Consider the following 230,686-nt stretch of genomic DNA (forward strand, 5'->3'; position numbering starts at 1 on the left):
ATTTCGAGGAGCCGGTTCTGTCCGACCTCCAGGGAGAGCTCCCGCGACGACGTCATCTCGCGGCTGATCCGCAACGTTTGCGGCTCCGCGTGCGCGCGGCCCGCGCCGAGCGCGAGGAAGAAGGCAAACGCTGCGGCCACGGTACCTCGGGCGATAGGCTTGTTCACCGGGTCCCTTTCGTGGCGAGCGGCCGGGGTTCGGATGCGACATTTCTCTTTTCGATGCGGTCGCCGTGGAGGACTTCGACCACATCGACGGTGCTGGCCTGCGCCTGCGCGAGGGCGACCGGGGCGGGGTGCGCGGGCTTGCTGCGGCGGCGGACGGGCGTCTCGGGTGCAGCGGGCGGCGGCGGCGCGGGGGCGGCGTGGGGCGCGTCGAGCAGCTCGCGCGGGGACACGCCGTGCGTATCGGCGCTGTCGCTGTCGCTCTGCGAGCGCATGGTGAGCTGGAGCTTGCCCTGGGTCGACGAGAGGGCGAGGCGCTCGGCTTCGTCGGGCGACACCAGCAAGGTCACCGCCGGCACCGTCTCGGGCTTGTTGCCGTCGGTGGCCAAGCGCTGCCCGGCGGCGAGGACGCGAATGTTTTGCAAAACGATTTTGGACCGATATTCCGGCTGGCCCGCGGGCGCCCAGGAGCCCAAAGGCTCTTGCATGGTGGTGATGACGTCCACGAGATCGCCAGGGTGAATGAAGCCGCCGACGCCGACGACCTCGTTCACGGGGACCGTCATGGCGCGCATGTTGGGAGGGATGAGCGAGGCCATGCCCGGCGCCGCGCCCTTTGGGCTCAAACGCGCTTCGACGATGGGTTCGCCCGCGACGAGGGCCGCGCTGGTCACCCGGCCCTCCACGTCGCCCACCCGCTCGAAGGAGCCCTGCGGCCGCGCGCTGGCGGGCCAGTCCACGATCTTGAGCTGGTCCGGTGTCAGCTTGGAGGCAACGGGCACGTCGACCGCGGCCACCACCACGTTGTTCACCGCCACGGGCGTGCCCGACCCGGCGTGGCGCGCGACATATCGAACGACCATCCACGCCGACGCCGATCCGGCCGCGAGCGCGATGGTCATGAATACGATCGCGCGCACCCGTACCTTGCGCGACGCGCCGCCGGGACGTGGTGGCGCTTTACCGATCGTGCCCTCGGAGGAATAAATGGCCATGGGATCCGTCTCGTGAATGTCAATCGAGTGCCGCGATCAGGGGGTCCCCCGCATGGTGGCGGAGGTCTGAACGCGGACTTGGCCCCCGCCGCCGCTGGGCATGGGGACCAAGGTGAAGCCGGTCAATCGGACGAAGTCGAGGGTGAGCGAGACCGAAAACCGGGGGCTCCCCGAGGAGGTCGTGCAGGTGGCGGTGACGCTCGGTGCATAATCGGCGGGGAGCAAATTGGAGAGCGCCTGGCTCGTAGCCGCGACGCCGGCGTTGGTGGCTGCCGTGTTCGGACACGCGCCCGGGACCGTGGTGGCGGTGCGCGCCCCCTCGCGAACGGCGTTCGTGCACGCCAGATCGACGAAGAAGTACCAGCCGTAATCGATCATCCCCAGAAGAAGGAGCGAGAACGGTAGAAGGATGAGCGCAAATTCGATGGACGCCGTGCCCGAGCTGGGCCGCAGCCAGAGCTTTTGCCACGACGCGCGCTTCATCCTCGCGCTCCTGCGAGGAGCTCCCACAGGGCAGCCAGCGTCAGCGCCACCCCATAAGGGATGCCCCGCGCGCGCTCGCGGCCGGCGAGGTGCTCTGGGGAGGGCACCGCGAGCTCACCGAAGCGCGCAAAGGACACGATGCTGCAAAGGACGCGAAGCCGGTCGCCCGCCTTCAAACGCAGCATGAACACGAACGCCAGGACCCCGCCGGCGGCAGCGCCCAGCACGAGGATGCGCACGGCGGAGAGAGCGCCGACCCAGGCTCCGACCGCACCCAGATATTTCACGTCGCCGCCGCCGACGAGGCCCTTGATGTAGGGCCCCAAAAGCAGCATCACCCCCGCCCCCGCGCCGAACAGCGATGCCAGCGCGCCATATGGCCCGCCGGCAAAAGCCGCATGAACGAACCCGGTGATCGCGATGCTCGCGGTCAGCGGGTTGGGGATCCTACGCCAGCACGAATCGATGATCGCAGCAGCCGTGATTGCACAGCAAAGAAAGACGAGCGAAATACCATCCGGCGCGGGAGCGTACATGAGCGTCTACGAACCGTCGATCAGAGGTGACCGGCGACGCTGGTAAACGTGGCGGACACCCCGCTGCCGACCGCGGTGGCGCCGGTGATGATGGCGACGGCGATGAGCGATGCAATGAGACCGTATTCGATGGCGGTGGCACCTTCGTCGCGGCGGCAGAGCGAATTCGCAAACTTCATGAGGATGATGGTCATGAGGCACTTCTCCGAAGTCGGTTGGAGGGACTGCCGACGTCTCCGCGGCAGCACCGACTGGGTCCATGCATTTGCAACTCGAATACCACTGTTGCGGAGCGCCGCATCGGCTGGACGCGCGCGCTCGTCGCGACGGTTGCGTGCTATTTCAGCGCGATGCACCCACGTCGCCGTGCATCGTCATTTCGGCGCACAATGACTATTTCCAATTGTGCGCGCCATCGCGCGCGGGTGCGCGCCAACGGTGCTCGAACGCCGTCACCATGGTACCGCGTACATCCGCGCTGATAACTCTTTTTTCCGAATCGGCACGGCGCGAGCGGCGCGCGAACGAAATCACGTCAGTGAATTGTCGCGCGCTGCTTCTGCGAATCCTAATTACCCAATCCGTTCGTCACTTATTTTACGGAGGGCGCGGCCGCTCGGCTCCACGCCGGAGCTCTTCGCGGGCGCAGGCCGCGCATGGCTCTGCTGTCAGCTCCGCGGTGCCCCGCTGCGCTCGAAGATGATCATGGGCGCGCCGTAGAACGAAACGCGCTGCAGCTCGCGGTAGCCGCATTTCTCCGCGACGCGAATGGATGCGACATTGGCAGGGCGGACGATGCATGCGGTGCGCGTCGGGCCGAGCTCCGCGTCGTACCAGGTGTGAATGGCCCGGACGATCTCGGTCGCGAAGCCTTTGCCGTGCGCCCAGGGGGCGAGCCCCCAGCCGGCCTCGGGGCAATCGATGGGCGGCTCGATATCGCGTTTGAAGTACGCGAGCCCAGCCTCGCCGACGTATCGTCCCGTGGCCTTCTCCTCGATGGCCCAAAAACCGAATCCAAATACGGACCAGTGGCCGATGTAGCGCAGCATCCTGGCCCAAACGTCTTCGCGCGGAATGGGCCGCTCGCTGACGTGGCGTGTGAACTCGGGCGCCGCGTACATGGCTGCGCAGGCGTCGAGATCGTCGGGGCGGTAGCCGCGGAGGTGAAGGCGTTCGGTGTCGAGGGTCGGAATGAGGACGGGTTGGGGCATGGCGCCGCCGTATCTTAGCCGACCTCACCCGGATGCACGGTGAATCGCGCTGCGGCGCCGGAGCGGCTCGCGGCTCGCCCCCCGGAGGTGTGCGAGCATCTCGGCGACGATGGACATGGCCACCTCGTCCGGGGTCTCGGCGCCGAGGTCGAGACCGACGGGCGCGTGGACGCGAGGATCCTCGAGCTTCGCAGGGAAATCGCCCGCGAGCGACACGGTGCGATGGCGCGGGCCGAGGATACCGATGTAGCTCGCCCGCGACCCGAGGGCCATGGCGAGGGCGGCGCGATCGCGGCCCACGTTGTGCCCCATGACGATGGCCAAAGCGCGGTCGGCCGCGTCGATGCGCGCGCGCACGAGGTCGAGATCGCCGAGGAGCGTGGCGCCGGCGGCTTCGAAGCGCGCGCGGCTCGCGAACGATGGGGACGCGCTCCACACGGTGACGGACCATCCGATCTGCTGCGCCATGCGCACCAAGGGAAACGCGTCGAGGCCCGCGCCCAGCACGAAGAGGTGCGGCGGCGGCACGATGGGCTCGATGAGCACCTCGATGGCACCGCGCCCCGTTTCGATGGATCGCGACGTCGCGCGCGGGGGCTCGGAGGACGCCGGACGCTCGGAGGACGCCGTGTACCCGGGCGACGCCGAACGCGCAGAGGGTCTCCACTGGCCCGAAAAGATCCGCTCCACGAGATCACTTCGCGTGGCGCGCGCGCCTTTGGCCGCCGGCGGCGCGAGCTCCTCGTCGCGAACGCACCAGCGCGCGCCGAGCGGGATATCCGGATCGGTGCTGCGAAAAACGGTGGCCATCCGCGCCCGCTGTCCGGACGCGAGCGCCCCGGCGAGGAGCGCCAGCGGATGATCGCGATCGCGCCCGTTCCCCTGCTCGAGCAGCACATCGACGATGCCGCCGCAGCCGAGGACCGCGTCCCCTTCCTCGGGATCCCGGGAGTCGTAGCGGAGCACCACGGGTCCGTTTCGCGTGCGCCAAAGGCCGGTGCGAATCAAATCGCTCTCGAGGCATCCGCCGCTGACATTGCCGGCCACGCGGCCCTCGGCGGTGGCGAGCAGCCGCGCGCCCGGGCGCCGGTACGACGAGCCTTGCACGCGCACGACCGTCGCGACGAGGAATGGAACGCGCCGCTCGAGCAAAGGCGATGCGGCGCGGACGATGGCGGGTGCGTCCAACATGCTCGTCTCCGCGCTCCTAATCGGGGCAAGGCGCGCCGGCGCGCGCCCACGTCTCCCACGCGCCGAGGAACTGCTCGCGGGGCACGGGCACCGGCGCGCGCCCGAAGCCGGGGCTCCAGCCCCAGGCCACCAGCGGATCGTCGAGGTGCGTGCGCAGTGCACGCATGTCCATACCGCCATTGCGGGTCGCGTCCTTGATTTGATTGCAAAGCGCGCCCGGCGCGACGCCGACGAATACCATCTTGGTCTCGGGCGACGGCATGTGCCAGCCCTTGATGTTACCCGGCGGCACGTGCATTCCATAGGCGCTGGGAGGGTTCGCCGGGCCATGGCACGTGCTGCACTCGGCGCCGACCATTCCATGGCCGGTGGGGCCGCGCTTGACGTTCTGGGCGTGCACGTGGCTGTCGTCGCCCTGCAGCGGCGCATCGCCTCCGGGGTGGCAATTCTGGCACCGCGGGTGCTGGAGCACACCGCGCACCGTCTCGAACGCGGCGAGTCCCGCCGTGCGATCCGCTTCCGGCGTGGCCGTCGGGCGGGTCGCCTCCGGACGACCGTTGCCGCACGCCGCGAGACCCGCAAGAGCGGAAAGGCCCGAAAGACCGGCGAGGGCGAGAACTAGAGAAGCTCGTTTCATGGCTTTGGCATTTCCGATGCAAGACTTTCCGATGCGAGGCGAAGGGGGAGCTTTCGCAGCCGCTGCTTGGTCAACGCAAACACCGCATTGGCCACGGCGGGCGCGATGGGCGCGGTCGCCGGCTCACCGATGCCCCCCATCGCGCGTCCGCGCGCATCGCTCGGGACGACGTGGACGGACACCTTCGGCATTTCGAACATCCGCAGCGGCGGATAATCGTGAAAGTTGCTCTCCTGCACGCGGCCCTCGACGAGGGTGAGCTCACCGTGGAGCGCGGCCGTCAACCCGAACGCGATGCTCCCCTGAACCTGCGCCTCCACCGCGAGCGGGTTGATCACGGTGCCGCAGTCCACCGCGCACGTCACCTGGTGCACCTGAATGCGATGGTCGGCGATCGAGATCTCCACCACCTGGGCGATGATGCTCCCGAACGACTCGTGCACCGCGAGGCCCCGCGCGCGCCCCGCGGGCAACGCGGTCCCCCACCCGGCTTTGTCGGCCGCGAGCTGGAGCACGGCCGCGAACCGCGGCTTGGGGCGCAAGAGCGCCAGGCGGTACGCCAGCGGATCTTGCCCGGCCGCGTGGGCGAGCTCGTCCACCAAGCTCTCGAGGGCAAACGCGGTGTGCGTGGCGCCGACCGAGCGCCACCAAAGCACGGGTACAGACGTCTTGGGCGAGTGGAGCGAGACGCGCTTGGCGCGCAATCCTTCGAGGTACGGCGACGCGTCGACCCCCTCGAAGGAGGTGTGATCGAGCCCATTTTTCGGCTCGAGCATGGTGCCGGCCAGGATGGATTGCCCGACGATCACATGATCCCAAGCGACGGGCATTCCCTTGGCATCCAAGCCGACCTGCACGCGGTGCACATACGCGGGGCGATAGTATCCGCCGCGGATATCGTCCTCGCGGGTCCACACGACCTTGACCGGAACGCCCGCCGCTTTGGCCACGTGAACGGCCTCCGAGACGAAGTCGGACGTGGGCACCCCGCGACGTCCAAAACCGCCGCCGAGAAAGGGCGTATGGATTTGAACCTTGTCGGGCGCGATCCCGAGGATGCGCGCGGCGGCGTTCTGATCCAGGGTCTGGCCCTGGGTCCCCGTCCAGATCTCGCAGCGGTCGCCGTCGATCTTCACCGTGCAGTTGAGGGGCTCCATGGGCGCGTGGGCGAGGTACGGAAACTCGTAATACACCTCGTGCCGCGAGGTCGCGCCGGCGAGCGCCGCGTCGACCTTGCCGGCTTCGACCACGATGGCGCCCGGTTTGCGGGCCTGCGCGCGGTAATCGGCGAGCAAGGCGCGCGAGGTGACACCGCCGCCCTCCGGTTTGCCCCATTCGCACACCAACGCATCGCGCCCGGTCTTGGCGGCCCAGAAATGCTTCGCCACGACGGCCACCCCATTGGGGATGCGCACCACCTTTTCGACCCCCGGCACCCGAAGCGCAGCCGCGCCATCGAAGGAGACCAGCTTGGCGCCGAACGCCGGCGGGCGCGCCACCACGGCCGTACGCAAGCCGGCAAATGCGATATCCATTCCGAATACCGCCTTGCCCGTGATCTTCTCCGGGGTGTCGAGCCGGCGCACGGGGGTCCCGAGGAGCTTCCAGTCCTTCGGATCCTTGAGCTTCACCGAGGCGGGCGGCGAAAGGCGCATGGCCTCCTCGGCGAGCTGGCCAAAGGTGAACGAATGCGCACCATGCGTGATCACGCCGTTTGCGACCTTGCAGCTCGCAGGCGCAACCTTCCAGCGCGCGGCGGCGGCGCGCACCAGCATGTCCTTGGCGATGGCCCCCACCGTGCGGTAGCGCTCGAACTCGCCGGTGGTGGTGGTCGAAGCGCCGGTCGACTGAACGCCCCATTGCGGATGGGCATACACGGGGGCGGCCGGAGCGTGCTCCGGGCGCACCTTGGACCAATCGCACTCCAGCTCCTCGGCGATCATCATGGCGAGACCGGTCCAGATGCCCTGCCCCATTTCGGAGTGGGCAATGACCACCGCCACCGTATCGTCGGCCCCGATCCGCAAAAAAGCATTGGCCGGCGGCATGGGCAGCGGCTTGGCGATGGCGGCGCGCGCGAGCTCGGGCACGTGGAACGTGATCACCAAGCCTGCCGCCGCGGCGCTCGTCGCCTGCAGGAACCCGCGCCGTGAGAGCTCGCGTTCGGACATCACCGGACACCTCGTTTCAGCTTCGACGCCAAGTGAATCGCCTCACGCACGCGAACGTAGGTGCCGCAACGACAGACGTTCCCGGACAGGGCCACATCGATGTCGGCGTCGGTCGGATTGGGATTTTTCTCGAGGAGGGCGGCGGCGGTCATAATTTGACCGGATTGGCAATAGCCGCACTGCACCACGTCGGCCTCCGCCCACGCGCGCTGCACGGGGTGCGAGCCATCGCTCGAGAGCCCCTCGATGGTGGTGACCTTGCGCGCGCCGACCGATGATACGGGCATCACGCACGAGCGCACCGGTTTGCCATCGAGGTGCACCGTACACGCGCCGCACTGGGCCATGCCGCACCCGAACTTGGTGCCGGGGAGGCCCGCGAGCTCCCGCAGCACCCACAGGAGCGGCATGTCGGGCGGAGCATCGATTTCGCGAATGGATCCGTTGATATCAATCTTCATCGTTGTGCTTTTTTCATCGGTGGACGAGGCCAAGCGAGGGCGGCCGCATGCCGGTCAACGAGCCATGTAGCTTCGATTCACGGTCAGGTAAATCTCGAAAAGTCCGAGTTGCTTGCCCAATCCTCCAAACGCCCGCCGCTCCAGGAGGATCTCGGCATTGACAAGAGCTCGACTTTCAAAGCCGAGGGACGAGCACTACGATTGAAGGGTCGACCGAAGCCCACGCCCGTGGCCCGCAGAGAGCACGTCCCCATGCCGCCCGATACACTCGCCGAAGCCATCACCCGCTACATGGACCGCCACCCCAGCACGGACGGCTTCTGCTCCACGGAACTCGAAGCGATGGCGTTCTCGCGCTCGGATCGACCGACATCACCGCTGCCGACCCTTTATCGGGTGGCCCTGCTCTGCATCGTCGTTCAGGGCGCGAAGCGCGTGATGCTCGGCACCGAGGCCTTCGACTATGACTCCATGCAGTACGTGGCGCCGTGCATGGACCTGCCCATGGTGGCCAACGTCACCCGCGCCACGGCCCGCGAGCCCTTTCTCGCGCTCAAGTTGGAGCTCGACATCGACATCCTCCGCGAGCTCATCGACCAACTCGACGGGCCGCCCGACCTGAAGCCCGACGATCCCCCAACCTCCGCCGACCCGCCCTTGGGGCTCTTCGTCGGCAACCTCCAAGCGCCCGCCGTCGATTGCATCCTTCGCCTCGTGCGGCTCTTGGAAACGCCAAAGGCCATCCCCGTGCTTCACCCGCTCATCGTGCGCGAGATGTACTACTGGCTGCTGACCGGCCCCGACGGCCCCGCCATCCGCCGGCTCGCCACGCGAAGCGCCCGCGCAAAGCGCATCGCCAAAGCCATCCGGATCCTGCGCGGCGATCTCAAAAGCCCGATTCGCATCGAGCGGCTCGCGGGCATCGCAGGCATGAGCGAATCGTCGTTCCACGCGCACTTCAAGGCGCTCACCACATTGAGCCCCTTGCAGTACCAGAAACAGCTGCGGCTCTTGGAGGCCCGGCGCCTGATCCTCACCCACGTGGCCAATGCCTCGGAGGCGGCGCACCAAGTCGGTTATGCGAGCCCCTCCCAGTTCAGCCGAGAATATGCGCGCATGTTCGGCTATCCACCGAGCCAGGAGCTCGGCGCGCGGCTGATCGGATGGCTCGCGATCGCGCCACCCGCGAGCTCGGCGCGGAGCATCAAAAGGAACCTCGAACACCAAACCGGAACTGCCTCGGCTCCTGATAGAAGGTCGCATGACCAAAATTCGGATTGACCAGTTCCGGTGTGAGCGGTTCGCCAGTAGACGCTCTCACCTTACCAGGCAAATCGGATCTCGTCCCCTTGGGGACCGGTCTCACGTCACTCGACGTATAGCGCTCGTCTCGACCGAGCGCGCCATGCACGTCGAGCAGGTTGAAGACATCGAGAACGAGCGCGACGGTCACTCCACTCTCGAACCGCCAGCTCCAGCCGACGTGGGTGCCAACATTCGCGCTCCACGGCAGGCGCTCTCCCGCACCACTTGGAAGGATAAACACGGAATCGGGTCCGTAAAGAGGATGAGCTCCACGAAAGCTCGTAGGACCTCCCGAGCGCAATTGGAAAGACACGCCGATCTGCGCAGTCGCCTCCCGTGTCACCTCGAAGTCTTTGGCGCCGTAAACTTTGAAGCTATGACGCCGATCGCCAGGAAGATCGCCGTTGGCGTTGACGAGGAGAGATTTTAGATCGAACGACGTCCCCGCATGTGGCTCGAGCCGACCTGTATACGGTTGATAGTATCCGGAAACATTTCCCCGAAGCCAGGACAACGTATAGCTCGTCTGAGCCAGCCAACCATCGCCAAACGACTTGATGAAGTAGAGCGTGCCGGCGTCGTAATCACGGCGCGCTTCCGGAAAGCTCTTGGCGATACCTCGCCCCGGATTGCCGATGAAGTACGTTGCGCCTTCGTCGCCGCTCATATCCTCGATGACCGTATTCAACCATCGCCGGACATAGCTGACGCCGATACGGCCGCTTCTGAAAAGCTCGTACTCGGCCCCGGCGCCGATCTCGCTCACCGATTGCGGGCGGAGGTCCGGATCGACCATCGGCTTGCCGGCGAAGGCGGGCACGTTGCCGCGATCCGGGATCCCCGAACCCAGCGCGCCACCCTGCGCGGGATACGTGAGAAGCGAGGCCGTACCTCCGGGTTGCGGCCTGCGCCTGGCGCTGGTGCTCGGAGCCATCCTGCTGGCGAGGTCGAGCGGCACGCTCTCGGCGTAACGCCCATAGCTGACGAAAAGCTTCGTCCGCCCCGTCTGCAGCGGGTCCACGACGAGGCCGATTCGAGGAGACACTTGATTCGGAGCGCTCAGCACGAGCTTTCCACCGTCATCGATGATGAACTGATTATCGTATCGGACGCCGATGTTGGCGGTTATCCCATCGCCTATCGCCCAACTATCCTGAATGAAACCGCCCACGCTGATCCCGTGCGTACGCGCGACGTGGCGGTCGAGGTATACGGCACGATCCGGGCTCGTCAAATAGCCCGTGCTCGTGACGGTGTGGGTCTGGTCCGACGATGATTCCGAGCTGCTCTCCCCTCCCGAAATCCCCTCGCTGGCCCAAGACGTCGCCCACTCGAGCTCCGAGCCGAATTTCATCACGTGGCGCCCGGCGGCGCGGGCCAAGATGGTGACGACACTCTTGAGCGCGTAGGTGTCCAATACGTGGACGCGGATTGCTCCCGGCCCGCCCGTACGGTACTGGGGGACGGGACAAATAGCACCTCGCGTCGTGCCCGCGGGTTCGCAAGCCGATACCTGCTCGAAGTCGTTGATTCCGCGGACGCTCGGCCTCCGGTAATTAATCGCAGGCACACCGGCATAGCCGACCCCGCTGCCGACACCAAAACCATCCGCCCCGAGAGTGCTGCCGCGTTGATGATGCCAGCCCAGGGTCATGTCGAGGATCTTCGACTTATCGTCGGACGTAGACGTCCACTTCAAGACCGTATCGTACGCGCTCGATCGGCGCTCGTGCGCCAATGCGCCGTACGTGCCGGTCAGGTTGTACTCTCCAACTGCGCTCTCGGTGAGGCCGGTATCAGGATTGACGGAATAATCACCGCCCCCGCCCGACTCCGTCGGTGTGGCCGCGAGCGTGAACGAGAGCTTGTTGCGCGGGTCGATACGCCAATCCAATTTCAAGAAGAGCTGATAGGAGCGAAACGAAGCATGATACCGACGCCGCGCCTCGATGACCTCCGACGGAGCGTGTTCCGCGCCGGGCGCGCTCTTGTAGATCGAACGATCGAGATTGTAAATCGCACGAGAGAGGCCAAAACCGGCGTAGTACCAAAGCACGTCCTTGGAGATCGGGCCGCTTCGATCGAAGCCGAGATCATATATGTTCGCCAAAGAACGACGCGTCTGAATCGCTGTTCCAGCGAAGTATGGATACTCGCGGTCCCCTTCCAGCGCGCCGGGTGTCCAGTTCGCCCAAATGGATGCATGATTTTCGTTGCTGCCGGACTTGGTCACCACGCTCAGGATTCCGCCGGTCGAGCGACCATACTCCGGCATGTAGCCGCTGGAGAGGACATTTGCTTCTTTTACGAACTCGATCGTGAGAGGCGATCCATTCGTCCCATATCGAGGGTTGTTGACGCGCAGCCCGTCGATGATGTAGGCATTTTCTGGCGACGTCGCGCCGGAAATCGACGTACCGTACGAGTCGGCGAACGCGCCTGGGGCAGCCTCGGCCGCCGCCTCGAACGTGCGCTGCGGGCCTCCTCGCGCGCCGGGGTTCGTAATGGGAATACGTGATACGAAGTCACCATCGATGTTCGCTCCGAGGCTCGTGGATTCGGCGCCGGCCGATGGCGAGCGCGCGGCGACGACGACCTCGCCGCCTTCGAGCCCCTCGGGAAGGAGGTCGACGTCGAGGCGAATCGTCACGTCCGAGCGAAGTCGAATTTGCTCGCGCCGGAGCAGCTTGTATCCGTCTTTGCCGAAGTGAAGTGTATATACGCCCGGCGGTAGCGAAGGGATGCGATAGCTCCCCGTGTCGTCCGCCCGAACCGTCTGCGCGCCTCGGAGCGCGGGCGAGGAGATGGTCACGACGGCATCCGCGACGCCGCGCTTCGACGCCGCATCCGAGATTCTTCCGGTGAGCGCGGCCGCCCCCTGCTGTGCCCGAGCCGGCGCCGTCGCCGTACTTGCCAGGGCCACGAGCAGCGCGCCATACGCCCGCCGTGACACCCCCGAAACGAGCCCGTGAGTCATCGGCGCGAAGCTGCGAGCTCGCACGCCTACTCGGCCTCTCTCGTACAATGCAGCACCGTGCTGCGCTCACGGGCCTTTCGCGCCGAGACGCTCCGCGGTTCATGACCCCAGCGCTGCTGAACCACCGCGTAGGCGGCGCACGCTCCCGGCAGGTCCCCCTGCCGCTCCAGCGCCGTTCCGAGGTCGAGGTTTGCCCATACATGCTCGAGCGGTCCGGCAATTATATCACAATTACTCGCTGCACGCCGCAACACGGGAAGAGCTCTCTCGACCTCGCCCGCGAATAGGTACACGCGACCTACGATCCAATCGAAGTCGACGCCGCTCCACATTTCGGATACGGTGTCTCGATAATCGTCGTACACGTGCACGGCATTCACGAAATCGCTAGCCGTCTTGGCCGCGAGCGCGTGCGTATACTCCCACTCCTCCTTCGTTCGATGGTAGTCCTTGCTGGTGGCCTCCTGCTCTACCCACCGTCGTCTGTGTTCTGCGAACGCTGCTGGGGACAGGTCTCCCAAAAGATACTGTGCTCTGCGCGAAAGCATTTCTCCCTGCATGATGTTCGACACCACCGAGCTGCCGAGCCGCTCGAGATATCGATCCGCCAAATTACGCGCCCGGCTCGTATCTTTCGTCTCCATGGCAATATTGATCTGAATCGATGTCAAGTATTCGTAGGTTTCTCCGTTAGCCGGCTCGGCCTTCATCTCCTCCAGCGCGCGTTGCGCACGGTCGAACTCTCCCGCCAAAATAGCGATATGTGCGAGCTCGTCTTTATCCATATTGGGGCGCTTTGCGCGCGCACTCGCGAGCGTGCCACCGCGACGGATCGCCACCCCTGCGAGTGCGCGCGACCAGTACACGGGAATACGTGGAAACTTTGCCAGCGCATCTCCATACTGCTCCGCCTCCTCACATCGCCCCGCTCGGACTGCATCGAATAGAAGCCAGCCGAGGCAACGGTCTGCTCTAGGGGACTCATGGATGCATCGTTTCATGGAATCGCGGGCTCGGTCGATGTTGCCAAGCATCGAATCTACCAAATACTTTCTATACTGCGCGATTACGAGCGAGGGATCATTTTGCAAGAACGAGTCGCACACATGAACGGCTTTTGTATATTCCCCCATCGTCATGTACACACTGGTTAGGGCATCGGCGATGAGCCAGTCGGAAGGAAAACGGGCTCGCGCGGCGAGTAGGCCGAGCTCGGTCCCGGCTAGGTATCGAGGAACGACCACGGCATCCGCATACGCATCGAGTAGCGCACGATCCCGTAGCCCGAGTCGTGTGCGGTGAACCATGGCTGCCCGATAGTGACCTGTTGCGATCGTGTCGCCTTGTCCCATATACAAAATGGCAATGTACAGGTGGGCCGCGGCCGAGTCCGGATCGAGCTCGAGCGCCCTTCGAAAACGATCCCTGGCTTCCAACATCGAAGCATCGTGCCAAGCCCGAAGTCCATCCTCGAGGAGCTTCGTCACTTCGAGATTTCCGGCAGCGGCCATCTTTTCGTCCACGTCCGTTGCGGCAGGAGCCCCCGCCGACGTCTCCCGCCGATTGGGCTCGGAGCCGAACGCGGGCGCCGCAGCCTTTGGTGGCCGGCGTCCGAATGCCACCCCGATCGTGACCGCGAGCACGACGAGGGCGGGCCAAATGTAACGGCGTCGAGCGGCCCACTTTCGTTTCGTGCGAGCTACGCGATGGGATGAGGTCTCACTCGGCGACGGTTCATCGAGCCGGTCTGTCGTGGTCGAGGGGATTTTTTCCGCGGCATCGCGCGCGAATGCGACTTCGAGGGCGAGCAATGCTTCGAGCAGCTCGTCGGCCGTACCGAAGCGGTCGGAGGTTCGCTTGTTCATCGCGCGCTGTAAAATGTGCTCCACCTCGAGGGGCAAATCGGGTCGGAGGCTGCGGGCGGACGGCGCTCGATCTCGAGAGAGCACCGCATTTCGCACCTCCGAAGGATTCCCTCTCCCAAATGGTGAAACATCGGTGAGCATCTCGAAGAGCATGACGCCGGCCGCCCAGATGTCGGTTCGCGAGTCTTGAGGCTCACCCTTCCATTGCTCCGGAGCCATGTACCGGGGTGTCCCCGAAAACTCCCATCTTGGCGCGTCGGCGTCCGTGCTCATGGTCGCAATGCCGAAGTCGAGGATCTTCGCAGCCCCGTTCTTGCCGATGATCACATTGCTTGGTTTCAAATCGCGGTGCACGATTCCCGCGCGATGTGCTTCGGAGAGCCCCCTTGCGATATCCGTCATGATTTCGACCGCGCGCCCGAGCGCGATGCGCTCCTCGCGCAATATCAGGTTGAGCGGGCTACCCTCGATGTACTCCATCACGAGAAACGGCAGTCCCTTGTCGACGCCCATATCGAAGAGGCGCACGATGTTCTCATGGCTTAGGCGTGCGCAAGCTTGCGCCTCGAATCGAATGCGCTCCAGCGCTTCGCTGGTCGTAAGCGCGGCGTTGGTGAGAAACTTGATAGCCACCAGCCGATCGAGGAGCGTGTCGCGCGCAAGGAATACGACGGCCATGCCACCATCGCCCAAACGGCGGACGAGCTCGAACCTCCGGCCATCCGCGCCACCGACATGCTGTCCCGCGCTCGGATGGTGACTTCGCACCTCGCCCGCGGACGCGAGCGTCGGGTCAAGGACCGCGGGCGGGTGTTTCACACTGTCCGTGCGTGTGTGCGGTAATCGGTCGAACGTCTGGCGGGCCTCTTCCTTTTCGGAGCCCGCGCTCTCGCGACTACGCTCCTCGGAGTTCGAGATCCCCGGGCTCTTCTTGGTTTCCATTGGCGGGTTTCGTTCGGAAGCGCCTACGCACACGGCACTCGCGGCCGTAGTCAGAGGAACATTCTAGCCATGTCGATGAGCCGTACGATGGCGGATGTCATCTTCGGCAACAAGGGATCCGTAGCGCCGGGATCCGTCGAGCTGGAACGGTATGGCAATCGGTGACCAATGGCTCCAATCGATGTCTACGCGACAACAATTGAAAGGCCATCCCGTCGAACAAATTTGGAATCCGTGCGAGCGAACAGCATGACACCGGGCGAGTGCCTGCGATCGGGCGTCCAAGATCGCGCGTTCCGGCTCGAGCCTAGGTACGCCGCGGCGCGGAACCTTCAAGGTCGGCATCTTGCGCCGCTCGGCCGCTCGGATGAAGCGCGCATCGAGCCGCGCGGGCATTCACGCATAGGGCTGTTGCGTTACTCGGGCGCTTCGGGCGGTGCGAAAGCAGAATGGCTTCCACGGTACTTCCATATTCTATGGACGATGCACCACGCGGATTGAAGCGACACGTTCAGATGCACTCCGGCTTGTACGTCTTTTTCGTTCCCTCGAAGTAAAACGGAGGATCGCACGACACGGGCGCGCTCGAGGCGCTCGCCGGTGACGAGGCGGGCGCGCGTTGCGGCTTTGCGGGCGGGCGATGGGGGCGCGCCGGAACGGCGGCGGCGGCCGTATTCTTTACGGATGGCGGTGAAGACGTGGGCGTGGACGCAGATGCGGACGTGGACGCAGATGCAGGCGTTTGCCCCGATGCGGATGCCGACGCGGACACCGCGGGAGCGGCCGATGGGGGCGGCGATTTGACGGCGGGTGGAGCCTTGGCGAGGGGCGCCTTGACGGGGGCGGGTACGGGCTCGAGGGAGACGTTGGCCGTCACGTAGGGGCGAACGAGCACATAGGCCAACGCCAATGCGACGGTGAACGCGAGGATCCGCAACCAGGGGCGCCGGGGTGGGAGAACGGATGGCGCGAGCTCGGTGGCGGCGGTGCCGCTGGGGAGCATGCGGAGGCGCATGCGCGGTTTGCTGTCGACGGCGTTTTCGCGCGGTGTGAAGCGGGCGGCGCGCAGGACGGTGGATACGGGTGGGGCGCTCGTTCGAATCGCGCCGAGGTGGTTGCCGAGCATTTCGCGCCTCTCGGCGCGCTCCTCGGCGAACATTTCGGAGATGCGCGCGCTGACGTCTCGGACCATGACGGGGTCTGGGGAGCGGCGAAGGTAGCCCTCGAGATCGTCCAAGAACTCGACGGCGGACGCGTAACGATCTTCGGGCCGCACGGCGCACGCCTTGTCGCAAATGCGCGCGAGGTCGGACGGCGCGCGCGGCATTTCGAGTCGAAGGGACGGAAGGCGCCCTTGCGCGAGCATGGAGAGAATTTCGGTATCGGTCTTTTGGTACCACATCGAGTGACCGGTGACCGCTTCCCAGATCATCACCCCGACGGCGAAGAAATCGGTGCGCACCGTCATTTCGCCGGTGACCTGCTCGGGGGCCATGTACCGCGGCTTTCCTTTCAGAACGCCGACGCGCGTCTTCAACCGGGAGTTTCGAGCCTTCGCGATGCCGAAGTCGAGGAGCTTGATCTGACCGTCGTAGGTGACGAAAACGTTGTCCGGGTTCACGTCGCGGTGGATCAGGGCCATCGGCGTGCCGTCGAGATCCGTGAGCGAGTGCGCATATTCGAGCGCGCGCAGCACCTCGCAGAGGACGCGCAAATACATATTCAAGCTAAATCCGAGATAGCGAAGCTGCAATATCCGCGAGAGCGCCTGGCCGCTGAGGTATTCCATCGCGATGAAGTGATGGTCACCTTCCCTGCCGACCTCGTAGGTGTGGATGATGTTCGGGTGATGCAGCCGCAGCGCGACCCGCGCCTCCTCGTAGAACATCGCCACGAAATCGTGGTCGCGCGAAAATTCCGGTTTGAGCTCCTTCAGCACCACCACCTTGCTGAAGCTGCTCGGCCCTTCGGCGATCGCGATGTAAACGTTCCCCATCCCGCCGTGCTCGAGATCGGCGATGAGTCGATACTTCCCGATCATCTGCTCCGAAGCCGCACTCTCCGACATCGGACTCCCCCCGCCCTGATGACATCAACCAACTATCGAACGACTCCCGGCATCCACGAAAACACCAAAACTACGCCCCTTTTGACGAAGCTACGTACATCTCCGCCAAGGTCAAGAGTATTGCCGGCGGACCGTCGCGTCGCGGGTTCACTTTTTCACGCGGGCGCGATTCTTTTCGAGTCACTTCACCGCGAGCTACCGTCCTTACGGTTCGTACTCTCCATCGCCGCGCCAATCGCGCCCTCATCGCTCTTGCCGATCGCGCCACGCATCGACGTGGCCGTTCGTGCCCTCATCGATATGGATTCAGCGAACGGACGTTTCATCGATGTGGAAGGAGGATTGTCGATCGATTCGCCGCGGGCAGCTGCGGGTGCAACTAACGTCCCAGCTCGGGCCACACCTCGCGGTACATGCAAAACGTCGTCGACTCGGTGATCTTGCGGGTCGCGTCGGTTCCGACGCGCTTGGCGAGATCGCTCTCGAACTCTTTCAGCTCCTTGGTTCGAGCGAGGTAGTAGCGTTCGACCGGAGGGAGGTTGGTTTCGGAGCGGCGGCCGGCCCGGACCTCGGCCACGCGGCGAAAGACGCCCTCGTCTTTCTGCGCGGCCACATCGAGCATCGATTCGCACATGGCCGCGCCGATTCGCTCGACCACCCGATGGTCGACCCCCAGCCACTCCGCGCAGTGCTTTTGCGTCTCCTCCCAGGAGCGCGCCGTGGCTGCTTTGTAAACATCGGCGATGGCTTGGGCATCGTTCGGGCCAAGCCCCACGGTGCGGAGCTCGTCCTCGCTCGGAACCCAACCCTCGGCCATGGTGCATGGCCTGCTCAGCTTCACCCGCCCTTCCTCGGCCAATTTTTTCCACTCGTCGGTGGTCGGATCGAAGCGATCGCCCTCGTACGGTGGCGGGGATGGAGGAAGGATGGCGGGGGCCTCGTCCGGCGCGCTCGCCGTGGACGTGAGCGCCTCGCGCTGCGCCAAACGATCCTGGCAGCGCATCAGCGAGTCCGCGATTTCTTGGCGCGCAGAGTCATCCGTCTCGCACGCGCCATCGCGCCGCGCTGCCTCCTCGGAACGGGGGCCCGGATGACTCGATCGATTCAGCGCGCTTCGGCCCTCGTAAAATGCAACGGTGAGGAGCACGCCGAATACACCCGCGATGAGGTACGGTTGCATCATCGACTCTCCGCAAAGGGTATCCCGCGCAGGGCGAAGTACCGCCCGCGAGCATACCTCGCGTGCGCCGGAGCGGCGCACCCGAGCGTCGAAAAATCGAAGGCTGAGCTAGTGATTCGTCCGCGATTGCCGCAAAGCGTTGCAATACATTTCTACACACTTGCAGACAGCAAGGAGGGACTCCCATTCACCTCGCCGATTGCGCTTCAAGGGGCCTCGTCGACGGAGGTGATGGTGATGTACGGGGGGAAGCTCTGAACGTTGGAATAGTCGTTCTCGAGAACGAGCTTGGTGCCATCCCGCTCGACCTCGCGGAACCCCGCAAACTTGTAGGTGATGTACATCTGCCGATTGCGATCGGTGGGCACGAACTCCGCGCGCAAACGGGCGCCGGCCTTCTGCGCGCGACGGAGGATGTGGTTCAGCAAGACGGTCCCCACGCCACGCGACATGACCCGGCACGACATCAAGAGAAGCTTGAGGGTCCATACCTCCGGCTCGGGAGACGTGGGTGACGCGGGCGCGCCGGCGATGCGGCCCGAGCGCTCCACCAGGGCGAGGCCGATCTTGCCGTAGGTGCCGTATTTGTCCTCCAGCCCGGCGATGAGCAAATCGTGATGGGGCGACGTTCGAAATGCACTCAGCTCGTCGTACGAATAGGTGTAGCCGGTCGCGTTGAGCTGGTTGGTGCGCACGGTGAGCTCCTCCGCGCGCTTCAAATCGTCTTCTTGGGCAGGCGCGATGACGAAGTGCATGCCGAGGGAGGCGAGGAACTCGTCGAGGCTTCCGCGATGGGACTCTTCCACCGTCTTGCGCTCGATATCGGCCTGGTACATCTTGCGCCGCACCCGGGAATCGTCGGTGATGAAGCGCGGGTTCATCTCGGGCAAGCTCGGGATGGAGGCCGCGTCGGCCGCGTCGATGCACCGCACCTCCGGGTGCGCGAAGCGTACCTCGTCGCGCTCGAAGGGCTGGTCGTCGACGAAGGCGATGGCGTCGATACCGAAGTTCAACGAGCGCGCAATGGCGGCGATGGATTGCGATTTGCTATCCCAGTGGATTTGCGGATAGAGGAAATATTCGTCGATGCCGAATTCACGCAGCTTGGCCATGGCGACCGCGGGATCGTTGCGGCTGGCGATGGAGTGGAGGATGCCGCGCGCGTCGAGGACGCGGATGGCCTGGGCGACGTCCTCGCGCAAGGTGACCCGTGCGTCCTCGAGGAGCACGCCGTCCCACAAGGTATTGTCCAGATCCCAAACGATGCACTTGATGTTCTTCTTTTTGTCCTTTGGCGCTTGGGGCTCTCCGGTGGCGCCGGAGATGGCACTATCGTCGATTTGCGTCGTCATGGCTTCCTCCACGATGCCGTTCCCCCCATGGCGCGGACCGCGCCGGCGTACTCCTGATAGGCGTACTCGGCGAGGGTAATCTGTTGGATTTGCGAGCTGCCCTCGATGATCTCCATGATCTTCGCGTCACCCAAATAGCGCTGAAGCGGATAATCGCCGCTCACCCCATTGGCGCCGTGCAGCTGGACGGCGTCGCCCGCCGCGCGCACGGCCGCGGTCGAGGCAAAATACTTGGCGACGGAGGTGGCCGCGAGCGCCCCCGGATCTTTGCGGTCGCGCAGGCGCCCGGCCTCCATGCAGAGCATTTCGGACGCGTGGAGCGCCGTGTACATGTCGCTCACCATGTGCCGCACGAGTTGGTGCTCTTTGAGCAACACACCGAATTGTTCGCGATGGCCGGTATAGGCCACGCACGCCTCCAGGCAAGCGCGGAGGATGCCCACCGAGCCCCAAGCCACCGTGTAGCGGCCCAAATCGAGCGCCATCGAGGCGACCTGCGAGATCCCGAGCCCGCGCCGGCCGACGATATGGGTCGCCGGAACGCGGCAATCCCGGAGGCGAACGCTGGCGGTCATCGACGCGCGAATGCCCATCAAGTCGAGGATGGGCGAGGTCTCGAACCCCGGGCGCTCGCGCTCGACCAAAATGGCAGTGGGCCCCTCCTCCGTGCGGCCGAAGAGCAGAAAGAGGCTCGCCACCTGGCCGTAGGTGATCCAGCTCTTATGGCCGGTCACGACGATGTCGTCGCCGTCCGGTCGCAGGAGGGTGCGCACGCTCTTGGCGTCGCTTCCAATGTCGGGCTCCGAGAGGGCCAGCGCCCCGATGCGGGCGCCGGAGGCGAGCTGCGGGAGCCACGTCTCTCTCTGCGCGCGGCTCCCCCAGCGAAGAATGGCCTGCGCGACCATGGTGTGAACCGTCAAGAGGCTCCGCACCGACGAACACCCGCGCCCGAGCTCACCGGCCAAGAGCCCGAGGGTCACGGCGTCGGCCCCTCCCCCGCCGTACTCTTTGGGGATCGTTCGTCCCAAATATCCGCGCTCGGCCAGCTGGCCGACGAGCTCCGGGGGCGTGCGCTGCGCGCGATGGAATTCATCCGCGAACGGCGCGATGTGCTCGTCGACGAAGGCGCGGAACGCGAGGCGCGCGGCCTCTTGCTCGGGGGATAGGGAGAGGGTCATGCGGCCTTCGATTTGCGCTGCACCAGGCCGGTCAGGGCGCGGATGGATCGGAAGTTGTCGAGCTCCATGTCGTCGTTGTCGATCTCGATGCCGAACTCGTGCTCCAAGAAATTGACGAGTTGAATGGCAAACATGGAGTTGACGAATCCGAGCTTGAAGATGTCGTCTTCGTCCGCGATCGCGTGGGCCGGGAAGAACTTGGCGAGGTAGTTGGTGATCTTCGTTTTCGGGTCTTCGCTCATCGCTTTTGCCTGCCGTCAATCGTAGTTGTAGAACCCGCGGCCCGATTTGCGGCCGTGGAGCCCGGCGTCCACCATCTTCTTCAGCAGCGGACAAGGGCGGTATTTGTCATCGTCGAAGCTCTCGTGGAGGACCTCGATCGAGTAGAGGATGGTGTCGAGCCCGATGAGATCCGCCGTCTCCAGCGGCCCCATTTTGTGCTCGAAGCAGCCCTTGAAGATCTTGTCCACGTCGGCCGCGCTGGCCACCCGGTCTTGCACGAGGAAGATGGCCTCGTTGATGGTGAGCATCAGCACGCGGTTGGAGACGAAGCCCGGCATGTCCTCCACCACCACGGAGGTTTTGTTCATCTCGCCGAGCAGCCGATTGGCGGTATCGAGGGTCTCGGGGGTGGTGTGAAAGCCGCGGATCACCTCCACCAAAGGCTTCAAGGGGACGGGGTTCATGAAGTGCATGCCCAGCACCTGCGAAGGGCGCTTGGTGGCGGAGCCGATGCGGGTGATGGAAATCGCCGAGGTGTCGGCGGCAAAGACGACGTGGGGCCGGCAAATGCCATCGATGCGCTCGTAAACCTCTTTTTTGATGGGCCACTTTTCGGTGACGTTCTCGATCACGAAATCGGCTTTGGCGAGCAGCGGGTAGTCGGTGGTGAAGGTGATGCGCTCGAGGATCGCCTTGGCGTCGAGCCTCTCCTTCGACTTGCCGAACAAGGCGTACGCGCGCAGCCCATTGCGGATCTCCTTGCGGGCGCGATCGAGCGCCGCGCCGGAGACGTCGACCAGCACCACGTCGTGCCCGGTCTGCGCGAGATCTTGCGCGACCCCCGCGCCCATCACCCCGGCGCCGACGACGCCGACCGTGGGAAACTCCAGCTTCGATGTCGATTCCATCAGTGTCCTCTGCGAATGGCGTAGATATTGTAAATATTGGTCCCCGCGTAGAGCGCGTCCTGCTCGGCGATGACGGTGAAACCATGGCGCTCGAACCGCTCGGTGAGCGCTCCCACGCGGCCATTCTCGTCGTGCGCCTCGAGGACGATTTGCGAGAACTTCGGCCAATCGGCCTCCTCGATGCCTTCGATGACCTCGAGCTCGGATTTTTGAACGTCGACCTTCATCAAATCGACCCGTTCGATCGCGTGCTCGCGCAAGACGTCGCTCAAGCGTCGCAGCTTGGCGTCGAAGGTGACGGTCGCGAAGCGCACGTCGAGGAGCTCGGCCTCGTGCGCGCCGATCTCGCCGGCCTTGGCGTCGCCGCCCTTGCGCTGATTGTCCATGATGGCTTTGAGGTTGCGTCGCTCTTCGGCATCGTCCGGGTGGAAGGAGGACATGCCGGCGCTATGCGGATAAAAGGTGAACGGCGCCGAGCGCTCCCGATTGGACAAACCAAAGTCGAAGACGGTGGCGCGAATGCCATGTTGCTGCACGTTGCGCCGGATGATCTGGACCAGCGGCGGCGCCGGCTCGAAGGTGAAGATGCGCACGTCCTTCGCCTCGCCGTGTGCGAACACGGTGAAGAGGCCGATGTTGCCGCCCACGTCGAGCACGCAGCCGCCGTCGGGAATACGAATGCCGTGCTTGACGTACGAGCGGTGCTCGAAAATATCGTCGTAGAAGTGTAGGGTCTCGGCCTCGTTTTGATGGGCGACACGAAGCCCGTTGGGCAGCTGGAAGAGCGGTTTGTCCGCCTCGGCGCGGGCGCGCGGGGCCAGCGCTCCGCCGCCGCGCAAGGTGTCGATATCGGCGGCCATCGCGTCGAGGGTCGGCGATTCGTAGACGCGCCGGAGCGGGAACCTCACCCGGAACGAGCGCGCGATGCGATCGATGAGCCGGGTGGCGACCAAGGAGTTTCCACCCAATCGGAAAAAATGCGCGTCCGTGGTCGCGACATCGCACTTGAGCAAGGTTCGCCAGATGGGCGCGAGCTCCTTTTCCGTTTTGGTGCTGGGCGGCGCGGCATTGGCCGATGCGGTGCTGGATAATGCAAGGTCGGATGATGCGGCCGCGGAGGGCGATGCGCGCGGCAGATCGACCGGGTCGAGGGCGGCCTGGGGGAATCGCTCCCATTCGACGGCGGCGCCGCTGAGCCAGAGGCGGCTCACGGCCTTGAGGAGGACCGAGGTGTCCGGCTCGGGATCGAAGGTGTGGCGCATCGAGGGGAGGACGGTGCGCCCTTCGCCCTGCGGAACGAGGCTGCTCAAGGTTTGACCGGGACCGACTTCGAGCAGGGTGCGCGCGGTGAGGGTCGCGAGCGCGGAGAGACCTTCGGCGAAGCGCACGGGCTGGCAGAGGTGTTTTGCCCAATAGGCGGGATCCGTCGCCTCGGCGGCGGTGATGGGCGCGCCGGTTACGTTCGAGACATAGGGAATGCGCGGAGGGTGGCGGGTGAAGCCCGCGACCAGCCGGGTCACGGGGTCGGCGATGGGGGTCATCATTTTCGTGTGGAACGCGTGCGACGATTGCACGCGGCGGACGGCGGTGCCGCGTTCGCGGAGTCGCTTTTGGAGCGAATCCACCTCCTCGGGCGGGCCCCCCACCACGCAGAACTCCGGCCCGTTCACGGCGGAGAGCGAGAGGTGCTCGCCGAGCAGCGGCGCGATCTCCTGCTCCGGGAGCATGATCGCGAGCATGGCGCCGGCCGGGAGCGACGCGATCAGCTGCGCCCGCCGCGCGACCAAGGTCAAGGAGTCCTCGAGCGAAAGAACGCCCGCGAGGCAAGCCGCGACGTATTCGCCGAGGCTGTACCCCATCATCGACGCGGGGTTCACGCCCCACGCTTGCCATTGTTTGGCCAGCGCATACTCGATGACGAAGAGCGCCGGCTGCGCGTTTGGTGTTTCATTCAGCCGGGCCTCGTCCGGGGTAGGCGCGCGGCCGTCGCGTCCGAGCATCCGTCGAAGATCGAGCCCTCCTTTGGGCGATGCCTGGGCGGCGTCATCATGGGTTCCACTCGGGTGCATGACCGTGCGAATGTCCACCCCGAGCTCCGGACGAAGGAGCTCGGCACATCGGTCGACCTCATTCCGGAAGATAGGGAGCGCGCGATAAAGGTCGAGGCCCATCCCGATGTAATGATCGCCCAAACCTGGAAACAAGAACGCGACCGACCGCGCCAATTCGTCAATCGCCGAGGACTCGCGCAAGGCGATGGCGCGCTTGGCATAATCGAAAAGAAGCGCACCGCGATGTCCGTTCGTTTGCGACCCTGTCGCATGAATGCGAATGAGCGCATCGACTTTCACAGATTGCGCCATTTGCTCGTAAACCGCGGCAAACCCCGTGGCGAGATCGGTCGTATTGGGGGCCGTGAGCAGCGCCAGTTGCACAGGGCTCGAGGCATCTTCCATGTCGAAATTTGGATTCGCGGTCATGCAGTTTCCTTCTCGGTATCCACGAACAAGCTCTTATCCATACGCCGAACGCTCGTCGGCGGCGCAGACAAAAGACCTGCCGCCATCAAGATGACACCTATCGTGCAAAGAGTCCCGCCTTCGCGAAGGCCTCACGCATTGCACCGCCCGCCATCACTCGAAGCGACTGAAAGCTTCGTGCCATCGTCTTCGCCGCGACCAACGCGCGCGACGAGCTCGGGCGGTGTGGCGAGGGGAGGAATGCGCAATACACGACAGCCGTCCGGCCAACCGCGCCATCGTGGATAGATGCCCTTCGTGGCCAGACTGCCCCAGCTGATCGACATCACGCCACCTTGTGCTCTCCATACGGCACCGAGCCCGCGGCTCGAGCTCCTCAACGCGTCCCTGGTCCGGCCTGAACGCAGCCAGCCTCGATCGGCACACGCATTGCGTAGCCGCTGCACATGAATACGAATCAGGCAAAACCGGAACCCAAGGAAGAATCTGCCAAACGAGAAATCCTCAAGAAGACCGGAAAAGACGACGTGCACGAGCAACGCGAGCCGGAACAACACCGCGAAGGAACCGTGCGCACCCCGTCCCGTCCGCCCGAGGACGATGAACGAAGCGGGACGCGGCGCTCATCGAAGGATCCTAGTTGAACGTGCCGGCCTCGTCGCGCGTTGCCCCGGAGGCTTCGCGCGACGGGGGCCCGAAGCGCACGTTGGGCGCGGTCCGCGTTGCCCTCGGCATCGAGCGGCGGCCGACGCGCGCCGGCTCAATCAATCATCCTTGCCACCCCACGGACGCGGCTCGTCCGCCATATCGAAATAAAGCACGCCCCCGCGCGCGATGTCGCCATGTTTCAAGAACGGCGCCACCATACGCCTCCCATCGCGCCAGGCCGCCCGCACGTATTTGTTCTGCGCCGAATTCCGCGGCGCCAAAATCACCAGCGGCCGGTGCGCGCCCGGCAAGCGGATCGTCATGGTCTCGAAGAACGGGCTCCCCACCGCATATTCCCCCGACGCCGGATTGACCGGATAAATCCCCATGGAGGAAAGAATGTACCAAGCCGACATTTGCCCGCAGTCGTCGTTTCCGCTCAACCCGTCTGGCCGATTGAAATAGTTCGACTCCGCGATCTCCCGAACCCGCTCCTGCGTCTTCCAGGCCTGGTCCGCATAGTCGTACAAATACGCAATATGATGGCTCGGCTCGTTCGTATGGTTGTTGTGCCCCTCGCCGAAATGCCGATCGAGCAGCGCCGTAAATGCGGCGTTCCCACCCTCGAGCGCGATGAGCCCGGGCACGTCGTGCATCACGTCGAAGGTGTAGACCCACTGGTTGCCCTCGGTCCACCCGCCGTCGGCCCATGAGCCGTCGTAGTTGCGCGCCCGCATGAACCCCGTACCTGCATGATAGACATTCCGGTAGCTCTTGCTCCGCTCCAAAAAGAACGCCGCGTCTTCGTCTTTGCCGACGGCTTTGGCGACTTGCGCCACCGCCCAGTCCTCGTACGCATAATCGAGCGTGCGCGACGCCGACTCCGCGGTGCGATCGGCCGCCACCCAGCCTTTTTCTTTGTACCACGTCAGGCCCGCGCGGGCCTCGACCGGCGTTCCTTCCTCGCGGTCGCGGTATTTCAGCTCCGTATCTCGGTCCGGCGGCTGCATCGCGTCCTTGCGGACCGCCTCGTAGGCCAGGTTCAAATCGAAGCCGGTGAAGCCCTTGTTGATCACCTCCGCGATGAGCGAGTCGGCGTTCGTGCCCACCATGATGTTCGTCTCGGCAGGGTTCTTCCACATCGGCAGCCAACCGCCTTCGCGGTAGTCTTGGAGCATCGACGTCATCATCCCGTCGATGCGCTCCGGTGCGAACAAGGTCAAAAAGGCGTTCTCCGCCCGGAACGTGTCCCAGAGCGAATAGCTGGTGTAGCTCTCCCCCTCGTGCACCCTATCGTCGTATGCACTGTAATAGCGCCCGTACTCCGACGCCTCCGACGGGTACTGCAGCGCGTGGAACATGCCCGTGTAGAACGTCGCCAGCTGGTCGTCCGTCGCGCCCGTGATGTCCACGCGATCGAGCTTGTCGCTCCACGCCTTTTTCGTTGCCCACGCAACGGATTCGAACCGCCGCCCATCGCCGATCTCGCGGTCCAGATTGTCCCGCGCCTGCTCCACCGAGATGAGCGACGACGCGATCCGCACCTCGACCTTGCGCGTTCCGGCCGGGAAGCGCACATAGGCGCAGGCCGCGTCGCTGGTGCGGTCGATCTCGCCCTCGTGCAAGGCCTCGCCGGTGGACGTGCCGAAGCTCTCGAACGACGTGTCGAAGCGCGCGACGAAATAGCCCTTGAAGCCGGGCGCCTTGAACGGGCCCAGTTTATCGTCCTGACGGTCCGGATTGTAGCCGGTAATCTCGCGCTTCGCGGCGTCGATGCGCACGTTGCCCGTGATGTTCGCGCGCGTGGCCTCGAGGACGAAGTGCGCCTGGGCGCCCTTTGGATAGGTAAATCGCATGAACCCCACGCGCGACGTGCCCGTGAGCTCCACCTTCACGCTCTGCCCCGCCCCGGCGTCCATGGTGACGGAGTATTGGTACGGTGTCGCGATCTCATCCTCGTGCCGGAATGGCAGACTCCGCGCTTCGGCGCCTGCCCTCACATCGCCGATGCCGGGCATGCCCACCACGTAACCGTAATCGCCCATCCAGATCGCGGGCTGGTGGGTGCCCATGAAGCCTCGGATTTTGCGATCGTCATGGTGATACGGAAGACGGCTGACGTAGTTTTCCCGCGTCATCGGTGTCCACCGCGTCATGGCGAACGGGAGCGCGACGCTCGGGATCATTCCGCCGTATTCGCTCGGATCCAATCCCGTGGTGCCGATCATGGGATTGACACGATCCACGTTCGTGCGGAAACGAAGCCCCTCGATGATTTCGGACGATGCGAAGTCCGTATTCTCGGAGGAGCCGGAGCTACAGGCGACGAAGAGCAGTACGAACGGTGTTAGATATCCGCGCATGCGCGCACTTTAGATCGATGAACGCACCCGTGCCCGTCCATTCGGCCGTCTTCGACCATGTGGGATCTCGCAGTTCACGGCGAACGGGCGTCGCTCCGCGCGATATGGCCGCGTTCCGACGCACGCGCCGCTGCGCGCGATATGGCGCGATCGGACGCGCGCGTCGCTCCGCGATATGGCGCGATCCGTCGCGGAGAGTCGATTAGATCGACTCTTCCGTACGGAGCGCGTGACGGAGGGTGCGCACGTGGCGAATGGCCGACTCGGTGGTCCGCCGCGCGTGCTCGACGAGGCGCGGCTGCGCGGCGCGGATGGTCACCAGGTGCCGGACCGCGGGCGACAGGTCCAACTTGTAGCGGCTGGCACCGGCCAAGAAGTCGTATTCGCGAAGGCCGCGCTCGATGGCGCGGCGAATCAAGAGCGCGTGCATCACGATGCCGATGGCCACGCCCCGGGGCACGTCGAGCGCGCGACCGCTTTGATAGAAGTACGATTTGCCGTTCCAAACGAAGTTGTAAAAGGCCCCAATGGGCCGCCCGTCTGCGCGCAGTAGCCCCAGATCCAGCGCGCCGCGTTCGAACAAGGCCGGCGCGATGGTGCGGTGGAATGCGCTGAAGCGAGCGGACGCGAAGACGCCGCCATGCCCCTCTTTCCAGCGCTCCGCGTGGAGCTCTACGAGCGTATCGAAGGTAGGCTCCAGATCTTCGCGGCGCGATACGACGTCGAGCACGGGCGGGGCGCCCATCTCTTTTTCGAAGTCGCGGAGCGCGCGGCGCACCGTGTAGCGATGTTTGGAGGAGAGCGCGAGCAGGTATTCGTCCCACGTGGGCGGGAGCGGCACGAAGGGGCACGAGGCCGACGTTTGCACGTACACCTTTGCGCCGATGGCGTTCAGTTTGCGCGCGAGCAGCGGGGTGAACGGCGAGTCGGCGCTCATCGAGGGGAGGAGGATCTCGTCCCACGGACCGGCGGCCCCCTTCGCCAGCGCCACGACGAACTCTTGCGCCACCGCTTCTTCGCGACCGCGTTCGGCGATGGGGCCGAGGTAATCCGAGCAGGTCTCGTCGGCCTCGTCCTCACCGGACGCGAGCGGCTCGAGACGGCGAAAGGGCAGCACCCGACGATAGAGCGTGTCGCGTTGAAGGAGCGGGACCAGCCCGACCAGACGCTTGCCTTCGTAGAATGCAAATACGCGCAGCGCTCGGTTTCCTTCGCCGCCGTAGATTCGCCACCATGCAAGTAGCCATAGCGGGCTGAGGGTCGGTTCATTCGAGTCGCTGCGCGCGAGGAGTGCTTCCCAGTCCTCGCGCATCGCATCGAGCTCGGCCAGGCTCGTAACGAGTCGGCAGTGCACGCGTCACCGAGTCTTTCGCGGGGGACTCACCTCGGTGAGGTTCGGGACGACCATCGATGCGCGCAGCACCGCGTCGGACACCCACGCGTCCACGGCGGCGCGCCGGACGGACAGGGGCGCCATCGCGCTGCGAAAATCGTTGATCCCCGTGGCGTTCGAGAACCCGAGATCGTAGCCCGCGCGCGCGACCGCCATGGCGACCCGATGGTCGCCCCCTCGACCGACGGGATAGGCGATGGCGCGAACGGGATCGCTCAATTGAGCCTCGAGATCCTCGCGCGAGCCAACCAACTCCTCCTCGAGCTCGGCGGGCGTCAACGTATCGAGCACGCGGTGCCATCGGGTGTGGGATTCGATATCCATCCCCGCATCCCGCAGAGCCCGCACCTCGTCCCACGTGAGCAAGAGGTCGTCGGCGAGCCGGGCATCCACCTCGTTGCTCCAGGGCACCCCGGCCGCCTGCGCGAGCTCCGTCAGGAAACGCTCGACGTCGAGGCCATACGTATCCTTGATGATCCGTAGCAGGCGCGTGGTGACCTTCTGCAGATCGTAGGGCCTTCGGACGATGTGAATGGGCTCCGGGTACTCGAGGCGGATCTCCGCGGCCTTCGATTGCCGCACGATGTAGCTCGTTCGGTCCCACCAAAAGAGCCGGCGCTCGGTCACGTGACCCGTCGAGACGAAGAAGACGGCGCGCGCCCCGTAGCGGCGTAGGATGGGGAGCGCGACCTCCAGGCAGCTCTTGTAGCCATCGTCGAAGGTGATCATCGCGGCGTTGGCCGGAAGCGACCGGGTACCCATGAAGTGGGCGCGAATCTCGCGGGTCCCCACCAAGGTGAAGTTGCGCGCCAGCATGCGTACGTGCTCGTCGAAGACCTGCGGGGTCGCGTCAATCACGTCCGGGTCGAACGGATCGCTGCCATCCTTCGGCGCGATGCGATGGTAGGTGAGCACCGGAAACGGCGACACGCCGAACGCCATGCGCGCGCGCTTCACCCCATCGACGACTCCGATCGCGTCGAGCAGGCCACCCAGCCGCTGTCGGCGCGACAACTTTACCGACGTCAGCGAGCGATCTCCCACTCCCTCCCCTAGCCATCCGTACATGATCGTCTTCCGCGTTCGCGAACGAGCGCGCTCCAGGCACAAGGAACTGCCGCGGTCTTCGTATGAAGGACCAAACGCCGTAACAAATGGCCGGCGCGTAGCGAACTTGGACGCAATCCGTGCGCCAGCACTAAAAGAGTGCAGGGCAACTGGGCGACGACCGACACCGTCCACCGGATGACGCTTCACCGCGGATCGCCCGCGCGGCTCAAATGCTGGGCCCGTACGATCTGCCGCCTAGGATCACACCGGCGTACTTTGCTTTTTCGACGCGGCCCGTCGACTTTCGTTACACCCCATACCCTGAACGTGCCTCCGTTCAGACCCCCGGATTCCGCGCGAGAAAATCACTGGACTTCGCCCGGTCCCGTGGTCTCCCGCCGCACCTCCCGGTGACCCGTGACGAGCAGCTCATGACGCGCAACTCACGAGTTGCGACACATGACACGCGACTCACGCGATACATGATTTGCGCCCCCGGGTCGCCTCTGCGTCGATGTCGAAAATACCTGCTCGGCTCTTTGCCTCTTCGACTCCTCCGCGCCTTGCCTCTTCGCCTCCTCGCCTGGGGCGCACTCGAGGCGCCCCAGGCGACGTCGGGCCCATTGACTTTTACTCGGGCGTTTGCGTCCTCAATCGACGCAGCGTGATGCGGAAGAGGGCGAGATTTCCCGTTTCGAATCCGATGAACGCGTACGTCAGGTATCGCTCGTAGCGCTCGACGACGTCCTCGCCCACGATGTCGACCGCCATCGCACGACGCGCCCTCAGCCGCTGGAGCCATACGCGGCACGTCTGCGCGTAGTCGTGCCGATCGTTGCGCAACGAGACGATGTCGAAGGTGCCCTCGGTGGCCTCGGCGATATTGGCCAGTCGTGGCGGGTCCGTCTCGCGGAAGATCGCGTTCGCCAGAAACTGCGTGGCGGGCGTGGAGCGCGCTTCCTCGCGGCTTCGCATGTTCCCATATGCAAACGTTTGAAGCGAGAGGTAACCGTCCGTCCGAAGGTGACGATGGCACCAGCGGAAGAAGCCTCGGTACGCGGCGACCTTCTGGGCCTCCGAAAACTCGAGCCTCGCAAAGTGCTCGAAGGCGCCGATGGAGACGATGCCGTCGTACGGCGCGCTGGGAACGTGATCTCTCCAATTTTCGAGCCGAACGTCGACCCCGGGAGTCCCCAGGGCCGCCGCGTACTCGGCCTGGGCCGCGCTCAATGTCAACCCGACCCCACACGCGACACCGCGCCGTCCAATCGCGCGCCGGAGGAGACCGCCCCACCCGCAGCCCACGTCGAGCACCCGGCGGGATCCGTCGGCGCGGGCCTGATCGAGGTGGTAATCCAACTTGCGTACTTGCGCGTTCTCGAGCGTATCGCCCGGCTCCCACATCGCGCTGGAGTACTGCATGTTCTCATCCAGCCAAAGCGCGTAGAACGCGTCGCCGATATCGTAGTGGTCCTGAATGGCTTCGCGCGAGGCCCCCGTCGCCGGTGGCCTGGGGCCGCCTATGAACGTTTCACCCCGCATCGTTCGCCAAATGCGCGCTCACCGCGCCGATCGTGGGGTAATCGTAGAGCAAGGTGGGGGGGAGCCTGCGACCGAGCCAAGCCTCCAGCTCGCCCGTGAGCTCCACGGCCGCCACGGAGTCGAGGCCGTAGCGATCGAATCGTACGTCCGGCCGTAGATCGTGTGGATCGCTCTTCAATGCCTTCGCCACGGCACAGGCGAGCCACTCTCGAATCGCCTCTTCGCTCGGTCGCTCCTGGGAAGAAGCCATCGGACCAACGTCACCCATCGCTTTCATGGTTCATCTTGCTCCTTGGTAAATAGGTCTTCTTCTTGGCCATGCGGTGGCCCGCCGGGCGCCTGCGATTCGAGACGAGGTTTGCGCATTCCAGCGCGCGCAGAATCCAGTCGCCAATGTCGATTTGCCACCACGCGTGCGACATGGTGGACGCGCTGGGAAAGGCGTGGTGGTTGTTGTGCCAGCTCTGCCCGAGGGTGGGGATCGCGAGGAGCGGCACGTTGCTGCTGCGATCCGACGTGGCATAAGGCCGGCTCCCGAGGCGGCTGTGGGTCACGGAATTGATGCACCAATACGTGAGGTGGTTCATCATGAATACGCGCACGGGCCCTCCGTACAACATGCCCAGAAAGGCCCCCTTCCACGATCCATGCAGCGCGCCGCCGATCGCGCCCGGGATCACGAAGCCGGCGGCCAGCCACGCGAAATAGCTCAATTGAATTTTTAAAAGATCGGAGTCCCGGTAGAGATCCGTGACATAACGCGCCCACCCCGGTGGCCTCATGCTGGCAGGGACCCAAATCCAACCTATGTGCGCGTGAACGAAGCCGCGAAATACGTGCCATGCACCCGCTGGATGAAGGTGCGGCGAGTGCGGATCGCCCTGCTTGTCACTGTAGCGATGGTGCTTGCGATGCGTGGCCGCCCACCAGATGACCGGCCCCTCGAAGGCCATGGAGCCCAACACCGCCAAGACCACTTTCGCCGCCCTGTGCGCCTCGTAGGACCGATGTGAGAAGAGTCGGTGAAATCCTAGCTCCACGCCAATCACACACAGGAGATGCATCCCCAGCATCAGGCCGAGCTCGATCGCGCTCAGCCTATACCAACCCAATCCGAGCAACACCAGCGCAAGGCCGACGGCCAGCGGTGGAAGAAACGTAACGAGGAAGGCAAAGACCCGATCGGCCACCAGCGCCGTCGGCCCGCTCACGGTACAGGGAGCCGCGCCCTCGGGCACCTCCGCCTCGGGGACGTCTCCTGGGACGTCGAGCTCCGTATCCTCCAGCGACTCCGCTTCGATCGCGTGCACCGGCGCCTCCCCGCGGGCGCCGCCCGCGACCTAGACTCATGAGTTGCTCTCTCCAAAGCAACGACAATGGCGATAGTGACGCAAGCCGTACCCATCGCAACGAATATTTTCAAGCTTATCCCGTAGATTAAAATTCTAAATTAAATAAACGATCACTCCAAAAATCCATTTCACGGCGCCGCACGACACATTTCGACATCGCCCGAGACCTTGCAAAACCCAGCCGGGACGTACTCTTGACGACACACGAGATTTAAAAAGGTACTTACGATCCCGTCTTGTATTCTGCAAAGTCGCCAAGTACGTTGCCGATGACGGGAGGGGAGACGGCTATGTTCCACGGACGCTGTTTGATCGCGCCGGATACGGAGCTCGATCGCGTGGCCGCAGAGGCTCGATCGCGATACGGCTCGTTTCTGTCGGCCGCCATCGAGCCATTCGCTCGGGATCGCGACGCAAAAGGCATGAGCATTCCCCGAGACGCCATGCGTTCGGCGGGTGAGCTCGGGCTCTTGAGGATGGCGGTGCCCGAGGGTGCTGGCGGCGGGGGCGCGGACCCCGTGGCATGGGGAGCAACCTTGGAGGAGATTGGTTACCTGACCAGCGATAACTCCTTTCCGCTTTTGGTGAGCCTGCGCGTGGCCGTAACGTCCGCGATTGCGGAGATCGGTCGCGGCGATCTCCAAGAACGATACGTACGTCCGATGATGGCCGGCGAGCGAGCCGGTGCTTTCGCCTACACGGATGGCACGGACGCGTTCTCGTTCGCCACCACCGCCGAGCCCTCGGGCGACGGCTTCGTGCTTCGCGGCGAGAAGCTCCTCGTAACGGGCGGTGCGACCGCGGACACCTTCATGACGTACGTGCGCGATACCAGGACCTCCGATCTCCTGGTTTTTCTCGTGGATCGTGAGGACGCCGGCGTCGAGCTCCGCCACGTGGAGGTCAGCGGCTTCCGCTCCGCGGGCTTGTGCTCGCTGCACCTCGAGGACGTCCGCGTCCCCGCGCACCGGCTGATGGTGGCGGCCGATGGGCTGGGGCACGCACAGAGGTTCCTCAATGGCCGGCGAGCCCTGTTGATCTGCGGGGTCGTGGGTCGCATGCGGGCCATCGTGGAGAGCTGCACGCGCGCGCTCTGCAAAACCATTCGCTATGGTCAACCCTTGACGGATTTCCAAAATGTTCAAGCGACACTAGGACGCATGTATATCGATCTCGAGGTCACTCGCGCCATCATGTATCGCGCGCTGCACCGAGCCCGAAAGGGCGAAGCCGATCCACTGTTCGATCCCGTGACGTCCGCCGCGAAATACGTCACGATCGAGCGGGCGCTCGCCATCGCCGCGACGGCGATGCGATTGCTCGGCGGGCAGGCCTTTCGGAGGGAATTTCCCTACGAGCGGGATCTTCGGGATTTCACCGGGCTCGTTCCGGGCGCGGGAGCCCAGGATCTCTTGGAAATCAACCTGGGCGAGCGGGTCGCCCGTCGATGTTCTCACCGCGAGAACCCATTGGAGGAGGCATGATCTTTCGATTTCCCGGCGCGTTATTGCGGTTCGTCGATTATCGACGAGAGATCCAATTCGAGGATTCGACGGTCGAGGCGGCGGTCGCCAGCTTGATCGGGCGGCATCCGATGCTCGAGCCGGTGCTCCTGGACGGGAGCGGCCGAATCCGTACGGTGCATCGATTGTTCCTCAACGGAGAACAATTCGATCATGGCGCTCACCGAGGGTCGCTCGGTGAAGGGGACTGTATCGAGATCGTGACGGCGCTCGCGGGAGGATAGTGATGAAACGAACCATCGACTTCCAGCTGCCCGCGGACAGCTGCATGTTCACTCCATTCCAGCTCCAGCCTCGAACCCTCTTGTCGTTGACCATGTCGGCGTGGACGCGATGGCTCCGTGAGCACTTCGTACCGCTCCCGCTGCTCATGTCGCGGCATCTGACCAGCGTCGTCGTGGGCGGGATCGAGATCGATTACCTCGAGCCGCTCGGGTTCCTCGAGAGCGATCTCCTCGACGTCCGCGCAGGGGTGCGCACGCGCCGCGAGGGGAGCACCATGGAGGTCACCGTCGATTTCCAATCCGAGGCCAAGACCGTCGCCCGCACCAAGCTGGTGCTGATCTTCGTGCGCCTCGAGGACACGCGATCGCTGGCCGCGCGCCCCGCGCGATTGGATCCCGCGCTGCTCGCTCGGTTCGAAGCCGACGAGCTCACGGACGAACGTGCGCCTCGAAAGGCCACGGCCCTCGTGCGCGAGTTCGAAACGTATCATCCGGCCTGTGAGCGACGGACCCCGTTCACCATCCATCGCCATTTGTGCGAGGTGGCGGACCAATGGTCCTTCATCGAGCTACCGAACCTCGTCGCGCTGGGGCGCGAGGCGATTGGCCTTTCGCCTCCCGGGGGGCTCCCATCGCTCCGCGGCGGCATCAGCCGGCGAATCCTCGGCGTGCACGCGGAGCTCCATCGGGCATTCTTCGTCTTCGATTCGGGGGTCCTCGTCACCAAAGCTTATTCGACCGGCTCCCGGCTCGCGTTCGTCCACGAGCTCCGGAGCGCCACGGACGACGGTCCCAAGCACGCGACGGTGATCGAACAGCTCGATGCGTCGCCCTTTACGTGAGTAACCCCGTTTCGGGGAAACAACCGTAAAGGAGGGCCCATCGCCATGTTTGCGACCGAGCTCAAACTGAGCAAAAAGCTGTTACCCATCGAAACCACCGCGCTGACCGTCGCCTATCATCGCGCGCTCGAATCCGTGCGCCCCGATCGGCTCTTCGAGGACCCCTTCGCGGCCCTCTTCGTCGCCATCGCGGGCGACGCCGCGCTCTCCGCGGCCAAGCTCCTCTTCGCTTCGACGGATTACTTCGCCATCCGAACGCGATTCTTCGATGATTTCCTGTCGAAGTCCTGTCGTTCGGGGTGCCGTCAAGTGGTGCTCTTGGCCTCGGGTCTCGACGCGCGCGCGTTTCGGCTTCCATTCCCGGCGGGGGTTCGCCTGTTCGAGGTGGAGCTGCAGACGATGCTCCTTTTCAAAGAAAGTGTTCTATCCATCGCACGGGCCCGCCCGCGCTGTGACCGCCACCTCGTCTCGGCAGACTTGCGCAACGACTGGCAGTCCTCCCTCGTGCAAGCCGGATTTCGGGATGTCCCCACCGTCTGGCTGATCGAAGGGCTCCTTTACTTTCTCACCAACGAAGACACCGATCGCTTGCTTCGAGACATCACCGAGCTCTCACCTTCGGGGAGCGCGATTGGCTTCGACCATGTCAATGAGGCGACCCTCCAAGCCATTGCGCCCATCGCAGATGGGATGGCCCGGCGCGGTGTGGGTTGGCGCTCGGCCGTCGAGCACCCCGCCCCATGGCTCCGCGACTTGGGATGGACGGCGAGCGTCCACCCCCACGGACAAGTCGCAGAGCGATACGGCCGCCCATTCGAGCAACTCGACTGTCCCGCCGGCATCGAGCCCGTGACATGGCTCGTCGAGGCAAGGCGAAGTGGGCAAACGTAAACGAGCTAACCCTCGGCGGGGACCTCGACGTAAACCAAACGAGGTCCCCGGCCGAATCATTCACCGCCGCCGCGGACGCGCTCACCCATCGTGCGATGCGTGCACGGTGATGCGCGCGTTCTCCAGGTTCCAACGCGTACGGGTGCACGCGCGCGCGAGCTCGTCGTCGTGGGTCACCAGCACCAACGCGCCCGGGTAGGCCGCCAGGGCCTGCTCGAGCCGCTCGACCGAGGGCAAATCGAGGTGGTTCGTGGGCTCGTCGAGCAGCGCGCCCCACACGTGGCGTCCGAGGCCCCAGGCGATGGCGAGCTTGCGCGCTTCACCGGGCGACGGCGATCGCGACGCGAGCAGCCGATCCGGATCGACGCCCAGGGCGGCCACCAGCGAGAGCACGCGGCCCCGCTCGTGCGGCGGGAGACGCGTCACCTCGCCGAGCAGCCGCTCGCCCTCGCGATCGTCGATGTCCTGCGGCAGGTAGAACAGCCTGTCCGAGGGCACCCTGCTCGCATCGAGCAAGGCGCGGAGCAGGGTCGTCTTGCCCGCGCCGTTGTCACCGCGGATGGCGATGCGATCGTCGCGGCGCACCACCACGCGCAGATCGCGAAGGAGCTCACGCTCGCCCGCGCGCAAGGTGACACCGGAGAGCGACGCCAGCTGCGGCGCTCGCGCGCGCTCGTAGCCGACGAAGATGGATCGCCCGAGCGACTTGTCGCGCTCTATGGTGGGGATCTCGCCGTCCGCGCGCTCCGCCTTTTTCCTCGCGACCTCCACCTGGCGCCCCAGCCGGGCTTTGGCCGCGCGCATTTTCCCCTTTCGCAGCCCGCTCTTCGCGTCGTGATCGCGCGGATTCACGTGGCGCAGCGAGCTGCTGCGTTCGGCCGAATCGAGGTTGCGCCGCGCATCGGTCAAGATGCGCCGCGCGGAGTCGGCGCGCTCTTTCGCCTTGTCGTGCTCGTCCTGTGCATGGCGCTCATCGAGCTCCCATTGCGCCTTCGCGGCGCTGTAGCCGCCGGGGTGAACCCGCAGCGATTGCCGATGCAGGCGCAAGGTGACCGACGTCAGCCCATCGAGCAGCGCGCGATCGTGCGACACGACGATCCCGAGCCCGCGAAAGTCGTGCAGCGCCCGGACGAGGAGCTCGCGCGCGGCAAGGTCGATATGATTCGTCGGTTCATCGAGGAGCAAAATATCCGGCTCCCTTTGTCAACGGCCACCGAAAACTGACCCATCTCGGCCATCAAAAACTGACCCACCCCGCCGCGATGGGGGGCACTCACCGCGTGAGCGCCGGCACCTCCTGGGTCGCTTTGGGTTTGCTCTCGTCAGATCTTGAATCTGTCTTTTTGGTGGCCGCGGCCGGGACACGGTCTCCCGGACCGCGAGTGACGAGGACCTCCGCATGCTGGGCCAGACGGTCCAGGAGTGCGGCCGTCAGCTTGTCGTCGACGAAGACCCGGTTCCATTCACTAAAAGCCAGATTCGATGTGATCACCGTTGCGCACCGTTCGTGCCGGGTGGACAAGACGTCGAAGAGCAGCTCTCCGCCGGCTTTTTCAAACGGTACAAAGCCAAGTTCGTCCACCACCAAGAGTGAAACCCTTCGCAGTCGCTCTTGCAGGCGAGAAAGAGCGCGTGCATCCCGGGCCTCGGTCAGTGCCCGGACCAAGTCGGAGGCGCGGTAAAAGAGCACGTGGTGGCCGCGCTTGATGGCCTCGATGGCGAGCGCGATGGCCAAGTGCGTTTTTCCGGTGCCCACGGGGCCCAAGATCACGATGTTGCGCGCCGTCGGAATCCAGGCACCACGAGCCAAGTCTTCGACGCGGGCGCGTTCGAGACCGTGTGGCCTCCGCCAATCGAATTGCGACATCGTTTTGTGCACGGGCAGACGAGCCGCTCGCATGCGGCGCCCAATCGCGTGCTCGGCGCGGACTGCGAGCTCGGCGTCGAGCAACGCCCGCAAGTACTGCAACGGTGACCAGCCTTCGGCCAGCGATTGACGTCCCAGCGTTTCGCACTCTCGTGCGACGGTCGGCAGCTTGAGTACGCGCGTATGGGCGCGTACGGCGGCCAAGAGCACGTTGTCGGTGCTCATGCCGATGCCCTCTCGAGAAGCACGTCGTAGCGCGATAGGTCGGGCGTCTCGACCGCGTATTCCGATAATGCCAGCGGGACAGCGGCGAGGGTTTCGGTGCGCCTTGTGCGTTGCAGAAAGGGCACCAGCGTACCGCACGCAAGGGCGGTGATGATGGCTCGCTTGACCCGACCGACTCCCTCGCGGTCAGCGCGCTCCAACCACGGAGCCAGTCTTCGTGCAGCTTCGATCAGGTCGGGCGAATACCGATTGCAAAGCGTCTCCCAGAGCTCGGGCCATGGTGAGCCGAATTGTGCCACCAACTCGTGAGCGACCTGGCGCAGAGCTTGTGGCTTGCGCGATAGTGGCAGTAACAAATGCCGATAGTCGATACTTCGGCCACCGAAGGCCACGCGAGGATGGCAGATGGTCTCGTCGCCTTTGGCGAAGGTGACGGTGTCGATGCCTAGGAATAGGTCGACCATCTGACCGCACCACCGACTGGGCACCGAGTAGTGAGCGCCCGCGACGAGGTAGCTGGCGTGGTGGCGAAGCTGCACGGTGCGCACCTGGCGGCCGTCAAAAGGCGCTGGGAGAGGCCGCAGCGCGCTGCGCTCGCGGGCCCAGGCCTCGACGTACATCGGATTGCGCGAATGCTGAGCATCGAGGCGTGCTTGCAAAGCCGTGGTCATGGCGGCAAGTGATTCACCGCGCGGAATGGGCACCAAATGCTGGCGACGTACGTGTCCTCCGCGGCGCTCGACTCCTCCCTTGTCGTGGCCTTCGCCGGGGCGGCAAAAACGTGGCTCGAAGGCGTAGTGGGCGCAAAGCGCGGCAAATCGGGGCCGAAGCAGCCGTGGCGCCCCAACGAGGATCTTGGCCACGGCAGCGCTCAAGTTGTCATAGGCCACGGCGGCCACCACCCCCGCGAAGTAGGTAAACGCCGCAACGTGAGCCGCTAAGAACCAAGTGGCGTCTTGTTGCGCGCAGAGCATGGCGAAGTCGCGCCCTGAGTGCATCAAGCGCATCACGAACATCCACGCCTTCTGGCGAATCCCCGAGGGCTCGACCCACACCTCGAAAAAATCCACCTGTGCGAGCTCGCCCGGCGTGTACACCAGGGGAACAGTCACCTCACGCTCACCGCTCCGGAATTCGGCCACCAATCGCCGCACGGTGCGCTCGCTCGCCGTGTGCCCGTTTTCACGCAATAGCTCCCACAGCCGCTTGGCCGTCAGCCGCTGTTTGCCCGCCGTAAAGGATCGGCGCGCTCGCCAGATAGCCGCGGCCGCCGTGGCCACCTCGTCGCGCACCGGGCTTGGTCGGACCTGTTTTTCTGGCCTTGGAACCGGAATCTTGTTGGCCCTCACGTATCGCCGAATCGTGTTTCGCGACAATCCGAGCTCCCGCGCCACTTCTCGAATCGGAACCCCTTCGCTCGCCACCTTGTGTCGAATCACTGCCACCACGTCCATCGGCACCATCCCCGGACGACGACTCCATCGCCCGCTCGCCTGTCCACCCCTTTCAGGGGTGGGTCAATTTTCCCTGGCCGAAACTGCTCCCCCCCGCGCTTCGCTCCGCCGGGTGGGTCAATTTCTGGTGGCCGTCGTGGGTCAATTTAACGTGGCCGCGTACACCCTTCGCAGGGCGGCGCCCACCTGCCAGCGTTTGCGCTCGCCCGGTGATAGCGTGGGCCATCGTTCGAGATCGCCCGGCGCGAGCGCCAAGTCATCGCGCAAACGACGCGCGCCGTCATCGCGCGCCAGCGCGCGGATATCGTCGTGCATCGCATCGACCTGTTGCGCGCAGAGAACGACGCGCGCCCCCTCCGGATCGATGCGAAGGGTGCCGCTGTCGGGGGAGAGCTCCCCGAGGATCAACCGCAACAAGGTCGTTTTGCCGGCACCGTTGGCGCCGACCAGTCCGTACCAGCCCTGGTCGATGGCCAGGGTCACATCCTTTAAAATAGGCGCCGCATACGCAAACGACAGATGCGCGGCGGCGAGAGCCATTCGCTCGCGAGCCATGAAGCCTCCTGATTCCGCCCCGGAGCCGCCGGGGCACGTGTGCGCACCCACCGGCCGCGGACGCCACGAGGAGACGCCACGCGCCGCGAGGAGCGCGAAAAAACACGGTGTGGGATCAGGAAGGGGTACGCATGATCGCGATCGAGCTGCGACCGCGTTGGAGAAGATAGCACGCGTTCCGGGTATCGTCGATGGTTCAGGCGGGCGAGCGCGTCCTTTGCGCGAGGTCGCTCCGGAGGTCGCTCGGCCCGCTCACCGTTTTTTCGCCGGCGCGGAGAGCTCGCGCACGATGCTCGCGATACGGCGGATACGCGTCTCCGCCTTTACTGCCTTTTCAATGGCTTCGACGTGTTCTCGCTGATGGGAATAACTGAGCTCTCCCCACCGCTCCCACGCGGGCGGGGCGGCTCGAAGCGCTTTCACCAATTCCGGAGGAGGCTTTACCTCGCGCGTCTCCGTGTCCAGCTCCAATGTCACGTCGAGCGTCTCTCCGCCCTCGAGCCCGGCCGCTTCGCGATTGCTCTTGCGCAGCGGAATGCAAAGCGGGCCTCCCATCGCGGCGATGGTGCTTCGATAGGTGTAGCCATTGAGGGTGACCTTGACGGGCGCACGCGTCTTTCCAAATACCGGCTTCGGATCGAACGGGATCGGAATGAAGCAGGTGGATCCATCTCGGAAGATGGTGGCCTTGAACGTCTTCGAGCTCATCGCCCATCATGATGTCACGGGCGGGACGCCAGATCCATCGGCGCGCGGCGCCAAACATCATAGCCGGCCCGACACGATCAACCCCGCGCTCCCAACGCCCACGCTCGGCGCCACACGCACGGACGCCGCTCGCGATTCGCGCTTGGGTGCCGTGAAGAACAGGACGGTCCCCGTCGTGATCAGCGCGGCGGCGGCGCCGAATAGAATCGTCGACGCGACCGCTTTGCTGCGCGCGCTCTCGGTCTTCTCCTGCCCCGCCGCGTTGCACGTCTTGTCGCTCGACTGACAATCGGCGTCGAATGCATCGTCGTAAGTCGATTTGGCGCTCAATCCGAAATAGGTCCCCGCAAGCAATGACGCGAGCCCCGCGCCCCCCACGGCGAGACCAACGGTCCGCTGCGTTCCAAACGGCGAACGGTGCGCCGCAGGATCCTGCAGCGCCGAGGACGCGATCTCCTGCTGCAAAGGGTCACTTGCGTTGGGGAATGCAGATGCGCGCGAAGGGGCGGCCCTTTCGAGCAAGGGCACATCCACCCGAACGACGCCGGACTCCGCGACGCGAGCTTTGGTGCTCCATGGTTTGCAACCGGGTGCCGAGGCCTCCACGAGGACGTCGCCCGGATCCGCCGCAACGGCGGCCCCGAGCTCTTCCCGTGGAACGACGATCCCATTGCGTCGAACGACGATCGCCGGAACGACGTTCGAGTCGGTGATCAGGATGCGCGCGAGCCGCGGCTCCAGCGCATTGGCGCGGTTGAGCGCCAGTTGTTCTCGGGCGCTTTGCCCGGCACGGGCCGCAAAGACGGCCACCTCACGGTAGAGAGACCATGCGCTCGCCGTGCGCCCGAGCTTCTCGTAACACTCGGCGAGCTTGCCGCGGGTGCCGATCCCGGGGAGGCGCGCCAAGCTCGCCTCGAATTTCGGACATGCCTGCGCGTAATTCCCTTGTGCAAAGAACGCCATCCCCTCATTGAACAACGTGCGGCCGGCAACCTCCGCCTCGCTCGATTGCGCGTAGGCGGGCATGGGCGCAAACATGAACGCGATCGCGCTCGTAAACGTAAACGCGAACACGAATGAAGCGCAAACGAACCGTGCCGGGACGCGGACGACGCGCGTTGCAAAGCGGCATTCGAGGGTCATGCTTGGGCGTGCCATTGGGAGCCTCATGGGTTAATCCGGTGTTGCGAAGAGATCCGTCGGTTTCGCCGGACGGCGGGGGTTGGCCGGCGGCGATGGCTTCGTGGACGCGGACGGGTAAGGCGGGGTGCTGCCGGCGGACGCCGTGGGTGCGGGCAACACGGGCGACGACGACGCCGGCGATGCGGGCGTCACGCGTGCGCTGACGGCGGTGCTCCCAGGCGCGGAGGCATCGCGATCGGGCGCGGCGGCGAACGATGGCATCGGCATGAGCATCGTCACGGCCGAGGCCCGCGGTGTCGGATTTTCGTGCGGTGAAGGGTTAGCCGCGACCTGCCAGGTATCGGACCATCGCAAAGCGCCGATCACGACCGCGCTCGAAATGCCGAGCAGCGCAAGGGAGCCGACCAACGCCGCGACCAGCCACTCCGATTTGCGCGGGCTCGCATGACTGGACGAGACGGCTGCGTGGTCGAGGGTGGCTTGGGTCGCGACCTGGGTATGAATCGGCACGGAGGTGGGTGCATCGTCGCGGCTCGAATCGCCTTGTCGCCCGTAGGTCGGCGCGGCCGCGATCTGCAGCGTGGCGCTCGCGATGGGGGCGGAGTATCTCGATGCCCCGAGCGATTGGAGCGCCATCAAAAGATCGTGGGTGCTCGCAAAACGCTGGTTGGGGTCTTTTTGCAAGCAGCGGGCGACGATGGCGTTCACGTCGGCCGGTAGCTCGGGGACGAGCTCGCGCACGGTGCGCGGCGGGTCGTGCAGGACGGAGACGAGCATTTCCCCCATCGACGGCGCGCGAAAGACGCGCTCACCGGTGAGGAGCTGAAAGAAAATCGACCCGAGCGCATAAATATCCGTTCGTGCATCGACGTATTTCGAGTTGCGAATCTGCTCGGGGGACATATACGCGGGCGAGCCCATGAGGGTTCCGGTCCGCGTGCTGGCCACGTCCGAGACATCGTTCGCGCCGATGAACTTGGATATACCAAAATCGAGTACTTTGATGATGGTCGTTCCGTCCGGCCGTCGGGTGAGGAACAAATTGTGAGGCTTGAGATCGCGATGGATGATCCCGGCGCCATGCGCCTCGACCATCGCTTTGCACGCGCCGATCATGTACTCGACCGCTTCGGCAACGGGAAGACGCCCGCGAGCTCGGAGCACGGCGTCGAGATCGGCGCCTTCGAGAAACTCCATGACGATGTAGGGCGCGCCCGTATCGAGTGTGCCAAAGTCCATGACGCGGGCGATGTGATCTCCACGCAGCCGGGCAGCCGCCTGTGCTTCGCGAATGAAACGCTCCGCTGCTCCCGCGACATCGAGCGCAGATGGAATCATGAATTTGAGCGCAACGAGGGATCCCAATGTGACATGTCGTGCCGCTACGACAACGCCCATTCCGCCCGCGCCGAGCACCCGCTCCACGCGGTATTTGCCCGCGAGGACCCCCCCCACTTCAGCAGAAGCGCTCATTGAACAATGATAATATCATTAACCGAGTAACGGGGTCCGTCATTTACAGTAGCCTGAGCGCATAGCATGCGATCCACAAAGGCTTTGGTGCTGGTGGGGTCCGCGATTGCCGCAGGGGGCTGCGCTGCCGTCTTCGGGCTCGACGAAACGTCGTTGCGCGATCGCGGTGGTGGGGGCGGAAACAGTGATGCTGCACCGGGACGGGATTCGGGGGGCGATGGGATACGTGGAGGAGAGTGTCCGACCAAGAATGTCATGACGGATCCGGAGAGTTGCGGGAGGTGCGATCATTCGTGCGGCGGTGCCGGGGCGACATGCACTGCCGGTATGTGCGATCCGGTTCGGTTCGCGCCGGTGCCGGTGGCTTCACTTCCGTACTCGACGAATATGGTGCTCGACCAACGGGGCGCGGTCGTGACCAATGGATTGGACGTGGGCGGCGTGTACTATGTGCCGTTCGATGGAGGTGGCAGGGTCGACACGATTGCTTCGCCACAGACGGGGCCGCAAGAGCCTTCATCCGACGGCGCGCGGGTCTGCTGGTTCATTGGGAACAATACCATCCAGTGCACTTTGCACGACGGCGGTTCTCTCGTGGTAGCCAACGATAACTTGGGTAGCCCGCGATCGACCGCCATCGTTGGCGGGCAGGCCTATTGGATCGCCAATGCAGCAAGCGATCTCCGGCGTTTCCCGCTCGATGGGAGCACCAATAGAGCCACGATTGTCGCCACATATGCGTCAAATGGATTCTCGGGCGCACGCTCGCTGGTGATCGATGGAAGTCGGTTCGTCTGGCTCGTTCGCGACAATAAGGCCATCGCCGCTGCAACCTTGGACGGCACCCTTCCTGCCGCCGCCACGACCGTCGCCAAGATCCCACGGGTCGCTCCCAACGCGGTCGCCGTCGGCGCGAACGCCTACTACGTCGTCGCCGAGGACTTGGGCGAAATGGGCGGCCTCTATCGAGCGCCGAAGGACGGTACCGGAGGCGACGCCACGCCGCTCGTACGCCAGTCGCTCATCGAGCCGACCATCGCTGTCGATGCAAATTACGCTTATTACACAGACCGAAACGGCGGCACCATCTACCGTTTCCCACTTAACGCCACGCTGCCCGATGGCGGTACGGCATTTCCGGAGGCCATCGCCAAGGGCCAAGGCAGCCCCACGGGCATCGGCGTGACCGACAAGTTCGTCTACTGGCTCAATGTCAGCGGCGCCAATACCGGACTGATGCGCGTCGCCAAGTAACCCAGCACAAGTTCGCCTCCCGCGACCGAGCGCGCCGCCCCACAACCCGGCACGAACCGGGTGAGTGTTGACGGCCGCCGCGGATGATGCGGATGACGCGGGCGATGCAGATGACGCGGATGACGCCGACGCCGGCGATGCAGGCGCCACGGGTGCGCTGGCCCGGAGCTTTCCAGCACGGAGGCATCGCGATCGGGCGCGGCGGAGGTCGATGGCGTAGGCAACGCCATGGTCGCGGTCGAGGTCAGCGGTGCCAAAGTTTCTTGCGATGGATCGGTCACGGCGGGCGCGCCATGCGTCGGACCATCGCAACGCGCCGATCACGACCGCGCCCGAAATGCCGAGCAGCGCAAGGGAGCCGACTACCGCAGCGACCAGCCACTCCGATTTGCGCGGGCGCGCATGACTGGACGAGACGGCTGCGTGGTCGAGCGTGGCTTGGGTCGCACCTGGGTGTGAAATGGGACGGCTGTGGGCGTACTGTCGGAGCTCGAGTCTCCCTGCCTCCCGTACGTCGGCGTCGCGGCGATCTGCAGAGGGACGCTCGTGACCGGGGCGGAATATCGTGGCGCCTCCAGCGATTGAAGTGCCGTCAAAAGATCGCGGGTGCTAACAAATTGTGAGGCTTGAGATCGCGATGGATGATCCCGGCGCCATGCGCCTCGACCATCGCTTTGCACGTGCCGATCATGTACTCGACCGCTTCGGCAACGGGAAGGCGCCCGCGAACTCTGATCACGGCGTCGAGATCAGCACCGTCGAGAAACTCCATGACGATGTAGGGCGCGCCCGTATCGAGTGTGCCAAGATCCGTGACGTGGGCGATGTGATCTCCACGCAGTCGAGCGACCGCCTGTGCTTCGCGAATGAAACGCTCCGCTGCTCCCGCAACATCGAGCGCGGATGGAATCATGAATTTGAGCGCAACGAGGGATCCCAATGTGACATGTCGTGCCGCTACGACAACGCCCATTCCGCCCGCGCCGAGCACCCGCTCCACGCGGTATTTGCCCGCGAGGACCTCCCCCACTTCAGCAGAAGCGCTCATTGAACAATGATAATATCATTAACCGAGTAACGGGGGTCCGTCATTTACAGTAGCCTGAGCGCATAGCATGCGATCCACAAAGGCTTTGGTGCTGGTGGGGTCCGCGATTGCCGCGGGGGGCTGCGCTGCCGTCTTCGGGCTTGACGAAACGTCGTTGCGCGAGCGCGGTGGCGGGGGCGGAAGTATCGATGCCGCACCGAGGGTGGACTCGGGGTGGGATGGGATACGTGGAGGAGAGTGTCCGACCAAGAACGTCCTGACGGATCCGGAGAGCTGCGGCGCGTGCAATCATTCGTGCGGCGGCGGCGGGGCGACTTGCACGGCGGGGAGGTGCGATCCGGTTCGGTTCGCGCCAGTGCCGGTGCCGGCTTCGCTTAAAGATGCGACGGGGTTGGCGCTCGATCAGAGGGGTGCGGTCGTGACCAATGGATCGGAGGCGGGCGGCGTGTACTACGTGCCGTTCGATGGAGCGGGCAGCTTCAGCGTGATCGCTTCGTCGCAGTTATGGCCGAGCGGGCCTTCGTCCGATAGCACACGCGTCTGCTGGGGCCTTGGGAACATTACCGTTCCGTGCAGCTTGCATGACGGTGGTTCTTTCGTGCTAGCCCACGATAACACGGGCACCGCGCGGTCGACGGCTATCGTAGGCGGGGAGGCTTATTGGATCACTAATGGAACGAGCGACCTCCGGCGTTTCCCACTCGATGGGAGCACGGACAAGGCAACGATCGTCGCCACGTATGAAACAGGCGGCTTCTCGGGCGGCCGCTCGCTGGTGATCGATGGGAATCGATTCGTCTGGGTCGTTCGCGACAACAAGGCCATCGCCGCCGCAACCTTGGAGGGCCCCCTTCCTGCCGCCGCCATGACCGTCGCCAAGCTCCCACTCGTCTCTCCCAACGCCGTCGCCGTCGGCGCGAACGCATACTACGTCGTCGCCGAAGACTTGGCCGAAATGGGCGGTCTCTATCGAGCACCAAAGGACGGCACCGGAGTCAACGCCACGGCGCTCCTGCGCCAGTCACTCATCGAGCCGACGATCGCTGTCGATGCAAATTACGCTTATTACACGGACCGAAACGGCGGCACCATCTACCGCTTCCCGCTGACCGCCTCCTTGCCAGACGGCGGCGCGGCAAACGCGGAGCCCATCGCCAAGGGCCAGGGCAGCCCCACGTCCATCGCCGTAACCGACAAATTCGTCTATTGGCTCAATGTCAGCGGCGCCAATACCGGACTGATGCGCGTCGCCAAGTAACCCAGCACAAATTCGCCTCCCGCGACCGAGCGCGCCGCCCCACGACCCGGTGCGAACCGGGCGCGCCTTGACTTTATCAGGTCCCTGATCAAATATCAGGACCCTGATACAAAGGACCCCCATGAACCACCAAGACTTTTCCGACCAAGTCGTCGTCATCACCGGCGCCAGCGCAGGCGTCGGCGCAGCCACCGCCGAGGAGCTCGCGCGCCGCGGCGCCTCCGTCGTCCTCGCAGCCCGGCGCGCCCCAGAGCTCGACGAAGTCCGCGCCCGCTGCGGCGACAAGGCACTCGCCGTCGTCGCCGACGTCACGAAGCGCCAGGACGTACAGCGCATCTTCGACCAAGCCATTGCCAAATTCGAACGCATCGACATTTGGATCAACAACGCCGGCCGCGGCCAAATCCGGCCCGTCCTGGAGATCACCGACGAAGACCTCGACACCATGATCCGCGACAACACGAGGTCCGTGCTCTACGGCATGCAAGTCGTCACACCGCACCTCCAGGCGCGCGGCAACGGCGCCATCGTCAACGTCTCATCGATCGTCGCCCGAATGCATGTCCCGCGTCCCGTCGGCTCCTACGCCGCCGCAAAAGCGGCCATGTCGCGTCTCTCGGACGCACTCCGTGGCGAGCTCGCGCAATCGCACCCCGAGATCCGCGTGGTCGCCGTCTACCCCGGTGCCATCGCCACGGACTTCGGCCAGAACGCGCTCGGCCAAAAAGCCGATTCCCGCAAGTCCCCCGGCGCACAGTCCGCAGAGGACGTCGCACACATCGTCTGCGAAGCCGCACTCAAGAGCCGCGGCGACATTTACACGCTGCCAAACGGCCCCGCCATGGTGCGCGAGTACACGGAGAAGCAACTCGCCCCCCTCGGGCCCACACCATGACCTGCGCTCCATGACCTGCGCCCCATAACCCGCGCTCCATGACCGCGCTCGATGACCTGCGCCCCACAACCCGCGCTCCACGACCCGCACACAGCACGAACAGGACGAGCAACGCGAACGAGCAGCACAAACCAAAAAGAGCTACTCCGACCGCCGCCGCGCTCCACGACCCGCACACAGCACGAACAGGACGAGCAGCACGAACAAGACAAGCAGCACGAACGAGCAGCACAAACCAAAAAGAGCTACCCCGACCGCCGCCGCACACCGCCCCCCGCACGTGACGCACGCTTCTTCCCTTGCCCAGCCTCGAGCGTCACCGCAACCGCATCGAGATGCTTCAAAAACGTCCGCCGCTGGCCCTCGGACATAGCCTCGAGCGCCGCGGTCTCGACGTCGAACATCTGCTTATGCCCCGCCGCCACGCGTTTCTTTCCCTCGCTGGTCAACTGCAGCGCAATCTCACGCCGACCGTCCTCGGCCTCGACCCGCTCGACCAGCTTTGCGTTCTCCAACCCCCGAATCAACTCGTTCATCGTTTGCGGGGTCACGAAGCAAATCCGCGCCAAGGTCGCGTTCGAGGCCCCCGGGTTGGCCGAGAGCGCGAGCATCGTCGAATATTGGGGAGGGGATATTCCAACGTCCTCCAGCGCGGACTCCGCGGACACACGAATCGCGGTCTGAAGTCGCTTGATGCGATAGAAGAGCCGGCCTTCGAGTTGGGGTAGCGCCTTCGACATGGATGGCTCCTGTATATCGCGCACCCCCTCCCGTTCCGCGGAAATTCGCCACGTCGCGACTGGCGCGCTCACTCGATGCTTCGGGTGCTTCGCTCGCAGCCCTCGTTGTTCCCCAGCTCGCACGCGCGCTTGGCGTCGGCCAATGCCTCGTCTTTTTTTCCGAGCTCGCGGTACGCGGTCGCGCGCTTCATGAAGCCACGGCCATCCTCGGGGTGAATCGCGATGTACGCGCTCCACAACGTGGGGAGCTCGCCCCACTCGCCCTGACGGCTGAGCGCGTAATAGAGCTGCTCGAGGGCGCGGTAGTCGCCGGGGTTCTGCTTTGCGCGCGCGCGCACCGCGGCGATGCGCTCGGGGGTGGTCGCGTCGGCCAGGGAGATGTGCGCCTGGTGGTATTGCACCGTCGGATCCATGGGACCGAGCGCGCGGGCGAGATCCATCACGTCGAGCGCGCGCTCTCGCTGCCCTGCTTTTTCCAGCTGCCGCGCTTCGTAAATGAGCCCTTGAAGGGTATAGGGATAGGTCGATTTCACGCCATAGCCCGTGGGATCGCAGCGCAGGGCGATGAGCATATCGTTTCCCGCGGCCAGATAGTCATGCCGGTCGAGCTGCACGGCCGCCCGCGCGGCCAAGATGGATGACACCAGCGGGCGCAGCGTATTGGCGCGGTCGAGATCGGCCAGCGCCTCGTCGTAACGCGCGAGCGCGCGGAGCGCCCGGGCGCGGGTCGAGTAGAACTCCCAGTGGTGGATCCGCTCGGTCGTGCCCCGAATCAGCGAGAGCGCCTCCTCGTACTTCTTTTGGGACATGAGAAGATCGGCCCGGTCGCTGTCTTCGTAGCCCGCGAGCACACGCAAACGCGGATTGCGCGTCAACGGGCTCTCGGCCACGAAGGCGCGCATCTTCTCGTAGCTTCCGCCCCAGCGCGGCGTGAGCGTGATGATATAGGGGCCACGCCAGAGGAGGCACGCATCGCAGATGGCGATGCCGCGCTCGCGCATCCGCTCCAGCAAGGCACGGTCGGAGGCAATCCTGGCAACGTTGATGCCGATGCGAACAGCCGACAACGATTTGGGCCGCAACGCGAGCGCGCGCTCGAGATCCGCCACGGACGCTTGGCCCGCGCTCCTTGCCTCCGTGAACTCTTGCTGCGAGGTCTCGCGCGCAAATCGGTCCCCCCGCGCGGCCACCATTTTCCCGAGACGATGGCCACCGCGCGCGATGTAAGGAGCGAACGACTCCGGGGTCGCCGCGACCCAGGCATCGAGATCGGCGTCGATGTCCGCCTCGGAGCTGTCGAACGCCTCGCCGAATTCAACTGGCCAATATTCGTTCTTTGGATCGCGCTCGAACGCGTCCTGGAGCTCTTCGGCATAGGCCGTGAGCTCGCGGTAGCGCCGCACCTGGAGCAATGTCCGGAATCCCACGGTGTCGACGTGCTTCGTGGGGTAGCCGTCGGGATCGCGGCCCTCCTGCCCGACCATGGGCAGCGCGGTTGGAATGGGGCCCGGCGCCATACGAACAATCGCCGTCGCGCGCTCCTGGCGCGTCGCGACACCATGCCGGTCCGCGTAGCGACCGTAATAAACATGCCGTGCAAGAACGTAGAGGCCCCAGGCGAGGGCCACGGATGCGACGAACGCGATGGCCACCCATGGGCGGACGATGCGCGGTTTTGGTGGAGGGGGAGCGGGCGGCGGCGACGGCTGTCGATATGGGACCATGAAAAGGCCGATTGTAGATGGCCTTTCGACGCAGTCCAGCGCGTCATCCCCCCATGACATCGCGAATCCACATCGAAACGACTTGTACGCGCGCGTTGGCCCGGTCGTCCTCGTGGTGGAGCGCCCACACCTCGCGCGGGGCAATGGCGGGGTGTTGGGGCAATACCTGCACCAGGCGCGGGTCGGCCTGGCCGATTCGTTCGTACATCAAGACGAGACCCAGGCCCGCGGCGCAAGCCTCCACCAAGGTCGAGGCCGTGGTCGCACGTAGAACTACACGCGCGCGCGGAACGTGCTCGTCCAGCCATGCGAGCGCGGGATCCTTCTTCGCCGGCGAGGGCTCGACATAGCCAAGCCAGGTGTGCGCCTTCAAATCGCGCAGGTGGCGCGGCGCGTTTCGGTCGCGGAGGTACGGTTTGCTCGCAAAAATACCGATTCGCAGCGGCGCGAGGCGGTGGGCGACCAAGTTGGGATTCGACGGGCGCACCGTTCGAACGGCGATGTCGGCTTCGCGCCTGGCCAGATCGAGGACGCGAGATTCGCTGACCCATTGCACGTGAAGGCCCGGGTGGCGCGCGCGGAGCAAGGCCAGGGTGGGCACCAGAACGTAGTTGGTCAAACCGTCGCTCGCCGTCACGCGCACGGTACCGGTGGGGCCCGCGTCGCTGCCGCGCGCCTGCCGCTCGATGCTCACCGCGTCGAGCTCGATGCGCTCGATGGCGGGGACGAGCACCTCCGCCGCCGGCGTGAGCACATGCCCCTCCGCGACGCGGCGCACCAGGCGCGTGCCGACGGCGCGCTCGAGCGAACGAAGCTTGCGCCCCACGGTGGTGGCGTCGACGCCGAGCGCCTTTGCCGCCTTTTCGTGGCTTCGATGGCGGTGGACGGCGAGGAGAAAGCGCAGATCGTTCCAGTTCATGGCTCCTGCAGGATTGCACGTGCGACCTGCAAATGTGAGCCCTGACGGCGAACCGCCGTCGAGCACACAACTGCGGCATGAAGACTTACGTGTACCAAGACCGAATCGCCCTCGATGCGCTCACCGTGGTCGAGCGCCCCGACCCCACCCCCGGCCCGTACGACATGGTGGTGCGCATGCTCGCCGCGTCCTTGAACTTCCGCGATCTGGCGATGGCGCGCGGTCATTACCACGCCGATACCAAGGCGCCGATGGTGCCGCTCTCGGACGGCGTCGGTGAGGTGGTCCAGATCGGCGCCTCGGTGACCCGCTTCCAGATCGGCGATCGCGTGTGCCCGACGTACCTGCCCGATTGGATCGATGGCCCGCTGCAACCGGCCAAGGCGCGGCGACGGCTCGGGGGCCCCAGCGACGGTGTTCTAACCGAAGCCATGTGCGTGCACGAAGAGGCGGCCGTGCGCGCGCCACGCCATTTGGATCACGCCGAGGCCGCGACCCTCCCCATCACCGCGGTCACCGCATGGCACGTGCTTTACCGCACCGGGTGCGTGCGCCCCGGGGAGACGGTCCTCGTGCAAGGCACGGGCGGCATCTCGCTCGCGGCCTTGCAGTTCGCGCGGGCGGGCGGTGCGCGCGTGGTGGCGCTCACGCGCGGCGATCGCCATGCAGCCAAGCTGCGTGAGCTCGGCGCGAGCGACGTCATCCCCCGAGGCGACGCGCCCGATTGGCCCCGCGACGTGATCGCGTGCACCGGCGGTCGCGGGGTCGATGTGGCCGTCGATGTCGTGGGCGGACCCTCGCTGGCGCGCACCATCGCGGCGACCCGATTGGGCGCGACCCTTCACCTCGTGGGCTATACGGCCGACACCTCGGCGACGATCGATATCTTCGATGCGATCCGCCATGGCGCCAACGTTCATGCCGCCACGGCGGGGAGCCGCGAGAGCTTCGAGTCGATGGTGCGCGCCCTCGAAGCGCACTCCATCCGGCCCCCGGTCGACCGCGTCTTTGCGTTCGACCGGGCGCGCGACGCCCTCGAGCACCTCGCCTCGGGCGGTCACTTCGGAAAAGTGGTGATTGAATTTTCTCGAGCACCCTAAAACGCACTTTGGGTCCCGACGTGTGCGACGGATCGTGAGCGGATCACACCTTATTTCTCGGAAAGTCTTCTCCATATCGGCCGCGCGTCGATAATCTTTCGTTCAAGAACGACGAGCCTCGCCGCATCTGAGCACATTCCGCGCGAGGGCCCGCCAGCGCAGGGAGGAGGAGAAGCCATTCGAAAAGCGCATGAGCGCCGCCGCGATCGGGGCGCTCGTCTTGCTGCAAATCGCTCTATTTCTGGTCGAAAATCGGAGGAGGGAGGCCGCCCCCGAGCGCGCGGCGACCATGGTGGCCGCTCACGGATCACTCGGGCGCGGGCTCGTCCGCGCCGCGTCCGTTCACCGCCCAGGAGGCGTTGACGTGTCGGACGATGGGATCCATTTGCTGCTTGAGCGACTCGGCGTATTGGAATCGCAGGCTGAACATGACTCCGTTCTTGATGACGATCCGCTCCCAGAAGATGTAGCCGTCCTTTTTGCCCGTGGCCCAACACCCCGTCTTCGACTCGGTGTGGGACATGACATTGGCCGAATTGGCACACATCGGCCCGGTCCCCATATCGTGAATGCCCGAGGCGCCGATGGCCACGAGCTTCCCGAGCCGCCATTGCGCCCCGTCTCCGTTGTCCGGCGCGGGCATGGCCTTGAAGGAGCTGGGAGCGTCCACATTGAAGTCGAATCGATCGTTGTGGTAGCCGACATACGTCTGTTTTCGGTCCAGGACGCGGGGATCGACCTTTCCTGCTTTGTAATCCGCCGAGCCATAGAGGAACTCATCGCTGAAATCCCTCGGCGCCTCGGCAGAGGTGGCAGAGGTGGCGGAGGTCGCAGAGGTGGCCGACGGCTTCGCAGATGGCGACGCGCTGGCCACCGGGGGCGCCTTTGGGGGTTCGGCGCTGGGGGCCGCGGGCGCGGCGGCTGGGGACGCGGAGGATGCGCCGCTCGTCGCGGATGGATCGGGCGACGATCGGCAGGAGGCGAGGAAGGTGAGGAGCGGCACGAGCGCGAGGAGCGGGCGTAGGTTCATCGACGCGATGCATAATGCGGCGCGCTTCGTGGAGCGCAAATCGTTCAGCGTGGCCGGTCCTGACCGGCGTGAGGTTCGGTCTACCGATCGGTAATTTAACGTACAAAACATCGCTAAATTCGGGATATGGGAGAAAATTGAAGGTGAGATAAAGCTTCTCGGGCGCGCCCGGTTCTTGCTGACGAAGCGACATCGAAGCAATGCCGAAGCGAAGATCCCTCTATCGTGACACCCGCGGCGGGGCGCTCGTTGAATACGCTCTCCTACTTCTGGCCATTTGCGTGCTGGGGGTAGCAGGCTGGCGGCTGCTCGGACGAAACGTCAGCGCACAAGTCGATTGTGCGACCGAAAATTTCAATGGCCAGTGCGGCGGCGGAAAAGGGAGCGGTCAAAGCGTTGCCGCGGCCGCGGGAGGTGGCGGCGCCGCGGGCGGCGGTGCGGGAGGTGGCGGTGCGGGCGGCGGGGCGAACGATCCCGCCGGAGCCCTGCCCGCGAGCCCGGCCATGGCCCTCATGGCCTTCGCATCGCCGGCAGGAGGCGGCTCCCCATCCTTCAGCGAGCAAGTCCGAGGTACGGATCCGAAACCCATCGATGGCACCTTCGCGCAGATCGCGGGCGACGTTCCGCGCGATGGCACCGGCGGCAACATCGGTGGCTTTACCCGCTTGGACGCGGCGCAGCTCGAGGCAGCCGGGATCAACCCGAGCGCGCTGAACGATCCCTCGACGGGGTTCCGCGCGGCCATCTACCGCGACGCGAACGGCAACACGGTGCTCGCCTATGCCGGCAGCCAAGATTTGAAAGATTGGAAAACGAACTTCACGCAGGGGCTCGGCTTCTCCGACGCCCAATACAATCAAGCCGTGAGCCTCGCCAAAGAGGCCAAGGCGGCATTCGGAGACAGCCTCGTCATCACGGGGCACTCGCTGGGCGGTGGTCTCGCGTCGGCGGGGGCGCTGGCGACGGGCTCGCCGGCGGTCACCTTCAATTCGTCCGGGCTCAACGACAAAACGATCCAACGCCTCGACCTCGATCCGAACGCCGCGCGCGCACAGGCCGAGAACGGGCAAGTCCGCCGCTACGCGGTGGACGGCGAAATCTTGACGAACCTGCAGGAAAACAATGTCGCCACCCGCGGCCTGATGCCCGACGCCGTCGGACGCAAGATCACATTGCCCGATCCAAAACCGCTCACCGGCTTTCAAAAGTGGATCCCGGGCGCGCGCACCAAGCACGGCGCCGACTTGCACGGCATGGGGCCGGTCCACGATTCGATGCGCAAGTGGCCCCCGTGGGGCAGCGGGTGATGGAGCGGCCCCGCGGCGGGTGCGACGGCGGCGCTCGATCGACTGTCCGGCGAGCTGCGCCGAATTTATCGCGAGCACGGTCCGGATCGGTCGGCGGCGGCACCCACGGGTGGGGCAGCGCGGGCAGCTTCTGCAGGCGCGGCAACCCAAACGTGCTCGCCGCGGATCGCCCCTCGTCCTCATCCACCCTCAGCCAGGGGTGCGACGGCCAGCTCTCGCTCGTCGCGATCGAGCCCTACCGCGACCCCCCCGAGCTGGCCATCGACCGCCCGCCGGCTATCGTCCGGTGGTGCGTCGCATGGATGCGGAGAAGCTCGCGTAGACCTGGTCGGGATCCCGCTGGGCGAGGTATCGAAAGTGGAGCGACGAAGGCGCGGGGGCCTGCGGATCGTCGAGCCACCGCGGCGCGCTCCATTGCTCCGCGACCACCGCGAGGACGGCTGGCGCGCGGACGATGAGCCAGGTCGCCTTTCCACCGCGAATGCGCGCCAAGTACGGCCGGCGAAGCACCTCCGCCACCGCATCCGCGAGGGTCGCGCCGTCGCTCACCTCGAGCACCTCGCGGTGCGGTGCATCGGCGTCGTCTCCCATGGCGACGCTATCGCGGGTGATCTCGATTTGCATGGCGACATTCTCTCGCACCGCTTTGCGAAGCGAAAGAGGGCGCGCGCACGGCGGCCCCGCCCGAGCACCGCGAAACACGCGATGGGCAGCACCATTGGATAGGATCACGGTCCGGGGGCAGCGTTTTCGAGGGAGGTCTCCCCTTTTATCGCGGTCACCGCAAGGGCTCCGTCCCCGACGGAGACGCCGAGAGCCGCTCGAGGAGCGATTTGCATTGCGTCACGCACGTCTGATCCTTTTGATCGCGGCAGATCGTCGCGAGCAGCTCGACCTCGGCGCGCACGGGGCGAGGGCCGTAGACGCGTGGTTCGAGAATCCGCCTTGCGGCGTCGGGATCGCGCAGCATGATTTTGCGGGCCTGATCCGCCGCGCTCAAACCGACGGGCATCGTCGTTTCGGACTTTGGCGTCGGGCTCGACGGCGCCTTCGGGATGGCGTACGCGGGAATCTGAAGTTCCATGTCGATGTTCTCGCCCTTGGGCTCCAGCGGTTGCCGAATCGCTGGCTCTGCAGACGCCGCCGTCATGGTCGCCGGCACGTTTCGATCGACCGTGTCCGCGGCCGGCTCTTTGGCGTCGCCATCCCCACTCGAAGCGGTCGTCGTCCCGCGCGCGGGGCGATCCGGGTCACGGGTCGAGGCCAGAGGAGCTCTCTTCGCACGGGCCTTGTCCTTCGAGCGATCGCTCGTCCCCAGATCGCCGGAGATCATCTGCATCGTCGACGCCGCCAAAGACGTCGCAGCCATCGGCGGCGACACGGCCGCCTGCGACGGTAACGGCGAGACCCCGCCCGGCGCCTCCAACGCTGCGGCACCTGGCGCAGCCGACATGGCCGATGCCGCGCTCACCCGCACCGCGGGCATCGCGGACGCCTTCGCGCTTCGCGACTTCACGTACACCCCCAACCCGACGCCCGTCAAAACCGCAACCAACGCCACCACCGCCGCGGCGACGGTGGCCCTCGATGGCGCGCGGCGCTCGACCTCCGGCAGCGCCGGGTCCACAATCGTCGCCGCATGGTCTGGATACGTGGCACCTCCAGCCGGCGTCTCCGCCGCGGGCCGCGTGCGCCATACCGGCACGGCGACGCTCGGCGTCTCCAATGGGAGCGTCCGCTGTTGGACCGTGGAGTCCCCTGCCCGCGGTTGCTCGGCCTGGGAATCGCCAGGTGCACATGACTGCGCCGGCCCAACGGCAATGGGCCGCTCATTGCTGGTCGCGCTCGGGGAAGCCTGCGCCTGGCGCACGGCCTGAACGGCGCCAATCAAATATTGCTGGGTCGTCTTCTTCGATTTAATGAAATCGGGATGAAGTGTCGCTTTGATGCCTTCGAGATCGCGGCGCAGCTCCGTAACATTCGGGTACCGCCGATCCGGCCGGGTCTCGAGGCACTTGGCCACCACGTTCTCCAACCGCTGCGGAACGAGCAGATACTCCGACAGCTTCGGGGCAGGCTGATAAAGAATGTCGTGGACGAGGTGGGACGCTCCCAAGTCGTCGCCCCTCTGACCTTCTTCATCCTTTCGCAACGCCTTTTCCTGCGGGTGTTCTCCCGTCAGCCATTCGAAGAACAGCGTACCGAACGCAAAAATGTCCGTGCGCACCGTCGCGCGCTCGCCCACGAGCTGCTCCGGGGCCGCGTAGGCCGGCGTCCCCTCGAAGGTTCGGATGCGCGCGCGCCCGTCGTCTCCCGCTGCGCCTCCCGCGTGCTGCTTCTCCTGAATTCCAAAGTCGTACAGCTTTGCGAACGGCTCACCGTTGGGCGCGACGTGAACGAAGACGTTATCCGGTTTCAGATCGCGGTGGATGATGCCGATGGCGTGCACCGCCTCCAGACCCGAGAGAAGGCTGATCCCCACGTCGAGCGCGTGCTGGATCAGCATGCCACCTTTCTCCTGGAGGATCTGCCGGCCGCTCGCGCCCTCGAGACGCTCCATGAGGATGTAAACACGGAAATGGTCGTCGGCGGTCCAACCGCAGTCGAGGAAGCGGACGACATTCGGATGCTGGATCCGACGGATGGTCATCGCCTCTTCGATCATGCGATTCGCGACGGCCGAGCGCCGCGCCAGGTGCGGATGGATGACCTTTAGGGCGGCAAGGAGCTCGTCCTGCGTCTTGACCAGGTAGACGGTCGAGAAGCCGCCGCGCCCCAAGACACCGAGGATGGTCACATTGGGGCCCGGCACATACTGCCCCACGGCATAATCGCCGGCCGCCTGGCCGTGCGCGGTGGACACGGCGAGCCCCGAGGGCTTGCGCCGATCGTCGGTGCCGGCCATTCAAGATCTCCCGCCATGAATCGCGGTAAGCCCGCCCATCATGAACAGCGCACCCAATGCGACCTCGATAGGGACCTGCGACACGCGCGCTGCCTTCATGTTCCGCGGCACTCGTTAAACTCCCTCCCCACGACCAGGGGCCGAAAATTACCACGAGCGACCTCGTGCGACCAGCCGGCGCGCACGACATGCAATCCCCACGGGTCCACCTTCGAGTAGACGATTGGACATGATGCCAAATCAACTACGGCACCAAAGCACCGAGCAAATCGCCAATGGTCGCGTCATTGGAATGCGTGATTCGAGGCAATTCCGGATGAGCAGATGTTCCCTCGGCAGCATCCGGAATGATCATCGCGCAAGCATCGATAAGAAGCGAATCGCGGCACTCCACGAGCCAGAGCCTCAGCCAAAAGTCGGCGGGGGGCTCGCTCCCGAGCGCCACCATCAGCGAACCGTGGGGCTCGAGCGACCAAGCCGCCACCGTGATGGCCGCCTCGGTCCCCATCGTGCAAGCCAAGGTCCGCAACCAGAATGCCGTGGCGGCAGCGCCTCCGGTGCCGAGCGGCAACCGCACATAGCGCCGCTCGTCCGAGTCGGCCCGACGCAACGCATGCCCCGCGTGAACGAGCGCCTCGAGTACCCGAAGGGCGGAATCCGGGCCGCGCGAAGGAAAGAGGGCCTCCCATAATCTCGGCAATTGGCCGCGAATCGTTTGCCAATTCGCAAAATCGTTCTTGATGTTGTCAATTTGAGGACCATTTGGCGCCTCAAGCGTCGAAGCGACCGATATGGCGGGGGTAAGTGATGCCGCGGTGCGGGCCTCGCGAACGGCCTCTCCGGCATGGACGAAGAAGCGTTCGCCCGCCACGGGAAGGTATGGGAGGCCCGACCCCAATATGTCTTCGCGCAAGGTCGTGACCATCATCAGCGGATATGTCCTTCCGACACTGTCGATGCTGGGGGCGAATACACCCGTTATCAGCTTTTCGCGGCGATCCCTCGGTCGAAACAGAAAGGCATGCGTGGTGCCTGTTTCATAACCGCGCTGCCACTTCTCCTTACCCTCCATGTATGCATAGCCCGTTGCGCGATCGAGCCATTCACTGAAGTCCTGCTCGTCCAGCGACAGCGTCCCCATATATTCGGGGCCCGAGCGGAGCTTACCGTAGACGCGGACGCGCGTTGCCATCATGACGACGCCTATGCCACGAGCGTGAGTGGGCCCTCAAGGATCGTTTCGATCGCGATGGCCATTTCGAGCGCACGTCGTTGCCGGACGACGGACTCGCAGGTATCGTTCCGGTCGTGGGGCATGGTCTTCGAGTCCAGATCATGGACACCGAGAGCAACACGTCGTTCGAGCGGACGTGCAGCTTTCCTGTCCGGTTCGGGCGCAATGATCTTTTCAATGTACAGCTCAACTATGGATTCGTCTCCGATCAACATGCCACCATCGACTACCGAGGCGGTGCGTTATTTTTAATTGATCACCGCAGCCGAAACGGAACCATTCTCTCGAATGGGAAGGCGGCGCCGCCGGACGAAGCCGTGCGCCTCACCGAGTATCACAATGCTTTTTCCATCGGCTGCTTGCGCATCCATGTGGAATTGGCGGACACGGTCGACGATGAGCTACCGAACACGGAGATCTCGACCATCACCGGCCGGACGCTGACTCGCCGAGTCGAAGGCGTCGAGAAGCTCGCCAAGGGCGCGGACACGGGCGCGCTGGCGGAGGAAGTACGACCTTTCGTGGAGGCGCGCCGGAGGACGCTGGCGCCGATGCTGCAAGCCATCACCGAGTGCCTCTCCGCGCTCGGCCCCAGCGCGCGCTCGGAGGCCATCGGGCAATTGGTTCGAACCTTTCCCGAGCTCGCACACGAGCTGGATTTTCGACGACTCGCCGAACACTATGGCGCGCCGTTGGGGGCGCGCGATCGGGAGGCGGCGTGCGCGCTTCAGGAGGCGCGGGACGTCGCGGAATTTTTTGGCGCGCCGCCGCTCAAGACGGTGGCGGACATCCAAGGGTTCTTTGCGAAGTCGCGCGATGTGCTCGCCCAGTTCATGCTGGCGTTCTTGCCGTTGCGCGCGGCGTTCTACCGACCGGAGTTGGAGCACACCAACGTCGAGGATCCGACGCATCATGCGCTCCTTTCGGCGCGCACCCCGGGCGAGATCGCCGAGCTCCTGCTCGATTGGAAACAACCCCACCAGGGCGCTCGCGCGCTGCGCTCCACGTTCGCGACCATGTTGGCGCACCAGGTGTCGCTCTTGAATGGCGTGATCCGAGGGACCACGGAGCTCGTTCGCGGGCTCGCACCGGGCACCATCGAGGCCGCGGTTCGCGATGGAAAGCATCGCGCGTCACGTCGATTCAGCCTCGGCCCCTGGCGCCTTTTCTGGGACGAGTACCGCCTCAAACACAGCGAGATTCCCACGGGCGATCTGCGCTCGTTTCTGCATCGCGTCTACGGTCCGGAGGTGCTGCACGGTTTCGAGACCCTCGTTGGACAGGCCGAGGCCGAGGGGCGCGCCGCCGCCAAAGTCCCCCCGTCGTCGGACGCGGGCCGCGCTCCTGCGCGCACCCGGCCAACCGAATCTGCGCCGGCCGAGACGTCGGAGCATCACGGTTCCCGACCGCGAAGTGGTCCGATGGGAACCGTGGTGATGCCGCAACCGACGGGAGGGACGCCGAGCTCGAACCCCTCGCAGCGCGCCACCGGCCAGCTCTCTCGGAAGGGGTGACCGATGGGCGACTCCTTTAAAGATGGGCAGGGCGCTGGATGGGGAGACGCTTCGGCGCCACGCGTCGGTGGACGCTTCTCCGAGTGGCTCGATTCGATCCCCGAACCTCCGGTGCGCGAACCCTCGACCCGGGGTACGACCGATCCTCTGCCGCGCAACCCCGTGATCGCCGCCGTGCGCCGGGCAGACACCGAGCCCATGGCAACGAGGCTGCCGGTCCACGCCGATGCAGCGCCCCATCTCACGTCATCGATGGAATCGTCGCAAGCCTCGAGCCCGCCCTCGACGAAGGACGGTTCGATCACACCGCCGCGCAAAGGCGTTCAGATTCGCGAGTCCGCGCGCATCGACGCCATTCTCGACCGGTTCTCCAACCCCCGCCCGCTGAACGAGCCGCCCTCGGATGCCGGGCTGCTCCCACCGGTGGTGGTGGGGCCGATGCATGTTCCGCCGGCGACGACGGCACCCGTCGAGCTGGAGTCGGTCGTGGTGCGCGATTCGATCATGAACGCTCGCCCCGTCACACGGCGGCGACCGCATCGCGAGATGACCACGGCGGAGACGGCACGTCCACCGCCGCGCGGTCGCACCGGGCGAACGATCGGGCTCGTGGTCCTCGCCGGGCTGGCCGTTGGCGCGGTGCTCGTCGCGTACCTCGTTTCGCAAGGAGACCATTCCACGTCGCGCACCGTGGAGCCCGCGTCGGCCGCAACCACCCTCGCGCAGCCGCCCGCACCATCGATCCCCACCGCGGACCCAAACGTGCCCGGTGCGGAGGTCGCCCCGCCAGTCCATGTTGGCAAACCCGCGGCGGCGCCCATCGCGCGACCTCGCGAGGTGCGTGGAAAAGCTCCGGCGGTTCCGAAGCCCGTCGACACCAACGGCAAGCAGGAAATGAAGGCCTCCGACGAGGAATGAGACATGCGGACGATCGTCACATGGAAACTCGGCATCCGCCCAGGTCGGGCCACGCCAATCGGCCGAGCTTCCGCATCACATAGGCTTCGCGTGCTTTCGCGCGCGACGTGCCTGGGCGCGCTGGTGATCTCCACGAGCACCTTGGCGGCCGATCCGGCCAAGGTGCAAGAGGCCCAGATCCGCTTCAAAGAAGGCGTGCGGTTGATGAACACTGGGGACTACGAGCACGCACGGCTCCAGTTCGCCAACGCGTACACGCTCGCGAACAACTCCGATGCCTTGTACAACCTCGGCTACACGGAGGTGAAATCGGGGCACTTCGTCGAGGGCGCCCGCCATCTGCGGCAATTCATCCACCGTCCAAAGGTCGAGCAAGCGGATATCGACAAGGCGAACAAATTCCTTTCGTCGGCGCTGGAGCACGTCGGCGACGTTACGGTCGAGACCAAGGCGAACGCCGTCATCGCGGTGGACAAAGAGAACGTCGGGCAAGCGCCCCTCCCGGATCCGGTCGCGGTGACACCCGGGAAGCACAAGATCGTGGTGCAGTTCGGCGACCAACAAGAGGCCAAGGAGTTCCAAGTCGCTGCCGGCGAGAAGCTCAAGGTAGCGCTCCTCCTCTCCGATCCGTCGACGTCGACCACGGCGGCCCTCGCGCCCGTGCAGGGTGATCCCGCGCCGGTCAAAACGACGGGGGCAGAGGGAGCGACCGTCGATATCCGGAGTGGGATCGATCGGGGCACCGCCCCCAACTCGAACCGAGAGACGAACCCGACGCGGTACTGGGTGGCCGGAGGCTTTGCGGTCGGCGCGCTGGCGCTCGCGACTGGCGGGGTGCTCTTTGGGGCGGCGTCGACCCGCGCAAAAGACGACGCCGAGGCAGCGCGCAAGACGCTGCCGGACGACAGCGCATGCCTCGACCCCGCGATCCCTGGCTGCGCCGCGCTGAAGGATTCGCGCGATTCACAGAATCGAAATGGAACGATCTCCTGGGTGATGTACGCGGGCGCGGGAGCATTCGCCGTCGCCGCCGTCGCATCCTGGGTCTTCATTTCGCCCGAGCGCGCGGCTTCGCGTTCGGTGGCAACGCCAATCGTGGGCCCCACCACGCTTGGCGCTCAATGGATGACGAGGTTCTAAACGTGCTTCACCGCAGAGGTCCCATGCACCGCTATTTGCTTCTTGGCTCCGGACTCGCTGGGCTCGCATATTTCTTCGTTCCGGGATGCGCGAGCTTTCACGAAGACGATTGCTCGACCTTTGCGACGTGCAAAAAGGGGGCGAGTATCAATGTGGATCGTGTCGTTTATGTGTCCCCCGCGGGTGAGGACTCGCGCGAGGGGACGATGGCGCTACCCGTCAAGACGATCGGCGCAGCGCTCAGTAAATTGCCGAATCGGATCCAGGTTTGTGAGGGGACGTATCCGGAGAACGTGACGATCTCCTCCCCGGTCGAGATGTCCGGGGGGTTCGATTGCGGCACGTGGCAGCCGTCGGGCAAATCGACGAAGATTGCTCCCTCGACGCGAGGCGTTGCGCTCGCGGTGCGGGACGTCGCCGAAGGTGCGGTCATCGTCTCCAATTTTGCCATCGAGGCGAAGGACGCCACCGCGCCGGGCGAGTCGAGCATCGCGTCGTTCATTGTGAATTCCGGAAATGTCATGCTTCGACGCGTTGCGCTCACCGCCGGCAAGGGAAGCTCGGCGACACCGCCGGGGACTGCAGAATCGAATTTTTCGGGGAGTACCGCGGAGGACGGCAAAGCGCCGAGCGGGATCACCGGGGGCAAGGGTGGCGAATCCCGATGCGTCGATGGTTCGCAGTCGAATGGGGGCAAGGGCGGAGATGGTGTTCCCGATTCGGCAGCGAACACGGGCGGAGATGGCCGAGCAACGCCAGCCACGACACCATTCGAGAAGCGCGATGGGAAGGGGCAAGTTGGAGGCCAGACATGCTCAGATATCTCCTCGCATCATGGCGCAGACGGCGCAGCGAAGCCCGCCGCCATGGGTGCCGCTCGTAGGAGCGGCACCTTGGGCGCAACGGGCTGGAAGGGGCAAAGCGGAGAGGACGGTCTGAACGGCAACCCGGGACAAGGCGGTGGCGGTGGTGGTGGTACGAATGCTCCGAGTGGTGGTGGTTCGATTGGTGGGGGCGGCGGCGGTGCGGGAGGTTGTGGAGGTGCGGGCGGCCCGGGTGGCGGAGCGGGGGGCTCGAGTTTTGCGCTTCTGACGTATCAATCGAAGGTCGAGCTGAAAGCATGCGCGCTCCATGCGAATGACGGGGGCAATGGTGCCGCCGGCGCCAACGGCGCCATTGGGCAAGCCGGTGGTGCTCCCCCCGCAATCACGGGATGCAATGGCGCGCGCGGAGGGAACGGCGCCGGAGGATGGGGTGGTTGGGGCGGCGCTGGGGGCCTCTCCGTGAGCATCGGATACCTCGGCATCAAACCGGAAAACGACGGAGAAACGACCATGACGTTTCGAAGTGCGGGAAAGGCCGGCGCCGGCGGCGCTGGCGGCGCTCACGGAAAGCAGCTGGACCTCGGTGGCTTGACGACCGGCAACGATGGAGAGCGCGGCGTCGACGGCATGCCAGGAGACGCCGCGCCGATGAGAGAACTGTCGCAATAGGTGTATGGCGCATACCAACGTCGGCACGATCTCCAACGATGAGCAGCGGGACGATCTGTGAACGGTCCTGTCCTCCCCATGAGCGAGTCATCCGAGACCGGCGTACCTCGGTGTTCTTGCGCCGGACACGGATCCATTCTCGGCCGGCCGCCCGCCGGCCTCGCCGGAGCACGAAGGCAAGTCCGCTCTCCGAGCTCGAGAAGGACATCGCTTACGCGTGACCGCTGAGCACGCGCACCAAACCGTAGCTGTCCTCCAAGAAGCGATACCGCACGATTTGCCCATTTCGAACCGTGAAGTGCGCCGAGAACGGCGATTCGTATATTTTGTCGACCTTCAACATACGCGACGCAAACTCGCCCGTCGCGACGGCGAGCTCCCCGTCGGCGAAAATGCCATGCAAGTCGAAGCGGACGGACTCGATGTTCGAGAGGAGCAGCCGCCAAAACGGGACCACGTCCGCGCGCCCCCTACGCCGGCCCGTCCAGGGCGCGAGCTCGCGATGGCCAGGTATGTACCAGTCCACCTCCTCCGCAAAGAGCATCGCCATCGGCTCGATATCCCTGGCCATGAGCCCCTCGTAGAATGCGAGGACCACCTTGCGTGTCGTCTCCGTGACCTTGCCTCGGGTGTCGTCGGACGTCATGACCTACCTCCAGCACGACATTTACGACGATGTGCCCCATGTAACGATTACCTCGGAGGTCATGGCCCGGCTTTGTGGCTCCGCCCGGCTAACCGGAGGTGTAGGAGTGCGAACGGTTCGAGCGAGCGTGCGGGCTCCATTTGCGCGTGGGCCCGATGAGCTCGCGCACCAGATCCACCCGATTCGAGATCCCGAGCTTTGTATAGAGCCGGCGCATGTAGGTTCGCACCGTGTTCTCGCTGAGGCCCATGAGGGCCGCAATATTGATCCGGCTATAGCCGGCGACGAGCAGGCGGGCAACCTCCTGCTCGCGCGTGGACAACTTGTCCTCCGGCCCGCTCTCGCCGTCGAGGGCCCCCAGATGAAGGATCACGCAGGCCCCCGATCCGAAGAGCGAGTCATCTTCAATGTTCGAAATACCCAGCACGGTCCGCTCGCACAATCGTGAGGTGGGTGCGATTCGATCGCCTTGGCCGCGCGCATCGTCTTGGGATATGGCCAGCGCGAAGACCTCGTCCACCAAGGGATTGACCTGCGCGGGCCAGTCGACGCCTTCTTCCGAGCTCGCGACCCATGTCACGCAGCGCTTGCCGCGATCGACGGCGAGCAGCGTTCCACCGCAGCTGGCGAGGGAGTGCAGCGCCGTGGCCTCCTTCTGCAGCTCGTTCGACTTCATATGCGCTTGCGTGGCGGCGAGAACGAAGGGCGCCACTTGTTCCGCGCGCTGGAGGTCGACCCTGGTAAAGTCCGGCTCTTCTTGCCGCCGCTCGAGGCCGCAGATGCCGAAGAGCGAGCCACTGGCATGAAGCGGTACGAGGAGGGCTCGTACGAAGGCGTCGGCCGCCGAGTTGTCTCGAAAATAGGGTAGGTTCTTGCGAATGTCGTCGGTGTAGAGCTCGACCGTCCTATAGGCGCGCCGTGCCGTGCGGACGACGTCCCTCGATTCGAGCCCGAATGCCTGCGCGAGGTTGATTCCGTCCCTTCTGCGAACGGGCTTTACGGTGTCCTCGACCATACGCCATGAATGAGCATACGACACGGTGCGATCGTCGCCGAAGCAAATGAACGCACCGGATGCAGGCACGAGACTTCGCATGGAGGCCATGAGAGAACGTTGGAAATCGGCGAGTGAATCGTATCGCTCCCGAGTTGACGAAACATCCATGGGTTGTACTCCTCGACATACGGGGAGCTCACGCCCGAGGTCAGATGCCCGCGCGGGATTCGGCGGCAGCGAGCGGGCGCGGCAATCGAACGGCCGCGGGGCTCCCCGGCCAAAGACCGCGCTCGCGTTCGTACGCCTCGCGCAGTTGTCTCGTATCGAGCCCAAGCGACGCGCGGAGCTTTCCGAGCTGCCCATCCATCAACGAACCGAACGAGACGCGGTCGAGCGGACGTGGCTTCATGCGCTTGGCTAGCTCGACCGCGATATCGAACACCCGGCGATCCATCTGCGAAAATCGATAGTCCCCGCGGTAAACGTAGCGCGAGCACAATGCGAACAAACCGTGCTGCAAGGGCGAGAGCCGCTCGCTCGAGCCCATCGTAAATCCGATGACGAAAGCTTCGTCCTGCGGCAAAGTGCCGCGGCCGAGCACGATGTGGATGCAGTCGTGCTCGAACAGATCGACGGCGCCCGCAAGTGCAACGGGGCTCGCCGGATTCTCGAGCAGCCTGACATACCATGGGATAGGCGGTACACCTTGATGGGGTATCGTTTCGTACACCCAGCGCAACGTACGATCGTCGTTGTCGAGTCCGGGGCTCCACGCGGCCAACGCAGGCGTCGCGGACGGAGTTCTTGTGTAGCGTCCCACTTCTCGCCCTCCAATTCGAGTCCTTCGTTCGTGCCGTACGGCGGCACGCATAATCAGTCTTCATTCATTCATCGTTCATCATTCATTCGTGATGCGCTCCCAGCTCGAGCAGCACCACCCCCGAGACCACCATCACGGCACCTCCGATCTGCATCGCACCCAGCTTTTCGCCGAATGCAAGCCAACTCACGACGGCGACGAACACGACACCAAACCCCGACCAGACGGCATAGGCGACGCCCAAGGGAATCCCGCGGTTGAGCGCCAAGGTCAAAAGAGCGAAGGCGCTGCCATAGCCGCCCACGATGACCGGCACGGCCCAAGGCACGGCACGCTCGCCCTTGACGAGTTTGAGGTGAGAGGTCGCGATGACCTCGAAGAGAATGGCTCCGATCAGAAACACATATCCCATTGGTGGCCCCGGATGTCGATGGCACTGCCGCGTGAGCTCGAGCGCGGCGGCTGTCAATTGGATCGCGTTCTAACGTAGTCGGCCACGGCCAACAACGGGCGAACGTCTTTTCCGAGGGGAGCGATTTCCGACATGGCGTCGTCGATCAATTTGTGTGCTTGGCGTTTGGACTCTGGGATGCCCAGCAGCTTGGGATAGGTCGCCTTCTGAGCCTTTTCATCTTTGCGCGGCGTTTTCCCCAACTCGGTTTGCGTGGCGGTGACATCCAGGACATCGTCGATGATCTGGAAGGCGAGCCCGAGATTGCGAGCATAACGAGAGAGGCGCGCCAGAGAGTCCTCGTCGGCCCCCGCCAAGATGGCCCCCGTGACGACGGCTGCCTCCAGCAGAGAGCCCGTCTTTCGGGTGTGAATGAACTCGAGGGTGTTTAGATCGATGTGCGGCTCCCCCTCGCTCTCGAGATCGGCCACTTGCCCCCCCACCAGGCCACCGACTCCGATGGAGTGCGTCACGATGTGGATCACGCGCAGCAGCCGCTCCGCGGATACCCCCTCGGTGCGGCCTACGATGAACTCAACCGCATAAATCAACAGCGCGTCGCCCGCGAGGAGGGCTATGCCTTCCCCGAAGACCTTGTGATTCGCCAACTTGCCCCGTCGATAGTCGTCGTTGTCCATCGCAGGCAAGTCGTCGTGGATCAGCGACGCCGTATGCAGCATTTCCAGTGCGCATGCGGTAGGCATTGCGACCATTCCCGCGCCGCCGAGGAGCTCGCAACTGGCGAGGCAGAGAATGGGACGCAGACGCTTTCCTCCGGAAAGGAGCGAATACTGCATCGCTTCGCAGATCTTAGCCGGGCGGGTGGTGAGAACGGCTTCTTTGAGCGCAGCTTCGACATGCGCCTGCTGAGCAGACAAATAAGTAGCCAAATCGAAAAATTTCGCTGTGGAGGTCATACCCCGCTCTCCTCGAGTTGCCATCATTCCGAGAGGAAAGCCCGCTGGCACGGGTACGGGATCGAGCCAGCAGGACGGTCGCTTGAAATCGCGATTAAAATCTTCTCCAAGGGTCGAGGTTCGACTCTTTGAGCTTTCGATATAAGAGCAAAATATACAGAGCGTCCATGACGAATGTGAAAAGATAAAGAAAATGGATCATCGGCGTCAGCGGATACGTTCTATGCATGATAACGTCTTGCACGAACGTAGCCTTCGGCCAGGGATGGGCCGGATCCGTTGTCGCTTGGACGGCCAAGTACAGGTACGCGAACAGTGTGCCAAACCATTTGAATACGGCAACATACATCGATTGCCCGCTGACATTGCCGCGGCGAAGCAACATCGCCACGAACAGGACCGACATCATGAAGTTGATGCCGAATCCATTGTAGACACCGCCGGAATCGTGAAATTCGTAGAAGCTCACATAGAGGAGCGGAAACGCCATGAGCAGCGCCGACGAGAAAATGAGCTTGAAATAGCGTTTGATGAATGGATCGTCGAAATCCGTGGCGCCATAGAGGAAGCACTGAACGGCGATGGGGACGTCGGCGAAGAACCAGATGATGCTGATTTTGTGCAGATAATCGCTGAAAGGTTCGTAAAAGAAGGCATAGCTCGCCTCCCACGAGATATTGGCGGAGAGTGCCGTAATGGGCATTCCGAATGATTTGTCTTTGAAGCCACGACGGATGACGGCAGCGTACGTTATCGTCCAGCTCACCGCACATACCGTATCGATGGAAGTCAAGAGGGTCGAGCTCACCGCCTTCCCTTTCCATTCGTCAAAGGAGCCCGCGTCCGATCGATCACGAATCATGGCGAAGCATGATTGATGAAGGCGCGTCACGGGCCGGTTCGGGGAGGGTCAGCAGGAAGCGAGCTTCGGTTCGGGGATCGTCGTGGTGTGAGTTCGATAGAATCGAGAGCACAAGCTCTTCAGCTCCTCTTTTCGACTGCTCGGATACTGCTCCAGTCGCTCCAGGAAAAGACGCTCGTACTTGTTTATTTCCGCTCGGACGCGCTCCGGCGCCTTGTCTCGGTAGAGCTTTACCAACATATGGTACGTGTTGTAATTGCCATTGTCGACGTCGTCGGCATAGTGGTCGAGGTCATTTCCGATGTCCGCGATGACTTCCACCGGCCACAAAAGAGATAGAAGCTCTTCGTCGCACGGTCTCTTCAGTACACCGAACAGCATGCAGTGGAGAAGGCGTACGTCGGAAGCTCGCAGCTCGGCGGCCCTCATGATATCGGCGTGCTCTATCACGTTGGGCGCGTTAAGTGCGGTCGGTGCGGTCGGTACGGTCGGCGCGTTGCATGCGGTCGGTGCGGTCGGCGCGTTACGTGCGGTCGGTGCAGCCGGCACGTTGGCCGAGTTGGCGGCGTTGGCGGCGCTGATCGAGGTCATCTTGTTCTCGAGCCTGACGTACTGCTCGCCCATGTCCACTTCTCGCTCGATAGCTGTATTGTACAATCGAAGCCTGCCGAGCAGGTTGATGAACTCGACCTTTTTGGCCATCAACGTATCGAAATGCTCGTTCTTCGTTTTGAAGATGTCAAGACGACGTCCGTCCTCGGCTACGTCGTCGACCCGATAGACCATGTACTCGAAGAACAGCAAGAGAGGGAGACATTTGGCGCCCTCTCTCCACGAGATCCGATGAATCGGAAAATAGAAATCGACGACGTAGTCTTTCACGATGCGCGAGGCTTTTCGTATCGCGATAAATCTGCGCGAGAGTGGTGCCATTTGATTGTTAAATAGCATTAGGTGGCTCTGTTAAGTGACGCTGTTAGGTGGCTCTGTTAGCTGTCTCTGGCCAGCAGGTGGGGTTGCGGTTAGGAGAGTGTCAAAAGAGCACGGCCGCCCATGGGAGCCCGCCCCCGAGCGTTCGCAAAAGGCCAGACCGGTGGGAGGAGCCATGAATATAGCGCGTATGCGCGATGCGGCAACTCGGAGATGACACGATTTCGTCGTGTCGTCCGAAAAAAGGTCTCTAAAGATGTGCAAAATGGGTTTGCTGTTATTGAGACGATGATGATTCGGATTGCTCAGGCGAATCGTCGTTTTACGCGATTCGTGGCGAGACGGCGCGGATTGCGCGCGTATACCTGGCGCGACATGCCGTATCATGCTGGCGAGACCGCGCTTTCGATATGCCATTTTAATCGAAGAATTTACGAATTTCGGCTGTCTGATGAAGACACCATTCGGCCGCGTGCGTGAACGAAATGCGATGTCGATGGCGCATCACACATCGATGCTTTGCATCACGGAGGTGACCTCCCACGTGGATTTCGGTGGGCTGTCACCTTCCTGTTTCCATTCGGAGTGCGCGCAACGAAGAGGCCGATCGCGCAGCCCCAGGTCGTCTCCTCCCAAACGAGATGTGTCGTGCAGCGCTTCCGCGACGTCACTCCAACGCCTCGGCGCTCGTTCCCAACCGAAGTATACGCCTCGAGAACGATGCGCGTATCGCGCTCTCTCTTTTCGTCCGACGTGCCCCGGTAGAAACCGGTCGCCTACCGACGTCAACGTCACATCGATCACATCGATCACATCGATCACATCGATCACATCGATCACATCGATCACATCGATCACAGCGACACAGCGACACGGCGAATCGATATGTCCGCTTGGCGCGATGGCGTGAATGGATACTTCGATTGGGTCGAGCCTATTCCACATTCGTGCCACTGCAACATCGGTGTCGGGGTCGATCGAGCACCGCTCTCCTCCTCGAGAGAGGCACATCGCGTGGCCCGCGCCAGCTCGCACCGGGCGACCACCTCGGGCACCACCCGAACATACGGCGCGCACAGCGCGATGAAGCACTGCGCCCCTCGCTGCGCGAGAGCGCGATCGACGAACGCCTTTCCAGTTCCCTCGGGCGAGGCCAGCACATGCTCGAGGCTCGTCGACCGCGGCAGCGTGAGCCTTTTTCCGACAGCCCCTTCGCGGGCGCTCATCGCCATTCACCCACGAAAGAACGTTATGGCGTGCATCGTCCCTTCCGTCTTCCGAAAGGGCGCCAGCACGAGCTCGAACGATCGTCGTCCATGTACGCACGATGCTCGCTCGCGCGTGAGCGGCAGGCGACGATCGTCACACGCGGAGCCTCGCGCGCGAGCACGACCATGAGCTTCGGCAACACCGTAGATTGGACGTCGTACCGCCGCGCTCGGCGGCCATCGGGATGCGGAGCGGACTAAAGGCCGAACGACCAGTTCGCCGTCACGGCGTGAATGATGGGATATTTTCCATTTTCGTTTGGCGCCGAGCGCGTGCCCGCGCCGCCGGTCGCGCGATACTCCAGTTTGAGCGCGCTCCACATGCTCGTATCGATGCGAGCGCCCACCGTTCCTTCGACCACATCGAGGGTGATGTTCGCAACGTGCCCGCTCTCGGCGGGGACGTAAAAGGGATCGCGGACGTTCGAGTTCGATTTGTTGGCGATGTACTCGCCTCGGAGGTACGGGGTCACGCGCCCGATTTGGTAGCCCAGCATGGCGAATGCAGCATACGTGCGCCACGTCTCGCCGGGGTGTCGCGAAGCGATGGCTCCGCGGCTCACCCGATGCTCGATGAGGTAGCCCTCGGCGATGAAGGTCAGGGGCACGCTCGGATACGCGATATAGGCGTTGCCAATCCACTCGTCGATGCCCTGATCGGGCAGCGCCGGGCGCGCAAAGCCATCTTCCGCGGGGATGCGCGCATAAATACCGGAGACGCCGAGCCGCAGATCGGCCGCACCGATGCCGGCGAGCTCCAACTTGACGTGACCGCCATTGACCGCGCTGAAGGCGGCGCCGTGCGTGTTGTGGCTGGTGACACTTGGGTTGCCAATGAGGTCGCGCGCGGAACCGATGGATCCAATCAGCGATAGGTTTGCCTTGCCGATGGGCACGTGCGCCCCGCTCTGCGCTCCGATCCAGTGCACGGGGAGCAGCCCGCCGTGGAGCAGCAAGAGGCGCGGCCGCTCGATGGAGAGCTGCAGCCATTTGCCGTGGTGGTAGGCCACGTTCCAATAACCAATGTCGGTGTGGAATCGCCCCGCCTCGAGAAAAAAGGCTTTGGTCGGCTTCCACCGGATGTGAAGACGTTCGAGCTCGGCGAGCGGCGCGCCGGGCTCGTATTGAAAGGTGACCTCGCTGGTCGCCAGCAATGTATCATTGAGGTCGGCGTTGAACAGCATATCGAACACGCCGACGGCAAACGCCGGATCGGGCTTGATCCCCCCCTCGCTGCGGGAGGCCGCGCCCAGCGAGATGTCGCCGAAGAGATTCAGCGCGTAGCGCGCCTTCGCGCCCCCGATGTGAATCTCTTGCAAGCTGCCTTCGGCGAACTGCTGCATGTCCGCCTTGCGCGAGGAGTGAAAGGTCATCGACAAATCATCGCCTTCTTCGGGCGGCTGTGCGGTCGATGACGCTCCCGCTACACCCGAGCGCCGCATATCGGGCGGCGTGGGGGGCGACGGCGATGGAGGAGGTGACGAAGGTGACGAAGGTGACGAAGGCGCAGGCGCCTCGGGCACCGGCGGCTCGGCGGGGCTCGGTGTCGTTTGTGCTCCCGCCATGGATATCGAAGTGACGGAAGCAGATACGCCGCAAAGAACGGCGTAGAACCAGCGATACGTCATGCGCCATCTAGTGCACGCGCATATGGGAGGGCCAAATGAACGGCCACGATCGCAACGCGCTTGGATACTTTAATTTCACCGAATGAGCAGGCGACCCGTTGGCGTTGATGGTAGTGAACGAAAGTCCGATACATAAAAACTCATCCGCCGCACGCCATCACGAGTGGAACGATGAAGAAACGACTCGCAGGAATCCTGGCAGGCACGCTCCTTTCCATTCCGACCGCCGCGCAAGCCAATGGCCGCTATCCGGCAAGCAATCAGTTTATGGTGCACCCGCGCAACCCCGACATCATCCTCGTTCGCGCGACGTTCGGCCTCATGTTGTCGAAGGATCATGGTCAATCGTTCCACTGGATTTGCGAGCAGCTCTTCAAAATCAGCGGCAATGTGGACCCTGGGGTGGCGCTGTTCGGCGATGGTTCGTATGCCATCGGCGGACTGCCTGGGCTGGCGGTCAGCCATGACGACGGCTGTTCCTTTCCATTCATCGGCGGAAGCCTGAAGGATCAATACGTCATCGATTTGGCGGTCGATGGCAGCGATCCCCGTCGCGGGGTCGCCATCACGGCTACGGATCGGCCGAGCTCCAGCCGTCATGTGCAGGTGTTCGAGACGAACGACAACGGCACCACATGGACCGCCACCAGCGCACCGCTCGATCCCGGCTACATCGTGACCACGATCGATGTGGCGCCATCGGATCCCAACGTCCTTTATGTCGGCGGCGGCGTCGTAAGCACCTCGGGGCGCCGCGGGATCGTCATCCGCAGCAACGACCGCGGGAGGACCTGGAGCGCTCCCACCTTTTCGGACCCCAATGCCATCGTCTTCTATGTCTCGGGTGTCGATCCCACCGATCCCGACCGCGTGTTCGTGCGCCAGCTCATGGCCGACCCGCAAAAGGGCGACAAGCTGCTCATCTCCCACGACGGATTCAAAACGTTCGACGTGGTGCCCGTGGAGTTTACGGCTTCGATCACCGGCACGTCGATGACGGGGTTTGCCGTTTCACCCGACGGCACGGCGGTCGCCATTGGAGGGCTCGCCGATGGCGTCTACATTGGCGCGCGTCCCAGCTCGGGCAACGACTACCGCTTCCATCGGACATCGATGACACCCGTCAATTGCTTGAAGTACGCGGACGGCGTCCTCTATGGGTGCGGCTACGCCAATCAAGAAGGCATCACCAGCTTCGTCATTGGAAAGTCCCACGATGATGGAGCCACGTGGACCCCCATGGTCAAAACGCTTCAAAACATTGCAGGACCTCTCCCGGTCAATCATTGTGCCAGCGACTCTCCCTACGCGGCCACATGTCCCGCCGCGTGGGAGCAGCAGCGGTGCATGTTCGTCAAATTCGGTGATCCTTGCATCGACGTCCGGACGGGCGACGCGGGACAAGCGGATCCCGGCTCTCCCCCGTCCGGCTCGTCCGGCGGCGGCGATTCGGGGTGCGGCATTCTTCCAAGAACCGCGCCCAAGGCCGCCATGGGTATAGCGGCATTCGTGCTCACCGTCGCCCTCATCGCCCGCAGGGTTCGTGCAGGTCGCCGGGCTGCTTAGAGCACCGAAAGAAACCCGCACCCCATGGTTCATTTCAAGCCAATCCGGTGGACAATTTGTGCGCACAACATCAGTGGTATCGAACCCCCAGCTCTTCGCTCTCCGCTCTCCGCCAATTCAAGCATCGACCATCGACGCGATTAAATGCGATTAAAATGCGATAAGCGGCGACGGCGCTCCACGGATACTCTGGAGCCTGGCTGCCATTTTCATCGCGTAAGTGGTCGAAAAAGTTTTCCCGCGCCTTGGATAATGGCTAGCTCCTCGATATACTGCTGGACGGTATGAGCGTGATGCCAAATCATCCTAGTCCAACCTCGGACGGGGTCGCTCAACTGCACTCGAAGTACCGCCCCATCCTGGAGATTGGACAGGGCGGCATGAGCCGTGTCGATCTAGCCCTGGTTCGTGGACCGGGAAAGTTCACCAAGCTGCAGGTGATCAAGCGCTTGCTGCCCACCCTGGCGACCGACTCCGACTTTCTCGAGATGTTTCTGGAAGAAGCTCGCCTTTCGGCGCGGCTGAATCATGCGAACATCGTCCAGATCAACGAGATTGATTTCGACGGCGTTCATCATTTCATGGCCATGGAGTACCTCGAGGGGCAGACCCTCGACGCCGTGGTGCGCGCGTCGTCCAAGCGCGGTGGAATACCCATGGCCATGCACTTGCGCATCATTGCCGAGGCTTGCGCAGGACTGCACTATGCGCACGAGCTTACGGACCTCGACGGCAAGCCGCTCCACATCGTTCACCGGGATGTGTCGCCGCACAATGTGATTGTCACGTACAACGGCCAGGTGAAGGTGCTCGATTTTGGCATCGCCAAAGCGGCCGATTCATCGCACCACACGCGCACAGGGGTGGTCAAAGGCAAATGCGCCTACATGGCGCCGGAACAATTCCAGCAAGGGCGCATCGACCGTCGGGCGGACATTTTTGCCCTCGGCATCATGGTTTGGCAGGCCGCGACCGGCACCCGCATGTGGAAGCGGCTCTCGGACGTGGAGATCTTTCACCGGCTGACCCTGGGGGAGATCCCTTCACCGCTCAGCGTCGATCCCTCCTTGCCCGCCGAGCTGGTAGCCATCTGCGATCGGGCCCTGGCGCTGAACTGCGAGGACCGCTTTGCGACCGCGCAAGAGCTGGGGGAGGCCATCGAGGCCTATTTGGCCACCCTACCCGACCCTCCAAGCGCGCGCGCCATTGGCAAGTACGTCGGGGAGCTCTTCGCCGAGAACCGCGCCAAGGTGAAGGCGGCCATCGACGCCGAGCTCAAACGAAGCGAGAACTCGCCGGCTACGATCAGCGACATTCCCGTTTTCGTCGATCCGGAGAGCGCGAGCAGCGACAGCGGCGCATCCGTATCCCCGTCTGCATCGCCCACGCCCCCCACGTTGCAGGTGGCCGGGGAAGACCTGCGGGGCTCAGGCGGCTACGACCCCTCGAGCCATCCGAGCCATCCGAGCGTCGATCCGAGGGAGGTAGGCCGTGGAGGATTTCAGGCTGGGTTCTTCGCGCTGCTCCTCGGAGGTGCCATCGTTCTCACGCTCGGCGCCGCGTTTGGCCTGCCGTGGTGGCACGCGAACCGTGGAACGCAAACAGCGCACCCGTTCGGCGGCGCTCCCGCGGGCGCGGCGCCCAACACAGCGCCCGGAGCGTCCGCGAACGGGGCTCCTCTTCTGGTGGTGGGCGGCGCCGGGGAGCCCGGCGCGCTCGCGAACCAAACCATCGTGCTCAAGGTCAAAGTCATTCCGCACAGCGCCAGCGTGTTCATCGACGATGTTCCGCTCTCCTCGAATCCAGGCACCGCGCGGTTCGTGCGCGACACGGTAGCGCACCGCATCGTGGCCTCCGCGACGGGGTACGCGCGGCAGCTGCTCATGGTGACCTACGATGAACCGGAGAAAGAGGTGACCATCACGCTCGACCGCGAGCAGCCGGCGGGCGCAGGCGGTTCTGCAGGTGGGGGTGGAGGACAGGCCCGTGTGACCGGACGCACGCACCGCGGAGGCGCCGCTGCCGAGACGCCACCGACGGTCATCACGCAGGGTCCCTCGACGCCAACGCCGTCATCGACCGTCTCCCCTCCGGAGCCAAGCACCCCGCCCCCGCCAACGAGCAGCGTGCTACCCACGCCCGCGCCCATGGCAACAGCGGCGCCCCCTCCGCCTGGAAACATCGACCTCGGCGGCATTCGTGCCACCATCCGCAACCACTCGGGCGAGGTGCAGGACTGCTACGACCGAGCCCATTTGGAGCGCAGCGATCTGCGTGGCCAGGTCGTGGTTTCCTCGATCATTGGCGCGCAAGGCCAGGTCCTGAGCGCCAACGTCTCGCAATCGACAGCCGATAGCGCGCGGCTCGAACAATGCTTAATCCGCGTCTTCGAGCGCTGGACCTTTCCGCAACCTGCGGGCGGGGTGAACGGCACGGTCACATACACGTTCAAGTTCAACTGACGCTCCCGGTCGGTCTCGGCTGTCCCGTCTCCCTTGTCTCGCGCGTCGGCCGAGGGCAACCGGGTGGGGTTCGATGGCGCGAACTGCTCGAAGTGGCTTTGGTTGGTGCCGCTCACCAGCGGCGTGGGCCGGCGGGGCGAAACGGCACGGTCACGTACACGTTCAACTGACGCTCCCGGTCGGTCTCGTCTCCCTTGTCTGTCCCGTCTCGCGCATCGGGAGAGGGCAACCGGGCGGGGTTCGACGGCGCGAGCTGCTCGAAGTGGCTTTGGTTGGTGCCGCTCACGAGCGGCGTGGGCCGGCGGGGTAAACTGGCACGGTCACATACATGTTCAAGTTCAACTGACGCTCCCGGTCTGTCCCGTCTCGCGCGTCGGGAGAGGGCAACCGGGCGGGGTTCGACGGCGCGAGCTGCTCGAAGCCGCTTTGGTTGGGTGCCACTCACGAGCGGCGTGGGCGTGATGAGGCACCTGAAGTGGCGGCGTTCCCGGCTTATTGAACATCTGCATCGGGTCGACGACCCGCTTACCTTATCCACTCGAGCCAATTCACAATAAATGTGCTTTGCACATAACTCTTGCGTTTAATCCACGCTTTGCAAGTCCGCATTCTGGAAATGCATATCCGACGTGATATGAACGTAGCATGAGCATTTCCACGAGCGAGAGCGCGAGCGACACCGCTCGAAGCAAATCGTCTTCGGTACCCATTCATCGATGGGCGCTGGCCGGCGTCCTCGCCACCATTGTCATGGTCATCCTCGGCGGAATCAGTCGATCCTTGGGGCTCATCGCGGGCGTCGGCGCGACGCTCATGGCCAAGTGGTTCAATCTGGTGCTGCACGGACAACCCTTCGTTGACGATGTTCGAACCGCTATGGGCGAGCCGCTGCCGACGCCCCTTGCCGTTTTGATCCATTTGGCCATTGGAGCGGGTTTTGCCGTGCTATTCGGGCTCGGCGTCCGCCGCTTTGGGCCCCCCGGCACCTCCTGGTCAAGCTCGTCAAGCTGGTGGGCCTGGTGGCCCGCGGTCGTTTTTGGCGTGGCGACATCCATCGCCAATGGGTTTCTCACATTTCCCGGCATGGGGTTTGGCATCTTCGGAGTCGACGGCCCTCCCGAGATGATGATGATCCGCACAAATTTGGTGATGCACCTTTATTATGGCCTTGGGCTCGCCCTTGCTGCCCGTTTCCTTTGCTCGCCCGCCCGCATATCGGGAGGCACCCCCGCGCCCACCGTACCGACACGTGAGGCGACCAACCGGTAAATGGCACCTGCCAGGTCAATGGATGTCGTTGCATACCGCAAGGCGGTAGCGGGAGGGATGAATGCTCGCATCGGATCCGGGTCGTTTCGTGGCGAGTGCATTCGATAAACTGAAATCCAAACGCTGTACCGCGGTCATCACCGTGCCCGCGCCCCTCGCCCCGCCGGCGGCTTTTCTGCGAAACCAACGCCGGAACATGAGCTTCTTCTGGGACTCGCCGGGCGATCTCCCCCATGCGGGCGCGGGCGCGGTGGAGATCCTGCGCGTGTCGGGCCCCAAGCGCTGCGCGCAACTCGAGGCGAGGCTCGAACGGCTCTGGAACGATCTCGTCGTGCACATTCACCCCGATTGCGCACCACCCCCACCGCGCGCATTCGGGGGCATGTCGTTTCATCCCGATGGCGCGTCCTCCCGCTCCCCCCATTGGCAGGAGTTCGACGACGGATGTTTCACCTTGCCCAGGTGGTGCTACGGGCACGACGGCAAGCGCGCATTCTTGAGCCTCGCGGTGCGAGGCCCCGAAGATTGCGACCCCGTTCGCGGTCGAGAGCTCGTGGACGAGCTCGAAGCGATCTTGCTCGGGCTGGAGCGCGCCGCGGAGGCATCGCCCGTTCGCCATCACGAGCGGCCGGCCGAGGCCCCTGCGAACGCGGCCGGGACGATTCACCAGATCGATGTTCGCACGTGGGAGCGGCGCATCGCCGAGATCCACCGCGCGATTGGAACCGGGGAGTTCCAAAAGATCGTGGCCGCGCGCCGCTGCGATGTCGAGCTTCCGTGGGCGGTGGACGAGCTCGAGGTGCTCTCGCGCCTGGTCGCCGAGCCCATGTGCACGCGGTTTCTGTTCGGCCGCGAGAAATTTCGTTTTCTGGGCGCATCGCCCGAGCTCCTCTTCCACAAGCGCGGCAAGGTGCTGCGCACCGAGGCGCTGGCCGGAACGTCGCCCTGTCCCGCAGGCGCCGACGTCGCCGAACGCGCAAACGCATTGCTCGCCAGCCGAAAGGACCGCGTGGAGCACGCGTTCGTGGTCCGTGAGATTGCGCAAATCCTGGGACCTCTCTGCAAAGAGTTTCGCTCCCCCGCCCAGCCCAGGGTGCGGTCCATCCGCGAGATCCTCCACCTCTACACCCCGTTCGAAGGGTCCCTCGAGCACGAGATGAACCCCATTCGCCTTTTGGCCGCGCTGCACCCCACCCCGGCGGTGGGCGGATTGCCCAAGGCGCACGCGGCCGAGTGGATCGCTCGGCACGAGGTCGAGCCGCGCGGCTGGTACACGGGGCCGGTGGGCTGGGTGGACGCCGCGGGCGACGCGCGCTTCGTGGTCGCCATCCGATGTGGCCTCGTGGGCGAGTGCTCGGCGCTCATCTTCACCGGCGCGGGCATCGTGGAGGAGTCCCTGGCGAGCGCCGAATATGCGGAGACCACCCTCAAGCAGCTTCCGCTGCTGCGCGCCCTCGGTTTTCTCGAGGAGGCGTTCCATCCGAAACCGCGGCAAGCAACCGACGGGTCCTAACGATGCTCAGCAAGGACGACAACGAATTTCTATGTCGAATTGGCCCCCGGACCCCCATGGGCACGGCGCTTCGTCGCTACTGGTGGCCCGCCATCCCATCGTCGGACTTGCCGAAGCCCGATAGCGCCCCCGTGCGCGTGCGTTTGCTCGGCGAGGACTTCGTCGTCTTTCGCGATACCGAGGGCCGCGTGGGCATGCTCGACGAGACATGCTGCCACCGCGGCGCATCCCTGGTGCTCGGAAGGGTGGAGCAAGGAGGTATTCGCTGCCTGTACCATGGGTGGAAGTTCGCGGTGGATGGCACCGTCCTGGAAACGCCGAACTGCAAGGATCCGGCATTCAAAACGCGATTCAAGGCGCGCTCCTACCCCGCGCGGGAAGCGGGAGGGTTCGTCTGGGTGTACATCGGCCCGAAAGAGGAGGAGCCGCCATTCGTGGCATACGATTATTTTGGCGTCGAGGCATCCCATCGATGGATTGCACCGGCGGTCTTCGACGCCAACTTCGTGCAGGTGCTGGAAGGCTTCGTCGACTCGTCCCACCTCGGCATTCTTCACCAGGATGCCTGGAAGCCTGTGGGCTTCTTGGAGACGGATACCTCGAAGCGTCTGCTCGGACACCTCGCGCCCGACATCGAGGCGGAGGACACCGACTTCGGCTTTTGCTACGCGGCGCTCCGCACCACCCCCGCCGAAGACGGCCCCCCCATCACCACGGCGCGCTTGACGGCTTATGTCGCGCCGACCACCGTCTTCTTCGCGATGGGCACGCGCCCGGCCTTTGGCTCCGCGACCTTTACCGTTCCGGTGGACGATGTTCGGACCATCGTGCACTCGCTCTTCTGGGACAAAGAGCGCGCGATCAACGAAGAGCCGCTTCGCTCGCAGATGCAGCCCTTCTTTGGAATGGATCCCGCGATCTTGGACGCGTTCGGCGCATCCCGCGAGCAAGCCGATCGCCCCGACAAACCCTCCCGCAACAACCACTTCCTCCAAGATCGAGACGCCATGGCCCGAGGCCGGAGCTGGACGGGGCTGCCGACCTTCATCCCCGAGGACGTGGCCATCTGCGGATCGATGGGGCCGATCTACGATCGCTCCCGCGAGCACCTGGTGCCATCCGACGTGGGGGTGCTCCGCATGCGGCGCGCGCTCATCGAGTCCGCCCGTCGGGTCCAACGCGGCGAGAGGCCCATCGGACTGGATAAGCCGTTCGACACCTCGCAAATCCGTTGCATCGAGTCGGTGGTCACCCCGGCCAATCCATGGCAACGGCTCATCCCCGGCCGCAAACCTCCCGAGGGCGCCGCGTGAAACCGCGCACCTGAAAGTCCTCCGCATGGAAACCGCATCGCCGCGCCTCTTCATCGACACGATCCACGCGTTCCGGCGCACGGCCATGATCGCCGCCGCCATCCGACTCGACATCTTCAGCCACATTGCCGAGGGCGCGACCACGGCTCGCGCGCTGGCCCAAAGCGTATCGGTCTCCCCGCGCGGGATCCGCATTTTATGCGATTGCCTGGCGGTCAATGGCTTCCTGTCCAAGCGCGGCGATGCCTACGCGCTCACCGCGGACGCAGCGGCATTCCTGGATCGACGTTCGCCCACCTACCTGGGCAGCCTCGCCGATTACATCGCCTCGGATCTTCAGTGGGAAGCGTTCCGCGACATCGTTCCCGCCGTCCGCCGCGGCGGAACGGTCCTTCCGAACGGCGGCATCCTCGATCCCGACCACACGAGTTGGACCCAATATGCGCGCAGCATGTCCCCCATGCTCCGGCGCCCCGCACACGAGGTCGCGCGCATGCTCGCTGGCGAAACGAGTGGGCGCCCCGTGCGCGTGCTCGATCTCGCGGCAGGCCATGGGCTGTTCGGCATTGCGCTCGCCCAGGCAAACCCACGGGCCCAGGTGGTCGCCCTCGATGGAGTCCAGCCGCTGGCGATCGCGCGCGCCCATGCGGAGGCGGCGGGCGTGGCCGAGCGCTACACCACCCTCGCGGGCGACGCGAGACAACTGGATTTTGGCGGACCTTACGATCTCTTGCTCGTCGCCAATTTGCTCCATTGCTTCGATCGCGAAGCATGCGACGGTATCCTGCGCCGGCTGCGCGCATCGGCCGCACCGGGGGCGCGCCTGGCCATCGTCGACTTCGTACCCCTGGACGACCGCACCGGCTCGCGCGATGGTGTCGAGTTCGCGCTCATCATGTTGTGCCTGACCCCCGCGGGCGACGCGCACACCTTCGAGGAGCTCGCCGCGATGGTTCAACGCGCGGGCTTTCACGCGCCGGAGCTCCGCCCCATCGCAGCGAGCCCCATGAGCGTCGTTCTCGCCGAGGCGCGAGAGTGAGGGAGCCATGCCGGACGAGCTCTCCGTATGGGCCGCCGCGAGGGAGGTGCCGCAACGAACCGCGCTCGTCGCCGATGGCGCCGCCGTGTCGTATGTGGAGCTCGCGCATCGGGTGCAGGCGGCGGCCGCGTGGCTCGCGCGCCAGGGCATCGCCGCGGGGCACCCTGGACGTGTTGCCTTGGTCGCGGCCCATGACGAGCCAACGCTCCTCGTTCTGCTCGCGCTGATCGACCTCGGGGTCACGGTGGTGCTCATCCATCCACGGCTCACACCGCGCGAGCGGGCGCTCCTCATCGCCGACACGACGCCGTCGCTGGTCGTGGAGGCGCCCGGCCCGCTCTCCCCGCTCGAGGCTGCACCCGCCACCCCTGGCCCGACCACGAACGTTCCCGTCGATGGGGCGCACGCCATGTGCATCCTCTTCACCTCGGGAACCACGGGGAGGGCCAAGGGGGTGCTCCTCTCGCGCAACGCGTTCCGCGCGGCCGCGCGCGCGAGCGAGGCGAACCTCGGCTGGCGCGAGGACGATCGATGGCTCCTCGGCACATCGCTGGCGCACGTCGCGGGCCTCTCCGTGGTGATGCGTTGCTTGATCGCGCGCCGCACCTTCGTGCTGCCGGCGTTGCATCGCTTCGACCCCTATGCCATCGAGGCGGTGCTTCACCGCGATCGCGTCACCCTCCTGTCGTGGGTCTCGCCCATGCTCGCGCAGTACCTCGACGCAGAGCGAACCATGCCGCGCACCGTACGCGCCATCCTCCTGGGCGGTGGACCGGCCTCGCCGCGCCTCTTGCAGCGGGCAAAGGAACGCGGTCTACCGATCGTGACGACCTACGGCCTCACCGAGTCCTGCGCGCAGGTGACCACCCAGATCCTCGGCACGCCCCCGGGGCCGGAGCAGGGCGCAGGGCCTCCGCTGCCCGGAAACGAAGTGCGCATCGTCGACGGCGAGGTGCACGTGCGCGGGCCCTCGCGCATGAGCGGCTATTTTCCGCCGGGTGCCCACCCGGATGCCGTCGACCCGGAAGGCTGGTTGCACACGGGCGACCACGGACACCTCGACGAAGCCGGCCGCCTGCACGTGAGCGCGCGGCGCGCCGATCGGATCGTGACGGGGGGCGAGAATGTCTCCCCGGTGGAGGTCGAGCACGCGCTGGAGCAGCTCGAGGCCGTTCGCGCGGTGTGCGTGTTCGGCGTCGCCGATGAAACGTGGGGCGCGGTGGTCGCAGCCGCCATCGTATGGAACGATCCCGCGCGCGGATGCTCGGATCCGGATCTCGCGCGCGCCCTTGCAGCGATGCTCGCACCGTCCAAGCGCCCCCGTCTCCTCGCGGTGCTCGACGATTTGGCCTGGAACGCCGGAGGAAAGCTGGACAGGGCAGAGACCGCAAAGCGCGCCATCCCGCACCTTCGCAGTCTGCCTGGAGCGCCGAACGGTTCGACCTCTAGTACCGAGCATGCGCCGTCAGGGTGATCGCGCGAACGCGATGACGCCGCAGATGCTCCTCATCGACCGTGCAGCCGATGCCGGGGCCGCGCGGGACCGAGAGGATCCCCGCCCGATCGCGGATGACTGGCTCCACCAGGTCACGGGTGAAGTACCGGTCCGAGCCCAAGTTGTCGCCCGGCAAGGTAAAGCCGGGGAGGCTCGCCAGCGCAAGGTTCGCCGCACGGCCAATCCCAAACTCGAGCATGCCGCCGCACCAAACGGGTACACCGCGGGCCATGCACAGATCGTGAATGCGCTTGGCCTCGAGCAAGCCCCCCACCCTGCCCGGCTTGATGTTCAGAACGCGGCAGCTCCCGAGCGCCAGCGCCGTTCGTGCGTCGTTGAAGGAGCCGATGCTCTCGTCCAAGCAGATGGGGGTTCGCAGCATCGTCTGGAGCTCCGCATGATCGGCAAAGTCGTCCCACGCGAGCGGCTGTTCAATCATCATCAGATCGAACGCGTCGAGCCTCGCGAGGGTGGGCGCGTCCGCCAAAGTGTAGGCCGAGTTGGCATCGACCATCAGCGCAAGCTCGGGAAACCGACCTCGCACCGCCTCGACCAAGGCCACGTCCTTTCCCGGTGCAATCTTGAGCTTCACCCGAGGACACCCCTCTTGCACGTGCCGCGCGATGCTCTCGAGAAGCTCGCCGCGATCCGTACGGAGCCCCAGGACCACCCCGCTCGCGACCTCGCTTCGCGTCCCCCCCAGCATCGCGGCCAAGGATTGGCCGCGGCTCTTGCCGAGGAGATCCCATGCGGCCAGCTCCATGGCCGCCCGCGCAAAGGTGTTGCCCCTCACCCCGCGGTAATGCGACACGAGCTCCTCGATGCCCGACCACTCCACCCCGAGCACCGCGGGAACGATGACGTCGCGCAGCGCGAGCCACGCGCTCTCGGCGGTCTCGCCCACGTAGTGCGGATCGGGCAGCGCCGCACACTCACCCCACCCCACGAGGCCCGTGGCTTCCGCACGCACCAGCGCATGACGAAGCCCTCGAACCTCGAGCGACGACGTGCGAAACGGGGTCACCAGATCCATTTGCACCTCCATCAAGGTCACCCGGTCGATGCGCATGGTGGTCGCTCGCATTGTCGCTGGCCGGGCCGGCGATCGCAGCCCATGTTTCGCTCGTGCTCGTTCTTCTTCATGGATTCGGCGGCGCTCCCGCTTCCTGGCAGGATGTCCAACGCGAGCTCTCGGAGCCAAGCCTCGCGCCCGCGCTGCTCGGTCACGATGGCCATTCGGACGGATCTGCGCCCATCGACACCTTCGATGCGGAGGTCAACCGCATCGCGGCGATGGTCCCTCCCGGCTCCCATATCGTCGGTTACTCGCTCGGCGGCCGCGTGGCACTTGGTGTCGCCGTTCGACATCCGGGGCGGATCGCACGTTGCACCCTGATCAGCACCCATCCCGGCCTTGTCTCGGGCGACCTCCGCGCGGCGCGCGCCGCGGCCGACGATGGCTGGGCGGAGCGACTCGAACGCGATGGCCTGGCGAGCTTCTTTGCAGCATGGGAGTCGCAGCCAATGTTCGCAACGCAGCAGCGGCTCCCCGAGGAAACGCGGGCACGGCAGCGCACGATTCGCCTGGCCCACCACCCCGCCGGCCTCGCGCGGGCGATGCGCACGCTGTCGCTCGGCCGCATGCCGCCTCGCTGGGCCGACCTCTTCGAGGTGCAAGCCCCCGTGAACGTGGTCACGGGCAGCCTGGATGCCACGTACGGTGCGCTGGGCGAGCAGCTCGCAGCGGCATTGCCTTTGGCGCGATGCACGGTCGTACCCGACGCAGGCCACAATGTGGTCCTCGAAGCGCCGCGCGCGATCGCGCGCATTGTCATGGCGCCGTGAGTGCTATCGTGCAAACGCAACGAATCGAGGTGGGGCATGATTCGAACGGCGCTCACACAGTGGGCTCGCGTCCTCATGACGAGCTTTGCCGACGCCGGGGTCGAGCACGTGGTCATCAGCCCCGGCTCGCGCTCCACGCCCTTCGTGTTGGCGGCCGCGCGCGAACCGCGATTCATCTGCCACGACATCATCGACGAGCGCGCGGCGGCCTTCTTCGCGTTGGGGCAGGCGCGGCGCACGGGCCGGCCCAGCCTTCTTCTGTGCACATCGGGCACCGCCGGCGCGCACTACTTTCCTGCGATCGTCGAGGCAGCCATGTCCCGCGTGCCGCTGCTGGTGCTCACCGCCGATCGCCCCAACGAGCTCCAGTCCTGCGCGGCCGCGCAGACCATCGACCAGCTCAAACTCTTCGGAGGCTATGCGCGGCAGTTCTTCGACCTGGGCCTGCCCGATCCCGCCCCCTCGGCCCTGCGCGCCCTGCGCCGAATAGTTGCCCAGGCAACTTTTACATCGACGTGGCCCTCGGCGGGCGCCGTTCACCTCAACGCCCGCGCCAAACAACCCCTGGAGCCGATGGAGCCGGAGACCCGCGACGAGCACGCCCTCGCGCACGAGGTGGGATCGCTGCTCGCCGAGCCACTCGTCTCCGCCTTCGCCCCTCGCATGGAGCCGGATCCCGCAGCGATCGGCATCCTTGCGCGATGGGCGCTCTCGGCGGCGCGCCCGCTCATCGTCTGCGGTCCCTCGCCGCTCGCACCTCGCGCAGATGAGCTCCACCGCGATGCGCTCTTCGATCTCGCGCGCACCCTCGCCGCCCCCGTCTTTTGCGAAGCGGCCAGCAACGTCCGTTTCGTGGACGCGGCCGCCGCGCGCGGGGTGCTCCTCTGCGACGCCTTCGACACCTTTCTTCGCTCGCCATCCTTTCGCGCGAACGCGCAAGCCGACTTGGTGCTGCACCTGGGCGCTCCGCCCACGTCCGCATCCTGGGCTGCCTACGCCGGCGGTCTGCGCTCGGCGCGGCGGATCATTTTCTCGGAAGAGGGCTGGAACGATCCCCAGAACAGCGCCGCCTTGCACCTGTTCGGCAGCACACGCGCATCCTTGGAGGCGCTCCACCGCGCCATGGCGCCCGCGCCCGCGCCCGCGAGGGAAAAACCTCCCGGCGCTTGGCAAGAGCTCCTCTGCCGGGCCAACGATATCGCTTGGAGCATCATCGATGAGGATCTCGCCCGAACGACGACCATGACCGAGGCCGCCGCGGTGCGCGCCATCGTCGGCGCCCTGCCCATTGGATCGCACCTCTTTTTGGGCAATAGCCTGCCGATCCGCGAGGTCGACACCTTTTGCAAAGGCAGCCACGCGACGGCGCGCGTCCTCTCGCAACGAGGTGCCAGCGGCATCGACGGATTGATCGCCGGCGCCGCCGGCGCGGCGAGCGTGGGCGACTCCCCGATGACCTTGCTGCTCGGCGACATCAGCTTTTTGCACGATGTCTCGTCGCTGCTCATCGCACGCCCCCTGCGCGCTTCCTTCGTGATCGCCGTGTTGAACAACGGCGGCGGTCGCATTTTCGAACAGCTCCCCGTGGCATCCTGGCCCGGCATCGAGCGCGCGGAGCTTGCACACCTGACGACCCCGCACGACCGCAGCACGGAACATGCGGCGCACCTGTATGGTCACCCCTTCGAGCGCGTGGCCAGCCTCCCCGAGCTCTCGGATGCCCTTGCGCGCGCGCATGCCCGCCCGGGGTGCACCCTCCTCGAGGTGGTGGTCCCGCCCCACGGTGCGCACGAGCAACACAGCCGAATTTGGGAGACGGCCAGCGCCGCCGTCGGGCGGCTCGTCGAACGATTCGGGCCTTTCTAACAAAGGAGAGCGGCACCATGGTTTCCCGAATATTCAACCCCGAGCGTTGGCGCCCCGTCGAAGGTTTTGCATTCGATGACATCACCTACCACCGCGCCTTGGACCAAGGGACGGTGCGCATTGCGTTTCATCGCCCCGAGGTGCGCAATGCATTTCGCCCTCGCACGGTGGACGAGCTGTCGACCGCGCTCGAGCACGCGCGCAGTCTCACCGATGTCGGCTGCGTGTTGCTCACGGGAAATGGCCCGTCGCCCAAAGACGGCGGGTGGGCGTTTTGCTCCGGAGGCGACCAACGCATCCGCGGCAAAGATGGTTACGAATACGCGAATGAAGGCGGCCAACGCGATCCAGGCTGTCTAGGACGTCTGCACATCTTGGAAGTCCAACGTCAGATTCGCTTTATGCCCAAGGTGGTCATCGCGGTGGTCCCCGGCTGGGCCGCCGGCGGCGGACATAGTTTGCACGTGGTGTGCGATCTCACCATTGCGAGCAAGGAGCACGCCGCGTTCAAACAGACCGACGCCGACGTGGCGAGCTTCGACAGCGGCTACGGCTCCGCCCTCCTAGCGCGGCAAGTCGGGCAAAAGCGAGCGCGCGAGGTCTTCTTCCTCGGCAAAACCTATTCGGCCGACGAAGCATTTCAGATGGGCATGGTCAATGCTGTGGTGCCGCACCGGGAGCTCGAGGCGTTTGCGCTGGATTGGGCGAAGGAGATCAACGCCAAAAGCCCAACCGCGATTCGAATGTTGAAATTTGGATTCAACCTCCCCGACGATGGCATGGTCGGACAGCAAATTTTCGCCGGGGAAGCCACCCGCCTCGCCTATGGCACGGAAGAGGCAAAAGCCGGGCGCGACGCCTTCGTCGAAAAGTGTCCATCCGACTATTCGAAGTTCCCTTGGCACTATTGACGGCCTATCTTGTCCGGCGACGCCATCGCTCGATGCATTGCATCGCAGAACGCTCTTTTGGAGAATCCGTCATGAGCGAAATGACCGCCAAAGAAATGGACGAGCTGCTCGATCACCATTTGGCCGCCGAAATGCGCGGCGATGTGGAGGCCACCCTTGCCACCTTCTCCCCCGACATCGAGCATGAAATGGTGGGTCCGGGTATCCTCAAGGGCATCGATGCCGTCAGGCCACGCTACGAAGGGCTCTTTCGCGACGTCGAGAGCCTTTCGTACAAAACCCTTCATCGCGTGCACGGTCCTGGATTCGTGGTGGACGATATGCTTCTCCGGGTAAAGGTCCTGGGCACCATGATGGGCATCCCAGGAAATGGGCGAATCATCGAATTTCGCATGCTGCACCGCTTCAAGATGCACGGCGGAAAGATCACCCGCGAAACGGCGTGGCTCGATGCTGCCGCCGTTCTCAGGCAGCTCCGCGGATGATTTCGCGGATAGTTTCGCGGGTAACCGCGCGACTGACATTGTGACATTTCAATTTTCCGATATTTCGACCATGGGAGGTACCCCGATGATGACTCCTGAGCAAATGGATGCGGTCGTCAATGAGCACATGGCTGCCGAAAAGGCATCGGACGTGGAGCGGGCGCTGGCCACCCTCACACCCGATGTGATCCATGATGTCGTGGGCGCCCCCGACGGCGTGCTCCATGGCCGCGAACAGGTGCGGGGACGGTACAGCCATCACTTTCAAGAGGTCCAAATCGTCGCCCACACCGTCAACCGGCGCCTTCATGGTGACCATTTCCTGGTCGACGAGTGTACGATGGATGTCACCGTACCCGGTCGCCTGGTGGGCATTCCAGGCCATGGAAAGCGCGTTCAATTCCGAATGGTGCAGCTCTTTCAATTCCGCGATGGCCTTATCGCGCGCGAAAACGTCTGGGTCGACGCTGCGACCATTCGCCGCCAATTGGCTTAGAACGACGCGGAGCGTCTCGAAACCGCCACGGGCAGGTGACGGAGACCGCGGAAGAGCAAGGTCGATGCGCGCTCCAGCGGACCGTCGAGGTGCGCACCCGAAATCCGCCGGAGCACCAAGGGCGCAAGGGTATTGAGCTGCAGCCGCGCCAGCGGCGCGCCCAAGCAATAGTGAACACCGGCGCCAAAGCTCACCGCGCCGCCGTCGGGGTCGCGGTTGCGGTCGACCCGGAACCGATCGGCGTCCTGGAACCTTTGCGGATCGCGGTTGGCCGACGCAAAATGGATCATCACCTTCGAGCCCTTGGGGACGCGAACACCGGATATTTCCGTATCCGACAAGGTATTGCGGAAAAAGGCCTGAACCGGCGTATCGTAACGCAGCGCCTCCTCGATGGCGCTCGGCAGGAGCGCCGGATTGCGGGCGACCTTTCGGGCCTCGTCGGGGTGCTCGAGGAAGGCCAGCGCGGTGTTGGCGATTCCATTCACCGCCGGCTCGAAACCGGCCACGAGGAGCAGCACGCAGAAGGCCGTGACCTCGAACGGGGTGAGCGCCTCGGCTTGATTGGCCGCCACCAGCATGGTGATGACATCGGTCGCCCCCGGTCGCGGTCGCACCCGCCGCTCCTGCGCCAGCGCCTTCAAGTACGCAATGAACTCCTTGCGCGAGGCCTCCGCGCGCGCGGCCGCCTCCGGCGATAGACCTTGCGAGAGATCGGCCATGACGTTGTCGGCCCATTTGCGAAAGCTGCCTCGGTCGGCGTCGGGGACCCCCATCACATCGGCAATGACGCCGAGCGCCAGCGGCTCGGCAACGTCGGCCACCAGATCGCCCCGCCCCGCCTCGAGCAAGCCATCGAGCGCCTTCTCCGCGAACATCGCGATCCGATCCGCGAGCACGTCCACCGCGCGCGGCGCAAAATACTTGGCCACCAGACGGCGCAGGCGCGTGTGCTCCGGCGGATCGTACATGGGCATCATGGGCCGCTGATTCCACTCGAGCCCCACCCCGCCCGTGGAGGAAAAGACCGCATGGTTCTTGGCTGCGGCAACGACATCATCGTAGCGCGCGACCATGTAATAGCTGTACCGCTCGATGAACAAGCAGGGACTCGCCTCCCGCACCCTCGCGTAAAACGGATAAGGGTCATCCAGGATTTCGCGCGCAAACGGATCGACGTCGTTCAGGATCATATTCCACCCGTATTGCGGGAGACTTCGGCCGATGCCAGCATCATGAAATGAGCAAGCCCTGGAACAAGGAATGCGACGTCCTCATCATCGGGGGCGGTCTTGCCGGTGGAACGCTAGCACGGCAGCTCCGACTGGAGCAGCCGGAGCTCTCCATCATTCAATTGGACCGCAAAGTCGATTTCGATTGGTGGGTCGGCGAAGCCACCGTCGAGGTGTTCGACGACTATGCCATTCGCATCCTGAAGCTCGGGCCTTATCTCTGGAAGAAGCACATCCTCAAGCACGGACTGCGTTTTTGGTTCGACAACGAGGAGCGCTCGCTCCCCCTGGAGGAGATGTCGGAGTGGGGGCGCGCCCGCTACACGAGCGTCAACACCGCCTTTCAGCTCGACCGCGCCAGCTTCGATCGCGACATTCTGCAGATGAACCGCGACATGGGGGTCGAATGCCATCAAGGCGCGCGCGTGCTCAGCGGACAGTCCGACGACCTGCCGCATATCGTCATCGACCGCGACGAGGGCCATATGGTGGATACCACGGTGGGCACCATCCGGTGCAAATGGCTGGTCGACGCCGGCGGGCGCTCATCGCCGCTGGCGCAGCAGCTCCATTTGCTCCACGAGGGGGATGGCCCTTGGCTCCGGCAGCGTCCCGGCCCCACGGGCTCCTACTGGGGGCGTTTCAAAAACAGCAAATCGATCGATGACTTTGGAAATGACGCCTGGCGCCGAAAGGTCGGCTACACCCTCCGCAACCTCTCGACGAACCATTTCATGTATCCGGAGTACTGGATTTGGCACATTCCATTGACCGAGGACATCACCAGCATTGGCGTCTCCTTCGATCACGACAAGATTCCGCTGAAGATGAAAAGCGCCCAAGATCTGGTGGCGTTCTTCCATCAGCACAGAGCTCTCCGCGACATCCTCGCCGGCAGCGAGTGTCTGGACTTCATGGGGCTCAAGTACCTGCGGCGCGCATGCAAACAAGTGTACTCCACGGATCGATGGTTTCTGACCGGTATGTCCGGCTCCTTCGTGGACCCACTTTTTTCCACGACCTCCGCCAGCATTTCGGTATCCAACCGCTTCATCGCCGAAATGATCCGCGCCGATCGCGAGGGCGACACAGTTACGTTCGCGCGACGGGTGCGGCACTGCAATGACTTCATGCTGACGCTTTATCAGGTCCTCACGGCAGGCATCATCTTCGACCGGTTTGGCTCCTTCGACGCGTGCGCGGGCTGGATCTCGCAGCGATTCCACAATTATTGGAACTACGAGATGGTCAACCAGCTCGATGACTTCAAGCGCTACTTTCGAAGGATCGATGCGCACGACGAGCACTGCGGCTGTTCCATCGCCCGCTCGATCGAGAACCACTACGGGAGCTCCCTCATCGGCGTCACCGATCGCCTCACCGACGAGTTCATTGCCTTGCTGCGAAAGCGCGACCTCTACTTTGCCCGCAACAAGGGCTACTTCTTCGAAGGATCGGCGCGCCAGAGTCTCATCGACAACGCCTATCGCTTTACGAACGACGATCGCCAACGACGCCTGGAGCAGCAGGTCGAAACCATGAAGAGCTACGAGGGTTGCTACCGCTACTTTCTCCGACGCGCGTGCGACATCGAAGGCATCTCCTGGGACGAAGGCACCTTCGAGTCCTTTTTTGCGCGCGATACCGGGTCCGGGCAGACCCTCGCCGATGGCCTTCGCGCCATGTGCAACCCCAAATCGCCGTCGAGCGCTTTACCCGCACATCTTCCTACGCGTTATGTGCATTGGACGCCCAAGGGCCCCATCGATGCGTATGCACGCGAGCATCATCGCGCTACGAATCAGTTCATTGGCCCCGACGGAGCCGATGTCTAGCGGTCCACGAATGGACAGCGGCTCCACGAATCTGTGGTCCACGAGTCGACACTTCGGACGATGCGTCGGCGCGGTACATTGCAAATCGAAGACATCGCGATGCTTATGACCATCGACGGTGCGCGTCAAACATCGGCATATGCGTTGCTGCCGTATGGCCCAGGAGGTATGAGCCATGAGGCAATGGAGGAATATCGCATCGACGATGGCGCTTGGGCTGGCAATGGCGTGCGCCTGCAGCAGCGCTTCGGAGAACGCCATGCCCGAGGGGGACACGGAAACCACCGACGATTTCTTGAGCGCCCGATGCCCGGATCGCGAGGTGCTCCGGGATCTGCGCAAGACCAAGCAGGCCAACGAGCGCTACCGGGATCCGGCGAAGGCGGTGGCCGATGGCTTCATCGCATCGCCCGTATGCAGCATGACGCCCTTCGGCGCGCGCGGCTATCAATATGTGCACCCTGCACGTTTTGGGGACACCGCGCCGCTTCCGCACGATTTGACCAAACCGCAGTTGCTACTCTATGTACCTGGCAAGAACGGTAAGCTCGAGCTCGCGGCCGTGAGCTTCATGCAATACATCTATCAGGATGGGGCGCCCTATCGCGGCGATGAGCAGCACCCGCCGAATCCGGCCTCCATTCCCCCCACGCCGGTGCTCTACAAGCAGAGCTTTGCAGGCCCGATGGCCGGACACTTCATCGGGCAGCCATGGCATTTCGATATCACGGCTTGGCTCTGGGTCGACAATCCCTCCGGCTTGTTTGCATTGGGCAATCCCGCGGTTACGTGTCCGTAACGCGCCGGGTGTACGCTTTGGCGATTGACGCGCATCGCACGCGCACCGGATACTCGGAGTCCACGACCAACACGTGAGGTGTCGGATGAACAATGCACGCTTGATGACGCGCGAGGAAATGGACGCTCTCATGGACGAGCATCTCGCGGCCGAAGACGCTGGCGATCTGGAGAGGGCGCTGGCCACATTTGCAGAGAACGTGGAGCACGATATCGTAGGTCCCGGAGGGGTCCCCGTGGTGCACGGGGTCGAGGCAGTACGGCCGCGCTACGACAACCTGTTCAAGAACATCCAGTGCGTGAGCCGCAAGCAGCTCGAACGGCTCCATGGGGACAACGTTCTCATCGATGATTCGCTGTTGACGGTAAAGGTCGTCGGCAAGATGGGCCCCATGGAGGGTCGGGGTCGCACCATCAGCTTCCGAATGTTCCATGTCATGGAGATGGCCAACGGCAAGATCACGCGCGAGAACGTATGGTTCGACACATCGGCCATCGCGCGGCAGCTCATGTAGCCACGGCGCCCTCGGCCTTTCCGCGACGGTGTCGCGCATACTCGAGCCATGCGGGACCGCGGGTAGGCTTGGGCCGCGGCACGCTGCGAATGCCCAGCTCCGGAACCACCCAGCCGGATCGGTTGGGCGCCACATCGGCGAGCAAGCGCAAGATGGACTCGCGATGCTGCGCCCGACCGACGGTCATCGCCTCGCGGTCCTCGGTGTACACGACGAAGACGGCAACATCGGGATCGAGCCGGTCCACGAACTCGAGCGATCGTCGAACCTCATCGGGCGTTTCGTCTTCGGCGCCCAGCACGAACGTATGGGAATCGAGCAGCCCATGTCTTACGAACAGCTCGCGCGTTCGGACGATATCTCGAATGCGAAAGGGCTTTTTGAGGAGCTTGAGCATACGCTCGGTGCCTGAATCGGAGCCTACCTCGACCCCGCAGCACCCCGCGCGAACCATCGCCTCGACCAGCTCGTCATCGAACGCCGCAGGCGTCCCATAACAACACCAGGAGAGCGGGCTCCCGCGCGCGATCAGCTCGTGACAGAGCTGAAGGGCCGCTTTCGGCGGCACATTGAAGACGCTGTCGACGAAGAACGCAAAGGAGACACCGGCGGTGCGGGAGCGCTCCAGCACCTCGTCGGCCACCCGCGCCGGCGAGCGCACCCGCACCTTGCGGCCCTCCAGATCCGGATAATCGCAGTACGTGCAGCCGAAGGCGCATCCCCGCTTGGTTTGAATGTTGTCGGTCCCCGTGTACGCGTAGTACCGCGGGTCGACCAGATCGCGCGCAATGGGGGGCAGCAGATCGAGATCGCTCACGATTTCGGCGCTTCGGCGGAGCTGGATGCCCGATGCTTGCGAGTGGACCACGCCGCCCCCATGAACGATGCGCGGAACCGCACCGCCGCGCGCGAGCGTGTCCACGATCTGGCGAAAGGCGCGCTCCCCCTCGCCCACGACGCCGATGTCGGCGCCGAGCCGCGTGAGCAACCCCTCGGGTCGCAACGAATACCCCGCGCCGCCGAGGACGAGCGGGACCTGGGTGTGCGCGCGAATGGTCCGGGCCAGATCGGTGTACTCGCGCAAAAGCGCCTGGGTGCCCTCGTCGCTGTAGGCATTGGTGTTGAGGTTGCGCAGCGCGAGCCCCACCACCTGCGGATCGAATTGGGCGATGGCGGCCTCGATCTCCGCGTGCGGATCCTCGGCGAAGCAGAGGTCGAGCACGCGGACGTCGTGCGCATCGCGGATGGCGCCCGCGATCGCGAGCACGCCAATGGGGACCACCGGCGAGGGAAACATCTCGCGATTGGCGGAGATCAACAAGGTGCGCAGCTTGGGTTCGTCGCTCATGAAACGACCCCTTCTCCAACGGCGCGTTCGACGTGAACATACGAGCCGCGCGTCATATCGTCGGCCAATGCGGGGCCTTTGGGAATCCAGCCGAGCATCTCCCGCGCCTTTCTCCCCGACAGAACGGTATTGCGGGTCACGATGTCCGGATGAAACGAATCGAGGTAGCGCTGCGACGCGCGCGCCTCCTCGATGCTCCAGCTCTTCACGCGTCCCCCGGCGCCCCCCGCGATGCTGCATAGCTCCGCCATTCGGCGAAAGGAGAGGACCTCCTCGGACGCGGCGTTGAAGACGTGACCCGCGGGCGATTGCTCGATGAGAAGGCGATAGATAGCGGCGAGATCGTCGACGTGAACGGTGGACCAACGATTGGCCCCGTCGCCCACCAGCCGCGCCGCGCCCTCGTTGCGCGCGGAGTCGACCATCACCAACAAGGTCGAGCTTCCTCCCCGGCCGTACACCATGGGAGGACGCACGGCCACCGCACGTACCCCGCGCCCGCAGCCCGCGAGCGCCCGCATTTCAATGGCGCCGCGCCACCCGGTGCTCGTCCCGATGGCGAGCGGATGCGTCTCATCGTGAACGCCATGGCCGGTATCGCCGGTAACGGTACCGCCGCTGGTATAGATGAATGTCTTCCCCGAGCCCGCGAGGGCATCGATCAGAGCATCCGTCGACTCGCCGTCCACACGGGCCACGTCGCGCGTGCGATGAAAGCCCAGATGGATGACGGCGTCGGCTGCGCGCGCACCCCGGGCAAGAGAAGCGACGTCCATGAGATCGCCGCGGAGCACGCGAACCCCCAGGGCATCCAGCTTGGCGGCAGCTCTATCGCTGCGCGCAAGAGCGGTTATCCGGTGACCGGCCGCGCGCAAAACCTCAGCCACCGGACCGCCGACATAACCGCTCGCGCCGGTCATAAAGATTTGCATCGGGAAAACGATATCGCATCTTTTGCACTATTGGCACGAGCAATCCAATGCCGTAGGCTCCGCGCATGGTGGTGCTCAATGACCGTGTGCGCCTCGCCAAATTGATCTGGGGCTTTCGATTGTCGCAAGCGGTCATCACGGCCGCGAAGCTCGGCATTCCCGATCTTCTCGGCCATGAGGCGCAGACCGCGGGCGATCTCGCGTTACGCGCGGGTGTGCACGCGCCATCACTTCATCGCTTGCTGCGCGCGCTGGCGGGGATGGGCATCTTCGAAATGGACGCGGCTGGACGTTTTTCGAACACCCCACTTTCCGACCTTCTTCGCGACGATGTCCCGGGGTCGATGCGCGCGCTCGCGCTTTTGCCCGGCGATACCGCCTTTTGGGCCGCGTGGGGCGCGCTCGATCAATCGGTGAAGACCGGCAAAACGGCGTTCGAGATTCTGAACGGCTGCGACGTTTGGACATGGCGCGCCGAGCGCCCGGAGGCGAGCGCCATCTTCGACCGTGCCATGAGCGGTATCTCCTCCATGCAGACGGCCGCCATCACCGAGGCTTATCCATTCTCGTCCGGCGATCGCATCATCGATGTCGCCGGCGGCAATGGCACCTTGCTTGCGGCCATCGTGGCGGCCAATCGCGGGGTGAGCGGGGTGTTGTTCGAGCAACGACACGTCGCATCGCATGCCAAAGCAAAGCTTGGCGCACAAGCGCATATCGACATCGCGGAGGGCGATATGTTTGCGGCCATTCCGCGCGGCGGCACCGCGTACCTCCTCAAGACCATTCTGCACGACTGGCAAGATGCCGAGTGCCTCGCCATCTTGAAGCGCTGCCGGGAGGCCATGGCGGAGCCGGCAAAGCTGCTCGTGATCGAAGAAATGATCCCGCCGCCGGAAGAGCCGCCGAGCGATACCATCCTCTTTTTGGACTTGCAAATGATGGTCACGGCGGGCGGTCGCGAGCGAACCCTGAACGAGTTTCGGAGCCTCTTGCAGGAGACGGGGTTTCACCTCGCGCGGGTGATCGGCACCAAGTGCCCCTTGTCCATCCTCGAAGCCGTCCCGGTCTAGCGTTTAGCCCCCGCGGGGTGCCACGAAGAAAGGACTCGGCCATGGCGAACGAGCATTCGTATTTGATCGACCCCCACGAGGGAAAATTCCTGGCATTGGGCGGGGTTGGAATGGTGTTCAAAATCGACGGCGACGCGGTGGGTCGTGCATTCAGCATCGTCGAGGAGCCCATCGAGCCCGGGCGCCTGGTTCCACCGCACACCCACACGCGGGAAGACGAAATCACCTACGTCTTGGCCGGTGAAATCGGGGTGCGCGTGGGGGGCCGGGACCTGGTCGCGACGGCAGGGTCGTATGTCATCAAGCCGCGGTCCATTCCGCACGCCTATTGGAATGCCACCCGCGAGCCCGCGCGCATCCTGGAGATTTTTTCGCCCGCGGGCTTCGAGCAATACTTTGGGGAGCTGGCGGAGTTGCTCGCGCAGGGTACTCCCCCCATCGACACATTGACCCGGCTCCGCTCCAAATATGGAGCCACATCGCAAGGCATGGAGTGGGTGCCCGAGCTAAAGGCCAAATACGGCCTCAAGCTGCTCGGCGAAGCCTGAAAACGTTCGAAAAGACGCCGTCGAAAGGAATCGCCATGCGAAATTATTGGTACCCCATTGCGTACTCGGGCGAGGTCGCCGAGCGGCCGGTTCCCTTCACCCTATTGGATGAACCAAAGGTCCTCTTTCGCGACGATCGCGGTCAGGTCGGATGTCTCATCGACAGGTGTCCCCATCGCTCCACCCCACTTTCCCTGGGGCGGGTGGTGCAGGGGCGACTCGAGTGCCCCAATCACGGCTGGCGGTATCGCGCCGATGGCGGCTGCACCAAAATTCCTTCTCAATCGCCAGAAAAAGCGATCCCCAAATCGGCCGCGGCGCAGTCTTTTCCGACGCGGGAGCACTTGGGAATCGTCTGGGTATGGCCGGGCGACGGTTTTGCGTCGGCCGAATCGGCCGAGGCCGGCGATCTCTTTCAGATTCCCGAGTTTGGTACGCCCGAGTGGACGTATGTGCAAAGCTCATTCGATCTGAACATCGAGCACGAGCTGCTCATCGAGAGCTTTCTCGATCCAACGCACTTACCCTTCGTGCACGACGGGCGACTCGGCGGAAGCCGCGATGAAGCGGCACCGGTGGCCCTCGAGCTCCTCCCCTATTCGCGCGGCATCCGGGGCAATTTCACCTCGTCGACATCGGCGGGCGAGAGCAAACCGTTTCAACTGTTGACCTTCGAGCCACCTTGCCATGTGCGCCTGGAGGTGGAGATTCGCCCCGGGTGGAGGGCCTTTTCCGTCATTTCCTGCGTCCCCACCCGGGCCAGCAAAATGCGGGCATTGGTGCGCAACTTTCGAAACTTCATGTTGAACGAGGGGAGCCAGGATTGGGCGATGCTGCGCCAAGTCCAAGAGGCCTTTGCGCAGGATCTCGCCATCATCCAGGGGCAGCGCGCGCGACTCGGCCCCGATGGATCGCCGTGGCAGGGATGCGCGGTCGCGACCGATGGGCTGGCGCTCCAATACCGGAATTGGCTCACCAAATCGCTGGCTCATCCAAATGAGCGCATCGCCATGACCCGCGCCGCCGAAGCTTGAAGAAGTGCTCCTTTTCGTCAGGGCGAAATCATTCGACGCAAAGGCCCCTTCGTTGCGAAATTTCGCGTGCAGAGTAGGACATGGCGCACTTTGTTTGCGTCCCATGAACGTCGTGTGAATACTCGATGCACGGGTGCATGTGCTCGTCGCGTGGGACCTTGGCTTTCCAGGCCGAAAGGATCATCAACATGGGTCGGAAGATTCTTCTCTTGATCGGTGCGAGCGCCGTCGTGACCGGAGGCGTCGGTGCGATGGCTGGGTGCGAAAATTTGGATACGCCCGCGCGTCCGGATGCCGGCAGCAATGCAACAGCGTCGTGCATTCTGCCGAGCGATCCGGTGGTACCGTGTGGCTCGCAATACGTATTGGGCGATCCGGGCGCGGATCTCGCGGGCGCCGGCCAGATGCGCTCGTGGGCAAAAATGGATCCCGCGACGAACAAGGCCCTCGAGTTTACCATTTCGATGCCGCTCGATGCCGTTCAAACACTGAATCAAGCCACGGTCGACTCGAGCTACTGGGTCGAGGTACCGCAGCCCATCAAGGCGCAAACCGTTCTCCAGTCGTTCCGCGTGGACTACCTTTCCCAAGGGCACCCGCCCGCAGGTGTTTACAACACCCGACACCTGGACTTTCATATTTTCATCATGAGCAAAGAGCAGGCGCTCGCGATCAGCTGCCAGCCGCAGGCCGATAAAACGTTTCCGCCGGAAGGGATGCTCCCGGCAGGCTGGGCTCTCTTCGATCCCCCGCTCAATTGCGTCCCCGTTCACGGCATGCCGGCCGTCAATCGGCTGGCACCGGAGTTCAATGGGGTCCAATTCGTCACCGCCGTGGGCCTGACCTTCTACAAGTCGACATTTGCATCCTGGGAGCCGAAGCTCGCCACGCAAGCCATGCTCGAACGCCGCCCCGAGTTTACGTTCGACCTGGCCTTGATGAAGGGCGATCCTCAGAGCACCATGCCGCGCGGGCTCTACCCCACGAAGATGGTGGTCACCTACGATCAACCCCATGGTGCCTACCTCTTTGCCATCAAGGACTTTCAACAGTGGCCGCCTCCGTGAATCGTCGGTAGCGGCTCTTCATCCCTACGTCCTACGTCCCAACCTCCCTACGTCCCGAACCTCCAGCGACGCAAGTCGTACTGCCCTGAGCTCGATTCGCGGCTGAATTGGGCTCAGTTGGGACCTTTTTTGGGCCCGAGCGTGCCGCGAGGCGCTCGGACGAGTCGGACTAGAACGTCGAACGGCCGTCATCCGAGCGCTCTCGGACATACTCCGACATAAAAGGAAAGGAGGCTTAGAAGGGAAGGCCCGGCGTCTTCAAAAAGTCGATTTCCTCCGGGGTGGATTCGCGGCCGAGCAATCCATTGCGATGCGGAAACCGGCCGAAGCGGTGAATCACGTCGCGAAAGAGCCGGGCGTGATCGTGGTGTTTCTGCAGCAGGAACTGCAAGGGGGGTGGGCCCTCATCGAGCAGTTTTTGCGAGAGCTGCAGGGACCAGTCTTGCAGCTCCTCGTTCTCCGAGTGCTGAAGCGGGAAGCTGAAGAAGTACCGCTCCAGAATCGAGAGATCGCGATCCATTCCTTCATGGAGACCCTCGACCGCGAGTTTTTGCGCGCGCTCGTCGAACTCGAACATCTCCTTGGTGCCGCGGCGGATGTTGCGCACAATTTGATCGAACAGAAGGATGAGCGCGAGGCGATGACGCGGGGTCTTGGCCCAATCGTTACACTCGCCGTTTCCCGCGCGGATCAACACGTCGCCGAAGCGCTCCTGGATCTGCCGGTCAATCTCCGGGACCTTGCGGAACCAACGCTGAATCGCAACTTGAATGTCCTCGCCGGGCGGCCCAAGCCAAAACGATAGAACGTCTTCGGGTTGGATCATGATGTCGAGCGTAGTGACGATGATCGAAGCCTGTCAACGTAGGCATTCATCGAGATTCGAAGATGCGCGAAGGTGATCCAGTGATGTCGGGGCGATATCTTCGCTGCTCAAAGCGTTTATGCGTTCAGCTCAAGGAAGTTCGGATGCCATGGGCCCGGGTGGACGCGCCGCATTCCTAGCGAAGAAAGCACTCCAGCCGTCGCGTGAGTCGACCGAAACCTCGCCATTCGATAGGTGAGCACGAAGCTGATTTATCGATGTTGAAGCGTCATCGGCCGTCCTGACGGAATGGCAGCCGAGACGCCAATCATCCAGTACGGTGCAAATATATCGTTGGTATTGGTTGCCGATGTGCGCCGTTGCCGCTTGCTCGTCGGAGGGGGTATCGCCTTCGAGTCCCGCAGCGGATGCGGTCCGCGGAGATGCTGCACCCCGTGTGGTCGGCGGGGACGCCGGATCCAAGGTGGAGCCGGGGGTCCCCCGGGACGCAAACGAGGGTCGATTGACGCCATCGAACCTTCCTCCGGATATCTGCGATGCGGCCGGTGAAACCGATCGGGTCGTGCCCGCGAACACCACGAAGGACTTCGACACGAGCGGCGCGGAGGAAAGGGCGGAAAGGGCGGCACCGGCTCGACGCTCGCCGAGGAGGGGTACCCTCCGCCTCCCCCACGTATTTGGTACTGGGGCGGGCCCGGAGGTGTGGGCGGTTCGATCGGCCGCATCGTCATCAATGTTTCCGAATCGGCACCCTGCCCCGTCGTCAGCACGGACCCGCCCGCATCGCTCGGCATCGTCGGCACACACTGATTCGCAGGGGCCTTCACCGCGTGAGATCGGAGCCGGCGCAGCCCGGGGCGGGGCGCCGTATCACTCGTGGCGCTGTCGATGGCATTCCGGCCAAAGGCTACAAAACATTGCAAGCGCGCTGCCTCGCATACCTGACGGTGATCTGTCGGAGAAGACGGGACCCCGTCGCGGTCCGCATCGTGGCACGTCGCTGCCATGCCGTGGCGCAAGCGGCGCAGATGCTCGCGTACGTCGGCACCTCCGAAGCGAACCTCGGCTGGGTGCGATGGCGGGAGGGCGATCGCAACGGCGCCGAAGCGCTCTCTCGATCCACGCTCGCACGCTGGCAGCAATACCAATATCCTCGAGGCACAATCGCAACGAGTCCAGCGTTCTGGCAGCCAACAGGTTACGACGGCCGCACTCGTGGTCGCCCAACGGGCAGTGCTTCGTCGTTAACCTCGGTTCGATCGCACCACCTCGTATTGGGCCGCCACTCCGATCTCTCCGCCCACCATAGATCCGCTCGATGCCGGCGACTACGGTGAAGCCGTCTATCAGCCGGTCACGGCATCTCCGTCGTCCCCGAGCAGCCAAGTGGTATGGTCCCTCCCCAGCGCGAGCTGGCAGCCCGAGACGGATCAATCCACGCTCAGTAGGATTGACACCGTCCTCGATACCATGAGGCCCGCGAACACTGTGAGCCCGAACAATCCGGTGCTCGCCTGGATACCGCCGGCCACGAACGATTCGAGGTCTTGGAGTGGGCCGTCCGACGCGGAGGACGGAACTTTGGCTACCTCGACGAGCGTGACCTGCTACGTCCTCGATAGCTCACGGTCCTACGCTTAGCGTAAATACATGCACACTTCATTCCATGGTTTTCACGAGCGACTTTGGAACGACGTGCACAACGTTCGAATCGTCAGCGAGACCCTCGTCCCAATATTGGAACTGCGCGCACCCCGCATCCAGCAACACGGATTCGCATAGGCTGCTCACGCCGTCCGTCTTATGGATGACGCCGATGGAAAGGGAGGTCTCGATGCGGGTCGACGTAGATCGGTCAGTGCGCTTTCATCGTCTGGTCGTAGCCTGGGTCTATATCGTCTTCGGGCTCGTGGGGTTGGGGATAGGCTTCCTATTGTTCGCCCTTTACGTCGGCCTGGGTGCTGCGGGCGGAATCGAAGCCATGGAACGGGGTAAAGGGTGGGCCGATGTTGCGGGAGGCGGAGTCGTCGCGGGCATTGGCTTTGCGCTCGGCGGCATCTTCGCGGCGATTTCGCTGCCAAACCTTTGCGCCGGCTATGGATTGATTCGCCGGCGTGCCTGGGCGCGCCCGTTCAGTGGGGGCCTCGCCGTGCTGCACCTCTTTTTTGCTCCGATTGGAACGATCTTTGGCGCATATGCCATCTGGGCGCTCTTCCTCACCGAGGAGGCAGAGACGTCGAACCTCCGGGAACCCGCCCCGCCCCCCAGCGAACAACACCACCAACGCTGGCGCAAATTGAACAAATGGTTACCAAGGGCGATTGTCGCTTCGGCGTTCGCGATGACCTTGACCGCGGCGACCGTGCTCCAGGCGCCCATCACCGCGTGGTTGGGCGGACAAACGAACACGGGCGTGTTGGCCGTATTCCTCTGGCTCTTGGCGCTCGCCTTCGGCGGCGTCTACCTCCATGGCCGGCGCCAGATCCTCGCAAGCGAAAGAGCCGAACACGAGCACCTCATGATACGGCTCCTCGGTGCGCCGCAAGGCGTCACGGCGCTCCAGGCGGCCCGCGTTACCGGGCTCTCGGTCTCACGGTGCGAGGCACTCCTCGGAGGGCTGGTGCGTCAACGGCACGCGCAGCTCGATATCGACGACGACGGCAAACAAATTTATCGAGCCAACTAACCCCAGAGATCACCTGAGTGGAGCCCGATAACCGGCGTGAACGAACCAGTTGCTCGCGTGCGTCTCGGTGACTCGAAAGCGCGCTCGTCTGGCGATGAGCCGAAGCGCTTTGGGGTGGCGGGGAGCGTGGCGTCGCACGTATTGCTTTTGGAGGGCCCAGCCGGATTCAATTGGATTGAGGTCGGGCGAGTATGGGGGCAAGTAGACGACACGAACGCCGCGCGCCTTGCAGGCGGCTACGACACGCGGGTCGCGGTGGGCGGGGAGGTTGTCCATCACCAGGACGTCTCCGGGGTACAGTCGAGGGAGCAGCTTGCGTTTCAGCCAAGCCAGGAAGCGGGGACGGTTGGCCGTTTTGAACATCGTGCTGAGGACGACCCATCCCGATAGGCGCATCGCCCCAAGAAGTGTGAGGTTCGTGCCCCAGTTCATAGGAATGCGATCGATGAATTCGCGACCTCGCTTCACCCAGGCGTGGCTCCGACTCATGGCCAGGTTTAGGCCCGATTCGTCGAGAAAAACCAGCTTTTCCACGGGAATCCGGAGGATCCTCCGTCGGAAGGAGCGGCGCTTGGCTATGACGTCGGGTCGCTGACACTCCAACGGCCGTCGGCGTTTTTTTTGATGACGTACCCATACCGATGCAGCGCGCGCTTCATGCTGGACACATGAACTCGCGCGCCCCGCGGGCGAAGCCGATTGAACTCCGCCGTAATCTCGTTAGCGGTCGCATCGCGCAGCTTCGCAACAAGCGCATCAACGTCGCCCTGGCCGATCGGGGACGGCGTTCCGCCTCGCTTCGGGTCGGCGCCGAGCGGCACGCCACGACGCCCTCGACGAACCCACCGCTTGACGCTCGCCTCACCGATACGAAATCGAGCGGCAATTACCGCATAGCTTCCGTCGCCAGCTTCGTACGCCTCGACGACCCTGGCTCTCAATTCAAGAGGGTGCGCTTCCGCCATGCCGCGACCAGATCATGCCTCGAGCCAAAGAGCAAGACGCTTGATCGACCCAGGTGAGCACTGGGGTTAAGCCCCCGCAACGCGACGAACAGCCGTGATGTCCGCGGAGTGACGTTCGAATGGCGCGGCGGCATCATGCTCGACGAGCTCGGGGCGCGCGGTTACACAGTCGTCTTGACGCCCGCTGGGGCTCTTGCTCCTCTTGCGTCTCGTGCGCTCGTCACGAGCAAGCGAGCCCCACTCGCAGGAGTACTGCCCATGGCACGACTTGGTCTCTCCAAAGAAAACCTCATCTCGCGGGGCGCGGCCCGCTTCAAGGACCTGGTTTATCTCGCACTCCAAGACAAGAAGCTTCACAAGAAAGGTGTCGTGCACACCCGGATTGGGGGCATCCACAAAGGAGAGATCGGCAGCGTCAAGGACGTGTCTTGGCATGTCGTGGGCATGTGCATCGCCAGGCGCCCCAGCGAAAAGCTCGTCGTCGTCTCGGGCGACGGCACGGTCATGACCTATGTGGGCGGCGAAGTTAAGGACGAGAAAATCAAGGGCGCCGCCGACCTCCGCGGCTGCACGACCATCGAAGGGAACGCCTACGCATTCGGAATGAACCGGCAGGTCTTCCGGCGCGAACGCGAAGGAAAGTGGACCGCCATGCACGCACCGAGCAGCCATGGCGACGTGGCTGGGATCGAAGCGGTCGACGGCTTCGACGCGGACGACGTCTACGCGGCGGGGTGGGAGGGCGAAGTGTGGCATTGGAAAAGCAGCGCCTGGACCGTATGCCCGACCCGCACGCGCGTCGTTCTCTCCGGCCTTTGCTGCGGGCAAGACGGACATGTCTACGCGTGCGGTCAATCGGGGACCTTGCTGCGCGGCCGAGGACAGAAATGGGATATCTTGAAAACCAAAGGACTCACGAACGACCTCTGGGACGTGCGTCACTTCATGGGCAAGCTCTATGTCGCGAGCATGACCGCGCTGTACGAACTGAAAGGTGACACGTTGGTTCCTGTCGACTTCGGACGCGCCACGCCGGACAGCTGCTACAAGCTCACCGAAGCCGAGGGCGTCCTCTGGTCCATTGGTCAGCAGAACGTTCTGTCATTCGACGGTACCACCTGGCGACGTTGGGAGTAGCCGAATCGGGGGGCCGATGCGTTCGGGAATGCTCTCGAGCCATCGGACGCGGGGCGCGGCTCGGTTCGAGGGCCCCGGCGAGGGGTTGTCGTGACCCGCTTCCTGATCACGGAGGCGTGATCCTCCGGAGCGCTGTCACGATTCCGAAACGCGCTGGCCGCCAGGACATGACCCATTCAAGTTGCGTTTTGGTCTTCGAATCGATCGCGGTGTCTCCGACAGAATCCTTGGCTCTGCCCATCACGATAAGGGTCCATCGGACCAGCCGGAACAATCGATTCTCACGGTACATTGCAGCGCGTCACGGTCGATGGCGGCCGTATCCCGCGGATGGTCCACGGAAATCGGGTATGATGTTCAATATCATCATTGCGCGCTGACGTCGGTGTCGCCAAGATGTCGGGCCTCGACGGCGAGCTCTGGCCCGCTGCCGGCCTGGTAGTGCCCCTTCGAACCGAGGACAAGGTGGTGCCCCATGAGACATCCCATATTCAAGCGCGCTCGCCCCGGATGGAGGTCGCCGAAGGCGCCTCCCGCGGCCGCGCTCTTTGCGCTCTTCGCCCTGCTCTCCATCGTTCAGTGCATGGGGGACGATCCGCCGGCGCCGTCCTCGGCGATCCTCTCCGACGGCCGCACGTCCCGAGGCGCTTCGGCGGCAGCGTGCAACACGACCAATGCCGCGTTGAACCGGCCGACCACGTCGTCGTCCGCGGAGAATGGCTCCTGGCCTGCCAGCGCGGCGACCGATGGCAACCCGGCCACACGCTGGTCCAGCGCGTTCAGCGATCCGCAGTGGCTGCAGGTCGATCTGGGCTCGACGCAAGCCATCTGTGCGATTCAATTGAGCTGGGAAACGGCATTTGCGACCGCGTACCAGATTCAAACCTCGTCCGACGGGATCGACTGGAATACCCTTTCCAGCACGAGCGCCGGCGCTGGCGGCACCGAGGTCTTGACGGTGAACGGAAGCGGCCGTTACGTGCGCATGTACGGCACTGCCCGCTCGACACAATGGGGATATTCCCTTTGGGAGTTTCAGGTCTTCACCGACGCGGGCGGGGGCGGCGCCGATGCCGGTGGAGGCGGCACCGACGCCGGTGGGGGCGGCACCGACGCCATCCTCTCGCAATTCGTGCCGGTGGTGGCATCCTCGTTCGAGGGTGGAAATGCGCCGGCCGCGGCCCTCGATGGCCGGACCAGCACGCGCTGGAGCAGTCAATCCAGTGATCCGCAGTGGATCTACGTCGATCTGGGCGGCACGGCCGCCATCCGCAAGGTGGTGCTGAACTGGGAGACCGCTTATGCGACGGGATATCACATCGACGTCTCCGACGACGCCGTCACATGGAATACCATTTATTCCACGACCACCGGAAAAGGGGGAATCGAGACCCTCGCGGTCCAGGGCAAGGGCAGGTTCGTGCGCATGTTCGGCACTGCCCGCGCGACCGGCTACGGCTATTCGCTGTGGGAGCTCGAGGTGCACGGAACCCTCGACACCTCGACCGGGACGCCGACGATGCTCTCCGGCCCCACGCGCCCGCCGGCGACCACGGGGCAGTTCGCGCTGACCGCGCCGGCCGACGGCGCCATGGTCACGGGCACCCGCCGGCCCACATTGTCGTGGGCCAGCGTCCCAGGTGCCGTCCGCTACCAAATTTGGATCAACATCAGCCGCACCGACTACGACTTTACCGCCTCGGGCAATCTCATCGATCTCTATACCAAGGTCGCCGAGCCCACCGGCACCACGTACACGCCGACCTGGGATCTGCCCGATCGGTGGACCTACAAATGGTTCATCGTGTCGGTCGACGCGTCGAGCGCGACCCGCACGTCCGAGATTCGCACCTTCAGCGTTTACCTCCCGACGATCGGCGCCGCCGCCGACGGTGTGCCCATCGTCAACGGTTGCCGCGATCTCGACAAGAACGGCGTCATCGAGCCCTACGAAGATTGGCACCAGCCCATCGAGGCGCGGGTCGATGATTTGCTCGGGCGGATGACCACCGAGGAGAAGGCATACCAGATGTTCTACAATGCCCAGGTCTTCCCGCGATCCGGGTGGCACTTCGGGCCCGCGCAGCCGCAGGATCTCGACAATTTCCTGCGTGCCTCGGCCGCCACCCGATTGGGCATCCCCTTCATCTCGGCGGGTGACACGATTCACGGGTACGCAACCACGTATCCGACGCAGAGCGCGCTGGCGGCGGGGCGGGATTACGCGCTCGATTTCAAACTGGGCGACATGCAGCGGCGCGAGGAGCTGGAGGTGGGGACGCGCGGTATCCTCGGACCGCTCGCGGAGGTGGGCACCAAAGTCCTCTATCCGCGCATCCAGGAGGGCAACGGCGAGAACGCCGACGTAGCCGCGGCGCAAGTCCGCGCGCTGGTGGCCGGGCTCCAGGGTGGCCCGGAGCTGAACCCCAAGTCCGTCCTCGCGACCGTCAAGCATTGGCCCGGCGAGGGCGCCGGCGGAGAGGCGCTCATTACCTACGACGCCGTCACCATCAAGTACCATATGATCCCATTTCGGGCGGCCATGGAGGCGGGCGCCGTCAACATCATGCCGGGTTACGCCGGCAGCTCTCTGCTCGACCCCGGTGGACCTGGCGCCGGCAACAGCGCGCCGATCCTCGCGTACTTGCGGCAAAATCTGGGCTACACGGGCCTCATCACCACCGACTGGCTGCCCTCGGGCGCGTGGGTGAGCGCGGCCAACGCGGGCTCCGACGTCATGGGCGGGGCCGACCCGGGCGCGACGGGGTTCTCCATGGCCACCTTCACGGCCAACGTGCCCCAAAACCGCATCGACGATGCGGTTCGCCGCGTGCTCCGGCTCAAACTCCAATTGGGCCTCTTCGAAAATCCATACGGTGATCCGGTCAATGGGCCGTATCGATTCCACACCCCAGCGTATACCTCGCTGGCCAATCAGGCGGCCCGCGAGTCCATGACCCTCCTCAAGAACGACGGCGTGCTCCCGCTGAAGCTCGCCGCCGGTGACAACATCGTCGTGGCCGGGCCGCGCGCCGCCGACGGCAACGCCTGCTGCCTCTGGACCAGCTATTTTCATCCGGAGTACGGCTCGCTCAGCATCCTCGACGCGATCAAAGCGCGCGCGACCGCGGCCGGGATCAACGTCTTTCAGGATACGGGCCCAGCGCCCAAGCTGGCGATCGTCGCCGTGGGCGAGGCCGCGTATACCCACGCCACCAATTGGGTGAAGGAGCAACCGTACCTGCCGCCCGACCAGCTATCCATCATTCAGAATTTCCGCAATCAGGGGATCCCCGTGGTGGTGCTCCTGGTCCTGCCGCGCCCTTATGTGATCACCGAATGGAACGGCCTGGCCAATGCTCTCGTGGTCACCTACCGCGGCGGCGAGGAGATGGGGCCGGCCGCGGCCAGCCTGCTCTTCGGCGACTACGCTCCGCGCGGAAAGTTGCCTTGGCAACTACCACGGAGCTTGGACCAGGTGCTCGTACCCGGCGGCACCGACGTGCTGGCCGACGCCGTGGAGAGCTGGGATCTGCCGTACGATCTCGGTACCACGGCCGCCGAGCGCGCCGAGATCCGATCCCGGATCAACGCGGGTCAGCCCGTACCGCCCACCTACGGAAGCCCGCTCTATCCCTACGGCGCAGGTCTCCAGGGCTGGCGGTAGATCGATGTTCGCGGGCCCTCGAGAGGGCCCACACGGCGCAGCACGAACTTCAAGGAGAGTAGCATGTCGAAGCGATCCCTCGTTCACTGTGCAGCATCCCTCCTCGCGCTCTCCACCTTCCAATGTTCGGCGGACGAGCCTTCCGCCTCACGATCGTCGACCGAATCGAATGGCTTGGAACGACGCCCGGCCGCCGCGTGCGGCACCGCCAATGTGGCCTTGAATCGCCCCACCACGGCCTCTTCGCTGGAGAGCGGCGCGTTCCCCGCGAACGCGGCGACCGATGGAAATACGGGCACGCGCTGGTCGAGCCAATTCGCCGACCCCCAATGGCTCCAAGTCGATTTGGGCTCCGTTCAAACGATTTGCGGAGCTCGGCTCCAATGGGAGACGGCGTACGGCAGAGCGTACCAAATCCAAGTATCCAATGACGGCAGCTCGTGGGCGGACATCTACAGCACCACGAACAGCCCCGGTGGCACGGAGAGCTTGACCCTCGGCGGGACCGGCCGCTACGTGCGCCTCCTCGGAACGCAGCGCGCCACCCAATGGGGATATTCGCTCTGGGAATTCCAAGTCTTCACCACCGGCGGCGCCAGCGATGGCGGCGGAGGAGACAGCGGCGCGAACCCTCCCGCCGGGTTCTGGGACGCGAGCGGCATTCCGGCGCCGCAGAACGTCCTCGTGTTCAAATTCCTCAATCGCACCCACGGCGTGCGCAAAGACACCGAGCTATTCTGGAGCTTCAAATCGGGCTCGATCAACGAGACGCACTCCTTCGCCGAGAGGCCCTTGTATGACATGCCGGCCAACTCCGCGGGCCGCTTGTACTTCTACATTTGCATCACCGGCGACACCACCTGCGCGTCCGATCCGACCAAGAGCAAGTACTTCGATTTCATCGAGCATACGATCGGACCGCACCAATACAACGGCAACACCACGCGGGTCGACGCGTTCGGGCTGAAGATTGCCATGTTGCTGCGCTCGCAGGACGGATCGGAGCTCACGGTCGGGGAGGACTACGGCACCTTCGCCGAAGACCGCGCCGTCACCTTCCAGAAATTCGTGGACTCCGTCCCCTCCGAATTCAAAGGCCTCGCGCGAGCTCCGAACGCGCCTTATCGAATCGTCGAGCCAGGCGCAGGCGGATTCAACGCGGGCGGCCCCTATCAGCACTATTACGACAGCTACGCGAACGCGCTCTGGTCGGCGAACGGCATCACCATCCCCAAGCCCGGTCCCAACGGCGACGGCCTCGCCGCATACCCCGATCTTTCGGCGGCGCTCTATCGCCACGTAGGCGCGGCGCCGGGCACCTTCGACTCCGCAGGCCACCTGCGTGACCACCAACTCTGGTCCAACCCGGCGACGTTCTACACGGCGTCGCCCGCGAACTACTACGCGAAGTTCTGGCACGATCACGCGATCGGCGGAAAGGCTTACGGCTTCCCATACGACGACGTGGGCGGATATTCGACCTTCATTTCACACGACAATCCGCGATATTTGCTCGTCGCCGTGGGCTGGTGAGCGTCATGTCGCCTATTGACCGAGCGAGGCAAGCAATACGACCGTCAATATCAGTCCGATGAGGGCAACGCCGATGGCGAGCACCGCCGGGGCAGAGAGCGATACATGCGCCGGCTCCCCCCGCGAAAGAGCCGAATTGAACCGTAGATAGCGGACCGTCGCACCGGCGTTGACCACGATCCCCAACACGACCAACACGATCCCGACCCAAGACGCGCCCAGGTGCGATTCCGTCGTATGCTCCGGCATCCTCGCGAGCTCACGCATGAAAAGCCCGAAGCGCGCCACCACGAAGCCGAACCCCATCAGAGCGAGGCCCGTGCGAATCCACGCGAGGAGCGTTCGTTCGCCTGCAAGAACAACGCGGGGATCAGGCTCGCTCATGGGAGCTCATTATCGTCCGCGCGGCACAAGGAGCAAAGATTCCCGGAGTTGCCGCTGCGCCAAACAAGCGTGCTGATCCTCGCAAGCGAAGGAGCCGAACACGAGCATCTCATGATACGGCTCCTCGGTGCACCGCAAGGCATCACGGCGCTCCAGGCGGCCCGCGTTACCGGGCTCTCGGTCTCGCGGTGCGAGGCCCTCCTCGGAGGACGGTGCGTCATACCGCCGTGACAATCGATGTATCCGGACGACAGCCGCCCTTCCAGCAAGTTCGGCGCGATGCGTGCGGCGATTGGTTACATCACGATCTATTGTCCATCTTGAGGAAGGATGGTGCGATCGGCCAATTCGTCGGCGTCGTATTTCGTGAGGATCTCTCGCGCACGACGAATCCTCTCCTGAACGTCTTCGTGGCGACTCTTCAAATACGCCTGACCGCGCGCTTCATCGGGGACCATCGGCTTGCTCTCCTGGAGCCACGCGCGAAGCTCTTTCCAATTTCGATGGCGCGGGGTCAGCGCGAGAAGGTGCACGCGCGCCGAGAGCCAACCGAGTTTGGTCGACACCTCGACATAGTATGTTTTGCCGCTGGCCAAGGTCGCGCGAAGCGCCCCCGTGTTCTCGCCCCAGACGAGAAATTCGTGCTCTCCAGGCGCCATCTTGACTGCGAAATACGTCTCGGCCAAACTGTCACCAAGAAAGCGCCCCTGGGTATCCAGCACGGTCATGAGCTGACCGCCGGCGTACCCCGAGGGGCGAATGAACACCACCGTAGCCGCGTCGTTCGTCGGCGCCGCGAGGGGTACCCCGGGCCGCATGTAATCCGAGCTCGCGCTGCACCCGGTGAGAGTAAGCAGAAGAAGAATAAAGGGGAAGATGACCTTCGACATGGCGTGCATCCTCCTTGATTGGGCGGAGGACGCAAGCTTTCGCTCGAAAAAAAAACGCGCGAGGGACGATGTTGTGTTCGCACTCCGCGGCGCCAGCCATCGGCAGCGATGGCCATGCCGTCGAAAACGGCGCACGCGAAAGGCAGAGCTCATTTTCTTCGCAACCCGCAGAATACGATGACCGATGCGGCGGGGACGTGTCCGGCCATCACCCCGTGACGAGCATGCAACCCGTCCGGGTTTCCAATCGAATAAGGGAGAATACGAAACGTTAAATTTTGGTGACATCACCCACGCTCACCTGCTTGCACATCGGCCCAATGTCGCGACGTCATGACGGGGCTGTCGCAAAAAGCAATTATCCCGACTCCCTGCCCATCCTCGAGTCGACTTAGCGCGACGGCGGCAGGTCGCCTTCGCCGGAGCCCGTTGAGAAGGTCTGGACGATCTCGGACCAATGGGGCCGAACCCAGCGGGTCTCTTGGTAGTCGCCGCGCGTGTACTCGTCGATCACCCGGCGCCAGAACGCCGCCGCGTTGGGGTTCCCTCCGCCGCGAAGCTCGCTGCTAAAAAAACAGCACCAAGTACTTGCTAAATTTTTAGCACCTATCTACACCTGGACCATGCCGAAGGTACCCGTGGCCAAGAGCCTCACGCGGCGTGAGCGTGAAATCATGGACATCATCTATCGACGAGGGCGCGCGACCGCGCAGGAAGTGCTGGAGGAGCTCCCGAAGCCACCGAGCTATTCGGCGGTGCGCGCGCTCTTGCGCTTGCTCGAGGAGCGGGGGCACGTGACGCACGCGCAGGAGGGACAGCGGTACGTGTACTCGGCCGCGGTGCCTCGTCGCGACGCGCGCAAGAGCGCGCTCGCGCATGTGGTCAAAACGTTTTTTGGCGGCTCGGTCCATCAGACGATGTCCGCGCTCGTGGAGTCGTCTCGGACGAAGCTCTCGCGCGATGAGCTCGACAGGCTGTCGGAAATCATCGATCGCGCCAAGAAAGAGGGACGCTGATGCTACCGCTCGATCCCTTGCTCACAGACGCGCTTCGCGCCGCTCTTTTGCTCGGCCTCGCGCTCGCCGCGATGCCGCTCCTTCGCCGTTCGGCATCGGCCACCCGCCGGCTCGTGCTCGCGTTGGCGCTCGGTGGCGCGCTCGCGGCTCCCGTCGTCTCGGCGGTGGTGCCGGCGTGGCACGTCGAGGCGCCGGTCGCGACCACCGCGCTGCATGGCGTGCCGATCTCCGATCCCCTCGGAGATGACGAAGTCGCGGCCGTGATGCCCTCCGTGGGCGAGGTTCGCGCTGTGCCGCTGTCGCACCGCGAAGCTTCGCGCGTCGCTCGGATCGGGCGGACAACGTGGATCGTGGCCACGTGGGCGTTCGGCGCGTTGCTCGTGGTGGCTAGGCTCCTCGTGGGGCTCGTCAAAGCGCGCGCGATGGTGCGGCGTTCGAGCGCCGCGCGCGCGTGGTCTCTTGCGGTGGAGCGCGCGGAGCGCACCACTGGCCTTCGTGCCGATGTCCATGTGACGAGCGAGCTCGATGCGCCGGCGGTCACGGGCGTATTTGCGCCGGTGATTCTCGTTCCGCGCGGCTCGGAAGGGTGGAGCGATGAACGCCGCTATGCCGTACTTCTGCACGAGCTGGCGCATGTGCGTCGACGGGACTGCTTGGTTCACGTGATCGCGCAGCTCGCGTGCGCAACGCATTGGTTCAATCCTCTCGCGTGGATGGTCGCGCGGCGACTTCGCGTCGAGCGCGAGCTCGCGGCTGACGACGCGGTGATTCTCGCCGGAGCGCGCGCGACGGCCTACGCCGAAGATTTGCTCGCGATCGCCGCCTCGGCGGATACCGCGCGTGAGACGCCGTCGTTCGCGTTGGGAATGGCGGAGCACTCTGAGCTCGCGGCGCGCGTCACGGCCATCGTGTCGGCTGGGCGACCTCGCCGTCCGCTCACGCGCGTTCGCTCCGCGCTCCTCGTCGCCGGCTCGGGAACCGCGGTCCTCGCGGTCGCTTGCGCGACGCCTGCTGCGAAGAAGGCCGATCCTCCGCCGGCCACGCTCTCGTCGGCGCCGACGCCGCCGGTTGCGACTGCGCCCGAAGGATCGACCATCGATCCGAAGCTGCAAGCCATCGCCGACGAGGAGCTCGATCGCGTCGTCACGGAATGGAAAGCGGCGGCCGGTGCTCTCCTCGTTCTCGATCCTTCGACGGGCGAGATTCTCGCGAACGCGGGCCGCGCCCACGGTGCACCGGCGGATGTCGCGGTGAAGAGCGCGTACCACCCTGGGTCGACGTTCAAGATCGTCACCTTGGCGGCAGCGTTGGACGAGGGTGTCGTCGCCCCATCCGAGCGGATCGACTGCGAGCGAGGCGCGTGGAAATACCAGGGCGACGTCCTGCGCGACAACACGCCGCATGGCACGGTGTCCTTGGGCGAGATGCTCGCGGTCTCCTCGAACATCGGCCCGGCGAAGATCTTCACACGCCTAGGCGGCGAGCGCTTTGGACGATGGGCGCGCGCGTTTCATTTCGGCGTGGCACCGGCCATCGAAGGCGCGAATCCAGGGCAATTCCCCGCGCGCGTCGAGGACAAGTCGTACGCCAGCGCCGTTCTTGCCATCGGCGAAGGCGCGTCGCTGGCGAGCCCGCTCCAGATCGCGGCCGCCTATGCTGCCGTGGCGAACGGCGGCGTGTACGTCCCGCCTACCTTGTCGCATCGCACCGCTCCCGCGCCGCGCGAGACGATCATGAAGGCCGAGACGGCGCGGGCGCTCGTCTCGCTGCTCGAAGGCTCCGTGAACGGCGAACACGCAACGGGCCGGCGCGCGCGCGTTGCCGGCGTGCGGGTCGCAGGAAAGAGCGGCACGTCCGCATGGGCCCTGCCGAACGGCGGCGAAGCCCTCTACGCGAGCTTCGTCGGCTTTGCCCCTGCCGACGCGCCGCGCTTCGTGATCCTCGTCGGCGTGGAGCAGCCGCGTGACGAAGGCGGCGGCGGGAGGGTTGCGGCCCCGGTCTTCGCACGCGTGGCTTCTCGCGTGCTCGGAGGGGGTGCTCAATGAGGCTGCTCTGGCTCGCTTTGCTGTGTGCGCTCGTTGCGTGTAGCGGCACGCGGCCCAGCGCGCCCGCGCAAGTACCCATCTGGCCGGGCGCCGCGCCCGACGCGCAACCGGTCCCGGGGCCGGAGAACGCGACGACCACGGAGACGGAGCCGCTCGTCGCAGGGCGCCCGTGGACGCAGGTGACGAACGTCGCGCGGCCGACCATGACGGTCTATCCGCCGCGCGGAGCGAATACACGCGCCGCGATCGTCGTGTTCCCGGGCGGCGGCTACAAGGCGCTCGCGGTCGACCTCGAGGGCACGGAGGTCTGCGACTGGCTGACGTCCAGGGGGATCACGTGTGTGCTGCTAAAGTACCGAGTCCCGTATACGGGGCCGTACGGGCTCGCGAGCTGTCAGTGCCACATAACGCCGAAGGTGCCGCGCGCACTCGAGGACGCGCAGCGGACGATCAGCCTCGTGCGCGCACGAGCCGCGGAGTTGCATATCGATCCGCACAAGATCGGCGTGCTCGGCTTCTCCGCGGGCGGGCACCTCGTCGCAGCGGCGAGTACACACTTCGCGGAGCGTGCGTATCCGGCGATCGACGCGATCGACCGCGAGAGCTGCCGCCCGGACTTCGCGATCGCGCTGTATCCGGGGCACCTATGGACCGAGGAGAACCTCGATCTGAACCCGGATATCGCGACTCGCATCTCGCGCGACACGCCGCCCACCTTCCATCCCGAGGCGCGTGACATCGTCGAGCGCATCGATGGCGAGGTTCTCGATGCGATTGGACGGCTCTGGTACTTAGGCAAAGGATGGCCGGACCCGAGGAGAAGCGCCGCGAAGCACCGCTGGTCAAAATCGAAGACTGGCGCCCGGGCGAGGTGGTTTCGTGGGCTGAAGCGCTCGCCGGTGTCCGGCAGGACATTTACCGTTTCGGTGATCGCCTCCTCGAAGCCGTCGATCTCCACTGCGTCGCCCAGGGGTGCGATTGCGGAGAAGCCATCCTCGATTTCATGCCACTTGTACCGCGTGGCGCGCCGAATCCAGGAACCGTTCGGGTCGACCGAGCCGGAGAAGCCACCTTCGAACTCGAGCACGAGCGCCACCGCGAGCGCCTCGAGCAGCTCTGGGCGGCGTTTTGGAAGCGACACCCGCGCCGCGTCGAGCGCTTTGCACGCCGCTCGGGCGAGCATGCACGAGCTCGCGCAACGAATCGTGAGCGTGCCACGCGGCGAGACGGAGCGAGCTTCCGCAAAGGTCGGACGCAACGATCCATGCCCGTGTGGATTCGGAAAGAAGTACAAGAAGTGCTGCGCGGCGGCTTGACCATGGCGGCAAGTCAAGCGGGCCCTCGCACGACCACCGCGGCGCAAGTGACCGCCTTCGCCGATCGATCCGTGAGCCAGCATCCATGAGCGCTCGCACGAAACGACCGCGCGCGGTGCGCCCCGAGGAACAACCGCTGGACGACGGTGGCCGCTACGGAACCGAGACGTGGCGCGACGTCGACGGGGTGGTGTTCTGTCATTGGGACCGCTGGCTCTTACGCTTGGCGCTCACGGAGCCGAACGGCCTCGATTCGATCGCTGCAGAGTTTCGCGCCCGTGGGCGGAACCCGCGAACACGCGGAGACGATCACGAAGCGATGCTTGCCCAGGTCACCGACCTGAAGGCGCGACTCGCGCGTGTCAATCGCCGGCCAGAGGACCTCCTCGATGACCAGGAGCGCGCAAGCGCCTGGCTACAAAAGAAGGCCTTCAAGCGCGTCTGGCACGACGGACCCAATCGCCGCACGGAGGCCATGTGCAAGACCCCGCGCCGGCTGCTCGCTGCGCGCGCAATGCGGGGCAACTGGTCATGCTTTTCCGTTTCGCCCGCGCGTTATGAGCCCGAGCTGCGGAACGTCGTCGGAACGAGCGAGTATTTTGACCATCGCTGGACCGGTACGATCGCGACGGTGCTCGAATCGAAGATCGAGATACTCGCGATGATGACATCGGATGCGGAACGTCTTGCGCTCTACAGGGCTGCGCTGACGGTCATCATCGAGACCATGGAGCGAATCGACGATTCGCTCGCCGAGATGAGCGACGTGTTCGCGAACGTGGAGCGCTCGTATCTCGAGCTCGCCGGAGATGCGCTCGACAAAGACGGGGTCCTTCGTGACCTTCTCGAGCTTGCCGTGTGGGAGGATTACGGTCTATTTTGCCGTATCGAGGATTTTCTGCGGACACTTCGCGAGCAGTATGCCGGCGCCGCCATGCGTGAGATCGCCGCCATGATCGCGGAGCTTCGACGCGAGGAGCTCGATTATCCGCTCCGGAAGGCGCTCGCCCTTCATCGAGTCCTCCTGGCGTCGTGAGGTCCAGTCGTGGCGAAGCGTGAAGAGCACAAATGGGAATTCAAGCCTCGCTTCCGCCGGCGTGCCTTTGGCTGGAAGTCGCAGCCGGCGACCACGCGCATCAAGCAAGCGATTACCGAGATCAAGAAAATGGCCAAGACGGATCCGGTGCTCGCCGCCGACGGTGCGGTCACTTTCCTCGAGCGCGTATCACCCGCACTCGAGCACGTCGACAGCTCGTCGGGGGCGATCGGGACGGCCGTGAACAACGCCATCGCCGAGCTGGTACCGCTCGTCGCGAGCGCAAAGGCGGACACGAGGACACGCGATGAATGGCTGGAGCGGCTCTGGGAGGCGTATCAAGACGATGAGATCTCCTACATCGAGCGGCTCGGCGATCATTGGGGACAGCTTTGTGCATCGAAACGGGTTGCCTCCGCGTGGGCCGATCGTCTCGCGGGTACGGTGCATATGGCGTGGAATCCCGAGGCAAAGCTACGGGGTTTCTTCAAAGGTATCACCAACTGCCTCAGTGCCCTCGTCATGGCCGAGCGCTACGGCGAGGTGCTCACGCTGCTCGAGCTCGCGCCCTACAGGTGCTGGCACTACCGTCAATACGGCGTGAAGGCGCTCGCAGCCATGGGCAAGAAAGCCGAAGCCATCCGGTACGCGGAAGAGGGGCGCGACATCAACGATAGCCCCATGGCGATCGCACGCGCTTGCGAAGAGATACTGCTTTCGTCCGGTCTCGTCGATGAAGCGTATCGGCGCTACGGGCTCACGGCAAACCAAGGCGGCACCTACCTCGCAACCTTCCGTGCCGTCGCCAAGAAGTACCCACAAAAGACGCCCTCGGAGCTTCTCTCCGACCTCGTGAAAACCACCCCCGGTGACGAGGGCAAGTGGTTTGCGGCGGCCAAAGACGCGGGCCTCTACAGGGAGGCGATTGCACTCGCGAGCCGCATGCCGTGCGATCCCAAGACGCTCACCCGGGCCGCGCGCGACCATGCGCAGGAGCAGCCTGCCTTCGCGGTCAACGCCGGCCTGCTCGCGCTGCACTGGCTCGTCCAGGGTTACGGTTACGAGATCAGCGGTGCCGACGTATGGGGGGCGTATCACGCCACCATGAGCGCCGCCGGCATCCACGGGAATGAAGTCGACGTGAAGGAGCGAATTCGCATGCTGCTCGTATCGGAACCCGTCGGCGACCACTTCGTCTCGAAGGTGCTCGGCCATGAGCTCGGACTGCGGCGGTGATAGCCTGGAGTGACGCCCGCCGTGCTCCCCGTCCTTGCCGCCCCACGACCCACCGCTTCGGTGTCGATGCGGGCGCGTACCGGGTATCGCAGCCGACGGCTCTCGACTCGGCGCGATGCGCGATGCGCAACACCCCTTCGCGCACAGTTGGTGATCGCGGGTGCGCCGCTTCGACAGGTCCAAGAGGGCTTCGGCCACGCGTGCGGAATGCGCACCTCGCACCGGGCGGCGCTCGTCGCTACGTCTCGGTGCTCGACGGCAACCTGCGAAGTTACGGCAACCTGACCGCAACAGGAGCCCGGACACGGTATCTCCGCGTACACACGAATCAATACGGGCGTCCCCAGGGGATTCGAATTTTCTGACGGCGATCTGGGAAACATGAATCGAAACGCGATCTTGGCCCGTAACCACTCGCAACTTCTCGGAAGTAACCGTTCAGAGGTGGGCTTGCGGGCCCGATCGCGAAGGTGCGATTTGGGTCACATGAAGAGCACCATATATCTCCCGCGAGTCGGTGCGGGTGATCAATGGCGGGCGTCGGCCAGCACGCCCGTTAAACTTGCGCCGACCGACGGGAAGGCCCGGCCTCCTTTCAAACGTCGAGTGACGCTCGGCGAGATCGACATGCGATCGTCTTTTTCTTGACCACAGAGCCCGTGCACCATCCCGGTGAACGCGGACTCGACCACAATTACTACACGACCTTATCGGTCATGTCGCCGCCCAAGCCCCTACGGGCAGGGCCCCCTGTGCTTCAGCGGCACCCTTGCGCCGATGCGGAAGCAGTCGTTCGAGTACGTTCGCCCATTGCACCCGCACACGGGGTCGAACTGCGCTGCCGCCGCCGTGCATACGTTGCCGGACTGTTTGCAGGTGCCGGCGCCTCCACACGCGCCCGGCGCGGGGTCGCAATATTCGTTGGAATTGCAATCCGACTGCGAGCTGCACCCCCCATTCACCCACGCCGTGACGGCCCCGAGGCCTTGCGTATCCACTTTTTCGGTGGCAATGGGCGGCATTTGCTCGTGCGTGCCGCGCGTGGACATGCGGTAAATAAGCCCGCTCTGGTCTGCATGGCGCGACACCAGGCGCAGGGGATAGGGCGCATTCTGCGGGCGCTGCAAAGGTACCCCGAACGTCGTTTTGTGGATTTGCGTACCCAACGGATCGCGCTCCGACACCGAGAGCCGCAGCACCATTTGCGTATCGGGCCATGCCAAGCCATTTTCGCTATGGCAATGCCCGCAATTGGCGTGAAGGTAGCCGAGGGCGGCCGCCGTGGCCGGACCGCCGGGCGCCGGAAAATTGGAGCCTGGTGGCGGAGGCGCAGACAGCTTTCCTTGGGCCACGAGCCACGACAGCGTGATCTCCGAAGGGCTCGAGCTCATGCGCGAAAGCTGCAGCGCCGAAAAACCGAGCACCTTGCCGGTGTCGCCGATATGGCACTTGAAGCAATCGTTGCGGCTGGGCACATCGTGGTCCGTGCCGAGCACATCGCTTGCCCCTTCGAAGGCGGCATCGGCGTCCATCTCGTCTTTGCGCCAAATGAAGGGCGTCATCCGATAATCGACTTCGGCATCGCCCGTATCGGCCAGGTGCTCGATGAGCCGCGTTTCAATCGGATGCCCGCCGAGGGCGAACTCTTTGAAAAATTTGGTGCCGATGGGAAACCGCCAATGATCCATGTCGGAAGTGTCGATTTTGGTCCCCGGCGGAAGCAAAATCCATCGCCTCTTGTCCGCGGCATCGGACCAAAGAGCGTGCGTCGGTGCGTAAAGCAGGACCCCGGGCGCGATCTGTTTGGTGATGATGTTCGAATAAAGGCCGGTCTGCGATAGGAGCAGCGGCTCGTTCGTGCGCGGCGACGCACCTGGATGAGCGGTTTCGCTCGTGCGCATGGATGGAGGACGGGCTGAGGACGCGTAGCTCTCGTGGTCCGGGCGGATTTCGGAGGAGCATGCGGAAATCACGGCCGCGCCCGCCAGGATGGACGTCAAGATCCATTGTGCTGCAAAGCATCTGCGCATCACCGTCCTCCTGCGGTAAAGCCAACGAGGGTTCCGGGCACCACGCAGTCCGCGGGACGCGCATTGTCGACGGGTGGAAGCGACTTCAAATACTTGGCCACGTCCATTGCGTCGCTGGCGTTCATGGTGCCATAAGGGCCCGTGGGGCCGGCGGGCATGGGCGGACAGACGCCCTGGCCATTGTGATCGCGCCCCGACTTCAGCACGGTCACGATCTGGTCGAGGGAATAAGCTCCGAGCCCGGTGGCATGTGGTGTCAAATTGGTGGAGTAAATCACATCGGGGAATGGGGGAGGCAGCTTGAGCGCCTCGCGAGGGAAGGCGCGCCCGCCCGCGAACCACCGCGATCGATCGATCTCCGGCGGATTGCCGACTTGGGGCGTGTGGCACTCGATGCACCCGCTGGCGGATGCCGCGATGTACCGGCCGCGCATTTGGCTTTCGTAATCCGGATTGCCGTCGCGCGGCGGCGTGTAAACCGTGGCCATGTCGATGGGGGGCACCGCCGCGGGAAGATTGTACCAAGGGAATTGATTCGGCTTCACCGCATGGTCGATCCCGGGCACCGTGCGCAGGTAAGCGATGATGGCGTCGGCATCGGCACCGGTGATGTTGTGGAGGATCCAATACGGCATGGCGCCGCTCATGAACTCGTTGTTCGGCCGTTTGCCGTTGAGGAGCATGTCGCGAATATGCGTGTTGGTGCGATTTTTCAGCCCCGTCGGATGATTGGTCAAATTTCGGGTGCTGAGGCATCCGGGTGGACCTTCAGGGCCGGCATCCGGATTGTCCACGCCCACGAAGCAGTCCACGCCCGCCAAATAACGATCCGCGCGCGGCCTGCCCATTTCGTCGCGCGGTGTATGGCAATCACCGCACGTAGCCAGCGAATCAACGAGGTATTTGCCTCGCGCCAGCTGATCGCCCCCTCCAGTCGTGCCCGTGAGCAAGTCGGAAGGCGGCTGTTCGCCGTCCTCCCTATTGGCCTCGCTGCAGCCCCCCATGAGCAGCGTAGGTGTCATGATCGCTGCAAAGGCGAAACACCACATCGGTCGATGCATCCCGATCGCCTCCTCGAAACTGAAACCTGAAGATGAATGAATGAGGCAAAATCCAATTCAGAGCAAGTAGCATTTGCGATTTGCCACCATTTGTCGCTATTTGTCGGCATTTTGTCGCGATTGGCGATTTGCGCAATCCGTCAACCGCGCATGTCCTCGGGCCGCAGTCCGCGGGTAAGATCACCGCATCTTCGATGGCATGATGCTCCTCCACGAAATGGCAGAATTTCGCACACGATGCTGCAAAGCTGCCGCCTCCGCCCGTGCGTCGCGCGAGACCTTCCAGCGCAGTGCTTCCAGCACGCGATTTGCTTCGCCCCATCAGTCGTCCGTGGGGATAAGGCGTGAAGCGAAGCTTGTCTAGGTTAGCTTGCGATGTCGAACGGCGATGGTGAATTGGATGTCACGCGCCACTCCATCGCGTGTTCGTTTTGACTGCATATTCCGAAGGACCCGAGGCCCCATTCCAAGTCGACGTGGGGGTTCCAATCCGACACGACGTGAATCGGAGCGTAGCGACGCGCGTGGTCAGTTTGTTGGTGTGCCGCCGAAGTGCGGCGTGCGCTCACTGCCATCTTCTATCATCGTCGCGAGGGGCGTTCATGAGCATGGCGAACAAAAAAGCAAACGATCGGGTCCCCACGCCATCGAGTGGAAGGTTCACGTCGACTCTATCCGCGCGTAACGACCCTTTGCCTATCGACGAGACCTCAGTGCGCGGGGGAGGCCTCGATCGGAGCCGGGCGCGACTCGATGATGCTCTGACCCGTTTCCGTTTCGGTGACGCTGGTCACCTGCAGACCGGCGGCGCTGAGCAATGCGCTGTACTCCTGAATCGTCCGTTCTTGACCTCCCAGGACGACGAGCATCGCGAAATCTCTGATCTTGCACAGATGCGGTTTGTCACCGAGCGGGACCACGTGCTCGATGAGCAGAAGTCGGCCGTCGGCGGACATCGCGCGGCGGATGTTGCGGAGGATGGCGATCGACTGCTCGTCGGACCAGTCGTGGAGAATCCACTTTAGCAAGTACGTATCCGCTCCGGCGGGAACCTCCTTGAAGAAGTCGCCACCGACGAACGAGGCGCGCTCCGAAAGGCCCTTCGCGCCGAGAACCTGTGTGGCGCCCGCACCGAGTTGCGGCTGATCGAGAATCAGACCGGTGGCATTCGGCGCGGCATCCAAAATGGCACAGAGCAAAGTTCCCGTTCCACCGCCGACATCGACGAGCTTTCGCGCGCGGCTGAAGTCGTATGCGCGAATCACGTTTGCGCTTTCGATGCGGCTGATATCCGCCATGGCGGCGTCGAACGTGGCGCCTAGCTCGGGGCGACTTCGCAAGTAGGTAAAGAGCGATTCGCCATGAGCCAGCGGAAACGCGGGTTCGCAGGTGCGCATGCTGTGCATCGCGTCCGCGAATGCCCTGCCGAACGACGAGCCCGTGACGAACCAGCCGTGAACCGATTGTGGATGGTCCTTCGCGAGGTACGCGCTCGCGGGTGTCTGCGCGAAGCGGCCCGGCTCCACTTCGGTGAACACGCCGCACGCGGCGAGCGTGCGGAGCAAGCGATACAGCGCGCGCGGGTGGGACTTCGTGCTGGCCGCGAGCTCGTCGCTGGTGCGCGGGCCCCCCGTCAGCAGATCGGCGACCCCGAGCTCCGCTGCGAGCTGCGCGGCGCGCGCTTTGAGAAGCCCGTCGTTGAGCTCCAAGAGCGACGCGAGCACCGGATCGCCCGCCTGAGCGGGCGCGAGGGCCGACGCTTCGGGCTCCACGGGATCGAACAGGCCTCGCAACGGGGTCGTATCGTGATAGTCGGTAAAATGCGTCGCTTTACCGTTTTCCAATACCCAAGAGTGCACGAACTCCAACGTGCACGCGCGCCCCGTTTTGGCCGCGCGCATATGGTGCGTCCCCAAAACGATCACGCGGTTGCCGTCCTCGAGAAACTCGCGCGGCATCGGGCGGATCTCAGAAAAGACGGTGCGCGCGTGCTTCATGAACGCGAGGACCTGCGCGTGCCCGATCTTCGTGCCGCCGAGGCCGAAATCGGCCATCCCGTCGGGATGGGTCCATGAAATATCCGGCGCGAAGAGGGCAAGCGCCGCGTCGAGATCGCCACGGCGGAACGCCTCGTACGAGGCGCGTATGAGATCGGCATGGGTCGGCATGGTGTTCCTCACTTCGCAGCAGTGCTTTGATAAGAATTGGCAACGAGCGCCGTCTTCACGATGCCCGGAAAGAAATCTTCGAGGGTGCGGCGTAGTCCTTCGCGCCAATCGACTTCGCAGCGGCCGATGAGCCGCTCGCGCACGGCGTTGTCGAAGGCGATCGTCTCGCGACTGAAATCGCTCGGTTCGAGCTTCGCCTCGATCCGGGTGATTTCGGACATGTAACGAAGCATATCGCTGACCCCAACGGCTTCATCGTGGCCCCAATTCACGACGCGCGTGGGGACCGACGCGACATCCCAGAGCAAGGGAATCTGCCTTACGACGTCGTCCGTGTGGAGCAGGTTGCACCTGTTCTGTCCCTGTCGCGGAACGGCGACCGGCTCGCCGGCGAGCATCCGCCGAAAGAGGAGAATCGGCATTCCGCCGTGACCGCGCGGCCCGTACGCGACATTGAGCCGCGCGATGGTCGTCGGCACGCCGAGGGTGATGGCCAGCGCGCGCACGACCGCCTCGCCCGAGATTTTCCCGAGCGGATACGTCGGAAGCCACGGAGCGTGACCTCCCAATGGATCGGTCTCGGCGTAAAAGTGCTCTTGGTCCGGGTTCCGGGCGTACACGGCGCCGGTGGAGATATAGAGGAAAGCCTTCGCCTTTCGACAATGGGTCATCAGGCGCGCGGCCCCGCCGCCGTTGATTTCCACGGTCGCCTGGAAATCCTTACCGTCTCCGCGATGAACCGCCGAATGGATGACATGGGTGAAGTCGTCCGGCACGCCCTCGAGGCTGTCTTTGCCCATATCCCATTTGACGGTCCGCGCGCCGAGCGTCGTCAAGCTTCGCTCGGCCTCGGGATCGCTGAAGCGCCCGAGGCACCACACCTCGTGCTCGCCCACGAGTGCCTCTACAGCCGGCCCTGCGACCTGCCCCGAGCCGCCGGTGATCAGTATCTTTTTGTGCGTCATCTCGCGATGTCCTTTCTATTTGCCTTCGAGAGCGCGATCCAATTCTTGCCGGAGCGTCGCCTGGAAAGATTGGACGTGTTGAGGTGACATGAGCGTGTAGTGCTCGCCCGCGACATCGATGTATCGATTCTCCTGGCGCGCGAAACCATCCCATTCGCGGAGCTGCAGATTGAGCCAATCTTCTTTGGTGCCCTTCAAGGGCTGGCAATAAAAGACGCTGAGCGACTTCACGGAGCCGCTGGGCTCGTAGGTGCGGCCCAGTTTCACCATCGTCTGCGCCAAGTCGACCCAAGCCCCGAATTTCGCCAGATCGAGATCCAGCTCGACCAGGCGGCTCTTGGAAGCTCGGCTGATGATGTATCCGAGTTGCTGCTGGTGATCGAGGCTCTTCTCGATCGCGTTCCGCAAGACGTCCGCGGCCTCCTCCTTCGGGAACAACGAAAGGAAGACGGCCAGGTTGACCGCGCCGTCGGCGAAGCCGATTTCGTTCATTCGGGTACTGATGTGCGGGGGCAAGTTGAATATGCCCACGAAGTCCACGCGCTCGCCGAGCGCTTCCAATTTTTTCGCGATCTCGAAGGCCACCGCGCCGCCATATGAATAACCCGCGACGGCATAAGGTCCGCTCGGCTGCTGCGCGCGGATGGCTTTCACGTACGTGTCGACCATTTCCTCGAAGGTACCGAAATGGCTTTCTCGCGGGCCGAATCCGCGCGCACGCAGCGCGTAGAATGGCCGCTCGTTGACGAAGTATTTCGCCAGATTGACGAAGACGAGCACCTCGCCGACGCCCGGATGCACGCAAAAGAGCGGCGTGCGATGGCCGCTTGCCTGCAGTACGACCAACGGATCGTACGCGTCGTCGCCGCTGCCGGCGAGCTGTTTGGCCAATTTCTGGACGGTCTGCGATTGGAGCAGCCACGCGACGGGCAAATCGGGGAGGTTCAATCGCCGCTGCACGATCAGCTTGAAGCGCAGCACGTCGAGGGAGGTGCCGCCCAGATCGAAGAAATTCGCCGTGGCACTCACCTTCGCGGGGGCCAGGTTGAACATCTCGCCGTAAATTTCGGCGAGCTTCACTTCGACCTCGCCCTTGGGGGCGACGTAGCCACCGGTTTGACGGGTCGTCAGCTCGGCGACCCACTTCTCGCGCCCGGCGAAGGCCCCGCTCTCGAGCCGTTTGCGCAATGCCGAACGCTGGAGTTTGCCGAGGCTCGTCTTGGGCATATCCGACTTCGCGACCGGCAAGACGACGGCGGGACGGAAGCCCCAACGAAGCACGACACCGCTGCGTATCGCCATCATCAACCGATAAAGCTGCTCTTCGTCGGCGACGTGGCCTTCTTCGTTCATGTCCGTCGGGCTGAAGACGACGGCGACTTGCTCCGTGTCGGTCCCCTTCGGCCGGATGGGAAACGCGGCCACGTACGACTTTTCCACGCCTTCGAGCTGCTCGAGCGAGTTTTCCAGATCGTGGCTGAAGTAGTTCACGCCGTTGACGATGATGCTGTCTTTGCTGCGTCCGACGAGCGTCAATCGGCCATCGGTGATTTTGCCCAAGTCGCCCGTGCGAAACCAGCCGTCGACGGTGAACGCGGACCACGTCGCGCCCATGTTGTTGAAATAGCCCTCGGTGACCATCGGGCCGCGCACTTGGAGCTCGCCCGCTTGGCCGTTGGGCAACGTCGCGTCGTTTTCGTCGACGACCCGGATTTCGAGACCCTTCACGGGATGCCCGAGTGATGCGAACTCGAGCCCCTCGTCCACGGCGGGGAAATCCAACGAGAACACGCTGCCGGCGCACGTCTCGGTCATTCCGAATGCCGGTACGATCACGCTGCGCGCGAGCCCGAACGGCGCGAGCGCATCGAGGAACGCTTTCGCGGTCGCCACGACGGCGGCCTCACCACCGGAGATGATATGCCGCACCGACGATAGATCGAGGTCGCTGCGGAGCGCGTCGTATGCGATCGCCTTGTTGATGAGACCGTACAAGAAGTTCGGTGCGAACGTCAGCGTCACCTTGTGGATCGCCAGGACTTCCAGGAAGTTGATCGGATTGGACAGGATGGCCTGCGGCTCCGCCTGCACCTGCCCGGCAAAGGCCCACATCGGCAAAAGGTGACCTTCGATGGCCGCGATATGATCGAACGAGATCCAGTTCATCATGATATCGCGCCCGGTCACGGCGAGGGCCGCGGTCTTCCCGGCGAGCGCTGCGAACAGGTTCTCGTGCCTGAGCATCACCGCCTTCGAGCGCCCGGTGGAACCGGAGGTGAGCATGAGCAGCGTCGGATCCGAGGGGCGCGATTCGTAGGCACGCGTGTCTTCGGGCGCGGCGGCCAAGTCTTCGAGCACCGCGATCGAGAGGCCAGGAACCTCGGGCATCTCGGCGCGCACACCGCGGGTGACCACGAAGAGCGGCTGTTCCAAAAGGTCGTGCACGTGCTGGAGGTCGGCCCGCCATCGGTTCGCGTCGGCCCTGGCTGGCGCCAGAGGGCACGGCAGGAACCCGCCGAGTACGGCGGCCCAAAAGCTCGGCAAGAACTCACTGGGGCGCTCCAGGAGCAGCACCACGCGGGCGCCGGGACGCAGCCCTCTGGCGCGCAGCCCGCCGAGAATCCGGCGAGCCTCGACGAGCAGCGACGCATACGACTGCGCGGACGCGCCGAAGTACGTTACGCCGGCTTGGGATTCGAACGCCGCGCGGAGTAACACGCTCGATAGAACCGAACGATTGATAAGAGACGATTCTGGACGGGATAAGAGTGCATGAGTCGTCATCGTGGCCACCCCGAGTGTGATCGGAAATAAGGGTTTTGGGGTCAAGAAAGAGTTCGATGATTGAAACGGCCCAACGCATCGCGGGCCATCGGGCTTCTACTATTGCTCGATGAACGTTCGCCAAAGAGCGACCTATCTCCCCATTGAAACCATCGATATCATACCCACTCAGCGCACGCTTCGTCGGTGCCCGTAAATCCGATTGCCCCAAGGAGAGGCTGGGGCGTCGTGCAGCGGTCGCTCTGGATATGATCCGAAACATCAATATACACGCGCCTGTAGCTCGTAATTAATCGACTTTGCGCGCGTTGAGTCGTATCAAGATAAGCAATGAGACCGATGACGCGGCACGTCCAGATCACACTGCATTGTCTCGATACTGCGCAGTTGGCTGGACGCGTTGGCGTTCATCGGGAGACTGATTCGAATATCGTTTATCGGAGGATCGCGCTCGTCGGACGTGGCGTCCGCGGCCTGGAGCTGTTTGCATTACATACGGCGTTCCCCGAAGGTCACGCCGTTTCCCGCATCGCGTCGGCGCAGCCGGTGGGAGGCTAGCTAAATTAGCCTACGACCTTCTGCCAAGAGGGCCGCCCGCTGACCCGCTGCCACCAGGCCGCGACGTTCGGGCGATCCGTGATCAGGGCTCCCACGCCCGATTGGACGATGTAATGCACGTACGGCATCCAATCGATGTCCGCGAGCGAGAACGAGCTGCCCGCGAGATACTTCTCCCCAGCAAGGGCCTGGTCCGCCACATCGAGCGCCTTCGCCACTTCGACCTTCGCCGCTTCGACGATCGCCATGTCGGGCTCCCTGCCGGCCATCTTTCCGAGGAGCAGCTGCTTGACTATCCCAACCGCCGGCGCGACGAGATAGGACTGCTCGATGCTCATGAACTGGTTCATCCGTGCCCGCTCCTCGAGAGCTTTCGGCTGCAGCGAGGTGCCTGGCAGCTTTTCATCCAGGTAGCGCATGATCGCTTGCGACTCGTACAGGGAGAACCCGTTGTCCTCGAGCGTGGGGATCCGGCCGAATGGTTGTCGGGCGAGATGCGCGGGCGCCTTCTGCTCCCCCTTACTGACATCGACCAGGACGATCTCGGCTTCTTGCCCCTTCTCGGCGAGCGTCGTCATGACCTTACGCGTGCAGGGGCTCCCAGGGAGTCCGAAAATTTTCATGCTAGCCTCCTTTACAGTTGATGGACACATACACCGAAATCACCCGGCGCGAAGTCATTCTGGCTCCCAGGTGAACCGCTCCCACCGTCGCTCAAAAGTCCGAGTACGGTGGAAGGCCGAAGAAGCACGCGCCCCAGTTTTCCGCCGTTCGCTCCTCGTCGGACATGATGAAGTTCGTACGGATCGTGGTGAGATCGCGGTAGATCCGCTCGAGGGGTTGACCTGACTGGGCCACACTGGTTCCGCTGATATCGAACAAGCACTCCACGCAGTCGCGCACCTGGCGCATCGTCTGCTGGATGCGCATGAAAGCGAGCCTGTGCTCCCCGATGTAGTCGATGTCACCTCCCTGGACGCGTTTCGCCAGATCGAGCTGGTTTGCGATGATGCGCTGGAGCATGGCCTCGGCGACCTCGAGCCGGGCGCGTGCCTGGCCCACGCGACGGTGAGCCCATCGGTCCTCGCTGAGCTTCCTGAACGGGGGAAACGGACTCACCTTGGTCGTCGCGCGCTCGTAAAAACCATCGATCGCCGCCTCGGCAAGCCCGACGCAGATCGACGCGAGCTCGGAGCTAAACACGCCCATCGGCGGTGTGCGGTAGAACGGGTTGGCATGGACCCCATAGCCTGGAGCCTGGCCCTCCAGCATCCACGGTCGGTGCGGGATCGCGCGTCGCTCCGGCACGAAGACGTCTTGGACCAGAGCTTGTTTGGATCCCGTCCCGCGCATTCCCATCACGTGCCAGTTGTCGACGATCTCGAAATCCTCGCGGCGGATGACCACCATGAGCAGATCTTTCGGCGGCGCGCCCTCGCCCGCGCCTGGAACCATCGCGGTGAGCACTACCCACGTCGCGTATTCGCCCCCGGAGTTGTAGTTCCAGCGGCCGCTGAGCCGGTAGCCACCTTGAACCGGGATGGCGGTTCCCGTGGCGGTGTGGATCAACGGAACGCGCACATCTCCGGTATCGCCATAGATCTCGACCTGACCCGCCTCCGGGAAGGCCGCCAGGTGGAACGTATGGGCGGAGGTCAAGCAGAGCACCCAACCCGAGGAGCAGCAGCCCCGCGATATGGTTTTCATGACCTCGCAGAACGTGGGGAGTCCGAGCTCGTAGCCGCCAAATCGCTTGGGTTGCAAGATGCGATAGAAACCCGCATCGAGGAATTCCCGGAACGTCTCGGGAGGTAAGGTGCGCAGTCGCTCGGCCTCGTCCGCTCGCTTTCTCAGCGTCGGAATCATCTCCTTGGCGCGCCGGATCATGACCTCGTCGGTCACCCCTGCTTCCGGCGGATTTATCTGCACTGCATCAGACATCACAACCTCCAGCGCCCTTACGACGCGATTCTCTAAGAGTTCCTAATCCCGACGCGTCTCCACCGGGATGCGGAAAATGATCGACGATTGGATTTGTTGGCAGTTCTTACAGGAAGCTTGAGGATCATCACGCGCCGAGCGAGCGGCGGGCCTGACGCGCCCTCTTTCCATGTCTCGCCACGCTCGGCCCGTCGCGCAACTTTGTCCGCAATCCCGAGCTTCGCGGCGATGTCGATGATGCGTGATGCCGTCGCCCCGTGGACGAGATTCATCCGTGTGAGACTCGGAGGCATCGAGCCCGCTTTGCCAGCGTCGAAGACCGACCCATCGACGTGTGCTCCGTTCGATCCCTCACCTCCGTAGGCGTGGCGCGCTACACCGCCTCACGGGGCTGGACGCTGGGTACAATGGACCAGGACAGGCCATCGGGGGAGGGGACGAGGGCGTTCGATGACGAGGGAGCCTCGACGGGCGGGACCCCTTCCAGGCCTTGGTGGATGAGGTTCGACCATTGGAAGATTTGCTCGTCCACCCGGATCTTGTGCATCGCCTGCTCGACCGCCTCTTTCCCGAGGCTGGTGGCCTCGTTGAGGCCCTCGACGACGGTCGCGAACGACGCACCGAGGTCCTGCCGCATGGCGAAGAAATCCGCGGGCGCGGTGGCGACACCCGCCACCAGTCGGATGAATGCATCGTTCTGCTTCTCTTCGGTATGGAGGACCCGGCGCGCCTGCCAAAAATAGGAGTCCGTGCCCTGCTCCATGTCGTAGAACGCCATCAGGAAATCGTAGTACACGCCAAACTCCAGGCGGTAGCGGCGCTCGAACTCCTCCATCGCGCGCGTTTCGTCCACGCTCCCCTCGAGGCAGCTATTGATCGAGCGCGCGGCCAGGACCCCGCTGTACGTGGCCAGGTGGACCCCGGAGGAGAACACTGGATCGATGAAGCAGGCCGAGTCGCCCACGAGCGCGAGGCCGGGTGCCGAGAATTGCGTATTGCAGTACGAATAGTCCTTGCGTACGCGCACTTGCCCGTACTGTCCCTCGGTAACGCGCGTCGCTTCGGCAAGGAAGTCGCGCACCAGTGGACAGGCCTGGATGAGCCGGAGGAGCCCCGCCTCGGGATCACCCTGGATCTTGTTCGCGTGCTCCCTGGCGATCACCGCGCCCACGCTCGTCAGCTCAGCAGTCAGCGGGATGTACCAGAACCAGCCCAACTCGAACGCCGCGCAGAGGATATTCCCCTGGTTTGGGGCGGGTAACCGTTTGCCGTTTTTGAAGTAGCCGAACATGGCTACGTTCTGGAAGAGCTTCGAGTACACACGCTCGCCGACCAGGTTATAGAACCGGCTCTGATTGCCGGACGCGTCGACGACGAAGCGTGTCCGGATCCCTCGCTCGCCGCCCGTGTCGTCCGTGTACCGCACGCGCGCCACCCGGCCGCCCTCCCGCACCAACTCGCTCGCACTGCACTGCTCGCGGACGTCGACACCCTTGCGTTTCGCATTGTCGAGGAGCAGGGCATCGAACTTGGAGCGCTCGACCTGGTAGGCGTACCCCGCCGTGCTCTTGAGCGGCTCCGGCCCGGCGGCAAACGCGAATGTCCAGGGGTCGGGCTGTTTGCCCCAGCGGAACGTGCCCCCTGCCTTGCGCATGAACCCCGCCTTCTCGACCTCCTCATAGACGCCGAGCATCCGGCAAATCCCGTGGATCGTCGACGGCAGCAGCGACTCGCCGATCTGGTATCGCGGAAAGCGCTGGCGCTCGAGCAGGACCACTCGGTGGCCGCGCATCGCCACCAGCGTGGCGAGCGTCGCCCCACCGGGGCCCCCACCGAGTACGACCACGTCAACTGATTCGTTTGCACTATGGTTCATATCGTCCGCACCGTTCCAAGCCAAGCCATGATTTTGGCACGAAGAGGATATCCCGAAACTACGGGTTCCTAGCCAATTAATAGAATAAGGACACTTCAGCGAGAACCGATCCTGCGATAGACAGGCCGGCTTCCAACAACATTCAGTGATCGTGCAACCGCAATATGACGACAATGAATAATAGTGATGGGCGTTGAAACTTCAACCACGACTTGCCAGATTTTGCGAATCGACTAGCGATGACGACGCGACATCCGCGTTATCCTGGTCACGTCCCTGTGAGCAATTGGCGCCACTGCGTACATCGCCGAGTCGACGGCGCCCTCCGGGAAACGCGTCGTAGTGACCGAATGCTGGTCACCCCACGCATGGCGCACAATTTCGTAGAGCGCCGCGTCGCGCTCAACTTTTTTGCCCACACCGCGAAATCGGCCATTAGCTCCCAAAGTTTCGTGGCGCGAAATTTCGGATCGGTGGTGACTTTCTGCCAAGTGATAAAGGACCGCGTAACCGAGCCCCTCGGAAAAGAGGCAAAACAACGACGCCACCTGCGGTTTGAACGGACGCGCAAAAAAATTTGCCCGAGCGCCAGGCCGTCCAAAACTCCTTTTCGGTTTCCGTCGGCAGCACCGAACCGTCTTTGGCTCCCAGCACGCCAAGAGATCCGCGATGTCTTTGCGATGGCGCGCCTCATCGGTAACGAGTTTGACGGGCCTTGGCAAAAAGATGGTTGGCCTGCACGAAGTCCAGATGATTGCGGGGGCGAAGCCCTCCAGCGCGGCAGCTTTCGCGTGATAGAGCGCTCAGCATCCGCCATAATAGGCGTCTCAATGTCGGTATGGGTCCACTATTGTAAGCGGCCACGCCACTCGCGGCATGGAAATTACATAACGAGCATGTCACCTCCAGTTCGGGCCAACAATGCACGCCGCGGGCTGCCGACTCTTCCCGGTACCCGCGATGCATCGCAGCACGGAATCGGAGAAATTAAGTTATCGACGGGCACGATGTCTGATTGACGGCTTCGGTGCACCACCGGAAGCGTACGGCGAGGTGTCTTATAATACGGTGATGCGCGGTACGCCGTACCAATTTTTTGGTAAAGGGCTATATGATCGGATAGGCAGCTTCTGGCGCGATAGATTCATATGAAATAAGTGCCCCCCCAGAATGACACACTCGTTCGAATTCACTTGCCCGGCCTACCGAAATGGCAATACCGTAACGCATTTGCTTTTGGTGAGCGGCGGCACGGGATCTATTGAACGATCGCTCGTTCGTCACGCGGTATCGAACGGCACGAAAGTGGTAGTCAGGTTTCTCGTGTGCTCAATCTCATCTGCCGCAATCGGTGCCACTCAGATTCCTTGGCCAAAAGCCCTTGTCGATCCATGCTCGCGGTACTAGTTCATGCTCTGCATGATGCGTTACAGTACCGAGCGCCGCTTATGCCAGTCGGATCTCGATCGTTTCCGACATATTTTCTATTCGGATACATTGCCGCAACGCGCTGCCCGAACAGGCGCGACCCGACAGCTGTCGCATGTGCGAACTCGTCCAGACGATGTGAGGGGCGTTGCCAGGCTGGAGTTTTCTTATGATGGGTATGGATGCGATGTCGTGTGTGTCGACGGGACCGAGCGCGCGGTGGACCACTCCAAGCAAGTCGCCGCGTACCTGCATCGGCCGGCGCGTACGCGCAGCACGTCGACGACTTCTGTGGCCCGCTGTCTTCGAAAGTGGGGTGGTCGACGGACATCACTCGGTGGAAGGTTACCTCGACGCGCTCGCCGGGGCGTACGGCGCATGACGGCGGCTCTCGACCGCCAGCGGGGCCGGCGAGCACACCAAAAAATTGCGGCTGTTGACTTGCTGCTCTTTGCTAACTCAGGTGGAGGAAACATGGCTATCGTCGAATCCCACGGGTATCGAATCCGAGCTTTGAGGCGGTACCGTCCCTTCTTCTCGCCGTCTCCGTCGAGCCTTCATTGGAGGATGTCTTATGAACACATCTGATATTTCCGCTTTGTCTCCCGCCGACACCGTGCTGCAGATGTTCGGCCAGATATGCTCGTTCCGAGCCGTGTACGTGGCCGCAGAGCTGGGGCTCGCGGATCTGCTCGCGGCCAAGCCGCAGAACGTCGCGGAGCTCGCTGCAACCACTGGCTGCGACGCGCCTTCACTCTACCGGGTGATGCGTGCGCTCACGCAAATCGGATTCTTCACGGAAGACGAGGAGGGAGGGCGATTCACCTCGACGCCGCTCGGTGCGATCCTGCAGAGCGACGTTCCGGGGTCCATGCGCGGCCTGGTACGGATGATGGGGGCCGACTGGCACTGGCGGAGCTGGGAAGGAATCGTCGCGAGCGTGCGGAGCGGCAAACCCGCCATCGACATCGTGCTTGGGTCTTCCTTCTATGAATTCCTCAGTGCGCACCCTTCGGAGGCGCAGATCTTCGACCAGGCGATGACCAGCCTCTCATCCGTAGAGAACGCCGCCATCAGCCGGGCCATCGAGCTCGATGGCGCGGAGATCGTCGTGGACGTCGGCGGCGGGCACGGAAACCTGTTGATCGCGTTGCTGGAGTCGCACCCGGGGGCGCGCGGCATTCTCTTCGACCGTCCGCCCGCCATCGATGGCGCGCGCGCCGCGATCCGTGAGAGCAGGATTGGCGATCGCTGCGAGCTCATCGGCGGCGATTTCTTCGTGTCAATTCCCTCTGGCGGCGACGTGTATCTGCTCAAATTCATCCTCCACAACTGGAACGACGAGCGCGCTGCGGCGATTCTGAGACGATGCCGGGAGGCGATGACCCCCGGCGGGCGGCTGCTATTGCTCGAGCAAGTGGTGCCGCGGGGCAATGAGCCGAGTCCGACCAAGGTGCTGGATCTCCAGATGATGGTATTCCTCGAAGGGCGCGAGCGTACAGTGGAGGAGTTTCGCGCGCTGCTGTCGCAGACGGGCTTTGCGCTCGAGCGGGTCGTTTCTACGGGGACGATCGTTCACATCATCGAGGCCGTAGCGCGTTGAGAATGCGGGGGGCGCGTGCCACGCCTGCTGCCGCGGTCACGCAAGACGGTGCGATGGTACCGGACCCCGCCCTCTGTGCCAATGTCGCGTCTCCAGAGTGGACGATCACGCGATATCGGGGCATCCATGGCGCGGTGCCACGCCTGGTGGGGCACGCTGGCGGTGGACATCGACATTTGGGTGCTGGATAGCGGCGGTGCGGGGAGGCCCTTACTGGGCATTGGCGCGGATATCATGACCGGTGTGCCGCGGAGCGTCGAAGCAGTGCTTTGATTTCGACCAAGCAGGTTCGATGGGCGAATAGTCGGGTGAATACGGCGGAAGGAACAACAGCTTGGCGCCTGCACGCTCGATCAGACGCCGGACGCAGAGCATCTTGTGTACGGACAGGCTATCCATCACGGTGATGTCTCCGGGGCGAAGTTCGGGCACGAGGAACTGCTCGACATACGCCTCGAAGATCTCCCCGTCATGCTGCCATGCAGATAAAGGGGTGCGACCGTCCACGCAGTGCGATGCCGGCGCAAAGTGTCACGCTATCTCCCCAGTTTTTCGGCACGCGCCCCGGTGCTCTCTGACCTCTAAACGCTCGCGCGCACGAGCGCGTCATCGACAAGTTGATCCGCTTTCATCGAGAAAGATCAAAGCGTTCGCCCCATCGCTCGATGGCGCAGGTCGCGCGCCAGCTCGCAGGATCATGGGGCCAGTGCGACCAGGAAAGGCTGGTCAGAAGGAATGACGATGCGGAGCTCATGAAATTCTAAGATGTTGTCCAGCGGGTCCGAATCCGTCCGGCCAAGGGGAAGCTTGCCCAGCCGGTAGCGAGCCTTGCGACGGAGAAGGAAACGACGCCGGCGATGCGTAGGCACGCGAGCATGTGGGCCGCGGCAATTCAGCATCGAAAATGACGCATCCCAGGTGCCTAGGGCATTGGCCCGCCTGAAGGCAACAGCGAAGACCCCGGAAATCAGGGCGGTGGGTCGAACACCTGGCGAGGTAGGTGGCGGACACTCCGGTGACGGAGCTCGCGGCGCGCATGAAGAGGACAACCCAGGCACCTGAGAGACCCTCGTCGCTCCTTGCGAGAAAACCGGACCACGGGGAGCCGGTGATCCGTCCCCGAGACGGCGCGTGGTGAGCACGAGGCTCTTCTTTTCGTACCTTCGATTGACGACTTGAAAGAGGAGGTCGGCGTTGCGATTGTCTAAGGCGAGAAACCCCTCCTCGTCGATCACGAGAGGGCCGATTTTGGAGAAGTAGTATGGAGTCGGAGCTCGGCCGCGATGGCGCCGATCTTCCAGTGCTCGGCGAAGAAGAGGCGGCGAATGCGCGAGCGAAGCTCGGGCGGGATCATCGAGCCACCTCGAAGAGGAGCAACTGTCGCAAATTGTCGAAATCGCCGACGCCGGAGAGATCACGATGACGCCGTGGTCTCGGGGGGAGCGCGGGCAACCCTCGCGTCGGCGGCTCAGGACACCATTGGTACGGCGGTTGGTACGAAGCGGAAGAGCTCGACGCTTCCGAGGACGAAAATCCCAACGAAAGTAAGCAGGGTGACCGACGGGGCTCGAACCCGCGACAGCTGGAGCCACAATCCAGCGCTCTACCAAACTGAGCTACGGCCACCAAGAATGCAACGTTGAAGCTATCTCCGTTTCGCGAGCCCTTCTAGCGCAATCGCGCTCCGCCGCCTAGAGGGGCACGTCAAAATCCGCGCCCTCCCTGCTCACCTCGTCGCATCCAGGGCAATTTAGCCACCCCACGCGACCGAGACGCCCCCCGCGACCGCACCATCCGCAGCCCCGACCACCCCGACCACGCCACCACCACCGCCGCCAGCCCCCGCGGCAACTCCGCACGACACCTCGACCGCCCGCAGCCCGACCCTGCAGCCCGCAAGGGCCAATCCCCCCCGCATCACGCGGCCATCCGCCCCGCACCCGAGGTGCCCGTGTTAGAGACGACATACGATGAGCGACGTAGACAGTTCCAGCCTGAAGGTCGATACCCTTTGCATCCACGCGGGCCAGGAGCCCGACGCTTCGTCGGGGGCAGTGATGGCCCCCATCGTGCTCTCGAGCACGTTCGCGCAGGACGGGCCGGGGGTCTACAAGCAGTACGACTATTCGCGGGCGGGCAACCCGACGCGGACGGCGCTCGAAGGGTGCCTCGCGGCCCTCGAGGGAGCGAGCCATGCGATCGCGTTCGGAAGTGGGTGCGCGGCCACCATGGCCATGCTCCTCACCTTGAAGAGCGGCGACCATGTTTTGGTCGGCGACGATGTGTACGGAGGGACGTTCCGCATCTTCGACAAGGTGATGAAGCAGTTCGGCATCGACGCGACCTTCATCGACATGAGCGATCCCGCGCGCGTCACGGCGGCCCTTCGCCCATCCAGCCGGCTGATTTGGATGGAGACGCCCTCCAACCCGATGATGAAAATCTTCGACATCGCGGCCATCGCCGAGATCGCGCGCAAGGCCAAGCTGCCGCTGGTGGTCGACAATACGTTCGCGACCCCCATCTTGCAGCAGCCGCTCGCGCTGGGCGCCACGGCGGTGGTGCACTCCACCACCAAGTACATCAACGGGCACTCCGATGTGGTGGGCGGCGCCATCATGACCCGGGATGGGGAGCTGGCCGAACGGCTTCACTTCATTCAAAAGGCTGCCGGTGCGGTTCCGAGCCCGTTCGACTGCTACCTCGTCCTTCGAGGGGTCAAGACGTTGGCGGTGCGTATGGAGCGACACGTCGCGACTGCACGCAAGGTCGCTGAGCGCCTTACCTTGCATCCACAGGTCGCACGCGTTTACTACCCCGGGCTTCCGGATCACCCGGGCCACGCGCTCGCGTCGAAGCAGATGTCGGGGCCGGGTGGGATGCTCAGCTTCGAGCTCCGCGGCGGGCTCCCGGCAGCCACCGCCTTCCTCAAGTCGCTTCGAATTTTCGCGTGCGCGGAAAGCTTGGGTGGCGTCGAATCTTTGGCCGAGCACCCGGCCATCATGACCCATGCGAGCCTCCCGGCCGAAACGCGGGCGCAGCTTGGGATCGGCGATGGATTGCTCCGCCTTTCGCTGGGGATCGAGAGCGCGGACGACCTGTGGGTGGATCTCGAGCGGGGCTTCGCCGCCGCGCTGGCGACCAAGTAAGCGCACCGCCCAAGGAGGTGTGCGCTACCCACCCGAACCTCGCTTTCTAGTCCGGGGCACGCGGATCGACTATCCTTACGGGTGCTTGGCCGAAGCTCGGCCTTCGTACGGCTTGACCCCGCACCCGCAGGGAACATGTGCCTCCCAGGAGAATGAGAATGCGCTTGTCGAAGGGTTCGACGATGGTTTTCGCGACGGTGATCGTCGCGTGCTCCGCGCTTGTCGGTATCGGCTGCTCCGATTCCAAACCGTCCTTGCCGAAGGCCGCCGTGAGCGGAAAGGTCGGTCCCGGCGGAGAGAATTGCGCGCTGAAAGGCGAGCTTTGGCCCGTCATCGGAGACGTGAAAACTAACCCCGTCCCCGACGGCGAGCAGGTCGATGGCGCTTCGCTCAGCGTGAGCTGCACCGTCAAACCCGAGGGCGATGGGTACTTCGTCGAGGCCAGCGCGCAGATTCAGGCCCGGCAAAGCTTCTCCATCCGCGGCCACTTCACCTCGAGCGGCGATCAAACGAACTTGCTGGGGACCTGGTACGACCGGAGCACCGGTACCTTCCAGCAAAGCGGCTGCACGGGCACCATCGCGACCACCAGCAGCGGCCCCGGAATCAAGGCCGGCGCCGTTTGGGCCAGCGTCTCGTGCCCGCGCGCCGAGCTCACGGGCGGCGCGAACCGCTTCTGTGAGGCCAAGGCCGAGTACCGCTTCGAGAACTGCACGCAGGAATGATGGCCCACGGCGTTTGCCCCGCGCGGCGAACGCCTAGGACGGCGGTGATGACTTCATCTGCTCGAGGATGCCCTTCACGTCCTCGGACACCTCGTACTCGGGGTTCGTGTCGAGGAACGCCTTGAGATAGCGCTCGGCGGCGACCGTTTCACCGCGGGCCAAGTAGGCAAGGCCGACCGCGTGGAGAGCGTCGCCGTCGCCGGGGCTCTGCGAGAGCGCTTCCATGCCTTCGCGGATCGCGCTCTTGGTATCGCCCAGGGTGCGGAGCACGTGCGAGAGGGCGACGCGGGCGCCGAGGTGCTTCGGGGCGACGTTCAAGCACGCGCGGTAGGCGTCGCGCGAGGGCTCGAGCTCGCCCACTTCGTAGAGCGCGATGCCGGTGAGAAAGAACGCGTAGGGGTTCTTCGCGTCCTTGCGCAGGATGTCGCGCAGCACCTCCAACGCTTCGCGAAAGCGCTCCTCGTGGAGCAGCTCGGAGGCTTCTTCCACCGCCTCCCAGTGGGCTGCGTCTTGGGCGTCGGCGGGGTTCGGTCGGGAAGGCAGATGATTCATGGCTCGCTCACGGGTGAAAGAGTAGCTCCTTCGGGCGCCGAATCCGAAGCCTCGGCCCGGGCCGCGCGACCGCGCGGCGGCTGAAGGAACGCGACGCGAATGGGATCGGGGATGCGCGTGGGCCTCCCCTTCACCACGTCGACGAAGCCCCAGGTCGTCGACGCCTTTGCGAGCACAGCGCCCGTGCTTGCGTTTCGTATTTCGGTCATGCGAATACATTTCGCGGCCTGTGCGCTGGCGACCCACGTTCGCACCTCAAGCCTGTCACCGCGTAATGCAGGACGCAGATAATCGACTTCGTGACGCCGAATCACGAACACGGCTCCGAGCTCGTTGTACTCCGCATAGCCGAACCCAACCGCTTCGGAATGGGCCACGGCCACGTCCTGAACCCAGCGAACATACGCGATATTGCTCGCGTGACCGAGTGCGTCGATGTCCTCTGGGGTGACCTCGATGGTATGCGCAAAAATGGGTTCAGCGTGCACGGGATCTTCCTATAAGTCGAAAACTGGCTGGAGGGGCACGGAATGTGCGTAGCTACGCTTCATGGGTCTCCGCGACTGGCCGGGTCTGGCCGGAGGGAATGAAGCTTTGGCGACGCTGCGCGAGGTGTACCTCATGCCGCGCGACATTGCGCCGATCGTGCCGGAAGCGCGTGCGGGCGAAGACGTCGTCGTCTTGGTCCATGGTTTCTTCGCGAGCGCCGGCGTCTTTCGGCCCATGCGCAAGCGCATCGAGGCGGAGACGGGCGCGCGGGTCGCGAGCTTTACGCACTTGCCGGGCGTGGGCGTGCGGCGCATCGCCCTCAGCTTGGCCAAATTGGTGGACCGCATTCCGCGCGGCGTTCGCATTCACCTGGTGGGCCATAGCTTGGGCGGCCTGGTGTCGCGCTGGTACGTCGAGGAGCTCGGCGGCTATATGCGCGTTGCACAAACGATTTCGCTTGCGAGCCCCTTCGGGGGTGCGCGGGCCGCGATGCTCTTTCCTTATTTCGTCGGCGCCGACTTGCATCCCGGGAGCGAAGTGCTTCGCGATATGCGGACGCGCACCCCGTCGGACGTGCCGCACACGAGCATCTCCGGCACGGCGGACCGGGTGGTGCACCACACCGCCGGCGCCTTTGCCCGCGGGGAGCACATCGTTCTTCCGGGCCGCGGCCACAACACGCTGCTCTACGATGCCGAGGTGATGGATCTCATCGTGGCCCGGATCAAGCGCGCGCAAGCCCGCCCCTTCGATCCCGTGAGCCGCGTGGCCTCGATGGCCACCGTGCCAACCCCGATTCCCCCCGCGGTATCGCCGCCGGCATCGCCGCCCGTCTCGACCTCCCTACCCCCGACGATTCCAGCGACAGAAGCCGCATGACGTGGTAGCCACTCGGGCGACGTGCGCCGCCTTACCTTCTCCAGCCCGTTCGCCCCGTCCGCTTCCCGCGTCCTATCTCGTTCGCTCCTCGGGCTCCTCGCCGCTGCTTTTGCGCTGACCGTCTCCGAGCGGGCCGCGCGCGCCGATCTCACCTCGTGGCTCACGGCCGGCGGCGGCTTCGCGCTCGAACGCAACGACGCCACCGGCACGGCAGACCGCGCCGGCGCGCTCAACTTTAGCCTGGGCGTGGGCACCACCCCGCGCTCGAACATCGTCGTGGGCGGCATCGCGCGCTCGGTCACGTATTTCAGCCTCGGAACCGATGTGGGGGTCGCCGCCCGCGTGGCCACCGGTGGGTTTGCGCGGGGCGAGTGGGGGCTCGCGTTCGATGCGGGCGTCGCCTTTCGGCTCTGGAAAGATGGCGACCACGGCCGCATGCCGCTCCAGGGGGTCCTCACCCTTGGCGCGCCCTGGGGTCCGCAAATCGCCGTGGGCGCGCAGTTCTTGAACCTGACCGGGAATGCGAGCACCCTCGGCGCGTTTGCCGTCTTCGAAGTCGATCTTCTGCGTTTCACGGTCATGCGAAAAGGCTCGACCGACGCTTATTGGTTCAACCCATCGCCTGCGGGCGGGAGAGATCCCTAATCCGCGCTTTCTTGTTCATGCAGCATCGCGTTTCGTCGATCATATTGGCCCTGCTCGGCCTGATGCCGGGCTGCAGCCACGATCCCCCGACCATCACCCCGCCGCCCAGCACGGGCCTCGACATCCGCGGCGTCGTCCGGCGCGATGGCGAGATGCTCGAGGGCGCCGCGGTGCTCGTGGGCCAAAGCCTCACGTACGACTCCGACGACGGCATCCCCGGGCCGCACCGCACGCACGCCCTGCCGCCGCCGGGCGAAGCGCACGATTTTTTCACCGATCCGCACGGTGGCGAGAGCGACGAGGGCGTGCCCCCGCGCGCGGCGATCCGTCGTTCGGGGCCCGGCGGCTTCTTCTTGTTTCCCGGTGTGACCCTCGTCCGAACGGCGAGCCAGTACGATATCGCCGTCCGCGACGACTCGGATCCCGTGCCCTCGTTCACGCATTTTTTGGGGATCGCGGCCAACGATCGCCAGTACACGGTGGCCGGCGAATCGCTGCGCAAGGCTTGGTCGTGCCACGTTCGCGTGCACCTCGCGGATCTGCCCCCGAACGCCAAAGCCTTTTACGTGGCCTCGGGGAGCGTGATCCGGCTGCGCGATGACGACGATGGCGGGGGCTTTACGTTCTTCTGGAACACGTCGTACCAGACGAGCATCGAGCTCCAGGCGCTCGTCTACCTCGAAGATCCGGCGACCAAGCTGCCGCGCGCGTACCTGGGCGGCGCGCGCCGCACGCTCTTGGCCATGGGCGGGCGCGACGAGGAGTGGGTTCCGACCCTGGAGCCGATCGGCGTCTCCACCATGGAGCTCGCGCTGCTCCCGAAGGACGGCGCGCGGGGAAGCGTCTTCGTCGACACGGGCAATGGCAGCAACGCGCGCGAGATCGGGCGGCTGAACGACGTCTCCAGCCGCGTGGTGCTGCCGCACTTCGAGAACGTGCGCTACACGTTGCGGGCCGAGCGCGCGGCGGGCGGGGCGACGAGCACGATCGTGCGCCACTTTTCGCGGGTCCCGCCGAAGGTCGAGGCCACCTTTCCGCCGGCCGCGAGCTTGATGGGCGATCTGCGGCCGGGGTCGAGCATCCCGCGCGATACCTGGTTTCGCTGGACGGCCAAGGGGATCGCCCGGCTGCGCGTCGACGCCGGCCGCCTCGGGCGCATCGACATTCTCACCTCGCGCGGCGCGGCGCGCCTCCCCGTCGAATCGCTGGCGCTCCTCGGACTGACCCTTCCTCCGAAGACGCCCGTCAACGTCTCGATCCTCCGCGTACCGGACTTCGGCAGCATCGACGCGGCCACCGACTCCGCCGGCTTTGCGTACCAGGATCGCGATCGCAGCGAGTCGTTCGCGCTGCCGCTGGTTCTGCAGTAGGCGCTAGGCCGAGCTACGGCGAACAGGCCAACGCGCGGCTGCGGCGCGCGGCTTCCTGGGCGGTCACCGAGGAAGGCTTGGCGCCGCCCCAACGCTCGCGCACCTGCCGGTAGGCGTCGCACGCGGCGGGGATGTCGCCGAGCTTCTCCTTGGCTTGACCGAGCCAGAGGTTGGACCGCACGCGCAGCGCGCCTTGGTGCAGCCCTTGGCACGTGTGCGACACCTTGTCGAGCAGCGGCGCCGCCTTGGCCGCGTCGCCTCGAAGGAGCTGCAAGTGCCCCTCGAACGCCTCGAGCGTGCCGATGTTGAAGGTCCGCCTTCGCGATCGCGGGAGGGGCTCGCGCTCGCGAAGGCGCGGGTCTTCGCGCATCGCCTCGTCGGCGTGGATGCGGGTGCCGGCCGCGGGCCCCCAGCGAAAGAGCCATCGCTCGAAGGCATCCATGCGCGCCTGGTTGGAGCGCTCCCACCCGGCGCTGGCTTCGCGCCAGGCGTCGGGGGTCATCTGGCCATGCTCGACGGCCACGCCCAACAAGGTGGTCTTGGGGTACTCGGAGCCCAGGTTCGACTCGCCTTTGAGCCACGCTTCGTTGCGGCGGAGGAAGCGCTCCGCCACCCCGGCCGCCTGCGCGGGGCGCCCCATTTCGAGCAGGCTATCCACGGACGCCAGCGCCGCGCACAGATGCGGGGCCACATTGGCGGAGCCCGTGACCAGGCGCTCCAGATCGTCGGACGCGCGAAGGGCGCCGTCGAAGTCGCCCATCCAGACCGCGAGCTTCGCCTGATCGCAGAGCTGCGTCCAGCCGCGCTCCGCCTCGGGGAGGTTCTTCCACCGCAGGAGCAGCGCCTCCTCCACCGCCTCGCGCGGGGCGCCGGACGAGGCCAACGAGGGCGCCAGCTCTTGGTACGCGGCGGGTTGGTTCGGCTCCCACGAGATCCACGTGCGCGCGGCGTCGGCCGCATCGTCGCAGCGCCCCGCGCGGCGCAAGGTGCCGCTTCGGACCTCCATGCAATCGACGGCGCCCGGCGCCACGTCCAGGCACGTGTCGAGGGCCGCGAGGGCCTCCACGGGGCGGTCGAGCGCCGAGAGGAGAATCGACTTGTACGACCACGCGTCGGCGTACTTGGGATCGAGCTCGATCGCGCGATCGATCAAGGTGAGCACCCCCGCGAGCTCGGCGGGGCGCATGATGATGTTGCGCTTGCGATCGGCGGCCAAGGTGTAGAGCTCGGCGTCGTTGGGGAAGCGCTGCAGGGCTTCGAGGAGGATCCGCTCCGCCTCCTCCTCGTGCGCATCGGGCGGCTCGATCAACGCCGACCACGCGTCGAGCACGAAGCGATCGCGCTCGGTCAGCCGATCGCGCAGGGCCTGCGCGCGCCGCAGCTGCTCGCGCGTCTGCTCGCGCGGGCGAAAGGGCTCGTCCAGCATCGTCAGGCGCAGCTGCGCCTCGGGGCACGATGAATCGCTCTCCGCGGCGCGCTCGAACAGCCGAAGCGCGCGCCGGTAGCCCGCCTCGCGAAGCGCGGCCAAGCCCTCGCGCAGCGCGGTGACGGCGGCCGAGGAGCACTGCGGCGATATGGGCAGGGACGTCACCACCACCGCGGCCGGCGCCGGCGCGGGTGTTTCTTTGGGGGACGGCGGCGGCGCGACCTTCAGAGCACCCGAGCGGACCAAGAGCACGCCGGCCAGCGCGAGCCCGATCGGAAGAACGCCCAGCACCAACGCGCGGCCCATGCGCTTGCGCGTACCGGGCGCCTCGGGTGCGCCGGGAGCCTCGGGTGCGCTGGGTGCGGCGGAGGCGCTCGGGGCAGGCGGCGGAGGCGTCTGCCCGCCGCGCGTCTGCGTGCTCGCTCCCAGCGCCGTGACCAGCGGATCCATGGTGGGGAAGCGCTCGTCGCGGCGCTTGCGGAGCGCCTTCGAAATGGCCGAGCCGAGATCGGCCGGCAGCGGGATGGGCTCCGGTTCGTCCGAGAGCACGGACGCCAAGGTCGCGAGCGCATCGTCGCCGGGCCAGGGCAAGCGGCCCGTGATCAGCTCGTATGCGGTGACCCCCCAGGCGAATTGGTCGGCGCGCCCATCGAGCTCCTCGCCGCGAATTTGCTCGGGCGCCATGTACGCGGCGGTGCCCATGATGCGATTGGGGACGGCGGTCGCGAGGCCGAAGTCGAGGATCTTGGCGGCGCCGTCCTCGCCCACCATCACGTTCTCCGGCTTCACGTCGCCGTGCACGAGGCCCGCTTGGTGCGCCGCGGCCAGACCGCGCGCCACGTCCATCATCCACCCGATGCGACGATCGAGATCCGCCCCCGGCTCGCCCACGTACGCGCGCAGGGTCTGACCGACGATGTACTCCATCGCCAGAAACGGGACCCCGTCGTGCTCCCCCACGTCATAGACGGTGACCACGTTGGGGTGGCTCAGCGCGGCCGCCGCGCGCGCCTCCCGGAGCAGGTGCGCGGTCGCCTCGCCCTCGACCGCATGGCGGAGCACCTTGAGCGCCACCCTCCGCTCCAGCACCGTGTCGTGCGCGGAGAACAGCTCGCCCATGCCGCCCGAGCCGAGACGCCGCCCGAGCACGTAGCGTCCGAAGATCGCGCCGGGGGCGAGCTGCGGGCGGGCCGGCGCGGCGGCGACGATCTTGGGCTCGCTGGGCGAGAGCTCGGCGATGCGCGCCAGCTCCTCGCGCACGATCTCGGCCGAGTCGGGCCTTTGGGCGCGCTCCTTTTCGAGGAGGCGGGCCACCAGCTCGTCGAGCGCGCGCGGAACGTCGGGGCGCAGATCGGCCACGCGCGAAGGTTGGAGCAGCACCAGCTTGGCGAGGGCCGTGAGGGCGCGCGAGCCCTCGAAGGCCTCCGTGTCGGTGAGGCACCGGAACAAGACGCAGCCCAGCGAAAACAGGTCGGCGCGCCCGTCGAGGTTATCGACGCCGTGCGCTTGCTCCGGGGCCATGTACCCGGGGGTGCCGACGATCATGCCGGTCATGGTGAGGGTCGATTGGGCGCCATCGATGGAGCGGCTCAATCCGAAGTCGGCGATCTTGGCCTGCTCGAGATCGCCGTTGGGGATGAGCACATTGCTTGGCTTGATGTCGCGGTGCAGGACGCCCACCGCGTGCGCCGAGGCCAGCGCATCGGCCACCCGCCGGCCGAGCGTGATCACATCGGACACCGACAGCGGTCCGCGCCGGAGCCGCGCCGCCAACGTTTCGCCGTCGACCCACTCCATCGCCAGAAAGGGCTGCCCCTCGTCGCCGGTGCCGTGGGCGATGAAGCGGATGATGGCGGGATGACGAAGCTTGTCGAGGGCCTGGGCCTCGGCGCCGAAGCGGCGGGCGGCGAGGGGGCCGGTCTTGCGCAGCACCTTGAGGGCGACGACCTCGCCGCTGCTCTCATCGATGGCGCGGTAGACGATGCCCATGCCGCCCACGCCGGCCTCGCGCTCGATGCGAAAACGTCCGGCGAAGATGTCGTTGCCGTTCGTGCCGCCCACCTTGAGCGCCTCGACGAGATGCCGCGGCACCCGCCTCAAAAGCCGACCCCCAGCACGACGCGAGCCTCCTCGAGCATCTCTTGTTCGCTGGTGGTGCTGTCACGAAGCGCCTCGAGCACCGCGGCTCGAAATTCACGCCGTGCGTAGGTGAGACGATTGTTCACATCGCGGACGGAGATCCCCAGCTTGGCCGCGACATCCGCGTAGGAGAGCCTGTCCGGCTCGTCGCTCAGGTGAAACAGCTCGAAGGCGCGAAAATGAACGTCTTTGCCGGCGCGCCCGCACGACTCGCGGAGCCCCAAGACCGCGAGCTCCAAGAGGTTTTTCACCCACTCGAGCTCGAACAGCTTCTCGGGATCGGGCAGGGGCGATTCGTGCTCCTCCAGCTCCTCCTCCGCCGCCTTGAAGTCCAGCTGGAGAAACCGGGCACCGCCCCCGCGCTTTTTGGCGAGGCTTTGCCTTCCGAGGTCGACCACCAAGCGGTCCACGCACACACGAACGAAGGTCCGAAAACGGGCCCGCCCCGACTCGTAGCCGAGGAACGTGTTTTTATCGATCGATCGAAGAAAAAACTCCTGGGTGATCTCTTCCGCGTCCCCCGGCATTTTGCGCCAACGAAGCCGCACATACTTGTAGATGGGCTTCCAGTACATCCTCGAGAGAACCCGGAGCGAGCGCGCCCGCTCCACGGGGTCCACGCTGCGCGCACCAAAGACGGCCGACCCGGGGGTGGTCGGAAAATCGCCCTTTCCGCCGCCGCGCAGCACCGCACTGCGCGCGTCGTGCACGTCAGGCAAGAGGTTCGTAGCTCGAGGGTTTGCCCCCATTGGTGCAATCTTGCATCGCTTTTGCAGGGCGGTCCACGAAAGCCCAGCAACAGTCAGTTATCAAATCGGATGACCCGCTCCAACCCGAATAGGTTGTCATAAACACAACGTCGCCCGCCGTCACAGGTTACTGAGCCAAACGTCAAGCGTTCATCGCCCTGTCACAATGACGCAGAACATCTAAGAACGAAGCGAAAGAATCGGACCTCGTCGGCCTTTCGGCGCGAGTCTTACGGAAACGGGTGCCTCGATGAGACCTTTCGGCGCGAGCCTTACGGAAACGGGTGCCTCGATGAGACCCTCGCCGGCCTTTCGGCCCGCGAGTTACAGGAACGGGAGCCCTCGTTAGCCTTTTCGGCCCGAATCTTACGGAAAACGCGAGCCTCGATGAGACCCTCGTCAGCCTTTCGGCCCGCGAGTTACAGGAACGGGAGCCCTCGTCGGCCTTTCGGCCCGAATCTTACGGAAAACGCGAGCCTCGATGAGACCCTCGTCGGCCTTTTCGGCCCGAATCTTACGGAAAACGCGAGCCTCGATGAGACCCTCGTCAGCCTTTCGGCCCGCGAGTTACAGGAACGGGCGCCCTCGTCAGCCTTTCGGCCCGAATCTTACGGAAAATGCGAGCCTCGATGAGACCCTCGTCAGCCTTTCGGCCCGCGAGTTACAGGAACGGGCGCCCTCGTCAGCCTTTCGGCCCGAATCTTACGGAAAATGCGAGCCTCGATGAGACCCTCGTCAGCCTTTCGGCCCGCGAGTTACAGGAACGGGACAGCTACGGGACGTGTACGGCTTAAGACCCGCTACTTGCCCTCGACCTTTGGCGCAGGCCGCGACTCGTCAGCCTTGATCGAGTAACGCACCAGCGCGCGCAGCACTTGGTTGCGATCGACGTTGCCCACGATGCTCTTGATGTCCTCGTACACGCTGGGATCGACCAAGAGCGCGCCAAGGGTCCCCTTCCCTTGCTTGAGCCCATGGACGATGTCGCGAAGATCGTCGCTCATGGCGTTTACGTTGCTCATGAGGTGCTGGGAGTTCGTGTCGCCGTAGATGAGTGCATGCGCCAGACCATTGCCGGTGCGAACCGCTTCCAAGTCCTTGTGCACCTCGGCCATCGCGCCTGAGGCTTGGCGCGAAAGATCCCCGTCGTAGACGAGCGCATGGGCGATGCCGGGGCCCTCCTTCATGTGCGTGGTCACGTCGTGGAAGTCGGCCGAGGCTTGCTCGAGGTTCGAGAGCATGCGGTCGAACTTTTGGCCCTCATGAGGGTCCATCAGCGCGCGGTGCACCACGCTGTCGTTCTTGGCGATGCCGTCGAGGATCTCGCGCAGGCTTCGGATGCTCCCGCGCATGTCCTCGGAGAACTGCGGATCGCTGAGCATGCGCGTGCCCTGCTCGATGTTGTCGACCGCCTTGCCCGCCTTGTTGGCGATCTCCTCGAATTTGCTGATGTATTTCTGGATGTCAAGCGGCTCCTCGGTCTTCAAGGTCTGCCCCTCGGGCAGCGGCCCCAGCTTTCCATCCGACGAGAGCTCGATCATCTTGTCGCCGAGCAGGCCCTTGTTGACCACGCGCGCCACCGTGTCCTCGCGCACCCGCTCCTTCTCGTGCTTGACGACATTCAAGGTGACATAGATGCGCACGTCGCGCGGATCGCCGTTGTGGCCCACGGACTCCACCGTCCCGATGTCGACGCCGCCCATGCGCACCGGCGCGCCCGGCTTCAGGCCCGACACGTCGGCGAACGCGGCTTTGTAGATCACCTTGGGATCCCAAAGCCTTCGATTTTCTCCGATGAGAAAGACGGCAATGCCACCGAGCACCAGCCCTGCAAGAACGAAAATCCCGACCTTGATCGACTTTTCCATGCTTTTCCTGAGTGCCTAACCGTGCGGACCCTGCGTGACCCGAAGGCTGCCGCCCCCGTCCTTCATGACGCCAAGAGCGAGGAGACGTCCTCCGTCTCGGGGGCTTTGCCGTCGATGAAGTCCCGAACGTAGGGCTCCTTCGTGTTCCGGAAGTCGTCCATCGACCCGGCCATGAGGACCTTTCCTCGACCGATCATGACCATGCGATCGGACACCGAGAACGCCGTGCCCATGTCGTGGGTGACCACGATGCTGGTGATGCCGAACGCCTTCTTGATGCCGTTGATGAGGTGGTTGATGCGCGCGGTGTTGATGGGATCGAGCCCGGTGGTCGGCTCGTCGTAGAGGAGCACCTCGGGCTGCAGCGCCAAGGTCCGGGCCAGCGCCACGCGCTTCTTCATGCCGCCGGAGAGATCGCTCGGGCGCATCTCCTCGATGCCCGGCAACCCCACCGACGTGAGCGACTGCGCCACCCGCTCGCGGATCTCCGAGTCGCTCATGGTGTCCCAGAACTGCTCGCGCAAGCCGTATGCGACGTTCTCGCCCACGCTGAGCGAGTCGAACAGCGCGGCGCCTTGGAACAGGTACGCGATGCGGCGGCGGATGTCGTGCATCGCCTGCTCGCTCATCGACTGGATCTCGTTGCCGTCGTAGGTGATGGTCCCTTGGTCGGCGCGGAGGAGACCGATCAGCATCTTGAGCATGACGCTCTTGCCGCTGCCCGACGCCCCCAGCACCGTGGTGGTCTCGCCCCGGCGGATCTCCAGGTCGAGATCCGTGTAGATGATCTTGGGCCCAAAGCGCTTTTTCACGTGGGAGAAGCGGATGAAGACATCGCCCACGGCGGTCGCCGGCTCTTCACGAGCGAGCTTGCTCCGCGCGGCGCTAGCACCAGAAGCGGCTTTCACGCGGAGCACTCTAGCGGATTTGGGTACGAGCCGCTTCCTTCTGCTAAGCGGGCTCTTGCGTGGATCTTACTTCGCTTCCGCAGGCTTGCCCGTCACGGCCTTCGCGCGGCGCTTGCCCGACGGGCGCTTCTTCTTGGCGCCCAACCGCTGCGTCATGCGCTTGTCGATCCACTCGGTGAGCGGGGCGGCCACGTAGATGCTGGAGTAGGTACCGGCCACGATGCCGATGACCACCGCCAGCGCGAAGTCCCGGATGACGCCCGTCCCCCACACGAAGAAGGCGAGCATGCTGAGCATGGTCACGCCGGCCGTGAGGATGGTGCGCGAGAGGGTCTCCGACACGCTCATGTTGATGATGTCCCAGAAGGACTTGCCGCGGTGCTTCGAGAGGTTCTCGCGGATGCGGTCGTAGATGACGACCGTGTCGTTCATCGAGTAGCCGACGATGGTCAGCACGGCGGCGATGGTGGAGACCGTGATCTCCTTTCGCAGAACGACGAACACGCCGATGATCACCATGGCGTCGTGCACCGACGCGACGACCACGCCCGGCGCGAACCGAAGGTCGAACCGGAAGGCGAGGTAGAGCATGATGAAGACGATGGCGATGGCGACCGAGTTGCGGGCGCTGTCGCGCAGCTGCTTTCCGGCCTTGGGACCGACCCACTCCACCTTCAGCGGCTGCGCGGGCACCGTGTCGGCGCCCAGCTTGTCGCGCAGGCCGTCCATGAGCTGATCGCCCTTGGACTGCAGCTGAATCTCCACGTGGTTGTCGCGCTGGTTGACGATCTGCGGGTTGTCGGCCGCCGCGCGCAGGTTGATGCCGCCCACGCTGCGGACCTGCTCCTTGATCTTCTCCAGATCGGGCGTCGAATCGTAGCGGGTGGAGATCTTGTCGCCGCCGGGGCTGAATGTCACCTCGGTGGCGCGCGCGTTGGACGGGCACGCGTGCTCGTCGGCCACGGCCGCGGCCGCGTCGGTGGTCAGGCAGAGCGCCTTTTTGAGCTGCTCTTTCGTGGCGTCGGTCACGCTGCTGACCTCCTGCACGCGGATGATGAAGTGGCTCGGACTCTTCACGTCCTGCACCTGCACCACGTCCGGCGTTTGGTAGCCGAGCGACTCGACCGTCTGACGCACGGTGTGCGCTTCGACCGCCTTCGTGAACACCACCTCCACCTCGGTTCCACCGCGGAAGTCCGTGCCGTAGTTCGGACCGGGCCACCAGAGCGAGACGAAGGAGGCGAAGACCAAGATGAGGCTCAGAGGGATCCAGAAACCCCGCTGGGCCATGAAATCGAACGTACGACCTGGTTTGAAGAGCTCCATCTTAGAACTCCGCGCCCACGCTCAGGCGCTTGACCTTCGCCCCGCGCGCCCACCAGTCGAAGACCAAACGCGTGCAGAATACACCGGTGAACAAGCTGCACACGATGCCGACGATGAGGGTGACGGCAAAACCTTTGACGGGACCTGTCCCGTACTGCGCCAAGATGAGACCTGAAATGAAGACGGTGACGTGGCCGTCCAGGATCGAAGAAAACGCTTTGTCGTAGCCGGCTTCCACGGCCGCGCGCACGGTCCTTCCCGCGCGGAGCTCTTCGCGGATGCGCTCGTTGATGAGCACGTTCGCGTCGACCGCGATACCGATGGTGAGCGCTAGCCCGGCGATGCCCGGCAAGGTCATGGTGGCCTCCAGCGACGAGAGGATCGCCAGCTGGAGCAGCATGTTGAAGACCACCGCCAGGTCGGCCACGATGCCCGACTTGCGGTAGTAGATGGCGAGGGCCAGGAGAACCAGGCCCGAGCCGGCGAGCATGCCCTTGAGCCCCTCGCCGATGGCGTCGCGGCCCAAGGAGGGACCGATGCGCGTCTCGTTCGACGGGGTCATGGGCGCCGGGAGCGCGCCCGAACGAAGCACCAGCTCCAGCTTGCGCGCCTTCTGCAGCTGCTCCTCGGGATCGCCCGCGCCCATGGTGATGCTCGCGCGGCCGCCGGCGATCTTGGAGCGAATGACCGGCGCCGAGTCGATGACCTCGTCGAGGATGATGGCGAAGCGCCGGTTGACGTTGGCGCCCGTGATCTCTTCGAACCGCTCCGCGCCCGCGGGGCTGAAGCTCAAACCGACGTAGTACTGACCGAGGCCCTGGTTCTGCTCTTGGGCGACCGTCGCGTCGGTGATGTTGTCACCGGTGATCTCCGCGCGGCCGAACAAGTAGAACGTGCGCCACCCGAGCTCCGTGGTCTTGCCCGTGTCGGGATCCGTCTCCTCGATGGCCCAGAAGCCGACTTGGTGATCGTCCGGCACGTTCAAGGTGGAGGCCCAGGCCTTGAAGCGCTCGCGGCACTCGGTGTTGCTCTCGTTCTCGCGCTTGGTGATGCGCGCGAAGTGCGTGGGGATGGTCTTGCCGGGGCCGTTGGGGGCGTTCTCTTGGTAGATGGCGATGCCCTCGCCCTCGGGCAGCTCTTCGTCTTTGATCTTGCCGAAGAAGTCGTGCTCGTCGTCCACCATCTTGAACTCGAGGCGAGCGGTCCGGCGGATGATGTCCTTGATGTTGTCGAAGTCCTTCTCGTTCTCGCCCGGGACCTCGATGATGATGTCCTCGTCGCGGGTGGTGATGCCCGCCTCGCGCAGACCGAGACCGTCGACCCGGCGCGTGACCGTGTCCTTGGCCGTCGCCACCGCGCGCTCGCGGATCTGAGTCTCGACCTCCGTGCGGATCTTGAAGGTCACCTCGTCGGCGCCGGGGCCGCGCGTCTGCGACATCTCGGTCAGGAACTTCTTCGAGAAGCGATCGTCGATCTTGGCGATGTCGGCCGCGTCGGTGAACTTGATGCGGAGCACGGCGCTCTCGGGCTTGGAGATGCGCACCTTGGCGTCGAGCTTCTGCATCTCCTCGCGGGTGATGAGGCCCTCGCCGGAGTGGAAGCCAAAGGCGGTGCCGAGCTCCTGCCGCATCTCGTCGGCGAAGTGATCGCGCTTGTCGCGGATGGCCTGCTCCACCTCCACCGTGTACACGAGGCGGAGGCCTCCGCGCAGGTCGAGGCCCGGGGCGATGTGGAAGTCCACGCGGTCCTGGATGTAGCGCGGGCAAGGGACCTTACCCTCGCTCATACGGTGCGCCGTGGGCCACACCATGATGCTGCCGCACAGGAACGAGCAGACCACCAGGCCCGTCTTGAAGCGCCATGCGCCGTCCATGATCGGGAGCAGACCGACCAAGCACCAGACGATGATCAAGCCGCAGGTGACGATGCCCCAGAACGTGTCGGCGCGGAAAAAGAGATACCCGCCCACCGCCGCGTTCATGATGATGAGCAAGAGGCGCATTCTCGCGGGCACCACCAGGAGCGCGAGAAGACCGGTCAGGATGCCGATGGACGCCGGCCAGGCCGGGTCGATCGCCAAAAACCGCTCGGAGATGACGGCGAAAACCGCACAAAGGCCGATGATGGCCAGCGCGACGCGCGAGACTGTGCTCATTTTTTGTCCGTTACCGGTTTCGCGTCCTTCACGTCGTCCTTCTTGGCCGGGGCGGCCTCGGTGCTCGCGCCGAAGGGGCTGATGGAGCTCGCGAGCATCTGCACTGTGGTCCCCGGGGCGATCTTGACCTTGGCCAGGCGCTCGTCGATTTCGATGATCTCGCCGATGAGGCCCGAAGTGGACACGACTCGGTCGCCCTTTTTGAGCTTGGCCCGCTCCGCCGCTTCCTTCTTCTGACGCCTGAACATCATGAAGAGGAACGGCACCATGATCAGGAACGGCAGGAACATCATGATCCCACCGCCCGGAGGGGCCTGTTGCTGCGAGCCGCCTCCAGCCGGAGCATCCTGAGCGACGCCGGGGGTGCCCGCTTTGGGCTGGACGTTCTGGAAGGATAGGTATTCGGTCGTCACTTAGGCAGCTGCTTTCTGGCTTCTGGTTCTGGCGTTTGCCCCGGCCAACGGCCTCGGTTGCCCTTCGGCTCGAAGCTGATGGAGCGCACGCCCGGCGCCGCTGAAGTAGTCATATCGGGGCCGTTCGTCAATTACGGTTTGGAGCGGCCTCATCAATCTTTTGCGCAGCGGAAGCCAACATTGGGCCCGGCTTCCATGGAAGAACCCCAGTTTCGGCTGGTGGCGCGGCTCGCCAAAGGTGAGGAGAGCCAACCTCCACCGCGCAAAACATGGCTCGCTCCCGACCGAGGTGATGCTCCTTCCGCGACATGCTCGGCATACCAATCGGCCGTCCACTCCTCGACGTTGCCGGTGAGGTCGAGCACGCCGAAGGTGCTCGATCCCGAGGGATGGGTGCCCACCCGCGCGGGTCGTTGGCCGGTGCAGGTGCGGGAGGACGATTCACGCACCAGGGTGGCCGCCAGGGCGCAGTACGTCCACCCACCGCCCCACGGGTAGCGCACGGAGAAATTTCCGCGGGCGGCGAATTCCCACTCCGCCTCGCGCGGAAGGCGCTTTCCGACCGCGCGGCAGTACGTATCGGCGTCCTTCCAGGTCACGCAGGAGATGGGCAGGTTCGGATCGTCCAGATCGAACGTGCACTGGGCGCTGCGCGAGGAAGGGCGCGCGCACATGTGCCGGTTGACGCAGGCGCGGTAGGCCTCGACGGTGACCTCCGTTTTGTCGATCCAGAAGGGCGCGACCGTCTCGTGGTGCGGCGGGCGCTCGTTGGGCGGCGCGAGGGGATCGGCGGTGCCCATGGAGAAGCGGCCGCCGGGTAGACGCAGCATGCCGTCGGCGTAGGGAACGGCAATCTTCGGCGGTGCGTGCGAGCGGCGCGCTTCGCCCGGGGGCGGGGTTGGCGGCGCGGTGGGTGCGGGCTCGTCGGTCTCGCCGTCTTCGGGTGGGGGAACGTCGCCGGGCGGGGGCGGTGGAGCATCGCCGGGTGCGGGCGGTGGTGTCGATGCCGAGGCCGATGCGGGCGCAGGTGCCGACGATGGCGCGGGGGCGGGGGCGGACGGATCGGGGGGAGGCGCTGCATTTTCGGCGCGCGAGACGCCTGTGCGCAGGGCTGCAGCCGCGAGCAGCGCAAGGAGGGAAGCCGCCGCGAGCCCGGTGGCGCGCGGGCGACGAGGGATCGTGGTTCGGGCCATCTTCAGCCGGAAATGGGGAGAGGGGCCGGCGGCTTGGCGGTGGGCGCTCTCCACTTTACGCAAACGCCGTAGCCGTGGGCCATCGAGTAGCCCAGCTCGACGCGCACGCGGATGATGCCATCGCAGCCGAGGACCCGACCGCGCTCGCGAAGGGCGCCCATCACGTCCTCCAGATCGGAGTCGCCGTCGAAGCCGATGGCTTGGAGCATCGCCACCTCGTAGAAGGCGTTCGGCGGGGCTTGGTCGCCGACATAGACTTGCACGTCACGGCCGGTGGGCGGGGTCGGAGGCCGGAACATGACCTCGTGCACCTCGGTGTAACCCCCGCACGCCGCGGTGCTCGCAAAGGCGACCGCGGTCGCGACGGCGCGCAACGCCTTCGTCGCGCGGCTCGCGTGGCTCGAGGACACGCGGGAAAGCAGCTGCCGCATGGGCGATCGGGCGCTCACGGTACCCCCTCTTGGTTCGGCGCGCTCAGGGCGCGGCCCGACATGGTGACCACCATCACCTCGTGCGAGGCAGGGTACGCCGCGGTGCCGTAGCAGCGGTAACGGGAGGGCCAACAGTTGTACGAGTAGAAGCCCGCTTGCCAGTAGTTCACGATTTGAAAGCGCGCATCGACCCGCTCGACCAACGCGGCATTTCCACCGAGGTCGGCGACCCTTTTGGCGAACACCGGGAGGAGGTTCTCGATGATGCCCTCCTCCCCCACCGCGTGCACCTCGACGAAGCCGAGATCGCGCCCGCCGGGCGGCGCCGTGGTCGTATAGATACCGACGGCGCCCGAGCGCGCGGGCAGATTGAGCGGCCCCGTGCGAATGGCGCTCGATCGAACCGAGGAGCAGCCAAAGCCGCCCACGGCGAGCGCCATCACGATGCCACAGCCGATGGAAAGAAAGCGGTGCACGTTAGGAGCTTAGAAAATGCTGGGGGCTCCGCAAGGAGCTTCCCAGGCTAAAGCAGATTGGCGGCCAGCTCGGCAAGATCGCTGCGCTCGCCCTTCGCCAGGACGATGTGACCGGCCAGGCGCTCTCCGCGGAACTTGGCGGCTGCGATGGTCAAGCCATTGGAAGCGCTGTCGACATACGGATTGTCGATCTGGCCGGGATCGCCCGTGAGCACGATTTTGGTGCCATCCCCCGAGCGCGTCACGATGGTCTTGACTTCATGCGGCGTCAGGTTTTGCGCCTCGTCCACGATCATGAACTGCTGGGGCAGCGAGCGGCCTCGGATGTAGGTCAGCGGTTCCACTTGGATCTGACCGCTCTCGAGGAGCTCGGCGTAGACGCGCGGTCCCTTGCGAGCGCCGCTCGAGAAGAGGAACTCCAGGTTGTCGAAGATGGGCTGCATCCAGGGGTTGAGCTTCTCGTCGACGTCGCCGGGCAGAAAGCCGATGTCGCGGCCCAGCGGCATCACCGGGCGCGAGACGAGCATGCGCGTGTAGATGCCGTCTTCCACGGTGCGCTTCAAGCCGGCGGCCAGGGCGAGCAAGGTCTTGCCGGTGCCGGCCTTGCCAACCAAGGTGACCAGCCGAATCGACTCGTCGAGGAGCAGGTCGATGGCGAAGCTCTGCTCCTTGTTGCGCGGGCGGACGCCCATCACGCCCTCGCGCGGGGTACGAAGGGCGCAGACCTCGCGCTTGGCGGCATCGTAGCGACCGAGCGCGGTGTGCGAGGGGTTGGCCCGGTCGCGCAAGAGGATGCACGTGTTGGCCGAGAGATCGTCGGGGTTGGGCGGGGTGTAGCGACCGTCGTGGAAGAAGTTGTCGATCTCGCCGCTGTCGACCTCGAGCTCCTTGATGCCCGAGTCCAGCTGGTCGGCGTCGACCCGAACATTCTCGTAGGTCTCGGACACCATGCCGAGCGCATCGGCGCGGATGCGCAGGTTCGTGTCCATGGTGACGAAGATCGTGGGGCGGCCGCCGTCTTGCTCGCGCACGTCGAACGCGGTCTGCAAAATGGCTTGGTCCATGGCTGCCTTGTCGATGGCGCTGGGCAGCTCGGGGCGCTTGGACGGCACCTGCACCCGAAGGCTTCCACCCGAGTCGAGCGGGACCCCCGTGGAGAGCGAGCCTCCTTTTTCGCGCAGCTCATCGAGAACCCGCGCGATCTGCCGCGCATTTCGCCCGCGCTCGGAGCCCTCTCGCTTGAATTGGTCGACCTCCTCGATGACGTAGATCGGGATGATGACGTTGTTGTCTTCGAAGCGGAAGACGGCGCGCGGATCGTGGAGGAGGATGTTCGTATCGAGGACGTAATTTTTCTTCATCGGATGAGCGGACGCGGGCGTGGACGAAATCGGTTCGGTGACGTCTTGGTGAACACGGCGATCGGGCCGCGGTGACGATCCTCAGACTATCTGACAACCGCCAGACTATCTTGCGTCCCGTGTCATTCGCCATAAGTCCCGAAATTTCAGCGGAGCCCGCGGGCTTTAGCTGGCTCCGCAGGGTCGACCAGGCGCTGCGCGAGCTTTCGCAGCGCGTTACGCTGCTCGGGGCGGCCACACCGCGCAATGCGCGCGAGGAGCGGTCACGGCTGCAGGCGCTGGCCGAGCGGAGGCGCGCGGCCGTGCCGATGTGGCGGTATGCGGCGCTCGATCTTGGCGAGGTGCGGCGGCGGTTGGAGGCGATCGCGGATGCGCTCGTGCGGGTGCGGGCCGCCGGGGATGCTCCGTTGGTCGGGCTCTACGAGGCGAAGGTTCGTGAGCTCGAGCTCGAGGCGCGCATTTGTGAGTGCGTCGGTCGGGAGAAGGCGGGGGTGCTCGCGGCGCAACGTTTTGCGTCGTTTGGCGTCGATCTCGCGGCGGGGGCGGAGCGGCTTGCGGCGTGGTGGATAGGCTCGGCCGCCGTGCCAACGTGGGAACGAACGGTTCCAACCGATGACGAGACAAATCCGGACTCGCTCCTATCGCTCATGCGGCATGAAGTGGGAAGGAGGCGAATCCCCTTCGCCGTGGTGGTGCACCCGCAGCTCTCGGCGCTGGCAGCCACGGGGAATCAGACGATTCTCATCGCCGCAAGCCGCCGCATCGCGGTCGACGCCGCGCGCCGAACGGTGATGCACGAGGTCGAGGGGCATGTGCTCCCGCGCGTGCGCGCCGCAAAATCCGCGATCGGGCTCTTTGCGCTGGGCACGGCGCGCGGCGCCGATGAGCAAGAGGGGTATGCCCTCGTCCTCGAGGACCGCCACGGGTTTCTCACGGCCATCCGGCAGCGCGAGCTCGCGGGCCGCTACCTCGCCGTGCGCGCCATGCGCGAAGGAGCACCCTTCGCCGAGGTCGTCCAAAACCTCGTCGCGGACGGCATCCCGCCGCGGGACGCGGTCGTCATGGCCGAACGCGCCTTCCGCGCCAGCGACGGTACCTTTCCCGGCCTCGGCCGCGAACGTGTCTACCTCGAATCGTACCTACGCGTGCGCGCGCACATCGCGCAAACGCCCGAGGACGAGGCGGTCCTCGCCTCCGGACAGCTCGCCCTCGAAACGCTCGATACGCTCAGACCTTACGCCGCGACCGGGTGACGCGCGCCGCCGCACGCGGCACCTCGCGCTTGGCACGCGTACCATCACGAACATCGCCCCGCTCGCGCGCGCCGCTCCCATCGCGAACGTCACCCCGACCGCGCGCGCCGCTCCCATCGCGAACATCGCCCCGCTCGCGCGCGCCGCTCCCATCACGAACATCGCCCCGCTCGCGCGCGCCGCTCCCATCGCGAACGGCGCCCCGACCGCGTGCGTCGCTCCCATCGCGAACGGCACGCCCAGCGCCCCCCTCGCCCGCACCGCGCTGCGCGCTCGCCGCCACCGACTGGAACAGGTGCATCACATCGTGCACCAACGTATGGGTCCCCGGTTGAAGCTGGCTTTGCGTGATCTCCGTCACGGCTTCGGGCATCTTGAACGAGAGACACCCATCGAGCAGCAAGCACGCCAGCCCGTGCACCACGGACCACGCGAACACCACCAGGACGCGCTCGGATACGGGGACCGCGAGCCCTTCGTCGATGTAAGCCTGCACCACCTCGATCAGCCGATCGAATGCCTTGTGCCCGCACGCCTGTGCGGAGGGGAACCGCGTCATGTCGACGAAGTCGGGGCCGAACATCACGCGGAAGTGCGCGGGGTGCTGAAACGCAAAGCGAACATAGGCCTCCCCCGCACGACCCATCCTGCCCGCCGCCGGCGACTCCGGCTCGCGCACCCGATCGAGCTCCTGCTCGAGCAGGATGAACCCCTGCTGCGCGATGGCCGCCAGGATCGCCTCGCGATCGGGGAAATAGTGGTAAGGCGCTTGGTGGCTCACCCCCGCGCGCCGCGCCACCTCGCGCATGCTCAAGTTCGCGAGCCCGCCCTCGGCCATCAGCGCCACCGCCGCCTCGAGCACGCGCGCCCTCACGTCCTCTTCGGGTTCGACGCGGGCGACAGCTTGGCTCTTGGACGATTTGGGCATCGGGTTCGAAGAGTCTGACATAGCAAAAATCGAAGCCAAGCGGGGACGGGCATGAGGCCGCGCACCGCCGGCGGAGCACCGCGCGCCAACGGCGGAGCACCGCGCGCCAACGGCGGAGCACCGCGCACCGCCGGCGGAGCGCCGCGCGCCGATGGCGGAGCACCGCGCCGATGGCGGAGCAACCCGCACTCCGACGGCGGAGCACCGCGCGCCGAGGTCAATGTGAAACATTGTGAAGCCTGTGGTGCAATCTTGACAATGTCAAGGCAGGCATCTAGACACTGTCAATAGACACTGTCTGGGAGGCCTTATGCGCGCGGGAGCACGTGTTTTTTTCGGGTTGGCAGCGTCCGCGATGGCGGCCGTGGCCGCGGCGGGTTGCAAGGGAGCGCCGAAGGATGCCGCGGCGGCGGAGCCCGCGTACGAGTCGCCTTCCATCGCGGTTCGCCTGACCTCCGTGCAGCGCGGCCCCGTGGCCCGTCCCGTGCGCGGCGCGGGCGTGGTGCGGTTGAAGAGCGAGGCGGATCTCTCTTTCAAAGTGGGCGGCGTGGTCACCGCGGTGCTGGTGGAGGAAGGCGCGCGCGTGCGCAAAGGGCAGGTGCTCGCGCGGCTCGATCCCACGGAGGTCGACGCGGCCCTGCGCCAAGCCAACGAAACGTCCGCGCGCGCCGAACGCGACGTCGAGCGCGCCCGCAAGCTCCACGCGACCAACGCCATCCCCGTCTCGGATCTTCAGAACGCCGAGACGGCGGCCGCCCAGGCCAAGGCCGGCGTCGACACGGCCGCGTGGAACGCCCAGCGCGCGGTGGTGGTGGCCCCCGACGACGGCCGGATCGAGCGACGCTCGGTCGATCCGGGCGAGATCGTGATGCCCGGCACCCCCGTGTTCCACGTCAGCGGACGCTCGCGCGGCACCGTCGTGCGCGCGGGGCTCACCGATCGCGACGTCTTGCGCATCGCCACCGGGGAGGCGGCCAAGGTCGTGCTCGACCTCTTCCCCGACACGCCGCTCTCGGGCAAGGTCTCGCAGATCGCGGCCGCCGCCACCCCGGGCATCGGCACCTTCGACGTCGAGGTCTCCATCGATCAACCGCTCCCCGCGCGGCCCGAGGGCGCCCTCCCCATCGCCATCCTCTCGGGCATGACCGCCAAGATCGAGATCGCCCACGTCGAAGCCGATCTCGCGACCGTCCCCATCGCCTCCCTCACCGAGGGGCGCGGCGACGCGGCGTCGGTCTTCGTGGTGGACGGTAAGGTCGCGCGGCGCGTGCCGGTGAAGGTCGCCTTTTTGAGCCAGGACCGCGCGGCGCTCCTCACGCGGCTCGACGGGCACGATCGGGTGGTGGAGGCCGGCGCCTCGGATCTCGACGATGGTTCGGCCGTGCGCGTGCTGCCATGAGCGAGTTCGCCGTCAAACGGTGGCAGTTTACCTTGGTGGTCTTCCTGGCGCTGGCGGCGCTGGGTATTCAATCGCTCATCACCATCCCCAAGTCCGAGGATCCCACCTTCCCGGTGGCGAGCTTCGTGGTGGTCGCCGTGCTCCCCGGCGCCACGCCCACCGACGTGGAGCGGCTGGTGGTCGATCCCGTCGAGACCAAGCTCAAAGCGCTCGACGACGTCAAATCGATCAAGACCAACATCGAAGATAGCCTCGGCTACATCAACATCGAGTTCATCGCCGGCGCCGATCCCGACAAGAAGCACGACGAGGTGCTGCGCGAGGTCAACGGCCTGCGCCCCACGCTCCCCCCCGAGCTGGTGCGCCTCGACGTGAAGCAGTTCAACACCAAGAACGTGAACATCGCCGAGTACGCGCTGGTCTCCGCGCAGGCGAGCTACCACGAGCTGGACACCATCGCCCGCGCGCTCAAACGGCGGCTGGAGAACACCCCCGGGGTGGACGTGGTGGAGACCGCGGGTCTGCCCAAGCAGGAGGTGACCGTCTCGCTCGATCTGGAGCGCATGGTCGCCCTGGGCATTTCGCCGTCGGAGGTGATCGCGGCCATCGGCGCGGAGAGCACCAACGTGCCCGCGGGGAGCGTCGAGACGGGGCCCCGGCGCTTCAACGTGAAGACCAGCGGCGACTATGCGTCCGTCGACGAGGTCCGCACCACCGTGGTGCGCAGCTCCGGGGGGAGCAGCGTCCGGGTGGCCGACATCGGCGATGTGTGGCTTCGCGATGTGGAGTCGTCCCCCATCGCCCGCTTCGACGGGCAGCGCGCGGTGTTCGTGGTGGCCACGCAAAAAGAGGGGCAGAACATCTTCACCGTGAAGGCGGGCTTGGACCGCGAGGTGGCCGCCTTCGAGAAGACGTTGGGCCACGGCGTCAAGCTGGTGCACGGCTTCGACCAATCGCAGAACGTCGAGCACCGCATGAGCGGCTTCTCGCGCGACTTCGTGCTGGCCATCTTGCTGGTGCTGCTCACCCTCTTGCCGCTCGGATTGCGCGCGTCGGCGGTGGTCATGATGTCCATCCCCCTGAGCCTCGCCATCGGCGTCTTCTTCCTCAAGGCCACGGGGTTCAGCATCAACCAGCTGAGCATCGTCGGCTTCGTTCTGGCGCTGGGGCTCCTGGTCGATGACTCGGTGGTCGTCGTCGAGAACATCACGCGCCATTTGCGCGAGGGCAAGGGCCCGCGCGAGGCGGCGATTTCGGCCACCAAGCAGATCACGTTGAGCGTGCTGGGGTGCACGGCCACCTTGGTGTTCGCGTTCCTTCCGCTGCTGGCGCTGCCGGGTACGGCGGGGCAGTTCATTCGCGCGCTGCCGGTGGCGGTGGTGTTCACCATCGGCGCCTCGCTGCTCGTCTCGTTGACCATCGTGCCGTTCTTGTCGAGCCGCCTCTTGGTCCCGGAGGGCGAGCACGGGAACGTCTTCTTCCGCGGTATGACGTGGGCCATCGAGGGCACCTACCGGCGGGCGCTGGTGAAGGCCGTGCAGTACCCCAAGACGTCGCTCCTCTTGGCGGCGGCGCTCTTCGCGGGGAGCCTCCTCTTGGTGCCGCGCATCGGATTCAGCTTGTTCCCCAAGGCGGGGGTGCCCCAGTTCATGGTGCAGATCGAGACGGCCGAGGGGGCGAGCCTGGCGGAGACGGACCGCGCGGCGCGGTTCGTGGAGGAGGTGCTCGGACGCCACCCGGAGGTGAGGAGCGTGGCGACCACCATCGGGAAAGGGCACCCGCAGATTTATTACAACGTGGCCCCGCGCAACGAGAAAGCCAATGTGGCGGACGTGTTCGCCGAGGTGGGCTCGCACGGGCTGCAGGCGGAGAAGCTCTTCGGCCAGATGCGGCAGGAGCTGCAGGAGTACGCGGGCGCGCGCATCGAGTTGAAGGAGTTCGAGAACGGTCCCCCGCTCGATGCGCCCATCGCCATGCGGCTCCTCGGCAACGATCCGGAGGCGCTGGAGCGCGCGGCCACCGCGGTCGAAGAGATCTTGCGCAAGATCGACGGCACGCGCGATGTGCGGAATCCCTCGCGGGAGCGCAGGACGGATCTTCGCGTTCGCGTGGACCGGGACAAGGCGGCCGTGCTCGGGATCGCCGTGGCGGACGTGGATCGCGCGGTGCGGTTGGCGATCGGCGGGGCCACCGCCGGGAAGTACCGTGAGCAGGGCAATGAGGAGGCGTTCGACATTCGGGTGACGTTGGCTCGAACGGCGGGCGCCAGGGCGGAGCGGGCCGTTGCGCCGGATCTGGGCGTGCTCGAAAAGCTGTATGTGGCGACCACGAAGGGTGCGGCGGTGCCGCTGTCGCAGGTGGCGACCATCGCGCTGGAGCCGTCGCCGACCAAGATTCGGCATTATCAGCGTGAGCGCAGCGTGGCGGTGACCGCGTACGTGCGCGATGGGTACAACACGGACCGGCTCACCAAGCAGGCGCTCGCGCGCATCGAGGCGCTGGAGCTCCCCGCGGGGGTGCGCTGCATGGCGGCCGGTGAGCTCGAGGGGCGGCAGGAGAGCTTCGGCGGGCTCGGTACGGCGATCCTCGTGGCGGTGTTCGGGGTCCTGGCGGTGCTGGTGCTGGAGTTCCGCACGTTCAAGAGCACGTTGATCGTGGCCTCGGTGATCCCGCTGGGGATCATCGGCGGCCTGGTGGCGCTCTACCTCAGCGGCAATACCCTGTCGTTCACCGCGAACATCGGCTTCGTCGCGCTCATGGGCATCGAGGTCAAGAACTCGATCCTGCTCGTCGACTTCACCAACCAGCTGCGGGAGGAGGGCGTCCCCATCGACGATGCCATCCGCCGCGCCGGCGAAGCGCGCTTCGTGCCCATCCTACTCACCACCCTCACGGCCATCGGCGGCCTGATCCCGCTCGTCCTCGAACACTCGAGCCTCTACTCGCCGCTGGCCCTGGTGCTGCTCGGCGGCCTTTTGAGCTCGACCTTCCTCGCGCGGGTGGTAACACCTGTACTTTACAAGCTTCTCGCGCCCGAGATCGAGGTTCAGGCCGCGCGCGCCTTGGGGAACAGCGAGTCGATGATCGCGAGCGACGCAGCCAGCGCCTCCTTGCGCTGACCCATGCCGATGCCCTCCGCGCGGATCACCTCGATGTCGTGGACGCCGAGGAAGTTGAGCACCTGCTTCAAGTACCCTTCGTGCATGTGCTCGACCGGGGTCCCGGCGTAGACGCCGCCGCGGCTCACCACCACGTACGTCTTCTTGTCCGGCACCAAGCCCTCCGCGCCATGGGCGCCATAGCGGAACGTCTTGCCCGCCACCACGACGCGATCGATCCACGACTTGAGGGCGCTCGGGATGGTGAAGTTGTAGAGCGGGGCGCCGATGACCAACACATCGGCCGCCTCGAGCTCGGCGATCAGCTCGTCGCTCAGCGCGGAGGGCTCGCTCTCCTTCGTGGCGGGGGAGATGTGCGGGAGCGGGTTCGCGCCCAGATCGCGGTAGGTCACCTGAATGTCGGGAAACGCCCTGCGGTACGCGTCGACCAGGGCGTGGGTCAGCTCGCGGGAGACGGACGCCGAACCGAGGATGCTGGAGTCGAGGTGCAGAAGCTTCATGGAGTTCATGGTGTGTGCCTCTCTCAAAAAGGAAAACGGAGCTCGAGGTGGAGCTGGAGCTCGAGGGGCCGCGCTCTTCCTCGGAGCGCCCGCCGTCGATGAATCGAACCTACCCACGGGCCGACCCCCGCACTAGGCATCGAAATCAGGACAGATTGTTCTATGGGTAGAACAATCCCCGGCCCGCCCCGCGGCCCTTCGAACCATGCACGATCTCAATGACCTCTACTTGTTCGCTCAGGTGATCGAAAAAGGGGGCTTCAGCAAGGCCGCCAAGTTCCTCGGCGTCCCCAAGTCGCGCGTGTCGCGGCGGGTGGCGGAGCTCGAGACGCGCTTGGGGGTCTTGCTGCTCCAGCGCACCACGCGCCGCATCGCCCTGACCGACGTGGGGCGCAACTACTACGAGCAATGCCAAGCCATGGTCTCCGCCGCCAAGGCCGCGGAGGAGTCGGTGAACCTCTCGGGCGAGCCGCGCGGCCATCTGCGCGTCAGCGCCCCCTTGAGCGTGGCGCAGCACGATCTCGGGCCGCACTTGGGCAAGTTCGTGCGCGCCTATCCGCACATCCGGCTGGAGCTGCGCGTCACCAACCGCCGCATCAACCTCATCGAGGAGGAGATCGACGTGGCGCTGCGCGTGCGCGCGGCGGGCGACGAAGATCCGCACCTGATCACGCGAAAGGTACGGCCCTCGCGCGCCCTGGTGGTGGGCTCGCCCCAGCTGCTCGAGGAGCACCCGCCCATCGAGGCGCCGGGGGATTTGAGCCGCTTGCCCGCCCTTCACTTCGGCGGGCCGTCGCCCGCCCTGCACTGGGTGCTTCAGCGCGCGAGCGGGGAGACGGCCACCATCACGTACGACCCGTGTTTCTTCGCGGACGACTTCGTGGTCTTGAAGAACGCCGCGCTCGAGAGCGCCGGGATCACCCTGCTGCCCGAGATCACGTGCCGCAACGAGCTCGCCCAAGGTCGCTTGGTGGAGGTGCTGCCGGGTTGGTACCAGGACACCGGGATCCTGCAAGCCGTGTATCCGACCCGGCGCGGGCTCTCGCCGGCCGTACGCGCATTCATCGACTTCGTGATGACCGAGGTCGGGGGCGCCGCGAGAGCAAAGGGCCGCGCGCCGACGACAGCACGATGAGGGGAGCCTCGGTGGGGCATCCGACCCGGAACGGGAACCAATTTCCGAAGCCCGCGGTCGTGTAGAGGCGCGAGCCCCCGCGGCCGTACCCGCCCCAGAGGTAGCCATCGGGCCACAGCGGCTCGAAGGCGCTCTTGCCGTTGGCGCCGATTTGGCCGCCGTGGGTGTGGCCCGACAATGTCAGCTCGATCCCGCGGCGCGCGGCGATATCGAACGCGTCCGGCCGATGCGACAAAAGGAGCCGGAACGCGTCGCTTGGTGAACCGCGCATCGCGCGCTCCACGGAGCCCTCGAGAAAGGGGTGGATGTCCGCGCGGATGATCACGGGATCGTTCGCGCCGCCCACATAGAGGCGCGCGTCGCCCACGCGAAGCTCGGCGCCTTCGTCGACCAAGAGGGGCACCGGGCTGCGATCGTAGATGGGCCGCGTGACGCGGATATCGTGGATGTATTCATGGTTGCCCAGGCTCGCGAGCACGCCGTGGGCGGCGCGAAACTGGTGCGCGAGCGCGAGCGCCGGGCCGAGCTGGCGGACATCGTCGGCGACGTCGCCCGTGAACACGATGAGGTCGGGCCGGTGTTCGGAGGTGTCGAGCTGCTCGAAGAGGAGCTCGAGATCGGCGAGCTGCTTGGCCGGGCCGAGGTGCAAGTCGCTGAGCTGCAAGATGCGAAAGCCCTCCAGATCCGGGTGGAGCTTTGGAAAGACGACGGGCACGGTGCGGATCGCGGTGGGCCGCTGTCCCTCGGAGAAGCCGCGAAACACGGTGGCGGCGGCGGCCGCGGGGGCGAGCGCCGTCACCGCTGTCACCACCGCGCGGCGCGGGAGGAGCTTCACGCCGTCCTCCGGGGTCCCGCGCGCCTTCTTTCGGAGGAGGGCCCACGCCATCACGGCGCGCAGGAGAGCGGCCGCGGGGAGGCTCGCCACCACGGCCGTGACGAAGAGGAGCCCCACCGAGGCCGTGGCCATGCCCCAAAATGAAACGGCGTAGTTTACGCCGGAGACCGCCCACGCGCCGTGCGCTACCAGCAACGCGGCGCACACGAGCGCATAGGCGATCCGAATGCTGCGCTGCCGCCACGAAGAGCGAAGCAAGAAGCGAAGAAAGACGCCGCCGAACAGCGCGACGAGGAGGGCGAGCTGGAACGATTGCTCGAGCGGCAAGTACGGGTGCATGGGCGTTCCTTTCGCATCTTAGAGGGAGTCGATCTCGGCGCGGAGGACCGCCTCGGCGTGCTCGTCGTCGCTGCGCCGCTTGAAGCGGATCGCCACCAGCCCGAGGCCCACGGCGGTCGCGAGGCTCAGTAGCCCCACGCCGATGTAGACGCCGCGCGTCTTGTCCGCGCGCGGGGCGAGCTCGCCCTCGATGCCTTGCTCGTCGCGGATGGCGCGCGTGGCGCGAAGCACCACGGCGGGTCCGTCCCAACGCGCCCCCAGGGCTCTTCCTTCTTTCAGCGCATCACGGTACGCCGCGTGGGAGAAGTCGCCGAGGGTGATGGCCATGGCGCTGGCGCGCGATCGGGGATCGAGCGAGGCGCGGGGCTCGAACGTGAGCTCGGCGTTGCCGAAGGCGACGATCTGCGGCAGGTCGCCGTCGAGGAGCGGGGGCGTGAGCTTGGCGGAGGTGCCGCGGCCCTCGTTGCGCGTGCGGATGGAGAACCGCAGCGAGGTCCATGGATCGAGGGCCCGCGGGGCGACGGCCACCCCTGCGATGCGGCCGTCCCGTTCGATCGGGCGCACATCGGCGCGGGGGTCGAGGAAGGTCGAGCCGGCGGGCAGCGGGTAGGCGAACTTCACGGCCACCCAGGCGCCGTTCGGCAGGACCTTTGGGTCGCAGCGCGCGGTGGTGTCCCAGACCAAGTCGCCCTCGGCACCGAGGTTGGCCAGGTGGACCGCCGCGCGGCACTCCGCGGCGATAACGGGCTCCGTGCTGTTGGCGGCCATCCCGTCCGCCGCGATCGCGCCTGCGGCCATCATTGCGCGCTCTCCTGCTCGTGAAGCTCGTGCATCTCGTGAAGGCCGTCGACGCCGCGCTCGATGGGGGTCCGCTGCGGTAGGATCGGCGTCGAGATCGACGCGAGCTGGAAGAGCGCCGCGCCCTGCAAGAGCAAGAGCAGCGCCACGGGCGCGACGAAGCTGGTCCACGCGCCGTTGGTGTGCAGCTTGACGAGCACCCGCAGGAAAATGGCGAAGGAGACCGCGATGGCCACCCCGGCCGAGACCAGCGCCACCACCGGCCCCGCCCACACGCTGGAGTACTGATAGAGCGCCACGATGGGCGCGGACAGCGCCAGAACGAGCGCCCCCGTGAACGTGGCGGCGGCGTGACCGAGCACCAAGTTCGAGGGCCGCCCGCGGCTCGACGTCAAGCGATACACCAGAAACCCCAGCGGCAAGGCGGCCACGATGGAGGCCAGCAAAAGGAGGGGCACCTTGAGGGCGCTCTCGAGCCCGATGTGCCCCGCCCGGCTCCCCGCGGCGATGCCCCAGATGGCCGCGAGCCCCATCGACGCCAGAAATGCCACCGACGAAAGAAAGACGCGCTGCGCACGCCCGAGCTCCAGGGGGGCATCACCCCGCGAGGGACCTACCACTTCGACCAATTTTGAAATCGCATGCATGGTGCAACCTCCTGGTCCATCACCGTGCATCCGCCCCATGAACCGCCTGCGCACACCGTTCGAACCGGCGATGAAACGGGTGTGAAAATGGTGTGAACGCGTCCGCGAGCGCGGCGATGTCCGCGAAACGCCTCCGCGCGCGCGCCGACCTCCGCGAAACGCCTCCGCGACCGCGGCGATCTCCGCGAAACGCCTCTGCGAGCGCGGCGACCTCCGCGAACGCCTCCGCGAGCGCGGCGATCTCCGCGAAACGCCTCCGCGACCGCGGCGATGTCCGCGAAACGCCTCCGCGAGCGCGGCGCGTTCGGCGTGAACGCTACCGGACCAACCGCGGCAACCGCACCTCGAACGTCGTCCCCTCCCCCGCCGCCGCACGCACGGTGACCTGGCCCCCGTGCGCCTCCGCCACCGCCTTGACCAGCGACAGCCCGAGCCCCGTTCCACGACGGCTCCCCCGCGTCGTAAAGAAGCGGTCGAACACGCGCGGCAAATCCCCCGCAGCAACCCCGGGCCCATCGTCGTGAACGGCCACGATGACCTCCCCGCTGGTCTGCCCGATCACGACCCCCACGTGCCCGCCGTCTCCCGCAAACGACGCGGCGTTCTCGAGCAGCTCACGAAACAGCGCGTCCAGCCGATGCACCACCCCCCGCACCCGCGCGGGCGGCGAGCCCGCCTCGATCTCCTTCGAGACGAAGGTCACCCGCGTGTACCGCGGATCGTCGCGCAAGCTCTCCACCAGCCCCGTCACCAGCGCCCCCAGCTCGACCTCGGAGCGCTCCTCGTTGGGCATCCCCGCCTCCGCCCGCGCCAGCTCGAGGAACTGCGTCACCAAGCGATCGAGCTTGGTCGTGCTATCCCGGAGCACCCGCGACAGACGCTCGGCCCGCGCCGGATCGATCGCGCTCTCGGCCAACGTGTCGGCGGCCGCACGCACGGCGGCCAGCGGATTTTTCAGCTCGTGCACCAAGTCGGCCACGAACGCCTCGTTGTCGGCGCGTTTCTTTCCCAGCGCCACGAGCAGCGCGTTGAACGCGTCGGCCAGCACCCCCACCTCGTCGTGCCGCTCCGGGAGGAGCGTGCCCTTGGGGCTCTCCGCCGCCGCCTTGGCCAGCGCTTGCTGCCGCAGCTGCTCGATCGGGCGCACCACGCGTCGCCCCATGTAAAACGCCAGCACGATGGCCAGCGGCAGGATCACCATGGTGAGCTTCAGCAGGTGCGCGCGAAGCACGTACACCTCCTGGACCGCCCGCCACGAGCTCATTTGCACGTGCACGATCCGCGTCTTTCCCTCCCCCGCCGAGGCACCCGTGCGCGAAATGGCGATCGCCTGGCACAAAACGAGCGGAAGATAGTCGCACGCCACATACCAGCCCGCGCGCTTGGCCTCGAGCACATCGGGGCGCACCAGCATCGGCCCCAGCTGCTCGTCGAACTCGCGCGCCGTCGTACCGTCCTTGGCGCCGAAGACGAACGACTCCACGCGGCTCTCGGCGTCGCCCGGAGAGTCGGCGTCGACGTCGAACACCGCCGCGCCGTTCTCGTCCAAGATGCGGAGCCGCACCTTGCGCGCGCGCGCCACCCGCGAAAGCTCGGAGGCGGGCGCGTCCTCCTCGATGGCCCGCTTCGCCTCCTCGGCCGCGTCGCGAACGGTGCCCCACATGCGCCCTGGCACCTGGCGATCCACCAGGCTCCACGCGAACACGAGCATCGACGGCGCCAGCGCCACGAGCACGATGGCGGCCATCACCCGCAGACGCAGCGAAAAGCGGCGCCGCTGGCGGGGCAGGACCAAGAGCTCGTTCACGAGCGCACGGCGCGAAAGCGGTAGCCCGCGCCCACCACCGTCTCGATGGCATCGAACGCCGGATCGATCGCCTCCAGCTTGCGCCGCAGACGCCGGACGTACGTGTCGATGATGCGCTCCACCACCACCGAATCATCCCCGCGCACGATCTCGAGCAGCCGATCGCGCGACAGCACGATGCCCGGCTTTCGGGCGAACGCCTCGAGCATCCGAAACTCGGTGAGGGTCAACGCCAGCGAGGTGCCTCGAAACCGGGCCTCGATCCGCTCCGGATCGATCACCAGCTCGCCCGCGCGGAGCTCCACCGCCCCCGGAGCGTCGCGCGCAACGGGGCCGGGCGCGTCTCTTCGGCGCAGGGCATCGCGGCGCAAGAGCGCGGTCACGCGGGCCAGAAGGATGCGCGTGCTGAACGGCTTGGCGATGTAGTCGTCGGCGCCCAGCTCGAGGCCGAGCGCCTCGTCGATCTCATTGTCGCGCGAGGTCAAGAGGAGGATCGGCACCGGATCGCCCTGCGCGCGAAGCTTGCGGCACAGGGCAAAGCCATCGAGCCGCGGCATGTTCACGTCGCTCACGATGGCGTCGGGCCGATCGCGCGCCGCGGCGCCGAGACCATCCACGCCGTCGATCGCCGTGGTCACCGCGTGGCCGGCGTCGGCGAAGGCCATGGTGAGCACCTCGAGCAGCGCTTCATCGTCGTCGACCAAAAGGATGCGCGACATATCGCGCGTAGTTTATCCGGATTGCGCCTTCGTGCAGAGATCCGAGGACTGACCGGGTTTTCCGGCCTTCTGAACCGTCCGGCACTCGTACTGCGGACGGCACGATCCCGGCTCGTTGGCGTTGCACATGGGGAGGCAGTAGCCTCCGGACTTGCCGAAGTCCGCACAGAACGACTCCGCGCGGCCCGGCTCCGACGGGCAGCTGTCGGTGCATGGAGACATGCACATCCCGCCCGGGAAGTTCGTATTGCAAATGGCGTTGGGCGCGCTGCACTCCGCGTCGCGGGTGCACGCGTCGCCGATCCACCCGCCCTGGGTGCTGACCGAGGGCCTGGGCCCGATGTACTGCAAAAACTCCGAGTAGTTCTGCCAGATGTTCCAGAAGAGCCACGCGTCGCTCTTGCCCACGCCCACCGCGGGATCCTCCTGGTAGAGCGCGGCCGTGGATGCATCTTTCGGCGTGACCTTCTGATGGTCGAGGGTGACCGAGAGCTTACCGGGCCCCCACCCGCCTGCCGTTGCCCCCTTGGACGCGATCTGATCGAGATCCTGACGAAGCCTGTTCGCCAGACACGTCGCCTGCCGATCGAACCCGGCCAACGACGCATCGCACGTATCGCCGCCGGCGCACCCGCAACGAAAGACGTATTCGACCCGCGACGGCGGAAACGGATAAAACTGCGTGCCCACCAGCCCTTGCAGCGCTTGCGCGCGCACCAAGAGCACGAAGGGGTTGATGCGGCTGGCGATGGCGGCGCGGTAGAGGGCGTCGGAGGCGCGGACGCCGTTCGACTGGTACGTCGCCAAAAAGCTCGGCCGGCGATACGGCGTGCGCTCCAAGAACGTTTGAAGGGCCGCGGCGTCGAAGGCCTCCGCGTCTTGGAGCACCTCGGGCGACATGATGGAGTTCGCGTCGAACGTGACGTCCTTCGGGGTCACGAAGTCGCTGGCCTGCAGCAGCGACTCCTCCGACGATTTGGCGCAGCCGGCCGAGAGCACGCTCGAGGCGCACATGAGCGCAAGTCCAGAAAGGAGAAGACGATGGCGACCTATCACGACCAAGAACGATGCCGCGACCCGCCCCCGGGTGCCGGCGGCGGCAGACGTCCTAGCCGAAGCGCCCCCCCTCATTCGACGCTCTACCGCGTATGGATGGGGAGCTGCCGCCACGCGGCGCCCCCACGGTTGTCGTGCGCGACGATGACCATCGTTCCGGACACCGGCTCGTTCGAGGCTTTGTACTTGTTCTCCGAGCCGCTCACCTTGCCCGTCGTCGCATCGTAGAGCAGGCGCGTCTCGCCATCGAGCTGGCCGATGTCGGCGAAGTACGCGGCCCAAATCTGCTCGCGCCGCACGCGCCCGTTTTGATCGCCGGCGCCCTCCTGCACCTCGTGGTTGCTCTCGGGCACGAGCACGTCGATCTTGATGTCCGGGCAATCGCGGCGAAGCTTGGTGGTGCAGCGATCGACCACGAGGCCGGCCGCCAGGTCCACCTCCTGGCCATTTTGATAGATCTTCTCGATGGTGGGGTTCGCGTTGCGCCGCGTATCGTAGCCGTACACCCGGGTGAAGCCGATCACGTACTGGTCGGGATCGAGCCGGTTGTGGGCGTCGTCGAAGCAGCCGAACGGCACCGCCTGCGGGTTGCGCCCCTCGCGCGCCACCAGCTCCACGTGCCCCGCGCACGCGATGTTGAACGCGATGGCCAGGCCGTAAGGCTCCGTCCCTTCCACCTTTTGATGCGAGGTCACGATGTCGTTGGGCAACGTGATCGAATACGTGGGGCCACTGGGCAAATACGGCGTGAGATCGACGCCGGGGGCGAGCACCACGCTCCCTCCGCCGCCTCCACCTGCATCACCTCCACCTCCGCCGCCTCCACCAGGAACCGTGGCGCCCGCGAATTGCCGGAAGCAATCGTAATACAAATCATCGCGCGGGTTGATGCACACGATGGGGATCCAATAGAGCTTCACCGGCCGGGCTCGATCGACGCGCCCGTCGTACGTGAGGACCTCGATCTTCACCGTTTCGCCCGGGCGGGCGTACGGCTGATCGGCGCGCGAGGCCAGGATGCGCACCGATTGGAGCTCGCTCGCCGGCGGGAAATCCACGTTGCTGCACGAGAGGAGGACCGTCGCGGAGGCGGCGACGAGCGCACCGAGGCTCGAGGTCGCCTTGGCGGGCGCGAAGGCTTTTCGGTCATGATGGGAGCGCATCAGAATTCTCCCCGCATGCCCAGGCTCGGCAGGAACGGGAGGCCCGTGGCAAACGTACGGTTGGTATAATTGTAGTTGTAGCTCAGACCCTCCACGTTGCCGTGGTTGTAGACGTTCTGGATATCGGCGTAGACGCTGAACTGCCAGTCCTTGAACTTCCAGGACTTGTCCACCCGGATATCGAGCTGGTGAAACATCGGCATGCGCTCGGTGTACGGCGGATAATTCAGCAAGGCGAGCGGAACGCCGGCGTTCTCGTCGTAGAAGCCATACGTGTTGGGCGTGTACATGCTGCCCGACACCAACCGGAAACGCGCGCCGAACTCCCAGCCGCGCCCCAGACGGTAGCTGCCGAGCACCGTGAGGATATGGGTCTGCGAGAAGGGCGAGAGGCGCTCGAGATCCGACGGTGTGTCCTGGCGCGTGCTGCGCGAGAGGGTGTACGCGAGCCAGCCGAAGAAGCGCGAGTCCGGCTTGTAGCGGATGAGGGTCTCGAGGCCGTACGCCTTGCCCACCCCGCTGTTTCCGTTGTTCGGGACCACCAGGCGATCGAGCGTCTTGAAGTACCCCTCGAGCGAGACCTCGAGCTGCTGCGTGATCTCTTGCTCGACGCCGAACGAATAGTGGTACGCGCGATTGGAGCGCAGCCCCTTTTGGCCGAAGACCACGTTGGTCTCCTGCGGCTGCGGGGGCTGATAGAAGATGCCGACCCCGCCCTTCAAGGTCGTGCGCGGAAAGCCGCGCGTCAGATCTTGGCGGGCCATCACGCGCGGGCCGATGTCCCACTCGCGCGTGTCCTTGGCATAATCGAGGCGCACGCCCGGCACGATGCGGCCGCCGCGCCAGGGGGTGAGCTCGAACTCGCCGTAGAAGCCGGGGCGGAAGAGGGCGTCGCTGTCGACCGTCTCCCGGGGCGGACGGCTCAAACCGGGGCCGCCCGGCGGCTCGCCCGGCCGAGGGAAGGGCGGCGCGCGCACGTGCACGTCGTACGGCGTGTAGAGCATGTCCATGCCGATGTTGGCCGTCACGCCCTTGGCGAGCCGCTGCGAGAGCTCGATGCGCGAGGTCATCGGCAGGGTCTTGAGCTTGAAGAAGACGTCGCCCACCGTGAAGTCGGCGAAGTCCTGGCCGATGGCCCCCATCACCTTCAAATCGGTGTCTTCGCTGATGCGGTTCCTGTAGCGCGCCTGCGTGCGCCAAAAACCGTTGTGCGCGGCGATGCCGCCGCCGATGGCCGGATCGGTGGCCGCGGGGCTCTTCACCAAGAGCTCCAGCCGGTCGTCGGAGCCGAGGAACATCAGGCGGAAGTTTTGGTTCTTCCCGAAGTCCTTGGAGACCATCAATTGATAGTCGTAATAGACGGGCGCGGTGGTGACCCCGGCGTTGGCCGATTCGAGGACCGGTTTCAGCCAGATATCGACGTACGAACGGCGGCCGGCGATGGCGAAGTTCCACCCCGTTTTTCCGATGGGGCCCTCGGCCATCACGCGCGCGTCGATCAAGTCGACCTGCGCCATGCCGTGCAGGCGGTCCTTCTTGGGATCGCGGATCCCCACGTCCACGATGCCGCCCATGACCCGGCCGTACTGGGTGCTGAAGTTGCCGGGGTAGAAATCGATCTTCTGGAGCATCTCGCTCGGCACGACCGAGCTCAATCCGCCGAAGTGGTAGACGATCGGCACCAGGGTGCCGTCGATGAAGATGTTCGTGTCGTTGGGCGACGAGCCGCGCACGATGAGCAACCCGGCCAGCCCCGGCGGGCGGGCCACGCCCGGCAAGTTCTGGAGCGACCGCAGCGCGTCGCCCGAGGTGCCGGGGATGCGGGTCATCTCGCGCTGCTCGAGGGTGCGGCGGGTGACCTCGCGCGGCGGGCGGACACCTTTGACGGTGACCTCCTCCACGTCCTCGTCTTCGGGCGCCGGCACCGGCTTGTCCGCCGCGGGGCGCGAGAGGCGCGTGATGGTGCTCACCTCCTCGCCCGCCTTCACCTCTTGAACGGCGCTCTGCGGCTCGAAGCGCTCCGCGGAGACGCGCACCTCGTACGATCCGGGCGGAAGTTTGTCGATGCTCCAGGTGCCGTCGGCCGCCGTCTGGGTCGACTGCTCGGTTCCATCGGCCGCGTGCACGACCACCGTGGCCCCCGCGATGGGCGCCTCGGAGGCCGAAGCCGCGACCCGCCCCACCAGCCGCGAGGGAGGCGGCGTAAAGACGTATTGGTGTTTGATGCGCGCCGCGACGGCGCGCCCGTTCCGCTTGGCCGGCTCGAACCGCAGCTTGTTGGCGGCGGCCACCGCGGCCTCGTCGAAGCCATGGCCCACCGGGGTCTCCACCGTGGCCTTGCGCACCACGCCCTCGGTGTCGATCTCCAGGACCAACACGACGGTCGCCGGGGCCGTCCATCCTTCCTTGAGCGCGGCGTCCGGATACTGCGCGCCCTCGTCGGTCACGAGCTTTGGAGGCGTGACCTGTGGGGCGGCTTGCGGCGCGGGGGCTTGCCCGGGGTCAGCGGGCGGAACAATCGTGGCCCCCGACGCACCACGAGGAACGGCGCTCCCTCGGCTCGTGTCGTCCGACGAGCCGGCGGGGGGAGGTTGTTGAGGAGGAGGTGGAGGGTTGGGGTGCTGCTGCGTTCCCTGGGCGAAAGAGACGCGCGCTGCCGAAAACGCGCCAAGGAAAAGCACCCCCGCGATGGGCAGACGTCGCGAAGGCATGATGATGACCACCCATTAGTGGGACTCGGACGATACATCAAGGCCAAGTACGCCTCGGCCACTGATTCGTGAAGATTCAGGAAGGCAATGCTATGAAGGCCGCGTTTCCACCGTGGCTTTCACCCTTCCCAGACGCATTTCGGCTCTTTCCCCTGTGACGCGAGTGACACGCTGGTCCGCGCGCGCGCCCGGTGCGCGATTTTTTCGCCGCTGGCCCCAATACGACGGCGCGCTGTACGTGCTGTGGGCAGCCCTGTGCACCTTGCTCTCCGCCCGGGCCTTCTACGGCTACATGCTCAAGCAGACGAGCGGAGAGTGGTCGGCGCCCCTCGACGATGTGTTCATCCACTTCGACTACGCGCGCTCCACCGCCGAGGGCCACCCCTTCGAGTGGGCGGCCGGCAACGGCTATTCATCGGGAAACACCAGCCTCTCGTACCCGTTCGTGCTGGCCATCGGGTACTTGCTCGGCTTTACGCGCGAACGGCTGATGATCTGGGCCGCCATCGTGGCCGCCGTCTCGGTCTTCGGGGTGCTCCTCGCCGCGCGCGGGCTCTTTCTCCGCCATGCCAGAGGCTCCGGCGCGCGCCTCCCGGATGGAACGTTGCGCTGGATGCGCATGGGATCGTTCTTGCTTCCGCCGATGTTCCTCGCACTCGGCTCCCTGGATTGGTCGCTCTGGAGCGGCATGGAGGTCGCGCTCTACCTCGCCACCTGGGCTTGCGGACTTCTCGCCTTCTTTGCCGTGGACGACTCACCCGCTCGAACCGCCGAGGCCCCGCACCGCACGTGGCTGCTCGGGCTCGCGGGGGCGGCCATCGTCTTCACCCGGCCCGAGGGCGCGGGCACGGTGGCGGCCTTTGGATTGGTGGCCGCGTGGCCGGTGCTGCGCCGGCGTGGATGGCGCCCGGCGGTGGGGCTCTTGCTTCGCGCGGGTCTGCCGGCGGTGCTCATCCTGGCGCTGCAGACGATGGCCAATCACGCGTTCACCGGCGAGTACAGCGCCAATGGCGCGATCGTAAAGCTCGCCGTGAACAATCCGTTCCTCACGCGGGCGGACAAGATCAGCGATTACGTCTTCAATCTGAATTACTCGATTTTCCGCAATCTAGAATACCACTTTACCGACGTTCCGGCCCTCGGCTTCATCGTACCGACCCTCGCGCTCTTCACCCTGGCCCTCCCCGAGACGCGCCGCTACGGCGTTCTCTTATGGCTGCAGATCGCCCTCTGGCTCGCGCTCACCGCCTTCAACGGGCAAGTGCGCTGGCAGAACGAGCGCTACACCATGCCCGCCGTGGCGTGGCTGCTCATCGCCGGCGCGCTGGGCGCCACCGCCCTCGTGCGTCGCCGCGCCAAGCCGAGCGTGCTGTTCGTGGTGGTGGCGGGCGCGCTGGCGGTGCAGACCATCGGCATCGCCACCCGCGCGGCCAATACGCTCCCCGAGTTTCGCTTTGCCTGGGTGCTGGCGCTGGTGGCCGGCGTGGCGCTGGCGCTGCTCTTTCTTCTCTGGCCGCTGCGCGCGGCGTGCGTGGTGGCGGGGCTCTTCTTCGCGTACGTGCACCAAGAGCCGAACTACCGCGGGCAGAAGTGGTTCTTCGGGAGGGCCTCCCGCAACATCCGCGATCAGCACCTCGTCGCGGGGCGGTGGCTCGCGCGATTGAAGCCAAAGCGCGTTCTGGTGGGCGACGCGGGGGCGCTCATCTATGCGTCGGAGCGCCCGGGGCTCGACATCATCGGCCTCGGCGGGTTCCACGCGCTCCCCTTCGCCCGCGCCGGGGTTCACGGTCTGCCGGCGACCTTGGAGCTGATCGAGCGCATGCCGGCCATGGAGCGTCCCGACGTGCTCGCGATCTACCCCACGTGGTGGGGCGTCTTGCCGACGTGGTTCTCCAGCGAGGTGCTCGCGCGCTTCCCGGTGGAGGGCAACGTCATTTGCGGCGGCTACGAGGACGTCATCTACCGCGCCGATTGGCACCTGCTCGGCACAGGCAACCAGCCGCGCCTCGTACCGTCGAGCCCCTACCCGCTCACCATCCGGGACGAGGTCGACGTGGCCGATCTGGTGAGCGAAAAAGAGCACCACTACACGTTCCCCACCCCGGCCGGGGGCTGGACCGACATGAAAATCCTGACCGATCCCGCCGACGGCCGGCTCGATCTCTTCGACGGCGGACGGCGCATCTCCGAGCATCGCTCCGAGAGCTTCGTGCTGCGCCACCTCACGCCGGGCAAGCCGGCCACCCTCATCGTGCGCAGCGCGCCCGACGCCACATCGCACGTGGTGGTGCGCGCGGGCGGGGCGCCGGTGGGGGTGCTCGATCTGGCCCCCGCGGAAGGGTGGGTCGAGCAGGCGATCGAGATCGCGGCCGACAAGGTGACCGAGACCCTCGCCGTGACGATCGATAACGATGGGCCGGGGGATTTCATCGACTACCACGTGTGGGTCCTGCAGTGATCGGCGACGTCGGCAGCGCGTTGGGCGCATGGGGGAAACCGCCCGATGCGGTGGCGTGGGCCGCGCTCTTTTTCGCCGCCGTGTTTGCCGTCTCGGCGGTCCGCCGGCACGAGGGGAGCTTCGCCGGCTTGTTCCACGTCGGGAAGCATGGTCTTTCGCGCCGTCGCTTTCTGACGATCACCGGCTTTGCCGCCGCGTTTCTCTCGCTCGGATACATCGCCTTCTACTTGCGCGGCGGCCCCCGCATCATCGACGCCACCAGCTACTGGCTCCAAGGCCGCGCGCTCGCCCACGGCCATGTGAGCTGGCCGGTGGTGGATCCCACGGCCTCGTTCCGCGGGCGCTTCCTTCTCTTCCACGAGCCGAACCTCCTCAGCGGCATTTTTCCGCCCGGCTATCCACTCTTGCTCGCCGCCGGCTTCTGGATCGGCGCGCCCATGGTGATCGGGCCGGTCTTGGCCGCCACGCTGGCCGTCTCCACGTACGTTCTCGCGCGCGAGGTCGCGCTGCACCATGCGCGCTCCCCGGAAGCGGAGACCGTCGCCCGCTTCGCCGTGCTGCTCTCGCTCGTGTGCGCGGCGCTGCGGTATCACACGGCCGATACGATGTCGCACGGCGCGAGCGCCCTTGGCATCACCTTGGCGATGGCGACGGCCCTTCGCGCCGTGCGCCTGGCGCGGCCCGCGTGGCTCGTCGCGACCGGCTTGGCCATTGGCGCCGTCGCCGCCACGCGCATGGTCTCGGCGTTGCCCATCGCCGCCGGCGTGCTCATTCTCGTGCTGGGCCGCAGCCCGCGCGCCCAAAGCACCGCGACGTGGCGGGAGCGCGCCCGCGCGATCCTGGCCGTGCTGCTCGGCATCGCACCGGGTCTCCTCTTTCTGCTCTGCGCCCAGCACGCCGCCACCGGCCATTGGTTCGGCAGCACGCAGCTCGCCTATTACGCCGTGAGCGACGGACCGCCCGGCTGCTTTCGCTACGGCTTCGGCCAGGGGATCGGCTGCCTCGTCGAGCACGGCGACTTCGTGCGCGCGCGCCTCCCCCACGGCTACGGCCTGCTCGAAGCCGCCGGGACGACCTTGCGCCGCCTCTGGCTGCACACGGGCGACGTGGTCAACTTCGAGCCCCTCGTCCTCGTCCTTCTGCTCCCGGCGGCCCACGCCCTGCGCACCAGCCGCGCCTGCCGGATGCTCGCCCTCGTCGTGGGGCTCCAAATCGTTGCCTACGCACCATTTTACTTCGACGGCAACTACCCCGGCGGAGGCGCACGCTTCTTCGCCGACGTCCTCCCCTTGGAGCACGCCCTCCTCGCCTTCGCCCTGGTCCGCATGGCACACGCAGGCACGGCACACGACAGCACGGACGGACGCGTCTTCGCCCCCATCTTCACGGTGCTCGCCGTGGCGGCCTTTGGCTTCGCCATCCACACCGCCCACGGACATCACGCCCTGGCGGAGCGCGACGGCGGTCGCCCCATGTACGAGCCGGATCGCGCGCGCGAGGCGGGGCTGACACAGGGTCTCCTCTTCTTCGACACCGACCACGGCTTCAACCTCGCCTACGATCCGGCATTGAGCGCCAGCCATGGCGTCCTTGCGGTGCGCCGCCGCCACGACGATGGCGATCGGCTCCTCTACGACATGCTGGGGCACCCCATTTCGCACCACTACACGTTCGTCCCCGAGCCGGGCGGCGCCTCGTCGATCGAGACATGGATCCCTCCCGCCATCCTCGACGACACCTACCGCTTCGAGGCCGAGACCGAGTGGCCTCCTCTTGCGCAGACCGGCGGCCATGCCCAGGCCATCTTCGCCGCGGGCACCGGTGCATCCGAAGATCGCGTGCTCGAGCTCGTTCCCGATGGCCCCGAGGGCGAGGCCTCCGCCGAGATCGCGTTGCCCCTCCCCTCGTCGCCACCGATCGACGGCGCATCGACCACGCGGTTCTCGGGGGTGCAAGGCGACGCGCGAAGCACGTTCGTCGTCGAACCGCGCGTTCTTCGACGGGGCACCGGGGCGCGGGGGAGCCTCATCCTTTACACCGCGACCGATGGATTCTCGCCCCGAATCGAGAAGGCCCGCTGGGACTGGTCGGACGAGCCTTCTCTACCGGAAAAACCTGGGAATATCCTCGACTTGGCTGGGCGTACCATTATCCTCGACGGGGCCTCACAAGGAGTTGTCAGCTGTCGAATGGTGCTGCGGGCACAACATGGTGCTGTAGCGCTCGACAAAACTACTGTAAAAGCTCACCGTTGAAGGACTTTCAGCGTAATGGTAGGGCTTTGTGGCTGAGCTTGCGGGGCATTGACCCTTCTCGTCAAGGCGGTGCGACATGACGAAAAGTGAACTGATCGACGCGATGGCTACGCGCAGCGACCTCACCAAGGCCCGCGCCGAGGATGTCGTCAAATGCGTCTTTGACACGATGACGGCAGCCCTTGGCCGGGGTGATGGCATCGAGATCCGCGGATTTGGGAGCTTCAGCGTCCGGGCTTACAAAGCCTACGAGGGGCGCAATCCACGGACCGGTGAGTCGGTGCCCGTACCCGCCAAGCGCCTGCCCTTCTTCAAGGTGGGCAAGGAGCTGAAGGAGCTGGTCAACAACAGCCGGCACTTGCCCATCACCGGTGGATCCGATACCGACGGGGACGATCCGGACGATCTCGACGACGTCGACGAGGAAGAAGCCGATCGCGAAGAAGAATGAGCGGCGTCCCGCCTTCCCTCGCCGGACGAATCACCTGCCAGGGCGCGAGGGCCGCCAACGAGCGAAAGAGTAAAACTCACACCAAAAAACCCTGGCGATTCTGACGCCCTGGCGGTCAACTCTCCTCGTTTCGCCGAGAATCGTGCTCCGCGATTTCGTTCACGTTCCATCCTGGCCCGCACTTTCCTACCGTCATGTCCTTTCCGCCCGTCTCCGAACAGATGGCCCTGCTCACGCGCGGCGCCGTCGAAATTCACGTCCGCAAAGAGCTCGAGGAGCGCCTCGAACGATCGCGCACCACCGGCGTGCCGCTCAGGGTCAAGTTGGGCCTCGATCCCACGCGCCCCGATCTTCACGTTGGCCATGCCGTGCCACTGGCCAAGCTGCGCCAGTTTCAGGATCTGGGTCACACCGCGATTCTGCTCATCGGCAGCTTCACGGCCATGGTGGGCGATCCCAGCGGCCAGAACGATCTGCGCCCGCGTCTGACCCGCGAGCAAGTGCTGGAAGCCGCCAAGACGTACACGGACCAAGCGTTCAAGATCCTCGATGAGAAGAGGCTCGAGCTGCGCTGGAACTCCGAGTGGTTGGACAAGCTCTCGGCCACCGACATGGTGGAGCTGATGGCCAAGATGACGGTCGCGCGGATGCTCGAGCGAAACGACTTCGGTCAGCGCTTCGCGGAAGGGCGTCCGATTCACCAGCATGAATTTTTGTACCCGCTCTTGCAGGGCTACGACTCGGTGGCCCTCGATTGCGACATGGAGCTCGGCGGAACGGACCAACTCTTCAACTTGATGGTGGGCCGCGACATCATGCCGCGCTACGGCCTCACCCCGCAGATGGTGCTCACCGTTCCTTTGTTGGAAGGCACCGACGCGCGCATCGACGAGAACGGCCACGTGGTCGGAAAGAAGATGTCCAAGAGCGCCGGCAACTACATCGGCCTGAAGGAAGATCCGCTGACCCAATACCGCAAGGTCATGCAGATCGACGACGACGTCATTTTCCGCTACTTCGAGCTCCTCTCCTCGCTCTCCACCGAGGCCATCGCCGACTTGAAGCGCGCCAAGCAATCGGGCGAGCGCAAGCCGCAGGACATCAAGGCCCTCTTCGCGCGCGAGCTGGTCACCCGCTTTCACGATGCCCAGGCCGCCGAGACCGCCGAGGCGGACTTCCAGCGCATCTACGCATCCGATGCGCTGCCGTCCGACATTCCCGAGCAGACGGTGACCACCGAGGGCGCGACCCTGTGGATCGCCAAGGCGCTCTCCAGCACCGGCCTGGTCAAGTCGACCGGCGAAGGAAAGCGCCTGGTCGAACAAGGCGGGGTGGAGCTCGATCAGCAGCGGGTCACCGATCCGCAGCTGCAGCTGGAACGCGGCAAGCGGTACCTGCTTCGCGTGGGCTCGAAGAACCGCCGCTTCGTGTACGTCACGGTGGCGTGACGTTCGTGCGATCGCGTCTCGCCAGCGTCGCCGTCGCCGCGGCCACCGCGATGATGCTCGGCTGCGGCGGCGCACCGAACGTGCCCAGCGCGCCGCCCGCGCCGCCGCTCCATCTGCTCCCCACCTCCGACTTGGCGCAAGCGGCCGGCCTGTCGTGGCTGGTGCAGGTCCGCCCGCGCGATCTGTTCGCCGATCCGCAGATGGTCCAGGCGATCCGATGGCTCTTCTCCGACGCGCGCTTCGAGACCTTCGCGCGACGGCACGGCGGAATCGACGTTCGCGAGCTCGACGAGCTCACCATCGCGGGCTATCCGCAGGTGACCCTCTTTCTGGCACACGGCTTGGTCGATCCCGCCAAGGTCGAGGGCGCCTTTGCCGCCAGGGCGACCAAGGTCGATGGGCGCGGCATCGATCGCAAGGCCGACCCGTTGGGGACGATCGTACGCACGTGGGGCACCGTCAACGGCGAGCGCCAGCAGCTCGCCATCTTCGGGCGCGAAGCGGTGGGGTTGGAGGTTGGGCGCTTCGGGCCTCTGCGGGCAGCGGAATTTTTCGCGCAGGAACGTCTGAAGAAGGCGTCGCCGGCGCTGCGGGTCACGCCCCTCGATCGCGCGATCCCGATCGTCGGGAACGCACCGCTCACCGCCTTTGCGCCGGGTCCCTTCACCGGCGAGTACGAGCGGGCGCTGGGGGGCATGCTTCGTGCGGCCACGGCGGTGGCCCTCTCCGTGCGCATCGCGGGCCCCGCGTCTCCGGCGCCGGACGCGGGCCGGCTGGCCGTGCGCCTGGCGCTCCTCGGCTCGTTCCAGAACGATGATCCTTCGGCCGCCCAACGGTTCGCGGCCGCGATCCATGTCATCTCTGAGAGCGCGCTCGGTCGACTTTGCGGGTTGAACGATCCGGTCGCAGGCCCCGACGTGCACGCGGAGCCCGACGCGCTGGTCGCGGAGCTCACGATTTCGGCCACATCGCTGTTTCGCGGGATCCAAGCTGCGACGGGTGCAAGCGTGGATGAGTTGATGCGCTACTGACGACCACTCGCGCCAAGTTCGACAAAACGCGCAAGGTTTGCGTCCATCGAGGGAGGGGGGGTAGATTGACGAACACCCCTTTTTGATGGTAGGGGCACGCCACGCTCAGACGCGCAGCATCTCGTGGAATATCCCGCGTCGCCGCGCTGTTTGGCGTGAAATTCCAATGGCCCGACCCGCACCCGCACGAACCGCTGCATCCGCTGCATCCACGGCACGCGTTGCACGTACCCCGTCCTCCCGCTCCAGCACGTCCACGAAACGCAGCACGTCGACGACGTCTCGCGCCGCCGCGGATGCGCCGTCCAGCACCCCGAGGGTGACGTCCAAGGCGAAGACCCCCCGTGCCGCCTCTGCGCCTGCCGTTGCGAGCCCTGATTCCAGCGCAGCATCCTCCTCTCCCGCTTCCCACCCCGCTTCTTCGGCTTCCAGCGCCGCTGGCCGAGCTGCCGAGCCCGTAGCGGCCGCTGCCCCCGCGCCCGCCCCCCAGGTTTCCCCGCCCTCGCCGGCTCCGCCCCCGGCACGGCCCAATTTCGGCCGGCTCACGTCGAGCCCCTTTGCGCGCCCCAACGTGGCCGCCATGAGCGATGGAACGCCGCTGAAGCAGCCCGAATTCAAGGTCGGTGACAAATGCGTTCACCCGGCACACGGCGTGGGTGAGGTCACCACCATCGAGGAGCGCGCCATCGGCGGAACGACGGGGATGTTCTACATCCTGAAGCTCCACAACGGCATGAAGGTCATGGTTCCCGTCGGCGCCGCCGCCCAGGTAGGACTTCGTCCCATCATGAGCGACAAAGAGGCCGACGCCGTGTTGGACACCATGCGCGCGCGCGAGGTGGCGGTCGATCTGCACCCGTGGAGCCGCCGCTTCCGAGCTTACACCGAGATGATCAAGAGCGGCTCGGCGTATGAAATTGCCAAAGTTCTCCGGGATATGTACCGGCTGAAGTTCGACAAGGAGCTCAGCTTTGGCGAGCGCCGCCTTTTGGACCAGGCCAAGGGTCTGCTCATGAAAGAGCTCGCCTATGCCAAGAAAGTCCCCGAGGCGAGCATGAGCGAAGAAGTCGCCAAAATGTTCACCGCGTGAAAATCTACACGAAAACGGGGGACGACGGGACCACGGGCCTCTTCGGCGGTGGTCGCGTCGCCAAGGCCAGCGCGCGCGTGGACGCCTACGGAACGGTGGACGAGTTGAACGCCACCGTGGGGCTCGCACGCGCCCATGGGCTCGAGGCCGCGACGGAGGCGGTGCTGGAGCAAGTGCAGGTCGACCTTTTTTGCCTGGGTGCGGAGCTCGCGTGCGTGCCCGGCAAAGAGGGCAAGCTATCCATGAAGCCCATCGACGGCGACGATATCGAGCGCCTGGAAAAGGCCATCGACGCCTCGGAGGGCCAGCTTCCGCCCCTCATGAACTTCGTCCTGCCGGGCGGCAGCCTACAAGCAGCTTCACTTCATCTGGCCCGCACCGTATGTCGGCGGGCTGAGCGCGCGGTTCTGTCCATTCGGGATGGAGGCGATGGTCGCGGTGGCCAGGATGGTCGCGACGCTCGCGACGCGGAGGTCCGTCGCGAGCTGATCGTGTACCTGAATCGCTTGAGCGACCTGCTTTTCAGCCTCGCTCGCACAGAAAATCGCGCGAAAAATATTCCGGATATCCCCTGGGTTCCAAGGCAACCCAAGGGTTGATTTCGGCCAACTCGGGTTGATTTCGGGCGATCCGCCGCGCGCGGCGCGAGGTGCTGCGCGCGAGGTGGCGCGAGGTGCTGCGCGCTACGCGGCGAGCTGCGCGGCGAGGAGCTTTCGTCCGCGATGCAGCCGGCTCATGACGGTGCCAAGCGGCAGCCCGAGCTCCACGGCGGCTTCGCGGTAGGAGCGATCCTCCAAGTCGACGAGCACGATGACGGAGCGAAAGCCGTCGGGCAGCGCATCGAGCTCCTTCTTCGTCGACAAGGTGAGCGGCGCCTCGCGATCGGGCACGCCGTTCGCGGGAGGGATCGTCCATGCGCACGGATCGGTGGAGAGCACGCGCAGCGCGTTGCGCTCTCGGCGCTGCCTTCGGTAGCGCGTGACGAACACGCTGAACAGGATCTGAAAGACCCACGCCCGCAAGTTGGTGCCCGGCTCGTACTGCCCCGCGAAGCGAAGGGCGCGCTCCATCGTGTCTTGAACCATGTCGTCGGCCAGGGCCGGGTTGGCCGTAAAGCGAAGGGCGCGTCCGCGAAGCTCGGGAACGAGGGCGACCAAGCCCGCGCGCAACGAGGGGAGATCATGCGCGGCAAATGCGGGACGCGACATACGGCAAGTTTGGGAAGCAGGCGACATTGACATCCTCCGTCCCACAGCTTCAGCAATGCCGATGCCGCTCAGCTTTCCTCGTCATTTCCGATAGTTAGCGCATTGGGCTGCCGCGACATGTGTCAAAGCAGACAATCCATGTGGGCCGGGAACGACGAGCGTGCCCTCGCCGCGCAACGCCCGGAGGCCACGCAGCATCGCGCCCCCCGGCGCTAACGACGGAGCAACCCGCGGACGACCGCAGCCACCCCATCCGCAATTTCGGAGGCGACGATCCCGCGGTCCGAGCCATCCGCCGCCACCCTCCCCGCCTCCGCGTGCAGATACGCGCCCGCGCACGCCGCCTCCAGAGGCTCGAGGTGGCTCGCGAGCGCGCCGATGATGCCGGCAAGGACGTCGCCCGAGCCCGCGGTGCCCAGGGCGGGCGTTCCACGAACATTGAGGACCATGCGCCCGGTGGGCGATGCGATCACGCTATGCGCCCCCTTCAAGAGCACCACCGAGCCCGTTCGACGCGCCGCCTCGGTCGCCGCATGAAAGCGGTCCGCCTCGATCGCATCGGAGCTGGTGCCGAGGAGCCGCCCGAGCTCGCCCGCGTGCGGCGTAAGGATCCGCGACGAGGGGCTATCGAGCAGCTTCGCAAACTCGCGCGATCCGCCCCGCGACGGATCCCCCGAGCCATCCCGCGACGACGACAACAAGGTCATGGCATCCGCATCGAGCACCAGCGGACCTCGCCACGTGGCGAGCACATGGCCGAGCGCGCTGCCCGCCGCCTCGTCGAACCCGAACCCCGGCCCGAGCACGACGGCGCGCTTCGAGCGCAGCGCCGCGTCGAGGCTCGCCGCGATGGACTCGGGGCGAATGGCCGCCGTCATGATCTCGAGCACCCGCGCCTGGAGCGCGTCCACCGCATCGGGCCACGTGACGATCGTCGCCGCGCCGGCCCCCGCGCGCAGCGCCCCGTGCGCGACCAGCAACGACGCGCCGATTTTCCCCGCCGAGCCCGCGAGCACGGCCACGTGACCCGCCGAGTATTTGTGCGCATCCGCGGCGCGCGGCGAAAGCCACTGCGCGACGTCGCGCTGCTCGATGAGCTCCGCCGCATACCCCACTTGGTCCGGAACGTCGGATGGAATGCCGAGCCCCACCACCTCGACGTGCCCCGCGTGGCGAAGACCGCTCGGCGTGAGCAGCCCGAGCTTCGGGTGGGCAAACGTCAAGGTCCAATCCGCAAGGAACGTCGGACCGAGCGGCACGCCCGTGTCGCTGTCGAGCCCCGATGGAATGTCGAGCGCGACGCGCGGCGCCGAGGCGGCGTTCAGGAGCGCGATCACCTCGGCGCTCGTGCCGACGATGGGACGATCGAGCCCCGTGCCGAACAGCGCATCGACCACGAGCGCCGCGTGCCCGAGCTCGGCCTTCAACACCTCCAAATCGGAGCTTTGCGCGAGCACCTTCACGGCGCCGCCCAGGCCAACCCACGCATCGCGCTGAACGCGCGCATCCTGCGAGAGCTTGTCCGGCTTGCCGCAGAAAAAGACCGAAGGCCGGTGACCGCGCGCCCAGAGGTGCCGCGCCACCACGAAACCATCGCCACCGTTGTTGCCGGCGCCGCACACGATGACCACGCGGCGTCGATCGTCGGGCGCGGCGAGCGGCGCACCTCCGGCGCCCGGCGCCCGGCGCGCGTTCGCGCCCGCAGCGCCCGCAGCGCCCGCAGGCTCTCGGCGCGGCGCTTCCCCGAGCAACTCCAAGATGCGCTCGGCCGCACCGCGGCCCGCGTTCTCCATGAGAACGATGCTGGGAACCTTGGCGACCTCGATGGCGTGGGCGTCGAATGCGCGCATTTGGGCGCGCGATAGAACGGGGATCACGGGGCCTCGAGCACCACCACGGCGGCTGCGATGCCGGCGTCGTGCGTGATGGTCACGTGCCACCGCTCGACATTGGCTTTGCGCACCGCCACCAGCGCGTTGCCATGAAGCTCGAGGCGCGGGCGCCCGCTGGGTGCGCGGCGCACCTCGACCTCGTGCCAGCCGACCCCCGGCGCGCCATCGAGCGCTTTGGCGAACGCCTCCTTGGCCGCAAAGCGACCAGCCAGGGCGGTGGGCGGATCGCGGCCCGCGAGATCCTCACGTTCGCGCGGGCTGCAAATGCGCGAGAAGAATCGATCCCCGTGGCGCTCGAGGGCACGCCGCATGCGATCGATGGAGCAGACGTCGATTCCGATGCCGACAATCATCGCACTCGGATCGTAACTCAGGATTTGCCTTTGTGGAGGCCGTGTGGAGCCCACGCGACCGCGGACGCTACAGGATCGTGGCTCCTGGCTCGCGGACTAGACCCGCGGACGACCTCGATCGATGGCGTCCGACATGGCGCGGACGGCGCCCGCCAGCGAAAGAAACACGGCGTCGCCAATGACGGCGTGACCGATGTTGAGCTCAATGATCTCCGGGATACGCACCAGCTCCACCACGTTTTCGCGGGTGAGCCCATGCCCGGCCGCCACCTCGAGCCCCAACCGATGCCCAAAGGCTGCGCCGCGAGCCAACCGGTCGAGCTCGCGCGAGCGCGCCGCCCCATCGTGAAAGGCGTGCGCGTACTCGCCGGTGTGAAGCTCGATCTGCTGCACCCCGATCCGCTTCGACGCCTCGATCTGCGGCTCATCGGCTGCGATGAAGAGGCTCACCTTGATCCCCACCTCGAGCAGCGCCCGCACATGCGCCGCGAGCGCCGCGCCGCCTGCGCGAACGTCGAGGCCACCTTCCGTGGTCCTCTCCTGCCGCCGCTCCGGCACCAACGTGACCACGTCGGGCAAGGTGCGGCGGGCGATGGCCACCATCTCGTCGGTGGCCGCCATCTCCAAGTTGAAGAGCGGGGTCGCGCCGCCGGAGCCGCTCGCGCCTGCTACGCGCGCGCCGCCCGTCTTCGAGAGCAGCTCGCGCAGACGGCGAACGTCCTCGTCGAGGATATGGCGCCGATCCTCGCGCAGGTGCGCGGTGATGCCGTGCGCGCCCGCGTCGATGCAGACGCGCGCCGCCTCCACGGGATCGGGGTACGGGGTCTGGCGCGCGTTTCGAAGGGTGGCGACGTGATCGATGTTGATGTGCAGCCGCATGTGCGTCCGTATCTCTTAGCTAATCGTTGTCGCCGCCGATCACGTTTTCCGCCAGATCGTCGTCGGTTTTCGGCGTGGCCAAAAGCTCCCCGTTCGGTCCATCGCGCCGCACGATGAACGTCTTGCGGGTGGAGGTGTCCGGGCTCTCGCGCGCCACGATGCTCACCACGTTCACCCCGGGGCGAAGCGGAAGATCCGCCTCGAAGGTCATGCGCTTCGGATCGGCCGCCCCGCGGTTGGAGCGGTAGAACGTCTTGCGCGAGCCCACGAAGATGTAGGCGTCGAGCAGGCGCTCGCTGTCGCCGGCCGTGGCCTTGATGGCCGTGTGGCTGTCGCGCGTGGCCAGCGACGTGGCCGCCAGCTCGATCGACGGCGGCGCGTGCGCCATCGTCTCCTCGAAGTTCACCGTGCCGCTCGCGGCGCCGCCCGCCTCGAGATCGCGCGTCCGGGCGAACGCAAAGCGCCCTGCGCCGAGCGCGAGCTTGGTGAACTCGGTGGCCGTCCCCATCACCCCCGCCGCGCTCCCCGCGGGCAGCCGCCCGATCACGCGCGCACCGGCCTCGGGCGCCTGCAGCAGCTCCGCCCCGCCGCCCTTGGCGCGCATGGCCCCGGAGCCGGCTTGAAGCGCGATGGGCGCCGCGATCGGCATGCGGATCTTCTCGGACACGGACTCGCGCAGATCGCGGTCGGCGATGGACAGCTCCACCTTCGCCTCGGCGTCGGGGAGCTGCGACTGCACGTCGAAGGTGAAGGCCACCTTGCGCGTCTCGCCCGGGTTCATGTTCGACAGGTCGAAGCGACCATCGTGCAGGAGCAGCCCGTCGCCCGACAGGTTCCGCAGGTTGGCCTGCGTCTCGTACGAGCGACCCTTGCCCACGTTGCGGACCGTCAGGTACACGGTCACACCCTCGTCCTTTTGAATGCGGCCATCCCCGTTGCCGCGCCGGTTGTCGGCGACTTGGTAGGCGTACGCGAACACCGGACGCTCCAGCGCGCGGATGGTCGCGCGCATCTCGGCGTCGGCCGGGGCGCGCCCGCGCGCCTCCTCGAAGTGCACCTTGATCCCATCGGCGCGCGTCAACGTGTCGCGCGGGACGCGGCAGATGCGCGGAGCGTCCTTGGGGAGCGGCGCCGTCGAGCCGATCTTGTGGCCCTCGACGTCGCACCACCCGAGCGGCGCGGTGGCCGTCTTGCTCTTGCCCGGATCCAGCCGCCCGATCACCAGCTCCTTGTTGTCGAACAAGGGGTTGTCGCTCTTGCTCACCGCATAGAGGCGGTAGAGCGGCGAGGTGCCCTTGTTGGTCACCGTGACCTTCAACGTCATGGGGTCGCCGGCGGTCACCTCGTTCTGCGGCCGCTCCGTCTCCATCTTCACGTCGAACAAGGACGCGGCGATGGGGGCCTGCGCTTGCGGGACGTCGGCCGGCGCGTCGGTCCAGTCGACGCCGATGGTCTTGAGCTCCGCCGCCACCTTGTTCAACTCCGTCGCCCGCACCTCGGCGATCACGTTCTTCGCGGCCCGGAGCTGATCGAGCCGCTTGCCCGCCGGCACCTTGGAGACGAACTCGCGCGCGAAGCGGATCTGGAAGTCCATCGCGAAGTTGTCGTCGGGATCGCCGCCGCGCTCGCGCAGCTCCTGCCGATCCTTCTGCGGAAGATCGTAGCGCACGGTCTCGGTCGGGCGCTGCCCCTCGCGGGCGCGCGCGTTCGAGAGGCTGCGCGAGAGATCGCGCTCCTTGAGCCCGCCGGTGTCCACCGTGAGATCCATCTCTTGGGCGTCCACCGTCATGGGATCGAGCTGGATGTCCGGCGTCACGCCCGTGCCCTGAATCGAGACGTCGCCCGGCTCGGTCAAGTACTGCGCGATGGTCAGCTTGAGGGCCGCCTTGTCCGGCAGCTCCGTGAAGACCAGCTGCACGCTGCCCTTGCCGAAGGTCGTATCGCCGATGAGCACCGCGCGATCGTGGTTCTTCATGGCGCCGGCCACGATCTCGCTCGCGCTGGCCGACGAGCCATTCACGAGCAGCGCGATCGGGTAGTTCGGCTCCGTGCCGTCGACGTGCGCGTTCTTCTCCTCGCGCCCCTCGCTGGGGTTGCCCACGGTGGCGACGATGGGGCCCTCGCTGAGGAACTTGTCGGCCACGCGCGCGGCTTGGTCGAGCAGGCCGCCGGGGTTGCCGCGGAGGTCGAGGACCAGCCCTTTCAGCTCGCCGCTCTTCTTCAAGGTGCGGAGCGCATCGTCGAGCTCCGCCGCGCTGTTGGCCTGGAACTGCTTCAAGCGGATGTAGCCGATGTTGCCCTCGAGCAGCTTGGACTCGATGCTGGCGACGCGGATGGTCTCGCGCGTGAGCTCGAACGGGCGCGAGCCTTGCCAGCCATCGGGGCCATCGCGGTGCACGTGCACCGTGACCTTGCTGCCCGGCGCGCCGCGCAGGTGGTTCACCGCCTCGTTCAGCCCCATGTTGAGGGTCGACTCGGTGTTGATCTTCACGATGCGGTCGTACTTCTTGATGCCCGCGCGCCCGGCCGGCGTCCCCGGCATGGGGTTGATGACCGTGAGCTGCTGATCGCGGATCGAAATGACGATGCCCAGGCCGCCGAACTGCCCGCTGGTCGACAAGGTCATCTCCTTGTAGGCCTCGGGCGAGAGCAGCACGCTGTGCGGATCGAGCGTGTGCAGCATGCCGTTGCACGCGGCATATTCGACCTCGCGCAGATCGACCTCCGTCCCTTTCAGCCCGTCCTGCACGAAGGCGAACACCTCGCGCAGCCGCGCGCTCACGTCCCAAGGCCCCTGCACGTTGTCGACGCGGAACTCGCGCTCTTGCGTGTCCACCCGGATCTTGACGGTGGGCGCGCCCTCGTCGTGCAGCACGATGACCTGCGCCACGTCGCGCTGCACGTAGTTGAGGGCCGACAGCAGCATCTCACGCGGCTTGACCCGCTTCGGATCGACGTACCGATCGCGCACGTTGCGCAGCACCTCGTTCACGACCTTCAGCGACGTCAGGTCGTACGAAGCCTTGTTCTGCAAGCCAAACGCCGCATTGTTGGCGGCGATGGCCGGCGTGAGCCCTTCCCAGAGCCCCCCACCTTGCAATCGCAGCGCGAGAAACGTGGCAAAGCCGAACCCCACCAGGAGGGCAGCTACGCGGAAGAGACGTTGGGAGAAGGGCATGTGAGCTCAGTATAGACGCCGGAACTAGGTAATGGGATTGCGCCGCAGAACGGCGACATAGAAACCGCCGAAATAGGCCAGGGAGCTGTCGGCCAGACGCTCCTCCGCCCGCTTGAGCAACCGTCCAACCCCCGGAATTTTCAGGGCGGCGGCCGCCGGGGTCACGATGCGGATGCCGTAGGCGCGCTCGAAGCGCGCGTTGGGGGGAATAATTTTCGAGATGACCCAGGGCGGATCGAAACGCGTGTAGACCGCATCTTCCTTGGTGTGCCGCGAGATTTTCCCGGCGGGGCCGAGGCGCTTGACCAAGCCGCGGAAGCTAATCGGGTTGTAGAACTCGGCCAGCACCACGCCGCCGGGCCGGGTGACCCGGACCATCTCCGAGAGCGCGCGCCCGATGTCGGGGACGTGGGCGAGCACCTTGAAGGCACACGTCACGTCGAAGCTGGCGTCTTCGAAGGGCAGGTTGGTGACCGAGGCTTCCTCCACGCTCAACCCGCGGCCCCGCGCGCGCGACAGCATGCCGGGCGAAAGATCGATGCCGCTCACCGTGCTGGCGAAGCCGGCGAAGCGCGACAGCAAGAGCCCCGTACCGCACCCGCACTCCAGGATGCTCTGCCCTTTGCCGTAACGCTCGACCAGGCGCACCTCGAGATCGTCGATCAGGGCGTGGTAGCCGACAGGGTCGTTGGGCAAACGGTAGCGCTCGTACGCGTGCGAAAATTCGTCGTAGTAGCTCTTCGTATCGTGCGCCTCGTGCGACGCATGATCCTGGGATTCGGGATCGTGCGGCGCGTGCGCGTCGGACGAAAGGTGCGGCCTACCGGCTCCGTTTGCGGGAACCACTTCGTTGCTGAGGATGCTGGTCACTGGGGGCCTCTATCTCGTTGCTTCGTTTGCCTCGTTTGCTCGGTCTCGCTTTACCTACGTACGTCATGGGCATGCTCGACGCTCGAGCCAACTGCCACCCCCGTCTGTGTATTCGACCCAGATGGCGCCAAAGCGATCGCGAACGATCGCGACATTCTGGACGGATGAACTCGAAGGTACAAAGCCGAACGATGAAAAGGAGCCCTCTTTCGGGTCGATTTTACCGAGCTCGACCATGCGAATCGACGAAGGATCTGCGCCCAGCGGCCGCACGCGCGCAACGACGATGGCGCTTTCGCCACGGGTGGCGGCCACCGCCGCAAAGTCGAACCCATTCGGATAGAGCGAGACCTGGGCCGGTTCGTCCAGGCGCGGCGGCGCGTCGATGCGGATGATCGCCAGGCCGAACCCTGCCTCAGCCGACGTCGGCATCAGCCCAAAGGTGTCGCCCTTCGCATCCATGCCGAGCGCACCGTGCACTTGGTGTTCCGACCCACCGCCCACATAGACGACCACATCCGGCCCCTGCACCAGCTTTCCTTGCTGCAAGGTGAGCACGCGCGCATGCACGGGGCTCATCGCGCGCCGCGCGTCGATGCTCAAGGCGAGCACGCTCCCATCGCCGCGCGACGCGAACACCACGTCCGTGGCGCCGCTCCCGCTCTCGGAGATGCGCACCGGCGGTTGATCGCCGAGCTGCGCGAACGCCTCGCTGGTGCGCCCCTCGCTGGTGGTGCGCACGGCCAAGTAGCCCAGCACCGGCTGCTCGCCCAACATCGCCGCCGTCACCACCGCACCCATATCCGCGTGCGCCACCACGCTCTCGCGCCCCGCCGGATCGCCGGGGCGAGACCGCACCGTGCGATGCACCTCGCCGCGCGCATCGGAGCAAAACACGTGCGACCCCGCCACCGCGCACGCGGGCCGCGAGGCGCGCTCGGGATCGCCGTCCAGGCGCTTGCGCGCGGGCGGCGCTGCCGTCTTCGAGGGCGGCGTGATGGGCGTCGCAGGCACCGCGTTCACCTGCGGTACGCCGTTCTTGTGGAACACCACCTCCACGCCGGACTCGGTGGCCACCAGCGCCGCCGGCCCCGTAAAAGGCTGCTGCACAGGACCGTAGAGCACGCGACACGCGCTCACCCCCGCGTCCGGGGTGCTCGACGAACCGGCGGCGTCGCGCTCCCCGCCATCGCGCGCGCCCGCATCGAGCACGTGCGACGAAGGCTTTGCCACGAGCGACATCGGATCCCACGCATCGCCCGCATCGTCGATGTTGCCCGCGTCGCCTGCAGCGCCCGCCGGTGAAGCGGTCGCGCTCGGCTCTTCGGCCCCGCGCGATTTGCAGGATTTGCAAGATGCAAGGAGCCCCGCGGCCGCAAAAAGGGCCATGCGGAGCAGAGACGGGGGCCAGCGCGAGGGCACGGAGAAGCTCTACACTCGCCGCACCATGAACGACCACAAAAACCAGAGCGGGAGCAGCAGCGGCGGCGGTGGGAGCGAAGGAGCCAAGCCGATCGGCGTCGGCGTGGTGGGCTTCGGGCTGGCGGGGCGCGTATTTCATCTGCCCACCGTTTCGGCCGTGCCGGGGTTGCGCGTGGCGGCCATCGTTCAGCGCCAGGGCGACGAGGCGCGTGCGGCTTATCCGCAGGCGAAGATCGTTCGTTCATTCGATGAGTTGCTGGGCGATCCGGACATCGAATTAGTCGTCGTCGCCACCCCCAACGAGAGCCATTACGCATTGGCGGAGCGCGCGCTCCTGGCGAACAAACACGTGGTGGTCGACAAACCGTTTACGACGCGCACGAGCGAGGCCGAGCGGCTGGCGTCCCTTTCACACGAGCGCGGACGCGTTCTGTCCGTGTTTCAAAATCGACGCTGGGACGGTGATTATCTCACCGTCCGCGATTTGCTCGCGAAAGGGACGCTCGGACGTCTCGCCACCTACGAAGCCTATTACGATCGCTTCCGCCCCGAAGTTCGAAACCGCTGGAAAGATCAGCCGGGGGAAGGAACGGGCATCCTCTACGATCTGGGCCCGCACCTCATCGACCAGGCGCTCGACCTCTTTGGCGAGCCGCAATCCATCGACGCGCGCGTGCTGCGCGAGCGCGACGGCGCCGAAACGAACGACGCGTTCGAGCTGACCTTGCGCTATCCCAACCTGCGCGTCCAATTGGGCGCCACCCTGCTCGCCGCCTCGCCCCGCCCGCGATTCCACCTTCGCGGTACGCGCGCCAGCTTCGTAAAATACGGAGTGGACCCCCAGGAGGCCATGCTCGCGGCGGGCGATCACTATGCGTCGCCCCATTGGGGCGAGGAGCCCGAGGATGCGTGGGGAACTGTATTCTCCGTGTCGACTGGGGATCAATCGATCCACCCGCCGCTCGCGACCCATCGCGGTGACTATCGCGATTACTATCGCGACATCGAATCGGCGATACGCACCGGCAAACGGCCGGCGGTGACGGCCGAGCACGGAGTGCGCGTCATGCGCGTTATCGAATTTGCGCTCGCGAGCAGCCGCGAACGGCGCGAATTGGATTGGCAATGAATCTATCCCCCTACCCCGCAGAGAGAGCGCGGGGGTGCGCAGCGGGATCCGGAAATTCGATTTATCTCTAGCGAAAATCGACTTTCCTCCAATCCATTTCGTGACATCTTTGCCCCGGTTCGTTTCGAACATACGCCGTGCCTCCCATTGCGAAGGAGCAGCGATGAACGTGAATTTCAATTTGAACCGGACGATTGGCCGCTCGGGATGGATTGCTGGACTTGCCGGACTTACCCTCGTTTCGGCCGTCGGCTGCGCAGGATCGCAGGACGAAGACGATCCCTCCGTCGAGTCGGTCGCGTCTTCGGCCCTGGGCTCCGCGGATCACACCGCGGGCTCGCAAATACGGCTCCACGAGGGCACCGATGGTCCCTCCATGGAGTCCGAGCTCGCGGCGCAGACCCCGGGCTGCGACGTGAGCGGCCACCAGGGGAACGTGAATTGGTCCTCCGCCGCCGGCGCGGGAGCGCGCTTCGCCTACATCAAGGCGACGGAGGGCACCTCCTATAAAAATCCGTATTTCGCGCAACAGTACAATGGCTCGTACAACCAAGGATTGATCCGCGGCGCGTACCATTTCGCGCTACCCAACGTCTCCAGCGGCGCTGCCCAAGCCGACTTCTTCGTCAACAACGGCGGCGGATGGTCGGCCGACGGCAAAACGCTGCCCCCTGCCCTGGACATGGAATACAACCCCTACGGCGCGACCTGCTACGGCTTGAGCGCGAGCTCCATGGTCGCCTGGGTGCGCGACTTCTCCAACCGGGTCAAGGCCCGCACCAACCGTTACCCGACCATCTACACCAGCACCAGCTGGTGGTCGCAGTGCACCGGCAACAACGGCAGCTTCGGCAACACCAACCCGCTCTGGATCCCGCGCTACGGCTCCAGCGTCGGAGCGCTCCCGGCGGGCTGGGGCTTCCACACCATCTGGCAATACGCAGACAGCGGCAGCATGCCCGGCGACCAAAACCGATTCAACGGCGCCTACGATCGCGTGCAAGTGTTCGCCAGAAATCACGATTAGCCGGCGGGCCGCCGCGGCACCCGCAAAGAGACGATCGCCGGCCAAGGCGCGGCTCATGCTCGGCCCCCGAAGCGCGTCCTCCACGCGAGCGCGGCGAGGAGCGTGAGCAGGAGGATCGGCGCGTCGCCCGCGTGCGCAGGGGCCCGCGGAGGCAGCGCACAACCCCCCGTCTCCTCCGTGCCGCCCTTCGCGCAGGGCTCCGGCGCGGGGGGAGGCGGGGTGTTCGTGTGCCGGAGCCGTTCCACCCCCGGCTCGATGAAGGCCGCGAGCTCGATGTCGACCCGCGCGTACGTCGCCACCCCGACGCACATTGGGTCGCCGTACGAGGCGACGCCGGCGATGCGCGGCACCCCATCGACGGCGACGAGCGCGGGCCCCCCCGAATCGCCCGAGCAGCTCAGCACCGGCTCCGGGCGGACGCGAAAGTGCTCCGGGGTCGTCTCGAACGCGCGCGCGGTGCCGGAGCGCCGCGTCCCCGTTCGTTCGAATTGGTCGCGGCCGTATCCCACGAGGGTCACGAGGCTGTCCGCGATTCGTGCCCCGAAGGTCGCGTCGACGAGCGCGATCGGAGCCACACCCGCGTCCTCGGCCAAGAGGGCCAAGGCCACGTCATGCGAGGGGGATACCCAACCCGGATGCCGCAGGGTCTCCACGATCGGGATGTGCCGCGCGTCGGCCGCGTCGATGCTGCGACCGACGACGGCCTCGGCGCGGCCGGAGGGAAGAGACTTGAGGCAGTGGGCGGCGGTGAGCACGATACGCGGTGCGATCAGCGTACCGGTGCACACCGCCTGGGCGGGTGCGGCGCACGAAACGGGGAGCGCGACCAGCGCGACCACGGCGTGGTGGTCGATGTCCTCGGAGCCCGGCACGACGAGCGGGCCTAGCTCCGGGACACGCCGATCATCGCTCGCGGTCATGACTCGAACGCCGTACTCGCATTTGGTCGCTCAGGGAATACCGATGGGGCAATTGGGAGGAGCAAAGGTGTAATCATCGGCGGCAGCGCCCCAGCTCCCGACGCCGTAATCGTGCTTGGCGCAGTCGGCCGTGTATTTGCCGCCGCCCCACCGATTGAACGGACCGAGATTATCGGGGCCGCACCCCACCCCGCAGCGGCCCGGACAATGCGGGGATGCGGACGTGCCGCAGCTCTCGCCCACGCCCATCCAATTTTTATAGCCTTCGGCGTCCTGGTATCCGCACTGGCATTGAAGGTGTACCCAACCACTCTCCGCGACGAACTTGAATGTGGGCAGCGCCTCGTTTGGCCTGGCGACGCTGAAGAAATTGAGCGTGCGACCGAGGGCCATGGTGGCCGTGGTGTCCTCGCTCGGCACGGCGCCGGCGAGGGCGGTCATCAACCGGAGCATCGCGCCGACCTGCGCTTGATCGAGCTGGCCCGACTTCGCGTCGAACTCGCCCTCGCCCCGATTGTAATCGAGGTGCATCGTGAGCTCCGTTTGGCCGGCGACGACCGTCACGTCGACCTGGCGTGGATGGTGTTCGACGGATTTGAATCCGAGAGACGCGGCACCGTCATCGAAGGTCCCTTCGACGACGGTAGGGGTCATGGTCTTGAGGGTCAACCCCGCCGCCTTGGTCGCCGGCTCGGAATCGGCTGACCCCGAGCTACACGCACCGAGAAATACGACGGCGCTCGCGCCGAAGGATAGAACGAAATTGCGTAACATGAACGGCCTCCATGGATCGGGTCTTACAGGTCATTTACGCGCGCACCGCACGCGTTTTTCCCGTGTTGCAAAATTCGAATACCGCAGGGGCAATACTCTTTTTGCCAAAGAAGGCGCGATCATCCGATGCGGCAGCCCAGCTCCCGACGCCATCATGCGTTTGGCGCAGTCTGCCGCGTGCTTGCCCTCGCCTCTGCGAGAGCGTCCGAGGTGAATCCTCATGACGTGATTTCGAATGGATCGCGAAAAGATCGACCGATATCCATTCGGTACCACATCGCTTATGCCGAGCAAATCAAATATCGAATCAGCGTCGATGGCGGTTGCACTCCGCCACGATCCGGCGCGCTTGATGCCGCTCGACGGCTCGTAATATTGGGAAATAACGTAAGCGCGCCGCGCCGTGGCGTCATCCAGCCGATGGGGCGGGATTTGGATCGAGGATTATTCACGAGTACGCGACGGAGCGCGCAGGGGTGCGGATCGACGCGCTCCGAGTGGAGCGCGCACGAAAGTCCGATATCCCTGACGCGGCGAGCCGTGCGCCCCGCGTCCGTGCCCGGCCGGGCGAACGCGGGGCGACGCGCCGATCGTTCAGATACCCCCGGGGCAATTGGCACTGGCGAAGATGTAATCGTCGGAGGCAGCCGCCCAGCTCCCGACGCCGTAATCGTGCTTGGCGCAGTCGGCCGTGTATTTGCCGCTGCCCCAACGCCCGAGCGGACCGAGGTTGTCGGGACCGCATCCAACCCCGCAGCGACCCGGACAATGCGGTGACGCGGACGTGCCGCAGCTCTCACCTACGCCCATCCAATTGTGATAACCCTCGGCGTCCTGAAAATGGCAGCGGCATTGAATGTATGCCCAACCATTTTCCGCGACGAACTTGAACGTGGGGAGCGCCTCGTCGGGCCTGGCGACGCTGTAGAAATTGAGCGTGCTCCCGAGGGCCTTGGTGGCGGTGGTGTCCTCGCTCGGCACCGCGCCGGCGAGGGCGGTCATCAACCGGAGCATCGCGCCCACCTGGGCTTGATTGAGCTGACCCGATTTCGCGTCGAATTCGCCCTCGCCCCGATCGTAATCGAGGCGCATCGTGAGCTCCGTTTGGCCGGCGACGACCGTCACGTCGGCCTGACGGGGAGCGCGCTCCACCGATTTGAAGCGCAGGGGCGCGGCCCCGTCCTCGAAGGTTCCTTCGACGGCGGTGGCGGTGAGGGTCTCGAGGGTCAACCCCGTCGCCTTGGTCGCCGGATCGGGCTCCGCCGAGGAGCCGGAGCTGCAGGCACCGAGGAATACGAGGGCGCTCGCGCCCAGTGAGGCGAGCACTGGAATGAGATTATGCATCGTGGATGACCTCCATTGAGATGAACTTCATATGTTTTCATCCGACGCGTGCACCGCACGCGCCGTCCGCCAGCGCTCGAATGACGCAACGGGCATTACCATCCATGAAAAAGCCCAATCATCCGAGTTCGCCCAGGCTCCGGCGCCGTCATCGTGTCTCGACGCAGTCGGCCTGGTGCTCACCGTCGCTTCAATGCAGGGGTCATCCGTAAAACGGCATGCACTGAGACGATTCGGAGAGATTGCGAAATATCGCCGACGTGTATTCGGTACCACAATAGCCATGTCGATCAAATAAATTATTGAATCGTCATCGATCGCGCCATTGCGCCCCACGGCTCGGCGCGATTCGCGTCATTCGAGCGCCCGTAAAGCCGGATTAACGTCCGCGCACGCCGCTTTGGCGTCATCGGGCCCATCGGGCGTCATTGAATCGCGAATAAATTACGAATGCCCGATCGCGGGCATTCGTATTCGGATGAGATGCAACTCCGAACGAGGTGGCCGAGAAAGTCCGATATCCCCGATGCGGCGGGCCGTACGGTGCGCGTCGCGCGTCCGTACCAGACCGGACCGCGCGCGCGAGCGCGAACTCGGAGCGGCCCGCCGGGAGAGGCTCGAGGCAGTGGGCGGCGGTGAGCACGATACGCGGTGCGATCAGCGTACCGGTGCACACCGCCTGGGCGGGCGCGGCGCACGAAACGGGAGCGCGACCAGCGCGACCACGGCGTGGTGGTCGATGTCCTCGGAGCCCGGCACGACGAGCGGGCCTAGCTCCGGACGTGCCGGTCATCGCTCGGCGTCATGTCTCGAACGCCGCGCGTTCGCTTGGTTCGTCAGATGCCCAAACAATTGGGAGGGGCAAAGAGGTAATCATCGGAGGCGTCCCCCCAGCTCCCGACGCCGTAATCGTGCTTGGCGCAGTCGGCCGTGTACTTGCCGCCACCCCAATTCCCGGTCGGGCCAAGATTGTCGGGACCGCACCCAACCCCGCAGCGGCCCGGACAATGCGGGGATGCGGACGTGCCGCAGCTCTCACCCACGCCCATCCAATTTTTATAACCTTGGGCGTCCTGGTATCCGCAGCGGCATTGAAGGTGTACCCAACCACTCTCCGCGACGAACTTGAACGTGGGCAGCGCCTCGTTTGGCCTGGCGACGCTGAAGAAATTGAGCGTGCGACCGAGGGCCATGGTGGCCGTGGTGTCCTCGCTCGGCACCGCGCCGGCGAGGGCGGTCATCAATCGGAGCATCGCGCCGACCTGCGCTTGATCGAGCTGGCCCGACTTCGCGTCGAACTCGCCCTCGCCCCGGTTGTAATCGAGGTGCATCGTGAGCTCCGTTTTGCCCGCGACGACCGTCACGTCGACCTGGCGTGGATGGTGTTCGACGGATTTGAAGCCGAGGGCCGCGGCCCCATCATCGAAGGTTCCTTCGACGAAGGTAGGGGTCATGGTCTCGAGGGTCAACCCCGCCGCCTTGGTCGCCGGCTCGGGCTCCGCCGAGGAACCCGAGCTGCACGCACCGAGAAATACCAGGGCGCTCGCGCCGAGTGAGGCGAGAGATACAACAAAATTACGGGTCATGGACGTTCTCCATCGAGATGGGCTTTTACGCGTTCATTTACCGCGTACGCGGCACGCGTTTGCCCATCCTGCAAAGTTGGAATACCGCAGGCACGACATTAATCTACAAAAGGCGCAATCGCCCGAGACAACCCGCCCAGCTCCCGGCATCATAACGTGCTTGGCGCGGTCTGCCGCGTACTTGCCATCGTCTCGATGAAGGAGCCGCTCAAGAACGAAGTTCAATGAAGCGAATTTCGGACAGATCGCGATAAGCTCGGATATCTATTCGGTACCACAGCGGTTATGCCGAGCAAATTAAATATCGAATCATCGCCGATCGCGGTTGCACTCCCCACCATTCGGCGCGATTGGTGCGATTCGATGCTCCTACGACGACGAATAAAATATGAGCGTGCCTCGCGCTTGGCGCCGTTGGGCCGATTGGAGGACGATTGCTTCCAAATACACATTTGCGCACGCAAATAATGCGTATTGGCACATTCTAAATTACGCACATACGAAATACGATATTCGTGACGCGGTAAGCCGTCCGCTCCGCGTGGGCGCGGCGTACCAGCCCGGGCCACGCGAGCGCGATGCGCGAAAGCACGCCGAGCCGATCTCTGCTACATCCAAGTCGCCATGCAATGGCTCTTTCACATCCTCCCGCGAGCCGACTGGAACGCATTCCGCGCGGCCAACGCCAGCGCCTACGCTCCCCCGTCGCTGGCGACCGAAGGCTTCCTCCACACGTCCTACCGCGACAAGGTCGCCGAGAGCGCCCGCCTCTACTTCGCGCCCGACGCGGATCTCCTGATCCTACGCATCGACCCGCGCAAGCTCGACGTGCCCGTCGACATTGCCAAAACCCGACGAGGTCCGATGCCGCACATCCGCGGCCCCATTCCAGGAGCCGCGGTGTGCGCCGTCGTGACCTTGGCCGATCTGCCGGGCGAACCCGACGTTCTCGACCCCTCCGAGCCCCCCAGCTCGGACAGCGCGCCTACTTGACGCGCCCCTCTTTCCACGCCTGGAGCAGCTGATCGTAGGGCACTGTCTCGCCCTTCGGCTTCTCGTTGGCCACTTTGCCCTTGGGCGCGCCCGGCTGATCGAACCAGTATTTCGGATCCTTCTTCTCGTTCAACTTGGGCGAGCAGTTCTTCATCCCCGTTCGCTCGAGGCGGCCCAAGACGTCGTCCATTTGATCGGCCAGACCGTCCATCGCGGCCTGCGGCGTCTTCTCGCCGGTGACCGCCAGGCTCACGTTCTGCCACCAGAGCTGCGCCAGCTTTGGATAGTCGGGGACGTTGGTGCCCGTGGGCGTCCACGCGACCCTGGCCGGGCTGCGGTAGAACTCGACCAGTCCGCCCAGCTTCGGCGCGATCTTGGTGACCGCGTCGGACTTGAGGTCCGAATCGCGGATCGGCGTCAGGCCCGTCAGGAACTTCTTCAGCGACGTGGACTTGGCGACCGTGAACTGCGCGTACAGCCACGCGGCCTTGCGGCGCTCGAGCGGCGCGTTCTTCAGCATGGTCCAGGAGCCGGCGTCCTGGTAGCCGAGCTTCGTTCCTTCGTCCCAGTACGGGCCGTGGGGCGAAGGGGCCATGCGCCACTTGGGGGTGCCGTCGGGGTTCACCACCGGGAGCCCCGCCTTGGTGAGCGGCGCGGTGAAGGCCGTGTACCAGAAGATCTGCTGCGCCACTTGGCCCTGGCCAGGGACGGGGCCGGCCTCGGAGAACGTCATCCCGGCGGCCTCCGGCGGCGCGTACTTCTTGAGCCATTCGATGTACTTGGTGAGCGCGTAGACGGCCGCCGGGCCGTTGGCCTCTCCACCGCGCGCCACCGACGATCCCGCCGGGTTGCACCCCTCGACGCGGATGCCCCACTCGTCGACCGGCTTGCCGTTGGGCAGCCCCTTGTCGCCCACGCCGGCCATCGAGAGCCACGCGTCCGTGAAGCGCCAGCCGAGCGACGGGTCCTTCTTCCCGTAGTCCATGTGGCCGTAGACCTTCACGCCGTCGATGGTCTTCACGTCGTTGGTGAAGAAGTCGGCGATGTCCTCGTAGGCCGACCAATTGACGGGCACCCCCAGCTCGTATCCGTACTTGGCCTTGAAGCGCTGTTTCAGGTCGGGGCGGCTGAACCAGTCGTAACGGAACCAGTACAAGTTCGCGAACTGCTGATCCGGGAGCTGATAGAGCTTGCCGTCGGGCGCGGTGCCGAAGCTCTTGCCGATGAAGTCGTCGATGTCGAGCGTGGGCAAGGTCACGTCTTTGCCTTCGCCCGTCATGAAGTCGGAGAGCGGAATGGCGAAGCCGTAGCGCGAGTGCGTTCCAATGAGATCGCTGTCGTTGACATACATATCGTAGATGCTGCGGCCCGATTGCATCTCGGTCTGCAGCTTCTCGATGACGTCACCCTCCTGGATGATGTCGTGCTTGATCTTGATGCCGGTGATCTCCTCGAAGGCCTTGGCCATCGTCTTCGACTCGTAGACGTGCGTGTCGATGGTCTCGGAGACGACGTTGATGGCCATGCCGCGGAAGGGCTTGGCCGCCTCGCGGAACCATTTCATTTCCTCGAGCTGCTGGGCGCGGGTCAAGGTGCTGGGGGTGAACTCTTGATCGACCCATTTCTCGGCCGCCTTCTCCAGGGCCGAGGTGTCGGTGGCGGTGGCGGCGAGCGAGGGCGCCGCCTCCTTCTTGCTACACCCGACCAAACTGACCGCGGTGGCCGTCGTGGCTACCGTTCCAATACCGAAATAAAGGGCATATCGCGCTAGGAAATTCATGGCTAACCCCATCGCCCGACGGCGAGCATGTACAGAAGAGAGATACCGGTCGCCATCCACGGTGAGGCGGCCGTAAGAGCAATCCAAATCAAATGGATGAAAGCACTCCCGAGCAGACCGACGAAGAGACGATCCCCGCGGGTGGTCGACATGGGCAGAAACCCCTTTCGAACCACGGGCGGAGAGACGATCCCCCATACGGTGAACGACGCGATGAGCGAGGCGATGACGATGAAGAAGATCGCCGTCGGCACCGTCCAAACCATCCAATCCATGGTCGCCGGCGCCATGATTACACCCGCCCCAGGGCGAAGCCCTTGGCGATGTAATTGCGAACGAACCCGATGACGATGGCGCCGGGCACCAAGGTCAAGACCCCCGCGGCCGCGAGCACGCCCCAATCCATCCCGGCCGCGCTGACGGTGCGGGTCATGGTGGCGGCGATGGGCTTCGCGTCCACCGAGGTGAGGGTGCGCGCGAGCAACAGCTCGACCCAGCTGAACATGAAGCAGAAGAACGCCGTCACGCCCACCCCCGCGCGAACCAGCGGGAGGAAGATGCGCGCGAAGAAGCGCGGGAAGCTATAGCCGTCGAGGTAGGCCGTCTCGTCGATCTCGCGCGGGATGCCCGACATGAAGCCCTCGAGGATCCACACCGCCAGAGGAACGGTGAAGAGCGTGTGCGCCAGCGCGACCGCCCACGGGGTGTCGAAGAGACCGATGCTCGAGTAGAGCTGGAAGAACGGCAGAAGAAAGACCGCCGGGGGCGACATGCGGTTGGTGAGCAGCCAGAAGAACAGGTGCTTGTCGCCCAAGAACCGATACCGCGAGAACGCGTACGCCGCGGGGAGCGCGACCAGCACGGAGAGGACCGTGTTGATCGCCACGTACGTGATGGAGTTGATGTAGCTCTGGTACCAGCTCGGATCGGTGAAGATGGTGGTGTAGTTGTCGAGGGTGGGCGCGCTCGGAAAGAGGGTGAACTTGCCCAGGATCTCTTCGTTCGTCTTGAACGACATGCACACGAGCCAGTAGACAGGTACGAAGCTGGCGAAGAGGTAAAGCGGAGCCAGAAGAGGAGCCAGAAAGCGCGACGCCTTCATTTTCCGCCCTCCCCGCTCGTGGAATTCATGGCCGTGTAGAAGATGTAACTAAAGAGCAGAATCACCAGAAAGTACACCAGCGAGAAGGCGGCGGCTCGGCCGAGATCGAACTGTCCGACGGCCAAGGTGGTCAGATATTGGCTGAGGAAGGTGGTCGCGTTCCCGGGGCCGCCGCCGGTGAGAACGAACGGTTCCGTGTAGATGGTGAAGCTGTCCATGAAGCGCAAAAGCACGGCGATGGTCAGAACGCCGCTCAACTTGGGCAGCTCGATGAAGCGAAAGATGGCCCAGCGCGAGGCGCCATCGATTTTGGCGGCCTGGTAGAAGGCGTTGGGCACCGCGCGCAGGCCGGCGTACGCCAGGAGCGCCACCAAAGGCGTCCAGTGCCACACATCCATGGTGAGCACCGTGAGCCACGCGTGCACGGGGTTGGCCGTGTAGTTGTACTCGATGCCCAAGCCGTTGAGCAGCACGCCGCCGAGGCCGATGTCGCCCCGGCCGAAGATCTGCCAGATGGTGCCGACCACGTTCCAGGGGATCAAGAGCGGGAGCGACACCAACACCAGGCTGAGGGAAGAGCGCCACCCCTCCCGCGGGAGCACCAGGGCGAGCCCCACGCCCAGAGGCAGCTCGATGGCCAAAATGGAGAGCGAAAAGACGATCTGCCGCAGCAGCGCGCCGTGCAGCTCCGGATCGTGGAGCACCTTGCGGAACCATTCGGTGCCGACGAAGAGCCTCTGCTCGGGGCCGAGGATGTCCTGCACCGAGTAATTGACCACGGTCATCAGCGGAACGACCGCGCTGAAGGCCACGATGGCGACCACGGGGAGCACCAGAAACCAGGCGCGTTGATTGACGGGTTTATCCATTCTCTCCTCAGACCGAATCAGACCGAAGACGCAAAGGCGGCGCGGCCGTCCGCGTAGAGCGTCGTGCGCGACGGCGAAAGCTCGAGCCAGAGCGTATCGCCCGCGGCGATGATCGTGCCCTCGGGCAATTTGACCTTCAGCTCCTGCTGCGCGTCGTTCTGCCCGCCCTCCTGCGCTCCCACCTGCCGGAGCGTCGCCGATGCAATCACGTGCGTTCCGAGCTCCTCCACCTGGCGCACCGTGGTGGGAACGGCGCCCGCGGTCTCGGGCTCCACGCGCCGGAGAAACTCGGGCCGCACGCCCAAGACGAGGCTCCCGCCCAAGGCCCGCGCCCGCGCACACTGCGCCGGGTCCACCGGGATGCGGTGGTTGCCCACCCGCGCCGCACCGTCATCGCCTTCCAAGGTGCACGGGAGGAAATTCATACCGGGGCTGCCGATGAAGTGCCCCACGAAGGTGTGCGCGGGGCGCTCGAACAGATCCTCCGGGGAGCCCTGCTGCACCACGCTCCCCTCGTTCATCACCACGACCTTGTCGGCCAGGGTGAGCGCCTCCACTTGGTCGTGGGTCACGTACACGAGGGTGACCGGTGTCGTCTGGTGAATCTGCTTCAATTTGCGGCGGAGGAGCCACTTGGCGTGCGGATCGATGACCGTCAGCGGCTCGTCGAAGAGGATCGCCGCCACGTCCTTTCGAACCAGGCCGCGGCCGAGCGAGATCTTCTGCAAGGCGTCGGCCGAGAGACCGCGCGCGCGCCGTCCGAGCTCGTTCGTCATCTCGAGCAGGTCGGCGATCTGCTCCACGCGCGGGCGGATTTCGCTCTCCTTGACCCTGCGGTTGCGCAAGGGGAACGCGAGGTTGTCGAACACGGTCATCGTGTCGTAGACGACGGGAAACTGAAAGACCTGGGCGATGTTCCGCGCCTCGGGCGGCGCGTGGGTCACGCCTTTGCCGTCGATGAGGACCTCGCCCTTGGTGGGCCGCAGCAGCCCCGAAATGATGTTGAGCAACGTGGTCTTGCCGCAGCCCGAGGGGCCGAGGAGCGCATACGCGCCGCCGTCCTCCCAGACCAGATCGAGCGGCTTGAGCGCGGGCGCGCCGCCCGCATAGGTGTGCGAAATTCCGCGGAGCTCGATGCGTGCCATGCTTCCTATTCCTCGAATCCCGTGTCGCCCGGCAGCTCGGTGGGTGCCGCCGCCAAGCGTCCATCGTTTTGGAACGCAAAGAGCCGCCCCGCGTCGAGAAAGAGATCGATCTCCGTCCCCGGGGCCAGGCGAATGACCCCTTCGACCTGCGCCGTGATGTTCGTGCCCTTGCCGTGGGTGGCATGGACCAGGGTCTCGGAGCCGCTGGTCTCCGCGATCTCGACGTGCGCCGAAACGCGGATATCGCCCTCCGACCTTTCGGCCAGCCGAACGTGGTTGGCCCTTATCCCGAGCCGGTACGAGCTCGCGCGAAGCTTGCTCAAATGGGCGGGCAATGGAAACTCCACGTCGCCCGAGACGCGAATGCGCCGGGATGCACCGGAGTCGGCCCCCGTCACGTCGGCCGGGAGCACGTTCATTTGCGGATCGCTGAACACCTCCCCTACCCTCTCGTTCGCCGGCGCGCGGTAGACGTCGAGGGTCGGCCCGTGCTGCAAAATGCGGCCTTCGTCGATGACGACAACGTTGCCACCGAGCAGCAGCGCCTCCACCGGATCGGCGGTGGCGTACACCACCACGGCCTCGCCCCGGCCTTGGAAGAGCCGGCGGATCTCGGCCCGCATCTCCTCGCGAAGCTTGTAGTCGAGGTTGGCCAGCGGCTCGTCGAGCAGGAGCAAATCGGCGTCTTTGGCCAGCGCGCGCGCCATGGCCGTGCGCTGTTGCTGGCCGCCACTCAGCTCGGCGGGCAGACGCTCCAGCAAGGCGTCGAGGCGCAGCTTTTTGGCCGTCTCCCGCACCTTGCGGTCGATCTCGGCGGGCGCCAACGCACCTGCCGGATGGCCCGCGGAGCGCAATCGCAGTGGCGATGCAATATTCTCGTAAACCGTAAGCGAGGGATAATTGACGAACTGCTGGTAGACCATCGCCACATTGCGCTGTCCGACGCTGCGACGTGTCACATCCACCCCGTCCTGACGCACCGCACCCGAGCTGGGACGATCGAGCCCTGCGAGCAACCGCAAGAGCGACGTTTTCCCTGCGCGGGTACGGCCGAGCAGCACGTAAAAGGAGCCCGGTTCGAGCTTTAGCTGGATATTCGAGAGGTAGGTTTCTCCGTCGACGATTCGGGTGACTTGATCGAGCTCGATGCCTTGCTTCACGGCGTCCTCAAAGGGCGCACGCTATCGGAGAACCTCTTTTGAATCCAGCATTACTCCTGAGGTCCGCGCCGGAGCACCGGGAGCGAGCGCAGCTCGTGCTCCGCAAAGACGCGGGAGCGCACCATGAACCGGACGCCGCGAGGGGCCTCGAGTGAAAAGCCACTTCCCCGTCCCGGGACGACGTCCAAGGTGAGCTGGGTGTGCTGCCAATAGTCGAACTGCTTGCCGCCCATGTAAAAGGAGCAGCCGCCGATCTCTCCGAGATAGACGTCGTTGACGCCAATGCGAAATTCTCCAACCGGGTAACACATCGGCGAGCTACCGTCGCAGCAGCCGCCCGATTGGTGGAAAAGGAGTGGCCCGTGCGCATCGCGCAGAGAAGCGATCAGCGCCAGGGCGGCTTCCGTTGCAAGCACCCGCGGAATGAGCATCTGTTCGTTCCGCACGTCAGAAGAGGCCCGTGGCCTTCGGTGAGTAGCTGACGAGGAGGTTCTTCGTCTGCTGATAGTGCGCCAGCATCATCTTGTGGGTCTCGCGGCCGATGCCCGACTGCTTGTACCCACCGAACGCCGCGTGCGCGGGGTAGAGATGATAACAATTCGTCCACACGCGGCCTACCTGAAGGGCCCTGCCCGCGCGGTATGCCTTGTTCGCGTCGCGCGTCCAGACGCCGGCGCCGAGGCCGTAGAGCGTATCGTTGGCGATGGCGATGGCATCGTCGAAGTCTCGGAACGAGGTGGTCGACACCACGGGACCGAAGATCTCCTCTTGAAAGATGCGCATCTTGTTCTGGCCCGCCAGAATGGTCGGCATCATGTAGTACCCCTCCGACAGCTCCCCGGAGAGCCTCACGCGCTCCCCGCCGAGCAGCACCTTGGCCCCTTCCTTCTTACCGATATCGATGTAGCTCAAAATTTTCTCGAGCTGATCGTTCGATGCTTGCGCCCCGACCGTGGTGGTCGTGTTGAGAGGATTGCCAGGTACGTAGTTCTTGGTGCGCGCGATGGCGTGCTCCATGAAGCCTGCATGGATGTTCGATTGAATGAGGGCGCGCGAAGGACAGGTGCAGACCTCACCTTGGTTGAGCGCGAACATCGCGAAGCCTTCGAGGCACTTGTCGAAGAAGTCGTCGCTGTGGGCCGTCACGTCGTCGAAGAAGATGTTGGGCGACTTTCCCCCGAGCTCCAGGGTCGCCGGGATCAGGTTCTCCGAGGCGTACTGCAGAATGAGCCGGCCGGTGGTCGTCTCACCGGTGAACGAAATCTTGGCGATGCGGGGGCTCGATGCGAGCGGCCTGCCCGCCTCCACGCCGAAGCCGTTCACCACGTTGACCACACCGCGCGGGATGAGATCTCCGATGAGCTCCAGCAAGAGAAGGATCGACGCGGGCGTCTGCTCCGCGGGCTTGAGCACCACGCAATTGCCGGCCGCGAGCGCGGGCGCCAGCTTCCACACCGCCATGAGCAGCGGGTAGTTCCACGGGATGATCTGCCCCACCACCCCCAGCGGCTCGTGGAAGTGGTACGCGACGGTGTCGTGATCGAGCTCGGCCACCGAGCCTTCCTGCGCGCGGATGGCGCTGGCGAAGTAGCGAAAGTGATCGACGGCCAGCGGCAGGTCGGCCGCGAGGGTCTCGCGAATGGGCTTGCCGTTGTCCCAGGTCTCGGCGACCGCCAGCATCTCGAGGTGCTGCTCCATGCGGTCGGCGATTTTGTTGAGCACCAGCGCGCGATCGGCGGGCGATGTCCTGCCCCAGCGGAGCTTGGCCGCGTGCGCCGCATCGAGGGCGCGATCGACGTCCTCGGCGGTGGAGCGCGGGACGTCGCAGAAGCCGCGGCCGGTCACCGGTGTGATGTTCTCGAAATATTGCCCTCGGACGGGCGGGCACCACTCTCCTCCGATGAAGTTTTCGTAGCGTGACTTGAAATGAACCTTCGAATCGGAGTGATTCGGTGAGTGATAAAGCATGGGTCCTCCCGAAAAAATTCTTGACGCACGGCTCGCGCTGCAACGCATGGGCCGCCATGCCGCGTCACAAGAGATGTCGTCGACTCCACACGGACATTCGCTTCAGTTTGTCGACGACACGGCGCGTCATGTCGTACGGTTCGACAGCTCAAGCCTGCTATGACGCACGGCTGGGCTCGCGACGAGCTCGGTCTAGATCGGACCTGCGCGGGGGCGTACATTTGCCCGGTGCTGGTTTTAAGAAACCCTGGGGACGCGCGTGAGGGGACGGCTGCGGATCAGCGGCGCGCTCTTGCGACGCGGTGGGCTCGAGTCGAAGCTTATGGCTTGCGGCGGGACGGAGAGGCTTATCCGACCGGCCCGAGCGATGCGCACCTCGCGGAGCGAAGAGCGCGCATGGAGAGCGTCTTTCGCGAGGAGCGAAAGCGTCTGTTGCAGATGCCGAGCGAGCTCGCGAACCGATCCGTTTGCGCCGTCATCTCCGACGGCGACGGCGTGATCCTCTCGATGCACGACGGCGGTCCGTTCCGCGACACCGCGACGCGGGTGCGCCTGGTCGAGGGCGCCGATTGGAGCGAGCGCGCGCGCGGGATCAACGCCATCGGGACGGCGATCGCCGAGAAGTCGCCCGTGGCCGTCATCGGGCCCGCGCACTACGAGTATCGAAACGCGGGCCTCTTTTGCTACGCGTCGCCCATCTTCGACGTGCACGGCGAGCTGGTCGCGGTGTTCGACATCACGGGCCCCATGGAGCGCCACGATCCGAGCTTCGGGCTGATCGTGCGCACGGCGGCGACGTCGATGGAGCGCTCGCTCCGCGCCCTCTCGCACGCGCGCGCCGGCTTTCGCAACTTGGGCGCGCTGGAGCGTCTGGTGACCCGGTCGAGCACGCCCGCCCTTTTGGTGGAGGCGCGCGGGCCGGTGTCCGTCCACAACGATGCGGCGCGAAAGGCGTTCCTGCGCGATCGGGCGTACGTCGATTGCGAGACGCTCTTCGGGATGGACTTCCCCGCCCTCGCGGCCATGGCGCGCGAAGGGTGCGAGCCCCGCTTCGAGACGCGCGACGCCGTATTTCGGGTGAAGCTCGATCCGCTGCTGGACTTGGACGAGCGCCCCTTCGGGATCGTGGTGCACTTCGATCGGCTGGACGCGCGTGCGAATGGTGCGGGCGGCGCGGGCGTGGCCCACGGTGCGAGCGGTGCGGGTGACGTGAACGCCTCGGTGGGGCCGCTGCCGAGCGGCGAGGCGGTCGCGCGGGCGGAGCTGCCCGTGGGGGCGCGGCGCTCGGGTGAGCCGATCCCGGCGTCGTTCGATGCGATCTACGCGACGGACGCGGCGGTGCTGGAGTCGAAGCGTCTGGCGGCGACCTTTGCAAAGACGCTCCTGCCGATGCTGCTCTTGGCGGAGACGGGGACGGGCAAGGAGCTCTTTGCGCGCGCGATCCATCGGGCGAGCGGGTGCGCGAACGGGCCGTTCGTGGCCATCAACTGCGGCGCGGTGGCGCCGGCGTTGCTCGAGAGCGAGCTGTTCGGCTATGCACCGGGGGCCTTCACGGGCGCCGGAAAACGTGGGTCGGACGGGCTCTTGGGCGCGGCGGACGGAGGAACGTTGCTCCTCGACGAGATCGCCGAGATGCCCCCGCCGCTGCAGGCGAGCCTCCTGCGCGCGCTCGACGATGGCTCGTACCGCCGGCTGGGCGATCCGCGGCCGCGGCGCGCTTCCTTCCGCCTGATCGGGGCCACGTGCCGCGATCTGGGCGCGATGGTCGAGCGCGGCGATTTCCGCAGCGATCTGTTCTTCCGCCTCCACGGCGCATCGATCCGCATTCCGCCGCTGCGCGATCGCTCCGATCGGATCGGGCTCGCGCGGGCGCTGCTCGATCTGCACCACGCGCCGGCGCCCATCCTGGGGCTGTCGGCCATCGCGTACATCGAGGAGCACCACTGGCCGGGGAATGTGCGCGAGCTGAAGAACGCGCTCACCCATGCCGTGGCCCTCGCGGGCAGCGGTCCCATCGAGCGCCAGCACCTCCCCGAGCGCATCTTGGGCGCGAGCCCGCCCACGCGAACGCGAAGCGAGGTTCTGCGGGAGGCGGCCGCCTCGGCGGTGCGGGCGTCGGATGGCAACATCAGCGAGGCGGCGCGCAAGCTGGGCGTGGCGCGCGATACGCTCTACCGCATGCTGCGGCAGAAGTAGCGATCGCGCGCGCACGCGCCGGCTCGGGGTTGCGCTTGGACGACGCGCGTTCGGACGCGCTCGGGCTGCGGCTCACCCCTTCTTCATCTGGCGCTGCAGCTTGCAAAGCATCCGTTCCCGCTGCTTCTTCTGGCGCGCGGCGTCCCCATCGCGGCGAGCCTCCAGCCACCGTTGTTCCGCTTGCAGCTTGCGCCACGACTGAAAGCGGTCCTCGGCGAGCCTCCCGCTCGAGAGGGCGCGCTGCACCGCACAACCGGGCTCGTTCTCGTGGGTGCAGTCGTGGAACTTGCAGCGCTGGGCGAGCGCATCGACGTCGTCGAAGCCGCGCGGGCTCGCGCTCGGATCTTCGGTCCACAGGGAGAGCTCGCGCAGCCCTGGGGTGTCGATGAGCAGCGCACCGCCGGGCAGCACGAACAGCTCGCGGTGCGTGGTGGTGTGCCGCCCGCGCTCGTCGGACGCGCGCACGGCCGATTCGCGCTGCCTCTCGCTCTCGAGGAGGCAGTTGGTGATCGCCGATTTCCCGACACCCGACGCGCCCACCAGGGCCAAGGTCTCGCCGCGCCGGGCGAGGGCGCGAACGCTGTCGATGCCCTCGCCGGTCGCCGCGCTCGAGATGATCATCTGCGCGGAGCCCGCGACCTTGCGTACGGCGTGGAAGAGCGGCTCCGGATCGGTGCACAAGTCGGCCTTGTTGAGGACGATCACCGGGGTGGCGCCGCCTTCGAGCACGGTGGACACGAAGCGCTCGATGCGGCGCACATTGAGCTCGGCGGTGAGCGCGCTCACGATGAGCACCGTGTTGACATTGGCCACCAGGACCTGGGGCTGCGTGCGCCGCCCCGCCTCTTTGCGAATCAGCGCCGAGGTGCGGGAGAAGACGTGAACCACCGGCAAAGGCTCGGAGCCCGCGTCGGAGCGCACGCCGACCCAGTCGCCCACGACCGGCAGCTCGCTTTCGTCGACCGCCTCGTGACGAAGCCTCCCTGCGAGCACCGCCCGTTTGACGCCTTGCGATCCGACCACATGGAGAAACCCGCGCGTCGACAGCACCACGCGCGCCGGGGTCACGTTCTCGCGGCGCTCTCCAAGTTGGCTATGTTGAGACTCGAAAAAGGGGGTCCACCCCAAATGGGATATGCTGGACACATCGTATTCCAGATGCATGGATGAAAATCCTCGTGACAGAGCCGCTCTTCCGCGAACCGCCGATTGCGGTCTCGCGGTTGCCGAACGACGCGGGCCAGCGGGCTCTCACAGCCAGCGGCTACCGAGCGTCACCCGGCGAACTACGGTTTGAATGTGCTCGTCCTTGCGCTTCGCGTGCATCGACGGGCCAAACGAGATGGCCCCGCTTGACGTGACGAACGCGATGAACGCGGGCGTTACGCGGCGATCGGCCGCACCGTGAACGTCCACCCGGCGAATGCGCCGTTCATCATGGACATCGGGTACGTGCCTGGCGCGATCTCGGTTGCACACGTCGCACGCCAACGCGGCCCACGCCCTACAATAGGCGTGTCCAGCGCGGTGGTGTGGGCGGTGGGAAGGACGGCAAGCATGTTGTTCTGTGAATCCATGGCCATCCCTTTCCACCCGCGCGCGTGCACGAGTCTTTGCCACCATGACGCAAACGGCAGGCTCTGTCAACTCAACATGCACCACGGGTGCACATTCGCCCCAACCGCTTCGTAAATTTCAAAAGGCGCCATTTTCTTGAAAGTGCACGGATGTGCACGCACGGCGCATCTTCGGTCGAGGAGCTACGGAGGTTACCGCGGCTACGACCGAACGAGCTGGTCGAGCAGGGTGGCGGCAAAGAAGCCCACGCTGATCCACGCGTTCATATCGAAGAACGCCTTGTCGATCTTGCGCAGGTCGGCGCGCGCCCACCGGGAGGCCACCCCGCGCTCGCGCACCGGATCGACCGGCGGATGGATGATCAGATGCTCCCACACCAGGAGCGCCCCCACGACGGCCACGCCGGCGAAGAAGATCACGCCCCGATGGAGCAGCACCCCCGTGAGCGCGAGGAACGACACGGTGAGCACATGGGCCCCGGCGCTGGCGGCCAGCGAACGCGCGGCGCCGAAGCGGGATGGGATCGAGTTCAAGCCCACCTCGCGATCGAAGCCCTCGTCCTGCAACGAATAGAGCACGTCGAAGCCGAGCAGCCACGTCACCACGGCCAGCATGAGCGCGACGATGCCCCACACCACGGGCGCGCCCACCGCGATCCACGCTCCACCCGGGGCCAGCGCCAAGGCCACCCCGAGCCACGCGTGCGCCGCCCACGTAAAACGCTTGGCGTACGAATAGCCGAGCAGCACGGCGAGCACCGGCAGCGCGAGGATCGCGGGCGCGGTGCCCAAGGTCGACGCGGAGAAGACGAAGACGGCGGCCGACGCCACGGTGAGGGCCAGCGCCTCCGCCGCGCGCACATCGCCGCGCTGGATCGGGCGGGTCGCGGTGCGCGGGTTCTTGGCGTCGATGTCACGGTCGGCCCAGCGATTGAACGCCATGGCGCTGGTGCGCGCCGCCACCATGCAAATGAGCATCGCCACCACGCGCGCCGCGGTGAGCGGCGGGTGCGGCATGGACAGCGCCAGAACCACCGCCGAGGCGGCGAACGGCATCGCAAAGATCGTGTGCGAGAAGCTGACCAATGTGGCGTAGTTGCGCAGGCGAGCGGCGAGCGGCATCGTCAGAGCCCCTCCGAGGGCACCGAGGCAGTCGAAGTAACCGAGGCAATCGAGGCAATCGGAGCCGCGGCGGCGGCCAACCATCGCCGCGGCGCTTTGACATGACGAAGCAAAAGAGCGGCACCGTCGGTGCTCTGCGCCGCCCCTGGCACATCGACGGCCACGATCCCGGGCCGCGCACCGCGCGCGATGCGCCCGAGGTGAGGACGCCCGAGCGCCTGCGCGCCGTGGTAGGTGGCCATGCGCACCAGCTCCGCGGCCGGAACGGTGGGGAAGCGGTCGGCGAGCGCGCGCGCCTCGGCCAGCACGTCGAGCGAGGCGTTGGAGGCGAGCGAGTCGGTGCCCAGCGCGGGCTCGATGCCGGCGGCGCGCACGGCCAAGAGCGGCGGGAGCAGGCCCTCGATGTGGAGGTTCGAGCGCGGGCACAGGACGACCTTGGCCCCGCTTCCGGCCACGTGCTGGAGCTCCTCGGGGCGCGCGTCGGTCAGGTGCACCAAGAGCATGTGCGGCCCGAGCGCCCCCAGCGCGTCGGCATAGGCGATGGGCGACTGTTTCGGCCACACGATGTCCGTGGCGCCGCGCACCCGGCCGCGGAGCCAGTCCGTCACCGGGCCATCGCCGTGCTCGAGGGCGCGGCGCTCGGCGGCGTGCTCGGCCAAGTGAAGGCTCGTGCGGAGGCCCTCGTGTTTGGCGTGCTGCGCGATTTTGCGTACGGCGTCGGCGCGCGTGGTGTGCAGGGTGTGCGCGGTCGGAACGTAGGTGAGCGCGGGGCCCCACGCCTTGGTTCGCTCGCCCTGCGCGGCGAGCATGGCTTCGGTGCGGGTCACGACGTCCGCGCCGATGCCGAAGATTTCGTAAAAGATGGAGCCTTGGATGCCGCGCCGCAAAAGGTGATCGACGGCCGCGAGCGAGTTGGTCACCTCCCCCACCGCCGCGGTGCCAAAGGCATGGAGCTCGCTCGCCGCCTGCTCCAGCGCTTCGTCCGACTCCTCCGGCGCCGCATCGAGCCTCAGCGCCAGGAGCGCGTCGACCCACGGGAGAAAACCGCGCCCGCCCGGCACCCGGCCGCGCAGCGCGCTCAGCTCGAGGTGCGCGTGCGCGTTGATCAACCCGGGGAAGGCGATCCCCTCGATGCGCTCCACCGGCGGGCCCGCGTGGCGCGGACGGATTTCGTCCGCCCTGCCCACGTCGAGCACGGTCCCGTCGGGCGACAGCACCACCGCGCCATCGCGCAGCGGCGCCGAATCGCCCAGGAGCACATGGTCGGCGTGAACGATGCGTGCGGCCACACCCGGAGCGTGCATCATGCCGGTTCCGTGAGCCACTCGTACTTCACGTTGCGCCGGGTCGCGCGGAAGCCGGCGGCGCGAATGCGCTGCTCGATGGCCTCGGCGTTGATGCAAAACGTGGTGCCTGCGCTGGAGACGACGTTCTCCTCGAACATGACGCTGCCGAAGTCATCCGCGCCAAAACGAAGCGCCACTTGGCCCACGTCGGGCCCCTGGGTGACCCACGAGGCGCCCACGTGATCGATGTTGTCGAGCATGAGCCGGGCGACCGCTTGCTGGCGCAGATACAGGTGCGTGCCGGTGTCGCCCGCGGTGATGCGAACACCTTGTTCGTGCTGGAAGTCCCAGCAGAAGAACGCGGTGAAGCCGCGCGTTTCGTCCTGAAGCTCGCGGAGCTTCACCAGGTGCAGGATGCGATCGCGCGCGGTGTCCACGGTGCCGTACATCATGGTGGCGCTCGAGCGCAGGCCCATGTGGTGGGCGACGCGCATCACGTCCAGCCACTCGGCGCTGGTGCACTTGGCCTTGGCGATCTTGCGCCGCACGCGATCGACCAGGATCTCGGCGCCGCCGCCGGGGACCGAGTCGAGGCCGGCGCTGTGCAGCCGCTCCAGTACCTCGCGCACGCTGAGCGACTCCAGCTGCGAGATGTGGATGATCTCCTCCGGAGAGAGCGCGTGGAGCCCCAGCTTGAACTCCGATTTGATCCAGCGGAAAAGGTCCTCGTAGTACCCGATGCGCAGCTCGGGGTTGAGCCCTCCTTGAAGGAGGATCTGCACGCCGCCGGCTTGCACCACCTCGTCGAGCTTCTGCCGCAGCACCTCGCGCGAGAGCACGTAGCCCTCCGGGTGCCCCACCGGGCGGTAAAACGCGCAGAAGCGGCAGCTGGTGGTGCACACGTTGGTGTAGTTCACGTTGCGATCGACGATGTACGTCACCACGCCGTGCGGGTGCTTGCGGCGCCTCACGGCGTCGGCCGCTAGACCGAGCTCGAAGAGCGGGGCCTCGTGCAGAAGCCGCTCACCCTCCGCCGCGTTGAGCCGATCGCCCTCCGCCGCGCGCGAGAGGATCGTGTCGAGGGAGGGCGGCGAGTATACGGGCGAGGAGCCGCGCGGCGCATCGTCGTAGAAGCGCACCGGGGTGGCGGGCAAGAGCCCCGCGCGATGGCCCTCGAGGTAGAAGCGCTCGAGGCCGCGCCGCTCGTCGTCGCCGAAGTCGTAGTGGATGTTCGCCTGCAAGTAGCTGCGCAAGCTCGCAGCATCGAGCCCCGATTGCGCCGCGTACGCGTCGGCGATGGCGTCGCGCCGCGCGAGGCCCTCTCTCTTCGCGGCGAGCAAGAGCTGCTCGCCACCCGGCGCGAGCGCGCCCGCGCGCCCTCCCCAGGCGGCAAAGACGAAGGGGAGCCCCGTCCACTCCAGCCATGCGGCGCCCAGATCGAGCTTGTGCGCAAAGCGGTCTTCGATATCCAGCGCCTTGTCGCCGATGATCAACGCGCCGCAGGTGCCCTTGACCTCGGCGACGGCCACGTCGGGCGGGAGCACGCGAACCCGCGGCTCCCCGCGCAGCCCGGCCGCCGCGCGCCGCGCGCGGAGCACCAGCCGCGCGAGGACGCTGCTCGTGCGCGACGTGGCGTCGAGGACCACGTCGGTCAAGTCGTCGATGGGCACCTCGGAGACGAGCAGCACGCTTCGAACCGGGCCGCGGGCCGCGATGGCAGCGCCGCGCACCAAGCACGTGTCGCCGAGCTGCGCGAGCGCGGCCACCGGGACCAGGCCCACGTCGGTCTCTTCTTCGGCGATCCGGCGGGCCACCTCCGCGGGGGGTGCCAGATCGAGCTCGACCTCGGCCATCGCGCGCTCGCCATTTTTGGCGAGGAGCGGTTCGTAGAGCGGGCGGGCGTTGAGGTATTGGACGGCGGAGACTCTCATGGCAGCACCGGGAGCAAGTGGCGTTCGGCTTTGCGGTCGCGCACCTTCAAGGCCGACTCGGGGATGGCGCTCTTCGGGTGCTCGCGCACCACGTTGTAGAGGGTGTCGCGCTCGACCGGGATGCGTCCGGCCTCGCGGATCAAGCGCACCAGCTCGTTGTAGCTGAGACCCTGCGGCGAGCGGGAGCCGGCCGCGTGGTAAATCGTTTCATGGACGATGGTCCCGTCGATGTCGTCGGCGCCGAAGCGCAGGCCGAGCTGCGCGACCTTGGGCGTGAGGCTGACCCAGTACGCCTTGATGTGCGGCACGTTGTCGAGCACCAGCCGCGAGACGGCCAGGGTGCGCAGATCGTCGACCGCCGTCGGCGCGGGGAGGTTCTTCATACCGTTGCCGTCGGGGTGGAAGGCCAGCGGGATGAAGGCCTGCATGCCGTTCGTCTCGTCCTGGAGCTTGCGCAGGCGCATCAGGTGATCGACCCGGTGCTCGAAGGTCTCGATGTGCCCGTAGAGCATGGTCGCGTTGGTGCGCATGCCCATGGAGTGCGCCACCCGATGCACCTCCAGGTACTCGTCGGCGTTGGCCTTGTCGTGGGAGATGCGCTTGCGCACGTCCTCGTGGAAGATCTCGGCGCCGCCGCCCGGGAGGCTGTCGAGCCCCGCGTCGCGCAGGCGCCCGAGCACCTCGCCGTACGTCATCTTGTAGTGCTGGGCAAAGAAGTGGATCTCCACCGCCGTGAAGCACTTCATGTGCACGTCGGGCTTGATGCGCTTGAAGCCGCGCAAAAGCTCCTCGTAGTACGAGAACGGCAGCCCCGGGTGCAGCCCGTTCACGATGTGGATCTCGCTCGGCGGATCATCCATCCGCTGCTCGAGCTCGCGCCACGCGTCCTCCACCTTCATGGTGTGCGCGCCAGGCGATCCTTCTTCCAGCTTGGCGAAGGAGCAAAAGAGGCACGACGCCACGCAGACGTTCGTCACCTCGATGCGCATATTTCGGTTGAAGTACGTACGATCGCCGTGCATGCGTTCGCGCACGGTGTTGGCGAGCGCGCCGACCTGGAGCAGATCCGGCTCGAGAAAGAGCTCCAGCGCGTCGCGCTCGTCGAGTCGTTCGCCGTCTCGAACTTTTCGGGCAATGGTCTCAATGGTCATGGTGTTGCCACAGGCTCCCGAGGTTCTCTCGTTTCTGACGTTTCCGGCGTATGCCGCGTTTCCTGAACGAACTCGGCGCGGCGCCCTGCCCGCTGCAGAAGCCCCTCGAGCTCCTGCCTCTTGAGCAAGCTCACCGCCACCGCCCCCACACCCTTGACCTTCTTGGTGCGGTCGTCCGCGATGGGCAGGCCGCGGCGATCGGAGATGATCCCCAAAAGCTCGCTCGCCCCGAAGCCCAGCGCCACCTGCGCGAGCTCCATGCCGCACTGGGACCAATCGATGCGCACCCGCGCGCCGCGAGGGCCCGTCAAGCGCGCGATGGCCACGTCGCGGAGGAAGCGCAGACCGCGCGCCCCCGGCTCGACGTCCCGCACGCGCACCTCCACCAGGTCCGCCTCGCTCGCCGCAGGCGCCGCGCCCACGTAGATGAACACGCGATCGCCCACCTCGTGCGCGCGCACTTGGTCGGCCAGCGCGCCGAGGGCCAGGAGATCGCACTGCTCGAAGATCGGATCGTCCGCCGAGACAGGAGCTCCCGAGGCGCGCGCATCGCGGACGCGATCGAGCCCCGCGGCCCGGACGGCCATGTCGACGAGGGCGCTCATGGCTTGCTCCCCTCGCCCCAGCGGCGCATGAGATCGTTGCCGATGCCGGCTTGATCGAGGATGCGCGCGACCACACCGTCGACGGCGTCCTCCAGGGTGCGTGGATTGCTGTAGAATGCAGGCATTGCAGGAAGGATGGTGGCGCCCGCGCGGGCGAGGGCGGTGAGGTTTTCCAAGTGGATGACGCTGAGAGGGGTCTCGCGCGGTACGAGGATCAGCCGGCGCCGCTCCTTGAGCATGACGTCGGCCGCGCGCGTGAGGAGCGAGTCGGAGATGCCGTGCGCGATGCGCGCGGCGGTGCCCATGGAGCAAGGCACGATGATCATCGTCTGCCAGCCGGCGCTGCCGCTGGCGAAGGGCGCGCGGTAGTCGCGCAGGCCCCAGACGGGCACCCCCATCTCGCGCAGGTGCTCGCGCACGTCGCCGCCGCACTCGAGCGACCACACCTCCGGCGCGGTGGGCGAGAGGCAGACGGCGAGCTCCACGTCGCCCGACGCCCTGCGCCGCTGATCGAGCACCGCCAGGAGCCGCTTGGCGTACGGCGCACCGCTCGCCCCCGTCACCCCGACGACGATCTTCGCCTTGGTCTCGGACGCGGGGGTGCTCATGCGGGCGCGACCTCCGCCACCACGATGGCGGCGATGCCCAAGGTCAGACCCACGGTGTGCACCTTGGAAAAGCCGCCCTGGATCAGGGCCGCTTCGTACTCGGAGGTGGACGCGAATTGCTTCATGGAGCGCACCAGGTAGCTGTACGCCTGCTTGTCGCCCGAGAGAAGGGCGCCTACGCGCGGCATCACGTGCTCGGCGTAGGCCGCGTGGAACGCGCGGGTCACCGTCCGCTCGGGGCGGAAGAACTCGAGGGTCACGAACACGCCGCCGGGGACGAGCACGCGGCGCACCTCTTGGATGCCGCGCGGCAAGTCGGCCAGGTTGCGCATCCCAAAGCCGCAGATGGCGCCCGCGAACTCGCCGGCCGAGAACGGAAGATCGAGCGCATCGCCGACGACCCTCTCGGCGCGCGGGGCCTTGTGCTTGCCGCGCTCCAACATGTCGGCCGCGAAATCACAGGCCACCACGCGCGCCTCGGGCCGCGCGCGATCGAGGAGCGCCGTGAGATCCAAGGTGCCGGCGCACAGGTCGAGCAGCGCGCCGCGGGGGGCACGCTCGAGCAGCGCACGGACGGCTTTGCGCCGCCAGATTTGGTCCGTGCCCGCGGACATCACGCGATTGAGCACGTCATACGTCGGCGCGATGCGATCGAACATGGCGCGAACGGTGGCGCCATGCGGTCGGGTCGTTTCGTTCATCGGTTTCTCCCTACGAGGGCACGCGCGGCGTCGAAGACGCGCTGCAGGTGCAGGTTGCCTTTGGCCCCCTCTTGAAAATTCGAGGCCTCGGGCAGCTTGCGCGCCCCGCCGGGAATGCCCAGCTGCGGCCAGAGCGCATCGACGCGTCGCACGACGTCCTCGCTCATGCGAAGCACCTCGGGCCACTCGCGCGCGTACCCCTCCTCGGGCCACTTGCGCGTGCCGTCGATCACGACTTTGCCGCCGTAGAGCGCTTGGTTCGCGCCGTGATCGAGCTGATCGATCGGCCCCTCGACGAACGAGAGATCCCGCTTCGGATCGAGGTTGGCGAGCAGGCGCCAGCCCACCTCTTCGAGGTTCTGCACATCGACGTCCTCGTCGACCACGCAGATCACCTTGGAGAACATCATTTGCCCAGCGCCCCACAGCCCGTGCGCCACCCGGTTCGCGTGAAAGGGGTACTGCTTCTTGATCGAGACGATGACCAGGTTGTGAAAGGCCCCGAAGACCGGCAGGTGCATATCGCGCACCTCGGGGAAGATGGTGCGGAGCAGCGGCAGGAAGAGGCGCTCGGTGGCCTTGCCGATCCAGGCGTCCTCCATGGGCGGCGGGCCCACCACGGTGGCGGGGTACACGGCGTCGCGCCGGTGGGTGATGGCCGTGATGTGAAAGCGCGGGAAGCGCTCGACCAAGGTGTAGTAGCCCGTGTGATCGCCGAAGGGCCCCTCGTCGAAGAGGGCCTCGGTGGGGTCGACATAGCCTTCGAGGACGATGTCCGAGTCCGAAGGCACCTCGAGGTCCACGGTCTTGCACTTGACGGTGCGCACCGCGCTGCCGCGCAAGAAGCCCGCGAACATCCACTCGTCGATGCCGTCGGGCAGGGGCGCGGTGGCCGCGTAGGTGAGCGCGGGATCGCCGCCGAGCGCCACCGCCACCTCGAGCCGTTTCAGCCCGAGCTCCTTGGCCGCGCGAAAATGACGGGCGCCCGTTTTGTGCACCTGCCAGTGCATCGCCGTCGTCTTTCGATCGATGCGCTGCATGCGGTACATGCCGATGTTGCGGTTGCCGTTGTTCGGATCGCGCGTGATGACGTTGGGCAATGTGATGAATGGCCCGCCATCGTTGGGCCATGTGGTCATCATCGGCAGGCGGTCGAGATCGACCTCGTCGCCCGTGAGCACCACCTCGTGGCAGGGCGCTTCGCGGGCCGAGCGCGGGAACACATGCGACAGCTCCGGAATTTTGCGCGCGAGCTCCACCAGCTCGCGGGCCCCCGACGGCGGCCGCGATGTGATGAGCTCTTCGATGGCGCGCGCATGCTGCGACAGATCGTCGACCCCCAGGGCCAGGGACATGCGCTTGCGCGAACCGTAAGCGTTGACGATGAGCGGAAACTGCGGCGCAGCCTCGGGTCGCTTGGAGTCGTGCACGTTCTCGAAGAGAAGCGCCGGCCCCTCGGTCTTCATCGCCCGCTGGGCGATCTCGGACGCCTCCAGGTGGAGGTCCACCCGCTCCCGAACGCGCACGAGCTCGCCGCGCTCCTCGAGCGCCCGCGCGAAGTCCCCGAACCCGTCATACGCCATGACCGCTTGCCTCGTTCCTTTGCTCGTGTGCTCCCGCTCGAACCAAGTTTCAAATAATTTTGAAACATTTGTCTTCTAGGTTGTGCGGCCGCGGCGGTCAAGGTAGCGCCGCCTTTCGAGCTCCTTTCCGGCTCGGTTCGGGAGGCGCCTCGTGTGCGCGAACCATCCTGGCTCATCGCTTGCCAGGGGCGGAGGAGCGGTTATCTCCTGGGCATGGCGAAACCCGGCGATCATCCCGAGTTCTTCCGTTTCCCAGCACCGGAGGGCCGTTCGCGCGAAAGTACCATCGTGCTCGACGCCGAGGGGCGCTTTTGGCACCATGGCGAGCAGGTCGAGCACGGAAAGCTCGCCGCCGCCATGCACACATGGATCTCGAGGCACCCCGACGACGGGCGCTACATCCTCGAGAACGGCTACGACTGGACCTACTTTACGGTCGAGGACGCCCCCTATTTCGTGTCCTCCCTCAAATTCTCCGGCAACGACGTGGTCTTGGCCTTGAGCGACGGCACGGAGGAAGACTGGGATCCCTCCACCACGCGCATCGGCGAGCGGGGCGCGCTCTATGCCCGGGTCAAGAAGGACGCACGCGGCGGACCGTTCGAAGCCCGCTTCTCACGGCACGCGCAACACGCCCTTGCGGACGTGCTCGTCGACCAAGGGGGCTCGCCCGCCGTGAAGCTCCGCGACCGCACCGTCCCCATTGGATCATGACGTGATGGAATCCCGGCCCGCCGCGCTACCGTGCGCTGCGCCGCGCGCCGCAGGTGCTTGACGGCGCCGGACGGGAAACGTGTACGAGGAGACAAACTCCAAGTATTCTCGCGCACACCGATGCGTCTTTTGATTGCCGACAAATTGCATCCACGTGCGGTTGAAGAGCTCAGCGCGCTTCCGATCGAAGTCATCTACGAGCCCGACCTCACCAAAGAATCGCTCGAGGAGCGCATCGCGGGCGTGGGCGTGCTGGTCGTTCGGTCGACGCCCGTCACGGCGGCGGCCCTCGAAAAAGCGAAGACCCTGCACCTGATCGTGCGCGCCGGCGCCGAGTACCAAACCATCGACGTGCGGGCCGCCAGCCGCCGCGGCATCTATGTGGCCAACTGTCCGGGAAAGAACGCCGCCGCGGTGGCCGAGCTGGTGATGGGTCTCCTCATCGCCGTCGATCGCCGGGTCGTCGACGCGGTCACCTCCCTGCGCAACGGCCAATGGCGGCGCGGGGAGTACAGCAAGGCCGAGGGGCTCTTGGGCAAGACCATCGGCATCGCGGGCATGGGCGCCGTGGGCCGCGAGGTCGCCCATCGCGCCAAGGCGTTCGGGCTGACGGTGGCTGGATTCAGCCGCTCGCTCACGCCGATGAAGGCCGCGGAGCTGGGCGTGGTGCACGCGCACTCGCTCGAGGATCTGGCGTCGAAGTCGCACATCCTGACATTGCATTTGCCCATCACCGAGCGCACCCGCCACATCGTGGGAAAGCGCGTCTTCGCGGCGCTGCCCCCGCGCGCGATCTTCATCAACGCGGCGCGCGCAGACCTGGTCGACCAAGCGGCGATGCGCGAGGCGGTGGTCACGCGCGGGCTGCGGGTGGGCCTCGACGTGTACCCCGACGAGCCGCGCGACAAGCTGGAGTACGCGAGCGACTTGTTCGGGCCGCAGACCCCCGGCGCCGAGGCCTCCGGCACATGGAGCCCCAGCGATAGCGAAGGCTTCATTTACGGTACGCCGCACATCGCGGCGGCGACCGATCAATCGCAGCTCGCGGTGGCCACTGAGACGGTGCGGGTCATTCGGAGCTTTTTGCTCGAGGGGCACGTGCCCAACGTCGTGAACGTCACCACGACGTCGATCGCCAATTTTCAAGTCGTCATTCGCATGCAGGACAAGATCGGCACGTTCGCCAACGTGCTCTCGGTCCTCAAACGGCACGGCATCAACGTCGAAGAGGTCACCAACAGCGTCTTCGAGGGCGGCGGCGCGTCGTGCGCCAAGCTCCGCGTGGTGTCGCGGCCGTCGGAGATGTGCCTGCAGGAGATTCGTGCTTTCGACGAGGTTCTTCATGTCGACGTGGTCACGCTCCCGAACCTCGCGTGAGGCCATCGTCGATTCACGATCCGTCGTTCACTCCCCGTACGCCGTCCATCGTTCGCATGGGGTGATTTGACCATGCGACGCGGAACTCTGACCGTGCTTCGCGTTTTGGCCGTCGCCGTGGTGGCCGCCGCCGTCATCCCCAGCGTGGTCATGTCGGGATGCAACGACAAGAGCCAGCCCAAAGGCGACGCCGGCGCCGAGGCCTCCGCCGCGACCGCGCTGGCGCAGGCGAACGCCAACCTCGCCGATGCCCGCGCGGGGGACGCGGCGGGCAGTGCGATGGGCGACGCCGGCGCGGCGCTCTCGGGCGACGCGGGGGTCCCGATGGACGAGCCGGCCCCCGTGGCCGATCCGGCGGATCTCGCGCTGCGCGGCAAGCACTTGCTCGAGGCGATCACGCACGGCGATCCGCGGCTGGCGGCCGACATCGTCTATCCGCGCGACGCGTACATCAACACGCGGGATCAGGCCGACGCCGGCAAGCAATGGGACAAAAAGATGTACCCATCCTTCGATCGCGACGTGCGCACCTTGCGGAGGCGGTTGCGCCTCAAGGGGCCGATTCAATTCGTCTCCCTCGAGGTGGGACCGGCGCCCGTGCAAGTTCCCGTGAAGAAGCACGATCTGAAGCGGCCGGTGTGGCGCGTTCGTCATTCGAAGCTCACCTTGAACGTAGGCGGCAAGCCGCAGCGCATCGAAATCGCCGAAATGACGGGGTGGCACGGCGCCTGGTACATCACCAAGCTTCGCTGATTCGTCGATTTGGCGATTGGCGAAGGATGCTTCGACAACCTCGGACAGCGGGAGGAAGGCACATGATCACGATGCAACCGGCAGGAGCGGCGTTCGCCTCCACGGCAGACGTCGAGCCCAAGCGCATCACGTTCGAGCAGCTCTCGGCGCACGCGTGGGCCTACACGGCCGAGGGCGATCCCAACTCGGGCGTGATCATCGGCAAGGACAGCTGCGTCGTGATCGACGCGACGGCCACTCCCCTGCTGGCGCGCGATCTGATCGCGCGCATCCGGGCCATCACGGACAAGCCGATCAAGCACGTGGTGCTCACGCACTACCACGCGGTTCGCGTGCTCGGCGCCTCCGCGTACTCGGGCGAGGGCGCCACGGAGATCATCGCGTCGCGCGCCACGCGCGAGTTGATCGTGGAGCGCGGGCAGGCGGACATGGATAGCGAGATCGGGCGCTTTCCACGTCTGTTCGCGGGGGCCGAGACCATCCCGGGGCTGACGTGGCCGACCTTGACCTTCGAGCGCAGCATGACCTTGCACCTGGGCGATCTGGAGGTCCAGGTGCAGCAGCCCGGCATGGGGCACACGCGGGGCGACACCATCGTTTGGCTGCCCGAGGAGAAGGTGTTGTTCTCGGGCGATCTCGTGGAGTTCGAGTCGGCCGCCTACACGGGCGACGCGCACCTCGGGGCGTGGCCGGAGACCTTGCGCAAGCTTCGCGCACTAGGGCCGGAGAAGCTCGTCCCGGGCCGCGGCCGCGCGCTCGGAACCGCCGCCGAGGCGCAGAAGGCCATCGACTACACGGCGCGCTTCATCTCCGCGCTCTACGACACGGCGGTGAGCGCGGTCCGAGACGGGGCGGATCTGAAGGAGACGATGCGGCGCGTGCGGGCTCGTATGGATCCTGAATTTTCGCACGTCTTCATTTACGAGCACTGCTTGCCCTTCGACGTGAGCCGCGCCTTCGACGAGGCGCATGGGGTCGAGCACCCCGTGATCTGGACGGCGGAGCGCGATCGCGCGATGTGGGAGGCGCTTCGCTGATATTTCGCCGCTTGGCGCGGGCGCTGATTCGCTGCGCCGCGCGGGCCTGCGTTGCCGCTCGGCGCGGGCCCTACTTCGCCGCTCGGCGCGGGCCCTCCTGCGCGCGCGGTGCGGGCCCTGATTCGCCGCTCGGCGCGGGCCCTACTTCGCCGCTCGGCGCGGTGCGGGCCCTACTTCGCCGCGCGGCGCGGCGCGGGCCCTACTTCGCCGCGCGGCGCGGGGCGGGCCTTACTTCGAACGTGTTTCGCGTTCGATTTCGGCTAGGAGCTCGTCGATGCGCGCGTTCTTTTCGACGGCTTCGTCGTAGTAGAAGCGGAGCTCGGGGGCGAAGCGCAGGCCGAGATCTTTCGTGAGCGACGAGCGGAGCATGCCGGTGGCGCTCTTCAGGCCGGCGAGCAGCTCTTTTTGGCGCGACTCGTCGCCGTCGAGCAGGCGTACGTACACTTTGGCGTTGCGTAGATCGTCGGTGATGGCCACGCGCGACACGATGACGCCGGCCACGCGTGGATCGCGGACACGTCGCCCGAGGAGGTTCGCCAGCTCCTCACGAATTCCTTCTGCCACGCGGGTGGCGCGTTTGACTTCAGCGGCCATCGAGGTTCCTCGAGCTCCTTGTTTCAATCGTCCGCCGCGAGCGGCGGATCGCCGGGGCCGTAGAGATCGGCCCCGATGGTGATGACTTCCGTTGCGCGATCGGTGAGCACGGCATCTTCCTGCGTTTCGGCGGTGTGGGCCACCTGGGCCATCACCGAATCGCACACCGCCGCGTCCCCCGAGACGACGCTCACGCCGAAGACGGCGCGCTGGTGCAGATCCTGGGCGTCGACCTCGGCGATGGACACGTCGTAGCGGGCGCGCACGCGGTCGCGAAACTTCCGGACGACGCTGCGCTTTTCCTTGAGCGAGCGCGCATGCGGAATGTGAAACGTGAGCCGTAAGACGCCGACGAACATCGATGGACCATCCCGGGAGGGAGCACCCCATTTACCTCGAATCGGGGGTACGCGCAGGGAACACACGCCTTTCCGCGTCGATTTCCCCGCGGATTGCGCGAGCTTACGCTCGAGCTCGCCCTGGAGTGGATTTTCCCTCCCCACCAGCTAGACTGTCTAGCCATGTCCAAGATCCCACGCCTTTGGCAGATCCAAGACGCAAAAAATCGACTCAGCGAGGTGGTCGACAACGCCCGCCAATACGGGCCGCAAGTCATCACACGCCGGGGAAAGGAGACGGCCGTGGTTCTTTCATACGAGCAATACACCCGCCTCACCGAGCCGAAGGAGCGGTTCATCGATCTGCTCCGCAAAGCTCCGCGCTCGCCCGATGGCCTCGTGACGGAGCGCTCCAAGGACACGGGCCGCAAGATCGACCTGTAGACCGCCATGGGCTACCTGCTCGACACCTGCATTCTGTCCGAGTTCACCAAAACCTATCCGGCAGCCGCGGTCGATGACTGGCTCGAACGCGTGCCGGATGCTTCCCAGTTCGTGAGCGTGCTCACGTTGGGTGAAATCGAGAAGGGCATCCAGAAGCTCCCCGCGAGCACCCGCCGCCGCAAGCTCGAGCTCTGGCTTACCGAAATCCGCACGCGCTTCCAGCAGCAGACGCTCCCCATCGACGAGCGCGTGGCCATCGAATGGGGCCGCATCTCGGCGCGCGCCGAGAGCAAAGGTCACCCGCTCCCCGTGGTCGACACGCTCATCGCCGCCACGGCCATCGTGTATGGGTTGAGCGTGGTCACCCGCAACACCGCGGACATGATGCACACCGGCGCCACCATCATCGATCCATGGGAGTCGCTGTCCTAGCGCCACGAGCTTCGTAGCAGCACCACCGGGAGTCGCCATCGCAACCCGACTGGGAGTCGCTGTCCTAGCGCCACGACCTTCGTAGCAGCACCACCGGGAATCGCCATCGCAACCCGACTGGGAGTCGCTGTCCTAGCGCCACGAGCTTCGTAGCAGCACCACCGGGAGTCGCCATCGCAACCCGACTGGGAGTCGCTGTCCTAGCGCCACGACCTTCGTAGCAGCACGAGATTGCCGCGAGGGCGTGGCGCGCGCGCCAACCATCTCGGCGGGGCCCTCCCGTCCAGCGATCTCGGCGCGGAGGTGCAAACAACGCGAACCTTCCACGCAACGCGCGCCCGCAAACCGCCCGCCCCAGCGCCGATCGCACAAACGGCACCCATCGAAGCTGAGACCGCACTCGAAGCCGCGCTCGACTTCCTTCACGCCTTCCCCAGCGCCGATCGCACAAACGGCACGGGCCCGCGCACACGGCGCGGGCGGGCCCAAGCCGATTCCTGCAGATTGCAGCTTACGGACTACAACTTCGGCTTGATCTCTTCGATCTCGTACGACGCTGGCGTGGGCCAAGCAGCCGGAGCGATGCGGGGGAGATCACGCTGCGCGAGGGAACGGCGCTCGACGATGTCCTTCGCTTTGACGTCGCTGAACCCATCGAAGCTGAGACCGCACTCGAAGCCGCGCTCGACTTCCTTCACGCCTTCCCCAGCGCCGATCGCACAAACGGCACGGGCCCGCACACACCGTGCGGGCCCAGCCGATTCCTGCAGATTGCAGCTCTTACGGACTACAACTTCTGCTTGATCTCTTCGATCTCGTACGACTCGACGATGTCCTTCTCTTTGACGTCGCTGAACCCGTCGAAGCTGAGACCGCACTCGAAGCCGCGCTCGACTTCCTTCACGTCTTCCTTGAAGCGCTTCAGCGCATCGAGCTTCCCATCCCACACGACCACGTTGTCGCGGATGATGCGGGCCTTGTTGGTGCGCTTGATCGTTCCTTCGATGACGTACGAGCCGGCGACGACGGTGCCCTTGACCTTGAAGATCTGGCGGACCTCGGCCTTGCCGTGGGTCTTCTCGACCAGGGTCGGAGGGAGCAGGCCCTCCATCGCGTTTCGAACGTCTTCGATGGCGTTGTAGATGATCGAGTAGAGCCGGATCTCGATCTTGTTCTCTTCGGCGAGCGCGCTCGCCTTTCCGGCCGGACGCACGCTGAAGCCGATGACGATGGCCTTGGCCGCGATGGCGAGGTTGATGTCGCCCTCGGTGATGGCGCCGACCCCCGCGTGGATGAGCGAGAGCTTCACGCGGTCGGTCGAGAGCTTCGAGAAGGCGTCGGCCACCGCTTCGACCGAGCCTTGCACGTCGCCTTTGACGATGACGCGCAGCTCTTGCTGCGACGAGTCGGCCATGCGCTTGGAGATCTCTTCGAGCGACTGCTTGGCCGTGGCCGGGATGAGGCTGCGCGCCATCTTCCCTTTGCGGCTCTCGGCGATCTCCTGCGCCTTCTTCGGATCCTTCACCGCGTGCATCGGATCGCCCGCGCCGGGGACCTCGGACAAGCCCAGGATTTCCACCGGGGTCGACGGCCCCGCCTCGTGCACTTGCTTGCCGTGCTCGTTGGTCATGGCGCGGACCTTTCCGAAGCCGGCGCCGGCCAGGAGGAAGTCGCCCACGCGGAGCGTTCCGTCCTGAACGAGCACGCGCGCCACCGGACCGCGGCCGCGATCGAGGAGCGCCTCGAGCACGGTGCCGCTGGCGGCCTTCTTCGGGTTCGCCTTCAGGTCCATGACCTCGGACTGAATCGCCACCATTTCGAGCAGCGACTCGATGCCCACACCCGTGTGCGCCGACACGTTCACGAAGATGGTGTCGCCGCCCCACTCTTCCGGCTGAAGGCCGATTTCGACCAGCTCGCGCTTCACCCGCTCGGGCTCCGCCGCCGGCTTGTCGATCTTGTTCACGGCCACGATGATCGGCACCTTGGCCGCGCGCGCATGGTTCACGGCTTCGCGCGTCTGCGGCATGACGCCGTCGTCGGCCGCCACGACCAGGATGATCAAGTCGGTCACGCTGGCGCCGCGGGCGCGCATGGCGGTGAACGCCTCGTGGCCCGGGGTGTCGAGGAAGACGATGGGGCCGTGCTTGGTGTTCGCGCGGTAAGCGCCGATGTGCTGCGTGATGCCGCCCGCCTCGCCGCTCGCCACGTTGGCCTGGCGGATCTTGTCGAGCAGGCTGGTCTTGCCGTGGTCGACGTGACCCATCACGGTCACCACCGGAGGGCGCGTGATCAGGTTCTGCTCGGCCGCGTTCTTCTCGCTCGCGTCGGCCGCCGCGGCCTCTTCGCCTCGGGCTGCCGCGATGCTCTCCTCTTCGCTCTTGGCGACGTCCTCGACCTCCCATCCGAACTCGGAGGCGAGGATCTTGGCGGTGTCGGCGTCGAGCGTGGTGTTGATGTGCACACCGGTCATGCCCATCGAGAGGAGCTTCATGAGGAGCTCCGTCGACTTGAGGGACATGCGGCCCGCCATCGATTGGAGCGTGATGTTCTCCTCGATGCGGATGACCTTCTTGTGCTCGCTCATCTCCTTGGTGGAGACGGCCGACGGCGGCCTCTTTTGCTGCGAGTGCGCGCCCGGACCGAAGCCTCGGCGCTGACCGCCGGGGCCTCCGCGTCCCATCATGCCAGGGCGGCCACCTTGGGGCCCGCCAGGACGCATCCCCGGCCGGCCCGGCGCCGCGCTGCTGCTCGCGCGCGGATCGTACTGCACCCGGCGCGGCATGGAGCCGGTCTGGCCTCCGCCAATCGCGGTGCGCGGTGCGCTCGCGGGCGTGGGCATCGGCACACCGGGGCGCCCCGTCCAGTACTC

191 protein-coding genes, 1 tRNA gene and 2 pseudogenes (2 of these 194 only partly in view) are annotated in these 230,686 nt (G+C 65.4%); 70 read left to right on the plus strand and 124 right to left on the minus strand.

The window, feature by feature from the left end; genetic code table 11:
* From LZC94_30245 to LZC94_30290, 10 genes are all read right to left on the minus strand, one after another.
* Window positions 1-167 carry the 5' portion of a type II and III secretion system protein family protein gene (locus tag LZC94_30245; GenBank protein ID WXB12122.1) on the minus strand. 1,297 nt of this gene lie to the left of the window's left edge, so only the first 167 of its 1,464 coding nucleotides appear in the window; its start codon is at window positions 165-167; its stop codon lies beyond the left edge, outside the window.
* Window positions 164-1,159 (minus strand): Flp pilus assembly protein CpaB, encoded by a 996-nt coding sequence (cpaB, locus tag LZC94_30250; protein WXB12123.1) that lies wholly within the window; start codon window positions 1,157-1,159, stop codon window positions 164-166. The genes LZC94_30245 and cpaB overlap by 4 nt, the downstream gene beginning before the upstream one ends.
* A 36-nt stretch (window positions 1,160-1,195) precedes the next feature.
* A complete protein-coding gene (locus LZC94_30255) occupies window positions 1,196-1,642 on the minus strand; it encodes a pilus assembly protein (protein WXB12124.1) in 447 nt (148 codons plus the stop codon).
* Window positions 1,639-2,178, minus strand: a complete 540-nt coding sequence (locus LZC94_30260; GenBank protein WXB12125.1) for an A24 family peptidase — start codon at window positions 2,176-2,178, stop codon at window positions 1,639-1,641. Before LZC94_30260 ends, LZC94_30255 begins: the two co-directional genes overlap by 4 nt.
* Before the next feature lie 20 nt (window positions 2,179-2,198).
* Window positions 2,199-2,372 carry a Flp family type IVb pilin gene (locus tag LZC94_30265; protein WXB12126.1) on the minus strand — a complete coding sequence of 58 codons (174 nt, stop codon included), beginning with the start codon at window positions 2,370-2,372 and terminating at the stop codon, window positions 2,199-2,201.
* A gap of 474 nt (window positions 2,373-2,846) precedes the next feature.
* On the minus strand, window positions 2,847-3,389 hold the full coding sequence (locus LZC94_30270; protein WXB12127.1) for a GNAT family N-acetyltransferase: 543 nt from the start codon (window positions 3,387-3,389) through the stop codon (window positions 2,847-2,849).
* Window positions 3,390-3,413: 24 nt separating this feature from the next.
* Window positions 3,414-4,580: an XdhC family protein gene (locus tag LZC94_30275; protein WXB12128.1), complete on the minus strand. Its 1,167-nt coding sequence runs from the start codon at window positions 4,578-4,580 to the stop codon at window positions 3,414-3,416.
* Between the two features lie 16 nt (window positions 4,581-4,596).
* The gene (locus tag LZC94_30280) at window positions 4,597-5,217 is read right to left on the minus strand and encodes a hypothetical protein (protein WXB12129.1); all 621 of its coding nucleotides are present in this window, start codon (window positions 5,215-5,217) and stop codon (window positions 4,597-4,599) included.
* On the minus strand, window positions 5,214-7,388 hold the full coding sequence (locus LZC94_30285) for a xanthine dehydrogenase family protein molybdopterin-binding subunit (protein ID WXB20270.1): 2,175 nt from the start codon (window positions 7,386-7,388) through the stop codon (window positions 5,214-5,216). The genes LZC94_30280 and LZC94_30285 overlap by 4 nt, the downstream gene beginning before the upstream one ends.
* Complete coding sequence (locus LZC94_30290; protein WXB12130.1) at window positions 7,388-7,849, minus strand: (2Fe-2S)-binding protein; 462 nt, start codon at window positions 7,847-7,849, stop codon at window positions 7,388-7,390. The genes LZC94_30285 and LZC94_30290 overlap by 1 nt, the downstream gene beginning before the upstream one ends.
* Before the next feature lie 252 nt (window positions 7,850-8,101).
* Between LZC94_30290 and LZC94_30295 the strand changes: the two genes are divergently transcribed.
* Window positions 8,102-9,130, plus strand: a complete 1,029-nt coding sequence (locus LZC94_30295) for an AraC family transcriptional regulator (GenBank protein WXB12131.1) — start codon at window positions 8,102-8,104, stop codon at window positions 9,128-9,130.
* Here LZC94_30295 and LZC94_30300 read toward each other — a convergent pair.
* The 15 genes from LZC94_30300 to LZC94_30370 all read right to left on the minus strand — a co-directional run bounded on the left by LZC94_30300 (window position 9,054) and on the right by LZC94_30370 (window position 32,632).
* Window positions 9,054-11,390 (minus strand): TonB-dependent receptor, encoded by a 2,337-nt coding sequence (locus tag LZC94_30300; GenBank protein ID WXB12132.1) that lies wholly within the window; start codon window positions 11,388-11,390, stop codon window positions 9,054-9,056. The two genes, LZC94_30295 and LZC94_30300, sit on opposite strands and share 77 nt — an antisense overlap.
* A 767-nt stretch (window positions 11,391-12,157) precedes the next feature.
* Window positions 12,158-14,938: a protein kinase gene (locus LZC94_30305; protein ID WXB12133.1), complete on the minus strand. Its 2,781-nt coding sequence runs from the start codon at window positions 14,936-14,938 to the stop codon at window positions 12,158-12,160.
* Window positions 14,939-15,449: 511 nt separating this feature from the next.
* Complete coding sequence (locus tag LZC94_30310; GenBank protein ID WXB12134.1) at window positions 15,450-17,006, minus strand: serine/threonine protein kinase; 1,557 nt, start codon at window positions 17,004-17,006, stop codon at window positions 15,450-15,452.
* A gap of 379 nt (window positions 17,007-17,385) precedes the next feature.
* Window positions 17,386-18,189 (minus strand): hypothetical protein, encoded by an 804-nt coding sequence (locus tag LZC94_30315; protein WXB12135.1) that lies wholly within the window; start codon window positions 18,187-18,189, stop codon window positions 17,386-17,388.
* 203 nt (window positions 18,190-18,392) lie between these two features.
* The gene (locus tag LZC94_30320) at window positions 18,393-19,538 is read right to left on the minus strand and encodes an HAD-IIIC family phosphatase (GenBank protein WXB12136.1); all 1,146 of its coding nucleotides are present in this window, start codon (window positions 19,536-19,538) and stop codon (window positions 18,393-18,395) included.
* A complete protein-coding gene (locus LZC94_30325; protein WXB12137.1) occupies window positions 19,535-20,716 on the minus strand; it encodes an acyl-CoA dehydrogenase family protein in 1,182 nt (393 codons plus the stop codon). The genes LZC94_30320 and LZC94_30325 overlap by 4 nt, the downstream gene beginning before the upstream one ends.
* Complete coding sequence (locus LZC94_30330; GenBank protein WXB12138.1) at window positions 20,713-20,958, minus strand: phosphopantetheine-binding protein; 246 nt, start codon at window positions 20,956-20,958, stop codon at window positions 20,713-20,715. Before LZC94_30330 ends, LZC94_30325 begins: the two co-directional genes overlap by 4 nt.
* Before the next feature lie 15 nt (window positions 20,959-20,973).
* Window positions 20,974-21,846: a 3-hydroxyacyl-CoA dehydrogenase NAD-binding domain-containing protein gene (locus LZC94_30335; GenBank protein ID WXB12139.1), complete on the minus strand. Its 873-nt coding sequence runs from the start codon at window positions 21,844-21,846 to the stop codon at window positions 20,974-20,976.
* The gene (locus LZC94_30340) at window positions 21,846-24,326 is read right to left on the minus strand and encodes an FkbM family methyltransferase (protein WXB12140.1); all 2,481 of its coding nucleotides are present in this window, start codon (window positions 24,324-24,326) and stop codon (window positions 21,846-21,848) included. Before LZC94_30340 ends, LZC94_30335 begins: the two co-directional genes overlap by 1 nt.
* Window positions 24,327-25,090: 764 nt before the next feature.
* Entirely contained in the window at window positions 25,091-27,337 is a 2,247-nt protein-coding gene (locus LZC94_30345; GenBank protein ID WXB12141.1) for a GH92 family glycosyl hydrolase, read from the minus strand.
* A 202-nt stretch (window positions 27,338-27,539) separates the two neighbouring features.
* On the minus strand, window positions 27,540-28,691 hold the full coding sequence (locus LZC94_30350; GenBank protein WXB12142.1) for a GNAT family N-acetyltransferase: 1,152 nt from the start codon (window positions 28,689-28,691) through the stop codon (window positions 27,540-27,542).
* Window positions 28,692-28,694: 3 nt separating this feature from the next.
* A complete protein-coding gene (locus tag LZC94_30355) occupies window positions 28,695-29,744 on the minus strand; it encodes a polysaccharide deacetylase family protein (GenBank protein ID WXB12143.1) in 1,050 nt (349 codons plus the stop codon).
* A 666-nt stretch (window positions 29,745-30,410) separates the two neighbouring features.
* Window positions 30,411-31,322, minus strand: a complete 912-nt coding sequence (locus LZC94_30360; protein WXB12144.1) for a cyclopropane-fatty-acyl-phospholipid synthase family protein — start codon at window positions 31,320-31,322, stop codon at window positions 30,411-30,413.
* A complete protein-coding gene (locus LZC94_30365) occupies window positions 31,312-31,572 on the minus strand; it encodes an acyl carrier protein (GenBank protein WXB12145.1) in 261 nt (86 codons plus the stop codon). The genes LZC94_30360 and LZC94_30365 overlap by 11 nt, the downstream gene beginning before the upstream one ends.
* A gap of 10 nt (window positions 31,573-31,582) precedes the next feature.
* Complete coding sequence (locus tag LZC94_30370) at window positions 31,583-32,632, minus strand: fatty acid desaturase (GenBank protein WXB12146.1); 1,050 nt, start codon at window positions 32,630-32,632, stop codon at window positions 31,583-31,585.
* 332 nt (window positions 32,633-32,964) lie between these two features.
* On the opposite strand from LZC94_30370, the gene LZC94_30375 reads away from it, so the two are divergent.
* From LZC94_30375 to LZC94_30390, 4 genes are read left to right on the plus strand one after another with little or no spacing between them, the layout of a single operon-like run.
* A complete protein-coding gene (locus LZC94_30375) occupies window positions 32,965-34,158 on the plus strand; it encodes an acyl-CoA dehydrogenase family protein (GenBank protein WXB12147.1) in 1,194 nt (397 codons plus the stop codon).
* Window positions 34,155-34,421, plus strand: a complete 267-nt coding sequence (locus tag LZC94_30380) for a MoaD/ThiS family protein (GenBank protein WXB12148.1) — start codon at window positions 34,155-34,157, stop codon at window positions 34,419-34,421. The genes LZC94_30375 and LZC94_30380 overlap by 4 nt, the downstream gene beginning before the upstream one ends.
* 2 nt (window positions 34,422-34,423) lie before the next feature.
* Entirely contained in the window at window positions 34,424-35,263 is an 840-nt protein-coding gene (locus LZC94_30385) for a hypothetical protein (protein ID WXB12149.1), read from the plus strand.
* Window positions 35,264-35,308: 45 nt separating this feature from the next.
* Entirely contained in the window at window positions 35,309-36,154 is an 846-nt protein-coding gene (locus tag LZC94_30390; GenBank protein WXB12150.1) for an SAM-dependent methyltransferase, read from the plus strand.
* 81 nt (window positions 36,155-36,235) lie between these two features.
* Here LZC94_30390 and LZC94_30395 read toward each other — a convergent pair whose 3' ends face one another.
* The 7 genes from LZC94_30395 to LZC94_30425 all read right to left on the minus strand — a co-directional run bounded on the left by LZC94_30395 (window position 36,236) and on the right by LZC94_30425 (window position 43,579).
* The gene (locus LZC94_30395; GenBank protein WXB12151.1) at window positions 36,236-37,339 is read right to left on the minus strand and encodes an ATP-binding cassette domain-containing protein; all 1,104 of its coding nucleotides are present in this window, start codon (window positions 37,337-37,339) and stop codon (window positions 36,236-36,238) included.
* 88 nt (window positions 37,340-37,427) lie between these two features.
* Window positions 37,428-38,246, minus strand: coding sequence for an IS21-like element helper ATPase IstB (gene istB / locus LZC94_30400; protein WXB12152.1), 819 nt, complete (start codon window positions 38,244-38,246; stop codon window positions 37,428-37,430).
* Entirely contained in the window at window positions 38,243-39,709 is a 1,467-nt protein-coding gene (istA, locus tag LZC94_30405) for an IS21 family transposase (protein ID WXB12153.1), read from the minus strand. The genes istB and istA overlap by 4 nt, the downstream gene beginning before the upstream one ends.
* A gap of 132 nt (window positions 39,710-39,841) precedes the next feature.
* A complete protein-coding gene (locus LZC94_30410; protein ID WXB12154.1) occupies window positions 39,842-40,255 on the minus strand; it encodes an ATP-binding cassette domain-containing protein in 414 nt (137 codons plus the stop codon).
* Between the two features lie 252 nt (window positions 40,256-40,507).
* Complete coding sequence (locus tag LZC94_30415) at window positions 40,508-40,963, minus strand: YdeI/OmpD-associated family protein (protein ID WXB12155.1); 456 nt, start codon at window positions 40,961-40,963, stop codon at window positions 40,508-40,510.
* A gap of 57 nt (window positions 40,964-41,020) precedes the next feature.
* A complete protein-coding gene (locus LZC94_30420; GenBank protein WXB12156.1) occupies window positions 41,021-42,001 on the minus strand; it encodes a tetratricopeptide repeat protein in 981 nt (326 codons plus the stop codon).
* Window positions 42,002-42,136: 135 nt separating this feature from the next.
* The gene (locus tag LZC94_30425; protein ID WXB12157.1) at window positions 42,137-43,579 is read right to left on the minus strand and encodes a protein kinase; all 1,443 of its coding nucleotides are present in this window, start codon (window positions 43,577-43,579) and stop codon (window positions 42,137-42,139) included.
* Window positions 43,580-43,966: 387 nt separating this feature from the next.
* Here LZC94_30425 and LZC94_30430 point away from each other — a divergent pair, with 387 nt between their 5' ends.
* Window positions 43,967-44,833 carry a hypothetical protein gene (locus tag LZC94_30430; GenBank protein ID WXB12158.1) on the plus strand — a complete coding sequence of 289 codons (867 nt, stop codon included), beginning with the start codon at window positions 43,967-43,969 and terminating at the stop codon, window positions 44,831-44,833.
* A 592-nt stretch (window positions 44,834-45,425) separates the two neighbouring features.
* Here LZC94_30430 and LZC94_30435 read toward each other — a convergent pair.
* Window positions 45,426-45,881 (minus strand): serine/threonine protein kinase, encoded by a 456-nt coding sequence (locus tag LZC94_30435; GenBank protein WXB12159.1) that lies wholly within the window; start codon window positions 45,879-45,881, stop codon window positions 45,426-45,428.
* Window positions 45,882-46,299: 418 nt separating this feature from the next.
* Between LZC94_30435 and LZC94_30440 the strand changes: the two genes are divergently transcribed.
* Both LZC94_30440 and LZC94_30445 read left to right on the plus strand, forming a co-directional pair.
* Window positions 46,300-47,139, plus strand: a complete 840-nt coding sequence (locus LZC94_30440; GenBank protein WXB12160.1) for a hypothetical protein — start codon at window positions 46,300-46,302, stop codon at window positions 47,137-47,139.
* Window positions 47,140-47,260: 121 nt separating this feature from the next.
* The gene (locus LZC94_30445; GenBank protein WXB12161.1) at window positions 47,261-48,034 is read left to right on the plus strand and encodes an SDR family oxidoreductase; all 774 of its coding nucleotides are present in this window, start codon (window positions 47,261-47,263) and stop codon (window positions 48,032-48,034) included.
* Between the two features lie 245 nt (window positions 48,035-48,279).
* On the opposite strand, the gene LZC94_30450 is transcribed toward LZC94_30445, so the two are convergent.
* From LZC94_30450 to LZC94_30460, 3 genes are all read right to left on the minus strand, one after another.
* Window positions 48,280-48,774 (minus strand): MarR family winged helix-turn-helix transcriptional regulator, encoded by a 495-nt coding sequence (locus LZC94_30450; GenBank protein WXB12162.1) that lies wholly within the window; start codon window positions 48,772-48,774, stop codon window positions 48,280-48,282.
* A gap of 68 nt (window positions 48,775-48,842) precedes the next feature.
* Window positions 48,843-50,498 carry a DUF4034 domain-containing protein gene (locus LZC94_30455; GenBank protein ID WXB12163.1) on the minus strand — a complete coding sequence of 552 codons (1,656 nt, stop codon included), beginning with the start codon at window positions 50,496-50,498 and terminating at the stop codon, window positions 48,843-48,845.
* A gap of 43 nt (window positions 50,499-50,541) precedes the next feature.
* Window positions 50,542-51,417 (minus strand): LysR family transcriptional regulator, encoded by an 876-nt coding sequence (locus tag LZC94_30460; protein ID WXB12164.1) that lies wholly within the window; start codon window positions 51,415-51,417, stop codon window positions 50,542-50,544.
* A gap of 77 nt (window positions 51,418-51,494) precedes the next feature.
* On the opposite strand from LZC94_30460, the gene LZC94_30465 reads away from it, so the two are divergent.
* A complete protein-coding gene (locus tag LZC94_30465) occupies window positions 51,495-52,517 on the plus strand; it encodes an NAD(P)-dependent alcohol dehydrogenase (protein WXB12165.1) in 1,023 nt (340 codons plus the stop codon).
* Window positions 52,518-52,824: 307 nt separating this feature from the next.
* On the opposite strand, the gene LZC94_30470 is transcribed toward LZC94_30465, so the two are convergent.
* A complete protein-coding gene (locus tag LZC94_30470; protein ID WXB12166.1) occupies window positions 52,825-53,547 on the minus strand; it encodes a hypothetical protein in 723 nt (240 codons plus the stop codon).
* A gap of 200 nt (window positions 53,548-53,747) precedes the next feature.
* On the opposite strand from LZC94_30470, the gene LZC94_30475 reads away from it, so the two are divergent.
* Complete coding sequence (locus LZC94_30475) at window positions 53,748-54,854, plus strand: DUF2974 domain-containing protein (protein ID WXB12167.1); 1,107 nt, start codon at window positions 53,748-53,750, stop codon at window positions 54,852-54,854.
* Window positions 54,855-55,130: 276 nt separating this feature from the next.
* On the opposite strand, the gene LZC94_30480 is transcribed toward LZC94_30475, so the two are convergent.
* From LZC94_30480 to tagF, 3 genes are all read right to left on the minus strand, one after another.
* Window positions 55,131-55,478, minus strand: coding sequence for a hypothetical protein (locus tag LZC94_30480; protein WXB12168.1), 348 nt, complete (start codon window positions 55,476-55,478; stop codon window positions 55,131-55,133).
* Between the two features lie 154 nt (window positions 55,479-55,632).
* Complete coding sequence (locus LZC94_30485) at window positions 55,633-57,759, minus strand: protein kinase (protein WXB12169.1); 2,127 nt, start codon at window positions 57,757-57,759, stop codon at window positions 55,633-55,635.
* 244 nt (window positions 57,760-58,003) lie between these two features.
* On the minus strand, window positions 58,004-58,954 hold the full coding sequence (gene tagF, locus LZC94_30490; GenBank protein ID WXB12170.1) for a type VI secretion system-associated protein TagF: 951 nt from the start codon (window positions 58,952-58,954) through the stop codon (window positions 58,004-58,006).
* A 140-nt stretch (window positions 58,955-59,094) separates the two neighbouring features.
* Here tagF and LZC94_30495 point away from each other — a divergent pair, with 140 nt between their 5' ends.
* From LZC94_30495 to LZC94_30505, 3 genes are all read left to right on the plus strand, one after another.
* On the plus strand, window positions 59,095-60,507 hold the full coding sequence (locus tag LZC94_30495) for an FHA domain-containing protein (protein WXB12171.1): 1,413 nt from the start codon (window positions 59,095-59,097) through the stop codon (window positions 60,505-60,507).
* Between the two features lie 3 nt (window positions 60,508-60,510).
* Window positions 60,511-61,425, plus strand: coding sequence for a hypothetical protein (locus LZC94_30500; protein WXB12172.1), 915 nt, complete (start codon window positions 60,511-60,513; stop codon window positions 61,423-61,425).
* A 90-nt stretch (window positions 61,426-61,515) separates the two neighbouring features.
* Entirely contained in the window at window positions 61,516-62,565 is a 1,050-nt protein-coding gene (locus tag LZC94_30505; protein ID WXB12173.1) for a hypothetical protein, read from the plus strand.
* A gap of 166 nt (window positions 62,566-62,731) precedes the next feature.
* Here LZC94_30505 and LZC94_30510 read toward each other — a convergent pair whose 3' ends face one another.
* On the minus strand, window positions 62,732-63,067 hold the full coding sequence (locus tag LZC94_30510) for a hypothetical protein (protein WXB12174.1): 336 nt from the start codon (window positions 63,065-63,067) through the stop codon (window positions 62,732-62,734).
* Window positions 63,068-63,431: 364 nt separating this feature from the next.
* On the opposite strand from LZC94_30510, the gene LZC94_30515 reads away from it, so the two are divergent.
* The gene (locus LZC94_30515; protein WXB12175.1) at window positions 63,432-64,058 is read left to right on the plus strand and encodes a hypothetical protein; all 627 of its coding nucleotides are present in this window, start codon (window positions 63,432-63,434) and stop codon (window positions 64,056-64,058) included.
* A gap of 211 nt (window positions 64,059-64,269) precedes the next feature.
* Here LZC94_30515 and LZC94_30520 read toward each other — a convergent pair whose 3' ends face one another.
* The 9 genes from LZC94_30520 to LZC94_30560 form a co-directional block, all read right to left on the minus strand.
* Window positions 64,270-64,704, minus strand: a complete 435-nt coding sequence (locus LZC94_30520) for a nuclear transport factor 2 family protein (protein WXB12176.1) — start codon at window positions 64,702-64,704, stop codon at window positions 64,270-64,272.
* Between the two features lie 88 nt (window positions 64,705-64,792).
* A complete protein-coding gene (locus tag LZC94_30525; GenBank protein ID WXB12177.1) occupies window positions 64,793-65,800 on the minus strand; it encodes a LuxR C-terminal-related transcriptional regulator in 1,008 nt (335 codons plus the stop codon).
* 109 nt (window positions 65,801-65,909) lie between these two features.
* Window positions 65,910-66,431, minus strand: coding sequence for a hypothetical protein (locus tag LZC94_30530; GenBank protein WXB12178.1), 522 nt, complete (start codon window positions 66,429-66,431; stop codon window positions 65,910-65,912).
* A gap of 172 nt (window positions 66,432-66,603) precedes the next feature.
* Window positions 66,604-66,933, minus strand: a complete 330-nt coding sequence (locus LZC94_30535; protein ID WXB12179.1) for an SMR family transporter — start codon at window positions 66,931-66,933, stop codon at window positions 66,604-66,606.
* Window positions 66,934-66,986: 53 nt separating this feature from the next.
* Window positions 66,987-67,889 (minus strand): polyprenyl synthetase family protein, encoded by a 903-nt coding sequence (locus LZC94_30540; protein ID WXB12180.1) that lies wholly within the window; start codon window positions 67,887-67,889, stop codon window positions 66,987-66,989.
* Window positions 67,890-67,983: 94 nt separating this feature from the next.
* Window positions 67,984-68,697, minus strand: a complete 714-nt coding sequence (locus LZC94_30545) for a hypothetical protein (GenBank protein ID WXB12181.1) — start codon at window positions 68,695-68,697, stop codon at window positions 67,984-67,986.
* Window positions 68,698-68,799: 102 nt separating this feature from the next.
* Complete coding sequence (locus LZC94_30550) at window positions 68,800-69,633, minus strand: hypothetical protein (protein ID WXB12182.1); 834 nt, start codon at window positions 69,631-69,633, stop codon at window positions 68,800-68,802.
* A gap of 552 nt (window positions 69,634-70,185) precedes the next feature.
* Window positions 70,186-70,539 carry a hypothetical protein gene (locus LZC94_30555; protein WXB12183.1) on the minus strand — a complete coding sequence of 118 codons (354 nt, stop codon included), beginning with the start codon at window positions 70,537-70,539 and terminating at the stop codon, window positions 70,186-70,188.
* 607 nt (window positions 70,540-71,146) lie between these two features.
* Window positions 71,147-72,514, minus strand: a complete 1,368-nt coding sequence (locus tag LZC94_30560; protein WXB12184.1) for a hypothetical protein — start codon at window positions 72,512-72,514, stop codon at window positions 71,147-71,149.
* 234 nt (window positions 72,515-72,748) lie between these two features.
* Here LZC94_30560 and LZC94_30565 point away from each other — a divergent pair, with 234 nt between their 5' ends.
* The 7 genes from LZC94_30565 to LZC94_30595 all read left to right on the plus strand — a co-directional run bounded on the left by LZC94_30565 (window position 72,749) and on the right by LZC94_30595 (window position 83,213).
* Window positions 72,749-74,143 carry a hypothetical protein gene (locus LZC94_30565; GenBank protein ID WXB12185.1) on the plus strand — a complete coding sequence of 465 codons (1,395 nt, stop codon included), beginning with the start codon at window positions 72,749-72,751 and terminating at the stop codon, window positions 74,141-74,143.
* Between the two features lie 293 nt (window positions 74,144-74,436).
* Window positions 74,437-76,605 carry a TonB family protein gene (locus LZC94_30570; protein WXB20271.1) on the plus strand — a complete coding sequence of 723 codons (2,169 nt, stop codon included), beginning with the start codon at window positions 74,437-74,439 and terminating at the stop codon, window positions 76,603-76,605.
* Between the two features lie 750 nt (window positions 76,606-77,355).
* The gene (locus tag LZC94_30575; GenBank protein ID WXB12186.1) at window positions 77,356-77,874 is read left to right on the plus strand and encodes a DUF2938 family protein; all 519 of its coding nucleotides are present in this window, start codon (window positions 77,356-77,358) and stop codon (window positions 77,872-77,874) included.
* Window positions 77,875-77,962: 88 nt separating this feature from the next.
* Window positions 77,963-79,387: an isochorismate synthase gene (locus tag LZC94_30580; GenBank protein ID WXB12187.1), complete on the plus strand. Its 1,425-nt coding sequence runs from the start codon at window positions 77,963-77,965 to the stop codon at window positions 79,385-79,387.
* Between the two features lie 56 nt (window positions 79,388-79,443).
* On the plus strand, window positions 79,444-80,700 hold the full coding sequence (locus tag LZC94_30585) for a Rieske 2Fe-2S domain-containing protein (protein ID WXB12188.1): 1,257 nt from the start codon (window positions 79,444-79,446) through the stop codon (window positions 80,698-80,700).
* Window positions 80,701-80,725: 25 nt separating this feature from the next.
* Window positions 80,726-81,739, plus strand: coding sequence for a methyltransferase domain-containing protein (locus LZC94_30590; GenBank protein ID WXB12189.1), 1,014 nt, complete (start codon window positions 80,726-80,728; stop codon window positions 81,737-81,739).
* A 7-nt stretch (window positions 81,740-81,746) separates the two neighbouring features.
* A complete protein-coding gene (locus tag LZC94_30595) occupies window positions 81,747-83,213 on the plus strand; it encodes an AMP-binding protein (protein WXB12190.1) in 1,467 nt (488 codons plus the stop codon).
* Here the strand turns inward: LZC94_30595 and menC are convergent.
* The gene (gene menC / locus LZC94_30600; GenBank protein WXB12191.1) at window positions 83,185-84,318 is read right to left on the minus strand and encodes an o-succinylbenzoate synthase; all 1,134 of its coding nucleotides are present in this window, start codon (window positions 84,316-84,318) and stop codon (window positions 83,185-83,187) included. The two genes, LZC94_30595 and menC, sit on opposite strands and share 29 nt — an antisense overlap.
* 41 nt (window positions 84,319-84,359) lie before the next feature.
* On the opposite strand from menC, the gene LZC94_30605 reads away from it, so the two are divergent.
* The 5 genes from LZC94_30605 to LZC94_30625 all read left to right on the plus strand — a co-directional run bounded on the left by LZC94_30605 (window position 84,360) and on the right by LZC94_30625 (window position 88,837).
* Complete coding sequence (locus tag LZC94_30605; GenBank protein ID WXB12192.1) at window positions 84,360-85,079, plus strand: alpha/beta fold hydrolase; 720 nt, start codon at window positions 84,360-84,362, stop codon at window positions 85,077-85,079.
* A 36-nt stretch (window positions 85,080-85,115) separates the two neighbouring features.
* Window positions 85,116-86,945 (plus strand): 2-succinyl-5-enolpyruvyl-6-hydroxy-3-cyclohexene-1-carboxylic-acid synthase, encoded by a 1,830-nt coding sequence (menD, locus tag LZC94_30610; protein WXB12193.1) that lies wholly within the window; start codon window positions 85,116-85,118, stop codon window positions 86,943-86,945.
* Between the two features lie 17 nt (window positions 86,946-86,962).
* A complete protein-coding gene (locus tag LZC94_30615; protein ID WXB12194.1) occupies window positions 86,963-87,856 on the plus strand; it encodes a 1,4-dihydroxy-2-naphthoyl-CoA synthase in 894 nt (297 codons plus the stop codon).
* Between the two features lie 71 nt (window positions 87,857-87,927).
* The gene (locus LZC94_30620) at window positions 87,928-88,341 is read left to right on the plus strand and encodes an ester cyclase (GenBank protein WXB12195.1); all 414 of its coding nucleotides are present in this window, start codon (window positions 87,928-87,930) and stop codon (window positions 88,339-88,341) included.
* An 85-nt stretch (window positions 88,342-88,426) separates the two neighbouring features.
* A complete protein-coding gene (locus tag LZC94_30625; GenBank protein WXB12196.1) occupies window positions 88,427-88,837 on the plus strand; it encodes an ester cyclase in 411 nt (136 codons plus the stop codon).
* Here the strand turns inward: LZC94_30625 and LZC94_30630 are convergent.
* Window positions 88,834-90,030 (minus strand): cytochrome P450, encoded by a 1,197-nt coding sequence (locus LZC94_30630; protein WXB12197.1) that lies wholly within the window; start codon window positions 90,028-90,030, stop codon window positions 88,834-88,836. The genes LZC94_30625 and LZC94_30630 overlap by 4 nt on opposite strands.
* Window positions 90,031-90,077: 47 nt before the next feature.
* Between LZC94_30630 and LZC94_30635 the strand changes: the two genes are divergently transcribed.
* The 3 genes from LZC94_30635 (at window position 90,078) to LZC94_30645 (ending at window position 93,217) form a co-directional block, all read left to right on the plus strand.
* Complete coding sequence (locus tag LZC94_30635; GenBank protein WXB12198.1) at window positions 90,078-91,904, plus strand: hypothetical protein; 1,827 nt, start codon at window positions 90,078-90,080, stop codon at window positions 91,902-91,904.
* Window positions 91,905-92,163: 259 nt separating this feature from the next.
* A complete protein-coding gene (locus LZC94_30640; GenBank protein ID WXB12199.1) occupies window positions 92,164-92,703 on the plus strand; it encodes a hypothetical protein in 540 nt (179 codons plus the stop codon).
* 85 nt (window positions 92,704-92,788) lie between these two features.
* The gene (locus LZC94_30645) at window positions 92,789-93,217 is read left to right on the plus strand and encodes a nuclear transport factor 2 family protein (protein WXB12200.1); all 429 of its coding nucleotides are present in this window, start codon (window positions 92,789-92,791) and stop codon (window positions 93,215-93,217) included.
* Here the strand turns inward: LZC94_30645 and LZC94_30650 are convergent.
* Both LZC94_30650 and LZC94_30655 read right to left on the minus strand, forming a co-directional pair.
* Window positions 93,210-94,565 carry a cobalamin-dependent protein gene (locus tag LZC94_30650; GenBank protein WXB12201.1) on the minus strand — a complete coding sequence of 452 codons (1,356 nt, stop codon included), beginning with the start codon at window positions 94,563-94,565 and terminating at the stop codon, window positions 93,210-93,212. The two genes, LZC94_30645 and LZC94_30650, sit on opposite strands and share 8 nt — an antisense overlap.
* Complete coding sequence (locus LZC94_30655) at window positions 94,562-95,497, minus strand: NAD-dependent epimerase/dehydratase family protein (protein WXB12202.1); 936 nt, start codon at window positions 95,495-95,497, stop codon at window positions 94,562-94,564. Before LZC94_30655 ends, LZC94_30650 begins: the two co-directional genes overlap by 4 nt.
* Window positions 95,498-95,562: 65 nt before the next feature.
* Between LZC94_30655 and LZC94_30660 the strand changes: the two genes are divergently transcribed.
* From LZC94_30660 to LZC94_30675, 4 genes are all read left to right on the plus strand, one after another.
* Window positions 95,563-96,570, plus strand: a complete 1,008-nt coding sequence (locus LZC94_30660; protein WXB12203.1) for an acetylserotonin O-methyltransferase — start codon at window positions 95,563-95,565, stop codon at window positions 96,568-96,570.
* 41 nt (window positions 96,571-96,611) lie between these two features.
* A complete protein-coding gene (locus tag LZC94_30665; GenBank protein WXB12204.1) occupies window positions 96,612-97,118 on the plus strand; it encodes a cupin domain-containing protein in 507 nt (168 codons plus the stop codon).
* Window positions 97,119-97,153: 35 nt separating this feature from the next.
* Window positions 97,154-98,152, plus strand: coding sequence for an aromatic ring-hydroxylating dioxygenase subunit alpha (locus LZC94_30670; GenBank protein WXB12205.1), 999 nt, complete (start codon window positions 97,154-97,156; stop codon window positions 98,150-98,152).
* Window positions 98,153-98,340: 188 nt separating this feature from the next.
* Window positions 98,341-99,219 carry a hypothetical protein gene (locus tag LZC94_30675; GenBank protein WXB12206.1) on the plus strand — a complete coding sequence of 293 codons (879 nt, stop codon included), beginning with the start codon at window positions 98,341-98,343 and terminating at the stop codon, window positions 99,217-99,219.
* 235 nt (window positions 99,220-99,454) lie between these two features.
* Here the strand turns inward: LZC94_30675 and LZC94_30680 are convergent, their stop codons facing one another.
* A complete protein-coding gene (locus LZC94_30680) occupies window positions 99,455-100,045 on the minus strand; it encodes a DUF924 domain-containing protein (protein ID WXB12207.1) in 591 nt (196 codons plus the stop codon).
* Window positions 100,046-101,879: 1,834 nt separating this feature from the next.
* Here LZC94_30680 and LZC94_30685 point away from each other — a divergent pair.
* Window positions 101,880-102,731, plus strand: a complete 852-nt coding sequence (locus LZC94_30685) for a hypothetical protein (GenBank protein WXB12208.1) — start codon at window positions 101,880-101,882, stop codon at window positions 102,729-102,731.
* A 9-nt stretch (window positions 102,732-102,740) separates the two neighbouring features.
* Here LZC94_30685 and LZC94_30690 read toward each other — a convergent pair whose 3' ends face one another.
* Window positions 102,741-103,265 carry a transposase gene (locus tag LZC94_30690; protein ID WXB12209.1) on the minus strand — a complete coding sequence of 175 codons (525 nt, stop codon included), beginning with the start codon at window positions 103,263-103,265 and terminating at the stop codon, window positions 102,741-102,743.
* 41 nt (window positions 103,266-103,306) lie between these two features.
* Window positions 103,307-103,696: a helix-turn-helix domain-containing protein gene (locus LZC94_30695; protein ID WXB12210.1), complete on the minus strand. Its 390-nt coding sequence runs from the start codon at window positions 103,694-103,696 to the stop codon at window positions 103,307-103,309.
* A 258-nt stretch (window positions 103,697-103,954) separates the two neighbouring features.
* Between LZC94_30695 and LZC94_30700 the strand changes: the two genes are divergently transcribed.
* The 3 genes from LZC94_30700 to LZC94_30710 all read left to right on the plus strand — a co-directional run bounded on the left by LZC94_30700 (window position 103,955) and on the right by LZC94_30710 (window position 110,033).
* Complete coding sequence (locus LZC94_30700; protein WXB12211.1) at window positions 103,955-104,833, plus strand: hypothetical protein; 879 nt, start codon at window positions 103,955-103,957, stop codon at window positions 104,831-104,833.
* A 475-nt stretch (window positions 104,834-105,308) separates the two neighbouring features.
* Window positions 105,309-108,500, plus strand: coding sequence for a discoidin domain-containing protein (locus LZC94_30705; protein WXB12212.1), 3,192 nt, complete (start codon window positions 105,309-105,311; stop codon window positions 108,498-108,500).
* Window positions 108,501-108,563: 63 nt separating this feature from the next.
* Window positions 108,564-110,033: a beta-1,3-glucanase family protein gene (locus LZC94_30710; protein ID WXB12213.1), complete on the plus strand. Its 1,470-nt coding sequence runs from the start codon at window positions 108,564-108,566 to the stop codon at window positions 110,031-110,033.
* Between the two features lie 12 nt (window positions 110,034-110,045).
* Here LZC94_30710 and LZC94_30715 read toward each other — a convergent pair whose 3' ends face one another.
* On the minus strand, window positions 110,046-110,339 hold the full coding sequence (locus LZC94_30715; GenBank protein WXB12214.1) for a DUF202 domain-containing protein: 294 nt from the start codon (window positions 110,337-110,339) through the stop codon (window positions 110,046-110,048).
* Window positions 110,340-110,725: 386 nt separating this feature from the next.
* Window positions 110,726-111,307 carry a DUF2846 domain-containing protein gene (locus tag LZC94_30720; protein ID WXB12215.1) on the minus strand — a complete coding sequence of 194 codons (582 nt, stop codon included), beginning with the start codon at window positions 111,305-111,307 and terminating at the stop codon, window positions 110,726-110,728.
* A gap of 623 nt (window positions 111,308-111,930) precedes the next feature.
* Between LZC94_30720 and LZC94_30725 the strand changes: the two genes are divergently transcribed.
* The 5 genes from LZC94_30725 to LZC94_30745 all read left to right on the plus strand — a co-directional run bounded on the left by LZC94_30725 (window position 111,931) and on the right by LZC94_30745 (window position 117,956).
* Window positions 111,931-112,323 carry a BlaI/MecI/CopY family transcriptional regulator gene (locus LZC94_30725; GenBank protein ID WXB12216.1) on the plus strand — a complete coding sequence of 131 codons (393 nt, stop codon included), beginning with the start codon at window positions 111,931-111,933 and terminating at the stop codon, window positions 112,321-112,323.
* A complete protein-coding gene (locus LZC94_30730) occupies window positions 112,323-114,368 on the plus strand; it encodes a hypothetical protein (GenBank protein ID WXB12217.1) in 2,046 nt (681 codons plus the stop codon). Before LZC94_30725 ends, LZC94_30730 begins: the two co-directional genes overlap by 1 nt.
* Window positions 114,365-115,684, plus strand: coding sequence for an alpha/beta hydrolase fold domain-containing protein (locus tag LZC94_30735; GenBank protein ID WXB12218.1), 1,320 nt, complete (start codon window positions 114,365-114,367; stop codon window positions 115,682-115,684). The genes LZC94_30730 and LZC94_30735 overlap by 4 nt, the downstream gene beginning before the upstream one ends.
* A gap of 85 nt (window positions 115,685-115,769) precedes the next feature.
* On the plus strand, window positions 115,770-116,720 hold the full coding sequence (locus tag LZC94_30740; GenBank protein WXB12219.1) for a hypothetical protein: 951 nt from the start codon (window positions 115,770-115,772) through the stop codon (window positions 116,718-116,720).
* Between the two features lie 9 nt (window positions 116,721-116,729).
* Entirely contained in the window at window positions 116,730-117,956 is a 1,227-nt protein-coding gene (locus LZC94_30745; GenBank protein ID WXB12220.1) for a hypothetical protein, read from the plus strand.
* Between the two features lie 734 nt (window positions 117,957-118,690).
* On the opposite strand, the gene LZC94_30750 is transcribed toward LZC94_30745, so the two are convergent.
* The 8 genes from LZC94_30750 to LZC94_30785 form a co-directional block, all read right to left on the minus strand.
* A complete protein-coding gene (locus LZC94_30750; protein WXB12221.1) occupies window positions 118,691-119,857 on the minus strand; it encodes a hypothetical protein in 1,167 nt (388 codons plus the stop codon).
* 128 nt (window positions 119,858-119,985) lie between these two features.
* Window positions 119,986-121,008, minus strand: a complete 1,023-nt coding sequence (locus LZC94_30755; GenBank protein ID WXB12222.1) for a hypothetical protein — start codon at window positions 121,006-121,008, stop codon at window positions 119,986-119,988.
* A gap of 749 nt (window positions 121,009-121,757) precedes the next feature.
* Window positions 121,758-123,215 carry a nuclear transport factor 2 family protein gene (locus tag LZC94_30760; GenBank protein ID WXB12223.1) on the minus strand — a complete coding sequence of 486 codons (1,458 nt, stop codon included), beginning with the start codon at window positions 123,213-123,215 and terminating at the stop codon, window positions 121,758-121,760.
* Window positions 123,216-123,223: 8 nt separating this feature from the next.
* Entirely contained in the window at window positions 123,224-124,180 is a 957-nt protein-coding gene (locus LZC94_30765) for an NAD(P)-dependent oxidoreductase (GenBank protein WXB12224.1), read from the minus strand.
* Between the two features lie 15 nt (window positions 124,181-124,195).
* The gene (locus tag LZC94_30770) at window positions 124,196-126,898 is read right to left on the minus strand and encodes a non-ribosomal peptide synthetase (protein ID WXB12225.1); all 2,703 of its coding nucleotides are present in this window, start codon (window positions 126,896-126,898) and stop codon (window positions 124,196-124,198) included.
* Between the two features lie 629 nt (window positions 126,899-127,527).
* A complete protein-coding gene (locus LZC94_30775; GenBank protein WXB12226.1) occupies window positions 127,528-128,145 on the minus strand; it encodes a glutathione S-transferase N-terminal domain-containing protein in 618 nt (205 codons plus the stop codon).
* A gap of 91 nt (window positions 128,146-128,236) precedes the next feature.
* Window positions 128,237-129,463 carry an acyl-CoA dehydrogenase family protein gene (locus LZC94_30780; GenBank protein ID WXB12227.1) on the minus strand — a complete coding sequence of 409 codons (1,227 nt, stop codon included), beginning with the start codon at window positions 129,461-129,463 and terminating at the stop codon, window positions 128,237-128,239.
* Between the two features lie 373 nt (window positions 129,464-129,836).
* Window positions 129,837-131,255 (minus strand): tryptophan 7-halogenase, encoded by a 1,419-nt coding sequence (locus LZC94_30785; GenBank protein ID WXB20272.1) that lies wholly within the window; start codon window positions 131,253-131,255, stop codon window positions 129,837-129,839.
* 2,086 nt (window positions 131,256-133,341) lie between these two features.
* Between LZC94_30785 and LZC94_30790 the strand changes: the two genes are divergently transcribed.
* Entirely contained in the window at window positions 133,342-134,370 is a 1,029-nt protein-coding gene (locus LZC94_30790) for an acetylserotonin O-methyltransferase (protein WXB12228.1), read from the plus strand.
* 267 nt (window positions 134,371-134,637) lie between these two features.
* Here the strand turns inward: LZC94_30790 and LZC94_30795 are convergent.
* A pseudogene (locus LZC94_30795) lies at window positions 134,638-134,829 on the minus strand (transposase).
* Between the two features lie 1,093 nt (window positions 134,830-135,922).
* A tRNA-His gene (locus tag LZC94_30800) sits at window positions 135,923-135,996 on the minus strand.
* Between the two features lie 344 nt (window positions 135,997-136,340).
* Between LZC94_30800 and LZC94_30805 the strand changes: the two genes are divergently transcribed.
* Entirely contained in the window at window positions 136,341-137,519 is a 1,179-nt protein-coding gene (locus LZC94_30805) for a cystathionine gamma-synthase (GenBank protein WXB12229.1), read from the plus strand.
* 341 nt (window positions 137,520-137,860) lie between these two features.
* Complete coding sequence (locus LZC94_30810) at window positions 137,861-138,244, plus strand: hypothetical protein (protein ID WXB12230.1); 384 nt, start codon at window positions 137,861-137,863, stop codon at window positions 138,242-138,244.
* Window positions 138,245-138,277: 33 nt separating this feature from the next.
* Here LZC94_30810 and LZC94_30815 read toward each other — a convergent pair whose 3' ends face one another.
* Together LZC94_30815 and LZC94_30820 are read right to left on the minus strand one after the other, a co-directional pair.
* On the minus strand, window positions 138,278-138,796 hold the full coding sequence (locus tag LZC94_30815; GenBank protein WXB12231.1) for a tetratricopeptide repeat protein: 519 nt from the start codon (window positions 138,794-138,796) through the stop codon (window positions 138,278-138,280).
* Window positions 138,793-139,284 carry an acyl-CoA thioesterase gene (locus tag LZC94_30820; GenBank protein WXB12232.1) on the minus strand — a complete coding sequence of 164 codons (492 nt, stop codon included), beginning with the start codon at window positions 139,282-139,284 and terminating at the stop codon, window positions 138,793-138,795. Before LZC94_30820 ends, LZC94_30815 begins: the two co-directional genes overlap by 4 nt.
* A gap of 61 nt (window positions 139,285-139,345) precedes the next feature.
* Between LZC94_30820 and LZC94_30825 the strand changes: the two genes are divergently transcribed.
* From LZC94_30825 to LZC94_30835, 3 genes are read left to right on the plus strand one after another with little or no spacing between them, the layout of a single operon-like run.
* Window positions 139,346-140,164: a hypothetical protein gene (locus LZC94_30825; GenBank protein ID WXB12233.1), complete on the plus strand. Its 819-nt coding sequence runs from the start codon at window positions 139,346-139,348 to the stop codon at window positions 140,162-140,164.
* Window positions 140,165-140,185: 21 nt separating this feature from the next.
* Window positions 140,186-140,809, plus strand: a complete 624-nt coding sequence (locus LZC94_30830; GenBank protein WXB12234.1) for a hypothetical protein — start codon at window positions 140,186-140,188, stop codon at window positions 140,807-140,809.
* Between the two features lie 17 nt (window positions 140,810-140,826).
* Complete coding sequence (locus LZC94_30835) at window positions 140,827-142,179, plus strand: hypothetical protein (protein ID WXB12235.1); 1,353 nt, start codon at window positions 140,827-140,829, stop codon at window positions 142,177-142,179.
* Window positions 142,180-142,192: 13 nt separating this feature from the next.
* Here LZC94_30835 and LZC94_30840 read toward each other — a convergent pair whose 3' ends face one another.
* The 11 genes from LZC94_30840 to LZC94_30890 all read right to left on the minus strand — a co-directional run bounded on the left by LZC94_30840 (window position 142,193) and on the right by LZC94_30890 (window position 156,624).
* Window positions 142,193-145,696 (minus strand): protein kinase, encoded by a 3,504-nt coding sequence (locus LZC94_30840; GenBank protein ID WXB12236.1) that lies wholly within the window; start codon window positions 145,694-145,696, stop codon window positions 142,193-142,195.
* A gap of 5 nt (window positions 145,697-145,701) precedes the next feature.
* A complete protein-coding gene (locus LZC94_30845) occupies window positions 145,702-146,454 on the minus strand; it encodes a sigma-70 family RNA polymerase sigma factor (protein WXB20273.1) in 753 nt (250 codons plus the stop codon).
* 839 nt (window positions 146,455-147,293) lie between these two features.
* Window positions 147,294-148,361: an MlaD family protein gene (locus tag LZC94_30850; GenBank protein WXB12237.1), complete on the minus strand. Its 1,068-nt coding sequence runs from the start codon at window positions 148,359-148,361 to the stop codon at window positions 147,294-147,296.
* Window positions 148,362-148,423: 62 nt separating this feature from the next.
* Window positions 148,424-149,203: an ABC transporter ATP-binding protein gene (locus LZC94_30855; protein WXB20274.1), complete on the minus strand. Its 780-nt coding sequence runs from the start codon at window positions 149,201-149,203 to the stop codon at window positions 148,424-148,426.
* 132 nt (window positions 149,204-149,335) lie between these two features.
* Complete coding sequence (secF, locus tag LZC94_30860; protein ID WXB12238.1) at window positions 149,336-150,559, minus strand: protein translocase subunit SecF; 1,224 nt, start codon at window positions 150,557-150,559, stop codon at window positions 149,336-149,338.
* A 37-nt stretch (window positions 150,560-150,596) separates the two neighbouring features.
* The gene (gene secD, locus LZC94_30865) at window positions 150,597-152,750 is read right to left on the minus strand and encodes a protein translocase subunit SecD (protein WXB12239.1); all 2,154 of its coding nucleotides are present in this window, start codon (window positions 152,748-152,750) and stop codon (window positions 150,597-150,599) included.
* Window positions 152,747-153,163, minus strand: coding sequence for a preprotein translocase subunit YajC (gene yajC / locus LZC94_30870; protein ID WXB12240.1), 417 nt, complete (start codon window positions 153,161-153,163; stop codon window positions 152,747-152,749). The genes secD and yajC overlap by 4 nt, the downstream gene beginning before the upstream one ends.
* A gap of 152 nt (window positions 153,164-153,315) precedes the next feature.
* Window positions 153,316-153,963, minus strand: a complete 648-nt coding sequence (locus tag LZC94_30875; GenBank protein WXB20275.1) for a formylglycine-generating enzyme family protein — start codon at window positions 153,961-153,963, stop codon at window positions 153,316-153,318.
* Between the two features lie 395 nt (window positions 153,964-154,358).
* Window positions 154,359-154,805 carry a hypothetical protein gene (locus tag LZC94_30880; GenBank protein WXB12241.1) on the minus strand — a complete coding sequence of 149 codons (447 nt, stop codon included), beginning with the start codon at window positions 154,803-154,805 and terminating at the stop codon, window positions 154,359-154,361.
* Window positions 154,802-155,263, minus strand: coding sequence for a hypothetical protein (locus LZC94_30885; protein ID WXB12242.1), 462 nt, complete (start codon window positions 155,261-155,263; stop codon window positions 154,802-154,804). The genes LZC94_30880 and LZC94_30885 overlap by 4 nt, the downstream gene beginning before the upstream one ends.
* Window positions 155,264-155,310: 47 nt before the next feature.
* Window positions 155,311-156,624 (minus strand): PhoH family protein, encoded by a 1,314-nt coding sequence (locus tag LZC94_30890; GenBank protein ID WXB12243.1) that lies wholly within the window; start codon window positions 156,622-156,624, stop codon window positions 155,311-155,313.
* A gap of 119 nt (window positions 156,625-156,743) precedes the next feature.
* On the opposite strand from LZC94_30890, the gene LZC94_30895 reads away from it, so the two are divergent.
* On the plus strand, window positions 156,744-157,877 hold the full coding sequence (locus LZC94_30895) for a flavohemoglobin expression-modulating QEGLA motif protein (GenBank protein ID WXB12244.1): 1,134 nt from the start codon (window positions 156,744-156,746) through the stop codon (window positions 157,875-157,877).
* On the opposite strand, the gene LZC94_30900 is transcribed toward LZC94_30895, so the two are convergent.
* Window positions 157,852-158,826 (minus strand): WHG domain-containing protein, encoded by a 975-nt coding sequence (locus tag LZC94_30900; GenBank protein WXB12245.1) that lies wholly within the window; start codon window positions 158,824-158,826, stop codon window positions 157,852-157,854. The two genes, LZC94_30895 and LZC94_30900, sit on opposite strands and share 26 nt — an antisense overlap.
* A gap of 334 nt (window positions 158,827-159,160) precedes the next feature.
* Between LZC94_30900 and LZC94_30905 the strand changes: the two genes are divergently transcribed.
* Window positions 159,161-160,204 carry an efflux RND transporter periplasmic adaptor subunit gene (locus LZC94_30905; GenBank protein WXB12246.1) on the plus strand — a complete coding sequence of 348 codons (1,044 nt, stop codon included), beginning with the start codon at window positions 159,161-159,163 and terminating at the stop codon, window positions 160,202-160,204.
* Entirely contained in the window at window positions 160,201-163,323 is a 3,123-nt protein-coding gene (locus tag LZC94_30910) for an efflux RND transporter permease subunit (GenBank protein ID WXB12247.1), read from the plus strand. Before LZC94_30905 ends, LZC94_30910 begins: the two co-directional genes overlap by 4 nt.
* On the opposite strand, the gene LZC94_30915 is transcribed toward LZC94_30910, so the two are convergent.
* Complete coding sequence (locus LZC94_30915) at window positions 163,251-163,832, minus strand: NAD(P)H-dependent oxidoreductase (GenBank protein WXB12248.1); 582 nt, start codon at window positions 163,830-163,832, stop codon at window positions 163,251-163,253. The two genes, LZC94_30910 and LZC94_30915, sit on opposite strands and share 73 nt — an antisense overlap.
* Before the next feature lie 196 nt (window positions 163,833-164,028).
* Between LZC94_30915 and LZC94_30920 the strand changes: the two genes are divergently transcribed.
* Window positions 164,029-164,958 carry a LysR family transcriptional regulator gene (locus LZC94_30920; GenBank protein WXB12249.1) on the plus strand — a complete coding sequence of 310 codons (930 nt, stop codon included), beginning with the start codon at window positions 164,029-164,031 and terminating at the stop codon, window positions 164,956-164,958.
* Here the strand turns inward: LZC94_30920 and LZC94_30925 are convergent.
* From LZC94_30925 to LZC94_30960, 8 genes are all read right to left on the minus strand, one after another.
* Window positions 164,885-166,132 carry a metallophosphoesterase gene (locus LZC94_30925; protein WXB12250.1) on the minus strand — a complete coding sequence of 416 codons (1,248 nt, stop codon included), beginning with the start codon at window positions 166,130-166,132 and terminating at the stop codon, window positions 164,885-164,887. The two genes, LZC94_30920 and LZC94_30925, sit on opposite strands and share 74 nt — an antisense overlap.
* An 18-nt stretch (window positions 166,133-166,150) precedes the next feature.
* Window positions 166,151-166,933, minus strand: coding sequence for a hypothetical protein (locus LZC94_30930; GenBank protein ID WXB12251.1), 783 nt, complete (start codon window positions 166,931-166,933; stop codon window positions 166,151-166,153).
* Window positions 166,930-167,577 carry a hypothetical protein gene (locus LZC94_30935; protein ID WXB12252.1) on the minus strand — a complete coding sequence of 216 codons (648 nt, stop codon included), beginning with the start codon at window positions 167,575-167,577 and terminating at the stop codon, window positions 166,930-166,932. Before LZC94_30935 ends, LZC94_30930 begins: the two co-directional genes overlap by 4 nt.
* Before the next feature lie 316 nt (window positions 167,578-167,893).
* Window positions 167,894-169,384 carry a HAMP domain-containing histidine kinase gene (locus LZC94_30940; protein ID WXB12253.1) on the minus strand — a complete coding sequence of 497 codons (1,491 nt, stop codon included), beginning with the start codon at window positions 169,382-169,384 and terminating at the stop codon, window positions 167,894-167,896.
* Window positions 169,381-170,103 (minus strand): response regulator transcription factor, encoded by a 723-nt coding sequence (locus LZC94_30945; protein WXB12254.1) that lies wholly within the window; start codon window positions 170,101-170,103, stop codon window positions 169,381-169,383. The genes LZC94_30940 and LZC94_30945 overlap by 4 nt, the downstream gene beginning before the upstream one ends.
* Before the next feature lie 12 nt (window positions 170,104-170,115).
* The gene (locus LZC94_30950) at window positions 170,116-171,159 is read right to left on the minus strand and encodes a hypothetical protein (GenBank protein ID WXB12255.1); all 1,044 of its coding nucleotides are present in this window, start codon (window positions 171,157-171,159) and stop codon (window positions 170,116-170,118) included.
* Window positions 171,160-171,242: 83 nt separating this feature from the next.
* Window positions 171,243-172,322, minus strand: a complete 1,080-nt coding sequence (locus tag LZC94_30955) for a hypothetical protein (protein ID WXB12256.1) — start codon at window positions 172,320-172,322, stop codon at window positions 171,243-171,245.
* A complete protein-coding gene (locus tag LZC94_30960) occupies window positions 172,322-175,033 on the minus strand; it encodes a TonB family protein (protein WXB12257.1) in 2,712 nt (903 codons plus the stop codon). Before LZC94_30960 ends, LZC94_30955 begins: the two co-directional genes overlap by 1 nt.
* 163 nt (window positions 175,034-175,196) lie before the next feature.
* On the opposite strand from LZC94_30960, the gene LZC94_30965 reads away from it, so the two are divergent.
* The 5 genes from LZC94_30965 to LZC94_30985 all read left to right on the plus strand — a co-directional run bounded on the left by LZC94_30965 (window position 175,197) and on the right by LZC94_30985 (window position 182,676).
* Window positions 175,197-177,491 (plus strand): hypothetical protein, encoded by a 2,295-nt coding sequence (locus tag LZC94_30965; protein WXB12258.1) that lies wholly within the window; start codon window positions 175,197-175,199, stop codon window positions 177,489-177,491.
* Complete coding sequence (locus tag LZC94_30970) at window positions 177,488-179,746, plus strand: hypothetical protein (protein ID WXB12259.1); 2,259 nt, start codon at window positions 177,488-177,490, stop codon at window positions 179,744-179,746. Before LZC94_30965 ends, LZC94_30970 begins: the two co-directional genes overlap by 4 nt.
* Before the next feature lie 76 nt (window positions 179,747-179,822).
* Window positions 179,823-180,197: an integration host factor subunit beta gene (locus LZC94_30975; protein ID WXB12260.1), complete on the plus strand. Its 375-nt coding sequence runs from the start codon at window positions 179,823-179,825 to the stop codon at window positions 180,195-180,197.
* Between the two features lie 194 nt (window positions 180,198-180,391).
* A complete protein-coding gene (tyrS, locus tag LZC94_30980; protein ID WXB12261.1) occupies window positions 180,392-181,645 on the plus strand; it encodes a tyrosine--tRNA ligase in 1,254 nt (417 codons plus the stop codon).
* A 5-nt stretch (window positions 181,646-181,650) separates the two neighbouring features.
* Window positions 181,651-182,676, plus strand: coding sequence for a hypothetical protein (locus LZC94_30985; protein WXB12262.1), 1,026 nt, complete (start codon window positions 181,651-181,653; stop codon window positions 182,674-182,676).
* A 105-nt stretch (window positions 182,677-182,781) separates the two neighbouring features.
* Here the strand turns inward: LZC94_30985 and LZC94_30990 are convergent, their stop codons facing one another.
* On the minus strand, window positions 182,782-183,006 hold the full coding sequence (locus LZC94_30990; GenBank protein ID WXB12263.1) for a hypothetical protein: 225 nt from the start codon (window positions 183,004-183,006) through the stop codon (window positions 182,782-182,784).
* A gap of 250 nt (window positions 183,007-183,256) precedes the next feature.
* Here LZC94_30990 and LZC94_30995 point away from each other — a divergent pair, with 250 nt between their 5' ends.
* Together LZC94_30995 and LZC94_31000 are read left to right on the plus strand one after the other, a co-directional pair.
* Window positions 183,257-183,766: a CarD family transcriptional regulator gene (locus tag LZC94_30995; protein WXB12264.1), complete on the plus strand. Its 510-nt coding sequence runs from the start codon at window positions 183,257-183,259 to the stop codon at window positions 183,764-183,766.
* The gene (locus LZC94_31000; GenBank protein WXB12265.1) at window positions 183,763-184,365 is read left to right on the plus strand and encodes a cob(I)yrinic acid a,c-diamide adenosyltransferase; all 603 of its coding nucleotides are present in this window, start codon (window positions 183,763-183,765) and stop codon (window positions 184,363-184,365) included. Before LZC94_30995 ends, LZC94_31000 begins: the two co-directional genes overlap by 4 nt.
* An 84-nt stretch (window positions 184,366-184,449) precedes the next feature.
* Here LZC94_31000 and LZC94_31005 read toward each other — a convergent pair whose 3' ends face one another.
* The 6 genes from LZC94_31005 to LZC94_31030 form a co-directional block, all read right to left on the minus strand.
* On the minus strand, window positions 184,450-184,974 hold the full coding sequence (locus LZC94_31005; protein ID WXB12266.1) for an RNA polymerase sigma factor: 525 nt from the start codon (window positions 184,972-184,974) through the stop codon (window positions 184,450-184,452).
* 212 nt (window positions 184,975-185,186) lie between these two features.
* Window positions 185,187-186,851, minus strand: coding sequence for an NAD(P)H-hydrate dehydratase (locus tag LZC94_31010; protein WXB12267.1), 1,665 nt, complete (start codon window positions 186,849-186,851; stop codon window positions 185,187-185,189).
* Window positions 186,848-187,219: a holo-ACP synthase gene (locus LZC94_31015; GenBank protein ID WXB12268.1), complete on the minus strand. Its 372-nt coding sequence runs from the start codon at window positions 187,217-187,219 to the stop codon at window positions 186,848-186,850. Before LZC94_31015 ends, LZC94_31010 begins: the two co-directional genes overlap by 4 nt.
* A 96-nt stretch (window positions 187,220-187,315) precedes the next feature.
* On the minus strand, window positions 187,316-188,098 hold the full coding sequence (locus tag LZC94_31020; GenBank protein ID WXB12269.1) for a pyridoxine 5'-phosphate synthase: 783 nt from the start codon (window positions 188,096-188,098) through the stop codon (window positions 187,316-187,318).
* Window positions 188,099-188,117: 19 nt separating this feature from the next.
* Window positions 188,118-191,276, minus strand: a complete 3,159-nt coding sequence (locus tag LZC94_31025) for a S41 family peptidase (GenBank protein WXB12270.1) — start codon at window positions 191,274-191,276, stop codon at window positions 188,118-188,120.
* Window positions 191,277-191,300: 24 nt separating this feature from the next.
* Window positions 191,301-192,146, minus strand: a complete 846-nt coding sequence (locus tag LZC94_31030; protein WXB12271.1) for a methyltransferase domain-containing protein — start codon at window positions 192,144-192,146, stop codon at window positions 191,301-191,303.
* Between the two features lie 737 nt (window positions 192,147-192,883).
* Between LZC94_31030 and LZC94_31035 the strand changes: the two are divergent.
* The 3 genes and pseudogenes from LZC94_31035 to LZC94_31045 all read left to right on the plus strand — a co-directional run bounded on the left by LZC94_31035 (window position 192,884) and on the right by LZC94_31045 (window position 195,724).
* A pseudogene (locus LZC94_31035) lies at window positions 192,884-192,982 on the plus strand (polymer-forming cytoskeletal protein).
* Between the two features lie 611 nt (window positions 192,983-193,593).
* The gene (locus LZC94_31040) at window positions 193,594-194,697 is read left to right on the plus strand and encodes an oxidoreductase (protein ID WXB12272.1); all 1,104 of its coding nucleotides are present in this window, start codon (window positions 193,594-193,596) and stop codon (window positions 194,695-194,697) included.
* A gap of 163 nt (window positions 194,698-194,860) precedes the next feature.
* Window positions 194,861-195,724: a lysozyme gene (locus LZC94_31045; GenBank protein ID WXB12273.1), complete on the plus strand. Its 864-nt coding sequence runs from the start codon at window positions 194,861-194,863 to the stop codon at window positions 195,722-195,724.
* 53 nt (window positions 195,725-195,777) lie between these two features.
* Here LZC94_31045 and LZC94_31050 read toward each other — a convergent pair whose 3' ends face one another.
* From LZC94_31050 to LZC94_31065, 4 genes are all read right to left on the minus strand, one after another.
* Window positions 195,778-196,644: a trypsin-like serine protease gene (locus LZC94_31050; protein WXB12274.1), complete on the minus strand. Its 867-nt coding sequence runs from the start codon at window positions 196,642-196,644 to the stop codon at window positions 195,778-195,780.
* Between the two features lie 30 nt (window positions 196,645-196,674).
* Complete coding sequence (locus tag LZC94_31055; GenBank protein ID WXB12275.1) at window positions 196,675-197,418, minus strand: hypothetical protein; 744 nt, start codon at window positions 197,416-197,418, stop codon at window positions 196,675-196,677.
* A 594-nt stretch (window positions 197,419-198,012) separates the two neighbouring features.
* A complete protein-coding gene (locus tag LZC94_31060; GenBank protein ID WXB12276.1) occupies window positions 198,013-198,762 on the minus strand; it encodes a hypothetical protein in 750 nt (249 codons plus the stop codon).
* Window positions 198,763-199,598: 836 nt separating this feature from the next.
* Window positions 199,599-200,348: a hypothetical protein gene (locus LZC94_31065; GenBank protein ID WXB12277.1), complete on the minus strand. Its 750-nt coding sequence runs from the start codon at window positions 200,346-200,348 to the stop codon at window positions 199,599-199,601.
* Between the two features lie 624 nt (window positions 200,349-200,972).
* On the opposite strand from LZC94_31065, the gene LZC94_31070 reads away from it, so the two are divergent.
* Window positions 200,973-201,341 (plus strand): DUF952 domain-containing protein, encoded by a 369-nt coding sequence (locus LZC94_31070; protein WXB12278.1) that lies wholly within the window; start codon window positions 200,973-200,975, stop codon window positions 201,339-201,341.
* On the opposite strand, the gene LZC94_31075 is transcribed toward LZC94_31070, so the two are convergent.
* From LZC94_31075 to LZC94_31110, 8 genes are read right to left on the minus strand one after another with little or no spacing between them, the layout of a single operon-like run.
* Window positions 201,334-203,121: an ABC transporter substrate-binding protein gene (locus LZC94_31075; protein ID WXB12279.1), complete on the minus strand. Its 1,788-nt coding sequence runs from the start codon at window positions 203,119-203,121 to the stop codon at window positions 201,334-201,336. The two genes, LZC94_31070 and LZC94_31075, sit on opposite strands and share 8 nt — an antisense overlap.
* Window positions 203,122-203,123: 2 nt before the next feature.
* Complete coding sequence (locus LZC94_31080) at window positions 203,124-203,411, minus strand: DUF2160 domain-containing protein (protein WXB12280.1); 288 nt, start codon at window positions 203,409-203,411, stop codon at window positions 203,124-203,126.
* A gap of 2 nt (window positions 203,412-203,413) precedes the next feature.
* Window positions 203,414-204,223: a carbohydrate ABC transporter permease gene (locus LZC94_31085; GenBank protein ID WXB12281.1), complete on the minus strand. Its 810-nt coding sequence runs from the start codon at window positions 204,221-204,223 to the stop codon at window positions 203,414-203,416.
* The gene (locus LZC94_31090; protein WXB12282.1) at window positions 204,220-205,092 is read right to left on the minus strand and encodes a sugar ABC transporter permease; all 873 of its coding nucleotides are present in this window, start codon (window positions 205,090-205,092) and stop codon (window positions 204,220-204,222) included. The genes LZC94_31085 and LZC94_31090 overlap by 4 nt, the downstream gene beginning before the upstream one ends.
* 17 nt (window positions 205,093-205,109) lie before the next feature.
* A complete protein-coding gene (locus LZC94_31095; GenBank protein WXB12283.1) occupies window positions 205,110-206,237 on the minus strand; it encodes an ABC transporter ATP-binding protein in 1,128 nt (375 codons plus the stop codon).
* Window positions 206,238-206,242: 5 nt separating this feature from the next.
* Complete coding sequence (locus LZC94_31100) at window positions 206,243-207,397, minus strand: ABC transporter ATP-binding protein (protein ID WXB12284.1); 1,155 nt, start codon at window positions 207,395-207,397, stop codon at window positions 206,243-206,245.
* A 50-nt stretch (window positions 207,398-207,447) separates the two neighbouring features.
* Window positions 207,448-207,828 carry a DUF779 domain-containing protein gene (locus tag LZC94_31105; protein WXB20276.1) on the minus strand — a complete coding sequence of 127 codons (381 nt, stop codon included), beginning with the start codon at window positions 207,826-207,828 and terminating at the stop codon, window positions 207,448-207,450.
* Between the two features lie 16 nt (window positions 207,829-207,844).
* The gene (locus tag LZC94_31110; protein WXB12285.1) at window positions 207,845-209,365 is read right to left on the minus strand and encodes an aldehyde dehydrogenase family protein; all 1,521 of its coding nucleotides are present in this window, start codon (window positions 209,363-209,365) and stop codon (window positions 207,845-207,847) included.
* Window positions 209,366-209,761: 396 nt separating this feature from the next.
* Between LZC94_31110 and LZC94_31115 the strand changes: the two genes are divergently transcribed.
* Window positions 209,762-211,561, plus strand: a complete 1,800-nt coding sequence (locus LZC94_31115) for a sigma 54-interacting transcriptional regulator (protein ID WXB12286.1) — start codon at window positions 209,762-209,764, stop codon at window positions 211,559-211,561.
* A gap of 72 nt (window positions 211,562-211,633) precedes the next feature.
* On the opposite strand, the gene rsgA is transcribed toward LZC94_31115, so the two are convergent.
* From rsgA to LZC94_31160, 9 genes are all read right to left on the minus strand, one after another.
* Window positions 211,634-212,725 (minus strand): ribosome small subunit-dependent GTPase A, encoded by a 1,092-nt coding sequence (rsgA, locus tag LZC94_31120; GenBank protein ID WXB12287.1) that lies wholly within the window; start codon window positions 212,723-212,725, stop codon window positions 211,634-211,636.
* Between the two features lie 614 nt (window positions 212,726-213,339).
* Window positions 213,340-214,260, minus strand: a complete 921-nt coding sequence (ubiA, locus tag LZC94_31125) for a putative 4-hydroxybenzoate polyprenyltransferase (protein ID WXB12288.1) — start codon at window positions 214,258-214,260, stop codon at window positions 213,340-213,342.
* A gap of 2 nt (window positions 214,261-214,262) precedes the next feature.
* Window positions 214,263-215,567, minus strand: a complete 1,305-nt coding sequence (locus tag LZC94_31130; GenBank protein WXB12289.1) for an amidohydrolase family protein — start codon at window positions 215,565-215,567, stop codon at window positions 214,263-214,265.
* On the minus strand, window positions 215,564-217,477 hold the full coding sequence (mqnC, locus tag LZC94_31135; protein ID WXB12290.1) for a dehypoxanthine futalosine cyclase: 1,914 nt from the start codon (window positions 217,475-217,477) through the stop codon (window positions 215,564-215,566). The genes LZC94_31130 and mqnC overlap by 4 nt, the downstream gene beginning before the upstream one ends.
* Complete coding sequence (gene mqnE / locus LZC94_31140; GenBank protein WXB12291.1) at window positions 217,474-218,628, minus strand: aminofutalosine synthase MqnE; 1,155 nt, start codon at window positions 218,626-218,628, stop codon at window positions 217,474-217,476. The genes mqnC and mqnE overlap by 4 nt, the downstream gene beginning before the upstream one ends.
* Window positions 218,625-219,233: a hypothetical protein gene (locus tag LZC94_31145; protein WXB12292.1), complete on the minus strand. Its 609-nt coding sequence runs from the start codon at window positions 219,231-219,233 to the stop codon at window positions 218,625-218,627. Before LZC94_31145 ends, mqnE begins: the two co-directional genes overlap by 4 nt.
* Window positions 219,230-219,841 (minus strand): UbiX family flavin prenyltransferase, encoded by a 612-nt coding sequence (locus LZC94_31150; GenBank protein WXB12293.1) that lies wholly within the window; start codon window positions 219,839-219,841, stop codon window positions 219,230-219,232. The genes LZC94_31145 and LZC94_31150 overlap by 4 nt, the downstream gene beginning before the upstream one ends.
* On the minus strand, window positions 219,838-220,542 hold the full coding sequence (locus LZC94_31155; GenBank protein WXB12294.1) for a ubiquinone/menaquinone biosynthesis methyltransferase: 705 nt from the start codon (window positions 220,540-220,542) through the stop codon (window positions 219,838-219,840). Before LZC94_31155 ends, LZC94_31150 begins: the two co-directional genes overlap by 4 nt.
* Window positions 220,539-222,125 carry a menaquinone biosynthesis decarboxylase gene (locus tag LZC94_31160; GenBank protein ID WXB12295.1) on the minus strand — a complete coding sequence of 529 codons (1,587 nt, stop codon included), beginning with the start codon at window positions 222,123-222,125 and terminating at the stop codon, window positions 220,539-220,541. Before LZC94_31160 ends, LZC94_31155 begins: the two co-directional genes overlap by 4 nt.
* Before the next feature lie 213 nt (window positions 222,126-222,338).
* On the opposite strand from LZC94_31160, the gene LZC94_31165 reads away from it, so the two are divergent.
* The 4 genes from LZC94_31165 (at window position 222,339) to LZC94_31180 (ending at window position 226,006) form a co-directional block, all read left to right on the plus strand.
* Window positions 222,339-222,839 carry a DUF1285 domain-containing protein gene (locus LZC94_31165; protein ID WXB12296.1) on the plus strand — a complete coding sequence of 167 codons (501 nt, stop codon included), beginning with the start codon at window positions 222,339-222,341 and terminating at the stop codon, window positions 222,837-222,839.
* A gap of 120 nt (window positions 222,840-222,959) precedes the next feature.
* Window positions 222,960-224,216 (plus strand): NAD(P)-binding domain-containing protein, encoded by a 1,257-nt coding sequence (locus LZC94_31170; protein WXB12297.1) that lies wholly within the window; start codon window positions 222,960-222,962, stop codon window positions 224,214-224,216.
* A gap of 72 nt (window positions 224,217-224,288) precedes the next feature.
* Window positions 224,289-224,969: a hypothetical protein gene (locus LZC94_31175; GenBank protein ID WXB12298.1), complete on the plus strand. Its 681-nt coding sequence runs from the start codon at window positions 224,289-224,291 to the stop codon at window positions 224,967-224,969.
* A 62-nt stretch (window positions 224,970-225,031) separates the two neighbouring features.
* The gene (locus tag LZC94_31180; GenBank protein ID WXB12299.1) at window positions 225,032-226,006 is read left to right on the plus strand and encodes an MBL fold metallo-hydrolase; all 975 of its coding nucleotides are present in this window, start codon (window positions 225,032-225,034) and stop codon (window positions 226,004-226,006) included.
* A 228-nt stretch (window positions 226,007-226,234) separates the two neighbouring features.
* On the opposite strand, the gene rbfA is transcribed toward LZC94_31180, so the two are convergent.
* Window positions 226,235-226,600, minus strand: a complete 366-nt coding sequence (gene rbfA / locus LZC94_31185; protein WXB12300.1) for a 30S ribosome-binding factor RbfA — start codon at window positions 226,598-226,600, stop codon at window positions 226,235-226,237.
* Window positions 226,601-226,623: 23 nt separating this feature from the next.
* Window positions 226,624-226,959, minus strand: coding sequence for a DUF503 domain-containing protein (locus tag LZC94_31190; GenBank protein WXB12301.1), 336 nt, complete (start codon window positions 226,957-226,959; stop codon window positions 226,624-226,626).
* A 162-nt stretch (window positions 226,960-227,121) separates the two neighbouring features.
* Here LZC94_31190 and LZC94_31195 point away from each other — a divergent pair, with 162 nt between their 5' ends.
* Together LZC94_31195 and LZC94_31200 are read left to right on the plus strand one after the other, a co-directional pair.
* Window positions 227,122-227,382: a type II toxin-antitoxin system Phd/YefM family antitoxin gene (locus LZC94_31195; GenBank protein ID WXB12302.1), complete on the plus strand. Its 261-nt coding sequence runs from the start codon at window positions 227,122-227,124 to the stop codon at window positions 227,380-227,382.
* A gap of 6 nt (window positions 227,383-227,388) precedes the next feature.
* On the plus strand, window positions 227,389-227,814 hold the full coding sequence (locus tag LZC94_31200; protein ID WXB12303.1) for a type II toxin-antitoxin system VapC family toxin: 426 nt from the start codon (window positions 227,389-227,391) through the stop codon (window positions 227,812-227,814).
* Between the two features lie 518 nt (window positions 227,815-228,332).
* Here the strand turns inward: LZC94_31200 and LZC94_31205 are convergent.
* Together LZC94_31205 and infB are read right to left on the minus strand one after the other, a co-directional pair.
* A complete protein-coding gene (locus LZC94_31205) occupies window positions 228,333-228,512 on the minus strand; it encodes a hypothetical protein (GenBank protein ID WXB12304.1) in 180 nt (59 codons plus the stop codon).
* An 89-nt stretch (window positions 228,513-228,601) separates the two neighbouring features.
* On the minus strand, window positions 228,602-230,686 hold the 3' portion of the coding sequence (gene infB / locus LZC94_31210; protein WXB12305.1) for a translation initiation factor IF-2. The gene runs 1,242 nt beyond the window's last position; 2,085 of the gene's 3,327 nt are visible here — the last part of the coding sequence; its start codon lies beyond the right edge, outside the window; it ends in the stop codon at window positions 228,602-228,604.

The organism is Sorangiineae bacterium MSr11954 (genome assembly GCA_037157815.1).
Taxonomy (GTDB): domain Bacteria; phylum Myxococcota_A; class Polyangia; order Polyangiales; family Polyangiaceae; genus Pendulispora; species Pendulispora albinea.

What these genes read in the sequence shown, in the direction of transcription:
- LZC94_30725 (WXB12216.1), top strand. Translation starts at nt 111,931, where the DNA reads ATGCCGAAGGTACCCGTGGCCAAGAGCCTCACGCGGCGTGAGCGTGAA.
- LZC94_30915 (WXB12248.1), bottom strand. Translation starts at nt 163,832, where the DNA reads ATGAACTCCATGAAGCTTCTGCACCTCGACTCCAGCATCCTCGGTTCG.
- LZC94_30435 (WXB12159.1), bottom strand. Translation starts at nt 45,881, where the DNA reads ATGAGCGCTTCTGCTGAAGTGGGGGAGGTCCTCGCGGGCAAATACCGC.
- LZC94_30510 (WXB12174.1), bottom strand. Translation starts at nt 63,067, where the DNA reads ATGAACGACGCGATGCTCGACTCGCCCGGCGCGGTGGCGTCCTTCGCC.
- LZC94_30995 (WXB12264.1), top strand. Translation starts at nt 183,257, where the DNA reads ATGAGCGATGGAACGCCGCTGAAGCAGCCCGAATTCAAGGTCGGTGAC.
- LZC94_30410 (WXB12154.1), bottom strand. Translation starts at nt 40,255, where the DNA reads ATGGCTCGCGAGCGAATGGCTCTCGCCGCCGCGCATCTGTCGTTTGCG.
- LZC94_31130 (WXB12289.1), bottom strand. Translation starts at nt 215,567, where the DNA reads ATGATGCACGCTCCGGGTGTGGCCGCACGCATCGTTCACGCCGACCAT.
- LZC94_30560 (WXB12184.1), bottom strand. Translation starts at nt 72,514, where the DNA reads ATGGCGGGAGCACAAACGACACCGAGCCCCGCCGAGCCGCCGGTGCCC.
- LZC94_30275 (WXB12128.1), bottom strand. Translation starts at nt 4,580, where the DNA reads ATGTTGGACGCACCCGCCATCGTCCGCGCCGCATCGCCTTTGCTCGAG.
- LZC94_30480 (WXB12168.1), bottom strand. Translation starts at nt 55,478, where the DNA reads ATGCAAATCGAGATCACCCGCGATAGCGTCGCCATGGGAGACGACGCC.
- LZC94_31080 (WXB12280.1), bottom strand. Translation starts at nt 203,411, where the DNA reads ATGGCGCCGGCGACCATGGATTGGATGGTTTGGACGGTGCCGACGGCG.
- LZC94_31070 (WXB12278.1), top strand. Translation starts at nt 200,973, where the DNA reads ATGCAATGGCTCTTTCACATCCTCCCGCGAGCCGACTGGAACGCATTC.
- LZC94_30635 (WXB12198.1), top strand. Translation starts at nt 90,078, where the DNA reads ATGAGCAAGCCCTGGAACAAGGAATGCGACGTCCTCATCATCGGGGGC.
- LZC94_31055 (WXB12275.1), bottom strand. Translation starts at nt 197,418, where the DNA reads ATGTTACGCAATTTCGTTCTATCCTTCGGCGCGAGCGCCGTCGTATTT.
- LZC94_31150 (WXB12293.1), bottom strand. Translation starts at nt 219,841, where the DNA reads ATGAGCACCCCCGCGTCCGAGACCAAGGCGAAGATCGTCGTCGGGGTG.
- LZC94_30295 (WXB12131.1), top strand. Translation starts at nt 8,102, where the DNA reads ATGCCGCCCGATACACTCGCCGAAGCCATCACCCGCTACATGGACCGC.
- LZC94_31180 (WXB12299.1), top strand. Translation starts at nt 225,032, where the DNA reads ATGATCACGATGCAACCGGCAGGAGCGGCGTTCGCCTCCACGGCAGAC.
- LZC94_30585 (WXB12188.1), top strand. Translation starts at nt 79,444, where the DNA reads ATGGGCACGGCGCTTCGTCGCTACTGGTGGCCCGCCATCCCATCGTCG.
- LZC94_30305 (WXB12133.1), bottom strand. Translation starts at nt 14,938, where the DNA reads ATGGAAACCAAGAAGAGCCCGGGGATCTCGAACTCCGAGGAGCGTAGT.
- LZC94_30320 (WXB12136.1), bottom strand. Translation starts at nt 19,538, where the DNA reads ATGACGACGCAAATCGACGATAGTGCCATCTCCGGCGCCACCGGAGAG.
- LZC94_30375 (WXB12147.1), top strand. Translation starts at nt 32,965, where the DNA reads ATGTTCCACGGACGCTGTTTGATCGCGCCGGATACGGAGCTCGATCGC.
- LZC94_30790 (WXB12228.1), top strand. Translation starts at nt 133,342, where the DNA reads ATGAACACATCTGATATTTCCGCTTTGTCTCCCGCCGACACCGTGCTG.
- LZC94_30835 (WXB12235.1), top strand. Translation starts at nt 140,827, where the DNA reads ATGCAGCATCGCGTTTCGTCGATCATATTGGCCCTGCTCGGCCTGATG.
- istA (WXB12153.1), bottom strand. Translation starts at nt 39,709, where the DNA reads ATGGTGCCGATGGACGTGGTGGCAGTGATTCGACACAAGGTGGCGAGC.
- LZC94_31110 (WXB12285.1), bottom strand. Translation starts at nt 209,365, where the DNA reads ATGCTTTATCACTCACCGAATCACTCCGATTCGAAGGTTCATTTCAAG.
- LZC94_30670 (WXB12205.1), top strand. Translation starts at nt 97,154, where the DNA reads ATGCGAAATTATTGGTACCCCATTGCGTACTCGGGCGAGGTCGCCGAG.
- LZC94_31075 (WXB12279.1), bottom strand. Translation starts at nt 203,121, where the DNA reads ATGAATTTCCTAGCGCGATATGCCCTTTATTTCGGTATTGGAACGGTA.
- LZC94_30685 (WXB12208.1), top strand. Translation starts at nt 101,880, where the DNA reads ATGCGGGTCGACGTAGATCGGTCAGTGCGCTTTCATCGTCTGGTCGTA.
- LZC94_31090 (WXB12282.1), bottom strand. Translation starts at nt 205,092, where the DNA reads ATGGATAAACCCGTCAATCAACGCGCCTGGTTTCTGGTGCTCCCCGTG.
- LZC94_30575 (WXB12186.1), top strand. Translation starts at nt 77,356, where the DNA reads ATGGTCATCCTCGGCGGAATCAGTCGATCCTTGGGGCTCATCGCGGGC.
- LZC94_30465 (WXB12165.1), top strand. Translation starts at nt 51,495, where the DNA reads ATGAAGACTTACGTGTACCAAGACCGAATCGCCCTCGATGCGCTCACC.
- LZC94_30430 (WXB12158.1), top strand. Translation starts at nt 43,967, where the DNA reads ATGGTGCTCGACCAACGGGGCGCGGTCGTGACCAATGGATTGGACGTG.
- cpaB (WXB12123.1), bottom strand. Translation starts at nt 1,159, where the DNA reads ATGGCCATTTATTCCTCCGAGGGCACGATCGGTAAAGCGCCACCACGT.
- LZC94_30630 (WXB12197.1), bottom strand. Translation starts at nt 90,030, where the DNA reads ATGATCCTGAACGACGTCGATCCGTTTGCGCGCGAAATCCTGGATGAC.
- LZC94_31190 (WXB12301.1), bottom strand. Translation starts at nt 226,959, where the DNA reads ATGTTCGTCGGCGTCTTACGGCTCACGTTTCACATTCCGCATGCGCGC.
- LZC94_30345 (WXB12141.1), bottom strand. Translation starts at nt 27,337, where the DNA reads ATGCGCGGATATCTAACACCGTTCGTACTGCTCTTCGTCGCCTGTAGC.
- LZC94_31115 (WXB12286.1), top strand. Translation starts at nt 209,762, where the DNA reads ATGGAGAGCGTCTTTCGCGAGGAGCGAAAGCGTCTGTTGCAGATGCCG.
- LZC94_30740 (WXB12219.1), top strand. Translation starts at nt 115,770, where the DNA reads ATGAGCGCTCGCACGAAACGACCGCGCGCGGTGCGCCCCGAGGAACAA.
- LZC94_30615 (WXB12194.1), top strand. Translation starts at nt 86,963, where the DNA reads ATGGTTTCCCGAATATTCAACCCCGAGCGTTGGCGCCCCGTCGAAGGT.
- LZC94_30910 (WXB12247.1), top strand. Translation starts at nt 160,201, where the DNA reads ATGAGCGAGTTCGCCGTCAAACGGTGGCAGTTTACCTTGGTGGTCTTC.
- LZC94_30460 (WXB12164.1), bottom strand. Translation starts at nt 51,417, where the DNA reads ATGAACTGGAACGATCTGCGCTTTCTCCTCGCCGTCCACCGCCATCGA.
- LZC94_30720 (WXB12215.1), bottom strand. Translation starts at nt 111,307, where the DNA reads ATGTCGAAGGTCATCTTCCCCTTTATTCTTCTTCTGCTTACTCTCACC.
- LZC94_30640 (WXB12199.1), top strand. Translation starts at nt 92,164, where the DNA reads ATGCCCGAGGGGGACACGGAAACCACCGACGATTTCTTGAGCGCCCGA.
- LZC94_30365 (WXB12145.1), bottom strand. Translation starts at nt 31,572, where the DNA reads ATGGCTTCTTCCCAGGAGCGACCGAGCGAAGAGGCGATTCGAGAGTGG.
- LZC94_30780 (WXB12227.1), bottom strand. Translation starts at nt 129,463, where the DNA reads ATGTCTGATGCAGTGCAGATAAATCCGCCGGAAGCAGGGGTGACCGAC.
- LZC94_30905 (WXB12246.1), top strand. Translation starts at nt 159,161, where the DNA reads ATGGCGGCCGTGGCCGCGGCGGGTTGCAAGGGAGCGCCGAAGGATGCC.
- menC (WXB12191.1), bottom strand. Translation starts at nt 84,318, where the DNA reads ATGCGAGCGACCACCATGCGCATCGACCGGGTGACCTTGATGGAGGTG.
- LZC94_30570 (WXB20271.1), top strand. Translation starts at nt 74,437, where the DNA reads ATGCCAAATCATCCTAGTCCAACCTCGGACGGGGTCGCTCAACTGCAC.
- tagF (WXB12170.1), bottom strand. Translation starts at nt 58,954, where the DNA reads ATGATGGCAACGCGCGTCCGCGTCTACGGTAAGCTCCGCTCGGGCCCC.
- LZC94_30425 (WXB12157.1), bottom strand. Translation starts at nt 43,579, where the DNA reads ATGAGCGCTTCTGCTGAAGTGGGGGGGGTCCTCGCGGGCAAATACCGC.
- LZC94_31095 (WXB12283.1), bottom strand. Translation starts at nt 206,237, where the DNA reads ATGGCACGCATCGAGCTCCGCGGAATTTCGCACACCTATGCGGGCGGC.
- ubiA (WXB12288.1), bottom strand. Translation starts at nt 214,260, where the DNA reads ATGCCGCTCGCCGCTCGCCTGCGCAACTACGCCACATTGGTCAGCTTC.
- LZC94_30730 (WXB12217.1), top strand. Translation starts at nt 112,323, where the DNA reads ATGCTACCGCTCGATCCCTTGCTCACAGACGCGCTTCGCGCCGCTCTT.
- LZC94_30900 (WXB12245.1), bottom strand. Translation starts at nt 158,826, where the DNA reads ATGTCAGACTCTTCGAACCCGATGCCCAAATCGTCCAAGAGCCAAGCT.
- istB (WXB12152.1), bottom strand. Translation starts at nt 38,246, where the DNA reads ATGAGCACCGACAACGTGCTCTTGGCCGCCGTACGCGCCCATACGCGC.
- LZC94_30705 (WXB12212.1), top strand. Translation starts at nt 105,309, where the DNA reads ATGAGACATCCCATATTCAAGCGCGCTCGCCCCGGATGGAGGTCGCCG.
- LZC94_30445 (WXB12161.1), top strand. Translation starts at nt 47,261, where the DNA reads ATGAACCACCAAGACTTTTCCGACCAAGTCGTCGTCATCACCGGCGCC.
- LZC94_30265 (WXB12126.1), bottom strand. Translation starts at nt 2,372, where the DNA reads ATGACCATCATCCTCATGAAGTTTGCGAATTCGCTCTGCCGCCGCGAC.
- LZC94_30655 (WXB12202.1), bottom strand. Translation starts at nt 95,497, where the DNA reads ATGCAAATCTTTATGACCGGCGCGAGCGGTTATGTCGGCGGTCCGGTG.
- LZC94_31085 (WXB12281.1), bottom strand. Translation starts at nt 204,223, where the DNA reads ATGAAGGCGTCGCGCTTTCTGGCTCCTCTTCTGGCTCCGCTTTACCTC.
- LZC94_30975 (WXB12260.1), top strand. Translation starts at nt 179,823, where the DNA reads ATGACGAAAAGTGAACTGATCGACGCGATGGCTACGCGCAGCGACCTC.
- LZC94_31005 (WXB12266.1), bottom strand. Translation starts at nt 184,974, where the DNA reads ATGTCGCGTCCCGCATTTGCCGCGCATGATCTCCCCTCGTTGCGCGCG.
- LZC94_30285 (WXB20270.1), bottom strand. Translation starts at nt 7,388, where the DNA reads ATGTCCGAACGCGAGCTCTCACGGCGCGGGTTCCTGCAGGCGACGAGC.
- LZC94_30815 (WXB12231.1), bottom strand. Translation starts at nt 138,796, where the DNA reads ATGAATCATCTGCCTTCCCGACCGAACCCCGCCGACGCCCAAGACGCA.
- LZC94_30540 (WXB12180.1), bottom strand. Translation starts at nt 67,889, where the DNA reads ATGACCTCCACAGCGAAATTTTTCGATTTGGCTACTTATTTGTCTGCT.
- LZC94_30520 (WXB12176.1), bottom strand. Translation starts at nt 64,704, where the DNA reads ATGACGTCCGACGACACCCGAGGCAAGGTCACGGAGACGACACGCAAG.
- LZC94_30525 (WXB12177.1), bottom strand. Translation starts at nt 65,800, where the DNA reads ATGCGAAGTCTCGTGCCTGCATCCGGTGCGTTCATTTGCTTCGGCGAC.
- tyrS (WXB12261.1), top strand. Translation starts at nt 180,392, where the DNA reads ATGTCCTTTCCGCCCGTCTCCGAACAGATGGCCCTGCTCACGCGCGGC.
- LZC94_31155 (WXB12294.1), bottom strand. Translation starts at nt 220,542, where the DNA reads ATGAACGAAACGACCCGACCGCATGGCGCCACCGTTCGCGCCATGTTC.
- LZC94_30590 (WXB12189.1), top strand. Translation starts at nt 80,726, where the DNA reads ATGGAAACCGCATCGCCGCGCCTCTTCATCGACACGATCCACGCGTTC.
- LZC94_30675 (WXB12206.1), top strand. Translation starts at nt 98,341, where the DNA reads ATGGGTCGGAAGATTCTTCTCTTGATCGGTGCGAGCGCCGTCGTGACC.
- LZC94_30485 (WXB12169.1), bottom strand. Translation starts at nt 57,759, where the DNA reads ATGGCCGGCACCGACGATCGGCGCAAGCCCTCGGGGCTCGCCGTGTCC.
- LZC94_30330 (WXB12138.1), bottom strand. Translation starts at nt 20,958, where the DNA reads ATGAGCGAAGACCCGAAAACGAAGATCACCAACTACCTCGCCAAGTTC.
- LZC94_30850 (WXB12237.1), bottom strand. Translation starts at nt 148,361, where the DNA reads ATGGAAAAGTCGATCAAGGTCGGGATTTTCGTTCTTGCAGGGCTGGTG.
- LZC94_30280 (WXB12129.1), bottom strand. Translation starts at nt 5,217, where the DNA reads ATGAAACGAGCTTCTCTAGTTCTCGCCCTCGCCGGTCTTTCGGGCCTT.
- mqnE (WXB12291.1), bottom strand. Translation starts at nt 218,628, where the DNA reads ATGACCATTGAGACCATTGCCCGAAAAGTTCGAGACGGCGAACGACTC.
- LZC94_30515 (WXB12175.1), top strand. Translation starts at nt 63,432, where the DNA reads ATGGGTGCCGCTCGTAGGAGCGGCACCTTGGGCGCAACGGGCTGGAAG.
- LZC94_30765 (WXB12224.1), bottom strand. Translation starts at nt 124,180, where the DNA reads ATGACGCACAAAAAGATACTGATCACCGGCGGCTCGGGGCAGGTCGCA.
- LZC94_30625 (WXB12196.1), top strand. Translation starts at nt 88,427, where the DNA reads ATGATGACTCCTGAGCAAATGGATGCGGTCGTCAATGAGCACATGGCT.
- LZC94_30755 (WXB12222.1), bottom strand. Translation starts at nt 121,008, where the DNA reads ATGACACCTACGCTGCTCATGGGGGGCTGCAGCGAGGCCAATAGGGAG.
- LZC94_30665 (WXB12204.1), top strand. Translation starts at nt 96,612, where the DNA reads ATGGCGAACGAGCATTCGTATTTGATCGACCCCCACGAGGGAAAATTC.
- LZC94_30390 (WXB12150.1), top strand. Translation starts at nt 35,309, where the DNA reads ATGTTTGCGACCGAGCTCAAACTGAGCAAAAAGCTGTTACCCATCGAA.
- LZC94_30925 (WXB12250.1), bottom strand. Translation starts at nt 166,132, where the DNA reads ATGCACCCGTACTTGCCGCTCGAGCAATCGTTCCAGCTCGCCCTCCTC.
- LZC94_30890 (WXB12243.1), bottom strand. Translation starts at nt 156,624, where the DNA reads ATGAAGAAAAATTACGTCCTCGATACGAACATCCTCCTCCACGATCCG.
- LZC94_31020 (WXB12269.1), bottom strand. Translation starts at nt 188,098, where the DNA reads ATGCGGCTGCACATCAACATCGATCACGTCGCCACCCTTCGAAACGCG.
- LZC94_30955 (WXB12256.1), bottom strand. Translation starts at nt 172,322, where the DNA reads ATGCGCTCCCATCATGACCGAAAAGCCTTCGCGCCCGCCAAGGCGACC.
- LZC94_30760 (WXB12223.1), bottom strand. Translation starts at nt 123,215, where the DNA reads ATGCCGACCCATGCCGATCTCATACGCGCCTCGTACGAGGCGTTCCGC.
- LZC94_31195 (WXB12302.1), top strand. Translation starts at nt 227,122, where the DNA reads ATGTCCAAGATCCCACGCCTTTGGCAGATCCAAGACGCAAAAAATCGA.
- LZC94_30960 (WXB12257.1), bottom strand. Translation starts at nt 175,033, where the DNA reads ATGCCTTCGCGACGTCTGCCCATCGCGGGGGTGCTTTTCCTTGGCGCG.
- LZC94_30315 (WXB12135.1), bottom strand. Translation starts at nt 18,189, where the DNA reads ATGATGCAACCGTACCTCATCGCGGGTGTATTCGGCGTGCTCCTCACC.
- LZC94_30360 (WXB12144.1), bottom strand. Translation starts at nt 31,322, where the DNA reads ATGCGGGGTGAAACGTTCATAGGCGGCCCCAGGCCACCGGCGACGGGG.
- mqnC (WXB12290.1), bottom strand. Translation starts at nt 217,477, where the DNA reads ATGAGAGTCTCCGCCGTCCAATACCTCAACGCCCGCCCGCTCTACGAA.
- LZC94_31160 (WXB12295.1), bottom strand. Translation starts at nt 222,125, where the DNA reads ATGGCGTATGACGGGTTCGGGGACTTCGCGCGGGCGCTCGAGGAGCGC.
- LZC94_30930 (WXB12251.1), bottom strand. Translation starts at nt 166,933, where the DNA reads ATGATGGCCGCAGGCGCGATCGCGGCGGACGGGATGGCCGCCAACAGC.
- LZC94_30650 (WXB12201.1), bottom strand. Translation starts at nt 94,565, where the DNA reads ATGAGCGACGAACCCAAGCTGCGCACCTTGTTGATCTCCGCCAATCGC.
- LZC94_30785 (WXB20272.1), bottom strand. Translation starts at nt 131,255, where the DNA reads ATGCGCGGCCACCGAGTGGTCCTGCTCGAGCGCCAGCGCTTTCCGCGA.
- LZC94_31200 (WXB12303.1), top strand. Translation starts at nt 227,389, where the DNA reads ATGGGCTACCTGCTCGACACCTGCATTCTGTCCGAGTTCACCAAAACC.
- LZC94_30565 (WXB12185.1), top strand. Translation starts at nt 72,749, where the DNA reads ATGAAGAAACGACTCGCAGGAATCCTGGCAGGCACGCTCCTTTCCATT.
- LZC94_30310 (WXB12134.1), bottom strand. Translation starts at nt 17,006, where the DNA reads ATGTCGGAGAGTGCGGCTTCGGAGCAGATGATCGGGAAGTATCGACTC.
- LZC94_30710 (WXB12213.1), top strand. Translation starts at nt 108,564, where the DNA reads ATGTCGAAGCGATCCCTCGTTCACTGTGCAGCATCCCTCCTCGCGCTC.
- LZC94_30475 (WXB12167.1), top strand. Translation starts at nt 53,748, where the DNA reads ATGCCGAAGCGAAGATCCCTCTATCGTGACACCCGCGGCGGGGCGCTC.
- LZC94_30470 (WXB12166.1), bottom strand. Translation starts at nt 53,547, where the DNA reads ATGAACCTACGCCCGCTCCTCGCGCTCGTGCCGCTCCTCACCTTCCTC.
- rbfA (WXB12300.1), bottom strand. Translation starts at nt 226,600, where the DNA reads ATGGCCGCTGAAGTCAAACGCGCCACCCGCGTGGCAGAAGGAATTCGT.
- LZC94_30805 (WXB12229.1), top strand. Translation starts at nt 136,341, where the DNA reads ATGAGCGACGTAGACAGTTCCAGCCTGAAGGTCGATACCCTTTGCATC.
- LZC94_30420 (WXB12156.1), bottom strand. Translation starts at nt 42,001, where the DNA reads ATGTTTGCGCCCATGCCCGCCTACGCGCAATCGAGCGAGGCGGAGGTT.
- LZC94_31165 (WXB12296.1), top strand. Translation starts at nt 222,339, where the DNA reads ATGGCGAAACCCGGCGATCATCCCGAGTTCTTCCGTTTCCCAGCACCG.
- LZC94_30335 (WXB12139.1), bottom strand. Translation starts at nt 21,846, where the DNA reads ATGGAATCGACATCGAAGCTGGAGTTTCCCACGGTCGGCGTCGTCGGC.
- LZC94_30340 (WXB12140.1), bottom strand. Translation starts at nt 24,326, where the DNA reads ATGACCGCGAATCCAAATTTCGACATGGAAGATGCCTCGAGCCCTGTG.
- LZC94_30645 (WXB12200.1), top strand. Translation starts at nt 92,789, where the DNA reads ATGAACAATGCACGCTTGATGACGCGCGAGGAAATGGACGCTCTCATG.
- LZC94_31025 (WXB12270.1), bottom strand. Translation starts at nt 191,276, where the DNA reads ATGCCCTTCTCCCAACGTCTCTTCCGCGTAGCTGCCCTCCTGGTGGGG.
- LZC94_30700 (WXB12211.1), top strand. Translation starts at nt 103,955, where the DNA reads ATGGCACGACTTGGTCTCTCCAAAGAAAACCTCATCTCGCGGGGCGCG.
- rsgA (WXB12287.1), bottom strand. Translation starts at nt 212,725, where the DNA reads ATGCATCTGGAATACGATGTGTCCAGCATATCCCATTTGGGGTGGACC.
- LZC94_30455 (WXB12163.1), bottom strand. Translation starts at nt 50,498, where the DNA reads ATGGTCCCATATCGACAGCCGTCGCCGCCGCCCGCTCCCCCTCCACCA.
- LZC94_30620 (WXB12195.1), top strand. Translation starts at nt 87,928, where the DNA reads ATGAGCGAAATGACCGCCAAAGAAATGGACGAGCTGCTCGATCACCAT.
- secF (WXB12238.1), bottom strand. Translation starts at nt 150,559, where the DNA reads ATGGCCCAGCGGGGTTTCTGGATCCCTCTGAGCCTCATCTTGGTCTTC.
- LZC94_30260 (WXB12125.1), bottom strand. Translation starts at nt 2,178, where the DNA reads ATGTACGCTCCCGCGCCGGATGGTATTTCGCTCGTCTTTCTTTGCTGT.
- LZC94_30680 (WXB12207.1), bottom strand. Translation starts at nt 100,045, where the DNA reads ATGATCCAACCCGAAGACGTTCTATCGTTTTGGCTTGGGCCGCCCGGC.
- secD (WXB12239.1), bottom strand. Translation starts at nt 152,750, where the DNA reads ATGAGCACAGTCTCGCGCGTCGCGCTGGCCATCATCGGCCTTTGTGCG.
- LZC94_30290 (WXB12130.1), bottom strand. Translation starts at nt 7,849, where the DNA reads ATGAAGATTGATATCAACGGATCCATTCGCGAAATCGATGCTCCGCCC.
- LZC94_30825 (WXB12233.1), top strand. Translation starts at nt 139,346, where the DNA reads ATGGGTCTCCGCGACTGGCCGGGTCTGGCCGGAGGGAATGAAGCTTTG.
- LZC94_30495 (WXB12171.1), top strand. Translation starts at nt 59,095, where the DNA reads ATGGACACCGAGAGCAACACGTCGTTCGAGCGGACGTGCAGCTTTCCT.
- LZC94_31050 (WXB12274.1), bottom strand. Translation starts at nt 196,644, where the DNA reads ATGACCGCGAGCGATGATCGGCGTGTCCCGGAGCTAGGCCCGCTCGTC.
- LZC94_30750 (WXB12221.1), bottom strand. Translation starts at nt 119,857, where the DNA reads ATGCGCACGAGCGAAACCGCTCATCCAGGTGCGTCGCCGCGCACGAAC.
- LZC94_31040 (WXB12272.1), top strand. Translation starts at nt 193,594, where the DNA reads ATGAACGACCACAAAAACCAGAGCGGGAGCAGCAGCGGCGGCGGTGGG.
- LZC94_31105 (WXB20276.1), bottom strand. Translation starts at nt 207,828, where the DNA reads ATGCTCATTCCGCGGGTGCTTGCAACGGAAGCCGCCCTGGCGCTGATC.
- LZC94_30595 (WXB12190.1), top strand. Translation starts at nt 81,747, where the DNA reads ATGCCGGACGAGCTCTCCGTATGGGCCGCCGCGAGGGAGGTGCCGCAA.
- LZC94_30325 (WXB12137.1), bottom strand. Translation starts at nt 20,716, where the DNA reads ATGACCCTCTCCCTATCCCCCGAGCAAGAGGCCGCGCGCCTCGCGTTC.
- LZC94_31170 (WXB12297.1), top strand. Translation starts at nt 222,960, where the DNA reads ATGCGTCTTTTGATTGCCGACAAATTGCATCCACGTGCGGTTGAAGAG.
- LZC94_30875 (WXB20275.1), bottom strand. Translation starts at nt 153,963, where the DNA reads ATGGGCACCGCCGATCCCCTCGCGCCGCCCAACGAGCGCCCGCCGCAC.
- LZC94_31145 (WXB12292.1), bottom strand. Translation starts at nt 219,233, where the DNA reads ATGAGCGCCCTCGTCGACATGGCCGTCCGGGCCGCGGGGCTCGATCGC.
- LZC94_30935 (WXB12252.1), bottom strand. Translation starts at nt 167,577, where the DNA reads ATGCATGCGATTTCAAAATTGGTCGAAGTGGTAGGTCCCTCGCGGGGT.
- LZC94_30535 (WXB12179.1), bottom strand. Translation starts at nt 66,933, where the DNA reads ATGGGATATGTGTTTCTGATCGGAGCCATTCTCTTCGAGGTCATCGCG.
- LZC94_30715 (WXB12214.1), bottom strand. Translation starts at nt 110,339, where the DNA reads ATGGGGTTCGGCTTCGTGGTGGCGCGCTTCGGGCTTTTCATGCGTGAG.
- LZC94_30385 (WXB12149.1), top strand. Translation starts at nt 34,424, where the DNA reads ATGAAACGAACCATCGACTTCCAGCTGCCCGCGGACAGCTGCATGTTC.
- LZC94_30380 (WXB12148.1), top strand. Translation starts at nt 34,155, where the DNA reads ATGATCTTTCGATTTCCCGGCGCGTTATTGCGGTTCGTCGATTATCGA.
- LZC94_31015 (WXB12268.1), bottom strand. Translation starts at nt 187,219, where the DNA reads ATGATTGTCGGCATCGGAATCGACGTCTGCTCCATCGATCGCATGCGG.
- LZC94_31060 (WXB12276.1), bottom strand. Translation starts at nt 198,762, where the DNA reads ATGCATAATCTCATTCCAGTGCTCGCCTCACTGGGCGCGAGCGCCCTC.
- LZC94_30415 (WXB12155.1), bottom strand. Translation starts at nt 40,963, where the DNA reads ATGAGCTCGAAGACGTTCAAGGCCACCATCTTCCGAGATGGATCCACC.
- LZC94_30735 (WXB12218.1), top strand. Translation starts at nt 114,365, where the DNA reads ATGAGGCTGCTCTGGCTCGCTTTGCTGTGTGCGCTCGTTGCGTGTAGC.
- LZC94_30660 (WXB12203.1), top strand. Translation starts at nt 95,563, where the DNA reads ATGGTGGTGCTCAATGACCGTGTGCGCCTCGCCAAATTGATCTGGGGC.
- LZC94_31045 (WXB12273.1), top strand. Translation starts at nt 194,861, where the DNA reads ATGAACGTGAATTTCAATTTGAACCGGACGATTGGCCGCTCGGGATGG.
- LZC94_31175 (WXB12298.1), top strand. Translation starts at nt 224,289, where the DNA reads ATGCGACGCGGAACTCTGACCGTGCTTCGCGTTTTGGCCGTCGCCGTG.
- LZC94_30695 (WXB12210.1), bottom strand. Translation starts at nt 103,696, where the DNA reads ATGGCGGAAGCGCACCCTCTTGAATTGAGAGCCAGGGTCGTCGAGGCG.
- LZC94_30945 (WXB12254.1), bottom strand. Translation starts at nt 170,103, where the DNA reads ATGTCGCGCATCCTTTTGGTCGACGACGATGAAGCGCTGCTCGAGGTG.
- menD (WXB12193.1), top strand. Translation starts at nt 85,116, where the DNA reads ATGATTCGAACGGCGCTCACACAGTGGGCTCGCGTCCTCATGACGAGC.
- LZC94_30270 (WXB12127.1), bottom strand. Translation starts at nt 3,389, where the DNA reads ATGCCCCAACCCGTCCTCATTCCGACCCTCGACACCGAACGCCTTCAC.
- LZC94_30450 (WXB12162.1), bottom strand. Translation starts at nt 48,774, where the DNA reads ATGTCGAAGGCGCTACCCCAACTCGAAGGCCGGCTCTTCTATCGCATC.
- LZC94_31065 (WXB12277.1), bottom strand. Translation starts at nt 200,348, where the DNA reads ATGACCCGTAATTTTGTTGTATCTCTCGCCTCACTCGGCGCGAGCGCC.
- LZC94_30255 (WXB12124.1), bottom strand. Translation starts at nt 1,642, where the DNA reads ATGAAGCGCGCGTCGTGGCAAAAGCTCTGGCTGCGGCCCAGCTCGGGC.
- LZC94_30775 (WXB12226.1), bottom strand. Translation starts at nt 128,145, where the DNA reads ATGAAAATTTTCGGACTCCCTGGGAGCCCCTGCACGCGTAAGGTCATG.
- LZC94_30920 (WXB12249.1), top strand. Translation starts at nt 164,029, where the DNA reads ATGCACGATCTCAATGACCTCTACTTGTTCGCTCAGGTGATCGAAAAA.
- LZC94_30500 (WXB12172.1), top strand. Translation starts at nt 60,511, where the DNA reads ATGGGCGACTCCTTTAAAGATGGGCAGGGCGCTGGATGGGGAGACGCT.